Annotated in this window: 197 protein-coding genes, 14 tRNA genes, 3 rRNA genes, 1 other RNA gene, 5 pseudogenes and 1 riboswitch (2 of these 221 only partly in view); of the genes and pseudogenes, 102 read left to right on the top strand and 118 right to left on the bottom strand. The window is 71.9% G+C overall.

Annotation, left to right across the window (positions count from 1 at the left end):
• From efeB to S1361_RS19740, 6 genes are all read right to left on the bottom strand, one after another.
• A protein-coding gene (efeB, locus tag S1361_RS19765; RefSeq protein ID WP_208033142.1) for an iron uptake transporter deferrochelatase/peroxidase subunit crosses the window boundary here: on the bottom strand, positions 1–673 show its 5' portion. The gene continues 614 nt to the left of window position 1, outside the view; 673 of the gene's 1,287 nt are visible here — the first part of the coding sequence; its start codon is at positions 671–673; the stop codon falls past the left edge of the window.
• An 8-nt stretch (positions 674–681) separates the two neighbouring features.
• The gene (locus tag S1361_RS19760) at positions 682–2,607 is read right to left on the bottom strand and encodes a copper resistance CopC/CopD family protein (protein WP_208033141.1); all 1,926 of its coding nucleotides are present in this window, start codon (positions 2,605–2,607) and stop codon (positions 682–684) included.
• Between the two features lie 13 nt (positions 2,608–2,620).
• Positions 2,621–3,085: a copper chaperone PCu(A)C gene (locus tag S1361_RS19755; RefSeq protein ID WP_208033140.1), complete on the bottom strand. Its 465-nt coding sequence runs from the start codon at positions 3,083–3,085 to the stop codon at positions 2,621–2,623.
• On the bottom strand, positions 3,082–3,735 hold the full coding sequence (locus S1361_RS19750) for an SCO family protein (RefSeq protein WP_208033139.1): 654 nt from the start codon (positions 3,733–3,735) through the stop codon (positions 3,082–3,084). The genes S1361_RS19755 and S1361_RS19750 overlap by 4 nt, the downstream gene beginning before the upstream one ends.
• Before the next feature lie 105 nt (positions 3,736–3,840).
• Entirely contained in the window at positions 3,841–4,572 is a 732-nt protein-coding gene (locus S1361_RS19745) for a YcnI family copper-binding membrane protein (protein ID WP_208033138.1), read from the bottom strand.
• A 159-nt stretch (positions 4,573–4,731) separates the two neighbouring features.
• A complete protein-coding gene (locus S1361_RS19740; RefSeq protein ID WP_208033137.1) occupies positions 4,732–5,565 on the bottom strand; it encodes a hypothetical protein in 834 nt (277 codons plus the stop codon).
• Between the two features lie 201 nt (positions 5,566–5,766).
• On the opposite strand from S1361_RS19740, the gene S1361_RS19735 reads away from it, so the two are divergent.
• Positions 5,767–6,210 (top strand): ATP-binding protein, encoded by a 444-nt coding sequence (locus S1361_RS19735; RefSeq protein ID WP_208033136.1) that lies wholly within the window; start codon positions 5,767–5,769, stop codon positions 6,208–6,210.
• 63 nt (positions 6,211–6,273) lie between these two features.
• Here S1361_RS19735 and pdxR read toward each other — a convergent pair whose 3' ends face one another.
• The 3 genes from pdxR to S1361_RS19720 form a co-directional block, all read right to left on the bottom strand.
• Positions 6,274–7,644: a MocR-like pyridoxine biosynthesis transcription factor PdxR gene (gene pdxR, locus S1361_RS19730; RefSeq protein WP_208036683.1), complete on the bottom strand. Its 1,371-nt coding sequence runs from the start codon at positions 7,642–7,644 to the stop codon at positions 6,274–6,276.
• A gap of 148 nt (positions 7,645–7,792) precedes the next feature.
• Positions 7,793–9,277 carry an aminopeptidase P family protein gene (locus tag S1361_RS19725; protein WP_208033135.1) on the bottom strand — a complete coding sequence of 495 codons (1,485 nt, stop codon included), beginning with the start codon at positions 9,275–9,277 and terminating at the stop codon, positions 7,793–7,795.
• A gap of 153 nt (positions 9,278–9,430) precedes the next feature.
• Positions 9,431–10,798, bottom strand: a complete 1,368-nt coding sequence (locus S1361_RS19720; RefSeq protein ID WP_208033134.1) for a PP2C family protein-serine/threonine phosphatase — start codon at positions 10,796–10,798, stop codon at positions 9,431–9,433.
• A 612-nt stretch (positions 10,799–11,410) separates the two neighbouring features.
• On the opposite strand from S1361_RS19720, the gene S1361_RS19715 reads away from it, so the two are divergent.
• Both S1361_RS19715 and S1361_RS19710 read left to right on the top strand, forming a co-directional pair.
• Entirely contained in the window at positions 11,411–12,076 is a 666-nt protein-coding gene (locus S1361_RS19715) for a bifunctional DNA primase/polymerase (RefSeq protein WP_208033133.1), read from the top strand.
• A gap of 54 nt (positions 12,077–12,130) precedes the next feature.
• A complete protein-coding gene (locus S1361_RS19710; RefSeq protein WP_243769231.1) occupies positions 12,131–12,691 on the top strand; it encodes a hypothetical protein in 561 nt (186 codons plus the stop codon).
• Positions 12,692–12,949: 258 nt separating this feature from the next.
• Here S1361_RS19710 and S1361_RS19705 read toward each other — a convergent pair whose 3' ends face one another.
• The 3 genes from S1361_RS19705 to S1361_RS19695 form a co-directional block, all read right to left on the bottom strand.
• Positions 12,950–13,912 (bottom strand): DUF5926 family protein, encoded by a 963-nt coding sequence (locus S1361_RS19705; protein ID WP_208033132.1) that lies wholly within the window; start codon positions 13,910–13,912, stop codon positions 12,950–12,952.
• Between the two features lie 473 nt (positions 13,913–14,385).
• Positions 14,386–15,126, bottom strand: a complete 741-nt coding sequence (locus tag S1361_RS19700) for an ATP-binding protein (RefSeq protein ID WP_243769230.1) — start codon at positions 15,124–15,126, stop codon at positions 14,386–14,388.
• A gap of 127 nt (positions 15,127–15,253) precedes the next feature.
• On the bottom strand, positions 15,254–16,081 hold the full coding sequence (locus S1361_RS19695; protein WP_208033131.1) for a glycerophosphodiester phosphodiesterase: 828 nt from the start codon (positions 16,079–16,081) through the stop codon (positions 15,254–15,256).
• A 273-nt stretch (positions 16,082–16,354) separates the two neighbouring features.
• On the opposite strand from S1361_RS19695, the gene S1361_RS19690 reads away from it, so the two are divergent.
• The gene (locus tag S1361_RS19690; RefSeq protein ID WP_208033130.1) at positions 16,355–17,785 is read left to right on the top strand and encodes a S1C family serine protease; all 1,431 of its coding nucleotides are present in this window, start codon (positions 16,355–16,357) and stop codon (positions 17,783–17,785) included.
• 85 nt (positions 17,786–17,870) lie between these two features.
• A tRNA-Ser gene (locus tag S1361_RS19685) sits at positions 17,871–17,957 on the top strand.
• Positions 17,958–18,089: 132 nt separating this feature from the next.
• On the opposite strand, the gene S1361_RS19680 is transcribed toward S1361_RS19685, so the two are convergent.
• The 3 genes from S1361_RS19680 to S1361_RS19670 are packed head-to-tail and all read right to left on the bottom strand — an operon-like array spanning position 18,090 to position 19,644.
• Complete coding sequence (locus S1361_RS19680) at positions 18,090–18,512, bottom strand: arsenate reductase ArsC (protein ID WP_208033129.1); 423 nt, start codon at positions 18,510–18,512, stop codon at positions 18,090–18,092.
• 29 nt (positions 18,513–18,541) lie between these two features.
• On the bottom strand, positions 18,542–19,276 hold the full coding sequence (locus S1361_RS19675) for an aquaporin (protein ID WP_208033128.1): 735 nt from the start codon (positions 19,274–19,276) through the stop codon (positions 18,542–18,544).
• Positions 19,273–19,644 (bottom strand): ArsR/SmtB family transcription factor, encoded by a 372-nt coding sequence (locus tag S1361_RS19670; protein ID WP_208033127.1) that lies wholly within the window; start codon positions 19,642–19,644, stop codon positions 19,273–19,275. Before S1361_RS19670 ends, S1361_RS19675 begins: the two co-directional genes overlap by 4 nt.
• A 105-nt stretch (positions 19,645–19,749) precedes the next feature.
• On the opposite strand from S1361_RS19670, the gene arsM reads away from it, so the two are divergent.
• The gene (gene arsM / locus S1361_RS19665) at positions 19,750–20,640 is read left to right on the top strand and encodes an arsenite methyltransferase (RefSeq protein WP_208033126.1); all 891 of its coding nucleotides are present in this window, start codon (positions 19,750–19,752) and stop codon (positions 20,638–20,640) included.
• 295 nt (positions 20,641–20,935) lie between these two features.
• Here the strand turns inward: arsM and S1361_RS19660 are convergent, their stop codons facing one another.
• Together S1361_RS19660 and S1361_RS19655 are read right to left on the bottom strand one after the other, a co-directional pair.
• On the bottom strand, positions 20,936–22,663 hold the full coding sequence (locus S1361_RS19660) for a SpoIIE family protein phosphatase (RefSeq protein WP_208033125.1): 1,728 nt from the start codon (positions 22,661–22,663) through the stop codon (positions 20,936–20,938).
• 283 nt (positions 22,664–22,946) lie between these two features.
• Positions 22,947–23,348, bottom strand: a complete 402-nt coding sequence (locus tag S1361_RS19655) for an STAS domain-containing protein (RefSeq protein ID WP_243769229.1) — start codon at positions 23,346–23,348, stop codon at positions 22,947–22,949.
• A 107-nt stretch (positions 23,349–23,455) separates the two neighbouring features.
• Here S1361_RS19655 and S1361_RS19650 point away from each other — a divergent pair, with 107 nt between their 5' ends.
• Complete coding sequence (locus S1361_RS19650; RefSeq protein WP_208033124.1) at positions 23,456–23,785, top strand: helix-turn-helix transcriptional regulator; 330 nt, start codon at positions 23,456–23,458, stop codon at positions 23,783–23,785.
• A gap of 15 nt (positions 23,786–23,800) precedes the next feature.
• On the opposite strand, the gene S1361_RS19645 is transcribed toward S1361_RS19650, so the two are convergent.
• Positions 23,801–24,670, bottom strand: a complete 870-nt coding sequence (locus tag S1361_RS19645) for a bifunctional DNA primase/polymerase (RefSeq protein WP_208033123.1) — start codon at positions 24,668–24,670, stop codon at positions 23,801–23,803.
• Between the two features lie 371 nt (positions 24,671–25,041).
• On the opposite strand from S1361_RS19645, the gene S1361_RS19640 reads away from it, so the two are divergent.
• The 6 genes from S1361_RS19640 to S1361_RS19615 all read left to right on the top strand — a co-directional run bounded on the left by S1361_RS19640 (position 25,042) and on the right by S1361_RS19615 (position 30,490).
• Positions 25,042–25,347, top strand: coding sequence for a hypothetical protein (locus S1361_RS19640; protein ID WP_208033122.1), 306 nt, complete (start codon positions 25,042–25,044; stop codon positions 25,345–25,347).
• Between the two features lie 190 nt (positions 25,348–25,537).
• Positions 25,538–26,443: a bifunctional MaoC family dehydratase N-terminal/OB-fold nucleic acid binding domain-containing protein gene (locus S1361_RS39885; RefSeq protein WP_279577617.1), complete on the top strand. Its 906-nt coding sequence runs from the start codon at positions 25,538–25,540 to the stop codon at positions 26,441–26,443.
• A complete protein-coding gene (locus S1361_RS19630; protein WP_208033121.1) occupies positions 26,440–26,832 on the top strand; it encodes a MaoC family dehydratase in 393 nt (130 codons plus the stop codon). The genes S1361_RS39885 and S1361_RS19630 overlap by 4 nt, the downstream gene beginning before the upstream one ends.
• Positions 26,829–27,995: a lipid-transfer protein gene (locus tag S1361_RS19625; RefSeq protein ID WP_208033120.1), complete on the top strand. Its 1,167-nt coding sequence runs from the start codon at positions 26,829–26,831 to the stop codon at positions 27,993–27,995. The genes S1361_RS19630 and S1361_RS19625 overlap by 4 nt, the downstream gene beginning before the upstream one ends.
• Positions 27,996–28,143: 148 nt before the next feature.
• Positions 28,144–28,695, top strand: a complete 552-nt coding sequence (locus tag S1361_RS19620) for a SigE family RNA polymerase sigma factor (protein WP_208033119.1) — start codon at positions 28,144–28,146, stop codon at positions 28,693–28,695.
• Positions 28,696–28,834: 139 nt separating this feature from the next.
• Positions 28,835–30,490: a long-chain fatty acid--CoA ligase gene (locus S1361_RS19615; protein WP_208033118.1), complete on the top strand. Its 1,656-nt coding sequence runs from the start codon at positions 28,835–28,837 to the stop codon at positions 30,488–30,490.
• Between the two features lie 442 nt (positions 30,491–30,932).
• On the opposite strand, the gene S1361_RS19610 is transcribed toward S1361_RS19615, so the two are convergent.
• The gene (locus tag S1361_RS19610) at positions 30,933–32,144 is read right to left on the bottom strand and encodes an MFS transporter (protein WP_208033117.1); all 1,212 of its coding nucleotides are present in this window, start codon (positions 32,142–32,144) and stop codon (positions 30,933–30,935) included.
• Positions 32,145–32,279: 135 nt separating this feature from the next.
• On the opposite strand from S1361_RS19610, the gene S1361_RS19605 reads away from it, so the two are divergent.
• Positions 32,280–32,861: a TetR/AcrR family transcriptional regulator gene (locus S1361_RS19605; RefSeq protein WP_208033116.1), complete on the top strand. Its 582-nt coding sequence runs from the start codon at positions 32,280–32,282 to the stop codon at positions 32,859–32,861.
• A gap of 100 nt (positions 32,862–32,961) precedes the next feature.
• Here the strand turns inward: S1361_RS19605 and S1361_RS19600 are convergent, their stop codons facing one another.
• Complete coding sequence (locus S1361_RS19600; protein ID WP_208033115.1) at positions 32,962–37,734, bottom strand: PAS domain-containing protein; 4,773 nt, start codon at positions 37,732–37,734, stop codon at positions 32,962–32,964.
• A 272-nt stretch (positions 37,735–38,006) separates the two neighbouring features.
• Complete coding sequence (locus S1361_RS19595) at positions 38,007–38,480, bottom strand: SSI family serine proteinase inhibitor (RefSeq protein ID WP_208033114.1); 474 nt, start codon at positions 38,478–38,480, stop codon at positions 38,007–38,009.
• A 188-nt stretch (positions 38,481–38,668) separates the two neighbouring features.
• On the opposite strand from S1361_RS19595, the gene S1361_RS19590 reads away from it, so the two are divergent.
• Positions 38,669–38,759 (top strand) — tRNA-Ser (locus S1361_RS19590).
• Positions 38,760–38,941: 182 nt separating this feature from the next.
• Positions 38,942–39,014, top strand: a tRNA-Arg gene (locus S1361_RS19585).
• A 126-nt stretch (positions 39,015–39,140) separates the two neighbouring features.
• Here S1361_RS19585 and S1361_RS40500 read toward each other — a convergent pair.
• Both S1361_RS40500 and S1361_RS39265 read right to left on the bottom strand, forming a co-directional pair.
• Positions 39,141–39,966, bottom strand: a pseudogene (locus tag S1361_RS40500) (tyrosine-type recombinase/integrase); the annotation flags it as partial.
• A pseudogene (locus S1361_RS39265) lies at positions 39,963–40,388 on the bottom strand (replication initiator); the annotation flags it as partial. The pseudogenes S1361_RS40500 and S1361_RS39265, both read right to left, overlap by 4 nt.
• A 147-nt stretch (positions 40,389–40,535) precedes the next feature.
• Between S1361_RS39265 and S1361_RS19575 the strand changes: the two are divergent.
• A complete protein-coding gene (locus S1361_RS19575; protein ID WP_208033113.1) occupies positions 40,536–44,723 on the top strand; it encodes a CHAT domain-containing protein in 4,188 nt (1,395 codons plus the stop codon).
• The gene (locus S1361_RS19570) at positions 44,720–45,094 is read left to right on the top strand and encodes a hypothetical protein (protein WP_208033112.1); all 375 of its coding nucleotides are present in this window, start codon (positions 44,720–44,722) and stop codon (positions 45,092–45,094) included. The genes S1361_RS19575 and S1361_RS19570 overlap by 4 nt, the downstream gene beginning before the upstream one ends.
• Positions 45,095–45,580: 486 nt before the next feature.
• On the opposite strand, the gene S1361_RS19565 is transcribed toward S1361_RS19570, so the two are convergent.
• Positions 45,581–46,324, bottom strand: coding sequence for an alpha/beta hydrolase family protein (locus S1361_RS19565; RefSeq protein ID WP_208033111.1), 744 nt, complete (start codon positions 46,322–46,324; stop codon positions 45,581–45,583).
• 204 nt (positions 46,325–46,528) lie between these two features.
• A complete protein-coding gene (locus S1361_RS19560; RefSeq protein WP_341829339.1) occupies positions 46,529–46,723 on the bottom strand; it encodes a hypothetical protein in 195 nt (64 codons plus the stop codon).
• Positions 46,724–46,871: 148 nt separating this feature from the next.
• On the opposite strand from S1361_RS19560, the gene S1361_RS19555 reads away from it, so the two are divergent.
• From S1361_RS19555 to S1361_RS19525, 7 genes are all read left to right on the top strand, one after another.
• Complete coding sequence (locus S1361_RS19555) at positions 46,872–47,747, top strand: DUF2797 domain-containing protein (protein ID WP_208033110.1); 876 nt, start codon at positions 46,872–46,874, stop codon at positions 47,745–47,747.
• A gap of 94 nt (positions 47,748–47,841) precedes the next feature.
• Positions 47,842–48,582 carry a response regulator transcription factor gene (locus S1361_RS19550; protein ID WP_279577616.1) on the top strand — a complete coding sequence of 247 codons (741 nt, stop codon included), beginning with the start codon at positions 47,842–47,844 and terminating at the stop codon, positions 48,580–48,582.
• Complete coding sequence (locus tag S1361_RS19545) at positions 48,579–50,162, top strand: sensor histidine kinase (RefSeq protein WP_208033109.1); 1,584 nt, start codon at positions 48,579–48,581, stop codon at positions 50,160–50,162. The genes S1361_RS19550 and S1361_RS19545 overlap by 4 nt, the downstream gene beginning before the upstream one ends.
• 13 nt (positions 50,163–50,175) lie before the next feature.
• The gene (locus S1361_RS19540) at positions 50,176–51,744 is read left to right on the top strand and encodes a bifunctional glycosyltransferase family 2/GtrA family protein (RefSeq protein WP_208033108.1); all 1,569 of its coding nucleotides are present in this window, start codon (positions 50,176–50,178) and stop codon (positions 51,742–51,744) included.
• Positions 51,741–53,888, top strand: coding sequence for an ArnT family glycosyltransferase (locus S1361_RS19535; RefSeq protein WP_208033107.1), 2,148 nt, complete (start codon positions 51,741–51,743; stop codon positions 53,886–53,888). Before S1361_RS19540 ends, S1361_RS19535 begins: the two co-directional genes overlap by 4 nt.
• 67 nt (positions 53,889–53,955) lie before the next feature.
• Positions 53,956–55,341 (top strand): MFS transporter, encoded by a 1,386-nt coding sequence (locus S1361_RS19530; RefSeq protein WP_243769227.1) that lies wholly within the window; start codon positions 53,956–53,958, stop codon positions 55,339–55,341.
• A gap of 109 nt (positions 55,342–55,450) precedes the next feature.
• Positions 55,451–56,209, top strand: a complete 759-nt coding sequence (locus tag S1361_RS19525) for a TetR/AcrR family transcriptional regulator (protein WP_208033105.1) — start codon at positions 55,451–55,453, stop codon at positions 56,207–56,209.
• On the opposite strand, the pseudogene S1361_RS39260 reads toward S1361_RS19525, so the two are convergent.
• The 5 genes and pseudogenes from S1361_RS39260 to S1361_RS19505 all read right to left on the bottom strand — a co-directional run.
• A pseudogene (locus S1361_RS39260) lies at positions 56,210–56,317 on the bottom strand (PPOX class F420-dependent oxidoreductase); the annotation flags it as partial.
• A gap of 87 nt (positions 56,318–56,404) precedes the next feature.
• The gene (locus S1361_RS19520) at positions 56,405–56,875 is read right to left on the bottom strand and encodes a PPOX class F420-dependent oxidoreductase (RefSeq protein WP_208033104.1); all 471 of its coding nucleotides are present in this window, start codon (positions 56,873–56,875) and stop codon (positions 56,405–56,407) included.
• A gap of 66 nt (positions 56,876–56,941) precedes the next feature.
• Positions 56,942–57,763, bottom strand: a complete 822-nt coding sequence (locus S1361_RS19515) for a YceI family protein (RefSeq protein WP_208033103.1) — start codon at positions 57,761–57,763, stop codon at positions 56,942–56,944.
• A 101-nt stretch (positions 57,764–57,864) separates the two neighbouring features.
• The gene (locus S1361_RS19510) at positions 57,865–60,330 is read right to left on the bottom strand and encodes an MFS transporter (RefSeq protein ID WP_481906724.1); all 2,466 of its coding nucleotides are present in this window, start codon (positions 60,328–60,330) and stop codon (positions 57,865–57,867) included.
• A gap of 85 nt (positions 60,331–60,415) precedes the next feature.
• A complete protein-coding gene (locus S1361_RS19505) occupies positions 60,416–60,910 on the bottom strand; it encodes a MarR family winged helix-turn-helix transcriptional regulator (RefSeq protein ID WP_208033101.1) in 495 nt (164 codons plus the stop codon).
• A 204-nt stretch (positions 60,911–61,114) separates the two neighbouring features.
• Here S1361_RS19505 and S1361_RS19500 point away from each other — a divergent pair, with 204 nt between their 5' ends.
• The gene (locus S1361_RS19500) at positions 61,115–61,309 is read left to right on the top strand and encodes a hypothetical protein (RefSeq protein ID WP_208033100.1); all 195 of its coding nucleotides are present in this window, start codon (positions 61,115–61,117) and stop codon (positions 61,307–61,309) included.
• Between the two features lie 13 nt (positions 61,310–61,322).
• Here the strand turns inward: S1361_RS19500 and S1361_RS19495 are convergent, their stop codons facing one another.
• The 9 genes from S1361_RS19495 to S1361_RS19455 form a co-directional block, all read right to left on the bottom strand.
• Complete coding sequence (locus tag S1361_RS19495) at positions 61,323–62,075, bottom strand: hypothetical protein (protein ID WP_208033099.1); 753 nt, start codon at positions 62,073–62,075, stop codon at positions 61,323–61,325.
• Positions 62,076–62,128: 53 nt separating this feature from the next.
• Positions 62,129–63,070: an RNA polymerase sigma factor SigF gene (locus S1361_RS19490; RefSeq protein ID WP_208033098.1), complete on the bottom strand. Its 942-nt coding sequence runs from the start codon at positions 63,068–63,070 to the stop codon at positions 62,129–62,131.
• Positions 63,071–63,405: 335 nt separating this feature from the next.
• Complete coding sequence (locus S1361_RS19485; RefSeq protein WP_243769534.1) at positions 63,406–64,242, bottom strand: RNA polymerase sigma factor SigF; 837 nt, start codon at positions 64,240–64,242, stop codon at positions 63,406–63,408.
• Positions 64,243–64,427: 185 nt separating this feature from the next.
• Positions 64,428–64,730, bottom strand: coding sequence for a Dabb family protein (locus S1361_RS19480; protein ID WP_208033096.1), 303 nt, complete (start codon positions 64,728–64,730; stop codon positions 64,428–64,430).
• Positions 64,731–64,740: 10 nt separating this feature from the next.
• On the bottom strand, positions 64,741–64,920 hold the full coding sequence (locus tag S1361_RS19475) for a hypothetical protein (protein ID WP_153540120.1): 180 nt from the start codon (positions 64,918–64,920) through the stop codon (positions 64,741–64,743).
• A gap of 156 nt (positions 64,921–65,076) precedes the next feature.
• Positions 65,077–65,161 (bottom strand) — tRNA-Ser (locus tag S1361_RS19470).
• Positions 65,162–65,230: 69 nt separating this feature from the next.
• Positions 65,231–65,662, bottom strand: coding sequence for a tRNA adenosine(34) deaminase TadA (tadA, locus tag S1361_RS19465; RefSeq protein WP_208033095.1), 432 nt, complete (start codon positions 65,660–65,662; stop codon positions 65,231–65,233).
• Positions 65,663–65,742: 80 nt separating this feature from the next.
• Positions 65,743–66,273, bottom strand: a complete 531-nt coding sequence (locus tag S1361_RS19460; protein ID WP_208036678.1) for a tRNA adenosine deaminase-associated protein — start codon at positions 66,271–66,273, stop codon at positions 65,743–65,745.
• Positions 66,274–66,577: 304 nt separating this feature from the next.
• Positions 66,578–66,820 carry a hypothetical protein gene (locus S1361_RS19455; protein ID WP_208033094.1) on the bottom strand — a complete coding sequence of 81 codons (243 nt, stop codon included), beginning with the start codon at positions 66,818–66,820 and terminating at the stop codon, positions 66,578–66,580.
• 96 nt (positions 66,821–66,916) lie between these two features.
• Between S1361_RS19455 and upp the strand changes: the two genes are divergently transcribed.
• Entirely contained in the window at positions 66,917–67,552 is a 636-nt protein-coding gene (gene upp / locus S1361_RS19450) for a uracil phosphoribosyltransferase (RefSeq protein WP_208033093.1), read from the top strand.
• Positions 67,553–67,688: 136 nt separating this feature from the next.
• Here the strand turns inward: upp and S1361_RS19445 are convergent, their stop codons facing one another.
• From S1361_RS19445 to S1361_RS19420, 7 genes are all read right to left on the bottom strand, one after another.
• Positions 67,689–68,327: a LytR C-terminal domain-containing protein gene (locus S1361_RS19445; RefSeq protein WP_243769226.1), complete on the bottom strand. Its 639-nt coding sequence runs from the start codon at positions 68,325–68,327 to the stop codon at positions 67,689–67,691.
• A 98-nt stretch (positions 68,328–68,425) separates the two neighbouring features.
• A complete protein-coding gene (locus S1361_RS19440; RefSeq protein ID WP_004943146.1) occupies positions 68,426–68,722 on the bottom strand; it encodes a type II toxin-antitoxin system VapB family antitoxin in 297 nt (98 codons plus the stop codon).
• Between the two features lie 472 nt (positions 68,723–69,194).
• The gene (locus tag S1361_RS39880; protein WP_279577615.1) at positions 69,195–69,320 is read right to left on the bottom strand and encodes a hypothetical protein; all 126 of its coding nucleotides are present in this window, start codon (positions 69,318–69,320) and stop codon (positions 69,195–69,197) included.
• A 53-nt stretch (positions 69,321–69,373) separates the two neighbouring features.
• Complete coding sequence (locus S1361_RS19435; protein WP_243769225.1) at positions 69,374–69,694, bottom strand: hypothetical protein; 321 nt, start codon at positions 69,692–69,694, stop codon at positions 69,374–69,376.
• 94 nt (positions 69,695–69,788) lie between these two features.
• Positions 69,789–70,481, bottom strand: a complete 693-nt coding sequence (locus tag S1361_RS19430) for an HdeD family acid-resistance protein (RefSeq protein WP_208033092.1) — start codon at positions 70,479–70,481, stop codon at positions 69,789–69,791.
• A 358-nt stretch (positions 70,482–70,839) separates the two neighbouring features.
• Complete coding sequence (locus S1361_RS19425) at positions 70,840–71,433, bottom strand: HhH-GPD-type base excision DNA repair protein (protein WP_208033091.1); 594 nt, start codon at positions 71,431–71,433, stop codon at positions 70,840–70,842.
• Positions 71,434–71,681: 248 nt separating this feature from the next.
• On the bottom strand, positions 71,682–72,404 hold the full coding sequence (locus S1361_RS19420; protein ID WP_208033090.1) for a siderophore-interacting protein: 723 nt from the start codon (positions 72,402–72,404) through the stop codon (positions 71,682–71,684).
• 78 nt (positions 72,405–72,482) lie between these two features.
• Between S1361_RS19420 and S1361_RS19415 the strand changes: the two genes are divergently transcribed.
• From S1361_RS19415 to S1361_RS19405, 3 genes are all read left to right on the top strand, one after another.
• Positions 72,483–74,741: a penicillin acylase family protein gene (locus S1361_RS19415; protein WP_208033089.1), complete on the top strand. Its 2,259-nt coding sequence runs from the start codon at positions 72,483–72,485 to the stop codon at positions 74,739–74,741.
• Positions 74,734–75,321: a GNAT family N-acetyltransferase gene (locus S1361_RS19410; RefSeq protein WP_208033088.1), complete on the top strand. Its 588-nt coding sequence runs from the start codon at positions 74,734–74,736 to the stop codon at positions 75,319–75,321. Before S1361_RS19415 ends, S1361_RS19410 begins: the two co-directional genes overlap by 8 nt.
• A 337-nt stretch (positions 75,322–75,658) precedes the next feature.
• Positions 75,659–77,479, top strand: coding sequence for a copper resistance CopC/CopD family protein (locus S1361_RS19405; RefSeq protein WP_208033087.1), 1,821 nt, complete (start codon positions 75,659–75,661; stop codon positions 77,477–77,479).
• Position 77,480: 1 nt separating this feature from the next.
• Here the strand turns inward: S1361_RS19405 and S1361_RS19400 are convergent, their stop codons facing one another.
• Positions 77,481–77,966 carry a hypothetical protein gene (locus tag S1361_RS19400; RefSeq protein WP_243769224.1) on the bottom strand — a complete coding sequence of 162 codons (486 nt, stop codon included), beginning with the start codon at positions 77,964–77,966 and terminating at the stop codon, positions 77,481–77,483.
• Between the two features lie 85 nt (positions 77,967–78,051).
• Complete coding sequence (locus S1361_RS19395) at positions 78,052–78,492, bottom strand: MarR family winged helix-turn-helix transcriptional regulator (protein WP_208033086.1); 441 nt, start codon at positions 78,490–78,492, stop codon at positions 78,052–78,054.
• Positions 78,493–78,557: 65 nt separating this feature from the next.
• Here S1361_RS19395 and S1361_RS19390 point away from each other — a divergent pair.
• Positions 78,558–78,968, top strand: a pseudogene (locus S1361_RS19390) (PaaI family thioesterase); the annotation flags it as partial.
• Between the two features lie 285 nt (positions 78,969–79,253).
• Here the strand turns inward: S1361_RS19390 and S1361_RS19385 are convergent.
• Together S1361_RS19385 and S1361_RS19380 are read right to left on the bottom strand one after the other, a co-directional pair.
• A complete protein-coding gene (locus S1361_RS19385) occupies positions 79,254–80,117 on the bottom strand; it encodes an SCO2400 family protein (RefSeq protein ID WP_208033085.1) in 864 nt (287 codons plus the stop codon).
• 387 nt (positions 80,118–80,504) lie between these two features.
• Positions 80,505–80,592, bottom strand: a tRNA-Ser gene (locus S1361_RS19380).
• Between the two features lie 96 nt (positions 80,593–80,688).
• Here S1361_RS19380 and ffs point away from each other — a divergent pair.
• The 6 genes from ffs (at position 80,689) to S1361_RS19350 (ending at position 89,613) form a co-directional block, all read left to right on the top strand.
• Positions 80,689–80,787: signal recognition particle sRNA small type (gene ffs / locus S1361_RS19375), an RNA gene on the top strand.
• An 81-nt stretch (positions 80,788–80,868) separates the two neighbouring features.
• On the top strand, positions 80,869–83,229 hold the full coding sequence (locus S1361_RS19370; RefSeq protein WP_208033084.1) for a DNA polymerase III subunit gamma and tau: 2,361 nt from the start codon (positions 80,869–80,871) through the stop codon (positions 83,227–83,229).
• Between the two features lie 115 nt (positions 83,230–83,344).
• Positions 83,345–84,604, top strand: a complete 1,260-nt coding sequence (purD, locus tag S1361_RS19365) for a phosphoribosylamine--glycine ligase (RefSeq protein ID WP_208033083.1) — start codon at positions 83,345–83,347, stop codon at positions 84,602–84,604.
• Between the two features lie 275 nt (positions 84,605–84,879).
• Entirely contained in the window at positions 84,880–86,757 is a 1,878-nt protein-coding gene (locus S1361_RS19360; protein WP_208033082.1) for a hypothetical protein, read from the top strand.
• A 383-nt stretch (positions 86,758–87,140) separates the two neighbouring features.
• Positions 87,141–88,640, top strand: coding sequence for a N,N-dimethylformamidase beta subunit family domain-containing protein (locus S1361_RS19355; RefSeq protein WP_208033081.1), 1,500 nt, complete (start codon positions 87,141–87,143; stop codon positions 88,638–88,640).
• 73 nt (positions 88,641–88,713) lie between these two features.
• Entirely contained in the window at positions 88,714–89,613 is a 900-nt protein-coding gene (locus S1361_RS19350) for a phosphoribosylaminoimidazolesuccinocarboxamide synthase (protein WP_208033080.1), read from the top strand.
• Positions 89,614–89,858: 245 nt separating this feature from the next.
• Here the strand turns inward: S1361_RS19350 and S1361_RS19345 are convergent.
• From S1361_RS19345 to S1361_RS19310, 8 genes are all read right to left on the bottom strand, one after another.
• Positions 89,859–89,931, bottom strand: a tRNA-Gly gene (locus tag S1361_RS19345).
• A 23-nt stretch (positions 89,932–89,954) separates the two neighbouring features.
• Positions 89,955–90,569 (bottom strand): response regulator transcription factor, encoded by a 615-nt coding sequence (locus S1361_RS19340; RefSeq protein ID WP_208033079.1) that lies wholly within the window; start codon positions 90,567–90,569, stop codon positions 89,955–89,957.
• Between the two features lie 55 nt (positions 90,570–90,624).
• Entirely contained in the window at positions 90,625–91,899 is a 1,275-nt protein-coding gene (locus S1361_RS19335; RefSeq protein WP_243769223.1) for a sensor histidine kinase, read from the bottom strand.
• Positions 91,881–92,660: an ABC transporter permease gene (locus S1361_RS19330; RefSeq protein WP_208033078.1), complete on the bottom strand. Its 780-nt coding sequence runs from the start codon at positions 92,658–92,660 to the stop codon at positions 91,881–91,883. Before S1361_RS19330 ends, S1361_RS19335 begins: the two co-directional genes overlap by 19 nt.
• Positions 92,657–93,631: an ABC transporter ATP-binding protein gene (locus S1361_RS19325; protein ID WP_208033077.1), complete on the bottom strand. Its 975-nt coding sequence runs from the start codon at positions 93,629–93,631 to the stop codon at positions 92,657–92,659. Before S1361_RS19325 ends, S1361_RS19330 begins: the two co-directional genes overlap by 4 nt.
• Positions 93,632–93,763: 132 nt before the next feature.
• Positions 93,764–93,836 (bottom strand) — tRNA-Gly (locus S1361_RS19320).
• A gap of 80 nt (positions 93,837–93,916) precedes the next feature.
• Positions 93,917–93,988 (bottom strand) — tRNA-Gly (locus S1361_RS19315).
• A gap of 167 nt (positions 93,989–94,155) precedes the next feature.
• Positions 94,156–94,473, bottom strand: a complete 318-nt coding sequence (locus tag S1361_RS19310) for a histone-like nucleoid-structuring protein Lsr2 (protein ID WP_059249902.1) — start codon at positions 94,471–94,473, stop codon at positions 94,156–94,158.
• 310 nt (positions 94,474–94,783) lie between these two features.
• Between S1361_RS19310 and purS the strand changes: the two genes are divergently transcribed.
• The 7 genes from purS to purM all read left to right on the top strand — a co-directional run bounded on the left by purS (position 94,784) and on the right by purM (position 102,325).
• Positions 94,784–95,047: a phosphoribosylformylglycinamidine synthase subunit PurS gene (purS, locus tag S1361_RS19305; protein WP_208033076.1), complete on the top strand. Its 264-nt coding sequence runs from the start codon at positions 94,784–94,786 to the stop codon at positions 95,045–95,047.
• A complete protein-coding gene (gene purQ / locus S1361_RS19300; RefSeq protein ID WP_208033075.1) occupies positions 95,044–95,724 on the top strand; it encodes a phosphoribosylformylglycinamidine synthase subunit PurQ in 681 nt (226 codons plus the stop codon). The genes purS and purQ overlap by 4 nt, the downstream gene beginning before the upstream one ends.
• Positions 95,721–97,979, top strand: a complete 2,259-nt coding sequence (purL, locus tag S1361_RS19295; protein ID WP_208033074.1) for a phosphoribosylformylglycinamidine synthase subunit PurL — start codon at positions 95,721–95,723, stop codon at positions 97,977–97,979. Before purQ ends, purL begins: the two co-directional genes overlap by 4 nt.
• 206 nt (positions 97,980–98,185) lie before the next feature.
• A complete protein-coding gene (locus S1361_RS19290) occupies positions 98,186–98,983 on the top strand; it encodes a maleylpyruvate isomerase family mycothiol-dependent enzyme (protein ID WP_208033073.1) in 798 nt (265 codons plus the stop codon).
• A 52-nt stretch (positions 98,984–99,035) separates the two neighbouring features.
• The gene (locus tag S1361_RS19285; protein ID WP_208033072.1) at positions 99,036–99,491 is read left to right on the top strand and encodes an META domain-containing protein; all 456 of its coding nucleotides are present in this window, start codon (positions 99,036–99,038) and stop codon (positions 99,489–99,491) included.
• A 201-nt stretch (positions 99,492–99,692) separates the two neighbouring features.
• Positions 99,693–101,222 carry an amidophosphoribosyltransferase gene (gene purF, locus S1361_RS19280; protein ID WP_208033071.1) on the top strand — a complete coding sequence of 510 codons (1,530 nt, stop codon included), beginning with the start codon at positions 99,693–99,695 and terminating at the stop codon, positions 101,220–101,222.
• A gap of 35 nt (positions 101,223–101,257) precedes the next feature.
• Positions 101,258–102,325, top strand: a complete 1,068-nt coding sequence (gene purM, locus S1361_RS19275) for a phosphoribosylformylglycinamidine cyclo-ligase (RefSeq protein ID WP_208033070.1) — start codon at positions 101,258–101,260, stop codon at positions 102,323–102,325.
• 66 nt (positions 102,326–102,391) lie between these two features.
• On the opposite strand, the gene S1361_RS19270 is transcribed toward purM, so the two are convergent.
• Both S1361_RS19270 and S1361_RS19265 read right to left on the bottom strand, forming a co-directional pair.
• Positions 102,392–102,637, bottom strand: coding sequence for a DUF3073 domain-containing protein (locus S1361_RS19270; RefSeq protein ID WP_030348846.1), 246 nt, complete (start codon positions 102,635–102,637; stop codon positions 102,392–102,394).
• Between the two features lie 290 nt (positions 102,638–102,927).
• Complete coding sequence (locus S1361_RS19265; RefSeq protein WP_208033069.1) at positions 102,928–104,034, bottom strand: Leu/Phe/Val dehydrogenase; 1,107 nt, start codon at positions 104,032–104,034, stop codon at positions 102,928–102,930.
• A gap of 200 nt (positions 104,035–104,234) precedes the next feature.
• Here S1361_RS19265 and S1361_RS19260 point away from each other — a divergent pair, with 200 nt between their 5' ends.
• Both S1361_RS19260 and bldC read left to right on the top strand, forming a co-directional pair.
• On the top strand, positions 104,235–105,077 hold the full coding sequence (locus S1361_RS19260; RefSeq protein ID WP_208033068.1) for a DUF8083 family protein: 843 nt from the start codon (positions 104,235–104,237) through the stop codon (positions 105,075–105,077).
• A 518-nt stretch (positions 105,078–105,595) separates the two neighbouring features.
• Positions 105,596–105,802 (top strand): developmental transcriptional regulator BldC, encoded by a 207-nt coding sequence (gene bldC / locus S1361_RS19255; RefSeq protein WP_003949541.1) that lies wholly within the window; start codon positions 105,596–105,598, stop codon positions 105,800–105,802.
• Between the two features lie 442 nt (positions 105,803–106,244).
• Here bldC and S1361_RS19250 read toward each other — a convergent pair whose 3' ends face one another.
• From S1361_RS19250 to S1361_RS19225, 6 genes are all read right to left on the bottom strand, one after another.
• The gene (locus S1361_RS19250; protein WP_208033067.1) at positions 106,245–106,436 is read right to left on the bottom strand and encodes a DUF6274 family protein; all 192 of its coding nucleotides are present in this window, start codon (positions 106,434–106,436) and stop codon (positions 106,245–106,247) included.
• Between the two features lie 412 nt (positions 106,437–106,848).
• Positions 106,849–106,923, bottom strand: a tRNA-Asp gene (locus S1361_RS19245).
• Between the two features lie 94 nt (positions 106,924–107,017).
• Positions 107,018–110,962, bottom strand: coding sequence for an ATP-dependent RNA helicase HrpA (gene hrpA, locus S1361_RS19240; RefSeq protein ID WP_208033066.1), 3,945 nt, complete (start codon positions 110,960–110,962; stop codon positions 107,018–107,020).
• A 155-nt stretch (positions 110,963–111,117) separates the two neighbouring features.
• Positions 111,118–111,438: a hypothetical protein gene (locus S1361_RS19235; protein WP_208033065.1), complete on the bottom strand. Its 321-nt coding sequence runs from the start codon at positions 111,436–111,438 to the stop codon at positions 111,118–111,120.
• A gap of 71 nt (positions 111,439–111,509) precedes the next feature.
• Positions 111,510–113,132, bottom strand: coding sequence for a carboxypeptidase-like regulatory domain-containing protein (locus S1361_RS19230; RefSeq protein WP_243769222.1), 1,623 nt, complete (start codon positions 113,130–113,132; stop codon positions 111,510–111,512).
• Between the two features lie 99 nt (positions 113,133–113,231).
• The gene (locus S1361_RS19225; protein ID WP_208033064.1) at positions 113,232–113,891 is read right to left on the bottom strand and encodes a histone deacetylase; all 660 of its coding nucleotides are present in this window, start codon (positions 113,889–113,891) and stop codon (positions 113,232–113,234) included.
• 1,174 nt (positions 113,892–115,065) lie between these two features.
• Between S1361_RS19225 and S1361_RS19220 the strand changes: the two genes are divergently transcribed.
• From S1361_RS19220 to S1361_RS19155, 14 genes are all read left to right on the top strand, one after another.
• Positions 115,066–115,803 (top strand): GntR family transcriptional regulator, encoded by a 738-nt coding sequence (locus tag S1361_RS19220; RefSeq protein ID WP_208033063.1) that lies wholly within the window; start codon positions 115,066–115,068, stop codon positions 115,801–115,803.
• A gap of 615 nt (positions 115,804–116,418) precedes the next feature.
• Positions 116,419–116,682 carry a DUF6284 family protein gene (locus tag S1361_RS19215; protein WP_208033062.1) on the top strand — a complete coding sequence of 88 codons (264 nt, stop codon included), beginning with the start codon at positions 116,419–116,421 and terminating at the stop codon, positions 116,680–116,682.
• Complete coding sequence (locus S1361_RS19210) at positions 116,682–116,969, top strand: DUF6303 family protein (RefSeq protein WP_208033061.1); 288 nt, start codon at positions 116,682–116,684, stop codon at positions 116,967–116,969. Before S1361_RS19215 ends, S1361_RS19210 begins: the two co-directional genes overlap by 1 nt.
• Entirely contained in the window at positions 116,966–117,931 is a 966-nt protein-coding gene (locus S1361_RS19205) for a DUF2637 domain-containing protein (protein ID WP_208033060.1), read from the top strand. Before S1361_RS19210 ends, S1361_RS19205 begins: the two co-directional genes overlap by 4 nt.
• The gene (locus S1361_RS19200; protein WP_208033059.1) at positions 117,931–118,275 is read left to right on the top strand and encodes an RRQRL motif-containing zinc-binding protein; all 345 of its coding nucleotides are present in this window, start codon (positions 117,931–117,933) and stop codon (positions 118,273–118,275) included. Before S1361_RS19205 ends, S1361_RS19200 begins: the two co-directional genes overlap by 1 nt.
• Before the next feature lie 48 nt (positions 118,276–118,323).
• Complete coding sequence (locus S1361_RS19195) at positions 118,324–118,821, top strand: hypothetical protein (RefSeq protein ID WP_208033058.1); 498 nt, start codon at positions 118,324–118,326, stop codon at positions 118,819–118,821.
• A 19-nt stretch (positions 118,822–118,840) separates the two neighbouring features.
• Complete coding sequence (gene traA, locus S1361_RS19190) at positions 118,841–119,395, top strand: plasmid transfer protein TraA (RefSeq protein ID WP_208033057.1); 555 nt, start codon at positions 118,841–118,843, stop codon at positions 119,393–119,395.
• A 12-nt stretch (positions 119,396–119,407) separates the two neighbouring features.
• On the top strand, positions 119,408–121,465 hold the full coding sequence (gene traB / locus S1361_RS19185; protein WP_208033056.1) for a plasmid transfer protein TraB: 2,058 nt from the start codon (positions 119,408–119,410) through the stop codon (positions 121,463–121,465).
• Between the two features lie 160 nt (positions 121,466–121,625).
• Entirely contained in the window at positions 121,626–122,114 is a 489-nt protein-coding gene (locus S1361_RS19180) for a hypothetical protein (RefSeq protein WP_425086861.1), read from the top strand.
• 124 nt (positions 122,115–122,238) lie between these two features.
• Positions 122,239–123,162, top strand: coding sequence for a bifunctional DNA primase/polymerase (locus S1361_RS19175; RefSeq protein WP_208033055.1), 924 nt, complete (start codon positions 122,239–122,241; stop codon positions 123,160–123,162).
• Between the two features lie 146 nt (positions 123,163–123,308).
• Positions 123,309–123,572, top strand: a complete 264-nt coding sequence (locus tag S1361_RS19170; protein WP_243769221.1) for a hypothetical protein — start codon at positions 123,309–123,311, stop codon at positions 123,570–123,572.
• On the top strand, positions 123,569–124,795 hold the full coding sequence (locus S1361_RS19165) for a DUF3631 domain-containing protein (protein WP_208033053.1): 1,227 nt from the start codon (positions 123,569–123,571) through the stop codon (positions 124,793–124,795). Before S1361_RS19170 ends, S1361_RS19165 begins: the two co-directional genes overlap by 4 nt.
• Before the next feature lie 168 nt (positions 124,796–124,963).
• Entirely contained in the window at positions 124,964–125,161 is a 198-nt protein-coding gene (locus tag S1361_RS19160; protein ID WP_208036670.1) for a helix-turn-helix domain-containing protein, read from the top strand.
• Complete coding sequence (locus tag S1361_RS19155) at positions 125,161–126,363, top strand: site-specific integrase (RefSeq protein ID WP_208033052.1); 1,203 nt, start codon at positions 125,161–125,163, stop codon at positions 126,361–126,363. The genes S1361_RS19160 and S1361_RS19155 overlap by 1 nt, the downstream gene beginning before the upstream one ends.
• A gap of 1,465 nt (positions 126,364–127,828) precedes the next feature.
• Here the strand turns inward: S1361_RS19155 and S1361_RS19150 are convergent.
• The 4 genes from S1361_RS19150 to S1361_RS19135 form a co-directional block, all read right to left on the bottom strand.
• Positions 127,829–127,902, bottom strand: a tRNA-Phe gene (locus S1361_RS19150).
• Between the two features lie 24 nt (positions 127,903–127,926).
• Positions 127,927–128,001 (bottom strand) — tRNA-Asp (locus S1361_RS19145).
• A 36-nt stretch (positions 128,002–128,037) separates the two neighbouring features.
• Positions 128,038–128,110, bottom strand: a tRNA-Glu gene (locus S1361_RS19140).
• 80 nt (positions 128,111–128,190) lie between these two features.
• Positions 128,191–129,771, bottom strand: a complete 1,581-nt coding sequence (locus tag S1361_RS19135) for a metallophosphoesterase family protein (RefSeq protein ID WP_208033051.1) — start codon at positions 129,769–129,771, stop codon at positions 128,191–128,193.
• A gap of 60 nt (positions 129,772–129,831) precedes the next feature.
• Here S1361_RS19135 and S1361_RS19130 point away from each other — a divergent pair, with 60 nt between their 5' ends.
• From S1361_RS19130 to S1361_RS19110, 5 genes are all read left to right on the top strand, one after another.
• Positions 129,832–130,182 carry a metallopeptidase family protein gene (locus tag S1361_RS19130; RefSeq protein ID WP_009327618.1) on the top strand — a complete coding sequence of 117 codons (351 nt, stop codon included), beginning with the start codon at positions 129,832–129,834 and terminating at the stop codon, positions 130,180–130,182.
• Between the two features lie 104 nt (positions 130,183–130,286).
• Positions 130,287–130,799: a hypothetical protein gene (locus S1361_RS19125; protein WP_208033050.1), complete on the top strand. Its 513-nt coding sequence runs from the start codon at positions 130,287–130,289 to the stop codon at positions 130,797–130,799.
• A gap of 215 nt (positions 130,800–131,014) precedes the next feature.
• Positions 131,015–133,186 carry a DEAD/DEAH box helicase gene (locus S1361_RS19120; RefSeq protein ID WP_208033049.1) on the top strand — a complete coding sequence of 724 codons (2,172 nt, stop codon included), beginning with the start codon at positions 131,015–131,017 and terminating at the stop codon, positions 133,184–133,186.
• A 127-nt stretch (positions 133,187–133,313) separates the two neighbouring features.
• Positions 133,314–134,819, top strand: a complete 1,506-nt coding sequence (locus S1361_RS19115; protein ID WP_208033048.1) for an amino acid permease — start codon at positions 133,314–133,316, stop codon at positions 134,817–134,819.
• Positions 134,820–134,918: 99 nt separating this feature from the next.
• Positions 134,919–134,991, top strand: a tRNA-Lys gene (locus tag S1361_RS19110).
• A 216-nt stretch (positions 134,992–135,207) separates the two neighbouring features.
• On the opposite strand, the gene S1361_RS19105 is transcribed toward S1361_RS19110, so the two are convergent.
• Positions 135,208–135,894 carry a TetR/AcrR family transcriptional regulator gene (locus tag S1361_RS19105; protein WP_208033047.1) on the bottom strand — a complete coding sequence of 229 codons (687 nt, stop codon included), beginning with the start codon at positions 135,892–135,894 and terminating at the stop codon, positions 135,208–135,210.
• A 140-nt stretch (positions 135,895–136,034) separates the two neighbouring features.
• On the opposite strand from S1361_RS19105, the gene S1361_RS19100 reads away from it, so the two are divergent.
• Positions 136,035–136,667: an NADPH-dependent FMN reductase gene (locus tag S1361_RS19100; protein ID WP_208033046.1), complete on the top strand. Its 633-nt coding sequence runs from the start codon at positions 136,035–136,037 to the stop codon at positions 136,665–136,667.
• A gap of 14 nt (positions 136,668–136,681) precedes the next feature.
• Entirely contained in the window at positions 136,682–138,112 is a 1,431-nt protein-coding gene (locus tag S1361_RS19095; RefSeq protein WP_208033045.1) for a DHA2 family efflux MFS transporter permease subunit, read from the top strand.
• A gap of 432 nt (positions 138,113–138,544) precedes the next feature.
• Here the strand turns inward: S1361_RS19095 and S1361_RS19090 are convergent, their stop codons facing one another.
• Positions 138,545–139,171, bottom strand: coding sequence for a GTP cyclohydrolase II (locus S1361_RS19090; protein WP_208033044.1), 627 nt, complete (start codon positions 139,169–139,171; stop codon positions 138,545–138,547).
• A 114-nt stretch (positions 139,172–139,285) separates the two neighbouring features.
• Positions 139,286–139,798 carry a MarR family winged helix-turn-helix transcriptional regulator gene (locus tag S1361_RS19085; RefSeq protein ID WP_208033043.1) on the bottom strand — a complete coding sequence of 171 codons (513 nt, stop codon included), beginning with the start codon at positions 139,796–139,798 and terminating at the stop codon, positions 139,286–139,288.
• A gap of 93 nt (positions 139,799–139,891) precedes the next feature.
• Between S1361_RS19085 and S1361_RS19080 the strand changes: the two genes are divergently transcribed.
• On the top strand, positions 139,892–141,022 hold the full coding sequence (locus S1361_RS19080; protein WP_208033042.1) for a dihydrofolate reductase family protein: 1,131 nt from the start codon (positions 139,892–139,894) through the stop codon (positions 141,020–141,022).
• Between the two features lie 152 nt (positions 141,023–141,174).
• Here S1361_RS19080 and S1361_RS19075 read toward each other — a convergent pair.
• Positions 141,175–141,248 (bottom strand) — tRNA-Met (locus S1361_RS19075).
• Between the two features lie 124 nt (positions 141,249–141,372).
• Here S1361_RS19075 and S1361_RS19070 point away from each other — a divergent pair.
• From S1361_RS19070 to S1361_RS19060, 3 genes are all read left to right on the top strand, one after another.
• Positions 141,373–142,554: a PP2C family protein-serine/threonine phosphatase gene (locus tag S1361_RS19070; protein WP_208033041.1), complete on the top strand. Its 1,182-nt coding sequence runs from the start codon at positions 141,373–141,375 to the stop codon at positions 142,552–142,554.
• Between the two features lie 245 nt (positions 142,555–142,799).
• Positions 142,800–142,966, top strand: a riboswitch (cyclic di-AMP (ydaO/yuaA leader).
• 9 nt (positions 142,967–142,975) lie between these two features.
• Positions 142,976–144,004 (top strand): M23 family metallopeptidase, encoded by a 1,029-nt coding sequence (locus S1361_RS19065; protein ID WP_208033040.1) that lies wholly within the window; start codon positions 142,976–142,978, stop codon positions 144,002–144,004.
• A gap of 85 nt (positions 144,005–144,089) precedes the next feature.
• A complete protein-coding gene (locus S1361_RS19060) occupies positions 144,090–145,034 on the top strand; it encodes an aldo/keto reductase (protein WP_208033039.1) in 945 nt (314 codons plus the stop codon).
• Positions 145,035–145,093: 59 nt separating this feature from the next.
• On the opposite strand, the gene S1361_RS19055 is transcribed toward S1361_RS19060, so the two are convergent.
• The 4 genes from S1361_RS19055 to S1361_RS19040 form a co-directional block, all read right to left on the bottom strand.
• Entirely contained in the window at positions 145,094–146,389 is a 1,296-nt protein-coding gene (locus S1361_RS19055; protein WP_208033038.1) for a PrsW family intramembrane metalloprotease, read from the bottom strand.
• Positions 146,390–146,431: 42 nt separating this feature from the next.
• On the bottom strand, positions 146,432–147,268 hold the full coding sequence (gene trmB / locus S1361_RS19050) for a tRNA (guanosine(46)-N7)-methyltransferase TrmB (RefSeq protein WP_208033037.1): 837 nt from the start codon (positions 147,266–147,268) through the stop codon (positions 146,432–146,434).
• A 39-nt stretch (positions 147,269–147,307) separates the two neighbouring features.
• Positions 147,308–148,528 carry an L-2-hydroxyglutarate oxidase gene (lhgO, locus tag S1361_RS19045; RefSeq protein WP_208033036.1) on the bottom strand — a complete coding sequence of 407 codons (1,221 nt, stop codon included), beginning with the start codon at positions 148,526–148,528 and terminating at the stop codon, positions 147,308–147,310.
• A 128-nt stretch (positions 148,529–148,656) separates the two neighbouring features.
• Positions 148,657–150,081, bottom strand: a complete 1,425-nt coding sequence (locus S1361_RS19040; protein WP_208033035.1) for an NsdA family TPR-like regulatory protein — start codon at positions 150,079–150,081, stop codon at positions 148,657–148,659.
• A gap of 725 nt (positions 150,082–150,806) precedes the next feature.
• Here S1361_RS19040 and S1361_RS19035 point away from each other — a divergent pair.
• Positions 150,807–152,879, top strand: coding sequence for an asparagine synthase-related protein (locus S1361_RS19035; RefSeq protein WP_208033034.1), 2,073 nt, complete (start codon positions 150,807–150,809; stop codon positions 152,877–152,879).
• A 533-nt stretch (positions 152,880–153,412) separates the two neighbouring features.
• The gene (locus S1361_RS19030; protein WP_208033033.1) at positions 153,413–156,754 is read left to right on the top strand and encodes an AfsR/SARP family transcriptional regulator; all 3,342 of its coding nucleotides are present in this window, start codon (positions 153,413–153,415) and stop codon (positions 156,752–156,754) included.
• On the opposite strand, the gene S1361_RS19025 is transcribed toward S1361_RS19030, so the two are convergent.
• Both S1361_RS19025 and S1361_RS19020 read right to left on the bottom strand, forming a co-directional pair.
• Entirely contained in the window at positions 156,741–158,660 is a 1,920-nt protein-coding gene (locus tag S1361_RS19025) for a sigma-70 family RNA polymerase sigma factor (protein ID WP_208033032.1), read from the bottom strand. The genes S1361_RS19030 and S1361_RS19025 overlap by 14 nt on opposite strands.
• A gap of 530 nt (positions 158,661–159,190) precedes the next feature.
• A complete protein-coding gene (locus S1361_RS19020) occupies positions 159,191–159,955 on the bottom strand; it encodes a TetR/AcrR family transcriptional regulator (RefSeq protein ID WP_208033031.1) in 765 nt (254 codons plus the stop codon).
• 378 nt (positions 159,956–160,333) lie between these two features.
• Between S1361_RS19020 and S1361_RS19015 the strand changes: the two genes are divergently transcribed.
• The 3 genes from S1361_RS19015 (at position 160,334) to S1361_RS19005 (ending at position 164,376) form a co-directional block, all read left to right on the top strand.
• A complete protein-coding gene (locus S1361_RS19015) occupies positions 160,334–161,710 on the top strand; it encodes an NAD(P)/FAD-dependent oxidoreductase (protein ID WP_208033030.1) in 1,377 nt (458 codons plus the stop codon).
• Between the two features lie 133 nt (positions 161,711–161,843).
• Positions 161,844–163,496 (top strand): ATP-binding SpoIIE family protein phosphatase, encoded by a 1,653-nt coding sequence (locus S1361_RS19010; protein WP_208033029.1) that lies wholly within the window; start codon positions 161,844–161,846, stop codon positions 163,494–163,496.
• A gap of 64 nt (positions 163,497–163,560) precedes the next feature.
• Positions 163,561–164,376, top strand: a complete 816-nt coding sequence (locus S1361_RS19005) for a class I SAM-dependent methyltransferase (RefSeq protein ID WP_208033028.1) — start codon at positions 163,561–163,563, stop codon at positions 164,374–164,376.
• A 69-nt stretch (positions 164,377–164,445) separates the two neighbouring features.
• On the opposite strand, the gene S1361_RS19000 is transcribed toward S1361_RS19005, so the two are convergent.
• A complete protein-coding gene (locus S1361_RS19000) occupies positions 164,446–165,744 on the bottom strand; it encodes an MFS transporter (protein ID WP_243769220.1) in 1,299 nt (432 codons plus the stop codon).
• A 110-nt stretch (positions 165,745–165,854) separates the two neighbouring features.
• Between S1361_RS19000 and S1361_RS18995 the strand changes: the two genes are divergently transcribed.
• The 4 genes from S1361_RS18995 (at position 165,855) to rrf (ending at position 172,178) form a co-directional block, all read left to right on the top strand.
• The gene (locus S1361_RS18995; protein WP_208033027.1) at positions 165,855–166,403 is read left to right on the top strand and encodes a MarR family winged helix-turn-helix transcriptional regulator; all 549 of its coding nucleotides are present in this window, start codon (positions 165,855–165,857) and stop codon (positions 166,401–166,403) included.
• Between the two features lie 636 nt (positions 166,404–167,039).
• A 16S ribosomal RNA gene (locus tag S1361_RS18990) occupies positions 167,040–168,567 on the top strand.
• Positions 168,568–168,870: 303 nt separating this feature from the next.
• Positions 168,871–171,991 (top strand): 23S ribosomal RNA (locus S1361_RS18985).
• Positions 171,992–172,061: 70 nt separating this feature from the next.
• A 5S ribosomal RNA gene (rrf, locus tag S1361_RS18980) occupies positions 172,062–172,178 on the top strand.
• Together the 16S, 23S and 5S rRNA genes form the textbook arrangement of a ribosomal RNA operon.
• 100 nt (positions 172,179–172,278) lie before the next feature.
• Here the strand turns inward: rrf and S1361_RS18975 are convergent.
• Positions 172,279–172,575, bottom strand: a pseudogene (locus tag S1361_RS18975) (isochorismatase family protein); the annotation flags it as partial.
• 60 nt (positions 172,576–172,635) lie between these two features.
• On the opposite strand from S1361_RS18975, the gene S1361_RS18970 reads away from it, so the two are divergent.
• Entirely contained in the window at positions 172,636–173,202 is a 567-nt protein-coding gene (locus S1361_RS18970; RefSeq protein WP_208033026.1) for a GNAT family N-acetyltransferase, read from the top strand.
• Here the strand turns inward: S1361_RS18970 and S1361_RS18965 are convergent.
• The 7 genes from S1361_RS18965 to S1361_RS18935 form a co-directional block, all read right to left on the bottom strand.
• A complete protein-coding gene (locus S1361_RS18965) occupies positions 173,199–174,737 on the bottom strand; it encodes a P-loop NTPase family protein (protein WP_208033025.1) in 1,539 nt (512 codons plus the stop codon). The genes S1361_RS18970 and S1361_RS18965 overlap by 4 nt on opposite strands.
• Positions 174,738–174,766: 29 nt before the next feature.
• Entirely contained in the window at positions 174,767–176,179 is a 1,413-nt protein-coding gene (locus S1361_RS18960) for an ATP-binding protein (protein ID WP_208033024.1), read from the bottom strand.
• Between the two features lie 12 nt (positions 176,180–176,191).
• The gene (locus S1361_RS18955; RefSeq protein WP_208033023.1) at positions 176,192–177,748 is read right to left on the bottom strand and encodes an SCO6880 family protein; all 1,557 of its coding nucleotides are present in this window, start codon (positions 177,746–177,748) and stop codon (positions 176,192–176,194) included.
• The gene (locus tag S1361_RS18950) at positions 177,745–179,097 is read right to left on the bottom strand and encodes a hypothetical protein (protein WP_208033022.1); all 1,353 of its coding nucleotides are present in this window, start codon (positions 179,095–179,097) and stop codon (positions 177,745–177,747) included. Before S1361_RS18950 ends, S1361_RS18955 begins: the two co-directional genes overlap by 4 nt.
• Positions 179,087–179,914, bottom strand: a complete 828-nt coding sequence (locus S1361_RS18945; protein WP_208033021.1) for a DUF8175 domain-containg protein — start codon at positions 179,912–179,914, stop codon at positions 179,087–179,089. The genes S1361_RS18950 and S1361_RS18945 overlap by 11 nt, the downstream gene beginning before the upstream one ends.
• 163 nt (positions 179,915–180,077) lie before the next feature.
• The gene (locus S1361_RS18940; protein ID WP_014673544.1) at positions 180,078–180,386 is read right to left on the bottom strand and encodes a hypothetical protein; all 309 of its coding nucleotides are present in this window, start codon (positions 180,384–180,386) and stop codon (positions 180,078–180,080) included.
• Between the two features lie 287 nt (positions 180,387–180,673).
• Entirely contained in the window at positions 180,674–181,279 is a 606-nt protein-coding gene (locus S1361_RS18935; protein ID WP_208033020.1) for a TetR/AcrR family transcriptional regulator, read from the bottom strand.
• Positions 181,280–181,332: 53 nt separating this feature from the next.
• Between S1361_RS18935 and S1361_RS18930 the strand changes: the two genes are divergently transcribed.
• From S1361_RS18930 to S1361_RS18910, 5 genes are all read left to right on the top strand, one after another.
• Entirely contained in the window at positions 181,333–182,250 is a 918-nt protein-coding gene (locus S1361_RS18930; RefSeq protein WP_208033019.1) for an oxidoreductase, read from the top strand.
• A gap of 158 nt (positions 182,251–182,408) precedes the next feature.
• A complete protein-coding gene (locus S1361_RS18925; RefSeq protein WP_208033018.1) occupies positions 182,409–183,167 on the top strand; it encodes a trypsin-like serine peptidase in 759 nt (252 codons plus the stop codon).
• Positions 183,168–183,334: 167 nt separating this feature from the next.
• Positions 183,335–184,291 carry a C40 family peptidase gene (locus S1361_RS18920; protein ID WP_243769533.1) on the top strand — a complete coding sequence of 319 codons (957 nt, stop codon included), beginning with the start codon at positions 183,335–183,337 and terminating at the stop codon, positions 184,289–184,291.
• A gap of 230 nt (positions 184,292–184,521) precedes the next feature.
• Positions 184,522–185,226 (top strand): phosphatase PAP2 family protein, encoded by a 705-nt coding sequence (locus S1361_RS18915; RefSeq protein ID WP_208033016.1) that lies wholly within the window; start codon positions 184,522–184,524, stop codon positions 185,224–185,226.
• Positions 185,227–185,637: 411 nt separating this feature from the next.
• Positions 185,638–186,372: a hypothetical protein gene (locus S1361_RS18910; RefSeq protein ID WP_208033015.1), complete on the top strand. Its 735-nt coding sequence runs from the start codon at positions 185,638–185,640 to the stop codon at positions 186,370–186,372.
• Positions 186,373–186,392: 20 nt separating this feature from the next.
• Here S1361_RS18910 and S1361_RS18905 read toward each other — a convergent pair whose 3' ends face one another.
• Positions 186,393–187,964 (bottom strand): FAD-binding oxidoreductase, encoded by a 1,572-nt coding sequence (locus S1361_RS18905; protein ID WP_208033014.1) that lies wholly within the window; start codon positions 187,962–187,964, stop codon positions 186,393–186,395.
• Between the two features lie 323 nt (positions 187,965–188,287).
• Between S1361_RS18905 and pstS the strand changes: the two genes are divergently transcribed.
• The 4 genes from pstS (at position 188,288) to pstB (ending at position 192,425) form a co-directional block, all read left to right on the top strand.
• Positions 188,288–189,421 (top strand): phosphate ABC transporter substrate-binding protein PstS, encoded by a 1,134-nt coding sequence (gene pstS, locus S1361_RS18900; RefSeq protein WP_208033013.1) that lies wholly within the window; start codon positions 188,288–188,290, stop codon positions 189,419–189,421.
• Positions 189,422–189,537: 116 nt separating this feature from the next.
• Complete coding sequence (pstC, locus tag S1361_RS18895; protein WP_208033012.1) at positions 189,538–190,542, top strand: phosphate ABC transporter permease subunit PstC; 1,005 nt, start codon at positions 189,538–189,540, stop codon at positions 190,540–190,542.
• Positions 190,539–191,600, top strand: a complete 1,062-nt coding sequence (gene pstA / locus S1361_RS18890; RefSeq protein ID WP_208033011.1) for a phosphate ABC transporter permease PstA — start codon at positions 190,539–190,541, stop codon at positions 191,598–191,600. Before pstC ends, pstA begins: the two co-directional genes overlap by 4 nt.
• Before the next feature lie 48 nt (positions 191,601–191,648).
• Positions 191,649–192,425 carry a phosphate ABC transporter ATP-binding protein PstB gene (gene pstB, locus S1361_RS18885; protein WP_208033010.1) on the top strand — a complete coding sequence of 259 codons (777 nt, stop codon included), beginning with the start codon at positions 191,649–191,651 and terminating at the stop codon, positions 192,423–192,425.
• Positions 192,426–192,533: 108 nt separating this feature from the next.
• On the opposite strand, the gene S1361_RS18880 is transcribed toward pstB, so the two are convergent.
• Positions 192,534–193,532 (bottom strand): inorganic phosphate transporter, encoded by a 999-nt coding sequence (locus tag S1361_RS18880; protein WP_208033009.1) that lies wholly within the window; start codon positions 193,530–193,532, stop codon positions 192,534–192,536.
• 7 nt (positions 193,533–193,539) lie between these two features.
• A complete protein-coding gene (locus tag S1361_RS18875; protein ID WP_208033008.1) occupies positions 193,540–194,160 on the bottom strand; it encodes a DUF47 domain-containing protein in 621 nt (206 codons plus the stop codon).
• A gap of 218 nt (positions 194,161–194,378) precedes the next feature.
• On the opposite strand from S1361_RS18875, the gene S1361_RS18870 reads away from it, so the two are divergent.
• Positions 194,379–194,687 carry a metal-sensitive transcriptional regulator gene (locus S1361_RS18870; RefSeq protein ID WP_208033007.1) on the top strand — a complete coding sequence of 103 codons (309 nt, stop codon included), beginning with the start codon at positions 194,379–194,381 and terminating at the stop codon, positions 194,685–194,687.
• 44 nt (positions 194,688–194,731) lie between these two features.
• On the opposite strand, the gene S1361_RS18865 is transcribed toward S1361_RS18870, so the two are convergent.
• The 10 genes from S1361_RS18865 to mshD all read right to left on the bottom strand — a co-directional run bounded on the left by S1361_RS18865 (position 194,732) and on the right by mshD (position 204,538).
• Positions 194,732–194,902, bottom strand: coding sequence for a hypothetical protein (locus tag S1361_RS18865; protein WP_208033006.1), 171 nt, complete (start codon positions 194,900–194,902; stop codon positions 194,732–194,734).
• Between the two features lie 108 nt (positions 194,903–195,010).
• A complete protein-coding gene (locus tag S1361_RS18860; protein WP_208033005.1) occupies positions 195,011–195,871 on the bottom strand; it encodes an SCO4651 family lipoprotein in 861 nt (286 codons plus the stop codon).
• A gap of 350 nt (positions 195,872–196,221) precedes the next feature.
• A complete protein-coding gene (locus S1361_RS18855; protein ID WP_208033004.1) occupies positions 196,222–196,635 on the bottom strand; it encodes an NUDIX hydrolase in 414 nt (137 codons plus the stop codon).
• Positions 196,632–197,777, bottom strand: a complete 1,146-nt coding sequence (locus S1361_RS18850; RefSeq protein WP_208033003.1) for a CHAD domain-containing protein — start codon at positions 197,775–197,777, stop codon at positions 196,632–196,634. Before S1361_RS18850 ends, S1361_RS18855 begins: the two co-directional genes overlap by 4 nt.
• A complete protein-coding gene (locus tag S1361_RS18845) occupies positions 197,758–200,187 on the bottom strand; it encodes an RNA degradosome polyphosphate kinase (protein ID WP_208033002.1) in 2,430 nt (809 codons plus the stop codon). The genes S1361_RS18850 and S1361_RS18845 overlap by 20 nt, the downstream gene beginning before the upstream one ends.
• Positions 200,188–200,325: 138 nt before the next feature.
• Complete coding sequence (locus S1361_RS18840; RefSeq protein WP_208033001.1) at positions 200,326–201,189, bottom strand: hypothetical protein; 864 nt, start codon at positions 201,187–201,189, stop codon at positions 200,326–200,328.
• Positions 201,186–202,211: an ABC transporter permease gene (locus tag S1361_RS18835; RefSeq protein WP_208033000.1), complete on the bottom strand. Its 1,026-nt coding sequence runs from the start codon at positions 202,209–202,211 to the stop codon at positions 201,186–201,188. Before S1361_RS18835 ends, S1361_RS18840 begins: the two co-directional genes overlap by 4 nt.
• The gene (locus S1361_RS18830; protein WP_208032999.1) at positions 202,208–203,128 is read right to left on the bottom strand and encodes an ABC transporter ATP-binding protein; all 921 of its coding nucleotides are present in this window, start codon (positions 203,126–203,128) and stop codon (positions 202,208–202,210) included. Before S1361_RS18830 ends, S1361_RS18835 begins: the two co-directional genes overlap by 4 nt.
• Entirely contained in the window at positions 203,125–203,511 is a 387-nt protein-coding gene (locus tag S1361_RS18825) for a GntR family transcriptional regulator (protein ID WP_208032998.1), read from the bottom strand. Before S1361_RS18825 ends, S1361_RS18830 begins: the two co-directional genes overlap by 4 nt.
• A gap of 100 nt (positions 203,512–203,611) precedes the next feature.
• Positions 203,612–204,538, bottom strand: coding sequence for a mycothiol synthase (gene mshD / locus S1361_RS18820; RefSeq protein WP_208032997.1), 927 nt, complete (start codon positions 204,536–204,538; stop codon positions 203,612–203,614).
• A gap of 203 nt (positions 204,539–204,741) precedes the next feature.
• Between mshD and S1361_RS18815 the strand changes: the two genes are divergently transcribed.
• Positions 204,742–206,526, top strand: a complete 1,785-nt coding sequence (locus S1361_RS18815) for a bifunctional metallophosphatase/5'-nucleotidase (protein WP_208032996.1) — start codon at positions 204,742–204,744, stop codon at positions 206,524–206,526.
• A 379-nt stretch (positions 206,527–206,905) separates the two neighbouring features.
• On the opposite strand, the gene S1361_RS18810 is transcribed toward S1361_RS18815, so the two are convergent.
• The gene (locus S1361_RS18810) at positions 206,906–207,772 is read right to left on the bottom strand and encodes an NmrA/HSCARG family protein (protein ID WP_208032995.1); all 867 of its coding nucleotides are present in this window, start codon (positions 207,770–207,772) and stop codon (positions 206,906–206,908) included.
• Between the two features lie 110 nt (positions 207,773–207,882).
• On the opposite strand from S1361_RS18810, the gene S1361_RS18805 reads away from it, so the two are divergent.
• Entirely contained in the window at positions 207,883–208,416 is a 534-nt protein-coding gene (locus tag S1361_RS18805; RefSeq protein ID WP_208032994.1) for a MarR family winged helix-turn-helix transcriptional regulator, read from the top strand.
• On the opposite strand, the gene S1361_RS18800 is transcribed toward S1361_RS18805, so the two are convergent.
• The 6 genes from S1361_RS18800 to S1361_RS18775 all read right to left on the bottom strand — a co-directional run bounded on the left by S1361_RS18800 (position 208,371) and on the right by S1361_RS18775 (position 214,036).
• Positions 208,371–209,879 (bottom strand): sensor histidine kinase, encoded by a 1,509-nt coding sequence (locus S1361_RS18800; RefSeq protein ID WP_208032993.1) that lies wholly within the window; start codon positions 209,877–209,879, stop codon positions 208,371–208,373. The genes S1361_RS18805 and S1361_RS18800 overlap by 46 nt on opposite strands.
• Positions 209,876–210,610: a response regulator transcription factor gene (locus tag S1361_RS18795; RefSeq protein WP_208032992.1), complete on the bottom strand. Its 735-nt coding sequence runs from the start codon at positions 210,608–210,610 to the stop codon at positions 209,876–209,878. The genes S1361_RS18800 and S1361_RS18795 overlap by 4 nt, the downstream gene beginning before the upstream one ends.
• A gap of 86 nt (positions 210,611–210,696) precedes the next feature.
• Positions 210,697–210,918 carry a hypothetical protein gene (locus tag S1361_RS18790; protein WP_208032991.1) on the bottom strand — a complete coding sequence of 74 codons (222 nt, stop codon included), beginning with the start codon at positions 210,916–210,918 and terminating at the stop codon, positions 210,697–210,699.
• 24 nt (positions 210,919–210,942) lie between these two features.
• On the bottom strand, positions 210,943–211,923 hold the full coding sequence (locus S1361_RS18785) for a S1C family serine protease (protein WP_208032990.1): 981 nt from the start codon (positions 211,921–211,923) through the stop codon (positions 210,943–210,945).
• 201 nt (positions 211,924–212,124) lie between these two features.
• On the bottom strand, positions 212,125–213,147 hold the full coding sequence (locus S1361_RS18780; protein WP_208032989.1) for a LacI family DNA-binding transcriptional regulator: 1,023 nt from the start codon (positions 213,145–213,147) through the stop codon (positions 212,125–212,127).
• 109 nt (positions 213,148–213,256) lie between these two features.
• Positions 213,257–214,036, bottom strand: coding sequence for a winged helix-turn-helix transcriptional regulator (locus S1361_RS18775; protein ID WP_208032988.1), 780 nt, complete (start codon positions 214,034–214,036; stop codon positions 213,257–213,259).
• A 180-nt stretch (positions 214,037–214,216) separates the two neighbouring features.
• On the opposite strand from S1361_RS18775, the gene S1361_RS18770 reads away from it, so the two are divergent.
• From S1361_RS18770 to S1361_RS18760, 3 genes are read left to right on the top strand one after another with little or no spacing between them, the layout of a single operon-like run.
• A complete protein-coding gene (locus tag S1361_RS18770) occupies positions 214,217–215,065 on the top strand; it encodes an alpha/beta hydrolase (protein ID WP_208032987.1) in 849 nt (282 codons plus the stop codon).
• Between the two features lie 55 nt (positions 215,066–215,120).
• Positions 215,121–215,375, top strand: coding sequence for a MoaD/ThiS family protein (locus tag S1361_RS18765; RefSeq protein WP_208032986.1), 255 nt, complete (start codon positions 215,121–215,123; stop codon positions 215,373–215,375).
• 3 nt (positions 215,376–215,378) lie between these two features.
• Entirely contained in the window at positions 215,379–216,611 is a 1,233-nt protein-coding gene (locus S1361_RS18760; protein ID WP_208032985.1) for a hypothetical protein, read from the top strand.
• A 45-nt stretch (positions 216,612–216,656) separates the two neighbouring features.
• Here S1361_RS18760 and S1361_RS18755 read toward each other — a convergent pair whose 3' ends face one another.
• From S1361_RS18755 to S1361_RS18730, 7 genes are all read right to left on the bottom strand, one after another.
• Positions 216,657–216,815: a DUF7196 family protein gene (locus S1361_RS18755; protein WP_208032984.1), complete on the bottom strand. Its 159-nt coding sequence runs from the start codon at positions 216,813–216,815 to the stop codon at positions 216,657–216,659.
• A gap of 69 nt (positions 216,816–216,884) precedes the next feature.
• Positions 216,885–217,172 (bottom strand): hypothetical protein, encoded by a 288-nt coding sequence (locus S1361_RS18750; protein ID WP_208032983.1) that lies wholly within the window; start codon positions 217,170–217,172, stop codon positions 216,885–216,887.
• 263 nt (positions 217,173–217,435) lie between these two features.
• Complete coding sequence (locus S1361_RS18745) at positions 217,436–219,208, bottom strand: hypothetical protein (RefSeq protein ID WP_208032982.1); 1,773 nt, start codon at positions 219,206–219,208, stop codon at positions 217,436–217,438.
• Positions 219,209–219,596: 388 nt separating this feature from the next.
• Positions 219,597–219,884 (bottom strand): DUF1416 domain-containing protein, encoded by a 288-nt coding sequence (locus S1361_RS18740; protein WP_028421436.1) that lies wholly within the window; start codon positions 219,882–219,884, stop codon positions 219,597–219,599.
• Positions 219,885–219,916: 32 nt separating this feature from the next.
• Positions 219,917–220,762, bottom strand: coding sequence for a sulfurtransferase (locus S1361_RS18735; RefSeq protein ID WP_208032981.1), 846 nt, complete (start codon positions 220,760–220,762; stop codon positions 219,917–219,919).
• A 128-nt stretch (positions 220,763–220,890) separates the two neighbouring features.
• On the bottom strand, positions 220,891–220,971 hold the full coding sequence (locus S1361_RS40330) for an Ms5788A family Cys-rich leader peptide (RefSeq protein ID WP_350751515.1): 81 nt from the start codon (positions 220,969–220,971) through the stop codon (positions 220,891–220,893).
• 237 nt (positions 220,972–221,208) lie between these two features.
• Positions 221,209–221,946, bottom strand: a complete 738-nt coding sequence (locus S1361_RS18730; RefSeq protein WP_208032980.1) for an LmeA family phospholipid-binding protein — start codon at positions 221,944–221,946, stop codon at positions 221,209–221,211.
• A gap of 132 nt (positions 221,947–222,078) precedes the next feature.
• Here S1361_RS18730 and S1361_RS18725 point away from each other — a divergent pair, with 132 nt between their 5' ends.
• Positions 222,079–222,342, top strand: coding sequence for a DUF3099 domain-containing protein (locus tag S1361_RS18725; RefSeq protein ID WP_208032979.1), 264 nt, complete (start codon positions 222,079–222,081; stop codon positions 222,340–222,342).
• Between the two features lies 1 nt (position 222,343).
• On the opposite strand, the gene S1361_RS18720 is transcribed toward S1361_RS18725, so the two are convergent.
• Positions 222,344–222,706 carry a DsrE family protein gene (locus tag S1361_RS18720; RefSeq protein ID WP_208032978.1) on the bottom strand — a complete coding sequence of 121 codons (363 nt, stop codon included), beginning with the start codon at positions 222,704–222,706 and terminating at the stop codon, positions 222,344–222,346.
• A gap of 322 nt (positions 222,707–223,028) precedes the next feature.
• Between S1361_RS18720 and S1361_RS18715 the strand changes: the two genes are divergently transcribed.
• The 3 genes from S1361_RS18715 (at position 223,029) to ygfZ (ending at position 225,095) form a co-directional block, all read left to right on the top strand.
• On the top strand, positions 223,029–223,604 hold the full coding sequence (locus S1361_RS18715; RefSeq protein ID WP_208032977.1) for a heme-binding beta-barrel domain-containing protein: 576 nt from the start codon (positions 223,029–223,031) through the stop codon (positions 223,602–223,604).
• Positions 223,605–223,682: 78 nt separating this feature from the next.
• The gene (locus S1361_RS18710) at positions 223,683–224,120 is read left to right on the top strand and encodes a Fur family transcriptional regulator (protein WP_208032976.1); all 438 of its coding nucleotides are present in this window, start codon (positions 223,683–223,685) and stop codon (positions 224,118–224,120) included.
• A 9-nt stretch (positions 224,121–224,129) separates the two neighbouring features.
• Positions 224,130–225,095 carry a CAF17-like 4Fe-4S cluster assembly/insertion protein YgfZ gene (gene ygfZ / locus S1361_RS18705; protein ID WP_208032975.1) on the top strand — a complete coding sequence of 322 codons (966 nt, stop codon included), beginning with the start codon at positions 224,130–224,132 and terminating at the stop codon, positions 225,093–225,095.
• A gap of 72 nt (positions 225,096–225,167) precedes the next feature.
• Here the strand turns inward: ygfZ and dtd are convergent, their stop codons facing one another.
• Positions 225,168–225,593: a D-aminoacyl-tRNA deacylase gene (dtd, locus tag S1361_RS18700; protein ID WP_208032974.1), complete on the bottom strand. Its 426-nt coding sequence runs from the start codon at positions 225,591–225,593 to the stop codon at positions 225,168–225,170.
• A gap of 159 nt (positions 225,594–225,752) precedes the next feature.
• Here dtd and S1361_RS18695 point away from each other — a divergent pair, with 159 nt between their 5' ends.
• Entirely contained in the window at positions 225,753–226,355 is a 603-nt protein-coding gene (locus tag S1361_RS18695) for an RsiG family protein (RefSeq protein WP_208032973.1), read from the top strand.
• A gap of 345 nt (positions 226,356–226,700) precedes the next feature.
• Positions 226,701–227,389, top strand: the 5' portion of a protein-coding gene (locus tag S1361_RS18690) for a winged helix-turn-helix domain-containing protein (protein WP_208032972.1). 220 nt of this gene lie beyond the right edge of the window; the window shows 689 of its 909 coding nt (coding positions 1–689); the start codon lies at positions 226,701–226,703; its stop codon lies beyond the right edge, outside the window.

The raw sequence follows: 227,389 nt of genomic DNA, 5'->3' as shown, positions 1-227,389 counted from the left end.
GGGTGCGGTTGAAGCCGTTCATCTGCCAGCGCACCCGCGCGGCCGAGCCCGCGTCCTTCTGGATCGCGCGCAGGGCGTGGAAGGCGACCAGGGCGTCGTTCGCGCCGATCTGCACCCACAGGTCGCCGTCGCTGCGGGACTTGTCGAGCTGGTCGGAGGAGAAGTCCGGCAGCGGGTCGAGGGCGGCCGGCCGCTGCTTCTCCAGGCCGGTCCGGCCGAAGAAGCCGTGGCCGAAGCCGAAGGTGACGGTCAGCGAGGACGGGCCCGCGTCCCGGGCCACACCGGTGTCGCCGTGCGGGGCGGCCTCGCCCGCCATCAGCCGCTCGGCCGTCGCCGACCAGCGGCGCAGCAGGGCCGCCGCCTCCTTGCGGCCCGCGCCCGGCGCCAGGTCGAAGGCGACGAGATGGCCGCGCGCCTGGAGGCCCTCGGTGATGCCGGGCTGATGTTTCCCGTGAAACATCGCCCGCTCGGAGCCCACCGAGGTCAGCGGGGTGGCCCCGGCGGGGGCGGCGGCGTAGCCCACGGCCCCGCCGGCCGCGCCGAGCACGAGGCCGGTGGCGCCGGCGGTGCCGAGCAGCGCGCGCCGGGAGATGCCGCCGGTGCCGGAGACGGACTCGGGCCGCGCCGGCGGCGCCTCGGGCGTACGGGCCTGGGGGACGGACTGGTCGGGCATGGTGTGGTTCAGCCGATCTGCGCGTTCTTGGAGACGGTCACCTGGTCGATGTCGGAGGTGCGAACCGTGACGGCGATCTTCCAGTCGCCGGCCATGGGGATCTGCACGCCGTTCGCCGACCAGTGGCCGGTGGCGATGTGGTCGGGGTTCACGGGAAGCGGGCCGATCTTCTTGGCCTCCAGGGTGAAGGAGAGCTTCACCTCGGGGACGTCGAAGGCCCGGCCGTTGGGCCGCTGGACGTAGACGTGCATCTCGTTGCCGCCCACGCGCGCGGGGTCGAGGTCGATGCTGACGACGCCCTTGCCGTCGGTGCCGCCGGTGTCGAACGGCATGTCCAGGGTGAGCGCGCCGGACGTCGCCGAGGTGCCGGAGCCGGCCGACGCGGAGGTGGCCGCCTTGGCGTCCAGCTCGGTGCGGCCCGGTTCGGTCTGGGTCAGCGCCGTGGTGACGGCGAGCAGCACGACGGCGACGCCGGCCTCGGCGAGCACCGAGCGGCGCAGGCCGAAGCGGTTCGGGTCGGCGTCGCGCAGCCGCTTCTCGCGGGCGGCGGCGACGGCAGCGCGCTGCCGGGCGAGCTGGGCGGCGCGCCCGGAGTCGGCGGCGCCGGATCCGCCGCTCTTGCCGCCGGCCGTCTGCGAGGCGGCGACCTGCTCCTTGCGGGCCTGCGCCTGGCTCTTGCGTGCCTTTCCGGCGCGGGCGACCGGGTCGGTGAGGCGGGCCGTCCAGCGCCGGGAGACGCCCGCGATGCCGACCAGCACCGCCACCAGGGCGATCTTGACCAGCAGCAGCTGTCCGTAACGGGTCTCGGTGAACGCCGGCCAGGAGCCGAGCTGCCGCCAGGACTGGTAGACGCCGGTGACCACGAGGGCCAGGACGCTGCCGAAGGCCACCCGGGAGAAGCGCTGTACGGCGGCCGCCTCGACCGGGGTCTCGGCGGGCGACCGGTACAGGGCGGTCAGCAGGGCGGTGAGTCCGCCCAGCCAGGCGGCGACGGCCAGCAGGTGGACGACGTCGACCGGCATGGCGAGGCCCGGCTGGAGCCCGGTGGAGGCGTGCTCGGCCATGGCCCAGCTCGCGGCGAGGCCGGCCGCGACGACCACCCCGCCGACCGCGAGTCCGAAGGTCAGGTCGCGCTTCTCCTGACCCTCCTCGCGGCGGGTGTAGGCGCCGAAGAGGACGGCGACGAACAGCGCGGCGGCGGCGAGCAGCAGCAGCCGGGAGACCAGGGCGGCACCGGTCTTGGTCTGGAGCACCTGGCCGAGCAGGTCGAGGTCGAAGACGTCGGCGACCTTCCCGGAGCCGGTGTAGGAGCCGCGCAGGAGCAGCAGCCACAGGGTGGCCGCGGTCAGCGCGACCCAGCCGCCGACGACCAGCCGCTGCAGGGGCCGTACGCCCGCGCCGCGCTGCCAGCAGGCGAGGACGAAGGCCGCGCCGCCGGCGAGCACGATGAAGCCGGCGTACGACACGTACCGCCCGAACGCGTAGAGCCCGCCCACGACTCCGCCGCCGGCGGACGGTCCGGCGCCGGAGACGACGGTCTGCGAGGGCGCCCCGACGGAGAAGGTGAAGGCGCCGGCGACGGGGTGGCTGTCGGCGGAGACGACCTGGTAGGTGACGGTGTAGGTGCCCTTGGCGAGGCCGCTCTTGAGCTGCACCGCGTACGTCGTCCCGCTCACGCCGGCGGGACTGCCGGTCTGCACCGGCCTGCCCTTGGGGTCGAGGACGCGCACGGAGTCGTCGTTCATCGCCACCTTCTCGGAGAAGGTGAGCGACACCTGGGTGGGCGCCTTGTCGACCACCACCCCCTGTGCGGGGTCGCTGCCGGTCAGCGCCGCATGGGCGGAGGCCGGTCCGGCGCCCGCCAGCAGTGCGCCGGTGACGGCGATGAACAGCAGCACCAGGATCCGCAGGCGGGGGGTGATGGTCCGGTTCACGGTGGTCCCTCCCTCAGTGGCCGGTCGACGGGTTGTACGTGGTGGCCTTCACCGGCATCTCGACGGTGAGGGGCCCGGACTTGGCGAAGCGGAGTCTCACGGTGACCGTCTGGCCCTGCTTCGGTGCCCGCTTCAGCTTCTCGAACATCAGGTGGTTGCCACCGCTGCGGAACACGAGCCGTCCGTGCGCCGGTATGGGGAAGGCGGACTTCTCCGCCATGGCCCCGCCGGTCGTGCTGTGCATGGTGACCTGGCCGGCGACGTCACTGCTGACCGAGGTGAGCTCGTCGCCTGTCCCGCCCTTGTTGGTGATCGTCAGGAACCCGGCGGCCATGTCGGCGGAGACGGGCTGGGGCATGTAGGAGGCGCTGACGGACAGTTCGGCCCGCTCCGGGCCGGAACCGGATCCGGAGCAGCCCGTGAGGGCCAGGGCGCCGGTGAGCGCGCCCGTGGTCAGGAGGGTGCCACGACGCCTCACGGCTTGGCTCCCTTGACCAGCGCGGGCAGGTCCTTGGTGTAGTCGTCGACCGTGGCGCTCTCGCCGTAGAGGACGTACCCGGCGTCGGTCTTCGGGGAGAAGGCGACGACCTGGGTGCCGTGCACGGAGACGAGCTTGCCGTTCTTGTCCTTCTTCGTGGCCTCCACGGAGATGCCGAGGGACCGGGCGCCGGCCCGGATCCTGGCGAAGTCGCCGGTCAGCCCGATGAACTGGGGGTCGATGCCCTTGAGCCACCTGCCCATCTCGGCGGGGGTGTCGCGGCCCGGGTCGGTGGTGACGAACACCACCCGCAGGTCGTTCTGCTCGGCCTTGGGCAGCGCCTTCTTGGCGACGGCGATGTTGCTCATCGTCGTCGGGCAGATGTCCGGGCAGTGGGTGTAGCCGAAGTAGACGAGGGTCGGGTGGCCCTCGGTCTCCTTTCGCAGGTCGTACTTCTTGCCGTGGGTGTCGGTGAGGACCAGGTCCGGCTTGGTGAAGGGCTGGTCGAGAACGGTGCCGGCCTTGCCCGTGCCGGATCCTCCCGAGACCACGGCGACCGGCGCCCCGGCGTCGTCCCCGTTGCCGCACGCGGACAGGGTCAGGGTGGCGGCGGCGAGCAGTACGGCCGCGGTGAACGTCTTCTTGCGCATGGAAAAATGTCCCAGATGTGTGAACTCCGGCGCGCACCGGGGTCGGGCGGCGGCGTCTCATGACGGCATCGCGCGACGCCCGGTGCGCGCGGCGGAAGGAGGGGCTCAGGCCGCGGTCCGGCGGCGGCCCGCGAGGACGCCGTAGGCCACGCCGGCGGCACCGATGACGATGCCGACCACGCCGAGCACGCGTGCGGTGGTGTCACTGCCGCTGCCGGAGTTCCCGGCTGCGGTCGTCTTCCCGGCCTTCTCGGTCTTCGCCGTGGTGTTCTCGGCGCTCGCCGTGCCGTGGTGGTCGTCGGTGGCGGCGGACAGCTGCAGGACCGGGGCCGGGTTCTCCGGCTCGTCCTGGCCTTCCTGCGGTACCTCGATCCAGCGCACGACCTCCTTGTTGGAGTACGTCTGGACCGCCTTGAAGACCAGTTCGTCGGTGTTCTCGGGCAGGGCACCCAGGGAGAGCGGGAACTTCTGGAAGTAGCCGGGCTCGATGCCCTTGCCGTCGGCGGTCCAGGTGACCTTGGTGACGGCCTCGTCGATCTTCTCGCCGTGCATCGTCAGCGGCTTGTCGAGCTTGGACTTGGTGACCTCGGCCTTCCAGCCGGGGACCGGCTGCGGCATCACGGAGGCGATCGGGTGGTCGGCCGGGAGGTTCACCTCGACCCTGGTGGTCGAGGCGTTGTCGCGCTCGTTGGGGACCTTGAAGTCCACGACCGCGTAACCGCCCTTGGCCGCGGTGCCCTCGGGCTGCACGGAGACGTGCGCGAAGGCGGGGGCGGACAGGGCCAGAACGGCCGTACCCGCGGCGGCAGCGGCGGCGGCGATACGAGAAGCCTTCATGGAAGGAAGCACTCCACTCTGAGTGAGGTCCGGTGGTGAAGAGGGATACGCGCGCGGGGCCGGCGTCTTGGCCGTACCGCTGGAAAAAGGCGCACGCACGCGTGCCGCGCGAGGGCGGCGCACCGGGGTCCGTGTCCGTGCAGCGGAGCGGTGGCCGCGTCAGGCGGCGAGGAGGAAGGCGGCGGCGGGCGGGCCGCGCCGGATCACCGTGTGCTGGAGTACGGCGGTGTCTGGGGCCGGCGCCTCGTCCCGGTCGGGGCGCGGGGCGCGCGGACCGGGCCCGGCGGCGGGGAGCAGACCGGCGCACAGGGCGTGCGCCAGCGCGAGCGCAGCGCGCAGGGACCGTACGAGCGCCCCCTCCGCGACTCCATGCGCCGACAGCTCGATGAGCCGCAGCACGGCCAGGTCCCCGCGGCGCAGCAGCCAGCCGGCGGCGAGGGCCGCGAGCACATGGCCGAGCAGCATCGGCAGCGACGGCAGCGGGCCGGCCGAGGCGCCGGTGGCGTCGTGCATGTGCTCCAGGGTGCCCAGGGCGGCGGTCGGCCGGCCGGCGCGGTCGATGAGACGCGCGTCTAGCAGCAACCGGAAGGCGTGTCCCGGGGTGACGGAGGCCGGGGTCGACCCGCACAGCAGCCGGGTGGCCCGCTCGACCAGCGCGCTGTCGCTCAGCACCCCGCCCGTGGTCGGCCCTGTCGGCATCCCGGCCATCACGACCTGGTGCTGGCCCAGCCCGAACAGCGTGTGCAGCACGGTCTGGCCGAGGGCGAGCAGCGCGGCGATGCCCGGCAGGGAACGGGCCCGCCCGGCGAGCGGTGCCACGACCAGCAGGGAGCCGAGGAAGCCCGCACCGAGCGACCACAGCGGCACGCCCGCGCAGGAGGCCAGGGCGTGCCCGCACGCGGCCAGCGCGACGCAGACCGCGGCGAACACCGCGGCCCGCAGAATCCGGAGTCCGGCTCCGGGACGCGCCGTGCGCGGGTGGGGGGCAGTCATGGCGGCCTCATCATCGCACTGCCCTTACCCGGCGCCTACGGCAGGGCGCCCGAGCCGGCCCTGCCACGGCGTCCCACATACACCGATTCCTCCCCCCGCCGCGTCGGCCGTATGGGCGGACTCACGCAGACGGAGTGCTTATGGGTGCCTACGGGCGGCAATACGTAACCGTATGTCGAGCCGCGGCCGGGAGGCTGGAGCATGAGCATCTGGTGGTCACTCCATCTGCGGCGCGAGGCCGCCAGCGTGCCGCTCGCCCGGCGGCTGCTGCTCGGCACGATGGAGACCGCGGGCGTCGACCCGGACGTGTGCTACGACCTGTCCGTCGCCCTGAGCGAGGCCTGCGCGAACGCCGTCGAGCACGGCGGGGACGCGACGCCCGGCGCCTCGGAGGCATACCGGGTGACCGCCTACCTCGACGGCGAGAAGTGCCGCATCGAAGTGGCCGACTCCGGTCCCGGTTTCGCGCGCCCCCCGGACCCCCGGCCCGCCCGCCCGGACGTCGAGCACGGCCGTGGCCTCTGTCTGATCCGCGAACTCGCCGACCACGTCCACATCGGGGCCCGGCCCGGCCGGTGCGGGACGGTGGTCAGCTTCGACAAGATCCTCAAGTGGAAGAAGGATCCCTCGCTGCTCACGGCGTGACCGCTCGCTGCTCACGGCGTGACCGCCCGGGCCGGCGTCCCCCGCTGGGCCGGTACGGCCGCTTCAGCCGGCGCGGTCCACCACCCTCGCCAGTGCCTCCAGGGCCTCCGGGTACACCCGCTCCCGGGGCGTGCCGTAGCCGACGACCAGGCCCTGCGGCCGGCCGGGGCCCGGGGTGTGCCAGTGCTCGCCGAGCATGCCCAGCGCCAGGCCCTCCGCCTCCGCCCGGGCCAGCGCCGCGGCCTCGTCCGGCACCTCGATCAGCGCGTGCAGCCCGGCCGCGATCCCGCGCACGCTCCGCCGCCCACCCAGCCGGTCCAGCAGCTGGTCCCGGCGCCGCCGGTAGCGCAGCCGGCACGCGCGCACATGGCGGTCGTAGGCGTGGCTCTCGATCAGCTCGGCGAGGGCGAGCTGGCCGATGGTCTCGGTGTGGTGGTCGCTGTGCAGCTTGGCGTCGGCGACCGCGTCGACCAGTTGCGGAGGCAGCACCATCCAGCCGAGACGGAGCGCGGGACCCAGCGTCTTGGAGGCGGTGCCCAGGTAGACGACCTGGCCCGGTGCCATGCCCTGGAGGGCGCCGACCGGCTGCCGGTCGTAGCGGAACTCACCGTCGTAGTCGTCCTCGACGATCAGCCCGCCCCGCGCGCGGGCCCAGTCGGTCAGCGCCCGGCGCCGTTCGGGGTGCAGGGTCACCCCGGTCGGGTACTGGTGGGCCGGCGTGACCACCACGGCCGCCGCCTCGCCCAGCTCCTCGGGGCGCACCCCGCGCGAGTCGACCGGGACAGGCAGGACGGTTCCGCCGTTGTGCCGCACCACCTGCCGGTGGAAGGGCAGCCCCGGATCCTCCATGGCGACGGCCGCACCGCCCAGCACGCGGGTGAGCAGCGCGAGACCCTGCACGTACCCGGAGGTGATGACGATCCGCTCCGGCGGTGCCAGCACCCCGCGGGCCCGGCCCAGGTAGCCGGAGAGCGCGGTGCGCAGCTCGATCCGGCCGCGCGGATCGCCGTAGTCGTACGCCAGCGACGGGGCCGTCGCTATGGCCCGGCGCAGCGCGCGCAGCCAGGCCGCCGCCGGGAACGCGCCGACGTCCGGGCTTCCCGGGCGCAGGTCGAAACGCGGCGCCTGCGCGTGTGCGTGGGCCCGCGGCGCCTCGGCGTCCACGACGGGCAGCTCGGCGACCCGGGTACCGGAGCCCTGGCGGGCCGTCAGATACCCCTCGGCCACCAGCTGGTCGTACGCCGCCTTGGCGGTTCCCCGCGAGATCCCCAGCTCGGCCGCGAGCCGCCGGGTGGCGGGCAGCCGGGTACCAGGGACGAGCCGCCCGTCGCGCACGGCGTTCCTGAGCGCCCGTTCGAGACCCACTCGGCGGCCGTCCGCCGAGTCCGGTTCCAGATGCAGGTCGACACCGACCCCGGACCAGAAGTCGTCCACGTATCCCACCCCCGTCAGTGCACGCGCCCCCGAAGGGGCGCGGGACTGTGTCGATATGCGGCTCCGCCGCGCGGGCGCGACCGGCCATGACGAATCCCGCACGCGAAATGGCCGGGCACCTCCCGGTACCCGGCCATTCAAACGCAAATCAGCCCTTCAGCGCGGCCATCCACGCCTCGACCTCGTCGGAGCGCCGGGGCAGCCCGGCCGACAGGTTCCTGTTGCCGTCCTCCGTCACCAGGATGTCGTCCTCGATCCGGACGCCGATGCCCCGGTACTCCTCCGGCACGGTCAGGTCGTCGGCCTGGAAGTACAGCCCCGGCTCGACGGTGAGCACCATGCCCGGCTCCAGAACGCCGTCCACGTACGTCTCGGTCCGCGCGGCGGCGCAGTCGTGGACGTCCATGCCGAGCATGTGCCCGGTGCCGTGCAGGGTCCAGCGGCGCTGCAGGCCCAGCTCCAGGACCCGCTCGACCGGGCCCTCGACCAGGCCCCACTCGACGAGCCTCTCGGCCAGCACGCGCTGCGCGGCGTCGTGGAAGTCGCGGTACTTGGCGCCCGGCTGCACGGCCGCGATGCCGGCCTCCTGGGCGTCGTACACGGCGTCGTAGATCTTCTTCTGGATCTCGCTGTACGTGCCGTTGACGGGCAGCGTGCGCGTGACGTCCGCGGTGTAGAGGGTGTGGGTCTCCACGCCCGCGTCGAGCAGCAGCAGGTCGCCGGAGCGGACCGGGCCGTCGTTGCGGACCCAGTGCAGGGTGCAGGCGTGCGGGCCGGCCGCGCAGATGGAGCCGTAGCCGACGTCGTTGCCCTCCACGCGCGCGCGGAGGAAGAACGTGCCCTCGATGTAGCGCTCGCTCGTCGCCTCGGCCTTGTCGAGGACCCTGACGACGTCCTCGAAGCCGCGGACGGTCGAGTCGACCGCCTTCTGCAGCTCGCCGATCTCGAACTCGTCCTTGACCAGGCGGGCCTCGGAGAGGAAGACGCGCAGCTCCTCGTCGCGCTCGGCGGTGACCTTGTCGGTCAGGGCCGCCTCGATGCCGGCGTCGTAGCCGCGCACCACGCGGACCGGGCCGGTGGCCTCGCGGAGCTTGTCGGGCAGTTCGCGCACGTCGGCGGCCGGGATGCCGTACAGCGCCTCGGACTCGGCGAGGGAGTGCCGGCGGCCGACCCACAGTTCGCCCTGGCCGGAGAGCCAGAACTCGCCGTTCTCGCGGTTCGAGCGGGGCAGGAGGTAGATCGTCGCCTGGTGGCCGCCGTCCTCGGGCTCCAGGACCAGGACACCGTCCTCGGTCTGGTTGCCGGTGAGGTAGGCGTACTCGACGGAGGCGCGGAAGGGGTACTCGGTGTCGTTCGAGCGGGTCTTCAGGTTGCCCGCCGGGATCACCAGGCGCTCGCCCGGGAAGCGGGCGGAGAGCGCGGCGCGGCGGCGCGCGGTCTCGGCGGCCTGCGGGATCGGCTCCAGGTCACGCAGCTCGGTGTCGGCCCAGCCGGACTTCATGTTCTCGGCCAGCTCGTCGGAGACGCCCGGGTACAGGCCGTTCTTCCGCTGCTTGACGGTCTCCTCGGCCTCGGTCTCCGGGCCCTCCGCGGTAGCGGAGTCGGGCACAGCCGGGTTGAGCTCGTCGGACACGTGATCCTCCTCGATACGCCATTGATCTCCCCCGGGGGCCCGCGACGCTCCTGCTTGTGGCCGAGCGGGGACCTCCATCATCGTACGGTCGTACCAGGAGCGGGCGGGGCCGGATGACCTGTTATGCCCGGTCATGCCGACCGCCCGGGCCGCTCAGTCGAAGCGGGCCGCGAGCAGGACCACGTCCTCCTCGCTGTCGGCGGCGTCCAGGCCGTCCGGCAGGACCGCGCGCAGGACGTGGTCGGCGACGGCGCCCGGATCGTGCCGCACCGCGCGCGGGACGCCCGCGGCGGCGGCGTGCAGCCGGGCGAAGGCGCGGTCCATCGGGTCGCCGGTACGGTGCAGCAGCCCGTCGGTGTAGAGCAGAACCGTCTCTCCGGCCTCCGCCTGGATCTCCACGCTCGGCGCCTCCCAGCAGGCGAGCATGCCGAGCGGGGCGGAGACGGAGGTCTCGGCGAACTGGGTGCGCCGCTCACCGATCAGCAGCGGCGGACTGTGCCCGGCACCGGCCAGCGTGACCTTGCGCAGGGCGGGCTCGCAGTAGGCGAACAGGGCGGTGGCGGAGCGGGCGGGCTCGGTCAGCCGCAACAGCAGTTCCAGGTCGGACAGGACGGCGACCGGGTCCTCGCCCTCCATGACGGCGTACGCGCGCAGGGAGGCGCGCAGCCGGCCCATGGCGGCCACCGCGCTGGGCCCGGAACCGGTGACCGAGCCGACGGTCAGGCCGAGCGCGGCGTCCGGCAGCGGCAGGGCGTCGTACCAGTCGCCGCCGCCGCGCGGGCCGGTGCGGTGCCGGGCGGCGAGCTGGACGCCGGCCACCCGGGGCAGCCGGGAGGGCAGCAGTTCCTCGGTGAGGGTCGCCATGCACGCGCGCGTGCGTGCCACCTCCAGCAGCCGGGCCAGGTGCTCGGTGGCGTGCCGGACGTACAGCCCGGCGAGGTGGCGCCGGCGTGCGTGCGGCTCGGCCGGTTCGTCGTAGAGCCAGACGACGGCGCCGAGGCGGCCCGCGGACTCGGTGGCGAGCGGGAGGGCGTAGCTGGCGGCGTAGCCGAGGCGGGCGGCGACCTCGCGGTGGCGCGGGTCCAGGCCGTCCTCGGCGAACAGGTCGGGGTGGAGGATCTCGGCGGTGCCGCGGATGTCGTACGGCAGGGCGCGGCGCGGGACGGTCTCGATGTGGCCGAGGTCGGCCCGGCCGAGGCCGAGGCCGAGGGTGGTGCGGGGGCCGAGGCCGTCGGCGGGCTCCAGGACGACCAGGCCGCGGCGGGCGCCGACCAGGGCGGCTCCGGCACGCAGCAGCTCGTGCAGGGCGGGGTCGAGGGCGTGGGTGCGGGAGAGACGCTCGGTGAGTTCGTGGAGGGTCGTGAGGTCGGAGACCCAGCCGGCCAGCCGGTCCTGGAGGAGGGCGCCGGGGGCGGGTGCGTGGGGGGCCGGGACGGAGGCGGGGGAGGCGGGCGCAGTGTGTGCGGGCGTGGGGACCGCGGGATCGATTCCAGCCACTTTCGAGGGGTGCGGGGCGCTCATGGCGTCCGGCCTTCAGACCAGTGCGTATTGCTCAAAAGCATCGCAAACCCCCATGTCATTCTGCGCCGCTAGCAGTGTCTCCACATGTACACGCACTCGTGAGGGGATGTCCAGCATTGTCCTGCGAGGTTTCCTGGTGTCCATGGGCCGGGAGAGGGTTTCTCCCGAACCCCTTGCCTTACTGCCAAGTTGGCTAAAAACTGCCTCGGGTATCGGTCCATTGCGGTCGACTGGCCTTGCTCCACGGAGCGTCACAGCGGTCGTGATGGGTACGTACTCGGAGAAGGCCAGGGGTGGTTGGGGACCACCCGGAACCTGGCGACGGACCCGGGCGTCATAGCCACCGACGGCCGAGCCCCATCCTCCCGTGGCGGAGGCGGAGAGAAATACGCGCGACGGCAAAACGCCAGACTTCGCCACCCCCGCGCCGCAGCCGTGCTTTTGATAGACGCACCATGAACGCGGACGCGGCCAACGCTCGACCCCTTGGGGTTCCCCATGCCGTGCGCAGGGGTGTGATGCGCCAACAGGTACGCACAGTGAAGTGATCGACACATGGTGTGATGTGGCCCACGGTGTTGCCAGCGGTGCAACGGAAAGGAACGAGCGCTCATGCGCGAGATCCTCGGAAGGCGACGCAGGCTTCTGTCCAGGCGGAACGGCGGGAGGCCTGAGCTGATCGGCGCGGCCCTGACCTTCGCGACGGAATGGCAGTGGCCGGTACTTCCCGGTGTGGCGCCGGACCCGCAAGGGCGGGCCCGCTGCGCCTGCCCCGACCCGGAGTGCACGGTGCCCGGTGCGCACCCCTTCGACCCCGGCCTGCTCGCGGCCACCACCGACGAGCGCATGCTGCGCTGGTGGTGGACCAACCGGCCGGGCGCCCCGATCATCCTGGCCACCGGGGGCAGGGCGCCCTGCGCGGTCAGCCTGCCGGCGCTCGCCGCCTCCCGCGCCCTCGCCCTGCTCGACCGGCGTGGCATGCGGCTCGGCCCGGTGATCGCCGCGCCGACGCGCTGGTCGCTGCTCGTGAAGCCGTACTCCCTGGAACAGCTCGGCGAGTTGCTGTACGCCAAGGACTTCGTCCCCGGCTCCCTGCGCTTCCACGGCGAGGGCGGCTATCTCGCGCTTCCCCCGTCCGAGACCGGCCAGGGCGCCGTCCGCTGGGAGCGGGCTCCGCTGCCCGGCTCGGCCGCGCCCTGGGTGCCCGACGTGGAGGCCGTGGTGGACGCCGTGGTCGACGCCCTCACTCGTACGGGTGTGAGCGCACCCGAGTTGTAGGGGTGTCGGCGCGGGCGGCACGAGCGGGCCCCGCTCGCTCGTTATCTTCCGCATATGCTGCGACAACCCGGCGGCCACAGTGCCCCACAGCGGGATCCCCGGCACCTGCGTCTGCTCACCCTCGTGGGCATCGTGGCGGCCGTGGTCGCGCTGCCGCTGACCATGGCCTCCGCCGGGCAGGTGGGCGACGCCCGCCGGGCCGCCGCACCGGCCGCTTCCCGCGGTGACGCCGGGGCCCGCCCGGGCACCGCGCGGAGCTCCCCCTTCACGCTCGGCCTGGGACTCGCCACCGCCGCCCGCTGCGGCCCCGACCTGACGTCGCCCGACGGCATCGAGGCGCAGACCTGTGTGCTGACGCAGGGCGAGGAAACCTGGGCGCGCACCTACTACCGCAACGCCACCGGCGAGTCGCTGGACTCCGTGCTGAGCCTGATGGGCCCCGGCGGCCGGAGCGTGCAGATGCACTGCGTCACCGGCGCCGACGACGAGCCCGCCACCTGTGAGACCCCGCGCCGGCGCAGCCGGGGCGGACCGGGCGGCTACTCGGCCGTCACCGAGTTCGCCGAGCGTGGCGCGGACGGGGCGCTGCTGCTCCGTTCGGGCAGCAACTCCTGAGCGCGGCGGCGGAGTCGGTCGCGGCGGCGCCGGATGCCGGACGCGGGCATGGAAAGGCCCGGTTGCTGGCGACGGGGGATGCACCAGCAACCGGGCTACTGGAACGGTAACAAGAGATCGGCGGTTAGCAAATTCCGGGTTGGCTATTCGGACACCGATTTCCCTGATCGAAGCGTGAGTTGTGACAGGAGTCACCTGCCGCTCGCGCCTGTCCCGGCTGACCGGCCGGTCAGCCGGGACACGCCCACCCGGGGGACGTCAGCTGAGCGTGACCTGCCGGTTGGTCAGCCCGCCGCGCGCCCGGCGCTCGTCCGGGGTGAGCGGCTCCTGGACGGCGAGGGCCGCCGCGAGGCGCTCGGCGAACTCGGCGGCCGGCTTCTCCACGTCCTCCGCGCCGACCCCGCTCGGCAGGTCCCACACGGGCACGGTGAGGCCGTGAGCACGGAAGGAGCCGACGAGCCGGGTGCCCTCGCCGAGGCTGGAGCGGCCCGCGGCGTGCAGGCGCGCGAGGGCGTCCAGAAGCTGCTCCTCCGGGTGCGGCATGACCCAGCGCAGGTGGTTCTTGTCCGGGGTCTCGCACCAGTAGGCCGCGTCCACGCCGGTCAGCTTCACGGTCGGGATGGCGGCGGCGTTGGCCCGCTCCAGGGAGGCGGTCACCTCCGGGGTGGCGTTCTCCGCGTCCGGCACCCAGAACTCGAAGCCGCTGTGCACGACCGGCTCGAAGGCGCCCTCCGGGTCGAGCAGGTCCTGCAGCCGCGGAGCGTCGGCGGGGGCGCGGCGGCCCTGCACCGGGGTGCCGGGCTCGGCCTCCAGGGCGCGCAGCAGCGTGTCGGCCAGGTCGCGGCTGATGTCGCCGGACGCCGTGTCGTTCTGCAGGCCGAGCAGGACCGAGCCGTCGTCGCGGCGCAGCGCGGGCCAGGCCATCGGCAGCACCGTGGCCAGGGTGACCGACGGGACGCCCTCGGGCAGCCCCTCACGCAGGGTCAGCTCGGCGGTCGCCGCCGGGACCAGTTCGCGCAGCGCCACCCAGTCGCACTCGCCGGGCAGTCCCTCGAACGGGCGCTGCACAAGCTCGGTCGCGGCGTGCGCGGCGGCCCGGCCGTGGCAGGCCTTGTAGCGCCGGCCGCTGCCGCACGGGCAGGGTTCGCGAGCGCCGACAACCGGGATCTCCCCGTCGATCAGCTGCGGCTTGGCCTTCGTCTGGGGTCGCTTTTTGGCCATGGTGGGTGTCTCCCGGTTACGGCTCTTCTCGTACGTCGGGAGCCTAGCCGTTCGGACCATGACCGACGGGAACCTGTGGACAACGTACGCGCGCTCGACGCCGGTGGTGGGAAGCCGGGGGCCGTCAGCGGGGGCGGGGGAACACTGGCCGGCCTGGGGGCGCACGCCGGTGAAATCCCGGCCGGGTGAAACCCCGACCGGGTGAAGTGCGGGCCGTGTGAAGTCCGGCCCGTCGGGTGCCGGCCTGGGCCGCCGGTGTCTTCGCCCTCGCCGAGGCCACAGACGCCGGTGTCTCCGCCCTCGCCGAGGCTACAGACGCCGGTGAGCCGTCGCGGCCGGCGCCCGGCGCCCGCAGGGCCGTGGCGGGCCCTCGCTCGGGCTCGGTGAATCCCGGCCGGTTGACCCCTGGCCCGGTGGAGCCCGGCCCGGTGGAGGCCGGCCCAGTGGACCTTGCCCCCGCCGAGCCGCCCCGCTCAGTCCAAGTCCTCGAAGGCGTCCGCGAAGCCGAGGCCGGGCAGGTCCGGCAGGCCGGTCAGCGGCGCACCGGGGTCGGACAGCGGGCGGCTGGGGTCGGACAACGGTCTGCCCGGGTCGGACAGCGCTCTCCCCGGGGCCTGCAAGTCGGGCAGCGCCGCGTGCGTGACGCGCGTAGCGAAAGCGTCGCGGTGGCAGCGGGCATCGGGATCATGGACGTCCTCGTGGACCACCACCCAGACCGTCACCTCGCCCTGGACGTCGTCCCGGACGCCCCAGTCGTCGGCCAGGGCCGTGATGATGTTCAGCCCACGGCCGCCGTGCGCGGTCACCGACGGAGTGGCCGGCGCAGGGCGGGTCGGGCCGCCGCCGTCCGTGACCTCCACGATGAGCCGTCCGCGCGGGTCGACCCGCCATGCGGCGCGGACGTCCCCGTCCCCGGCCGGCGCATCGCCCAGGGGCCGCCCGTGTTTACAGGCGTTGCTCAAAAGTTCGGAAAGGATCAGTACGGCGTCGTCGATGACCGCTTCCGATACGCCACCGCTGCGCAGTTGCGCCCGCATCCGGTGCCGCGCCTCCCCCACGCCCGCAGGGCCATGGGGTACGGCCATGCTCGACGACGTGGGCACCTCCTGTGCCACCACCAACGCCACCCCCGAGACCTCCTTCGCCCCACGCCACGGTGTGGATGCCCCCTTGGCCTGTACCGGAAACCGGCCAGTCCCCTTCCGCTGACGCATTCGACACGGGCGCACACGGAGCGAACGCGCCGGTGCACTCCCTGTGACGAACTCGGCCCGACAACACTTGATTTGGCGTGATTTGGCGGGTGCGGTCAGGCGTAGGGGAGGCGTGGAGGCGGGCGGCTCAGCGGCCCAGTTGCCGCAGCACCGCGCGCGGGCGGTTGGTGATGATCGCGTCGACGCCCAGCCCGACGCACAGGTCGACGTCCTCGGGCTCGTTCACGGTCCAGACGTGGACCTGGCGCCCGGCCCGCTTCAGCCGCTCGATGTAGTCGGGGTGACTGCGCACGATGCGGATCGAGGGACCCGCCACCTGCACCCCCGCCGGCAGCCGTCCGTCCCGCAGCCGGGGCGAGACGAACTGCATCAGGTAGACCGTCGGCAGCGTCGGCGCCGCGCTCCGCACGCGGTGCAGCGAGCGCGCCGAGAAGCTCATGACCCGGACCGGTGACTCGGCGGCGGAGGCCGGCGCGTCCAGCCCGAACCGCTTCAGCAGCGCGATCAGCCGCTCCTCGACCTGCCCGGCCCAGCGCGTGGGGTGCTTGGTCTCGATGGCCAGTTCCACCCGGCGCCCGGCGTCCGCGACCAGCTCCAGCAGCCGCTCCAGGGTGAGCACGGAGGTCTCCTCGCGGTCCTCCGGCCGGTGCTCCCAGTCGGGCTCCTCGTCCCGTCCGCGCCAGGCCTCGCGCGTCTTCCAGGAGCCGAAGTCGAGGGCGGCCAGATCGGCCAGCTCCAGCGCGGAGACCGCGCCGCGGCCGTTGGAGGTACGGTTCACCCGCCGGTCGTGGACGCAGACCAGATGCCCGTCCGCGGTCAGCCGTACGTCGCACTCCAGGGCGTCCGCGCCGTCCTCGATCGCCTTGCGATAGGCGGCGAGGGTGTGCTCGGGGGCGTCTTCGGAGGCACCGCGGTGGGCGACGACCTGGATGGTGTGCTGTCGTGCGTGGGTCACCGCGTCATGGTGCCACCGTCGCCGGGCGGACGTGGCCGCACGGGCGCATCCGTGCGCGGAACGGGGGCACTCGCCGCTCGTCGGCAGGATGCTTTCTGCGGCGCTCGTTTATAAAACCTTTGCGCGAAAGATCCTATATAAACCTATGTAAAGGGGGTCGGCGGACCCACAGGCACCGCTTATGGTGCTCTGACGGCCCGTGGGAAAAGCTGAGTGCAGAGCAGTGCGACCAGTGCGACCGACGACAACAGGCGTGGACCGAGGAGAAGACCTGTGAGCACCGAGAACGAGGGCAACGCGGTACCCCCGGCGCCGTCCGCACCTCCCGTGCCGATGGCCTCTCCCACCGCTTCCCCGCAGGGCCACGTGCCCGAGGCGAACGCACCGACGGCCCCCCTCCCTCCCGTCCCCCCGGAGACCCCCGCGGCCTCGGCCGCGTCCGGCCACGGTCCGGCGTACCAGCCCGGCCCGGCCCCCGACGGCTCCTGGCCCCCACCGCCGGCCACCCCGGCCTACGGCGACGGCGGCCCCGGCGGCCCGGGCGCCGGCTGGGGCGCCTCCTACCAGCAGCCCGCCCCCAAGCCGAGCAGCGGACGCGGCGGCCTGGTGGCGGCGGTCCTGGTGGCCGCGCTGGTCGCGGGCGGCCTGGGCGGCGGCCTCGGCTACACCCTGGCCAAGGACCGGGACGACCGCGGCTCCACCACCGTCTCCTCCGACACCGGCGCCGCCCAGATCAAGCGCGCACCGGGGACGATCGCGGGCGTGGCCGCCAGGGCGCTGCCCAGCACGGTCACCATCGAGGCGGAGAGCAACAACGGCGAGGGCGGCACGGGCACCGGCTTCGTCTTCGACACCCAGGGCCACATCGTCACCAACAACCACGTGGTGGCGGACGCCGTGGACGGTGGCAAGCTGACGGCCACCTTCCCGAACGGCAGGAAGTACGACGCCGAGATCGTCGGCCACGCGCAGGGCTACGACGTGGCGGTCATCAAGCTGAAGAACGCCCCCTCCGACCTCAAGCCGCTCGCCCTCGGCGACTCCGACAAGGTGGCCGTCGGCGACGAGACCATCGCCATCGGCGCCCCCTTCGGGCTGTCCAACACGGTGACCACCGGCATCATCAGCGCCAAGAACCGCCCGGTGGCCTCCAGCGACGGCAGCTCCTCCAGCAAGGCGTCGTACATGAGCGCGCTGCAGACCGACGCGTCGATCAACCCGGGCAACTCCGGCGGCCCGCTGCTGGACGCCTCCGGCGCGGTCATCGGCATCAACTCCGCGATCCAGTCCTCCGGAAGCGGCGGCTTCGGCTCCGGCCAGTCGGGCTCGATCGGCCTGGGCTTCGCCATCCCGATCAACCAGGCCAAGTACGTCGCCCAGCAGCTGATCAAGACCGGCAAGCCGGTGTACGCCAAGATCGGCGCGTCCGTCTCCCTGGAGAACTCCTCCGCCGGCGCCCAGATCACCGACCAGGGCACGGCCGGCTCCGCAGCGGTCGAGTCGGGCGGCCCGGCGGACAAGGCCGGCCTCAAGCCCGGCGACGTCATCACCAAGCTCGACGACCACGTGATCGACAGCGGCCCGACCCTGATCGGCGAGATCTGGACGCACAAGCCGGGCGACAAGGTCACGATCACCTACAAGCGGGGCGGCCAGGAGCACACGGTGCAACTGACGCTGGGCGCACGCGAAGGCGACAACTGACCCGCCCCCGTACGGCAACCACCGCCCCGCGATCCGGCGGCGGGCCGGTAATCTGTACCCGCGCCGTCGATCTCCGGCGGCGCGGGGAGGCGTGCCCGAGCGGCCGAAGGGAACGGTCTTGAAAACCGTCGTGGCAGCGATGTCACCGTGGGTTCAAATCCCACCGCCTCCGCACAGGTCGTAAACATGCAGGCCAGAAGGGGTGCCTCTCTCGCGAGAGGCACCCCTTCGGCGTGTGCGTCCGTCACCGGGATCCGGGCGTCGGGATCAACGGCGTCGTCGGGAGATGCGCCGGCCGCCGCTCTCATGCCGCCGTCGGGATGCCGAGTTCCGTGAGCAGGCCGCGCACGCGCTTTTCGATCTCGTCCCGGATGGGTCGTACCGCATCGACGCCCCGGCCTGCCGGGTCGTCCAGCTGCCAGTCCAGGTACCGCTTGCCGGGGAAGACCGGACAGGTGTCCCCACAGCCCATCGTGATCACCACGTCCGAGGACTGCACTGCCTCGGTGGTGAGGATCTTGGGGGTCTCGGCGGAGATGTCGATGCCGAGCTCCGCCATCGCCTGGACGACGGCGGGGTTGACCGTGTCGGCGGGGGCCGAACCGGCCGAGCGGACCTCCAGCCGGTCACCGCCCAGGTGGGTCAGGAACGCGGCGCCCATCTGGGAGCGGCCGGCGTTGTGGACGCAGACGAACAGGACCGAGGGGCGCGGGGTCGGGGTGCTCATGGCAGGCGTCTTTCGGGGAGTGGAGCGGGTCAGGAGGAGGCGAGTCCGGGTTCGCCGTGCGGGACGACGACGTCGTCCCCGGTGGGAGCGGGACGGCCGTACACCGCGATGACGGCGCCCAACCCGAGTGCGGCGCCGACCGATTGGGCCGCGACGAAGGGGGCGACGGAGGCGGGGGCGATGCCGGCGAAGGTGTCGGTGAAGGCCCGGCCGATGGTCACTGCCGGGTTCGCGAAGGAGGTGGAGGAGGTGAACCAGTAGGCGGCCCCGATGTACGAGGCCACGGCCACCGGTGCGAGGGAGGCGTTGCCGATGCGGTCGAGCCCGAGGACCAGCAGGATCAGCCCGGCCGTGGCGACCACCTCACCGAGCCACAGGTGGGGCGCGGACCGGTCGTGCGTGGACCACTCGACCAGTGGCTTGCCGAACATGGCGTCGGCCAGGACCGCCCCGCCGACGGCTCCGGCGATCTGTGCGGGCACGTACGCGGCCACGTCCCGCAGGGTGAGGCCGTCGGTCGAGCGGCGGCCGGTGAACCAGGCGGCGAGGGTGACGGCCGGGTTGAAGTGCGCGCCGGAGACCGGCCCGAGCACGGCGATCAGCACGCCCAGACCGAGGACGGTGGCGAGGGAGTTGGCGAGCAGCTGCACGCCCGCGTCGCGCGACAGCTCGGCGGCCTGGATGCCGGAGCCGACCACCACTGCCACCAGCACCCCGGTTCCGACGGCTTCGGCGGCGAGCCGTCGGCCCAGGGGCGCGGTCACGCGGTGGCTCCGGCGGTCTGCGGCGCGGTCAGGAATGCGGCGAGCCGGTCCAGGACGCCGGGCAGCACCCGGTAGTACACCCAGGTCCCGCGCCGCTCGCAGTCGATGAGCCCGGCCTGCCGGAGCAGCTTGAGGTGGTGGGAGATCGTCGGCTGGGACAGCGTGAAGGCCGGCGTCAGCTCGCAGACGCAGACCTCGCCGTCCTCACCACGCGAGGCGATCATCGACATCAGCCGGAGCCGCACCGGGTCGCCCAGAGCCTTGAACACCTTCGCCAGCTCGGCCGCCCGGTCCTCGTCCAGCGGCGTGGACAGCCCCGCGCAGCAGGCGGCTTCCTGCCCGAGCACCTCAAGCCCTTGTTTCGACATGCCTCTATGTTGACGTTTTCCGATCCAAGGCGCAAGGTTGCATCAATGAACGTCGATACAGGCCGTTCGGGGCACCGCCATGCCCCCGTCCCCTGGGAGTGAGTCATGAACGAGCAGTCCACCGACCTCCGTGAAACCGTCCGTCGGCGCTACGCCGCGGCGGCCGTGAAGGTGACCGAGGGCGGCGCCGGCTGTTGCGGGCCCGAGCCGGTCGAGGTCGACGAGAACTTCGGTTCGACGCTGTACGCCGCCGACGAGCGCGACGCCCTGCCCGCCGAGGCGGTTGCCGCGTCACTCGGCTGCGGCAACCCGACCGCCGTCGCGGACCTGCGTGCGGGCGAACGCGTCCTCGACCTGGGCTCGGGCGGTGGCATCGACGTCCTGCTCTCGGCCCGCCGCGTCGGCCCCACCGGCAAGGCGTACGGGGTGGACATGACCGACGAGATGCTGGCCCTGGCCCTGGCCAACGCCGAGAAGGCGGGCGCGGCGAACGTCGAGTTCCTGAAGGGCACCATCGAGTCCGTCCCGCTGCCCGCGAACACCGTCGACGTGGTGATCTCGAACTGCGTGATCAACCTGTCGACGGACAAGGCGGCCGTGTTCGCCGAGGCCTTCCGCGTCCTGAGGCCCGGCGGTCGCATCGGCGTCTCCGACGTCGTCGCCGACGACACCCTCACCACCGAGCAGCGCGCCGAGCGCGGCGACCACGTCGGCTGCATCGCCGGTGCCCTGTCGTTCGCCGAATACCGTCAGGGACTTGAGGCGGCCGGCTTCACGGACGTCGAGATCACTGCCGCCCACCCGGTTGCCGACGGCATGCACTCGGCCGTCGTCCGCGCCGTCAAGCCCGCCGGTGCCACCGGGACGGACGGCTCCTCCGCATCCGCCGCCTGCTGCGGTGTGACCGCCTGTTGCACCTCCGGCGAGCAGGCCGCCGATCCGTCGACCACCGTCGCCGAGGCGAAGGCCGCGAGCGGCTGCGGCTGCCGGAGCTGACGGCCCCACCGCCTCCGCGCAGTGGGTGAGGGGGGAGGCCGACGGGTCGGCAGTCGTACACCGGCCGAGCCGGCCGGCGTGCCGTCGTACGGCCGGGGACGTCCCGGTTCCGGGCCGCGCCCCTTCTGCGGGGGGACCTGTTCCGCCGTCCGTGCCCGGTCTCATCGCGGGGGGCCCGTCCCGCCGCCCGAGACCCGCCTCATTGCAGGGCGACCTGTCCCGCCGCCCGAGGCCCGTCCCATTGCAGGGGTCTCCTCCAGCGGCCCGAGGCCGTCCCACCTGCATGGCACCCGTCTCAGCCGGTGTGCTCTCGCGGTGGTGTGCGGACGGCGAGGAGGGCGACGTCGTCGATGCCGGGTGGCTGGACGCGGCGCAGGAGCTGGTCGGTGAAGGACGGCAGGGGGCGGTGGGCGAGGGCGGCGGCGTGCTGCCGGAGCCGGTGGAGGCCCTCGTCCAGGGTCTGGCCGGGAGCTTCGATGAGGCCGTCGGTGTACAGCAGCAGGGTGGATCCGGGCGGCAGCAGCGTGGTGGCGTCGGAGCGGGGCGCGGAGACTCCGGTGCCCAGCAGGAGTCCATGGCCGTCCGTGAGGTAGTGGGCCAGTCCGTTCTGGTCGATGAGCAGGGGCGGGGGGTGGCCGGCGTTGGTCCAGGACAGCTGCCAGTGTCCGTCGTCCGTCTCGGTCACCCGGGCGAAGATGAGCGTGGCCATGGTGACGTCGGTGATCGGCATGACCGCCTCGTCGAGGCGTTCGACGATCCGGCTGGCGGGTTCCCGCTGGGACCAGGCGTAGGCGCGGAGCATGTTGCGCAGCTGGGCCATGCCGGCCGCGGCCTCCAGGTCGTGGCCGACGACGTCGCCGATGGCCAGCGCGGTGGCCCCGTCGGACAGGGTGAAGGCGTCGTACCAGTCGCCGCCGACCTGTGAGGCGTCGGGGGCGGGCAGGTAGCGGACGGTCATCTGCAGACCGGGCACGCTCGGCATCTGGGGCAGCAGGTGGTTCTGCATGGTCTCGGCGACCGCACGCTGGCGCTGGTAGAGGCGGGCGTTGTCCAGGGCGACACCGGCGCGGCGCGCGATGTCCTCGATCAGCGGCAGGTCGGCGGTGGTGAAGTTGCCCGGCTTCGCGGCACGGCCGAGGGTGAGGGCCCCCAGGACTTCGCGGGTGCTGCGGAGGGGGGCGATGGCCGCGGAGTGGATGCCGGTGGCGTCGAACAGGCGGCGCTGCTCCACGGCTATCCCGGAGTCGGGGGCGCCCTGGTAGGTCTCGGGCCCCGCCAGGGTGGAGGCGACGCCGCGCAGAGCCCGGGAAAGGGGCATCGGGGACTCCTGGGGGACCGGCGGCATGGGCCCCTGCAGATCTTCGTGGCGCACCAGCGTGTCGCCGTCGGCCTGGACCACGGTGGTGCGCCACACCTCGTCGCGCTCGGTGATCAGGTCGATGACGACCCAGTCCGCCAGCCGGGGCACGACCAGGCCCACCAGCCGGCGCTGTGCCTCGTCGACATCGAAGGTGGAGGTCAGCTGTGTGGTGGTCTCGGCCAGCAGGGCCAGCCGCTCCAGATCGCTCATCCGCTCGGTGGCCTGCTCCTGGTGCGGTCCGGTGCTGTGCGCCGCCTCAGGCGTGTGGAAGACCACGAGTGTGCCGGCTCCGGGGCCGTCGACGGCGTAGGGCGCGATCAGCCAGGAGATGCGCAGGAGGGAGCCGTCGGCACGGGCGAAGTAGTCCTCCTCGGCCTGTGCCGGGTGCCTGGCGTGGAACGCCTGCCGCATGCTGCACCGGGTGGTGGGCAGCGGCTGGCCCTGGGGCCCGCGGTGCAGCAGCTCGTGAGCGTCCTGGCCGATCAGGTCTTCGGCGGGCCGCTTCAGCAGCTGCTCGGCGAGGGAGTTGACGGCGACGATACGGCCCTGCTCGTCGGCGAGGTAGGCGCCGGCCCCGATGGCGTCCAGTGCGCCGGTGAGCCCGGCGTCGGGAACTCCCGGCGACCGACCAGGACCGGTCTCGTCGGTCTTCGGCTCCGTCATGTCCTCGCCTCCGGAACATCGAGTCCCGTCCTCGGTGCCGTGGTACGAGCACCGCCGGACGTCCTCCCGCTTTCTTTCCCGTGTGCCCCCGCGGAACGCATCCGACCTCGTGTCCGGCGGTCCGGATACGGGCTCCTCGGGCAAGGTGTCCCACACGGACGGCTCCAGGACCGCCCCCGCAGGGGCCGGGAGGGTGTCGTATGCCCTGGAGCAGCACCGACGCGGCGGGCCGGGCATCTGCAGCCGTCGCCCCCGTCCGGCGCCATCCGGTTCGGTGCGGGACTCAGCAGGCGGCGGCCTCGTCCACCGTCTCCCGTACGTCCAGAACCGTGTCGACTCCGGTGATCTCGAAGAGCCGCCGCAGCTGCCGTGTCGGTGCGGCCACGCGCAGGGTGCCCGTCTGGTGGGTGAGGATCAGCAGGTTGAGAAACGCCGAGTCCGCGAAGACGACACCGGAGGCGTCCAGGACCACGAGTGGATGCTCCTTGGCGGCGGCGTCCAGTGCGTCCGTCAGAGGCGGGATCGAGTGCATGTCGTAGGAGCCGTGAGCGGCGACGACCCAGGCATCGCCTCGTTCGTACTGGGTCACCGACGCCTCCGGGGCGCGTCCGCCGGCCTGGTCCGGCCACCGCGTCCCACCGGCGTCGCTCGTGAGCCTCGGCATGATGGCTTCGTCCCAGGACACCTTCGGGCTCCTTCCACGGCTCTTCGTCGAGTGAGTAGGCCAGCGAATACGCGAAAAGTATGTCACGTAACTGGTTTCCGGCAATGGTGTCCCCTAAAATGCTGGGCATGGTTGGAGTGCCCGAACCTCACACCGGATGGACGTTCATCACCAACCACGCGCGTGTCCTCGCGGCCATCGCCGACAACCCGAACGTCCGGATCCGCGACATCGCCGCCCGCTGCCGGCTCACGGAGCGCGCCGTCCAGCGGATCATCTCCGATCTGGAGCAGGACGGTTATCTCTCCCACACCCGTGACGGGCGCACGAACACCTACCGCATCGAGCCGGACAAGGTGCTGCGTCATCCGGCGGAAGCCGGCCTCTCCGTGGCCTCTCTGCTCTCCCTGCTCGTGCAGGACGAGACCGAGCGCGTCCAGAACCCGGTCGCCCAGTAGTCCCGGCCCGGGGTTTCACGGGTGGTGGCCCGTCATGCGGGCCGCCGAGGCTATCGTCGCGCGGGCCTCGCGCTCGGTCAGACCGGTGTGCAGAGCGGCCTCGGTGAGGGGGGCCACCAGGGCGGGGCCGATGCCGTTCTCGTAGGCGCGGCAGGCCGCCCAGAACAGGCGGGTGTTGCGCTGGCCCTCGTGGGCGGTCAGGACGAAGTGGACCAGGCCCCGGCCGTGGTCGCCGGCGGCGGGCGGCGCCGGCTGGTGGGGACGCGGCGGGGGCAGCAGCAGGCGGAGCAGGGACGGCGGGCAGGCGGCCGGGGCCAGGTGCGCGGTGCCGGGGACGGCGGTGTACACGCCGTGGTCGGTGCGGGAGCCGGGGCCGACGAGGTAGCCGCCGGCGCCCCGGATGTCGATGCCGGGGGCGAGGCGGCCGGCCGAGTTCGGTACGACGGTGTCCGGTGGCCCGGTCAGCCACAGGTGGCGGCCGCCGCTCGGGGTGAGGACGACGACCGTCTCCGGGATCGTGAACAGGTGGCGCAGGGCCAGTTCGCGCAGGGCGGCCGAGGAGTCCGTGCAGGACTTGGTGTCCAGGTCGACGCCGATCAGGTGGTACGGGGGCAGTCCGCAGGCGATGCCGTAGCCGGTGGCCCAGGGCGCGGCGGCGAACAGCTCGCGGATGCGGACGGGGTCGGTGGAGGCGTCGTACACGCCGTGGCCGAAGCGTCCGCACTCGCCGTGGCAGGGGCGTCCCGGGACCGGATCGTCGCGGTGCGGGGAGCGCAGCGCCGGGAGCTTCGTCCGGGACAGCGGGATGACGGCCAGGCCGCGTTCGGCGGCTGACAGGGCGTGCGCGAGGGCCAGCGTCGTGGCCTGCCGGTCGGTGGTGGCCATGCCTCTATATTCGTACGTACGTTCGAAAAAGGGAAGGGCGGAAGGGGGTGTATGCCGCTGCAGGAGCGGGCGGGCCGGAGGTGTGCCGGAACGTTTCATCCCTTGTGTCGCTTGGACGGTCGGGCATCCGTACCGGCCCCGCTTCCGTGACGGAAGTGACCGGAGTCGGTGAAAGGGGTTTATCGACTTGTCATCACGCTTGCGTGCGAATCTCGGCTTCTGTGGTGGTTCGCCACCGATTCGGTGGGCAACCCTGGAGGCGCGACGTCGTCCACGACGAGCCGAGGCGGTCGGCCGGCCGCCTCGGCGTGAACCACAGTTCGACCACCATCGGCCTAGGGCCGCCGAATGCCTGGTTCTGGAGGAACAACATGGCAAGCACCGCCCGCGTTCTCGCGGCCGTCCCCCCTCTCCCACGCGCAACCGCCCTCTTCGCCGGGGCCGCGGCGGCGGACGACGGCGCCCTCCCGGACGACGGATCGCACGCGGGCGCGGCGGGCGTCCTCGGCGGCGGAGCCGGGGACGACGGCAGCGGCAACTTATCCACCGCGAACCGGAACGCGGTCGCCTCCGGCGCCCCGCACCGGAGGGACTCCGCCCGGGTCGACGGCTCCGTGTTCACGGCCGTGCAGCAGGGCGACGACAACGTCCGCGCCGTCCCCGTGACCATGCGGTGAGCCTCGGGCGGGGGTTCTCGTGGGGAGGGCCCTCGCCGGGTGTGCTTCAAGGGTCGCAACACGTCTGCGCGGCGGTGCCTCGGCGCCGCCGCGCAGACGTCTGTGCGGGACCCGCGCGGTGGTGGCCGGCCTTGACACCCCCAGGTATCTGACGGACAGTCAGAAATGGTTTCCGAGTCAGGGGGTGGCGGTGCGCGAGGAGCAGCTGAGCGACGAACTGGGCGCGCGGCTCAAGGAGTTCGAGGGACGTCCGGCCGCCGTCGCCGGCGTCGGCAAGGACCCGGTGAACGCGCCGATGATCCGGCACTGGTGCGAGGCGCTGGGCGACACCAACCCCGCCTACACCGGCCCGGACGCCATCGCCCCGCCCACCATGCTCCAGGCCTGGACGATGGGCGGCCTGGCCGGACACCGGGGCCGCACCGGGGCGTACGACGAACTCCTCGGCCTGCTGGACGCGGCGGGCTGCACCGCCGTGGTGGCCACCGACTGCGAGCAGGAGTACCTTCGGCCCCTGCGCCCGGGCGACGAGGTCGCGTTCGACACGGTCATCGAGGAGGTCTCCGGCCGCAAGACGACCAGGCTCGGCACGGGCTACTTCGTCACCACCCGGATGGACGTCCGGGTGGACGGCGAGCCGGTCGCCACCCACCGCTTCCGCATCCTCAAGTACGCCCCCGCGCCCCGCACACCCCGGCCGCGCCGCCCCCGCCCGGTGGTCAACCGGGACAACGCCGGCTTCTGGCAGGGCGTGGCCGGGCACCGGCTCCTCATCCAGCGCTGCACGGCCTGCGGCACCCCGCGCCACCCCTGGCTGCCGGGCTGCAACGCCTGCGGCAGCCAGGACTGGGACACGGTGGAGGCGAGCGGCGAGGGCACGGTCTACTCGTACGTGGTGCTGCACCACCCGCCCTTCCCGGCCTTCGATCCGCCTTACACGGTCGGTCTGATCGAACTCGCCGAGGGGGTGCGGATGGTCAGCAACGTGGTCGGAGTGCCGTACGACAAGGTGCGCATCGGGATGCCGGTGCGGCTGGAGTTCCAGCGGTGCGACGAGGAGCTGACGGTACCGGTGTTCCGGGTGGTGCAGCGGTGAGGGCCGGTGACCGGCTGCCGCCGCTGGAGATCCCGGTGACCCGCACCCTGATCGTGGCGGGCGCCATCGCCTCCCGGGACTACCAGGACGTGCACCACGACCCCGAGCTGGCCCGGCAGAAGGGCGCACCGGACGTCTTCATGAACATCCTGACCACGAACGGCCTGGTCGGCCGGTACGTCACCGACCACTTCGGCCCCACGGCGGTGCTCCGCAAGGTCGCCATCAGGCTGGGCGCGCCCAACCACCCCGGGGACACGATGGTGCTGACCGGCAGCGTCGAGGAGGCCGACGGGAACACGGCCGTCGTCCGGGTCGTCGGCGCCAACGGTCTCGGCACCCATGTGACGGGCACGGTGACGCTCACCCTCCCGGAGGCCGGGTCATGAGCCTGCGCGGTCGCGACACCCTCGGCGGACGCGCGGCGATCGCCGGCATCGGGGCCACCGAGTTCTCCAAGGACTCCGGCCGCAGCGAACTGCGCCTGGCGGTGGAGGCGGTGCGGGCCGCGCTCGACGACGCCGGGCTCTCCCCGGCCGACGTGGACGGGCTGGTGACCTTCACCATGGACACCAGCCCGGAGATCACCGTGGCCCAGGCCTGCGGGATGGGCGAGCTGTCCTTCTTCTCCCGGGTGCACTACGGCGGCGGTGCGGCCTGCGCCACCGTCCAGCAGGCGGCGCTCGCGGTGGCCACGGGCGTGGCGGAGGTCGTGGTCTGCTACCGCGCGTTCAACGAGCGGTCGGGCCGCCGGTTCGGCGCGGGCGTGCAGCACCGGGAGCCGTCGGCGGAGGGGGCGGCCCTCGGCTGGGTGCTGCCGTTCGGGCTGCTCACCCCGGCCTCCTGGGTGGCGATGGCCGCCCAGCGGTATCTGCACGCCCACGGCCTGACGCCGGAGGCGTTCGGACACGTGGCCGTGGTGGACCGGGCGTACGCGGCCACCAACCCCGCCGCCTGGTTCCACGGCCGCCCGATCACGCTCGCCGACCACGCCGCCTCCCGCTGGATCGCCGAACCGCTGCGGCTGCTGGACTGCTGCCAGGAGACCGACGGCGGGCAGGCCGTCGTCGTCACCTCCCTGGAGCGGGCCCGGGACCTGCCGCGGCCGCCCGCCGTGATCGCGGCGGCGGCCCAGGGCGCGGGCCGGGCGCAGGAGCAGATGACCGGCTTCTACCGGGACGACCTGACCGGCCTGCCGGAGATGGGCGCGGTGGCCCGGCAGCTGTGGCGCACCAGCGGACTCGGCCCGGACGCCGTCGACGTGGGCATCCTGTACGACCACTTCACCCCGTTCGTGCTGATGCAGCTGGAGGAGTTCGGCTTCTGCGGCCGGGGCGAGGCGGCGGACTTCGTGGCCGAGCGGCGGCTGCCGCTGAACACCCACGGGGGCCAGCTCGGGGAGGCGTATCTGCACGGCATGAACGGCATCGCGGAGGCGGTACGGCAGCTGCGCGGCACGGCCGTCAACCAGGTCCCGGGGGCGGCCCGCACCCTGGTGACGGCCGGCACCGGGGTACCGACATCAGGCCTGGTCCTGACGGCGGACGGCTGACCTCCTCAGGGGCGTACCCGCAGACGGTACGGTCCCGCAGTCCACCTTCAGGAGGTGGAGACAGCCCCACCCCTACAACCTGAGGGGGACTCGCCTTCGGGACCTGCGGGCGATCCGCCGCGGTGAGCCTCGCTCCTAGCGTGGAGCCATGACCACACCCGTCTGCACCAGCGCCTCGGCCGCCGCCGCTCCCGCGCGGCAGACCTACCCGTCGTTCGCGTCGTACGTGCGCGCCCGCCAGCCCGTCCTGCTGCGCACCGCCCGCTCGCTGACCGCGAATCCGAGCGACGCCGAGGACCTGCTGCAGACCGCGCTCGCCAAGACCTACGTGGCCTGGGAGCGGATCGAGGACCAGCGGGCGCTCGACGGCTATGTGCGCCGGGCGCTGCTGAACACCCGCACCTCGCAGTGGCGCAAGCGCAGAGTGGACGAGTTCGCCTGTGACGAGCTGCCCGAGCCGGAGCCCGTGCCGGGCGGCGACGACCCGGCCGAACGGCAGGCACTGCACGACGCCATGTGGCGGGCGGTCCTGCGGCTGCCGGCGCGCCAGCGGGCGATGGTCGTCCTGCGGTACTACGAGGACCTCAGCGAGGCCCAGACCGCCGAGGTGCTCGGCGTGTCCGTGGGCACGGTGAAGTCGGCGGTCTCCCGAGCGCTGGGCAAACTGCGCGAGGACCCGGACCTGGTTCCGGTCCGCTGACCCGGGGTGTCCGCGGCAAACAGTGACCTCCAAGTGACACACTCCCTAGTGACATACCGCTTGGTATGTGCGCAGAATTCAGCGCACCCCTACCACCGCGTAGGACCACCGCGTAGGCAATGTCGCCCGGGAGGACGCCGTGCTGGCCACCATGCAGGACGTACCGCTGCTGATCTCCAGAATCCTGACCCACGGATCGAGGGTCCACGGCTCCTCACGGGTGACCACCTGGACCGGGGACCCCGAACCGCACCGGCGCACCTACGCCGAGATCGGCGACCGCGCCGCGCAGCTGGCGCACGCCCTGCGCGACGAGCTGGGGGTGACCGGCGACGACCGGGTGGCCACGCTCATGTGGAACAACGCCGAGCACGTCGAGGCGTACTTCGCCATCCCCTCCATGGGCGCCGTCCTGCACACGCTGAACCTGCGGCTGCCCGCCGAGCAGCTGGTGTGGATCGTCAACCACGCGGCCGACAAGGTCATCCTCGTCAACGGCTCCCTCATCCCGATGCTCGCGCCGCTGCTGCCGAAGCTGCCCACGGTCGAGCACGTCGTCGTGACCGGACCCGGCGACCGCGCCCCGCTGGCCGACGCCGGCCCGCGGGTGCACGAGTACGAGGACCTGATCGCGGGCCGCCCCACCCACTACGACTGGCCCGAGCTGGACGAACGCCAGGCCGCCGCCATGTGCTACACCTCCGGCACGACCGGCGACCCCAAGGGCGTGGTGTACAGCCACCGTTCGATCTACCTGCACTCGATGCAGGTCAACATGACCGAGTCGATGGGCCTGACCGACGAGGACACCTCGCTCGTCGTCGTACCGCAGTTCCACGTCAACGCCTGGGGCCTGCCGCACGCCACCTTCATGACCGGCGTCAACATGCTGATGCCGGACCGGTTCCTGCAGCCGGCCCCGCTCGCCGAGATGATCGAGCACGAGCGGCCCAGCCACGCGGCGGCCGTCCCGACCATCTGGCAGGGCCTGCTCGGCGAGCTCACCGCGCGCCCCCGCGACGTGTCCTTCCTCGGTCAGGTCACGATCGGCGGCGCGGCCTGTCCGCCCTCGCTGATGGCGGCGTTCGACCGGCTCGGCATGCGGGTGCGGCACGCCTGGGGCATGACGGAGACCTCCCCGCTGGGCACGGTGGCCCGCCCGCCGGCCCACGCGATCGGCACCGACGAGGAGTTCGCCTACCGGCTCACCCAGGGCCGCTTCCCGGCGAGCGTCGAGGGCCGCCTCACCGGCCCCGGCGGCGAACACCTGCCCTGGGACGGCGAGTCGGCGGGCGAGCTGGAGGTGCGCGGGCCGTGGATCGCCGGCGCCTACTACAACGGCCCCGACGCCGAACCGCTGCGCCCCGCCGACAAGTTCAGCGCGGACGGCTGGCTGAAGACCGGAGACGTCGGCACCATCTCCCCCGACGGCTTCCTCACCCTCACCGACCGGGCCAAGGACGTCATCAAGTCCGGCGGTGAGTGGATCTCCTCGGTGGAGCTGGAGAACGCGCTGATGTCCCACCCGGACGTCGCCGAGGCCGCCGTGGTCGCCGTACCGGACGAGAAGTGGGGCGAGCGGCCGCTGGCCACGGTCGTCCTCCGTCCGGGCGCGACCGCCGACTTCGAGACCCTGCGCACCTTCCTCGCCGAGGAGGGCCGCATCGCCAAGTGGCAGCTGCCCGAGCGCTGGACGGTCATCGAGTCGGTCCCGAAGACGAGCGTGGGCAAGTTCGACAAGAAGGTGCTCCGCAGGCAGTACGCGGACGGGCGACTGGACGTCACCCGCCTCTGACGGGAACGTCCGCGGCGGGGACCGGATCCGGCCCCCGCCGCCAGCGTTCGGCGCACGCCGTCAGCGATGTTCCTGCCGCCTGGCGTCACGCCGAAAACTCCCACCGCCGGCGCCGGACCCTGCCTGCTGCCGGTGGTGGCCGTCGCGCGCTCCAGTGCGGCACTCGCATGACACCGGTGCCGGCCGCTGCATGCGTCGTGCCCGGTGCGGATGCTGTCAGCGCCGGTGCTAGCGGTGCCACAGTGCCGGCGCTCGCGGTGCGACAGTGCCGGCCCCCGCGGTGAGACAGTGCCGGCCCCCGCGGTGAGACAGTGCCGGCCCCGGCGGTGAGACAGTGCCGGCCCCGGCGGTGAGACAGTGCCGGCCGCCGCATGGCGTGTCGGTGTCGGCCGCCGCGCGGTCAGCCGGCCCCACACGCCCTCGGCGCCGGCTCCGCGGATGGTCAGCGTCGGCCGCCCCGAACCGTCGTCGTCCAGCCCAGCACCAGCCACAGCCCCGCCACCGCGCAGACCCCGGACCAGCCCCAGTGGCCGAAGGCGGGGCCTGCGACGGCCGAGGCGAGGGCGCCGCCGGCGAAGCCGGAGACGACGTAGGCCGTGTTGGCGGTGGCCGGTGTGGACGTCGTCGTCAGGGCCAGGGTCTGGTTGGCGACGTGGGAGGCCACCAGGGCCGCGTGGATCGCGATCGCGGCGGCGAACAGCGCCGGCAGCACCTGCCCGCCGAGCCAGAACAGTGGTACGGCGACGGCGGCCAGCACGAACGCGGCGCCGACGACCCGGGCCGCGCCGAACCGGTCCACCAGCCCGCCCGCCAGCGGCGCCACCGCGCTGGAGGTGAGCCCGAAGAGGCCGAAGAGCCCGGCGGTCGCGGTGGACAGGCCGTACTCCGGCCCGGTCAGCAGCAGTGCCAGCGAGGTCCACAGGGCGCTCCACGCGCCGAACATCCCCGCCTGCCGCAGGCATGCCCGCCACAGGTCGGGCGAGCGGCGCAGCAGCCCGGGCAGCTCGGCGATGCCGGAGAACAGCCCGCCCTGCCGCACCCGCCGTTCGGCCGGCAGGACCAGCGCGGTGGCCAGCCCCAGGGCGAGGGTCAGCACGGCGGACCCGGCGAACACCCAGCGCCAGCCGAAGGCCTGCCCGGCGAGCCCGCCGAGGACGCGGGCCGCGACGATGCCGGTGAACAGCCCGGCGATGACGGCCGCGACATGGCGGGCGTGCCGGTCGGCCGGGGCGAGCGCGGCGACCAGCGGGACGAGCAGCTGCGGTACGACGGTCGCCGCGGCGGCGACGAACACGGCCGCCGCCAGGGCCGCGGTGCCCGGGGCGACGGCCGCGACGAGCAGGGCAACCGTGGTGGCCACGGAGAGCCAGGCGACCAGCGGGCGACGGTCGACGCGGTCGCCGAGGGGGGCGAAGAAGAGCAGGCCGGCCGCGTAGCCGAGCTGGGCCACCGAGGCGATCCAGGCCACGGCCGCGGGGACGGTGCCGAAGTCGCGGGCGATCAGCGGCAGCAGCGGGGCCGCGAGATAGATGTTGGCGGCCGTGACGGCGGTGCAGACGGCGATGAGCAGGAGGAAGAGGGTGCCGGAGGCGGACCGCTGGGAGGCGGATGTCCGGACCGCGGGCGCCCGGCGGGTGCTGGTGGCTGTCGGCATGGGGGGAGGCACTCCTTAGAGCGGACTCACACAACTAACTGGTTGGTTGAAACTCGTCAACAGGGTGCACCGCCCAGGCATTCCCCGTCAACCAACCAGTTGGTTACCGCCGGCTGTGCGTCCTACCCTGTCCCCATGGCAGCAGTGAGGGACCCCGAGGCCACCAAGGCCCGCATCTTCGACGCGGCGGTCGCCGAGTTCGCCCGGCACGGCATCGCGGGCGCCCGCATCGACCGGATCGCCGCCGAGGCCAAGGCGAACAAGCAGCTGATCTACGCCTACTTCGGCAACAAGGCGGAGCTGTTCAGCAAGGTCCTGGGCACCTGCATGGTCGACCTGGCGGCGGCCGTACCCGTCGACCCCGACGACGTCGAGGGCTGGGTCGACCGCCTCCTCGACTACCACGCCACCCACCCCGAACTGCTGCGCCTGCTCTTCTGGGAGGGCATCGAGTACGGCAGCGCCGAACTGCCCGACGAGCCGGCCCGCCAGGACCACTACGCCCGCAAGGTCGCCGCGCTCCAGGACGGCCAGGCCCGGGGCGTCATCACGGACGCCATCCCGGCCGGCGACCTGCTGATCCTGATCACGGCGCTGACCAACTGGATGGCCGTGGTCCCGCAGATGCGGCGGATCCTCTCCGGCACGCGGGACTCCGACCGCGACCGCCTGCGGGCCTCCATCAAGGAGGCGGCCCGCAGACTGGTCGCCCGCTAGCGACTGCCCGCCCGGTGCCGGTGTCCGGGACCGGTGTCCGCCCGGTGTCCGGGTCCGCTGTCCGGGTCGGAGGGCCGGGACCGGTGTCCGGGTCGGGTGCCTAGTTCGTGCCGACCCGGGCCAGCAGATCCACGATCCGCGTCTGCACTTCGGCGCTGGTGGAGCGCTCGGCGAGGAACAGCACCGTCTCGCCCGAGGCCAGCCGGGGCAGCTCGGCCTGGTCGACGGCGGCCGTGTAGACGACCAGCGGGGTGCGGTTGAGCTGCCCGTTCGCCCGCAGCCAGTCCACGATCCCGGCCCGCCGGCGGTGCACCTGCATCAGGTCCATCACCACCAGGTTCGGCCGGAACTGCCCCGCCAGCGTCACCGCGTCGTTGTCGTTCGCGGCCCGCGCCACCTGCATCCCGCGCCGCTCCAGCGTCGAGGTCAGCGCCAGCGCGATCTCCGCGTGCTCCTCGATGAGCAGCACGCGCGGAGGATGCTGTTCGCTGTCGCGCGGCGCCAGCGCCTTCAGCAGGACCGCGGGATCGGCACCGTACGCCGCCTCGCGCGTCGCCTGCCCCAGCCCGGCCGTGACCAGCACCGGCACCTCGGCGGCCACCGCGGCCTGGCGCAGCGACTGCAGCGCGGTCCGCGTGATGGGCCCGGTCAGCGGGTCCACGAACAGCGCGGCGGGGAAGGCCGCGATCTGGGCGTCGACCTCCTCGCGCGAGTGCACGATCACCGGCCGGTAGCCACGGTCGCTCAGTGCCTGCTGGGTCGTCACGTCCGGCGCGGGCCACACCAGCAGCCGGCGCGGGTTGTCCAGCGGCTCCGGGGGCAGCTCGTCGTCCAGCGGCTGCGGACGCGGGGTGTCCGCCACCTCCACGGCCCCGCCGGGACCGTCGAGCGGCTCGGGCCCCTCGGCGGCGTCGGGCTCCGGGGCGCCTATGGCGTACGACCGCCCGGCCCCCTCGGTGCCCGCGGCCGGCCGGGACTGCCCCCCGAGCGAGGGCTGCGCCCCGGGCACCGGACCGGCCGGCGCGGACTGCGCCACCGCCGGCTGCCCGACCAGCGGCGCCTGTCCGCCGAGGGAGGCCTGCCCACCGAGGGACGGCTGCGCGGGTGCCGGTTCGGCCTGCGGGTGCGGCCGTGCCGCCTGGCCCGGCTGCGGCTCCGGGCGGGTGGCCGGGTCGGGGGGCGTACCCAGCTTGCGCCGCCGGCCGGAACCGCCCGGCGCGTGCGGCGGCGGAGTCGCCGTCGGCTGCTGCACCTGGGCCGCCTGCCGCGCGAACGGCACACCCTGTCCGAGGGTGCGCACGCTGATCGCACGGCCCTGCGTCGAGTCCGGGTCGACCGGCACACCGCCGACGGCCTCGGCGGGCAACGGCTGCGCGGCCGGTACGGCGGTTCCGTTGTCCCCCGGGGGAAGCGGGGTGCCGGGAGCCGGGGTGGGAGCCGCGGTGCCGGCGGCGTCACCGGTGCCGGGCCACTGCTGCGGGGCACCGGCCGCCGGGTTGCCGCCGGACGGCACGGCCTGGGCGCCGCCCTGCCGGCCCGCGGGCACCTGTCCGGCCTCGGCGGGCAACGGCAGCGCACCCGGGGCCGCCACCGGGGTACCGGCGGGCGGGGTGCCCGGCTGTGCGGCGGAGCCCTGCGGGGGAACGGCCGACGGCTGCTGGACCGGCGCGGCGGGCGCGGGCTGCGCCGCGGCGCCCTGCGCGGGCGCGGCCTGGGCCGGCGTGCCCTGGCCGGGTACGGCAGCCTGGCCCGGAACGGCGGCACCGGGCTGCGCACCGGGAAGCACGGGAGCGGGGCCTGCCTGGACCTGCCCGGGACCTGCCTGCGCGGGACCCGCCTGGACGTGACCCGCCTGGACGGGGATGCCCTGCCCTGCCGTGCCCTGCGCGGGAATGCCGGGAGCCGCCTGGCCGGGGGCGGGCGGTACCGGCGTGGTCTGCGGGACCTGGCCGGGAGCCGGCGGTACGGACGCGGTCTGCGGGATCTGGCCGGGGGCGGCCGGCGCCGGAAGCGGCTGCGACGGGGTCTGGCCGGGTACGGTCCCCGGCGCCACCGCGTGCGCGGCCTCGGCCGGCTGGGCCACGGCGCGGCGCCGCCGGCCGGTCGGGGCGCTGGTGGGATGCGGCTGCGGCGGGGTGTGGTCCTCGGCCTGGTCGAGCGGTACGGCGTCGTGCCGGCCGTCGTCACCGGGGAGCCCCTCGACGGACACCGGCATCTGCGCGGGCACCTGCACCTGACCGGGCAGCGGCCCGCCACCTGCAGCCGGAACCACTCCCGGGCGCGGGCCGGCAGCCGTACCCGCGACGCCCGGAACGGACGGCCCACCGGCGCCCGGCGCCACGGGAACCCCTGCGTTCGGCCCGGCAGGTGCATTCGCACCCGGCGCCACGGGAACCCCTGCGTTCGGCCCGGCAGACGCACTCGCACCCGGCGCCACCGGCACGGCCGCACCCAGGGCGGGGCCCGCGGCGCTCGCCGGGCCCGCACCGCTCGCCGGGCCCGCGCCGTTCGGTGCGCGGTCGGCCTCGGCCGGCGGCAGGGCGAAGACCGTACGTGCGCCGGCCTCCTGCGCCGTGGCCCGCTCCGCCGCGGCGGCCAGCGCCCGCCGGCGCCGTCCGCCCGGCTGCGTACCCTCGGCCGCGACCGCCTCGCCACCCTGCGCCACAGCGACCTGCGCGCCCGGTGCTGGCTCGCCGCCGGCCGCGGGAAGGGCCGGGGGCAGGGCGGCCTGCGGGGCGTCGGAGTCACGGCGGGCCCTCCGGCCCGTGGGCGCGGGCACGCCCTGCGGCGGCACGGTGCCACCGAGTCCCGTACCCGAGGCGGCGGCCCCCGCGCTCTGCTCGGCCGCGGTCATCACGGCACCCTCGGCCACGCCCTCGTCCTCACCGGCGCCGCCGGGCTCGGCGGGCCGCCCGCGGCGGCGCCCGGTCCCGCCGGACGCGCCCTCCGCGGCCTCGGCCGGAACCACCGCGGCCTCCTCGGCGGGCGCGGCGGCCCGCCGCCGGCGCCGCCCGGTCGGTACGGGCGCCTCCGCCTCACCGGCGTCACCCGCGCCGGCCACGTCACCGTCCAGGAAGGCGTCCGTGGAGGCCCGCCTGGCCCGCCGCCGACCGCCCCCGGCGGTCTGCTCGGCCGTGCCGGAGTCGTCCGCGGCGCCCTCGGTGCCGTCCGGCGCCTGCACCGCGCCCGGGGCGTCGCCGGCGACCGCGCCCGCCCCGCCGCCGAGCGGCACCTCCAGCACGTACGCGCTGCCGCTCATGCCCGGCACCTCGTGCGTCTGCAGCACGCCTCCGTGGGCGCGCACGATCCCGCGCACGATCGGCTGGTGCACCGGGTCCCCGCCGGCGTACGGCCCGCGCACCTCGATACGCGCGACCTCGCCGCGCTGCGCGGCGGCCACGACGACGGTGTTGTCCAGGTATCCGCCCGCCGAGACGGGCGTGTTGCCGGTGGCGTCGACCCCGGCGACGTCCGCGACGAGGTGCGCGAGGGCGGTGGCGAGCCGCTGCGGGTCGACCTCGGCCTCGATGGGCGGGGCGTGGACGGCGAACTGCACGCGCCCCGGCCCGATCAGCTCGACGGCCCCGTCCACACCGGCGGCGACGACGGCGTCCAGCATCACCTTCGTACGGGTGATGTCCTCGCTGCCCGCGTCCAGCCGCTGATAGCCGAGGACGTTGTCGATCATGGTCGTGATCCGCGAGTACCCGGCGGACAGGTGGTGCAGCACCTGATTGGCCTCGGGCCACAGCTGGCCGGCGTCGTCGGCGGCGAGCGCGGACAGCTCGCGCCGCAGCTCGTCCAGCGGACCGCGCAGCGACTGGCCGAGCAGCGTGACCAGCTGCTCGTGCCGCCCGGCGAGCGCCTCGTACCGGTCCTTCTCCCGCTCGGCGAGGGAGGCGTACCGCTCCTCGCCGGCCGCCAGCTCCTCCGTGTGCTTCTCGCGCAGCTCCTCGACCTCGGTGACGTGCTGCTGGCGCAGTGCGGTCAGGTCGGAGGCGTGCTCCTCGGAGAGCCGTTCCAGCTCCTCGGCGTGCGCCTTCTCCAGCGCGGCCTTCTCCTCCACCAGGGCGTCGAACGGCCGCCGGTCGGTGAAGGTCATCACGGCGCCGACGAGCTGGTCCCCGTCGCGCACCGGCGCGGTGGTCAGATCGACCGGCACCCTCTGGTCGCCCTTGGACCACAGCACCTGCCCGCGCACCCGGTGCTTGCGCCCGGAGCGCAGGGTGTCGGCGAGCGGCGACTCCTCGTACGGGAAGGGGGAGCCGTCGGCACGGGAGTGCAGCACCAGCGTGTGCAGCTCCTTGCCGCCCAGCTCACCGGCCCGGTACCCCAGTATCTGGGCGGCGGCCGGATTGACGAGCACGATCCGCCCGTCGGTGTCGGTGCCCACGACGCCTTCGGCGGCCGCCCGCAGGATCATCTCGGTCTGCCGCTGCGAGCGGGCCAGCTCCGCCTCGGTGTCGACGGTCCCGGACAGGTCCCGGACCACGATCATCAGCAGCTCGTCGCCGGTGTAGCCGTAACCGTCGTACGCCTGCTGCCCGTTCTCCAGGTTCGCGCTGGTGACCTCGACCGGGAACTCGGTCCCGTCGGTCCGCCGGGCGACCATCCGGGTCGGCTTGGTCCGTCCCGTGGGGTCCATGTGATCGGGCCGCCGCATGGAGCCGGGGATCAGCCGGGAGTCGAACTCGGGCAGCAGATCGAGCAGCCCGCGCCCCACGAGAGCCGTGCCGGGCGCCTCGAAGGCCTCCAGCGCGATGGTGTTGGCGTTGACGACGGTTCCGTTGGCGTTGACCAGGACCAACGCGTCCGGCAGCGCGTCGAGTATGGCTGCGAGGCGAGCAGCGCCTCGGGATGGCCTGCTGCTCACGAGTCGCCTTCCTCCCTGTTACCGCACCTTGCCGACCGCTCGGGCCATCTTGCCAACCGGCCCGCGACGTGTCACGCGAGGGAGTCTAAGGGCACGGGTTGCGCTCGCGGCGCCGGATGAGAGGGAGGTCCCACGAGGAAGTGACGGCGAACGGGTGACCGCATGGTCCGGCTCCCCGAGTCCTCCTCCGGACCTTTACGGAACCAATGCGTCCGCCAAGCACGCCGCGGCCCCCTGAGCCCACCCGCTGAGCCGGCTCCCTGAACCGGTCCCTACGCCGGGCCGCCGCCCAGTTTCGGCAGCAGGGGCACCATCTGGTCCCACCGGCCGATCTCGCATCCGTCGCCGCGGTCGTACGAGGCGTCGACCGGGCGTCCGGCCCAGGTCCCGGTGACGTGGGCGGTGGCCGGGCCGCCGTAGAGCATGGTGCAGACGGTGCCGGGGGGCACCGGCGCGAACGGGTCCCGGCCCCACCGGGTGCGCTCGTCGAGCACCCGGCAGGCCCCGGCGGCGTCCGGATGCCGGCCGGCGGCGGGGTGGCAGGTCACCTCGTACCTCCCGTTCCACCTCGCCCCGGCGTGCCGGACGACGATGGTGAGGTGATCAGCCCCGTCCTCGGGCCGCACGGGCGGCGGCAGGGCGCCGCCCGCGGCGGCGGGTACGGCGGTGAGCGGGACGAGGGACGCGACGGCGGAGCACGACGCCCACAGAAGGCGCCACCCGGCGCCCGGCAGCACAGAGACCATGCCCGGTCCAACGCCGCTCCCGCCGAGACGTTGCGCCGGGCTGCTCCTTTCCACTCCCGCACCACCCGGCGAAGCCCTTTGCCCTGCGGCCCGCCTGCCTAGTACCGTGGGGGGCGATTGGTGACGCGGTGCTCGCCTGTGTCATCATCTGCACGCACCACTCGCGCGCTCGCGTGAGCGGTTGTGCTGGAGGCGTCGCCTAGTCCGGTCTATGGCGCCGCACTGCTAATGCGGTTTGGGCCTTAAAGCCCATCGAGGGTTCAAATCCCTCCGCCTCCGCCCCACCCGAAGCCCCGGTCCCCAGGACCGGGGCTTCGTCGTTCTCCCCGTCCTCGACGTTTCCGCAGGTCACAAGGGGTATGCAGATCGGATTTCACATGACGGCGGCAGTCATGTAATGTTCTTCCTGTCGCCGCGAGCGGGCCGAAAGGGCCGGGAACGGAGACAAAACAAAAGAACAAGCACTCGTAGCTTAACGGATAGAGCATCTGACTACGGATCAGAAGGTTGCAGGTTCGAATCCTGCCGAGTGCACACAGGTTAGAGGCCCCGGATCACTCCGGGGCCTCTTGCGTTTCAGGGGCGTACAGCAGCGAACTAGAGCAACGGGGTCTGGATCAGCGCTGGTTTCGGCGTAGACCTCCATCGTCATGGCGATCTGATCAGCCCACGCGTGTCCTGCCACAGCTCACCGGCCGCCTTCCGGTCCCCGGTCTGCTGGGCACGCCGCATCCGGAACGCCCGAAGGCAGAACTCGGGGAGTGGTAAGGAAGCCGTTGATCTACGTACAGTTCACACGTCTCGAAGCAGCTCGACTTCCAGGTCAGCCCCAGAACCTCACCGCGTCGCAGGCCAAGGCAGAGGACCAGTCCCCAGGCTGCGAAGAGCGGATCTTCGCGAGCGAGGGAATCGGCGAGGAAGCGCCCGGCTTCCACCACGGATCAGGGCTTGATCCTGCGCCGCCGAGGCTTGGGCACCTTGACCAGGGAGGCCACGTTCTTGCTGATCTTCCCCTCGGTCACGGCGTGGGTGAGCGCGGCGCGCAGAGCATCTCGGGCGGCTGGACGACAGCGGGCCAAGGCACGGCAGCGGTGCTGTGCCGTCGGGGAGTGCTGTGAGGCCTACCCGGTCCCGACGGGACGTCCCGTCCGGTCAGCTTGTCGAGCCGCTTCCCGCCGAGGTGCGGGTTGATGTAGAGCCGCACCGAGCCCTCGTACGACACGTACGACAGCGGGGCGAGGTCCGGCTTCACGATCGGCTCAAGCCAGTAGGCGAGGAACGCCTGCACCGTACGGTGCCGGGTCTGCACCGGGCCCATGCCGGCTTCACTGTGGAGCTTGATCCACTTTTCGTGGGTCTCCTCGCGTGTCTTGCCGTACACGTACTTCCGCTTGTCGCCCTCCGGGGTCGTGATCCAGGCGTAGGCCGCGAAGCCGTTCTTGGACCGGTAGATGGACCCCTCGCCGTTTGCGCACTTCCCACTCATTCCGGCCGATCGGACCGGATCTCCCGCTGAGGATGAGCGCCTTCGTCTTGGAGAGACCGAAGCCGAGCATCTCTGGCGTCCGACAAGCCGGTGCCGACGAAGATCCAGTGGGCGAGGAGGTAAGCCGTCTCGCGTTCCCGGCCGTTGGCCGCTGTTGCTTGTGCTCGGCGCCATTCGGCGCGGGCGTCGCGGAGGGCGCCGAGGGTGGTGGAGTAGCGGCGCGACTTGGTGAGCAAGTGGCCGCGAAAGCCGAGCATGTGGGCCCACGCGCGCAGGCGGAGGTGTTCCAGGTCTTTGCGGGTGCCGAGGGGCCAGGCGGTTCGGATGAGGCGGTGGGCGTGGTCGCTGATATCGAGTTGGGCGAGTTCGGCGGCGGACTTCAGCGGCCGGTCGAGGGCGCCCGTCGCGGTCTCTGCGCCTTTTTCTCCAATTCAATAGGTACACCGCATGAGTTACAGCCGCACCCGCGTTCGAGCGCGCCGACCACCCCGGCATCATCGGCACAATCGGATGCCTGTGCCACCGTACGGGCCCTGGAGTGGTGGCGGTCAGCAACGTTAATATGACGCATGGTTACCGGGCTGGCTGTGGACGCCAACGGGTTTGAGCTGGTCGTTGATGGCCAGCGGATCGGTCCCCGTCGGATGTTGCAGACCTCTGACGTCGATCTGCTCAATGCCGTCGCTGGCCAGTACGTGGACGCCGTGCGTAACGGGTCCAAGGACCAGGCGCTGCTCGCGGTGGGACGCGAGTTGTATCGGTGGCTCGACGGCGACCTCGGCCAGTTGACGCGCCTGCTCGATGAGGCGTCGGCGCCGCTGGTGTTCGAGGTACGAGCGCCGGCGAGACCGTCCGCAGCGGCGTGGGCGCTGCTGCGGGCCCCGTACGAGCTGCTTGCCGCTCCCGAGGGCGGGTTCCTCGCCGAGGCGCCGAAGCTGTTCGCCGTGGCGCGTCGGCTCGGTCACCCGAGCCCGGCGCAGGCCCTGGACGGGTACCGGCTCGGGGTGGCGTTCATGGCCTCGGCCCCCCGGGGCCAGCACGAGCTGGACTTCGAGGCCGAGGAGATGGCCATCCTCAACGCCGTCGGGGAGACGAGCCTTGATCTCGTTGTCGAGGACTCCGGCAATCCCGAGCACCTTGGCCTGCGTCTGTCCGAGCTCGGCGGGATGCCGGTGGTTCATCTGTCGTGTCACGGGCTGCACAACTGGCGGCCGGGGCCCGACGGGCCCGCCACCCCGGTCCTGCTGATGGAAGACGATCTCGGTGACGGGTGTCCGACGAGCGCGGACGCGCTGGTGGGCCTGTTGACTCCTCGGCCGCGGCTGGCGTTCGTGTCGGCTTGCCTGACCGCCACCGGTGCCGACGTGGCCGGGCACGTTCCCGCCGGCGCCGGCCACCGTAGCGGTCAGATGGCCGAGCCAGGCGTGCCGGTGGCGCACTCGATGGCCACCGGGCTGGTGGCCGCCGGAATACCTGCGGTCATCGGCTGGGACGGATCGGTCAGCGACCGGGCCGCCACTCGTTTCGCCGAACGCCTGTACCGGCAGCTCAGCCGCCGTGCCGACGTGGCCGAGGCCGTCGCCGAGGCCCGCCGCCACTTGCTGACCTGTTCCGATGAGCGCCAGCGCGCCGAATGGCACCTGGCGCGGCTGTGGCTGGGGCCGGCTGGTGGCGGTCCGCTGGTCGCGGGAAACCGCAAACGCCAGATGGTGCCCCCGCACCATGTGACCAAGACGTTCCTGGACCGCAAGCATCAGCTGCCGGTCGCGGCCGCGGAAATGTTCGTCGGCCGCCGCCCGGAAATGCAGCACACGCTGCGGGCCCTGCGCGGCGGGCAGAAGGCCGGGGTCCTGCTCCACGGACAGGGCCGGTTGGGCAAGTCGAGCCTGGCCGCCCGGATCGCCGACCGTCACCCCAACCGGGCCGTCGCGGTCGTGTTCGGCGACTACACCCCGACGGCCGTCCTCGACGCCATCGGTGACGCCGTCACCTCCAACCCCGAGGCCCGCACCCTCATCGAGCAGCGGCGCGCCGAGGTCCGCCAACAGCCGGACCGTCTCAAACCGCTACTGACCGATCTGCTGGCCGGACCGTGCGCCCAGGAACTCGACGACGTTCGCAAACCCCTCCTGCTGATCATCGACGATCTCGAACAGATCCTGACCGCCCACCCCAACGGCCCGCACCGGGTCGACCCCGGGCACGCCACCGTGCTCGCCGACGTGCTCTCCGCGTTCGACCCGGCGATCACCGACAGCCGACTGCTGGTCACCAGCCGCTACACGTTCACTCTCGGCGGGTTGGAGGCCCGGCTGGAACCGGTCCAGTTGCAGCCCCTGTCGCCGACGGCCCAGCGCAAGCTCCAACGCCGTCAGCAGGATCTCGCCCCGGCCGGGTACCGGACCCAGCGCGCGGACCTGGCCCAGCGGGCCCTGGACGTCAGTTGCGGCAACCCCGGACTGCAGGACCTCATCGGGCTGCGCCTGGTCTACAGCAGTCAGGTCGACCAGGCCCGCGCCGAGGCCGCCGTCGCCGGCATGGAGGCCTACCTTCACCAGGGCGACCTCCCAGCCGACAACTCCGACATCGGCGCGTTCCTGGAGAACCTGGCTCTCGACACCCTCCTCGACCAGGCAGGGCCCGCCCACCGCGACCTGTTGCGGGCCTGCACCCTGTTCACCGTCCCGGCCCCGAAACCCGTCATCGACGTCCTCGCCGCCGCTGTCGGCGGATCCGCGTCCCGCTTGTGCGGCCTGGGGCTCCTTGACACCTTTCCCGACCAGCACCGACCCGAATTGCCGGCCTTTGCCGTCAACGCCCTCGCGGCCGGACGCCTGGCCCCGCTCACCCCCGATGAGCGGGCCGCCCTCGCCACCATGGCCGCCGGACCGCTGTACGCCCAGTGGGGTGGTGCCACACCCCGACCCGCCCGCGGCAGCGACCTGGACCTGCAGCTGACCCAACTGGCCCTGGCCGCCGACAACCCGACCATCACCGCCGACTGCGCCATCGCGGCCGTGTCCGCCCTGCGGCAAGGCCCTGCCTCCGCCGCCGCCGAGCTCGGCCACCAGGCGATCACCCTCCTCGACCGCCACAACCACGAGGTTTCCGTCACCCTGCTACGGGCCGTCGCCGACGCGGCCGTCACCAGCGGCGACGGCGACCACGCCGACACCCTGCTCCACCGCGCCATCCAGCAGACCCGAACCAGCGACCGGCAAACCAACCCAGCCGATCACGCCACACTCCTCTACGACCACGCCAACCGCCTGATCACCCGCGGCGAGGTCGACCAGGCCGAGGACCTGCTCCACCAGGCCCGCCAACTGTTCACCGACACCGGTGACACCCGCTCGGTCGCGGTCACCTGGGGAAAGATCGCCGACATCATCCAGCAGCGGGGCGAGGTCGATGAGGCTTTGCGGATCCACCGCGAGGTCGCCCTGCCGGTGTACGAGCGGATCGACGACACCCGCTCGATCGCGGTCACCTGGGGCCAGATCGCCGACATTCTCGAGCAGCGGGGCGAGGTCGACGAGGCTTTGCGGATCCACCGCGAGATCGAGCTGCCGGTGTACGAGCGGATCGACGACACCCGCTCGATCGCGGTCACCTGGGGCCAGATCGCCGATATCCTCGAGCAGCGGGGCGAGGTCGACGAGGCTTTGCGGATTCGCCGCGAGGTCACCCTGCCGGTGTACGAGCGGATCGGTGACACCCGCTCTGTCGCGGTCACCTGGGGAAAGATTGCCGACCTTCTCCGGCAGCGGGGCGAGGTCGATGAGGCTTTGCGGATCCACCGCGAGGTCACCCTGCCGGCGTTCGGGCGGATCGGTGACACCCGCGAGGCCGCGGTCACCTGGGGAAAGATTGCCGACATCCTCCGGCACCGGGGCGAGGTCGATGAGGCTTTGCGGATCCACCGCGAGGTCACCCTGCCGGCGTTCGGGCGGATCGGTGACACCCGCGAGGCCGCGGTCACCTGGGGAAAGATTGCCGACATCCTCGAGCAGCGGGGCGAGGTCGATGAGGCTTTGCGGATCCACCGCGAGGTCACCCTGCCGGCGTTCGAGCGGATCGGTGACACCCGCTCTGTCGCGGTCACCTGGGGAAAGATTGCCGACATCCTCGAGCAGCGGGGCGAGGTCGATGAGGCTTTGCGGATCCGCCGGGAGGTCGCCCTGCCGGCGTTCGGGCGGATCGGTGACACCCGCGAGGCCGCGGTCACCTGGGGAAAGATTGCCGACATCCTCGAGCAGCGGGGCGAGGTCGATGAGGCTTTGCGGATTCGCCGCGAGGTCACCCTGCCGGTGTACGAGCGGATCGGTGACACCCGCTCGGTTGCGGTCACCTGGGGCCAGATCGCCGACATCCTCGACCAGCGGGGCGAGGTCGATGAGGCCCTTGCACTGCAGCTCAAGCGCTTGGAAGTCAATGAGCAGCTCGGCGACATGGACGGCATTGCAGCAGCCAACTGGGACCTTGCGCGAATCGATCTGAGTCGTCAGGACTTCGATGCGGCGGTGCCGAGGCTGGTCACCTCGTTTCAGCTCCTTCTGAAGCTTCAACGGCCGGACGGCATCGCGGTCGTCGGGGCTACGTTGGGGCAACTTCTGCTGGCCGCGGGTGAACGCGGGCATGCCCGACAGGTGTTGCAGACGAGCCGAGCCGCTGCCGCCAAGATCGGTTTCGCGAACACTGTTGACGAGCTTGATGAGCTACTGAAGGCCACTGGCGACGGAAACGAGGAACCATGATCATCGAGTTTGTCGGAGCGGACGTCGAAGCCGCCGGGAAGAGCGTCACCGCGTTGACCTCGAGCTGGGGCTATCCTCCCGAACCAGCTCCGACAGCGGAACCGGCGAACGATCCGGACGCCAAGGGCGTCGATCCCGTCGCAGTGGCATCCCTGATCGTGTCCATTCCATCGGCCATGCTCGCGGTCGCGGACATCGCCGACCGTATCCACAAACGGCGGCGCGCCGGCGAGCTCATCGAGCGCGCCCGACAGCTCGAGGCTCAGCAGGTGGCGGCACGGCTCGTACTCGAAAACCGCTCCGTCGATCTTGCCACTCTCACCCCCGACCAGCTTCTGGACCTCATCGCCGACGAGCCTTCAGCAACCTGACCCCGGAGAGCACCGCCCGCCGGTCCGGATCCGACCCGCATCGAGTCGCAAGCGCCCGTGGCACCTTTCAGCGCTGACGGCAACCCTGACGGCAACGGCGGCACACTAAGACCGTTCATCACGACCATTAGCCCTCAGAGAAAAGGAAGGCGGAGCCGTCGCAATGGCCAGCACGATCCTACGGATCAGAAGGTCACGCAGCTCACGAGACGGCTCAGTCACCGGCCCGGCCGCCTCAGTTCCCGTCTCGTTCAACCCCGTACAGGGCCGTTCACAGATGGAAAGCGTGTTGGCCAGGTGGTGAGGGGGGTGGGGTCTGCGGCCTGCAACATAGTCCCGAGGTGGCTCCCGGGGACCTTTGTGCCCACCCCCCTTGACCGCGGACCTCGAAGGTTCTCTGACCGGTCTCTTTCCGCCAGGCAAGCTAACAGGGGGGACTGACAACCGGACGGCGGCAGGGAGTTGCGGCCGGGCGGCGGGTCGGGGTCAGTTCAGGTGGCGGGTGAAGAAGCGGGTCGCGCTGGTGGCCGCGAATCTCGGGAGTTCCTTGTGCCTGCCCCCGTTGGCGTGCAGCGTCTTCTCCTTCGAGGCGAAGGCGTCGAACAGTGCGAGTCCGGCCTCGCGGGGGATGTGCTCGTCGTCCCACTGCATGTCGAACTCGATCGGGATGGTGATCAGCTTCGCCTGCTCGGCCAGGACGTCGGGCCAGTGCTGGCCGAAGACCGCGGCAGTGATCCTGGGCTCGACCGCCACGAGCGGTACGCCGATCGCGGTGCCCATGTTGAGGCCCCAGTAACCGACCGGCCCGTCGGCGCCGATCTCCGGAAGCCTCTGGAGGGCGTCCAGCGTCGCCTGCCACTCGGGCACGGCACGCTCAGCCAGGTGGGCGTTGTAGCGGACGATGATCGGGCCGACCGGCTCGCCCGCCGCCATCGCCCGCTGCATCACGGCGATCTCCTGATCGTCGTGGGGGGTGCGGGGGCGGTCGCCGTGACCGGGCGCGTCGATGACGGCGACGTGGAAGCCGCAGCCGGTCACGAGGAGACGGGCGCGGCCGGCCATCGCCGGTGACTTCTTGTGGTTGCCGCCGCCGTGGCCCATCAGGACCAGGGGCGCGCGAACGGCGCCGGACGCCGGTGACCAGAGAACTCCGGGTACGTCGCCCACGGTGAAGTCGCGTTCGAGCATTCCGTTCGACGAGGACTCGGCGGTGAATCGCAGAGGGTGCATGGGTGTTGCCCTTCGGGAGTGCCTTGTTGTCGAGGCGCTCCCGGCGACACCCAGGTCAGTCGCCGGCCGTGACGGGAAGGGGGAGCACCCACGTCGATACAGCGTTCACGGGTCTCACCTCCTTCGGCGGGGTCACGAGCGACTGCAAGCTACCAGCGTGATCATCAGCCCGGCCAACCCTTTCTCCTGCCGGTGATCGCGAGGTCAGCACTCCTCGTCCGGGTCGTTGCGGTTCAGCTTCTCCAGGTATTCGTGGGCCAGGCCCGTGGCACGGGTGAACCACTCGGTGATGAGGGCCAGTTCCTCCGGCGAGTAGTCGGAGAAGAGGGCCGTCAGGCGCTTGTAGTGGCCCGCGTACACCGCCTCGACCCGGGTGACGGCGTCCGGTACGGCGGCCACGCGGACCCTGCGACGTGCTGCCGTAGCCGAGCACTCGCCGAAGGGCCCGAAGTCGCAAAACGAGGTTGCGGCTTCGGGCCTTCGGCCACCGTACCCCTCTCCGCCGCTAGCCGTCCGTTGTCAGACCCATCCCCTACCCTCACGAGTGATGGCACAGGTCTGGAAATGCACGGGGCTCCGCTGGCCGGCGGACGGTGGTCCGGCGTTGGAGTGGGACGGCGGGCGGCGTAGCCCGCTGCCCCGGGGGAAGCGGGTCGCCTTCGCCGTGCCGGAGGGGGCTGTGCGCAGGTGTGTGGGGGCGCGGGGGCACGCCTGCGCGGTGGGGGCGGCCGTGCCGGGGCGGAGTACGGGGGCCCGGTGCGAGGAGTGCGCGCGGCTGGACCGGGCGCACTCCGTGGCAGCCGACACGATCGCCGACGATCCCCGGCCGTACCGCGTGTACCTGGCGTGGTTCGGGCCGGGCATGGTGAAGGTCGGCATCACCGCCGTCGAGCGGGGTCCGGCGCGGCTGCTGGAGCAGGGGGCCGTGTGTTTCAGCTGGCTGGGCACCGGCCCGCTGATGGCCGCGCGGCGCACCGAGGAACTGCTGCGGGCCGCGTTGCGGGTGCCGGACCGGATTCCGTACGCCGAGAAGCGGGCGGTGCGGGCCGCCCTGCCGGCGACGGAGCAGGAGCGGGCTGCCGAGGTGCGGGAGCTGCACGCGCGGGCCGTCGCGCTGTCCGGGTGGCCGGAGTCCCTGCGGCCGGAGCCCTGTGAAGTCGTGGATCACGCCGGGGTGTTCGGGATCGGCGGCGGGCCGGAGGCGTTCGGTGAGGTCGTGGAGCTCGTGCCGGGCGGAGGCGTCGGAGGGGAACTGGTCGCGGCGGCCGGGCCCGATCTGCATCTGGCGGTCGGCGGTCGCGGGGTCGTCGTCCTGGACACCCGGCTGATGGCCGGCTGGGAGCTGGTGCCGCCGGGGCCTGCGGACCCCGGATGCGGCTTTCCCGTAAGGGAGTTCAGGCGGGAGCCGGACGGCCTGTTCTGAGCCGGGGGTTCCCTGGGAGGCGCCTGTGTGTTTCTCAGGGAATTCACAGATTCGTGAAAGCGTGTTCTCAGAGGGCGCCGACAGGGTGTCCACCATGACCACGACCTCGCCCCAGGGGCGCACCGAACTGCTGAGGCCGGACGGGAGCCCCGTCCGAGTGCTTGTGGTGGACGACGAACTGTCGATCACCGAACTGCTGAGCATGGCTCTTCGCTACGAGGGCTGGCAGATCAGGAGCGCGGGGGACGGACAGGGGGCCGTCCAGGCGGCCCGCGAGTTCCGGCCCGACGCCGTCGTGCTCGACATGATGCTGCCCGACATGGACGGGCTCGCCGTCCTCGGGCGGCTGCGGCGCGAACTGCCGGACGTGCCGGTGCTGTTCCTCACCGCCAAGGACGCGCTGGAGGACCGTATCGCCGGGCTCACCGCAGGCGGCGACGACTACGTCACCAAGCCGTTCAGCCTGGAGGAGGTCGTCGCGCGGCTGCGCGGGCTGATCCGGCGGTCCGGGGCGGCCGACCGGCGGTCGGACTCCCTGCTCGTCGTCGGGGACCTGACCCTGGACGAGGACAGCCACGAGGTGTCGCGGGCCGGGGAGTCCATCCACCTCACCGCGACCGAGTTCGAGCTGCTGCGCTTCCTGATGCGCAACCCGCGCCGGGTGCTCAGCAAGGCGCAGATCCTGGACCGGGTCTGGTCGTACGACTTCGGCGGACAGGCCAACGTGGTCGAGCTGTACATCTCCTATCTGCGGCGGAAGATCGACGCCGGACGCGAGCCGATGATCCACACCCGGCGGGGGGCCGGTTACCTGATCAAGCCCGCGGTGTCATGAGCGGGCGACGACGGCCGCGTCCGCAGAAGAGGCGACGAGCAGGACAGCCGCGCACCCTGCGGACCCGGCTCGTCGTCGCGTCCGTGACGCTGATCGCCGTGGTGTGTGCCGTGATCGGCACGGTCACCACGCTGGCGCTGCGCTCGCATCTGTACGAGCAGCTGGACGGGCAGGTCGGGGAGGCCGGCAAGCGCCTGTCGGGACGCATGAAGCCCGGCGGCATGGACAACGCCGGGCCGCCGGACCGGCTCACGGGCTTCGTCAAGGGGCCGACGCAGCCGAAGACCATCGCCGCCGAGGTCGGCACCGACGGCACGGTCACCCGGGCGGTCATCGCCAGACAGGCCTCCACCGACAACGGCCCCTTGCAGCGGAACGACGCCGTCGCCCTCAGCGACGAGCAGAAGGCCGCCCTGAACAAGGTGCCCACCATGGGCACGCACACCGTCGACGTCCCGGGCCTGGGCGAGTACCTCGTGCGGTTCGTCACCGGAGCCGAGGGCGCCTACTACGTCGCCCTGCCGACCGAGACGGTCGGCAACACGATCAACACCCTGATCCTCGTCGAGGTCAGCGTCACCACCGCCGGTCTCGTCGCCGCCGGCATCGCCGGGTACGTGCTGGTCGGCCTCGCCACCCGCCCCCTGCGCAAGGTCGCCGCCACCGCCACCCGGGTCTCCGAACTCCCCCTGCACACCGGCGAGGTGAACCTCAGCGAGCGGGTGCCGGAATCGGAGTGCGACCCGCACACCGAGGTCGGACAGGTCGGTGCCGCGCTCAACCGCATGCTCGACCATGTGCACGGCGCCCTGCACGCCCGGCAGCAGAGCGAGACCCGGGTACGGCAGTTCGTCGCCGACGCCAGCCATGAGCTGCGCACGCCCCTCGCCTCCATCCGCGGGTACGCCGAGCTGACCCGGCGCGGGCGCGAGCAGGTCGGACCGGACACCCGGCACGCCCTCGGGCGGATCGAGTCCGAGGCCGGGCGGATGACCCTCCTCGTGGAGGACCTGCTGCTGCTCGCCCGGCTCGACGCCGGACGGCCGTTGCAGTTCGAGCAGACCGATCTCATCCCGCTGGTCGTCGACACCATCAGCGACGCCCGCGCGGCCGGCATGGACCACACCTGGCGGCTCGACCTGCCCGACGAGCCGGCGCCGGTGTCGGCGGACGCGGCCCGGCTGCAACAGGTGCTGGTCAACCTGCTGGGCAACGCCCGCAATCACACACCGCCCGGTACGACCGTCACCGCGCGCGTGCAGCGGCGCGGGCCCTGGATGTGCGTGGACGTGGAGGACAACGGACCGGGCATCCCGGCGGATCTGCTGCCGCACGTCTTCGAGCGGTTCGCCCGTGGCGACTCGGCGCGGTCCCGGGCCACCGGATCCACGGGGCTCGGGCTCGCCATCGTGCAGGCCGTGGCCGCCGCGCACGGCGGTGCCGTGACCGTGGACAGCGTTCCCGGCCGCACGGTGTTCACCGTGCACCTCCCCGCGCTCGCCCCGGAGCCCGAGATGAGCTGGCAGTCGGACTCACAGGCACGGCACAGTGCCACCACATGGGTGCGACAGGGCGCCTGACGAGAGTCGGTGCATGCGAACCGATTCCTCTCCCGGCACCCTGCCGGCGCGGGAGCACCTCCCGGCCACAGCCGCCGGAACGCCTGTCCTGGACGTAGTGATCCCCGTCTACAACGAGGAGAAGGACCTCCAGCCGTGCGTCCGCAGACTGCACGAGCACCTCGTGCGCACCTTCCCGTACGCGTTCCGCATCACGATCGCCGACAACGCCTCCACGGACACCACCCCGCTGGTGGCGGCGCGGCTGGAGGCGGAGATCCCGGAGGTCGGCACCTTCCGCCTGGAGCAGAAGGGGCGGGGGCGGGCGCTGCGGACCGTGTGGTCGGCGTCGGACGCCCCGATCCTCGCCTACATGGACGTCGACCTGTCCACCGACCTCAACGCCCTGCTGCCGCTGGTGGCGCCGCTGATCTCCGGCCACTCCGACCTGGCGATCGGCTCCCGGCTCGCCCGCACCTCCCGGGTCGTGCGCGGCCCCAAGCGGGAGTTCATCAGCCGGGCCTACAACCTGATCCTGCGCGGTTCGCTCCAGGCCCGCTTCTCGGACGCGCAGTGCGGCTTCAAGGCGATCCGGCGCGATGTGGCACAGGTGCTGCTGCCGCTGGTGGAGGACACCGGCTGGTTCTTCGACACCGAGATGCTGGTGCTTGCCGAACGGGCGGGCCTGCGGATCCACGAGGTGCCGGTCGACTGGGTCGACGACCCGGACTCCACCGTGCACATCGTGAAGACGGCCACCGACGACCTCAAGGGCGTGTGGCGGGTCGGCAAGGCCCTGGCCACCGGTTCGCTGCCGCTGGACCGGCTGACCCGGCCCTTCGGTGACGACCCGCGCGACCGCGACCTGGCCGACGTGCCGGGGGGCCTCGCCCGCCAGCTGGTCGGCTTCTGCGTGGTCGGCGTCCTGTCCACCCTCTTCTACCTGCTGCTGTACAGCGTGTTCCGGCAGTTCGCCGGCGCGCAGCCCGCCAACGCGCTCGCGCTGCTGGTCTCCGCGATAGCCAACACGGCCGCCAACCGCCGGCTCACCTTCGGCGTGCGCGGCCGGAGCGGTGTGGTCCGGCACCAGGCGCAGGGCCTGGTCGTCTTCGGTATCGGCCTCGCCCTGACCAGCGGCTCGCTCGCCGCCCTCGACGCGGCGGGCGGCAGCCCCGCGCACTCGACCGAGCTGGCGGTGCTGATCGCGGCCAACCTGGCGGCGACCGTGCTGCGCTTCCTGCTCTTCCGCGCCTGGGTCTTCCCGGACCGGAGCGAGTCCGAGCCGTCCGCAGCGGCCGCCCCGCACGCCCCGCCCGCGCCGGCCCACCGCACCCCGGCCCCGCACGCACCGCTGCCGCACCGCCCGGTGCCGTACCAGCAGACGCACCGGCAGCAGATGCACCGGCAGCAGACGTACCAGCAGCAGACGCACCCGCAGCAGACGCACCCGCAGCAGACGTTCGCGCCGCCGTACGAACAGCCGCACCGGACCACCCGGTTCCGCGCCGGTGACGCCGCGGACGACAGCTGGGACACCCCCGACGCCACCATGCGGCTGCAGCCGGTGCGCGCTCACGACACCGACCCGGAGGATGCCCGATGACCGGTACGACCGTCTGGGGACCGCCCCCGGCCACGCCCCCGCAGGCCTCCGCGGCCGGTGCGCCCGAGCAGCCGTTCCTGCGCGGAGTGTGGCGCGGCCGGCCCGAGGACCCCCGCTGGGCCCGCCCGGCCCTGCTCGGCCTGCTGGCCGCCACCCTGCTGCTGTACCTGTACGACCTGAGCGCCTCCGGCTACGCCAACTCCTTCTACTCTGCGGCCGTCCAGGCGGGCAGTACGTCCTGGAAGGCGTTCTTCTTCGGCTCGCTGGACGCGGGCAACGCCATCACCGTCGACAAGCCGCCGGCCGCGCTGTGGCCGATGGCGCTGTCGGTGCGCCTCTTCGGCCTCCACTCGTGGGCGATCCTCGTGCCCGAGGTGCTGATGGGTGTGGCGACGGTCGCGGTCGTCCACGCGGCCGTGCGCCGCCGGTTCGGCCCCGCGGCCGGTCTGATCGCGGGTGCGGTGCTCGCGCTCACCCCCGTCGCGGCGCTGATGTTCCGGTTCAACAACCCGGACGCGCTGCTGGCCCTGCTGATGTCCGTGGCCTGCTACCTCGTCGTCCGGGCCGTGGAGGACGGCCGTACCAAGTGGCTGGTGTGGGCCGGGATCGCGATCGGTTTCGCGTTCCTCGCCAAGACGCTCCAGGCGTTCCTGATCCTGCCGGCGCTGGCGCTCGTGTACGCGGTCTGCGCGCCGGTGTCGTTGAGGAAGCGGTTCGGGCAGCTGGCCGCGGCGACGCTCGCGCTGGTCGTCTCCGGCGGCTGGTGGGTCGCGGTGGTCGAGCTGTGGCCGGTCTCGTCGCGGCCGTACATCGGCGGCTCGCAGAACAACAGCTTCCTGGAGCTGACCTTCGGCTACAACGGTCTCGGCCGGCTCAACGGCGAGGAGACCGGCAGCGTGGGCGGCGGTGGCGGCGGTGGCGGCACCGGCATGTGGGGGGAGACCGGCTGGGACCGGATGTTCGGCTCCGAGGTCGGCGGCCAGATCTCCTGGCTGCTGCCGGCGGCGCTGGTCCTGCTCGCCGCCGGCCTGGTGGCCACGCGCAGGCTGCCCAGGACGTCCGTGACCCGCGCCTCGTTCCTGGTCTGGGGCGGCTCGCTGCTGACGACCACGGTGGTCTTCAGCTACATGGCGGGCATCTTCCACCAGTACTACACCGTGGCCCTCGCCCCCTACCTCGCGGCCGTCGTCGGCATGGGTGCCGGGCTGCTGTGGGAGCGGCGGCGTGAGCTGTGGGCGTCGATCACGCTCGCCGCGTCCGTGGTCGCGGCGGCCGCCTGGGGGTACGTCCTGCTCACCCGCACCCCCGACTATCTGCCCTGGCTGAAGTGGCCGGTCCTGATCGGCGGGCTGGCCGCGGCGCTCGGCCTGGTCTTCGCGGGCCGTGCCCCCCGGCGGCTCGCCCTCGGGGCGGCGGCGGTGGGCCTCGTGGCCGCGCTGGCCGGACCGACGGCGTACACCCTGAGCACGCTCCAGGAGGGCCACACCGGTTCCATCGTCACGGCCGGTCCGGCGGGCGCCAGTGTGAGGGGCGGCCGGGGCGGCGGCCCCGGTGGCGGCCCCGGTGGCGGTGTGCGGGGCGGCTTCGGCGGCGGCATGCCGGGCGGGCAGAACGGCCCGCAGGGACAGCCGAACCAGCAGGGCAACGGTGTCCCGGGCGGCGGGCTGCCCGGTGGCGGCATGCCGGGTCGGCAGGGCCCGCAGAACGGCACCGGCAACGGCTTCGGTCTCCCGGGTGGCGGCCGGATGGGCGAGGGCGGTCGCGCCGGTGGCGTCGGCGGCCTGCTGAACGGCGCCAGGGTGACGTCCGAGGCCAAGGAGCTGCTGGAGAAGGACGCCGGGAAGTACACCTGGGTCGCCGCCTCCGTCGGCTCCCAGAACGCGGCCGGCTACCAGCTCGCCACCGGCGACCCGGTCATGGCGATCGGCGGCTTCAACGGCACCGATCCCTCCCCGACCCTGGCGCAGTTCAGGAAGTACGTCGAGGAAGGGAAGATCCACTACTTCATCGCCGGCGGCCGCATGGGCGGCGGCGGCAGCAGCGGTACCGCCTCCCGGATCAGCTCCTGGGTCCAGAGCACCTTCGAGAAGGTGACGGTGGGCTCGGCCACGTTCTACGACCTCACCCGGAAGGCGACCGACTGAGGGCGGGGGACCGACCGACCGGAAAACGCGTTGTACACCGTATAGCAGCGGCTATACGGTGTACGGCATGTCCTCATCCCAAGGCCATCCCCAGCGCTGGCTGATCCTCGGCGTCATCTGTCTCGCGCAGCTCACCGTGCTGCTCGACAACACCGTCCTGAACGTGGCCATCCCCTCGCTCACCCGCGAGCTGCACGCGAAGACCTCCGACATCCAGTGGATGATCAACGCGTACTCCCTGGTGCAGTCCGGCCTGCTGCTCACCGCGGGCAGCGCCGCCGACCGCTACGGCCGCAAGAAGATGCTGATCGCCGGGCTCGCCCTGTTCGGCGTCGGCTCGCTCGTGGCCGGACTCGCCGGCAGCAACTCCCAGCTGATCGCCGCGCGGGCCGGCATGGGCGTCGGCGGCGCGCTGCTGATGACCACCACGCTGGCCGTGGCGATGCAGATCTTCTCCCCTGAGGAGCAGCCGAAGGCGATCGGCATCTGGAGCGCGGTCAACGCGCTGGGCTTCGCCGGCGGCCCGCTGATCGGCGGTTTCGTGCTCGACCACTTCTGGTGGGGCGCGATCTTCCTGATCAACCTGCCGGTCGCGGCGCTGGGCCTGGTCGCGGTGGTGGCCCTCGTCCCCGAGTCGAAGAACCCGCGCGGTGACCGCCCGGACCTGCCCGGCGCGCTGCTGTCCACCGTCGGCATGGCCGCGCTCGTCTACGCCGTCATCTCCGGGCCGGGACACGGCTGGACGTCGGCGCGGGTGCTGCTCACGGCGGCCGGGGCGGTGGCGGTGCTGGGTGCCTTCGCCTGGTGGGAGAGCAGGGCCGAGGAGCCGATGCTCGACATCCACTTCTTCCGGGACCGGCGGTTCACCGGTGCGGTCGCCGGGGCCGTGCTGATCGTGTTCGGCATGGGCGGTGCGCTGTTCCTGCTCACCCAGCACCTGCAGTTCGTGCTCGGTTACGCCCCGCTGGAGGCCGGGCTGCGGACCGCTCCGCTGGCGCTGACGGTGGTGGTGCTCAACTTCAGCGGGCTGTCGGCGAGGTGGTCGGCGCGGCTGGGCACGCCGGCGTCGATCGCGCTCGGCATGATCTGCATGGCCGGGGGCCTGGTGTCGATCGCCGAGGTGGACCACGGGGGTTATGCGGGGACGCTGCTCGGGCTGCTGCTGATCGGCGCGGGGTGCGCGGTGGCGAACCCGGCGATGGCGCACGCCATCATGAGCGCGATCCCTCCGGAGAAGGCGGGGGTCGGGGCCGGGATCAACGGAACGCTGGCCGAGTTCGGGAACGGGCTTGGTGTTGCCGTGCTGGGTGCTGTGCTCAGCTCTTCGGTGGCGTCGGGGGAACCGTTGTCCGCCGCGCTGGGCGCGGGTCAGTTGGTGGGGGCCGTCGCGGTGCTCGGCGGAGGGTTCCTGGCCGCCGGACTGCTTCGGCGGGCGGAGCGGGTGTCCGCCTAGCCGCTCGGGGGATGGGGTAGTCAGGCGACTGCGGGCGCGTTGTGGCTGGTCACGTGGTTCCCCGCGCCCCTAGGTTGGGACAGTGAGCGCAAACGAGGAAGGGCCGCCGGTGACGAAGCAGGCAGGTCGGTCGGCGCGGGACAGTGTGTGGCGGGAGGGCAGGACCCGGCGCGCAGGGCGCAGCGGGCAGCCCTCCGGGCTGGACCGGGAGCGGATCACCGAGGCGTCCGTACGGCTGCTGGACGCCGAGGGACTCGCCAAGTTCTCCATGCGGCGGCTGGCGGCCGAGCTGAACGTCACCGCGATGTCCCTGTACTGGTACGTCGACACCAAGGACGACCTGCTCGAACTCGCCCTGGACGCGACCTACGCCGAGCTGCGGCTGCCCGACCCGGACACCGCGGACGAGGACTGGCGGGAGCAGCTGCGGGCGCTGGCCACCGCGTACCGGGGGCTGCTGGTCCGGCACCCCTGGCTGTCGCCGCTGGCCGGGCGCTACCTGAACATCGGCCCGAACTCGCTCGCGTTCTCCCGGGTGGTCCAGCGGGTCGTCCGCCGGGCGGGGCTGCCGGCGCACGGGGTGACCGGGGCGATCTCGGCCGTCTTCCAGTTCGTGTACGGCTTCGGCACGATCGAGGGGCACTTCTTCGCCCGGATCGCGGACACCGGACTCAGCCCGGAGGAGTACTTCGAGCAGGCCATGTCCATGGTGGACGAGGTCCCCGGCACCGCCGACGTGATGAAGGAGTCCAAGGACCTCATGGCGGCACGTGGCGGTGACACGGTGGACGAGATGCTGGACCGCGACTTCGCGTTCGCCCTGGACCTGCTGATCGCCGGCATCGAGGCGATGGTCGCCCGCGGCTGACTACCCCTCGGACACCAGCCGCGCCGGGAAGCCGCCCGTGGCCACCGGGCCCCAGCGGTGTGGGGTCACCCCTCTGATGGACTTGCCCTGCTTGACCATGGCCGCCCGGGCCCCTTTTGTCTGCGTCTCTCGCGCTGCTGCGCAGGCTTCGAGGCGCTGCGCCGGACTCCGTCCGTCGGCTCGGTGTGGGGGTGGTCAGTTGTCGGTGACCAGCCGCGCCGGGAAGCCGCCCGTGGCCACCGGGCCCCAGCGGTGTGGGGTCACCCGGATGATGGACTTGCCCTGCTTGACCATCGCCGCCCTGTACTCGTCCCAGTCGGGGTGTTCGCCGGCGATGTTGCGGTAGTACTCGACCAGCGGTTCCACGGAGTCGGGGGTGTCGATGACCTCGGCCGTGCCGTCGATCTGGACCCAGGGGCCGTTCCACTCGTCGCTCAGGACGACCAGGCTGACCCGGGGATCGCGCTGGGCGTTGCGGGTCTTGGCCCGCTCCGGGTAGGTGGAGACGACGATCCGTCCGGAGTCGTCCACCCCGCAGGTCAGCGGGGAGGCCTGCGGGGAGCCGTCGGCCCGGCGGGTGATCAGCAGGGCGCGGTGGCGGGGTCGTACGAAGTCCAGCAGCTCGTCCAGCGATACACGGGTGTTGGTAGCGATGTTCGGGGCCATGGGGGCAGCCTAGGGGCAGTGGGTGCCCCGGTGGCTGACCCTGCTGGGCCTATGTCCACACCTGGTCTACGCCTGGGGCAGCGAGTCGCCCTGGACCGCCTGGATGTCCAGCTCCACCTTCAGCGTGGTGCCGATGGCGGCGATGCCCGCCTGGAGGACCTGGTTGTAGTGCATGGCGAAGTCCTCGCGGTGCAGTTCGGCGGTGGCCCGGAACGCGGCGCGGGTGCCGCCCCACGGGTCGGCGCCGGTGCCGAGGTAGGCGAGGTCCAGGTCCACCGGTCGTACGACCCCGTGCAGGGACAGTTCGCCGTGGACCGTCCAGCGGTCGGAGCCGGCCTGGCTCAGACCCGTCGAGCGGTAGGTGATCTCCGGGTGCCGTTCGACGTCGAGGAAGTCCCCGGACCTCAGATGCGTGTCGCGCACGGTGTTGCCGGTGTCGACGGACGCCGCCCGGATCACCGCCTCCACCCGGGACTTCGTGACGTCGTCGGGGGCGATCGCGATGGTGCCGCCGAACTGCGTGAACCGGCCGTGCACGCTGGAGATCCCGAGGTGTTGGGCGGCCGCGGCGACGGAGGAGTGCACCGGGTCGATGGTCCACGGGCCGGGCGGCGGCAGCTCGGTGCCGCCCTGCCGGGCCAGCGTCACCGTGCCGACCTCGGCCCGGCCGCTCGCGGTGACGATCGCGCTGGACGCGGCGGGCGCGTAGCCGACGGCGGTCACGATCACGGTGTACGCGCCCGGCGCCAGCTCGGTGGTGTCCCGTACGGCTCCCTCGGCGTCGGCCTCGGCCCGCAGCACCTGCGTGCCGGTCATGTCGGTCACCGTGACGACCGCGTGCGACACGGCCCATCCGTCCCGCGTACGGATCCTCGCGGTCAGTCCCATCCCGTTTCTCCCTGAAAAAGCCCAAAAACCGGTCGTATGAGACCGGCCCGTGGCGGGCGCGCCCTCCGCTCAGGGCGCGCCGCCACGGGCCGGGGTGTGAACTACTCGCCGGGGTGGGCGAGTTCGATGTCGTGGCCGTCGACGCCGGGGCCGGACACGGTCAGCGCGGTGGCCACCGGCGGGTAGCCGGTCGCGATGACGGTGTACTCGCCGCCGTCCAGGTCGGTGAAGGCGTACGCGCCGTCCGTACCCGTGGTGGCGGTGCCGACCACGTTGCCCGCCTGGTCGACCAGGGTCACCCGGGCGTCGGCCAGCGGACCGTGCGGGGCCCGGACGACACCCTGCAGCCGGGCGCCGGCCTCCAGGTCGACCTCGACGCGGGTGACGCCGGTGGCGCCGACCTCGACCGGCAGGGCGCGCGGCCGGAAGCCGATCGCGTTGACCGCGACGGTCACCGTGCCGGGCACCAGGTCGGTGAGGGCGAAGTCGCCCTGCTCGCCGGTGGCCGCGGTGGCCAGCAGGTCGCCGCGCACGTCGGTGACGATGACCATGGCGTCCTTGACCGGCAGCGCGCTCCCGGCGGCCCGCACCACACCGGTGAGCCCGCTGGTGCCGCTCAGCAGGATGTCGTACGACAGCGGTTCCTCGCCCACCACGATGGTGGAGGCCTGCGGCTGGTAACCGTCGGCGGAGGCGATCAGGACGTACGAGCCGGTGCCGGGGGCGTCGAGCGCGTAGGAGCCGTCGGCCTGGGCGACCGAGCGGCCCAGCTGGCGGCCGGACAGCGAGATCAGGGTGACCGCGGCCTGCGGGACCGGGGCGCTCTCGGCGCCGCGGACGAAGCCCTGCACCGGGGTGCCGCCGCTGCCCGGGGCGCCGGGCCCGGCGACCGTGGCGACGGCGCTGGGCTGCGTGGTCGCGGTGGCCGTGGTGCCGTTCTCGCCGACGACGGGGGTGGCCCAGCTGGGCACCCGCTCCGGGGCGGGAGCCTCGGTGGCCGTCGCGGCGGCGGCCGGAGCCTGGGCCGCGGCCGGGGTGTCGCCCTCGGCGGCCTGGGCGAGCGCGCCCCTGGTCTTCAGCGGGACCTCCTTGATGAACAGCGTGATCAGCAGGGCGACGGCGGCGAGGCCGCCGGCGATGAGGAAGACGTCGGCGATGCCGTGGCCGTAGGCGCTCTCCAGCAGCGTCCGGATGGGCTTCGGCAGCGCGTCCATGTCCGGGATGCTGTCGGTCGAACCGGAGCTGCCGGCCAGGGCCTTCTGGTACTTCGGGCTCAGGTCGGCGACGCCGTCCTGGACGTAGTGGGTGATCCGGCGGGACATCACGGCGCCCAGCGCGGAGACGCCGACCGCACCGCCGAGGGAGCGGAAGAAGGTGACCGTGGAGCTGGCCGAGCCGAGGTCGGAGGGCGCCACCTGGTTCTGCGTGGCGAGCACCAGGTTCTGCATCATCATGCCGATGCCGAGACCCAGCAGGGCCATGAAGACGGCCATCTTCCAGTAGGCGGTGTCGTACCGGATGCCGCCGAGCAGCACCAGGCCGGCCGTGACCAGCACCCCACCGCTGACCAGCCACGCCTTCCAGCGGCCGGTGCGGGTGATGAACTGACCCGAGACGGTCGAGGAGACGAACAGACCGCCGATCATCGGGATGGTCATGACGCCCGACATCGTCGGCGACTTGTCGCGGGCCAGCTGGAAGTACTGGCTGAAGAACACCGTGCCGGTGAACATCGCGACACCGACGAACAGCGAGGCGAGCGAGGCGAGGGTGATGGTGCGGTTCCTGAACAGGCGCAGCGGGATGATCGGCTCGCTCGCCTTGGACTCGGCGAGCACGAACAGCGCGCCGAGGACGACCGAACCGCCGACCATCGCGTAGGTCTGCCAGGACAGCCAGTCGTACTTGTCACCGGCGAAGGTGACCCAGACCAGCAGCAGGGAGACGGCGGCGGAGATCAGGGTCGCGCCGCCCCAGTCGACCTTGACCTCCCGCTTGGCCACGGGCAGGTGCAGGGTCTTCTGCAGCACGATCAGCGCGATGATCGCGAAGGGGACACCGACGTAGAAGCACCAGCGCCAGCCCAGCCAGGAGGTGTCGGTGATGACACCGCCGAGCAGCGGGCCGCCGACGGTGGCGACGGCGAAGGTGGCACCCAGGTAGCCGGAGTACCGGCCGCGCTCACGCGGGGAGATCATCGCCGCCATGACGATCTGCGCCAGGGCGGACAGACCGCCGACGCCGATGCCCTGGAACACCCGGAAGGTGATGAGCATGCCGGGGTTCTGCGACAGACCGGCCGCCATCGAGGCGATCACGTAGATGACGAGGGCTATCTGGACGAGAGCCTTCTTGCTGTACAGGTCGGCGAGCTTGCCCCACAGGGGAGTGGCCGCGGTCATCGACAGCAGGGCGGCGGTGACCACCCAGGTGTAGGCGGACTGGCCGCCGCCGAGGTCGCCGATGATCTCCGGCAGGGCGTTGGAGACGATCGTGGACGACAGGATCGCCACGAACATGCCGAGCAGCAGCCCGGACAGGGCCTCCATGATCTGCCGGTGGGTCATCGGGGCGTCGCCGTGGGAGCCTCCCCCGTGCTTGGCGTGAGCCCGCACACCGGCTGGTGTGGTCGTTGCCATGGGCTTCCTTCTCTTATGTGCTTGCGGGTGTACGGGTGGTCTCTGGGGTTACGGGTTCGGGGAGCCGGAGCGGGGCGGACCGGCAGTCGCCGAAGGACGCGCGCAGGCGTGTCATCAGCCGGATCAGCTCGGCGACGTCCTCGTCGGTCCAGTCCGCGAGCCGCTCGGCGAGCAGATGCGTGGTCCGCCGGGACAGCTCGTCGAGCTGCTCCAGGCCCGCGGGCGTCAGGCGCAGGATGCGCGAGCGCTTGTCCGCGGGGTCCGGGTGTCGCTCGATCCAGCCGCGTGCGGCGACGTGCGCGACATGCCGGCTGGTGACCGACATGTCCACGGCGAGCAGCTCGGCGAGCTTGCTCATGCGCATGTCGCCGTGGCGGCCGAGCAGCGTCAGCACGGCGGCCGAGCCGGCCGGACAGTCGTGGGGCAGGATCCGCCCCATGTCCCGTTTCACGGCTCCGACGGCGCTGAGCTGACGCGCCAGCTCTTCGAACTGCGCCTGCTCGGCCATCACACCTCCCGTATCGTTGCTTAGGGCAACCATAGGCGTGCTTGGTTGCTGCAGGCAAACAAATTCGGAGTGCGCGACGCAAAAAGTTGGCAAAGGCAAGTATTGCGAACGTAAACATGCAGGTGGCTGCGGGTGGCGTGCCCCCGTCTGTCCCGGTGGCCCCGCACTTGGGCCGGTCACCGGGATTCGCTAGGGTCTCGGGGCATGGCTAACACCCAGGGCCCCCAGGGCAATTACGACCCCGCAGGCAGCACCCAGATGTTCCGCGCGTTCGTCGACGAGGCTCCCCAGGGACGGCAGCAGCAGGCGGCCTCCTCCGGTCCCCGGGTCGGGCTGATCATCGGCGTCGTCGTGGTGCTCGCCGTGGTGGCCGGCGTCGCCTGGCTGGCGATGAAGTAACGGCCCGCAGGGGTCACTCCCAGGCGACGGACACGTCCCGCGTCTCGATGTGCATGCCGAGCGGCACCCTCCAGGCGTCCACGCACACCGTCCACGTGGGACTCCGGCGCGCACCCGGCGCCAGCGGCACGGGCAGCTCCACGGTCGAGTCGACCGTGCCCCAGTCGACACCGAGCGCGCCGGTGATGTGCGTCCCGAACGTCACCGAGCCCGAACGCACCGCCGTACCGCCGGCATTGCGGAAGGCCACGGTCACCTGCTGGCACCAGCGCCGGTCGGTGTCCTCGGTCGCCGGGGCGCCCCAGGAGAGGTCGGCGGGGGTCGCGGGGGGTGTCGTGGAGCTCTCGGCCGGACCGGGCGAGGCCGCCGGCGGTGTCGTACGACCGCTCCGGCTGCCGGCAGGGTCCGGTGTGCCCGGGTTGGCTGTCCGGCCGGGTGCGGTGGGGGTACTCCGGGTGGTCCGCGGGGTAGGGGTGGAGCCCGTGCCGCCAGCCCCCGCCGAACCGCTCGGCGATTCCGGCGGGCCCGGCGAGCTGGTCGCGCGTGGAGTCGCCCCGTCGAGCGGCACCAGCGTCACCGACCCCGACGGCCGTACGGCGGTCGGACCGCCCGCACCCGCGCCGACCGCGGTGTAGCCGTCCCCCGGGCCGCCGCCGCACGCGGCCAGCACCCCGCCCAGGCAGACGACGGCCGCCGATGCTGCCGTAACGGCGCCTCGGCGGCCATGCGTCCATGTCGTCGTACGAAGGATCCCGGTACGCAGCATCCGGTCATGGTGGCTGACATACCGTCAGATGGGAAGCCTGCCGTCGTCGGGGCTCAGTCCGAGATCAGGCCCTCCCTGAGCTGGGCCAGCGTGCGCGTCAGCAGGCGCGAGACGTGCATCTGGGAGATGCCGACCTCCTCGCCGATCTGCGACTGGGTCATGTTGGCGAAGAAGCGCAGCATGATGATCCGCCGCTCCCGGGGCGGGAGTTTGGCCAGCAGGGGCTTGAGGGACTCGCGGTACTCCACGCCTTCGAGGGCCGTGTCCTCGTAGCCGAGCCGGTCGGCCAGGGAGCCCTCGCCGCCGTCGTCCTCGGGGGCCGGGGAGTCGAGGGAGGAGGCGGTGTAGGCGTTGCCGACCGCGAGGCCGTCGACCACGTCCTCCTCGGAGACGCCGAGCACGGCGGCCAGCTCGGTCACCGTCGGCGAGCGGTCCAGCTTCTGCGACAGCTCGTCGCTGGCCTTGGTGAGCGCCAGACGCAGCTCCTGGAGCCGGCGCGGGACCCGCACCGACCACGAGGTGTCGCGGAAGAACCGCTTGATCTCGCCCACGACCGTCGGCATCGCGAACGTCGGGAACTCCACGCCCCGTTCGCAGTCGAACCGGTCGATCGCCTTGATCAGGCCGATGGTGCCGACCTGGACGATGTCCTCCATCGGCTCGTTGCGCGAGCGGAACCGGGCCGCCGCGTAGCGGACCAGCGGCAGGTTCAGCTCGATCAGGGTGTCCCGGACGTAGGCCCGCTCGGGGCTGTTCTCGTCCAGCGCGGCCAGGCGCAGGAACAGCGAGCGGGACAGGGTTCGGGTGTCGAGGTTCGCCGTGGCCTGCACGGCCGGGACAGCTTCGGCGGCCGGGTCGGCGGCCGGGGACGGCACGGCTTCGAGGGCCGTGACGCCCTCGAAGCCGTCGAGGACGTCGAGAGCGTCGAGCTCCTTGGGCGCTGCCTCGCTCATCGTGGGCGTCAGCACCTTCGAGCTGCCCTGGTCTGCGGACATGCCACCCCCTTTGGGTCGCGGGACGGTCGCGGCGGCGCTGTCTTCACGAGCAACGCAGCCCTCACCTGAATACCGGAGCCGGAGCCACGGCAAACGCGCTTCCCGCAGAATGTCACATGTCGGCAACGCGCTGTACCGACATGTCGACATGTCAGATGTGAATCGGCCCTGGAAAGAAGGGGTCTGACGGTATTTCGGGCGCCATCTGTCGGCAACCGCCCTGGTGAGCGATTCGCTCGCGCCGGTTACCGCTCGATCGGGCTTTCGATGCAGTGTCGTTCGAGCCGTGCTTCCGTGCGCCCGCCATGCCTCAGCCGGTACGGCGTCTGCTGCCGCTATGCGTCGATCCGATTTGCGGAACGCAGCCGTTGGAAGCTACGGGCGAGCAGTCGTGAGACATGCATCTGGGAGACGCCGAGTTCCGCGCTGATCTGTGACTGGGTGAGATTGCTGTAGTAGCGCAGAAGAAGGATTCGCTGTTCTCTCTCGGGGAGTTGGACGAGGAGATGGCGGACCAGGTCGCGGTGTTCCACGCCGTCCAGGGCCGGGTCCTCGTAGCCGATCCGGTCCAGCAGGCCGGGCAGTCCGTCACCCTCCTGGGCGGCCTCCAGCGAGGTGGCGTGGTACGAGCGTCCCGCCTCGATGCAGCTGAGCACCTCCTCCTCGCTGATCCGGAGCCGCTCGGCGATCTCGGCGGTGGACGGCGAGCGGCCGTGCAGCGTGGTCAGGTCCTCGGTGGCGCTGTTGACCTGCACCCACAGCTCGTGCAGCCGGCGCGGGACGTGGACGGTGCGGACGTTGTCCCGGAAGTACCGCTTGATCTCGCCGACCACGGTGGGCATCGCGAAGGTCGGGAACTGCACGCCCCGGTCCGGGTCGAAGCGGTCGATGGCGTTGATCAGGCCGATGGTGCCGACCTGGACGACGTCCTCCATGGGTTCGTTGCGGGAGCGGAAGCGGGCGGCGGCGTAGCGCACGAGCGGGAGGTTCGCCTCGATCAGCGCGCCCCGCACCCGGTTGTGCTCCGGCGTGCCCGGGGTGAGCTCCTTCAGTTCGGCGAACAGGACCTGGGTGAGGGCCCGGGTGTCGGCGCCGCGGCGCTTCTCTGGGGCCGGTGGGGCCGGAGTGGGCGCCTCTTCCTGGGGCGGCGCAGTACTGGCCGACAAGGTCAACGCCACCTCTTCATCGGTCAATCATCCGTCAAAAGCGGTCATAGCATCACAAGACATGTGCACTGTGTGCAAGCACCTGATAACCCCGTGTTGTGTTTCAAACCCTGATGAGTTGGGGTAAGCACAGCGCGAAAAGCCCCCCGCCGGAAAGGGCGGGGGGCTGCCGCGCGTGCGGGGGTACGGAGCTACTGCTCGGCGATCTCGTAGTCGGCGATCACCCAGGTGGCGAACTCGCGCCACAGCGCGACGCCCGCCTGGTGGGCCGGGTGCTCCAGGTAGCGCTTGAGGGCGTCGGCGTCCTCGACGGCCGAGTTGATCGCGAAGTCGTAGGCGATCGGCCGGTCGCTGATGTTCCAGGCGCACTCCCAGAACCGCAGCTCCTCGATCCGGTCACCGAGCGCCCGGAATGCCTCCACGCCCGCCACGACCCGCGGATCGTCGCGCTCGACGCCCTCGTTGAGCTTGAAGAGGACCAGGTGGCGGATCATGGGGTGTACCTCAGCTCTTTCCTCCGTTGGCGACCCAGGTCATGAAGTCGCCGATGGCCTTGGCCGCGTCCGATATGCCCTCGAAGCCTATCTGGACGTAGTCGGCCGCCTTGGCCGGGTCCGTGATGATCACGTACAGCGCGAAGACCACGAGCGCGTACACGGCGATCTTCTTGGCGTTCACCGCCACCGCGGCCTCCCCTGTACCAGTGCCCCGAGGGCCCCCTGCCTGCCGGCCGCGAGTGTAACCTTCGGGCCTTTCGTGCGGCCGACAGCCCACCGCGGCGCGGGCGTTGTGTCCGGAACACGCGAAAGGCCCCGCTTTTCGGCGGGGCCTTCCTGCAAGCGGTAGCGGAGGGATTTGAACCCTCGGTGACTTGCGCCACACTCGCTTTCGAGGCGAGCTCCTTCGGCCGCTCGGACACGCTACCGAGGGAGACCCTACAGCAAGGTGGGGCGTGGTTTGAAATCGATATGCGGTGCCCCCGCCGGTGGCACCGTCAGCGGTCCCGGAAGAAATCGGTGAGGAGCCGGGCGCACTCCGCCGCGAGCACGCCCTCGATGACCTCCGGGCGGTGGTTGAGCCGCCGGTCGCGCACCACGTCCCACAGGGAGCCGGCCGCGCCCGCCTTCTCGTCCCGGGCGCCGTAGACCACCCGGTCCACCCGGGACTGGACGAGCGCGCCCGCGCACATCGTGCACGGCTCCAGCGTGACGACGAGCGTGCAGCCCGTCAGCCGCCACTGACCGAGCCGGGCCGCGGCCCGCCGGATCGCGAGGACCTCCGCGTGGGCCGTCGGATCACCGGTGGCCTCACGCTCGTTGTGCCCGGCTCCGAGCACCGTCGTACCGTCCGGGGACAGCACGACGGCGCCGACGGGGACGTCCCCGCCCCGGACGGCCAGCTCGGCCTCCGTCAGGGCGTCCCACATCGCGGCCCGCCAGCGGTCCCGGACCGGGTCCGGCGCGCCCTGCGGTATCCGCCCCGTGGGCAGCGGGTCCTGTGGCGGGGTCAGCGGACGGTCTCCAGCACCTCCGAGGCGCCCAGGGCCTCGGCGATCGTGTTCAGCGCGTCGTCGGCGTCCAGGGCGCGCAGCTCCTTCTCGCTGATGCCCAGGTCGTCAAGGATCTCGCTGTCGCCCACCGGGCTGTGCGGCACCGCGTCGGCGGCGGCACCCTCCTCCTCGTCGTCCTCGGACTCCCCGTCCTCCGTGCCGTCGAGGTCCAGGGCGTCCAGGTCCGGGCCGTCGTCCGCGCCGGGCTCCCGGCCGAGCAGTTCGTCGGTGAGCAGCAGCTCCCCGTACGCGCTGCGCCGGGCGGCGGCCGCGTCCGAGACGTAGATGCGAGGGTCGTCCTCCCCGTCCACGCGGACGACACCGAACCAGGAGTCCTCCTGCTCGATCAGGACGAGCACCGTGTCCTCGTCGGGAGAGGCTTCCCGGGCCAGGTCGGCAAGATCCGACAGGGTCTCCACATCGTCGAGCTCTGTGTCGCTCGCTTCCCACCCGTCTTCGGTGCGCGCGAGCAGTGCGGCGAAGTACACCGTGACTCTCCCACTGGTCATAGGCGTGCCGGTTGGGGGTCCCCCCGGCGGAGGTACATGGGCGGAGAGAGCTTGGGCTCCGAGCCCCACCCACTCGGAATCGTGGCAGAAACAAGGCGTCCAGGGGACGTCTTCGGCTCCCTGTGTCTGGCTGTTTCGATCGTGGATCCGTGATCGGCCCACCAGCGCGCTCATTGCCGCCACCTGCGGATCGTACGCGGCTTTTCCCCGCGCCCCCGCATGCCCACCTCCCCAACACCGGTGCGGGCGTGGATCTTCCGCTGTGTGGCGGTGTCCCGCGCGGCTACCAGCGGAACGTCCGCATGCGCATCGCGTGGCGCAGCCGGGCGGCCTTGGCGCGCCGGGGCTGCACCCGGGCGCGCAGCGCGCGGGCCTCGGCGAGCTCGCGCAGGAACTGGGCGCGGCGCCGACGGCGCTCGGCCTCGCTCTCGGGCTTGTCGGAACCGGTTCTCGCGGACCGCGCGGCGGGGCCGGTCGGGCCGCCGGCCTCGGAGGCGTCCGCGGGCAGGTCAGGCAGGTCGGACACGTCTCACCACCCCACTTACGTCCCTCCCACTTTCCCCCGTTTGGCCGGTTTGATGCCAGCGCGAGGGCGGCCCGTGGCGCAGGTACCGTTAGGGGCATGCGCCTCCACGTCGTCGACCACCCCCTGGTCGCCCACAAGCTCACCACGCTGCGCGACCAGCGCACCGACTCCGCGACCTTCCGGCGGCTCGCCGACGAGTTGGTCACCCTGCTCGCCTACGAGGCGACGCGGGACGTGCGCACCGAGGCCGTCGACATCCGGACCCCGGTCGCGCAGACCACGGGCGTCAAGCTCGCCCGGCCCCGCCCGCTGGTGGTGCCGATCCTGCGGGCGGGCCTGGGCATGCTGGACGGCATGGTCCGGCTGCTGCCGACCGCCGAGGTGGGCTTCCTGGGCATGATCCGCAACGAGGAGACCCTGCAGGCGTCCACGTACGCCTCGCGCATGCCGGAGGACCTCTCGGGCCGCCAGGTGTACGTGCTCGACCCGATGCTGGCCACGGGGGGCACGCTGGTCGCGGCGATCCAGGAGCTGATCAAGCGCGGCGCCGACGATGTCACCGCCGTGGTGCTGCTGGCCGCGCCGGAGGGCGTCGAGGTCATGGAGCGGGAGCTGGCGGGTACGCCGGTCACCGTGGTCACGGCGGCCGTGGACGACCACCTGAACGAGCTCGGATACATCGTGCCGGGGCTGGGTGACGCGGGGGACCGCCTCTACGGGGCCGCGGAGTAGGTCTCTTCGTACGGGTCGTACCGGCCGGGCTGCGGTCCGGCCGCCGTCCGCGGGCGCGGGGACCTTCCGGCCGCTCGCGCCCGCGCGGCGGAAGCCGCCCGCCGGACATGCACCCGCGCCCCTTTCGGGGCGCTGCTCAGCAGGTCTTCTTCGGCACGGCCGTCGGCTGCGGTTCGGTCAGGGTCGTCAGGGTCCGGTCGGCGGTCGAGCGGTTGGCCAGGCCCTTGAAGGCGTCCCCGATGATCAGGTCCAGGTCGGCGCCCTTGCGGCCGTCGGCGCGTGACTCCGCGCCGGCGAGCTGGGTGCCGAGGACCCGCAGGGAGGTGTCCTGGGCGGCGGGGGAGCCGAGGAGCATCCCCGTGCCCTTCACCTTCTTGTCGTACTGCTTCGACGCGTTGCCCACGGTGCCGATGCGGAAGCCGCGCTTCTTCAGCTCGTCCGCGGTGCTCTTGGCGAGCCCGGTGCGCTTGGTGGCGTTGTAGACGTTCACGGTGATCTGGCCGGGCTTGGGGAGGGGCTTCACCCGCGCCGCCGGGGCCGCCGCGGACCTGGTCCGGCAGTGGGTGCCGGCGCCGGACGCCGTGGACGTGTCGCCGCCGCCCGTGAAGACGTCGATGAGCTGCAGGGTGCCCCAGCCGACCAGGCCGAGCACGGCGGTGGACGCCACCACGACGGCCACGAGCCTGCCGTGCCGTCGGGGCGGACGCATCCGAGGGTATGCGTCCCCCGTGATCCGGTACTGGCCGCCCATGCCGGGGGGAGTCAGCATGCTCATGAGCGCAGCGTAGTGCGCCCGAGCGGCGATGCCTATCAGATGATCAGTCGATGCCGCTCAGTGGAACCCGAAAGGGGCAACGGGCGTGTCGCGCCGGGTCAGTCGAGTTCGAGCACGCGCGCGTGCAGCACCTGGCGCTGCTGGAGGGCGGCGCGCACCGCGCGGTGCAGGCCGTCCTCCAGATAGAGGTCGCCCTGCCACTTCACGACGTGCGCGAAGAGGTCGCCGTAGAACGTCGAGTCCTCCGCCAGCAGGGTCTCCAGGTCGAGCTGCTGCTTGGTGGTCACGAGCTGATCGAGGCGGACCGGGCGCGGCGCGACGTCCGCCCACTGCCGGGTGCTTTCCCGGCCGTGGTCGGGGTACGGCCGGCCGTTTCCGATGCGCTTGAAGATCACACGGAAAGCCTACCGGTCAAGACGTTCCGGGCGCAGCCATGGCGGCGGAGTGCACCGCTTGAAAAGATGGAGCAATTCCGACAAACGGGTTACTACGGGGGCGGGTGCCGGACATGAGCGACAGCGGGACCGCGCCGTCCGCCGGGCCCGAGGGGGCCGGTGCGCTGCCCGGCGGGGCGCAGAAGAGCGCCTCGGGTCACGCCTTCACCGGTCCCGCGCCCGACCACGGCGCCCCGTGGTGGGACGGCGGGTGTCACCCCGGCGTGTCGGTCCGGGTACCGCGGCCGGCGCTCGACCGGCACGGCCTGGTCGCGGGCGCCACCGGCACGGGCAGGACCAGGACCCGCACTGGACGAGGCGGTCCGCGCCTCGCCGCTCCACGAGCGTTGTGCACAGGCTGTGGACCGCGAGCCGGCGTCGCCGGTAGCGCACCGGCCCGGCGGAGGCGGTGGGCCGCCCCCGCCGGGGCCGTTCAGCGGGCCGGGTCCTCCGGGGGCCGCTGCGGCTGCGGGGCGCGCTGGTCCGGACTGGCGGCCGCACCGCGCCGGGCCTCCGCGCGCAGCAGGGCGCGCAGGACGGCGTAGGGATCCTTGGACATGGCTGTGCTGCTCCTTGCGTCGAGCCGACTGACCGTGCGGGGACGCGGGTCCGTCAGCAGCGCAGGACCACCGTGCGCAGCAGGGGCGCGGTGTCCGGCACCCGCGGTGCGGTGGGGCGGGGGCGGGCCGCCGGGCGGGCGGACACCGGGCCGGGGAGGGGTGCGGGGCGCTCGGGTACGTCGGCCCGGTGGACGGCGCGGACGAGTGGCCGGAGCGCGGGGTCGAGCATCTCGTGCTCGGCGGTCTCGGCGGCCACCGCGAGGGACGGGGGCGCCTGGGCCGACAGGTGTGCGCCGGGCACCCACAGGGCGAGGAGCAGCACGAGCACGCACAGCCGGGCACGGCTCCGGGGTGCGCTGCTGCTCCTGCTCACACCAGCTGTCTGCCCGGGGCGGGCGGCGGGGGCTGCACGCCGTGCGCGAGATCCGCCCGCTCGGCGTACCCCTGATGCGCGAGGTTGACGGCGGTCACAGCTCCTGCGGCACATGGCCGGACCGGCTGCGGAGGCGCAACGCGGTGACGATCTCCACGATGCCCACCGCGATCAGCCAGATCCCGCCGACGATGGTCAGTACGGCGACCGACTCGAACGGCGAGTCGATGAGCACGATCCCGGCGACGAACGTGAGGATCCCGAGGAAGACCTGCCAGCCCCGGGCCGGCATCCGGGGGTCGTGCGCGGCGGCCAGGACCTGGGTGATCCCGCGGATCAGCCAGCCGATGCCGATCCACAGGGCGAGCAGCAGGACCGACTGCATCGGTCCGCGGAAGCAGAACAGGCCCAGCAGGATCGACAGCGCGCCGCTGAGGAAGGCCAGCACCCGCAGCGAGGTCGCCCGGTGCGTGCCGAACGCCGCCACCAGCTGGAGAATGCCGCTGTAGATCAGGTACAGGCCGAACAGCACCCCGGCGACGAGCAGGGAAGGGCCCGGCCAGACCAGCACCAGGACGCCGAGCACCAGGGAGCCGATCCCGGTCAGCAGGACGACCTGCCAGACGGCCCGGGACAGGGCGTGCAGCGGGCCCTCGAACGGCGGTTCCGGTTCATGGTGCACGCGGTGCGGCTCCGTGGGGCGTGCGCGGGGTCCTTCCCCGGCGTGCACGTGCCGGTCGTCGTACTCACGGCCCCCTTCGGGACCGCCGATCGGTGCCTCGGTCATGCTTCATGCTGCGAGCGGCCGGGGGGCGGGGGCCAGCGGGGTGGGCCGGACGGGTGGTGGGGGCGGGGCGGTGTCGGGCACCGGGCCGGGGGTGGGTGTGGGTCGTACCGGGGGTGGGTGCGGGGCGGTGCCGGATGCGGGTGCGGTGCGGCGCCGAGTGTGTCGGTGTGGGGCGGTGTCGGGCACCGGGCCGGGGGTGGGTGTGGGCCGTACCGGGGGTGGGTGCGGGGCGGCGCCGTGTGTGTCGGTGTGGGCCGTTGCCGGGGTGCGCGGCTGGTTCCGGGCTCTGGGCGTCCTCGTCGCCCGGAGCCGCACGTCGATGCCGCCCCGCGCCGCGGCAGCGGCCGGCGCCGGCCCGCTACTTCCTCGTCGGCTTCGCCGCCTTCGCCGCCGCCTTCATCTCCTGCTTGTGGGCGCGTACCTTGGCCAGCGACTCGGGGCCGGTGATGTCGGCGACGGACCGGAAGGACTTCGGCTCGCCGTAGGCCCCGGCGGCCTCCCGCCAGCCCGCGGGGGCGACCCCGAGCTGCTTGCCGAGCAGGGCCAGGAAGATCTGCGCCTTCTGCTTCCCGAATCCCGGCAGGTCCTCCAGCCGGCGCAGCAGCTCGTCCCCGCTGCCGACGCCCCGCCAGACCGCCTCCGCGTCCCCGTCGTAGTGCTCGACGAGGTACTGGCACAGCTGCTGGATCCGCTTCGCCATCGAGCCGGGGTAGCGGTGCACCGCGGGCTTCTCGGAGAGCAGCGCGGCGAAGGCCTCCGGATCCATCGCCGCGATCTCGTGCGCGTCCAGATCCTCGGCACCGAGCCGGTCGGCGATGGTCCGGGGCCCCTTGAACGCCCACTCCATCGGGATCTGCTGGTCGAGCAGCATCCCGGTCAGCACGGCGAGCGGGGACCGCCCGAGCAGCCCGTCGGCCGCCGGGTCCTGGGCGAGGTGCAGCGTGACGTCCATGCGTAGATGATCCCGCGCCCCCACCCCCTCCGCCTGCCCAGCCCGCGCGTTCAGTCCGCGCGTTCAGCCCGGCCGCCCGTTCAGTCCGGCCACTGGTCCGCAGATGCGCTGGTCCAGCCCGTCCACGCGTAGGCCCGCGTAACGTGCCCCACCCGGTTCGCGCGTCCGCTGAGTTGACCCGCCCAGCCCGCGCCTCCGCCCGCCCGGCCCACGCCCCGCCCGTCCAACCCGCCCGCCCCGCGCCCCCCTCACCCGGCGCGCCAGTACCCCAGCGCGTGCACCCGCTGCTTCGGCAGGCCCAGGTCCTTGCGGACGTAGGCCGCGAGTGTGCGGGTGGTCGCGGTGTCGCAGGCGATCCAGACGTACGGGTGCGGGGTGCCGGCGAGGACGGCGGGCAGTTCGGCGCGGACCCGTTCCACCAGGTGGGCGCCCGCGTCCCGGCGCGGTACCGCCCGGATCTCGTGCCGGCCCGGCTCGGTCCGGCAGGGCAGCCCCGTCGGCTCGCCCTCGAACCAGACCGTCGCCGGTGCCGAACCGAGCGCGCCCAGCAGGGAGTTGATCGCGGGCAGCGAGGCCGGGTCGCCGATCGCGACGAGGTGCGAGGGCGCGGGCTCGGGGCGCTGGAAGCCGGTGCCCTGCACGGTGGCCTCGATGGTGTCGCCGGGCCGCGCGGCCCGCGCCCAGTCGGAGGCCGTACCCGCGTGCAGGGCGAACTCCAGGCCGAGGGTGCCGGCGGCCGGGTCGGGGTCGACCAGGGTGTACGCGCGCTGGTGCGGCCGGCCGTCGGCGGAGAACCACAGCCGTACCCACATGGTGGGATGGACACCGGTCGCGGCGAGCAACCCGCCGTCGCTCAGCCGGAGCCGCCGGTAGTGCGGGGTCACGTCCTGCGCGTCGAGCACCGTCAGTACGAAGTCCTTGGCGCGCAGCAGTTTCAGCACCGCGCCCTCCCAGCCCCGCCCCTGCCCCATGACCCCTCCACGGTTCGCGTACGATTCCGCCACGGAAAACTTAGGCAAGGCTAACCTAAAGCACAGGGGGTTTCCCGGGTGACCACCGAGACGTTCCGCGACGCCTGGGGCATCCCCCACCTGCGCGCGTCCAGCGCCCGCGAACTCGCCCGTGTCCAGGGGCGGATCACCGCCCACGACCGGGCCTGGCAGCTGGAGGTCGAGCGGCACCGCGCCCAGGGAACCTCCGCCTCCTTCCTCGGCGCCGAGGCCCTCTCCTGGGACGTCTTCGCCCGCCGGGCCCGGCTGGAGGACACCGCCCGCCGCTGCTTCACCGCGCTGGAACGCCGGGACCCGGAGACCGCCGACTGGGTGCGGGCGTACGTGGACGGGGTCAACGAGGGTCTGCCCGCCGGCGCCCGCCGTGCACCCGAGTTCGCCCGCACCGGCCTGGCCGCCGGCCGCTGGCAGCCCTGGACGCCGCTCGGCGTCTGGCTCGGCACGCACATCCTCTTCGCCGGCTTCCCCGCCAAGCTCTGGCGCGAGCAGGCGGTACGGCACCTCGGTCCCGACGCCGTCGGCCTGTTCGCCACCGACGGGCCCGGTACCGCGGGCAGCAACGGCTGGCTGGTCACCGGCGACCGCACCGCCACCGGGCACGCCCTCATCGCCGGCGACCCCCACCGCTTCATCGAGGACCCCGGGGTGTACCAGCAGATCCGCCTGGCCTGCCCCGAGTTCGACGTCATCGGCCTGGCCGTGCCCGGCGTCCCCGGCATCGCCCACTTCGGCCACACCGGCACGGCCGCCTGGGCCATCACCAACGCCATGGCCGACTACCAGGACCTCTACCGCGAGCGCCTCCGCCGCACCGGCGCGGGCGTCGAGTCCCTCTCCCCCGACGGCACCTGGCACCGGGCCGCCCGCCACACCGAAACGGTCCACATCGCCGGCGAACCCCCCATCGAGGTCGAGGTCGTCGAGACCGCCCGGGGCCCGGTGATCGCGGGCGGCCCGGAGGGCCTTGAGGCCACCGACGCCCAACCCGGCCGGTCCCCCGCGCCGGAGGCGACCGCCGTCGCCGGCGGGGACGGCCCATCGGGGCCGCCCGCACCCGGCGACCGGAGCCGCACGGGTGCGGGTGGGGGAGCACTCGGGACCACCGAAGGCGGGGCCGAGGCGCTGGCCCTCCGTTACCCGCCCCGCGTCACGGAAGACCTCGGCTTCAGCGCCCTCCTCCCCCTTCTCCGCTCCCGCACCGTCGCCGACATCGACCGCGCCCTGGACGCCTGGACCGAGCCGGTCAACGTCGTCCAGGCCGCCGACACCGAAGGCGGCGCCCTGCACCGCGTCGCCGGCCACGTCCCGGTCCGCGCCGCGGCCAACCGCCTCCGTCCGGTCCCCGCCTGGGAGCCGGGCCACGCATGGCACGGCACGCACGAGACGCCGTACGCCCGCCCGGCCACCGAGGACGGCATCGCGGTGATGGCCAACGCCCGCGGCCTCGCCACCCCCCTCGGCGTCGAGTTCGCCCCGCCCCACCGTGCCGCCCGCATCCGCGCCCTGCTCGACGCGCGCCGCACCTGGACCGCCGACGGCATGCCAGCGATCCACACCGACACCCGTCTCGGCTCCGCCGCCCCCCTCCTGGACCGGATCGCCGCGCTCACCGGCCTCACCCCCGCCGCCGCGGCCCTCCGCGACCGCCTGCTCGCCTGGGACCGCCGCATGGGCGCGGACAGCACCGACGCGGCGGCGTACGCGGCGGTGCGCGGCGCGGTCGTACGCCGGCTCGCCGCCCACCCGGTCTTCGCCCCGCTCACCGAACCCCCGGCCTACCCGGACGTCCTGCTGCCCTGGCTGGCCCTCGTCCCGCGCATCGGCCACGCCCTCGAACACCTGCTGCGCGCCGAGGACCTGTACGGCATCGACCGCGCGGAAGCCGTCCGGGCCGCCCTGGAGGAGACCGCCGCCGCACCCCCCGCCGCCCCCTGGTCCGCCACCCACCGCCTGGCCCCCTGGCGGGCGCTGCCGACCGAGCCGTACACCGCGGCGGACGAGCCCGGTCTCGCCGGTGACCACGACTGCGTGCTCTGCACCTCCGCCGTCCCCGGCCTCACCGACCGCGCCGCCCGCGGCCCGGCCGCCCGCTACGTCTGGGACCTGGCCGACCGCGACAACAGCCGCTGGGTGGTCCCCTTCGGTGCCGACGGCGTACCCGGCGCCCCCCACCACCGCGACCAACTCCCCCTGTGGCTGGCGGGAGAACTGGTCCCGGTGGTCACCGACTGGGCCCGGCTCGTCCCCGAGCAGACCGATCCGACCGCCACCGACCCCACCGAGGAATCCGATGACTGACCTGCACGTCCAGCACATCGAGGGCTACGGCACCGTCCGTGTCCGCCCCCTGGACCCGGAGGGCGACGCGGACCTGGTCCACGCCTGGGTGAGCGACGAACGCGCCGCGTTCTGGGGCATGAACGGCCTCACCAGAGCCCAGGTCGCCGAGATCTACACCCACATGGCCACCCTCGGCACCCACCAGGCCCACCTCGTCACCAAGGACGGCGAACCGGCCGCCCTCCTCCAGACGTACGAGCCCTCCGCCGACCGGGTCGGCGAGTGTTACGAGGTCCGCCCCGGCGACCTCGGCGTCCACCTCCTGCTCGCCCCCGCCGGCCCCGACGGCCCGCGCCCCGGCTGGACCTCCGCGCTGCTGACGGCGATCACGTCGTACGCGCTGCTGGTGCTGGACCGCCGCCGGACCGTGGTCGACCCGGACGTGCGCAACACCAAGGCGATCGCCCGCTTCGAACGCCAGGGTTTCCGCCGCGGCCCCACCGTCGTCCTGCCCGAGGTCGACCTGCCCGACGTGTACCTCCCGGAGAAGCGGGCACAACTCGCCTTCCTCGACCGGGCGGTGGCCTTCCCGGGATGACGGCGCCCGAAGAGCCGACCGCCCTCTTCCGTGCTCGGCTTCGCTCGCGCGGGGGCACTCCACCGGCCTCGAACCCCCGCGCGGCGAGGTCGGCCTGTGCCGGCGTACCTTGACCGGGCGGCGGCCCTGAGCACACCGGCGGTTCTCCGCGTACCTGTAGGGAGGCAGTTGGCACGGGTGCGCGTGTGCCTGCAGGGAGGCAGTCGGCACGGGTGCGTGTGTGCCTGTACGGAGGCACCGCCACAGGTGCGCGTGGGGACGGAGGTTGACGACGGTGCTGCGCGACGGAGACCGGCGACCGGGACGACGGCGAGGACCGCGGGACCCACGCGGGCCGATGCCCGCACCCCGCGCGCTCCTGCCCCGCCCCCTTCCCCGCTCTGCCCTCCGCCCGGTCCTCCTCCCGGTTCTCCTCCTCCCGGCCCTCCTGCTCGGGCTGCTCCTCGGCACCGCGGCCCCCGCCTCGGCCCACGCCGCCCTGCGCTCCACGGACCCCGCCGACGGATCCGTCCTGCCCAGCGCCCCCCGCCACGTCACCCTCACCTTCACCGAGTCGGTCGGCCTGCTGAACGACTCCTTCCGGATCTACGACCCCGGCAACCGCCGCATCACCACCGGCCCCGCCGACCACGCCCCCGGCCGCTCCGACACGGCCCGCGTCGGCCTCCCCGCACGCCTCGCCACCGGCACGTACACGGTCGCCTGGCGGGTGGTGTCGGCCGACAGCCACCCGGTGTCCGGCGCCCTGACCTTCTCGGTCGGCAAACGCACGGCGGCACCCGCGGCCCCGCCCACGGACCGCGCGGAGGACCGGGCGACCACGGCCCTGCACACCATCGCGCGCTACCTCGCCTACCTCTCCCTGGCCCTGCTCCTGGGCGTGGCCGCGTTCGTGGCGTACTGCCGCCCGCCGGCCACCGCCCACCTGCGCACCCCCGTCCTGGCCGCCGCGGCCGCCCTCCTCGTCTCCAGCGCCGCCCTGTACCTCCTGCGGGCGCCCTACGAGGAGGCCGCCGCCCCGACGACCGCCTTCTCCCTCTCCGCCCTCACCCACACGGCGACGACCCGTCCCGGCCGGCTGCTCCTGCTCCGCCTGGCGCTGCTGCTCCTGGCCGCGGCCGTCGTGACGGTCCTGCGCAAGCGACCCACGCGGCTTCCGCGCCGGGCCGGCCTCGCCGCGGCCACGGTCCTCGCCGTGGCCCTGTCCCTGACCTGGTCGGCGTCCGACCACGCCTCGGCGGGCATCCAGGTCCCGGCGGCGATCGTCTCGTCCACCCTGCACCTGCTGGCCATGGCGGCCTGGCTGGGCGGTCTGGCCGCCCTCCTGTGGACCCTGCGGCGCATCCCGGAGCCGGCCGGCCTGCCCGCCTCGGTCCCGGCCCGCTTCTCCCGCCTGGCGTTCGTCTCGGTGACGGTCCTGGTGGTGACCGGCGTCTACCAGTCCTGGCGGGGCCTGGGGTCCTGGCAGGCGCTCACGGACACGACGTACGGCCGTACCCTGCTGGCCAAGCTGGCCGCGGTCATCGCCCTGCTCCTGGCGGCGGCCTGCTCCCGGACCTGGACCGGCCGCCTGATCCGGGCCGCCGCGGCCACCCCCGCCCGCGTCCCCGAACCGGCCACCGGGCCCCCGCTCCCCGAGCCGCCCCCGGCGCCGCCCGCGAACCCGGCCCTGGCCCTCCTGCGCCGCTCGGTGCTGCTGGAGGCGACGGCCGCGCTGCTGGTCCTGGCCCTGACCACCCTGCTGACCAGCACCGTGCCGGGCCGCGCGGCGACGGAGTCGGTCCAGGCCGCCGCCGCCCCGGCGACCGGCATCCCGACCGCCTCCGTCACCACGATCCCCTTCGACACCGGGACCCCCGGCGGCCGGGGAAGGGTCCAGATCACCCTGGATCCCGGCCGCGTCGGCACCAACTCCGTGCAGGCGGTGATCTACGGGCCCGACGGCGGCCTGTCAACCGTCCCCGAACTCCGTGTCACCCTGACGCTCCCCGCCCAGCGCGTCGGCCCCCTGGACACCAGGGTCACCGACCAGGGCGGCTACTGGTCCGCCCCCTCCTTCACCCTGCCCCTGCCCGGCACCTGGACGATGAAGGCCATGGTCCGGGTGTCCGACCTGGACCAGGTGACGGTGTCGGCGCCGGTGCGGGTGACGCGCTGACTCAGACGGCGTGCAGGAAGAGCTGCGGCGACCAGCCGGTGCAGTGGGGCCCCTCGTCGATGGAGCGGGCGCACGCCCTCACCTTGAAGTTCCAGTCGCCGTGCGCGGGCCCCTGCACGGTCGCGACCTGGCGTTCGCCCATGCCCATCTGCCAGGTGAACCAGCCGAACCGGGACGGATACGTGTAGCTGATCTCGTAGTAGGCGTAGCGGGGGTTGGAGTAGCCGCCGTAGTACACCTTGAGCGTGTTGGTGCAGCCGTCGAAGCGGGCACCGGCGTACGGGGTGTAGGTGTACTTGTACCGCGGGGGCACACCGCCGATGTTGGTCCCGCCGCCCGGCGGGAACGCGTCACGGTACGTACACAGGGTCGCGGGAGCGGATCCCGGCTCCTTGGCCTGCCCGGCCGCGGTCGCCACGCCGTCCACCGAGGCGACGGGAAGCAGCAGCACGGCCGCAGCGGCCACAGTGGTCAACGAGCGCCTCATGGCCCTCACCTCCAACGAGAGATGCCTCTGTCACCACCGTGCGCTTGCGTCCCCCAGGTCGCATCCGGGAGCCGCGGATCTCCGGTCACCGGTCCGGCAGGGGCCGCCAGTGCGCGAGCTTGTGCAGTGCGGCCGCGGTGCCGGCGAAGCCGTCGTCACCGAGGAGAGAGCGCATCTCGGCGTTGAACCGGTCGATCTCCGGAGCGGCGGCGCGCACGGCGGCCGCGCCCGCGTCCGTCAGCTCCAGGACGACCGCACGGTGGTCGTGCGGATGGGCCCGCCTGGCCACGAGCCCGGCCGCGGTGAGCCGGGCGACCAGCGGCGTCACCGCGGACTGGCGCAGGCCGAGGGTCCGGGCGAGTTCCTGCTGGGTCAGGCCCCGCTGGTCGCGTACGGCGAACAGGGCGCCGAGCTGGGCGGTGGTGACCCCGGCGGCGGCCAGGCAGCGGCGGTCCGCGGTCAGGCGCAGGGTGTGGGCGGCGCGCTGCAGGAGGAAGAACAGGCGGTGGTCGGGTTCGGGCGGCATGGTCCGATCTTGACAGGGTGAACCGCGCGGCACGATGCTCAGTTCACTAGTGAAGTGAGGTGGCAGTGAACGCCCGCACCCTGGATCTCGACCTTGCCCGTCAGGCGCTGGCCTCCCAGCCCTTCAGCGTCTACCTCGGCGCCCGGCTGACGGCCTTCGGCGACGGCGCCGCCACCCTGGAGCTGGACGTGCGCGAGGAGCTGCGCCAGCAGAACGGCTTCCTCCACGGCGGAGTCCTCGGCTACGCCGCCGACAACGCCCTCACCTTCGCCGCCGGCACGGTCGCCGGCCCCCGGCTGCTCACGGCCGGATACACCATCGACTACCTGCGCCCCGCCCGGGGCGAGGTGCTCCGCGCCCACGCCCAGGTCGTACGCCCCGGCCGCACCAGGGTCGTCTGCCGGTGCGACCTGTACACGATCGACGCCGCCGGCGACGCGACCCTCTGCGCCGTCGCCCAGGGCGCCATCGCCCTCACCCCCGACGTCCGTTCCCAGCCGGCGGGCGGCCGGCTCACGGAGATCCCCGCCGGATCACCGAATCACCCGCCGAGGACCTCCACGCCAGTCGGTACAGAAGGAAGTGCGGGATCCCGGCGGTGAAGTCGCCGCTCCCGTCACCGCACTACGGCCCGGCGAGACCCGGCCAGAGGCCTGTCGCCGGTGGTGATGCCGAACCCGGCGGGGCCGGGCGCACGTCCACTTCACCGCGCTGGACGAGCCTTCCCCGGCCGACGCGGGAAGCGTGACACCGCCGGCACGTCAACCGACGCAGAGGCCCAGCAGGCAGAGCTGGGTGGGCGACGTCGCCGCCGGGGCGGGCGCGGTCCCGGAGGTGTCCGCTTCCCTGCCGCCGGTCGCCGGGGCCGGGGCCGGTGGGGTCGCCGTGTCGGTGCGGCTCGGGGCCGGTTCGTTCGTGTTCGCCGTACCGCCGGAGGACGCGGCTGTGGTGGTCCGCTGCTCCGAGGACGACGCGACGGCCGGACGGGCGGAGGGGACGGCCTTCGGCCGGATCACCGGCGGCGCGGTGCCGGGCGGGGCGGGGAGGGTCTGGTGCCGAGGGGTGGCGCTGATCGCTGCGTGTCTCGCGGGTGCGGTGCGGGGCGCGCGATGCTCGGGGGCCTGCGGGGCTTGCGGGGCCGACTGGGCGGGCTCCGTCTCCACCCGCTCCCTCGCGGCGCCCATGCTCCGGTCCTCCGGTGCGGTGGCCGCGTGCGCCTGGCCGGTGGTGTGCCGGTCCAGTGTGGCGAGCGACAGGCCGCCGCCGACGAGTGCGAAGGCGGTGGCGACCATGGCCCGCCGCTGGTGTTTCCTGAGACGGGCGAGCTGGCGGCGGCGTGCCGCCCTGCCCGGCCGCGCGGGTGATACGCCAGCGGTGCCGGCGGCCGGCCCGGTGGCGGACCCCGTGTCCTGCTCCGGCTCGGACTCACCGCCCTGGGGGAATCCGTCGCCGCTGGTCCCGGGCGACGTGACGGTGGACGCACCCGTGGTGGTCGACTCGGCGGACAGGTCGGGGCCGACGCGATCGGTGAGGACCGGCGGCGCGATGTCCGGGGCGTATGCACCGCACCCGGGACACACCAGGGCGCCATTGAGATGCCGACGACACGTGGAGCAGTAGTCCATCTGTGGTCTTCCTCGGTTGACTGCACCGTCGGCCCGCCCGGGCCACGGCCTGGTCACGCTCGTACAGGGAGTCGAGTCGAGCGGCCAGCAACGCTAACGAGCCCTTTGAGAGGCTGTGTGCAGCCTGTGTGATGCTCCTGCGCAGATCCCCGGACCCCGGTGGCCGCCGGAGTGACCCCAGGCGCGGTCCGGTGCGCACCCTCCGGGGGAGGCGCGTGGTGCACCCGGTCCATGCATGTGACGGGAGTCATGCTCCGGAAAGCCGCTCAGCAAGTCGGAGACGCGCTCTGGGCACCGTCCGGAGCGGGCCGGAAGACAACTGAGACGGAAACTGCGACGGACGAACGCCAGAGGGCCGGACCACTTTCATGGTCCGGCCCTCTTGGCTGGCGGAGGATACGAGATTCGAACTCGTGAGGGGTTGCCCCCAACACGCTTTCCAAGCGTGCGCCCTAGGCCTCTAGGCGAATCCTCCGCCGGAAACATTACATGACCGAGGGGAGTGCTCGCGAACCCGTTCCCGCAGGCCCGCATCCGTTACAGCCCGCGGGCCGCGATCGGGTACTGTGGGCGCAGCCCCTCACGCGGCGCTATCTGACTGAACTCCCCCAGGGCCGGAAGGCAGCAAGGGTAGGTCGGCTCTGGCGGGTGCGTGGGGGGCGCTTGCGTTCCCGGGGCCGGGAGGCGGGTGCCGGGGCCGGTGGGCCGCGGGCGGAGCCCGTTGTCAGTGCGCGCCATTAACCTCGTATGCGTGTCGTCTCTCGCGCTGTACCGCCGCTATCGCCCGGAGACCTTTGCCGAGGTCATCGGGCAGGAGCATGTCACCGACCCGCTGCAGCAGGCGCTGCGGAACAACCGGGTCAATCACGCCTACCTGTTCAGCGGTCCGCGTGGCTGTGGCAAGACGACCAGCGCGCGCATCCTGGCCCGCTGCCTGAACTGTGAGCAAGGTCCCACCCCGACCCCCTGCGGCGACTGCCAGTCCTGCCGGGACCTGGCCAGGAACGGGCCGGGTTCGATCGACGTCATCGAGATCGACGCGGCCTCTCACGGTGGTGTGGACGACGCCCGTGAGCTGCGCGAGAAGGCCTTCTTCGGCCCGGCGAGCAGCCGGTACAAGATCTACATCATCGACGAGGCCCACATGGTCACGTCGGCCGGCTTCAACGCGCTGCTCAAGGTGGTCGAGGAGCCGCCCGAGCATCTGAAGTTCATCTTCGCGACCACCGAGCCCGAGAAGGTCATCGGCACCATCCGGTCGCGCACCCATCACTACCCGTTCCGGCTCGTGCCCCCCGGCACGCTCAGGGACTACCTCGCCGAGGTGTGCCGGAAGGAGGACATCCCGGTCGAGGACGGCGTGCTGCCGCTCGTCGTGCGCGCAGGCGCCGGCTCCGTGCGTGACTCCATGTCCGTCATGGACCAGCTCCTCGCCGGTGCCGGAGCGGACGGTGTGACGTACGCCATGGCCACCTCCCTCCTCGGCTACACCGACGGCTCTCTCCTCGACTCGGTCGTCGAGGCCTTCGCCACCGGTGACGGCGCCGCCGCCTTCGAGGTCGTCGACCGCGTCATCGAGGGCGGCAACGACCCGCGCCGCTTCGTCGCCGACCTGCTGGAGCGGCTGCGGGACCTGGTGATCCTGGCCGCCGTTCCGGACGCCGTGGACAAGGGGCTCATCGACGCCCCGGTCGACGTCCTGGAACGCATGCAGGCCCAGGCCGAGACCTTCGGCGCCGCCGAGCTGAGCCGCGCCGCCGACCTGGTCAACGAGGGCCTGACCGAGATGCGCGGCGCCACCTCCCCGCGCCTCCAGCTGGAACTGATCTGCGCCCGTGTCCTGCTCCCGGCCGCCTACGGCGACCAGCGGTCCGTCATGGCCCGCCTCGACCGCCTGGAGCGCGGCATCGGCTTCTCCGGCGGTGCCGGCGCGCCCGCCATGGGGTACGTCCCCGGCCCGGACGCCCACGGCGGCGCCCTCCCGGCGGGCATGGGTGCGGGGGTGCGCGCGGGTGCCGGCGGTGTGCCCGTGCCGCCCGGCGGCGGCCCTGCGGCGGCACGTGCGGCGGTCCACGCCGCGGGCGCTCCCGGCGCTCCGGCCGGACCCAGTGTCCCCACTGGTCCCGCCGGTACGGGCGCCCCCGCTGGTCCGGGGGCCCCGGCCGAGCCGGCCCCTGCGGCTGCGCCCGTCCCCGCCGCCTCCGGCGCCCCCGCACCCACGACGACCGCCCCGGCCCCCACCCCTGCTCCCACCCAGCAGCCCCCTGCCACCACCGCCCCGGCCCCCGGCGCCTGGCCCACCGCCGCCTCCGCAGGCAGTGGCCGGCGCCCCGGTGGCTGGCCCACGGCCGCCGCTCCGGCGGGTGGCCGGCCGGGCCCGGCCGAGAGTCCCGGCCGTGCGGCCCCGGCCCAGCCCGCCCCCGCGGCCCCCGCCCCCATGGCCACCGCCGCCCAGCCCCCGGCCCCCGCCCCCACCGGCGGTCTCGACCCCCGCGCGCTCTGGCCGAACATCCTGGAGGCCGTCAAGAACCGCCGCCGCTTCACCTGGATCCTGCTCAGCCAGAACGCCCAGGTGACCGGCTTCGACGGCACCACCCTCCAGCTCGGTTTCGTCAACGCCGGCGCCCGTGACAACTTCGCAGGCAGCGGCAGCGAGGACGTGCTGCGCCAGGCGCTGGCCGAGCAGTTCAACGTGCAGTGGAAGATCGAGGCGCTCGTCGACCCGTCCGGCGGCGGCTCCGCCCCGCCCGCGGGCGGGTCACCCGGCTACGGGGGAGGCGGCGGCTACGGCGGCGCACCCACCGCCACCCACGGCACCGCCCCGGGCGGCGGCCCCGGCAGCGCTCCCGGCGGTGGCTACGGCGCCCCGGCGGCCCCCCGCCCCGCGCCCGCCCAGGCGTCGCCCCAGGCCCCCGGCCACCAGGGCGGCGCTCCGGCCGCGCCCGCCCCCGCACCCCGGCCGGCCGCCGCGCCCGAGCCGCCGCCCGTCGCCCCCGAGGACGACATCCCCGAGGACGACGACCCGGATCTGGACGAGTCGGCGCTCTCCGGCCACGAGCTGATCGTGCGGGAGCTGGGGGCGACGGTGGTCGAGGAGTTCTCCAACGAGTGAGGGCCTTCCGGCCCGGGCCGGAAGGCCTGCGGAGCCGCCTCCAGTGCCCTCTTTGGAGGAAGCTCCGACAAACCCGGCCCCCGGCCTTCGGCAACCTTGCCATTAGGCTGACCCCGTGAAGGTCCTCGTCATCGGCAGCGGCGCCCGCGAACACGCCCTGTGCCGCTCCCTGTCCCTCGACCCCGACGTCACCGCGCTGTACTGCGCCCCCGGCAACGCCGGCATCGCCGAGGTCGCCGAGCTGCACCAGGTCGACGCGCTCGACGGTGCCGCGGTGGCCGGGCTCGCCACCCGCCTCGGTGCCGAGCTGGTCGTCGTCGGCCCGGAGGCCCCGCTGGTCGCCGGCGTCGCCGACGCCGTCCGCGCGGCGGGCATCCCGGTGTTCGGCCCCTCGGCACAGGCCGCGCAGCTGGAGGGGTCCAAGGCCTTCGCCAAGGACGTCATGGCGGCGGCCGGCGTGCCGACCGCCCGCTCCTACGTCTGCACCACCGCCGAGGAGGTCACCGAGGCGCTCGACGCCTTCGGTGCCCCCTACGTCGTCAAGGACGACGGCCTGGCCGCCGGCAAGGGCGTCGTCGTCACGAGCGACGTCGAGGCGGCCAGGGCGCACGCCGCCGCCTGCGAGCGGGTCGTCATCGAGGAGTACCTCGACGGCCCGGAGGTCTCCCTCTTCGCCGTCACCGACGGCGAGACCGTCGTACCGCTCCGGCCCGCCCAGGACTTCAAGCGCGCCCTGGACGGCGACGAGGGCCCGAACACCGGCGGCATGGGCGCGTACTCGCCGCTGCCGTGGGCCGACCCGAAGCTGGTCGACGAGGTGCTCCAGACCGTGCTGCAGCCCACGGTGGACGAGATGCGCCGCCGGGGCACGCCGTTCTCCGGGCTGCTCTACGCCGGTCTCGCGATCACCTCGCGCGGCGTGCGGGTCATCGAGTTCAACGCCCGCTTCGGCGACCCCGAGACCCAGGTCGTGCTGGCCCGGCTGAAGACCCCGCTGGCCGGTGTCCTGATGGCCGCCGCCACCGGCAACCTCGCCGACCTGCCGCCGCTGCGCTGGAGCGAGGACGCGGCCGTCACCGTCGTCGTCGCCTCGCACAACTACCCCGGCACCCCCCGCACCGGCGACCCGATCACCGGCCTGGACGAGGTGGCCGCCGAGGACGCCCCGCACGCGTACGTGCTGCACGCGGGCACCCGGCAGGAGGGCGACGCGGTCGTCAGCGCGGGCGGGCGTGTGTTGTCCGTCACGGCCACCGGCAAGGACCTGGCCGAGGCGCGCGAGCGCGCGTACCGGGCGGTGGGCCGGATCCGGCTCGACGGCTCCCAGCACCGCACCGACATCGCGGCGAGGGCGGCGCAGTCCGCGGACGCCTGAGCACCCGTCTGACCTGCCCGTACGCCTCCCAGGCCCCGGATCCACAATCCGGGGCCTGATCTTTGCTGTCTGTCACCCAGCTCTGACCAAAGCCATTCCATCGAGTGAGCAATCGCCCGTACGGCTGACGGGGGCGGGGGCCCCAACTAGGGTGCCGCGCAAGCGTTCCGGCACTTGGCCCACCGGCATTGCGATGTCAGTCGCGGGTGCCACAGTGGGGGAGTGAGCAAGACCAGGGCAGCACGCGATCGGCAGGGAGGGGGCGAGGTCGGCACGTGACCGGAATCGGTGTGGAGGCGGGCGCACAGGCCGCGCGCTCCCGGGCCCTCGCCGTCCTGCGGGTCCGGGGCCGGGCGCTGGCCGTGGCCCTGCTGCCCGCGGGTGCCGCGGTGATCCTGTTCACCGGCGTCTCCACCGGCCGCCTCGTCGGCCCGGGCTGGGACGCCGCCCGGTGGATCGTCGGCGCGCTCGCGGTGCTGGTGCTGCTGGCCGCGGCGGGCATCGCCGTGGTCGTGGCCCGGGCCCGCCCCGCCATGAGCCCCACGGTGCCGATCGCGGAGAACTCCGCCCCCGATCTGTACCGGATGGTGCGCGACCTGGCCGAACGGCTGGACGTGCCGGCGCCCTCGGCCATAGCGCTCACCCCCGACTGCGACAGCTGGCTGGAGGACCGCGCCCACTCGGCCCACGGCCCGCCCCCGCGTCCGGCGCCCGACGAGATAGCGGGTCCCGGCCGCCGCCGGACCCCGGTCGCCCCGGTCCTCGTCATCGGCTCACCGTTCCTGTGGTGGATGCGCGTGGGCGAGCTGCGCGCGGTCCTCGCCCCGGTCATCGCGGGTACGGGCCCCTCGGCGCACCCGGACATAGCGGCCGCCCGCCGTTTCGTGCGCGGCCTGGACGCGGCCGTGGCCGTCGCCTCGACTCCGGGCCGGTGCCCGCTGGTCCGCGGGCTGTGCGCGGCCCTCGGCTGGGTGGCCCGGCTGCTGCTGCGCGGCTGCCGCGAGCATGCGACACAGATGGAGCGCGGGGTCGCGGCGGCGGCGGCCGAGCGCGCCCAGGCGGTGGACTACGGGCTGCGGATCGTCGCCCAGGAGCAGGTCGGGCTCGCGTACGCCGGCTGGGACCGGCTGCTGACCCGGGTGGCGCTGCCCGCCTGGCGCATGGGCCGCTGGCCGTCCCGGCTGGACGCGGGCGTGGTCGCGGCGCTCACCGAGCTGTCCCGCCGCGACCGGCTCGCCGAGGGCTTCACCTCCCGGCTCGGCGAGCGCCCCGCCTGCGATCTGCTGGAGGAACCCGGCGCGGTGGACGAGGCGACCTCGCTGCTCGCCGCCCGGCTCTTCCACGGCGGCCCCGCCGAGTCCGGGCCCGACTGGGCGCCGGTCGACTGGCAGGCGTATCCGGAGGAGGTCGTGGACCGCACCTGGCGCACCGACGCGGCCCGCCTCCACCGGGTCCTGGACTCCCTGGGCGTCCGCCCCTCCCTGACAGGCACCCCCGACCCCGGCGGCCCCACCCTCGCCCGAGTCCTGAACCACCTGGCAGAGCCCCTCAAACGAGCCCCCGCCGACGAGACGTCCCCCCACCCGGCCCGCCAACCCGCCGACGCCGAGGCATCCCCCGATCCCACCCGCCAAGCCGCCGACGGCGAGCACCCCGCACCGGGGCCATCCGCACCCGACGACGAAAGCCGCACGGGTGGTGCTGGTGGGAACACGGACGCCGAAGGCGAAGCCGAGGCGGACCCGGCGGAAGCCACCGGCACGGAACCCGGCACCCCCCGCAGCGCCGCCCTGGCCGCAGGCCTCAGCGCCGAGCTGGCCCGCGAGGGCACGACGGCCACCGGCCAAGCCCCCGACACCAGCCGCTGGGACGACTCCGACCTGCCCCCCTTCCCGCTGCAACCCCATCGCACCGCCCGCGAACTCCTCGCCGACCACGTCACGGCGATGGTGTGCTGCGCGGCCGTGGACACCGCCGGCGCGGCCCCCGCCCTGGACTGGCTGGACGGCCCGTCCCTGCTGCTGGGCGGCGAGCGGGCCGCCGATCTGGCCCCCAGGGTCCGCAGCCTGATCGAAGAGGGGGACCCGGGCCCGCTGCGCGACTGGCTGGCCGCGTCCGGAATACGCCCGGAGAAGCCCGTGAGACTCGTCTGAGCCGCAGCGGACCCCACCCGGCGGCCGAGGAAGCCCGCCGGCAGGCAGCGCGGAGACTGCCACGAGCCCCTGCAGGGCCGCGTGACGCCTCCCGCACCCCCGCCTTCACCGTCGTAACGGAAAGCCGACTTCCAGTTCAGGTCAATTCGCAACGACTAGTGACCGGGCCCGTGCGTTATGTGATGTGCTGGGACCGACCACGCCTTTGGCAAAGGCATGCGACATACGACAGCACGACCGGGCACGAACAGCACCCGAGCACGCAACGGCGCAACGGGAAGCGCACGAAGCGCAGGAAGCGTGCATCGAGAGCCACCAACAGCACAGTGAGAACAGCGAGCACCACCGACACAGGCACGGGGGCATGAGGGAGGGGAGCGACCATGGCCTCGGACCACATCCGCCGCTGGGAGTCCGGAGCACTCGCGCACGCCGTCACGGACCCCTTCGGTCAGGGCCCGGTGCCCTGGCTGCGCGGCAGTGAGACGTACTTCGACGACACCGGCCACGTCGTGCCGTGGTACGTCGACCCCAGCCCGCAGCAGCCGACCGGCGGTGCCGGCAGGCGCGTCCCCGTGCCGCGTGCGGCCGACGCCGGCCCCCGCACGGCCGACGACGTGCACCGCCAGATCAAGGGCTTCACGTCCACCGGCGCGGTCGCGCCCGGCGAGGCGATCGACTTCCACATCACGGTCGACCCGCCGCAGGAGTTCAGCGTCGACATCTACCGCATCGGCCACTACGGCGGTGACGGCGCCGCCAAGATCACCACCAGCCCCCGGCTCTCCGGGATCGTCCAGCCGCCGCCGCTGACCGCCGACCGCACGGTCTCCTGCCACCACTGGTGGCTGTCCTGGCGCCTCCAGGTGCCCTCCTACTGGAGCATCGGCGCCTACGTGGCCGTCCTCACCACGGCCGACGGCTACCGCTCCCACGTGCCGTTCACGGTCCGCGACGACCACCCCGCCGACCTCCTGCTGCTGCTGCCGGACATCACCTGGCAGGCGTACAACCTGTACCCGGAGGACGGCCACACGGGCGCCAGCCTCTACCACGCGTGGGACGAGAAGGGCCGGCTGCTCGGCGAGGCCGACGCGGCCACCACGGTCTCCTTCGACCGCCCCTACGCGGGTGCGGGCCTTCCCCTGCACGTCGGTCACGCCTACGACTTCATCCGCTGGGCCGAGCGCTACGGCTACGACATCGCCTACGCCGAGGCCCGCGACCTGCACGCCGGCCGGATCGATCCCACCCGCTACCGGGGCCTGGTCTTCCCCGGCCACGACGAGTACTGGTCGGTGCCGATGCGCCGGGCCGTCGAGGACGCCCGCGACCGGGGCACCTCGCTGGTCTTCCTCTCCGCCAACACCATGTACTGGCAGGTGGACCTGGGACCCTCCCCGTCCGGTGTCCCGCACCGGCTGCTGACCTGCCGCAAGCGCAAGGGCCCGGGCCGGCCCGTGCTGTGGCGGGAGATCGACCGGCCGGAGCAGCAGCTGGTCGGCGTCCAGTACGCGGGCCGGGTGCCCGAGCCGTACCCGCTGATCGTCCGCAACGGCGGTCACTGGCTGTGGGAGGCGACCGGCGCGCACGAGGGCGACGAGATCGCGGGCCTGGTCGCCGGCGAGGCGGACCGTTACTTCCCGCGCACCCCGTTGCCCGAGCACGACGAGCGCATCCTGCTCGCCCACTCCCCGTACACCGACAACGACGGCGTCCTGCGCCACCAGGAGACATCCCTGTACCGGGCCCCGTCCGGCGCCTGGGTGTTCGCCTCCGGCACCTTCGCCTGGTCCCCGGCCCTGGACCGCCCCGGCCATGTGGACGCCCGGATCCAGCGGGCCACGGCGAACCTGCTGGACCGCATCTGCAAACGCGACTGACCCCCCGGGCGCGCGCCCTATCACCCCCATACGGGAGAATCGAGGCACTTGGTCAGAACCACGGGGAGGAACCGTGTCCGGATTCGTAGAAAAGCCCGAGCCCATCGAGGTTCCGGGCCTGGTGCACCTGCACACCGGAAAGGTGCGCGAGCTGTACCAGAACGAGGCGGGCGACCTCGTGATGGTCGCCAGCGACCGCATGTCCGCCTACGACTGGGTGCTGCCCACGGAGATCCCCGACAAGGGCCGGGTGCTCACCCAGCTCTCCCTGTGGTGGTTCGACCAGCTGCGCGACCTCGCCGAGAACCACGTCATCAGCACCGAGCTGCCCGAGGGCGCCCCGGCCGACTGGGCGGGCCGCACCCTGGTCTGCAAGTCGCTGAAGATGGTCCCGGTGGAGTGCGTGGCCCGTGGCTACCTCACCGGCTCCGGCCTCGCCGAGTACCAGGAGTCCCGTACGGTCTGCGGCCTCGCCCTCCCCGAAGGCCTCGTCGACGGCTCCGAACTCCCCGCCCCGATCTTCACCCCGGCCACCAAGGCCGAGGTCGGCGAGCACGACGAGAACGTCTCCTACGAGGAGGTGGCCCGCCAGGTCGGCGCGGAGACCGCCGCCCAGCTGCGCCAGGCCACGCTCGCGGTGTACTCCCGCGCACGGGACATCGCCCGGGACCGGGGGATCATCCTGGCCGACACCAAGTTCGAGTTCGGCTTCGACGGCGACACCCTCGTCCTCGCCGACGAGGTCCTCACCCCGGACTCCTCCCGCTTCTGGCCGGCCGACCAGTGGCAGCCGGGCCGCGCCCAGCCGTCGTACGACAAGCAGTACGTCCGTGACTGGCTGACCTCGCCGGCGTCCGGCTGGGACCGCAGGAGCGAGCAGCCCCCGCCGCCGCTGCCGGAGGAGGTCGTCGCGGCGACCCGGCAGAAGTACGTCGAGGCCTACGAGCACCTGACGGGCACCAGCTGGTCCTAGGGCCTGTCCGACAAATCCCGTCTGCCGCGCGACGCCATGCACGCACTCTCGCCGCACCGGCCCCAGACCCGAGTACGTCCAGTACGAGGGCCCGGGGCCGGCACTCCCCCAGCCTCCGGCCGGGGGGACCCCCAGAGCACGCACCTGACGCCGCACGGCCGCCCTTCGGGCGACGACGCGCATTGTCAGTCAGGCCCCTAGGGCACGAAAAAGACCCCGGTCCAGTGGACCGGGGTCTCATCCCGAGCGGACGACGAGGCTCGAACTCGCGACCTCAACCTTGGCAAGGTTGCGCTCTACCAACTGAGCTACGTCCGCAGTGCGCCGTTGCGCGAGAGCAACTATACCCAACCTCGGGCGCGTGCGAGACGCACTGCCGCATGACGGTTCTCGACCCCGAGCTTCGAGACGGCCGAGGAGAGGTAGTTCCGCACGGTCCCCGGCGACAGCGCGGCCCGCTCGGCGATCTCCGCGACCGGCGCTCCGTCGGCGGCCAGCTCCAGCACCTCGGCCTCCCGCGCGGTCAGCGGCGAGTCCCCGGCGGAGATCGCGTCGGCGGCCAACTCCGGGTCGACGTAGCGGCTTCCGGAGTGCACGGTCCGGATGATCTCGGCGAGCCGCTGCGCACTGACGGTCTTCGGGACGAACCCGCGCACACCGGCCGCGAGCGCCCGTTTCAGATGCCCGGGCCTGCCGTGCCCGGTGACGATCAGCACCTGGCAGCCGGGCAGTTCGGCGCGCAGGGATGTGGCGACCTTCACACCGTCGGCGCCCGGCATCTGCAGGTCCAGCACGGCCACGTCGGGTTCGTGCGCCCGGGCCATGGCCAGCGCCTCGGGCCCGCTCGCCGCCTCGGCGACGACCAGCAGGTCGTCCTCCAGGGACAGCAGCGCGGCCAGCGCACCCCGGATCAGGTGTTCGTCGTCGGCGAGCAACAGCCGTACCGGAGCGCTCACGGGATGACTCCTCTCACAGTCGTCGGGACTCACGGGCGTCAGGAGCTCCTCGTCGTCAAGGGTTGACGGTCGTCAGGGGTACTTCCGCCACCAGCCGGAACCGGTCCCGGCCGGCCACCAGCCCGGCCTCCAAGGTCCCGCCCACGGCGGCCAGCCGCTCCCGCAGCCCGGTGATGCCCGAGCCGCCACCGCCACCGCCGGCCGCCACGGCACCGGCACCGTCGTTCTCCACCGTCAGCACCACATGCCCCTCGTGCACCGCGAGTTCCACCTCGCACCGGCCCGCGTCCCCGTGCCGCAGCACGTTGGTGGTCGCCTCGCGCACCACCCAGCCGAGCGCGGACTGCACCTCGGCGGGCAGCCCGCCGGTCTCCGCGCGCACCTCGCAGTCGATCCCGGCGGCGGTCAACACGCCCTGTGCCCCGGCGAGTTCGGCACCGAGGTCGGCCTCCCGGTACCCGCGCACGACGGCCCGCACCTCGCGCTGGGACTCCTGGGCGATGCGCTGCACCTCGATCATCTGCTCCACGGCCTCCGGCCGCCCCCGCCGGGCCAGTTGCACCGCCAACTCGCTCTTCAGGGAGATCACCGACAGGTTCCGGCCCAGTACGTCGTGCAGGTCCCGCCCGAACCGCAGCCGCTCCTCGGCGACGGCGAGCCGGGCCTCCACCTCGCGGGCCCGTTCGGCCTCCCACAGCACGGCCAGGGTCCAGGCGCCGCAGCGGCATGCGAGCAGCGAGAACACCGTCTGGAAGGCGACCATCAGACCGGTCACGAGGATCCCGGCGCCGTCGGGGTCGGCGAGTCCGACGGCGCCCATGAGCAGCACCCCGAGCAGTGCCGCCCCGCGCAGGAACACCCGTACCGGGACGGCGAGTCCGTAGAGCACGCCGAACGGCAGCAGGGCGGCGCCGATCGCCAGCCGGACCGTCACCGGGTCGGCCGCGTCCAGCGCGGCGAGGGCCACGAGCAGCGCCAGCGCCAGCCCCAGCAGGAGGGCCGGGAGGCCGTGCGCCCGGGCCGGCAGCCGGGCGCGCCCCAGGTAGTGGTCGAGCGCGGGCCGGGTCAGCCGGTTCGAGACCGCGCACTGCAGGGCCGCCACCAGGAGGAGCAGCGCGCCGAGGACGAGGGACACGGGCCGGTGGTCGAGCCCGCCGACCAGGGGGAGCAGCAGCCAGCCGAGCGAGAAGAACCAGGTCGTGCCGTACCAGGTGACGACCGTGTACAGCTCTACCCGCTCCGCCTTGCTCCGCTCCCGCCAGTGCCGCTGCTGCCACCGCCGTATCCGCCCCACCACGCGCCCCCCGATCTTCAGCGCCGGGGCTCCCACCGGAACCACCGCCGTACAGCAAACACCGCCACCGCGGTCCAGGCCAGCGCGGTCGCGAGGGCGCCGAACGCCTCGTACGCGCTCAACCCGCCGGTCCAGCCCGCCCGGACGAGCCGGATCGCGGGGGACAGCGGGAGCAGCTCGCAGACGGAGGCGAGCTTCTCCGGCATGACCTCGGTGGGGAACATGATCCCCGAGCCCATCATCGACACGAACACCAGCGGCAGCCCGGTGACCTGGCCGCTCTCCACGGTCCGGGTGACGGACGCGGTGAGCGCGGCGAGCGCGGCGCTCAGCACCAGCCCGGCCGCCAGCCCCAGCAGGGTCAGGTACGGCGCCTCGGGTGCCCCGGCGTTCAGCAGCACCGCGCATCCGATGCCCAGCACCAGGGCCTGCGCGAGGCCCAGGGTCACGGCGGGCAGGGCGGTGCCGGTGAGGATCTCGGTGTCGGTCAGTTCGCCGGTGCGCAGCCGCTTGAGGACGAGTTCCTCGCGGCGGGCGACGTAGGCGTTGACGAGCGAGGAGTAGACGGCGAACAGGAAGGCGAAGCCGACCGCGGCCGTGAACATGGACGCGCCGACGCTGATGCCCTTCTTCTCCAGGTCCAGCTGGTCGAGGGCCGGCCGCACGCTGAACGGCAGCCCGAGCGGCACCAGGAGCGCGGTGAACACGACCCCGCGGTTGCGGGCGAGAAGGGTCAGCTCGGCCCGTGCCAGCGCGCGCAGCCGCCGTACGGACGGGGCGAGGGCGGGACTGCTCATGCCGCCACCTCCTTGCCCCGCTCCCGGCTTCCTTCGAGTGGGGGGACCCCCGTCCGCGCGATCCCGAGGAAGGCCTCCTCCAGCGAGGCCGAGCGCACGTCCAGGCCGCGCAGTTCGACACCGGTCCGCTCGGCCCAGGTGAGCACGGCGGTGGCGGTCCGCTGGAGTTCGCGGGTGCGCAGCCGCACCACCCGGCCGTCGCTCTCGTGTCCGCAGACGCCGAGGTCGGCGAGGGGCGGCAGATCGCCGAGGAAGTAGCCGTCGGGCAGTTCGAAGGACATCCGGGAGGGGCGGCCCGCGGTGACCTCGGCCGGTGTCCCGGAGACGGCGATCCGGCCCTCGTGCAGGATGGCGAGCCGGTCGGCCAGGTCCTCGGCCTCCTCCAGGTAGTGCGTGGTGAGCAGCACGGTGGTGCCCGCGGCGCGCAGAGCGCGGACCAGTTCCCAGGTGTCCCGGCGGCCCTCCACGTCGAGTCCGGTCGTCGGCTCGTCGAGGAACAGCACCTCGGGATCGCCGAGCAGGGCGAGCGCCAGGTCCAGGCGTCTGCGCTCCCCGCCGGACAGCTGCTTGACCCGCACCCCGGCCCTGCCCGTGAGCCCGACGAGTTCCAGCACCTCGGCCTCCGGCCGGGCCCGGCTGGTGCAGCCGGCCCACAGCCGGGCGGTCTCCGCGACGGTCAGCTCGGCGGGGAAGCCGCCCTCCTGGAGCATCACGCCGGTGCGGGGCCGTACGGCGGCCCGCTCGCGGTGGGGATCGTGGCCGAGCACCCGGACCCGGCCGCCGGCCGGTGCCGCGAGCCCTTCCAGCAGCTCGACCGTCGAGGTCTTTCCGGCGCCGTTGGTGCCCAGCAGGGCGAAGATCTCTCCGCGTGCCACGGAGAAGGTGATTCCGCGTACGGCCTCGAACCCGCCCCCGTAGACCCGCCTGAGGTCGGTGACCTCGATGACGTTCTCGTGTTCGTCGGTGTGCATGACACCAGCGTCCCGGCGGCACGGCCCGCCCGGCAGTGCGCGGTGTCACCGCTCGGCATGACAAATGTCAGAGGCGCCCGGCCGGACCGGCAACAGAAAGACCCCGGTCCAGTGGACCGGGGTCTTGTCCCGAGCGGACGACGAGGCTCGAACTCGCGACCTCAACCTTGGCAAGGTTGCGCTCTACCAACTGAGCTACGTCCGCACTGCTCCCGATCGGCTCCCACCGATCGGTGCGAGCACCAGCCTACCTGATCCACAACAGTGGTCGTGTCGGTGGTGCGGAGCGGGTGACAGGAATCGCACACTGCGCCTTCCCCCTGGAAGGGGGATGTTCTACTACTGAACTACACCCGCACGGTCCTCGGGATCCGGTCTTTCGGCCTCGCCCCTCGGCGTGTCCCAGACACTAGCTGATCAGCAGGGGGGTAGCGCAAGTCGGCTCCCCTCCGGACCCGGTATGCCCCAAGTGCACGGTCCCCAGGGCCCTCTGACGGGCCCTGAGGACTCGCCCCTTCGCGGGCTCACTGCGCGGCGCTGAACGCCTCGTAGACCTTCTTCGGGATGCGTCCACGGGCGGGGACGTCCATCTTGTTGGCCTGGGCCCAGGCGCGGACGGCCGCCGGGTCGGGTGCGACCTCCGTCTGCTTGTACGCCTTGCCGGAACGCGACCGCTTGCGGCCGGCCTCGACGTACGGCGCGAGCGCCTTGCGCAGTTTCTCGGCGTTGGTTTCGTTCAGGTCGATCTCGTACGACTTGCCGTCGAGTCCGAAGGCGATCGTCTCCGCCGCTTCCGAGCCGTCGATGTCGTCAAAGAGAGTGACCACGACCTTTTGCGCCACGAATATCGGTCCCTTCGTGCGGCACGTCGTTACAGCTCATGGCCGCCGACGTGCCGAGTATCGGCTATTGCCAATTCATTTGTACAGTGCCCGGCAATGCAAAGTGAAGCCCGACTAAATCCGTCCGCGTGTCCGGGCGCAATAGGTGTGACGGACGGACTGTGGAACTTTCCCAGAAGTTTTCGCGGGCGGGCGGCTTCGACACCCGATCGTGATGCGCCTCACGTACTTTCCTCCAACTCTACTCGCGTAGAAATTTTGTGCGGGTAGTCTGAAGGAACCTGCTCAGCACCACACACCGGGAGTGCCAGTGGCACGCGTCGTAGTCGACGTCATGCTCAAGCCGGAGATCCTCGACCCCCAGGGCCAGGCGGTCCAGCGTGCGCTGCCCCGCCTGGGATTCGAAGGGATCTCGGACGTACGTCAGGGAAAGCGTTTCGAACTGGAAGTTGACGGGCCGGTGGACGAAGCCGCGCTCGCCCGGATCCGCGATCTTGCGGAATCCTTCCTTGCCAACACCGTGATCGAGGACTTCACCGTCCGGGTCGACGAAGTCGCGGAGGCGACGAAGTGACCGCTCGTATTGGCGTCGTCACTTTCCCGGGCAGCCTGGACGACCGGGACACCCAGCGCGCGATCCGCCTCGCGGGCGCCGAGCCGGTCGCCCTCTGGCACAAGGACCAGGACCTCAAGCAGGTCGACGCCGTGGTGCTGCCCGGCGGTTTCTCCTACGGCGACTATCTGCGGGCCGGCGCCATCTCCCGCTTCTCGCCGGTGATGGAGACGGTCATCGAGCAGGCGAAGGCCGGCCTGCCGGTCCTCGGCATCTGCAACGGCTTCCAGATCCTCACCGAGGCCCACCTCCTTCCGGGCGGGATGCTCGGCAACGACCACCTCCACTTCATCTGCCGCGACCAGAAGCTGCGGGTGGAGAACGCGGAGACCTCCTGGACCGGCGACTACCGCGCGGGCCAGGAGATCCACATCCCGCTGAAGAACATGGACGGCCGGTACGTAGCCGACCGGTACACGCTGGACAAGCTGGAGGCCGAGGGCCGCGTGGTCTTCCGGTACCTCGACTTCAACCCCAACGGCTCGCTCAACGACATCGCCGGCATCACCAACGAGGCCGGGAACGTCGTCGGCCTCATGCCGCACCCCGAGCACGCCGTCGAGCCGCTGGTCGGTACGGGCCGTACCGACGGGCTCCCGTTCTTCACCTCGATCCTCAAGAAGCTGGTCAACGCATGAGCCGGACGCCTCTGGACACGGTCGAGCACGCGGCCGCGACCCCCGACGTCGAGCTGCCCTGGGCCGAACTGGGCCTGAAGAAGGACGAGTACGAGCGCGTGGTCGAGATCCTCGGCCGCCGGCCCACCGGTGCCGAACTCGCCATGTACTCGGTCATGTGGTCCGAGCACTGCTCGTACAAGTCCTCCAAGGTGCACCTGCGCCAGTTCGGCGAGAAGGCGCCGCAGAGCGACGCCCTGCTCGTCGGCATCGGCGAGAACGCCGGTGTGGTCGACGTCGGCCAGGGCTACGCGGTCACCTTCAAGGTCGAGTCGCACAACCACCCGTCGTACGTCGAGCCCTACCAGGGCGCGGCCACGGGTGTCGGCGGCATCGTCCGCGACATCATCGCGATGGGCGCCAGGCCGGTGGCCGTGGTCGACCCCCTGCGCTTCGGCGCGGCCGACCACCCCGACACCAAGCGCGTCCTGCCGGGCGTCGTCGCGGGCATCGGCGGCTACGGCAACTGCCTGGGCCTGCCCAACATCGGCGGCGAGGTCGTCTTCGACTCCTGCTACCAGGGCAACCCGCTGGTCAACGCCGGTGCCATCGGTGTGATGCGGCACGAGGACATCCACCTCGCGAAGGCCTCCGGCGCGGGCAACAAGGTCATCCTCTACGGCGCCCGGACCGGCGGCGACGGCATCGGCGGCGCGTCGATCCTGGCCTCCGAGACCTTCGACGACGCCAAGCCGTCGAAGCGCCCGGCCGTCCAGGTCGGTGACCCCTTCCAGGAGAAGCTGCTCATCGAGTGCACCCTGGAGGCGTTCAAGGAGAAGCTGGTCGTCGGCATCCAGGACCTCGGTGCGGCCGGTCTGTCCTGTGCCACGTCCGAGCTGGCCTCCAACGGCTCCGGCGGCATGCGCGTCACCCTGGACGACGTCCCGCTGCGCGACTCCACGCTCTCGCCCGAGGAGATCCTCATGAGCGAGTCGCAGGAGCGCATGTGCGCGGTCGTGGAGCCGGAGAAGGTCGACCGCTTCCTGGAGATCTGCGCGAAGTGGGACGTCATCGCCACCGTCATCGGTGAGGTGACCGACGGCGACCGCCTGGAGATCTACTGGCACGGCGAGAAGATCGTCGACGTCAACCCGCGCACGGTCGCGCACGAGGGCCCGGTCTACGAGCGCCCGTACGCCCGCCCCGAGTGGCAGGACGCCCTCCAGGCCGACGACGCGAACAAGCTGCCCCGTCCGGAGACCGGCGAGGAGCTGAAGGGCCAGGTCCTGAAGCTGGTCGGCTCGCCGAACCAGGCCTCCAAGAAGTGGATCACGTCCCAGTACGACCACTTCGTGCAGGGCAACACCGTCCTCGCCCAGCCGGAGGACTCCGGCATGATCCGCGTGGACGAGAAGACCGGTCTCGGTGTCGCCATCGCCACGGACGGCAACGGCCGCTACGCCAAGCTCGACCCGTACACCGGCGCCCAGCTGGCCCTGGCCGAGGCCTACCGGAACGTCGCGACCACCGGCGCCAAGCCGCTGGCCGTCTCCGACTGCCTGAACTTCGGCTCCCCCGAGGACCCGGCGGTGATGTGGCAGTTCGCCGAGGCCGTGCGCGGTCTCGCCGACGGCTGCCGGCAGCTCGGCACCCCGGTGACCGGCGGCAACGTCTCGCTCTACAACCAGACGGGCGAGGCGGCGATCCACCCGACCCCGGTCGTGGCGGTCCTCGGCGTGATCGACGACGTCGCCCGCCGCACCCCGGTCGCCTTCCAGGAGGAGGGCCAGCTGATCTACCTCCTCGGCGACACCCGCGAGGAGTTCGGCGGCTCGGCCTGGTCCCAGGTGATCCACGACCACCTCGGCGGTCTGCCCCCGGCGGTGGACCTGGAGCGCGAGCGCCTGCTGGCCGAGATCCTCATCTCCGCCTCCCGCGACGGGATGATCGACTCCGCGCACGACCTGTCCGACGGCGGTCTCGTCCAGGCGGTCGTGGAGTCGGCGCTGCTCGGCGGCAAGGGCGCGCGTCTGGTCGTACCCGACGGCCTGGACGCCTTCACCTTCCTGTTCTCCGAGTCGGCCGGCCGTGCCATCGTCGCCGTGCCGCGCTCGGAGGAGGTCCGCTTCAACGACATGTGCGGCGCGCGGGGCCTGCCGGCCACCCGCATCGGTGTCGTGGACGGCGACACGGTCGAGGTGCAGGGCGAGTTCACGCTCACGCTGGAGGAGCTGCGCACGGCGCACGAGGAGACGATCCCGGCGCTGCTGGCGTAACCGTCGTACGGCGGTGAAGGCCCCGTCCGGGACACCGGGCGGGGCCTTTGCATGCGGTGGCGGGTCCGCGCCGGTGCCGCCCGCCCGGCGCGGCTCCGGGACCCGGTCGGCGACCGCCGCCGGCGCCCCCGGACGCGCCCGGCAGGGTTGCGGCCCGGTCGAAAAGGGCCTGAAGGACCACAGGGTCAGGGCATAGGCTCACCGCCATGCCACCGGCCAGGAAACGTGCCCGCACCTACGACCCCGCCAGGACCCGTGCCGCGGTCCTCGCCCAGTTCGCGAACGTCCGGGAGGCCGTCCGCGGGCTCGGTGCCGAGCAGCTCGCCCTGCCCACCCGGCTGGGCGGCTGGACCGTACGGGACCTGGTCGCGCACATCGGCATGGCGGCCACGGCCGTCCACCGGGCCCTGGAGCTGCCGGCCCCGCCGAAGCAGACCGTCACCGTGGCCGAGTGGCCGTTCTCCACCGCGCCGCGCGCCGCAGACATCGACGACTTCACGCGCGGCCTGACCGCCGGCCACCCGGACCTCGGTGCCTACCTCGCCGACGTCGACCACAGCCTGCGCGCCCTGCTGGACGAGCATCCCGGCAGCCGGCTGCTGGACACCAGCGCGGGCGCCCTGCCGCTGGCCGACTACCTCGTCACCCGCACCGTCGAGCTGGTGGTCCACACCGACGACCTCAACGCCGCCGTCCCGGGCCTGGACGTGCCGTACGACCGGCAGGCCCTGGCCGCCGCCACCCGGCTGCTCGCCGACGCCCTCGCCCTCAAGGCGCCCGGCGGCTCCACGGAGGTGCGTGTGCCGCCGTACGCCGTCGTGCAGTGCGTCGAGGGCCCCCGGCACACCCGCGGCACCCCGCCCAACGTCGTGGAGACCGACCCGCTGACCTGGATCAGACTGGCCACCGGCCGCCTGACCTGGCAGGACGCGCTGGCCGATGCGAAGGTCAGCGCGAGCGGGGAGCGGGCCGACATCGGGGGGCTGCTGCCGGTCATGGCCTAGCCCTTCCGGTGCCGCGCGGGAACCGGTCGCACCGGCCGCCCGTCGAATCCGTATGAACCGGTACAAGCAGCGCGTGACCCTGGCGGTGGCCGCCGTGCTTCTCCCGTTCACGGTGGCCTGTGGCAGCGAGAAGGGGGACAGTGGGGCGGTGGGCGTCCAGCAGCCGGTGACCGGGATCGACTGGCGGGTCGACGGCATCACCGTCGGCGGTACGACCCGGCCCGCGCCCGCCCCCGCCCGCCTGCGCATCGACGAGGACGGCAGGGCGGCCGGCAACCTGGGCTGCAACCACTTCAGCGCCCGGGCCACCGTGCACGGCGACCGGATCACCATCGGCGACCTGCGCACGACCCGGATGGCCTGCGGCGAGGAGCGGATGGCGTTCGAGCGCGCTCTCGCCCGCACCCTCACCACCGGCACGCTCACCGCCGAGCGCGACGCCGCGAAACTGACGCTCACCGACGGCGACGGCGACCGCGTCCACCTCAGCTGCAGCGCCTCCGAATGATGTGCGACACCTCACTCATGCATACGGCGAAGCGGCCCGCGAGCGGCCCGTACGGCGCGCCCCACACCCCCGCCGGCCACTGAAGAACGGCGCTGACCAGCGCAAACGCAGAAACCACCAAGTCGGTCGAGACCGGCCGTGCCGTTACCGGCGCGTATCGCCAATTCGGACCAGTGGTCGACCTCGCCTACACTCGGAGACGTGCCACGTGGTGACGGTCGACTCAATCACGATCTGCTTCCCGGCGAAAAGGGCCCCCAGGACGCTTGCGGCGTCTTCGGCGTCTGGGCTCCGGGTGAAGAGGTCGCAAAGCTCACGTACTTCGGGCTCTACGCCCTCCAGCACCGGGGTCAGGAATCCGCGGGAATCGCGGTCAGCAACGGCTCCCAGATCCTCGTCTTCAAGGACATGGGCCTGGTCTCCCAGGTCTTCGACGAGACCTCGCTCGGTTCGCTCCAGGGTCATATCGCGGTCGGACACGCCCGCTACTCGACCACCGGCGCCTCCGTGTGGGAGAACGCCCAGCCGACGTTCCGCGCCACCGCGCACGGCTCGATCGCGCTCGGTCACAACGGCAACCTGGTCAACACGGCGCAGCTCGCCGAGATGGTCGCCGACCTGCCGAACGACAACAACAGCCGCTCCACCCGGGTCGCGGCCACCAACGACACCGACCTGCTGACGGCCCTGCTGGCCGCCCAGGTCGACGAGGACGGCAAGCCGCTCACCATCGAGGAGGCCGCCCACCAGGTCCTCCCGAAGGTGCGGGGCGCCTTCTCGCTCGTCTTCATGGACGAGCACACCCTCTACACCGCCCGCGACCCGCAGGGCATCCGCCCGCTGGTCCTCGGCCGCCTGGAGCGCGGCTGGGTGGTCGCCTCCGAGTCCGCCGCCCTCGACATCGTGGGCGCCAGCTACGTCCGTGAGATAGAGCCGGGCGAGTTCGTCGCCATCGACGAGAACGGTCTGCGCAGCTCCCGATTCGCGGATGCGAAGCCCAAGGGCTGTGTCTTCGAGTACGTGTACCTGGCCCGCCCGGACACCGACATCGCCGGCCGGAACGTGTACCTGTCCCGGGTGGAGATGGGCCGCCGGCTGGCCAAGGAAGCCCCCGTGGAGGCCGACCTGGTCATAGCGACCCCGGAGTCCGGCACCCCGGCCGCCATCGGCTACGCGGAGGCCTCCGGCATCCCCTTCGGCGCCGGCCTGGTCAAGAACGCCTACGTGGGCCGTACGTTCATCCAGCCCTCGCAGACCATCCGCCAGCTGGGCATCCGCCTGAAGCTGAACCCGCTGAAGGAAGTCATCAAGGGCAAGCGCCTGGTCGTCGTCGACGACTCGATCGTGCGCGGCAACACCCAGCGGGCCCTGGTCCGCATGCTGCGCGAGGCCGGCGCCGCCGAGGTCCACATCCGGATCTCCTCCCCGCCCGTGAAGTGGCCCTGCTTCTTCGGCATCGACTTCGCCACGCGCGCGGAACTGATCGCCAACGGCATGAGCATCGAGGAGATCGGCACCAGCCTCGGCGCCGACTCGCTCGCCTACATCTCCATCGACGGCATGATCGACGCGACCACGATCGCCAAGCCGAACCTGTGCCGCGCCTGCTTCGACGGCGAGTACCCGATGGAGCTGCCGGACCCCGAGCTGCTCGGCAAGCAGCTCCTGGAGACCGAGCTGGCGGCCGGTCCCGCGGCCACGGCCGCCTCCGACGCGATCCGTCGCCCGTAACACCCCTGCAGTACGACACGAAAGCTCTCACAGTCATGTCTGAGACAACTGGTGCCAGCTACGCAGCGGCGGGCGTCGACATCGAGGCGGGCGACCGCGCCGTCGAGCTCATGAAGGAGTGGGTGAAGAAGACCCGGCGCCCCGAGGTCCTCGGCGGCCTCGGCGGCTTCGCCGGACTCTTCGACGCCTCCGCCCTCAAGCGCTACGAGCGCCCGCTGCTCGCCTCCGCCACGGACGGCGTCGGCACGAAGGTCGACGTCGCGCGCCGGATGGGCGTCTACGACACCATCGGCCACGACCTGGTCGCCATGGTCATGGACGACATCGTGGTGTGCGGCGCCGAGCCGCTGTTCATGACCGACTACATCTGCGTCGGCAAGGTGCACCCCGAGCGGGTCGCGGCCATCGTCAAGGGCATCGCGGAAGGCTGTGTGCTGGCCGGCTGCGCCCTGGTGGGTGGTGAGACGGCCGAACACCCGGGTCTGCTGGGCGAGGACGACTTCGACGTCGCCGGCGCCGGTACGGGCGTCGTGGAGGCCGACCGGCTGCTGGGCGCGGATCGCATCCGTACGGGTGACACCGTGATCGCCATGGCGTCCTCCGGGCTTCACTCGAACGGGTACTCCCTGGTCCGCCACGTCCTGCTGGACCGCGCCGGGCTGGCCCTGGAGACCGAGGTCGCGGAGCTGGGCCGGTCCCTCGGCGAGGAGCTGCTGGAGCCCACCAAGATCTACTCGCTGGACTGCCTGGCGCTGACCCGCACCGCCGAGGTGCACGCCTTCAGCCACGTCACCGGTGGTGGTCTCGCCGCCAACCTGGCCCGGGTGATCCCGGACGGGCTGCACGCCGTGGTCGACCGCTCCACCTGGACCCCGGGCGCGATCTTCGACCTGGTCGGGAAGACCGGGAACGTCGAGCGCCTGGAGCTGGAGAAGACCCTCAACATGGGCGTCGGCATGATCGCCATCGTCCCTGAGGAGTCGGCCGAGGTGGCCCTCGCGACCCTGGCCGACCGCGGGGTCGACGCCTGGGTCGCCGGAGAGATCACCGAGCGTGGCGAGAAGACGACCGGCGCGGAGCTGGTGGGAGACTACGCCGCCTGACCGTGCGGACAGCACAGAAGCCGGTCGGTGGCTGTGCCACCGACCGGTCTCGTGCTCAGTGCAAGGTCAAGCGCCTCGACGGTGCTGTGCGGGACCCTCGTCCTCGTCGTCGTCCTCATAGAGGTCGGCGTAGCGGGAGTACAGGTCGTCGTCGTCATGCTCATCGTCCTCGAAGCGGTCACCGTTCGGTGACTGGTTCGATGTCGATGCGCCCAGCTCCTCGGCCAGGCGTGAGAGGTCCGTCCCGCCGCTGTTGTACTTCAGCTGGCGGGCGACCTTCGTCTGCTTGGCCTTGGCCCGGCCGCGCCCCATGGCTCGACCCCCTCAACGACGGGGCTCGACGGCCCCAGAGTCTGACACGCGTTCATGATCCGGAACGGACTCTCCATGGAGAGGCCGGTCCGTAGGGCTTCCACGGTACCTGAGCCCGCGCCCATACGGTACGTCGCCCGCAGCACGCGCGTGTGCCCAGGACCTTCGAGGCGCCCTGTCCTCGCTGGTCAGTGGCGATTTTAACCACTTATCGGGGAACGACCCGCCGGGGGAAGTGAGAGTTCTCTCTAAGTTCCCGCCGACGGGTACCGCTCGTGTGTGCGACCGGGCTAGCGGGCGGCGCGGGCCGCCCGGGCGTCGGCCATCCGCTGCTCGGCGATCCGGTCCGCCGCCGCGGCCGGCGGAATCCCGTCTGCCTTCGCACGTGCGAATATGGCCAGCGTGGTGTCGAAGATCCTCGCCGCCTTCGCCTTGCACCGGTCGAAGTCGAACCCGTGCAGCTCGTCGGCCACCTGGATGACCCCGCCGGCGTTCACCACGTAGTCCGGCGCGTAGAGGATCCCGCGGTCGGCGAGGTCCTTCTCCACACCCGGGTGCGCCAGCTGGTTGTTGGCCGCACCGCAGACCACCTTGGCGGTGAGCACCGGGACGGAGTCGTCGTTCAGGGCGCCGCCGAGGGCGCACGGGGCGTAGATGTCCAGTCCCTCGACCCGGATCAGCTCCGCCGTGTCGGCGACGGCCGTCACCCCCGCGGGGTACGCGTCGAGGATCCGCCGGACGGCGTCCGCGCGCACGTCCGTGATCACGACCTCGGCGCCCTCGTCGCGCAGGTGCTTCACCAGGTGGTGGCCGACCTTGCCGACGCCGGCGATGCCGACCTTCCGGCCGCGCAGCGAGGGGTCGCCCCACAGGTGCTGGGCGGAGGCGCGCATGCCCTGGTAGACGCCGAAGGCGGTGAGCACCGAGGAGTCGCCGGCGCCGCCGTTCTCGGGGGAGCGGCCGGTGGTCCAGTGGCACTCGCGGGCCACGACGTCCATGTCGGCGACGTAGGTGCCGACGTCGCACGCGGTCACGTAGCGACCGCCGAGCGAGGCGACCATGCGGCCGTAGGCGAGGAGCAGCTCCTCGGTCTTGTCGCGCTCCGGGTCGCCGATGATCACGGCCTTCCCACCACCGTGGTCGAGTCCGGCCATGGCGTTCTTGTACGACATCCCGCGCGCGAGGTTGAGGGCGTCGGCGACGGCCTCGGCCTCGGTGGCGTAGGGGTAGAAGCGCGTGCCGCCGAGGGCGGGGCCCAGGGCGGTGGAGTGGATGGCGATCACGGCCTTGAGGCCGCTGGCCTGGTCCTGGCAGAGCACGACCTGCTCATGACCGCCCTGGTCCGAGTGGAACAGGGCGTGCAGGACATCAGCAGGCGCGCCGGTTACGTCGGTCACTGTGGTGACTCCTGTGTACATAGCGGCGAGTGGGGTCGGTCCCCGTACGGGTGGCGGGGAGCCGTGGCATGAGCGTAGAGCCTCGGCCACCTCACCATCCGCGCAGTGTTCAGGATCACTCTCCGAGGCCCTCTGTGCACGTATGACCGTGGCACGATTTGCAGGGGTTTCGAGCCGGGTCCGATGGGGAGGGAGCAGGCGTGCCGAAGGTGTCCTCCGTGGTCGTCCCCTATGCCGCGTACCTGCGCGTGTACGAGCCGCTGGGCGCCTTCCCGGAGCCGGAGCGCAGCCACTGGGCGCGCTACGCCCGGCGGCCCGACCGCCCCTCCTACCAGGACGAACTGCGCCGGTCCCTGGCGGACTTGCTGCCCATCCCGCCGGTCGCGGTGCCGGTGCACGAGAGCGGCGACGCCTTCGTGCTGGAGGTGGACGGGGTGGTCTGCGTGTGCCCCTGGCGGACCCGGCTGCGCGGCTGGCAGGCCCTGGACGAGCTGGCCGAGGAGCTGCCGCCGCCGGTGCTGGACGCGGTGCTGCCGCCGGTGGTGCGCCGCCAGGCCGCCCAGGACTACGAGCGCTGGCTCGCCCGCAACCCCGACGCCCGCCCGTGGATCCGGACGGCGACCTGGCAGGTGCCGCTGAACTGGTTCGTGCTGGTCTCGGACGAGGAGCGGCGGTACGACAAGGGGACCGCCGACGTGCCGCCGGTGCTGCGCTACCGCACGCCGATGGTGCAGGCCCGGCGCCGGGTGGCGCGGGGGCTGCGCACGCTGCGGGACACCGTCGAGGAGGGCCCGCTGGTCGACGGTCTCCTGGACGTCGGCCGCTGGCTGGAGGAGTTCCACCCGCGCTCGCTGGTGGAGCTGGACTACGGCGGCCTGGTGCATGTGCTGCCGCCGGGCGAGCTGGAGGGCGACCACTCGGCGGCGGACGTGGCGGCCGGCATCGAGGCGCTGCGCCTGGGCGACGGCATGGCCGCCGGGGAGGCGTACGGGCGGCTGGTGGAGCGGTGGCGGGCGGTGCGGGACCGGCGTTCCGCGAACTGAGTGACGTACGTCACGGTCAAATCGGCGCCGGACGAAGTACGTTCTACTCGCTTAGACCACCTGACGGGATGTTGATCCCGATCTGGACTTTTGTCCCAAGGGTGACGGATGGCACTTACCTGGCCCTTGCGCCTCTTGCCGTCCCTCGTGCCAAAATAGGACAAGGAGTCCGGGGAGGACTCCGTCCGTCCAACTATGCTCCAGCATGGGCGGATTCTCAGCATTGCACGCTTTGGGGGGTCTGGTGACTCCTGATCGTCCTGTGACTGATCGTCACAGTGGCGTGACTGTCCGCTATGGCATGGTCCATCGGCTTCCGTCGCTGATGAACACCTGGGAGGGCAATTCCATCGGTTTGGCCGACGCGGCTGGACAGATGGTGTAGTTGTAGTGCCGAGGACAAGCCGTTCGTCCTATAACCGACTCGACTCGCGTCCGCCATTTCGGGCAACGCGGGTCAAGGTGCAGAATTTAGAGGAAAGAACCGAGAAGGTTCGGTTCTCCCGAGGAGGCCGCTCATTACCGCTCGCACCCCTGATGCCGAGCCGCTGCTGACCCCGGCTGAGGTCGCCACCATGTTCCGCGTCGACCCCAAGACGGTCACGCGGTGGGCGAAGGCCGGCAAGCTCACGTCCATCCGTACGCTCGGCGGCCACCGCCGCTACCGCGAGGCTGAGGTCCGCGCCCTGCTGGCGGGCATCCCGCAGCAGCGCAGCGAGGCCTGAACAACTTCATAACCGGGCACAACGGTCGGTCCCCCAACCGGCCGAGGCGCCCGAAACGCTAGCTCCAAGCGACGCGGGACCTGCCCCAACAGGCCCCTCGCCCAAGCCGAAGAGAACGTCGTAGGCAGCGACACAGGGTGCGTCGTCGATCGCGCTGGACTCCGCCGGGTCCAGCGCGATCTTTTTTGTGCGCCTCCTTGTAGGAGTCTGGGGAGGCCTGTCGGAACGACTGTGGGCCGCCTCTGCGGGCGGTGCAATTGCACATATTAAATTGACCCTTTGTAGGGTGGGGTTAAGTGCCTCAGTTTCAAAAACTCATGCGGTGACTCCCGTCACACGCATGGACGCTTGTTGCTCGCTGCCGGCGTGCGTTAGAGGAGCGTCGGGCGGGGTGCGGGACCCAGGCTCCCACGTCCGTACGGCGGTTGACCCGGCTGGGAGGTCACGCGCCGCCGGGGGTCTCCTCCTCGGCGGTCTCCTGCTCGCCCTCCTGCCCGTGCGGGGCGGCGTCCATCGCCAGCCGCTGCAGGTGGCGGCAGATCGGACAGTGGCGCGTGAGATGCCGGTAGGACGAGGCGGCCGACAGGTGGGCCCTCAGGAGCGCCCGCGTCTCGTGCCTGACCGACGCCGTCATACGCCACCTCCAGGGGCCGCACAGGAGGACGGGCCCTGCTCCCTGGGTACCGAGGGAATGTGACCCCGTCAAGGCCGCACGCCGCCCCCGGACGCGGCCGAAGCCCCTTCGGGACCGGAACAGCAGAACGGCCCCCTCCCGGGATCCCTTTGCGATACGGCCCTGCCGGGACGCGCCGTGCTGGTTCGCGACGCCCGCGCGGGCGCGGCCTTCGGTTTGGGGGGCCGGTGGTGTTGGCAGGGCCGGGGTGTGCGTGAGGCCCGCGGTCCTTGTCGGATGCGGGCCTTGGTGTTGCGGTCCTGACGGGATTTGCTGTGTTTGTTTGCGGCTCCGCCGCGGCGCGGCCTGCGGTTGGGGAGGTGGGGGTATGCGTAAGGCCCGCGATCCTTGGGGGATGCGGGCCTTGCTGCTGCGGTCCTGACGGGATTTGAACCCGCGGCCTCCACCTTGACAGGGTGGCGAGCACTCCAAACTGCTCCACAGGACCAGGTTTCGCGGCGCTTGCTGGTGCGTTGCGCTGCGAGAAGGACTGTACAGGAGGGTGAGGGTCCTGGTCGAACTCACCCTCCGTGCGTGAGCGGTTACGGAACGGCCGCGTCGATCGCCTTCACGATCCGCTTGTCCGAGACCGGGTACGCCGTGCCCAGCGCGTGCGCGAAGTAGCTGACCCGCAGCTCCTCGATCATCCAGCGGATCTCCAGCACGGAGGACGGGACCGGCCGGCCCTTCGGGAGCTGTTCCAGGAGCCAGGCGTACTCGTCCTGCATCTCGTGGACCTTCTCCATGCGCGTCGTGTCCCGCTGGACGTTCGTCGGCATCTGCTGCAGGCGCCGGTCGGCGGCCACCAGGTAGCGCATCAGGTCGGGCAGGCGCCGTATGCCCGCCCACGTCACGAAACCGGGCTTCACGAGGGCGTCCAGCTGCTTGCGGACGTCCGTGAGGTTCGCGAGCAGCGCCGGGCTGCTCACGGCCTTCAGGCGGCGCTCACAGGCCTGCCAGGCGGCCAGCACCTGCTGCACCTGGGCGACCGTACGCACCGTCGTGTCCACGATCTCCGCGCGCACCTTGTCGTACAGCTTCCGGTACGACTCCTCGTCCCACGCCGGCCCCCCGAAGTCCGCGATCAGTTTGTCCGCCGCGGCCATCGCGCAGTCGTCGAAGAGGGCCTGGACCGAGCCGTGCGGGTTGGCGGAGAGCGCGAGCTTCTGAGCGTTCGTCAGCTTCTCGGACGCGAACTTCGCCGGGTTCACCGGGATGTTGCGCAGGATCAGCCGGCGGGTGCCCTGCCACATGGCCTCGGCCTGCTCCGCCTCGGTGTCGAAGAGGCGGACCGAGACGGTGTCGCCGTCGTCGACGAGGGCCGGGTACGCCTTGACCGGCTGGCCGGCCCGCCGGGTCTCGAAGACCCGGGTGAGGGTCCCGATCGTCCAGTCCGTCAGGCCCTTGCGTTCCAGGGACTCCCCGCCCTCGCGGGACGCGGTCGCCGCCGCGGCCTGGGACAGGGCCTTGCGCGCCTTCGGCTTCAGACGCAGCTTCAGCGCCTCCAGGTCCTTGTCCTCGGCCAGCTTCCGGCGCCGCTCGTCGACGATCCGGAACGTGATCTTCAGGTGGTCGGGGACCTTCGCCCAGTCGAAGTCCTCCGCCTCGAACGGGACACCGACCATCCGCTTCAGCTCGCGGGCCATCGTCACCGTCAGCGGCTCCTGGAGCGGGACGGCCTTCTCCAGGAACGCCTTGGCGTAGTTGGGCGCCGGGACGTAGTTGCGGCGGATCGGCTTCGGCAGCGAGCGGATCAGCTCCGTCACCACCTCCTCCCGCAGGCCCGGGATCTGCCAGTCGAAGCCCTCGTCCGTGACCTGGTTGAGGACCTGGAGCGGGATGTGGACCGTCACGCCGTCGGCGTCCGCGCCGGGCTCGAACTGGTACGTCACCCGGAACGTGAGCTGCCCCTGCCGCCAGCTGTCGGGGTAGTCGGCCTTGGTGACCGCCTCCGCCGACTCCCGGATGAGCATCTCCCGCTCGAAGTCCAGGAAGTCCGGCTGCTCGTGGCGCTTGTGCTTCCACCAGGAGTCGAAGTGGGCGCCGGAGACGACGTGCTCGGGCACCCGCTGGTCGTAGAAGTCGAAGAGCGTGTCGTCGTCGACCACGATGTCCCGGCGCCGGGCGCGGTGCTCCAGCTCCTCGACCTCGCTCAGCAGTCTGCGGTTGTCGGCGAAGAACTTGTGGTGCGTGCGCCAGTCGCCCTCCACCAGCGCGTTGCGGATGAACAGCTCGCGGGAGACCTCGGGGTCGATCCGGCCGTAGTTCACCTTGCGCTGGGCGACGATCGGGACGCCGTACAGCGTGACCTTCTCGTACGCCATCACGGCCGCCTGGTCCTTCTCCCAGTGCGGTTCGCTGTACGTCCGCTTGAGCAGGTGGCCGGCGAGCGGCTCGATCCACTCCGGCTCGATCCTGGCGTTGACCCGGGCCCAGAGCCGGCTCGTCTCGACCAGCTCGGCCGACATCACGAACTTCGGCTGCTTCCTGAACAGCGCCGAGCCCGGGAAGATCGCGAACTTGGCGTTCCGGGCGCCCAGGTACTCGTTCTTGTTGCCGTCCTTCACGTCCTTCATCCCGATGTGGGAGAGGAGGCCGGCGAGGAGGGAGACGTGGATCCGGTCGGCGGGCGCGTCGTCCTCGTTCAGATGGATGCCCATCTGCTTGGCGACCGTGCGCAGCTGGGTGTAGATGTCCTGCCATTCGCGAATGCGCAGGAAGTTCAGGTACTCCTGCTTGCACATCCGGCGGAAGGACGACGAGCCCCGCTCCTTCTGCTGTTCGCGGATGTACCGCCACAGGTTGAGGTAGGCGAGGAAGTCGCTGGTCTCGTCCTTGAAGCGGGCGTGCTGCTGGTCGGCCTGGGCCTGCTTGTCGGCGGGGCGTTCGCGCGGGTCCTGGATGGACAGCGCGGCGGCGATGACCATGACCTCGCGGACGCAGCCGTTCTTGTCGGCCTCCAGGACCATGCGGGCCAGCCGCGGGTCGACCGGCAGCTGGGCCAGCTTGCGGCCGGTGTCCGTCAGCCGCTTGCGCGGGTCCTTCTGGTCGGGGTCGAGCGCGCCCAGCTCCTGGAGCAGCTGCACGCCGTCGCGGATGTTGCGGTGGTCCGGCGGGTCGATGAAGGGGAACTTCGCGATGTCGCCGAGGCCGGCCGCGGTCATCTGGAGGATGACGGAGGCCAGGTTCGTCCGCAGGATCTCCGCGTCCGTGAACTCCGGGCGGGCGAGGAAGTCCTCCTCGGAGTACAGCCGGATGCAGATGCCGTCGCTCGTACGGCCGCAGCGGCCCTTGCGCTGGTTGGCGCTGGCCTGGGAGATCGCCTCGATCGGCAGCCGCTGGACCTTGGTGCGGTGGCTGTAGCGGCTGATCCGGGCGAAGCCGGGGTCGATGACGTACTTGATGCCCGGGACGGTCAGGGAGGTCTCGGCGACGTTCGTCGCCAGAACGATCCTGCGCCCGGTGTGCGGCTGGAAGACCCGGTGCTGCTCGGCGTGGGAGAGCCGGGCGTACAGCGGCAGGATCTCGGTGAACCGGTACTTCTTCTTCTCCAGCGCGTCCGCGGTGTCCCGGATCTCCCGCTCCCCGGAGAGGAAGACCAGGATGTCGCCCGGGCCCTCGGACTGGAGTTCCTCGACGGCGTCGCAGATCGCGGTGATCTGGTCGCGGTCGGCGTCGTCCGAGTCCTCCTCCAGCAGGGGGCGGTAGCGGACCTCCACCGGGTACGTCCGCCCGCTCACCTCGATGATCGGGGCGTCGCCGAAGTGCCGGGAGAAGCGCTCGGGGTCGATGGTCGCCGAGGTGATGACGACCTTCAGGTCCGGGCGCTTGGGCAGCAGCTGGGCGAGGTAGCCCAGCAGGAAGTCGATGTTCAGGGACCGCTCGTGGGCCTCGTCGATGATGATCGTGTCGTAGGCGCGCAGCTCGCGGTCGGTCTGGATCTCGGCGAGCAGGATGCCGTCCGTCATCAGCTTGATGAAGGTGGCGTCCGGGTTCACCTGGTCGGTGAAGCGGACCTTCCAGCCGACGGACTCGCCGAGGGGCGTCCTCAGCTCCTCCGCGACCCGCTCGGCGACGGTCCGGGCGGCGATTCGGCGGGGCTGGGTGTGCCCGATCATGCCGCGCACGCCCCGGCCCAGCTCCAGGCAGATCTTCGGGATCTGGGTGGTCTTGCCGGAACCGGTCTCACCGGCCACGATCACGACCTGGTGATCGCGGATCGCCTCCGCGATCACGTCCTTCTTCTGGCTGACCGGCAGCTGCTCGGGATAGGTGACGGCCGGCACGCGGGAGCGGCGCTCGGTCATCCGGGCCGCGGCCCTGTCGATCTCGCCGTCGATCTCGGCGAGGACGGCGGCACGGGCCTCCGGCTTACGGATCTTGCGCGCGCCCTCCAGCCGCCGCCCGAGCCGGTGCGCGTCGCGCAGCGACAGCTCGGTCAGGCGGGGGGCGAGGGTGCCGAGGGCGGGGGCGGGATGCGTAGACATACGCGATCCAGGATCTCACCTCGGCGGAAAATCACGCGAACGATTTCAAGTGGGGCGGTATGTCATGGTGTGGCCTGGCATGGGCGGCATGCCGGATTCCCCTCGCGGTCAGCACGGCCACCCTGGGTCCCCCGCGGCGCGCTCCGGGCCGCCGGCTAGGGGGCGCGCTGGGCGGGCGGGGCCGGCTGGGCGGGCTCGGGGTGCCTGCGGGCCGGACCGTCTCCCAGCGCGATCGACCTCGCCGTGTTGGAGACCGCCTTGATGCCCAGGTAGGCGGTGGTCGTGCTGCTGACGGCGGTGAACGCCGCGGTGAGGATGCCGACGATGACCGCCTTGTCCCCGTCGAGCCGCCACACACCGATGACCGCCACCGCGGCGATCGCCAGGTTGCTGGTGACGACCGCGAGCAGCCCGTACCGGGCCCGGTCCTTCTCCAGCGCGGTGTCCCGGCCGGCTCCGGCCTCGTACTGGCTCATGTCTCCCCCGTCCCCGCGCACCACGCGCGGCCCGCCTGAACGTAGCGCCGGCCGGGCGTGGTGCCAAGGCGTCACCGCACGTCGACGTAGTCCTCCGCGCCATCGCCCACGAAGTGCCTGCTGTCGGGGTACAGGAAGACGGGCACCCAGGTGCCGTCCTGCCTGGCCGTGAAGCCCTTGCTGAAGGATCCGGTGCTCTTCGTGGTGACCGTGGCCATCAGGTACCAGCTCGTCGCGCCCTTGGGCCGGAAGAGGATCTGCACCTTCTTGTAGCCGTACGCCCTCCAGGTGCCGGAGCCGACCGGTCGCTCCTGGAGCACGCCCTTGACGGTGATGGTCCTGCCCTTGGTCACCGGCTCCGGGGAGGCGTTGGCGTCCTTGATCCGGGTGAGCGCGCGGTTGCGGCGCAGGCTGTTGCTGGTGCTGCCCTTGATGTCCTTGGTGGTGGAGCCGGCGTAGCGCAGGCGCCAGTAGCCGTCCGTGTAGCCGGGCACCTTGTCGGCGACGAACTGGGAGCCGAAGGTGGTCTTCACGGTCCTCTTCGTGCTCCAGCCGGTCCTGCCGTCCGGCGAGTACTGGATGTCCACGCTGGCCTGGTCGTTGACGTCACGGCCGATCAGGTCGAGCGTGCCGGTGACCTTCAGCTGCGCGTACTTGTCCAGCGACGCGGTGAATCCGGTGAACTTCGTCGTCGCCGTGACCGCCGCGGTGACATCCGCCGTGCTGTGCTGCGCGAACGGGGTGTACGACGTGAAGGCGATCTCGTAGACGCTCTTGGCTCCGTACGGCGTCCGCGCGAAGGAGAAGCGGCCGTTCGCGTCGGTCGTGGCGCCGACCGGGCTGCAGGTGCTGCACTCCTTGTAGTCCATCTCCAGCGGGATGCCGGACAGCGGCTTCCAGTCGGCACCGCTCTGGTACTGGAGTGTGCCGGTCACGGTGATCTTCTGGCCGGCGGTGACGTGGAAACTGCTCTGGTCCAGGACCATCCGGGTCGGCGCGGCCTTCGGCCAGACCTGGATCGCAGTGGCGGCGGCGAAGCCCAGGCCCCCGTTGTAGTCGGCGGAGACCCAGCCGGCCTGCCTCAGCTGGTGCGGGACGGCGAAGTGCCCGGCCTCGTCCGTGACGGCGGTCGTCTCATAGCCGCCCCCGTCGAACGAGAGGTTCACGGTGGCCCCGGGCAGCGGCTCGGTCTCCCGGGTGCTGGGGTCGCGGACGGCCATGTCACCGGCGGCCGTGACCGTCTGGTGCTCGATGTCCGGCTCGCTGGGCGTGACGGCGAAGCTGCTGAAGACGGGCTGCTTCTGGTAGTGCAGCGTGCCCGCGTTCGGCTCGACGGTGGTCTCGCCGGAGCCGTCGGTGGCCTCGACGTCGACCGTGTAGTCGCCGAGGGCGTCCAGGTGGATCGGCTGGGACGCCCACACGGCGTCCCACGAGCTGGACTCGTACCGCTTGGTGAAGTCCGTGATCGTGGCCACCGGCGCGTCGGTCGCGCTGCTGCCGGCCGGGCGGAGCCTCGCGACGAGCTTGCTGACCTCGCCGCTGTAGTTGAGGCGTACGTCGAGGACCGACCAGTCGGCCTGGTCGCTGTAGGCGTCCCGGACGGTCGGGCCCGCGGCGTGGGCGGTGCCGGGGAGGGTGAGCGTGGCGACCAGGACGGCGCCGGCCGTCACCAACCCTCTGGAAATCTGTCTCAAGTACCCCCCTCAGGGTCCCTGTACGACGAAACCCCCTCCACGGAAGCGGGAGCGGGTTCTCGCCAAATGTGGCCTGATCGTACTGGTCACCGTTGCGGACTAGTCGAGGAGGGCGACGATGTCCCGCGGCGACCAGTGGTCCGTGGCGCCGGGGCAGGCCGCGACGTAGGAGGCGACCGCGTCCAGGTCCCATGCGCCGGCGGAGAGCAGGCCCGCGGCCAGGAAACGGATGTAGGCGGCGGAGGGAGGGACCCACTGCACGTCGTTGATGCCCCACGGCGCCGTGAAGGTGAGGACCGGCATGCCGTCCACCTGGCCGGCGCAGACCAGGGTCTCGTAGCGGCCCTCGCCCAGCACGGCACGGCCCTCGCTGAGCACGTCGGCCAGGTCCAGGTCCGCACCCGGCGCGCGGTACATCTCCTGAGCGGCGATGTCGGCGAACTGCCCGGTGGTCACCAGGTGGGCCCTGGCCAGCACCCGCCCGCTGACCTCCGGGTCGTAGAAGGCGCGCCCGCCTCCCCACACGGGTGACCGGGTGGCGAAGTACATCGCACCGGTCAGTTCCACGGGGATCGACCGGGCCGGCATGGCGGGGTTGCGGCATCCCGGGTACTCCACGGCCCCGCCGGGCGGCCGCCCGCCCCTGAGGTAGGCGGCGAGCCGGTCCAGGTGCACGTTGGAGCCGTAGGACGTGTACCAGACGCGCTCGGGACAGCGGTCGAGCGGCAGAGTCGGGTCGATGCTCGGTAAGGCCTTCACCTGGCGGCGCTCCGTCGGTGTCCCGGTGGCGTGGCTGTACGAAAGAGGCCCTCTCCACGATCGTGGAGAGGGCCTCTGCCCTGGTCAGGGTGGCTGTGGCTGGGGCCGGGGTCGAACCGGCGACCTTCCGCTTTTCAGGCCGTGTCCAGGAGAGGCGTGGGCTGATCATAGGGGGCGGCGGTGTCGGGCGCTAACCGTCGTTGTGCGCTGCTGTTGGCGTACGGGTTGGCGTACGCCAGATCCATAGTGAAGCGGCCGGCCGGGCACTACGGGGCGTCAGGAGCAGCCGCGGGATGTTCGAATGCAGTGGCGAATCTGCGTTCGCCAGGTTTCGCTACCCCTCCGAGCGTTCTAGCTGCAGATTTGTATTCGCCACCCCTCAAACGCCACCGATCGCCGTGATCATTCGCCAAGGAAATGTCGACAATTGGCGGAGCGGCGGATCTTGATCTCTTGTGGAACGCTGATGACTTGCGGTTATCTCGTGTAGTGGCAGCCAGGGGAGGCAACCTCCCTGCGCTTCGATCTTCCGCGTACGCAGAAGGCCTGGTCTGGGACGCAACCCAAACCAGGCCTGTGCGCGGGACAGGGTGAGCCCGGCCGAGTACTCGCCGGCCGGGCCCACTCGCCCAACCAGTCGTCCGGTTCACCCTCGGTGCGTCACCAGAAGTGCTGGACACACCCCGCGATGGCAGTGACCGCGCTCAGAGTCACAACCGCCAACTCCACCCAGTCCCGTTTGCGGCGTTGGCGGCGCTTCCTCTGCTTGGGTCGCACCATCCGTCGGCTCCTATCTGTTGTCGCTCTCGACCGGGTTAACGGCAACCAGGCCGGACCTCGCCCAAGACGAGCGAGGCGTCTAGGCACGACAGAGCCGATTCCCCCGCAACCTATCGCGCGTTCTGGCCTGAACGGGGGGCCAGCGACTAATCGCCACCGTTCGCCAGGAGCAGCCAGATGAAGAGCCACTTTGGGCTACTCGTGCGCGGAGGGACTGGCGTGCGTCGTCCGCAACCAGCGAAGCGGGTTTGCGCACGTCAGATGTCTTCTGTGGGCTTATGTGTCCCTCGTCCGGCGGTGCTTGCCGAGATCGGTGGCCCTCCCGAGATGGGGTACCAGACGTGTCTGTGCCAAGCTGGTATTCGGAAACCACCCTAGGGAAGTGAGGAGCTTGATGGCGGAGACCGCCAGGGAGATCGCCGACGAGCTGCGGGAACGCATTCGTTCTGGTGAGCTGCGTCCCGGTGCCCGACTCCCGGGTGAGCCGAAGCTGGTCAAGGACTACGGGGTGGCCAAGGAGACAGCCCGACGGGCCTTGACTCTGCTGGTGACCGAAGGGCTCGCCGTGCGCCGGAAGGGTAGCGGTACGTACGTCCGGGAGTTTCAGCCGATTCGGCGGGTGGCGAACGAGAGGCTTTCCCAGGAGCGATGGGGCGGAGGCCGGTCCATCTGGAGTGCCGACGTGGGGCAGCGCCCCATGAGCGTGACAGAGCTGCGTGTGTACGAGGCGCCTGCCCCGGACGACGTGGCTCAAATCCTCGAATTGGACGACGGTGCCGCCGTCATCATCCGCGATCGCCTCTTCGCTGTGGAGGGCGAGCCGGTGCAGGCTGCTGTCTCGTACCTCCCTGCTGACCTCGTGCGGGAGTCGGCGATTGCGCAGGAGGACACTGGTCCGGGCGGCACGTACGCCCGCCTCGCCGAGCTGGGGGCAAAGCCTGTCCGGTTCGTAGAGGAGCTGCGGGCCCGGATGCCCAGCCAGGACGAGTCCGAGCGTCTGCACCTGGCTGAGGGGACGCCAGTAGTCGAGATCTATCGCACCGCGCTCACGGAAGACGGCAAGCCGGTCGAGGTGAACAGGATGCTGCTGGACGCCGGCGTCTACGTCATGGAGTACCGCATCACAGGCTGACCAGCGCCACGACAGACCCGGAGGGCCCGCCATCGGTGGGCCCTTTTTCATGACCCGTTGACCTCCCTAGGGAGGTGTGCTAAATGTCCCTAGGGAGGTTCGCCGCCCGGGCGCTCCGAAAGGGGCTTGTCCGGCGTGCGCGGACCCCTCAGGGGCCCGGGACAGAGCGGGCCGAGGGCGCCGGGGTCCTTGTCATTCACCCGAGGGCTTAGACCGAAAGGTCACGTCTCCATACGCCTGAAACGGGAGCGCGCTCCCGAAGGAGACCTGTCCACGTCCGCTTCCTCCGAGGGGGCTCCGTGCGCAGCGAACGAAGTAGATGGGCGTCGTCGTGTGGGACCGACATGCGCGGCAACGCCACCTGAGTCCAACCCTCCCGCCTGGGGGGCGCCCTGGTCTGCCGGGCGCTGCCAGTCGTGCGCGGGCCATGCCGCAGCGTCGTCGGCGCTGCGGCCGGTTGCCTCCCTCGCCCGTCCGGGCCCCGCTGTCTGGGGCTGCCGTACGGGCGGGGCGTGGGGAGCCGGAATCGATCCGACTTCAACGGCGCGCGGCTCCGGTGCTGGAACACCGGAGCCGCTGTTCGGGCCGTTCACCCTGTGAGAGGAACCACGACCCATGAAGCCCATCGTTGCACTTCAGGCGGTTGTTACCGCCGACGACTCCGACCGTGAGCCGACGCCGGCCGAGCTGGACGCGGTGGCGGCGGAGATGCCGCTGGTCCTGGCGGAGGTCGAGTTGCTGGACGTCGAGATCAGTCTGCTGGACCGGCCGGCCACCGAGTGGGACATGCGTCGGTTGCGGCGGGCCCGGCGCAGGGTGCTCGCCGCCCGCCGCACGCTGACCAACCGGGCCACGGTCACCGCGCCGGGGGTGGCGTGATGGCGCGGGAGTTCACCGCGCAGATGTCCACGTACCGGGGCCGGTGGCGCCTGTACGTGGTGCTGCTGAACACCACCGAGCGGTGGCCCGAGTACGGCTTCGACCGTGCGCTGCCGGTGCCGACGTTCACCGAGCGGACGGACGCGCTTGGCGTGCTGGGGTTCGAGCCGGTACCGGGCGCAGCGTGGCAGTGGACGGAATCCAGTCAGGACCCCGACGACCCGGCGTCGCCGGTGGTGCTGATCGCCGCCGTCCGGGTGCGTTCACGGATGGAGGTGAGCGCGTGAACAGCGTTCAGATCCGTTCAGCGGAGCGAGCGTTGTCCGCGGGCACGTGGTTGATCGTGGCCGGCGCCATGCTCTACTCCATCCTCACCGTGACTCCGCTCGCCGCGGAGCACACCGCCCGTGAGTGGGCATGGACGGCCCCGATCCTTCCGCTGGTCGTGGACGCGGCCGTCGTCATCGTGGTGCGCCTGGACGCGGTGCTCGCCCGCCTGGGCGGGCGCGGGGGCCACTGGCCGGTGGTACTGCGCTGGATGACCGGCGCCATGACCCTGGCCCTGAACGTCGCCGACTCCGCCCTGAACAGGGACCCGGTCGGCGTCGCCGTTCACGCGGTCGCCCCGCTGCTGCTGATCGTCACCGCGGAAACCGGGCTGGCCTACCGACGTGCGATCACGCGGGCCGTGACCGAGCTGGAAGCCAAGCGGCAGGCGGAGCGGGACGCACGGGAGCGGGCCGCCGCCGACCGACGGGAAGCGGCCGAGCGGCGAGCCCGTGAGGAGCGTGAGCACGCGGCCATGTTGGCGCGTGAACAGCGTGAACACGAAGCTGCTTTGGCCCGTGAGGCTGCGGAGCGGGAGGAGCGGCGCTGGCGCGAGGAGCAGGAGCGGCGGGCCGCTGTGGAGGCGGCGGAGCGCGAGGAACGTGAACGCCGTGAACGCGAGCGTGAACAGCGTGAACGCGAACGTGAACGCGCCGAGCGAGAGGCCGCCGAACGGCGCGCGCGTGAGGCTGCGGAGCGGGCCGAGCGTGAACGCGCGGCACTGCTCTCTGCCGGCCCGGCCACCGAGAAGCAGCCTGAGGAACAGGCCCGGCTGACGGTGCGGGCCGCGTTCGACGCCGGTCTGCCGGTGCGGGCCGCGGCCGAGTTGTGCGGCTGGTCGGTCGGGTGGGTCTCCGCCCGCTACGCCGAGCACCGCGACCCCGGCACGGGCGGGGCTGATCTGGCGATCGCGAGCCGCTGATGGGCGCCCTCCCCGTCTACCCGTGGCGCCTGGCCCCGGACGGGCTGGCGACGCTGCGGCAGCTGCGCGCGCTCGGACTTCGGCCGGGCGGGCAGGACGTGGTCGCGCAGATCGAACGCCCCCGCCGCAGGGGGCGTCCGCCGCTGGTCGCCTACCTGTACCGCATCGACCAGGCCCGGCCGGTGCGCCCGATGACCCCCGCGAAGTGGGCCGCGCTGGAGCGGGCGAACACCGCCCGCCGCACCTGCCCGGCCTGCCGGCGGGACGCCGGATACGTCATCCCGGCCGCGCTCGGCATGTGCACCCCGTGCGCCTACCCGGACGACCAGGCCGCCGCGGCCTGAGCAACACAGCACACCCCAACCTAACCCCCTCCCACGAGGAGATTTGCTGTGTCCAGCCGTACCCGTGCCCGCGGCATCAAGGCCGCGGGCGTCCACACTGTCCACATCCCCCGCCAGCGCGGGCGCCGCGCCGCGCAGCCGTTCGTGATCGTCGTCCCCGAGCGGCCGTCCCTGACCTGGGAGGCCGCCGGATGGGTGGGCCGCATGCTGTGGCGCCACCGCGGCGCCCTCGCCCCGACCGGCCTGGCCGCGTTCGCCCTGGCCGCGGCCGGTGTGCTGCACGCCGTGGCGCCGTGGGCCGGTCTGGTCCTCGCCTCCCTCGCCGCCGGCCCGGCCGTGTGGGTGCCGCTTATGCAGCGCCGCCGCCCCGGAACCGGAACGGTCCTGGCCTGGCGCATCGGCCTGGCCCTGCTCGCGACCCTGGCGGCCGGCTGGTGCGCCGCCGCGACCGGGTTCGGCCCGTTCACCGGCCCGCTCGGCGTGCTGTGGCTGCTGATCTGGGCCACCGCGCAGACCGTCTGGCTCATCGTCCGCCGCACCCACTGACCGGAGAAGGAGTCGACCGATGGCATCCACCAACAGCAACAGCCGCGGCGGCAGCAACGCCAACGGGACGAAGTCGAACAAGTTCGCCAACGTCGGGGCCGCGGCCGGCGGTTTCGTCGGCGGACTGGGCAGCTCGTTCGCGCCCCCGGTGAACGTCACCATCAACCGGACCACCAACAACCACCGCGGCAGCGGTACCGGCGGGACCCGAGCGCACGCCGAAGCGCTGCTCCCGGCGCCGGAGTTCACCTCGCCGGCTCAGGTGCGGCAGTACTGCAACGCCCTACGGGCCGCCGCGGTGACCTTGTCCATCGAGGTGGCCATGGGCGCCGAGATCATGAAGGGCGTACTCGCGGCCGTGCCGGACCCCGAGGGCAGGGCGTTCGGCTCGCGGATCCGGGCGCAGAAGGTGGCCCGCAAGATGCAGCGCTCCGCGGACGCCCTGCGGGACGCGGCGAAGAACGCCGCCGCCTGCTACTCCGCGTTCCAGCAGGAGTTCGAAGAGGAGATCAACCGCGTCCGCCACCGCGCCCGCCGTCCGCAGCAGCCGGTCATGAACTGGGCTCAGCAGTAAGGAGGTACGACCATGGCACGCAAGTGGACTGACCAGGACGGCCGTACCTACCCGCTCACCATCCCCACCACCGACCCGGGTACGGGCGGCACGGTCCGGGCGTACCTGCTGCACCGGGCCAAGCCCCACCTTCCGCCGTGGCTCGCTGTCGGCGCCACCGGCGTGGTCGGCGCGCTCGGCAACTGGCGGTGGGGCGACAGCGCCGCGGCCGGCGTCGGGCTCACCCTCGCCTCCGTCACCCTGACCGGGGTGACGTGGTGGGCGGGGAAGTCGACCACCCAGCAGCGCCGTCTGCACTCGGCTATCACCGTGGCGGCGGCATCGGCGTGGGTCACCGCGGCCTGCCTCGCCGGCCCCACCACCGGCCCCCTGGACGACCTGTTCCTGATGGGCGGGCCCGTCGTGGCACTGTCCTGGAACGTCCGCATGGTCCTGCGCCACAACGACACCGACCCGCAGGGCGGCGGCGACAAGGGCCTGCTGGAAAAGGTCGGCCTGGCCCGTGCGCAGATCGGGCAGGCGAAGGTGCAGCCCAACCGGGTCACCGCACCTTTGGCGCTGGAGCCGGGCGAGCAGACCAACGACGACGTCTCCAAGGCCCTGGCCCGGATCGCGTCCGCGCTGGACCTGCCCGTCTCCGCCGTCCGCTACCACCCCTCGCCGGACTCCAGCCGTCGCGGGGAACTGGTCATCGTCCCCGAGGACATGCTCGCGGAGTTGGCGGAGTGGGAGGGTCCGTCGAATCTCGGGGGTTCGATCGCGGAGCCGCTGGTCATCGGCCGGTACGACGACGGCTCTCTCCTCGTGATCTGGCTCCCCGGCGACCCGGAAGCCAAGCGCAACAGCACCCACGTCCTGATCGCGGGCGGCACCGGATCCGGCAAGGGCGAAACCGCCCTGAACCTGATGACGGAGATCCTCTCCCGCAGGGACGTGCTGCTGTGGGTGTCCGACCCGAAGGCATTCCAGGACTTCGCGCCCCTGCGGCCCGGCATGGACTGGTCCGCGGAAGGCGGGGCAGATACCGAGGTCATGGTCGAGGCGGTCAAAGCCGTCATCCCCGCCCGCACCCGCTGGCTCGGCGCCCACGGCTACCGACAGTGGATCCCCGCCGCCGCCGACACCCAGAACGACCCCGCCCACTCCTGCCAGGCCGGCCGAGCATGCGGCTGCACGGGCATGCCGTTCCTGGTGGCCTGGTTCGAGGAAGCGGCCAACACCCTGCGCAACCTCGGTGACGACGCGTTCACCGGGATCGCGCAGGAAGCCCGCTCCGCCGGCGTCTCCCTCATCGTGTCCCTGCAGCGCCCCTCCTACGACCAGATGTCCACCAGCACCCGGGCCTCTCTGCCGTCCGTGATCGCGCTCGGCTGCGACCCCCGCGACGAGGGATTCTCACTGCCGGAGGCGGTCATCGACGCCGGCGCCCACCCCGGGGCGTGGGGCAACCGGCGCCCCGGCTACTGCTACGTCGTTTCCCCGGGCATCTCGGAGGACCGCTACCCGTCCCCGGGCCGCACCTTCGCCTTCCCCGCCCGCGCCGTCCCGCTCATGGAGCAGCTCGCAGCGTGGGCGCTGCGGCAGGGCGCGACCGCCGACCCGGTCACGGCAGGGGCGGTGACCGCGGTCGCCGGCCGCGCCTACACCGGCCGCGCCCCCGCCTCCACCCCGGCCACGGACGGTCCGCGGCTGACCGCCGTGCAGGGAGACGACATGAACGACGGACAGGGGTACGGGCTGTTGGTCGACCCGGAGGACGCCGGCATCGACCCCGAGGTCGAGTTGCCCGGCGATCAGGAAGGCGACGACGCACCGATCTTCGGGCAGGAGACCGGCCGCAAGCCCTCCCCCAAGGAGGCCCGGGAACTGTTCGCGCTCGCCCTAGAGGAGTTCGAGCGGGCCGGACAGATGGTCGTGGGCCCCAAGGACTTCATGGACTGGTGCGACCGCAACAACCTCGGCCGCTCCTGGGTGTCCAAGCGCCTCAAGGACGCCGCGCTGGAGGGCCGGCTGGAGCCGACGAACACCACCGGCCGGTGGCGCATCGTCCCCGCCCTCGCCGCTGCCTGACACCCGTCACACGTGACGGGCCCGTCACACCCAAACCCCTAGGCGGGAGCGGGTGTGACGCGCCATCACAGCAGCCCGTCACACCCGCCTGACACCCGCCCACGGCCCCCCGCGTCACACCCCGACGCGATGGGCCGCGGCTCACCCGGAGGGACACTCCGTGAACCGTCCCGACCACCCCGCCCGCCCGTTCCCGATGACCGACGAGGAAGCCGCCGACGAGGCCCGCCGGATCATCGCCGACGCCTACCGACCCCTCCCCGAAATGCCCACCTCCTACCGCGACACCAGCCCCGTGCCCCGGTACGGGACCGCGCTCCCGGTTCCTCAGCCGGGCATCCCGCCGATGTCGCAGAAGGCGACCGACGCCAGCAGGCTCATGCTCACCGGCGGACTCGCCATCGTGCCCCCCGGTCTGATCGCGATCGGCCTGCTGATCGCCTCCCGCCACGCGGACCCCACCGTCATCGCCCTGCTGCTCGGAGCCCCGGCCGTACCCATCCTCGCCCTGGCCCGGCTGCTGCGACGGAGCAAGGAAGCCATGCCCGACGTGCACCACCACCACTACGACGGGCCGGTCTACCAGGACCAGCGCAACGTCCACACCACGACCTGGGGCGTGTGGGCCAAGACCAACAACCACCAGTAGCAACGCCAAGGGCGGCCCCCGCATCTCGCCAAAGAACCGGGGCCGCCCTTGTCATCCAGCACCGTCAAAGAGAACTGGAGACACCCAGCATGACCCAACTCAAGGCCCTCCGGGGAGTGGCCGCATGAGCCGCCTTCCTACCCTCGGCCTGCCGGGCCTGGAACTGCTGGCGTGGGCGATCGAGGCGGGCGGGCGCGGCTGGCGCGTCTTCCCGCTCCGCCCCGGGGACAAGCGGCCCGCCGGGCACGCCGAGAAGTACTGCTCCGGCACCGGGCGCTGCGCCGGCGGGCACAAGACGCCCGAGCAGCGTGCCACGACCGACGTGGACCTGATCACCGCCGCCTGGGCCCACCACCCCTACAACGTCGGTATCGCCACCGGCCCCTCCGGGCTGCTGGTGGTCGACCTCGACATGCCCAAACCACAAGAGCCGAAAGGAACGCCTGACGGCGTCACCAACTTCTCTGCGCTCTGCGAGCGCGCCGGGCAGCCCGTCCCGGACACCTACCGCGTGCGGACCGCGCGCGGCGGCGAGCACCTGTACTTCACCCAACCTGTCGGCGAACGGCTGCACTCCACCGCCGGGAAGCTGGCCAAGAAGATCGACACCCGGGGGTGGGGCGGGTACGTCGTCGCCGCCGGCAGCATCACCCCCGACGGGCCGTACACGGTCCTGGACCCCCGTGACCCCGTTCCGCTGCCGGACTGGCTGCACGACGCGCTGAAACCGCGCCAGCGGTCCGAGTACGCCGTGGCGAACTCCTTGAAGAGCCGCAGGGGGTATTCCGGCGCCGCGCTGCGCGCCGAGGTCCACAACGTGGCCACGGCCGCTGACGGCACCCGTAACGCCACGCTGCTGCGGGCCGCCCGCGCTCTGGGGCGGCTGGTGGCGTCGGGCGACCTCACCCGCGCCGAGGTTGAGCAGGCTCTTAGTAAGGCGGCGGCGGGGAACGCCACCCAGTCCCAGCGCTACTACGACGACGTGATCACGCGGGGTCTGGACTGGTCCATCGCCCACAACGCGGCCGTACGGCGGGTGCCGGCATGACCAATCCCCCGTCTACTAAGAGCCTCACGCTGACCCCAGTTGGACCGTCCGCCGCCGGACCGGCCGCACCCCGGCCAGCCGTGGGCGAGCCGAAAGGCGCCGCCCGTCAGGGCGTCGTAACTGCCCTTCGTCCGAACCGGTCCCCGATGCGGACGGGTATCGACCCGACCCCGGACGCGCCCGGTATCCGGATCTTCGCCCCGCCGGTCTACCGACACCCCTACGACGGTGCCCGCTGGTCGATGCGGCACGGTGCTCTGCCCACCGCTGTCTACGCCTGCGCCTGTGGGCTGACCGGCACCGCCACCGGACCCGAGGGCGTCGCCGCGCTGGTCACCGAGTACGACGCCCACCGTTCCGCCTGCACCGGAACGCCCGCCCCGATGTTGGAAGGGAGGCACGCCGCATGACCGCCATTGACGGCGCCGCATTGCTTAACGAGGTGGAAGCCTTCCACCGCCGATTCAACATCTTCCCCACCGAGGCCGCCTACGTCGCGGTGACCTTGTGGGACGCCCACGCCCACCTGATCGAGTGCTTCGAGACCACGGCCCGGATCGCGTTCCTGTCGCCCGAGCCGGGGTCGGGCAAGTCCCGCGCGCTGGAGATCGTGGAACTCCTCACCCCACGACCGGTCACCACGGTCTCGGCCTCCGCGAACGCCCTGTACCGGCTGGTGGACTCCGCCGCGGGGCTGCCCACCGTGCTGTTCGATGAGGTGGACACCATCTTCGGCCCCAAGGCCGGGACGGACGAAGCACTGCGCGGCTTCCTGAACGCCGGGTACCGGCGCACGGCTGGTGCCCTGCGGTGCGTCGGGGAGGGCTCCAACCAGAACGCGCAGATCTTCAACTCCTACTGCGCCGTCGCCATGGCCGGACTCGGCTCTCTGCCCGACACCGTCCTGACACGCTCGGTCATCATCCGTATGCGCAAGCGCGCCCCCAACGAAAGAGTCGAGTCCTACCGGCAGCGCATCCACGAGAAGCAGGGCCACGCCCTACGGGACCGCCTCGCCACCTGGGCGGAAACCGTCAGCGACGAGGTTGCTAACGCCTGGCCCGAGATGCCCGAAGGCGTCACCGACCGGCCGGCGGACGTGTGGGAACCCCTGCTCGCCGTCGCCGATGCGGCCGGCGGTCACTGGCCTGCCCGCGCCCGCGCCGCCTGCCTGGAACTGGTCAACGCCGCCCACGAAAACGACGAAGCCTCCCTCGGAGTCCGGCTGCTGACCGACCTGCGCGACAAGGTGTTCTGCGGCGAGGACCGCATGCCCACCGCCGCCATCCTCGAATGCCTGCTTGCCATGGAAGACGCCCCATGGGGCGACCTGGACGACAAGCCGATCAACTCCCGGACCCTTGCCCGGATGCTCGGCCAGTACGTCACCCCGGCCAACAAGCCGATCAAACCGCGCGGCATCCGCACCGCGTCCGGCTTCCCCAAGGGTTACTACGCGGACGACCTCACGGACGCCTGGACGCGGTACTGCCCTCCGCCCCCCGAGGAATCCGCCACGTCCGCCACGTCCGCCACACCGCAGGTCAGCAGGGATGCATCTGTGGCGGATACCGCCACCGACATCCGCCACACGGCGAGGGAAACCGCCACACAGCGCGCCCTCACCGGCTGACCCAACCCGACACCCGCGCCGCCGTCACACCGCACCCCGTGTGGCGGCACCCATCCGCCACAAAACCGCTATCCGCCACACGATCAAGCCTCTGACCTGGGGTGTGGCGGCGTGGCGGACGTGGCGGATCCCTTAGGAGGAAGGGCGACAGCTCCCTTGGAGGTCACAGTGGGGTTCCCCCTGCCCACGACACACAAAGCGCTCAAGGTTCCGGAAGTCATGGAGGCCCTTGGCCTCAGCCGTTTCAAGGTCTACGACCTGATTCGCACGAAGCAACTCCCGAGCTTCACCATCGGCCGGTCCCGCCGGATCCCCGCCGATGCGCTCCAGACGTTCATGCAGGACAAGCTGAGGGAGGCCGCCTGATGGCGAAGCGCGCCAACGGCGAGGGCAGCATCACGATCCGCAAGGACGGCACGTATCACGGCCGCGTGTACGTGACGACGACCAGCGGCATCCGCAAGCGCGTTTCGGTCTACGGCAAGACCCGTGACGAGGTGCGGCAGAAGATCACCGAACTTCAGGCGCAGGAGAACCAGGGCATTCCGGTGCCCGACACCAACATGAACCTGGAGGACTACCTGACCTACTGGCTTGCGACCGTGGTGAAGGTTCACCGCCGTCCCAAGACCTACCAGGGCTACGAGAGTGTCGTCCGGGTCCACCTGGTCCCTGGGCTCGGCCGGAAGAAGATCCGCACTCTACGGGCCGCCGAGGTGCGCACGTGGCTCGCCCGCGTCGCCGCCGAGTGCCAGTGCTGCAAGCACGGCTGGGACAAGGAACGGCCGGAACCGGAGTGCTGCGCGGCCGGCGAGTGCTGCAAGGCGCTGCTGTCCCGCCGCATGGTGCAGTCCGTCCACGCCGTCCTGCGGAACGCTCTGCAGAACGCCGTACGCGAGGAACTGATCGTGCGGAACGTCGCGCAGCTCGTGCAGGTCCCCACGCCCACCTACGACACCGGGAAGGGCCTCAGTGTCGCCGATGCCCGGTTGTTGCTCCGCGCGTCCGAGGGCGACCGTCTGCACGCCCTCTACGTGCTCGCCCTGGTCCTGGGTATGCGGCGCGGTGAGCTGCTGGGGCTCCGCTGGGATGCGATCGACCTTGACCGCGAGACGCTGACCATCGAACGCGCGCTACAGCGCGTCGGGGGAGAGCTGCGACTCGTCAAGCCCAAGACCAAGGCATCCATTCGCACCGTGCCCCTGCCGGCCCTCGTGGTGCAGGCTCTCGCCGAGCACCACGAGCGGCAGGCCCAGGAGCGGGCCGTCGCCGGCATGGGATGGAAGGAGCAGGGCCTTGTCTTTACGTCCCGGATCGGGACCCCGCTGGAGCCGGACAACCTTCGACGGAGCTGGGACCCGCTCCGGAGGCGTCTCGGCCTGGAGATTCGGTTTCACGATCTCCGCCACTCCGCTGTCACGCTCCTGCTGGACCTCGGGGTGCCACCTCATATCGTCCGGCAGATCGTCGGACACAGCGACATTGGAGTGACGATGAAGATCTACGCCCATGCGTCCCTTGAGGAACAGCGAAAGGCACTTCGGAGGCTCGGTGACACGCTGGCCTGATGCGAGGGTCCTGTAGGCCGCTCCCATAGCGCCATGACGTTGCTGTTGTAGTGCTCCTGGTAGTCGGAGTAGGGGAGCGTCCCTTCCCTACTCCGACTACCAGGGCGAAGACGGCCACTTCCTAGCTGAACCATCCGATGATCTCGTTGGCGAAGTTCTCGCCGAAGACCCGGAACATGCCACTCGTGAGGCCGAGAGCGGCTGCGCCGGTCAGCGTGGTGAGGGCCCGGTGCCGGGAAGTAAAGGCACGGATGGCCGTCCACGATGACTTCCAACGGGGGTTCTGGCTCGACGGCAGGTCGGGCTGCCCCGTAACCTCGGGGTTGGAACTGATGGTTCTTCTCCTTCCGCTGAAGTGCTGCGCGTGCTTCTTGCTCGGGCTGAAGACCCGTCGGACTGCTGTGCGGCCCCCCGTTGGCGCGGGGGGCCGCAGTCATGTCACCTCCAGGTGGAGACCCTCGGACTGCTGCGCGACGGAAGCCCGTTGGCGCGGTGCCGTCATCGGACGACCGTTAATCCGGCCTTGTCCTCACGGCTGCTCTCGTCGCACGAAGAAGCGTATCGGTGCGCACTGACAGTGGCACGGTGTAAAAAGATGTCGCGAGACATCATGGACAGGACGAGGAGGGAAATTGGCATATGCCAGCTCGACCGCGCATTCCTGACCCCGAGAGAGGGCCCCTACAGGCCTTTGCGTTCGACCTTCGCCAGTTGGGTAGAGGGAAGGTTTCCGTCGGCTGGATTGCCGGACATCAGGAGACTGACGTTTCCCGGCCGGCGCTCTATGCCGCGTTGTCCGGCTCGCGCCTGCCTAAGCCGCTCACGGTTGGCACCTTGCTGCGCTGGTGGGCCGGTAGCCCCGGCGACGAAAGTGGGCCAGAAGACCCCTACGCAGATCCGGCCTGGAGGTGGATGCGCCGCCTCCCCGAAGAACATGTTGGACGCAGACTTGGTGCCGAATGGCAGGCCCGATATGAGCGCCTGGCGGATGAGGTTTTCCGACTCCGAGACTCGCAGGACAGGGCGGTTCCGGTGGCCATTGATCTTCCACCAGAGCAGCGCAGGTTTATCGATGCCCTACGAGGCCTGATCCGAGAGACCGGCTTGGATGAAGAGCGGTGGTTGCTCTTCGACGACTACTTCGGGACCAAGGTCGAGATGTATCTAGAAGGGCGGTATATCCCCAACGATGAGCACCTTGAGAGGATCGTACGAACCTGTCTGAGACATATCGAGAACGGATCGAGCCGCTACCTTGAGGCTCTCCGCCGCCTCCATCGGTTTGCTCATCAAGCCCGGGTTGCTCGGGTGCGTGATCGCAGGATCGCCCGAGAGAGGGCTAACGGGTAGGGCAGTCCGTGCGCGCTGAACACATCCCGGTTGGCGTGCACGAGGGCGTACGCGGCACGAAAACGGCCCCACTGAAGATCTTCAGTGGGGCCGTTTGCCCTGGTCAGGGCGGCTGTGGCTGGGGCCGGGGTCGAACCGGCGACCTTCCGCTTTTCAGGCGGACGCTCGTACCAACTGAGCTACCCAGCCACGGTGTTTCACGTGAAACACCAGCGGTCCTGACGGGATTTGAACCCGCGGCCTCCACCTTGACAGGGTGGCGAGCACTCCAAACTGCTCCACAGGACCAAGCGTGCGTGCAACAGTGTCGCACACGGTATTGCGTGCCCCCAACGGGATTCGAACCCGTGCTACCGCCTTGAAAGGGCGGCGTCCTAGGCCGCTAGACGATGAGGGCTATCGGCCCGCCTGGGCGCTTGTCAGCGCGTCGGGGACGTGAGAAGCATATGGGATGGCGAGGGGTATCGCCAAAACGGTTTACGGCGAGGTGGCGGGAGCGGCCGGCGAGGGGGATCGGGAGGTGCCCGTGGCGCCCGGCGAGGCAGAGCGCGAGGCGCCGGGACCGCCCGGCTGGTTCTCGTCCGCCAGATGGCGGCTGACCTCGGCCGTTGTCAGTCCCAGACCTCCCAGCTTGATCGCGTCCCAGGCCTGCAGCCGGTGGTTGTCCCGGTCGAAGTAGAGGATCGAGGCCTCGATCGGGGCGGGGTACTTGCGCTCCACGGCACGCAGTCCGCTGCCGCCGGTCGACCCCTCCATACGCAGGCGGGTGCCGTACGGCAGCAGCTCCGTCCCTTCGTGGTGCAGGTGCCCGCACAGCACCAGCGGCACCTCGCCGTCGGTCTCCCGGGCGGCGGTCGGCTCGTGCGCGACCGCCACGTCCACCGGGGTGCGGGCCGCCCGCTGGTCGCGCAGGGCGCTGGCCAGCCGGTCGCCCGCCAGCTGCTCGGACGCCTCACCGCCGGGCACCGCCGAGCGGTCGGGGGTGAACTGCGGATCGCCGATGCCCGCGAACCGCAGGCCCGCCACCGTCCGGGCCCGCCCGTCGTCCAGGACGTGCACGTTCTTCATGGTCTCCAGGTAGCGCTGGGTGGTCCGCGAGTCATGGTTGCCGCGCACCCAGACGTACGGCGCGCCCAGGTCCCGGATCGGGTCCAGGAAGCCGTTCTCCGCCGCCGTACCGTGGTCCATCGTGTCGCCGGAGTCGACGATCACGTTCACCTGGTACTGCTTCACCAGCGAGCCGATGATCTTCCAGGCGGCCGGGTTGAGGTGGATGTCCGACACGTGCAGGACCCGGATGGTGGAGGGGTCCGGCCGGTACGCCGGGAGCGTGGACGTGACGTCGTAGAGCTTCGTCACGTTCGTCACCAGGCGTGCCAACTCCTTCTGGTAGACGTCGAATTCCGTGACGATGCTGCGTGCGTTGCCCACCACGGACGGTGCCGAGCTGAGCAGCCCGGAGAACCTCGGCTCCAGGACGGACTTCGGGTTCCAGGTGGCGTACGCCGACGCGCCCGAGGCGGCCAGCAGGGCCAGGGCCAGCCCGCCGGCGGCGAGCGCCCGGCGCGGGCGGCGGTAGACGGCGAGGCCGAGGGCCGTGGCCCCGGAGACCACGGCGACGCCGGAGCGCACGGCCAGGTCCAGCGTGCCGTGCTCCACGTCCCGGGCGACCTCCTGCTGCAGGCCGGAGATCCGCTCCGGGTGGTCGACCAGCGCCTGCGAGCGCAGCGGATCCAGCTGGTCGACGTTCACGTCCAGACGGACCGGGGCCACATGGCTGTCCAGGGTCAGCGCGCCCAGCGGCGACACGTTGATCTTCGTGCCGCCGTTCAGGGAGGGGCGCAGCGCCATCGTCGTGTCCATCGGGCCGACCGGGGCACGGACGTTGCCGACGACCAGCAGACCCAGCCAGGCCCCGACCAGGACGACCGCGGTGAGACCGAGGGCGCGCAGCCAGGGGCGGGGGCGGGCGGCGAGTTCGAGGGCGGGCAGCGGGCGGGTGCGGTTCGAGGTCCGGTTCAGCATGGTGCTCAGGGCTGCGAGGGGGACGCGGGCCATTGGTGCCGTATGCCCCGGTGCCACGGTGGATATGCGGCACCGTTACCCGACAATGGCCCTGTGCTGGAGATGACGCGCGAGGAGTTCGAGGAACTGGTCGCCGAGGCGCTCGACCGGATCCCGCCGGAGCTGACACGGCTGATGGACAATGTCGCGGTGTTCGTCGAGGACGAACCGCCCGCCGACGATCCCGAGCTGCTCGGGCTCTACGAGGGGACGCCGCTGACCGACCGGGGCGAGTGGTACGCGGGCGTCCTGCCGGACCGGATCACCATCTACCGGGGGCCGACGCTCAGGATGTGCGAGAGCCGCGAGGACGTGGTCGCCGAGACCGAGGTGACCGTCGTGCACGAGATCGCCCACCACTTCGGTATCGACGACGCCCGGCTGCACGCCCTCGGGTACGGCTGACCGGGCGCGCGGTCGGGCGCCGATGCGTGCGGGGCGCGTGTCCTCTTGTCGGTGAGGGGAGTTGGGGAGGTTGACGTCTTTCCTTGCCCCCGGAGGTGGCCACCGTGCGCCCCTTGTACGTACCCGTCCGTCTCGCCGCCGCGGTCCTGGCCGTCACCGCCGCCGCCGGCTGTGTGAGCGTGGGCGACGACGCGGGCCGGACCCGGCCCTCCCATCCGGCGGGGCGGCACGGCGGCGACGCCCCCGACGGCGGCCCGGTGGGCGGCGTGGGCGGCCTCGGCCGTGAGGCGGGCGGGGCGGGCGACGGCAAGCACGGGCACGGCGGCAAGGCGAAGAAGGGGAAGTCGGCCTCGGCGTCGGCGACCCCGTCGGCCGCCGGCAGCGCCTCGCACGCACCGGCCGAGCCGGGCCGGACCGTCCAGCCCGGGGACCCGCAGCCGACCGGAGACCAGCCGACTCCTCCCGTGACCTCCGCCCCGCCCGAGCCGCCGGCCTCCACCCCGCCGCCGCCCGTCTCGGAGCCGCCGTCGGCCGAGCCGTCCTCGTCGGCGCACGAGGAGACCGGGCCGCAGCTGGTCCAGCGGGAGCCGGCGCCCCGGGCAGGGGTGCCCGTCTAGGGCGTGACCAGCGTCTCCATGAGCCGGTTTGCCTTCAGGGGTGAGAGGTGCGTATGGTGGTAGATCGTTTGATCCCATTTGCCCGGCGCCACCACAGAGCGCGCCGTGTGGCGCGTACTCTCCTTTGCCGTGGCGGACCGCATTGAGGCGGTCGTGAGCGAATCACGGAGTTGACGGGCGCGTGCCGAAGAGACTCCGGAAGGTTTCGCATTCGCATGTCCGTGTCCAGTACTGACCAGATCGTCGTGTCCGAGAACGAGAACGAGTTCGCGAACGAACTCCTCGACGTGACGACCGAGGTCACCGAGGCCCCCGAGGCCGCTGACACCACCCCCCAGTCCCCCCAGATCACCTTCGCCGACCTCGGCCTCCCCGAGGGCATCGTGCGCAAGCTCGCACAGAACGGCGTGACGACCCCCTTCCCGATCCAGGCCGCGACCATCCCGGACGCCCTGGCCGGCAAGGACATCCTCGGCCGTGGCCGCACCGGCTCCGGCAAGACCCTCTCCTTCGGCCTGCCGACGCTGGCCCAGCTGGCCGGCGGCCGGACGCAGAAGCACAAGCCCCGCGCGGTCATCCTCACCCCGACCCGCGAGCTGGCCATGCAGGTCGCCGACGCCCTCCAGCCGTACGGCGACGTCCTCGGCCTGAAGATGAAGGTCGTCTGCGGCGGCACCTCCATGGGCAACCAGATCTACGCCCTGGAGCGCGGCGTCGACATCCTCGTCGCCACGCCGGGCCGCCTGCGCGACATCATCAACCGCGGCGCCTGCTCCCTGGAGGACGTGCAGATCGCGGTCCTGGACGAGGCCGACCAGATGTCCGACCTGGGCTTCCTGCCCGAGGTCACCGAGCTGCTCGACCAGGTCCCGGCCGGCGGCCAGCGCATGCTCTTCTCCGCCACGATGGAGAACGAGATCAAGACCCTGGTCGACCGCTACCTGAACGAGCCCGTCCTGCACGAGGTGGACGCGGCCCAGGGCGCGGTGACGACCATGTCGCACCACATCCTCATCGTGAAGCCCAAGGACAAGGCGCCGGTCACCGCCGCGATCGCCTCCCGCAAGGGCCGCACGATCATCTTCGTCCGCACCCAGCTGGGCGCCGACCGCGTCGCCGAGCAGCTGCGCGAGGCCGGCGTGAAGGCCGACGCGCTGCACGGCGGCATGACCCAGGGCGCGCGTACCCGCACCCTGGCCGACTTCAAGGACGGCTACGTCAACGTCCTGGTCGCCACCGACGTCGCCGCGCGCGGCATCCACGTCGACGGCATCGACCTGGTCCTCAACGTGGACCCGGCCGGCGACCACAAGGACTACCTGCACCGCGCCGGCCGTACCGCCCGTGCGGGCCGTACCGGCACGGTCGTCTCGCTGTCCCTGCCGCACCAGCGGCGCCAGATCTTCCGCCTGATGGAGGACGCCGGCGTCGACGCGGCCCGCCACATCATCCAGGGCGGCGCCGCCTTCGACCCGGAGGTCGCCGAGATCACCGGCGCCCGCTCCATGACCGAGGTCCAGGCCGAGTCCGCCGCCAACGCCGCCCAGCAGGCCGAGCGCGAGGTCGCCCAGCTGACCAAGCAGCTGGAGCGCGCCCAGCGCCGCGCGACCGAGCTGCGCGAGGAGGCCGACCGGCTGGTCGCCCGGGTCGCCCGCGAGCGCGGCGACGACCCGGAGGCCGCGGTGGCCGAGGCGCAGGCGACGGCGGCGGAGCAGCTCGCCGTGGCCGAGGAGCCGGCGGAGCGCGAGACCGAGCGCGAGGAGCGTCCGGCGGCTTCGGCGCCGTACGAGCGCCGGGAGCGGCGCGGCTTCGACCGTGACCGTGGTTTCGAGCGTCGGGACGACCGTCGTGACGACCGCGGTGGCCGTGGCTTCGAGCGCCGCGACGACCGGGGTGACCGGGGCGAGCGCCGTCCGTTCGACCGTGACCGTGGTTTCGAGCGTCGTGACGACCGTCGTGACGACCGGGGCGGCCGTGGCTTCGAGCGCCGCGAGGACCGTCGTGACGACCGCGGTGGCCGTGGTTCCGAGCGTCGTGACGACCGCGGTGGCCGTGGTTTCGAGCGTCGTGACGACCGTCGTGACGACCGGGGTGGCCGTGGCTTCGAGCGCCGCGACGACCGGGGTGACCGGGGCGAGCGCCGTCCGTTCGACCGTGACCGCGGTGGCCGTTCCTTCGAGCGCCGTGACGACCGTGGAGGCTTCCGCCGGGACGAGCGCAGCGGCCACCGGGGCAGCGACCGCCCGTTCAACCGCGACCGCCGCGACGACCGCCCGGGTTTCCGCACCGGCGGCCACGAGCGCCCCTTCGGCCGTCGTGACGACCACCGTGGCAATGGCTCCTTCGGCCGCCGCGAGGACAAGCCGCGCTGGAAGCGCAACGGCTGACGCCGAGTGAGGCAGTGAGGCAAGGGCCCGTACGACACCGCTCGTACGGGCCCTTCCCGTACCCGGGATCGATTTCCGGTCACCGAGTGACGCATGTCACGTCCCCGGTGAGGGAATTGCTGGGGGCATGACAGATGACGCGAGAACGGCCGGACCGTCGGACGAGGAACGGCTGGCCCAGCTCGGCTACACCCAGGTCCTCGCCCGCCGCATGTCGGCGTTCTCGAACTACGCCGTCTCCTTCACGATCATCTCGGTGCTGTCCGGCTGTCTGACCCTCTACCTCTTCGGCATGACCACGGGCGGCCCCGCGGTGATCACCTGGGGCTGGGTCGCGGTCGGCCTGATGACCCTGTTCGTGGGCCTGTCGATGGCCGAGATCTGCTCGGCCTACCCGACCTCGGCCGGCCTGTACTTCTGGGCGCACCGCCTGGCACCCCCGCGCTCGGCGGCGGCCTGGGCGTGGTTCACGGGCTGGTTCAACGTGCTGGGCCAGGTGGCGGTGACCGCGGGCATCGACTTCGGCGCGGCCTCCTTCCTGGGCGCCTGGCTGAACCTCCAGTTCGGCTTCGAGGTGACCCCGGGCCGCACGGTGGCGCTGTTCGCGGCGATCCTCGTCCTGCACGGCCTGCTGAACACCTTCGGCGTCCGGATCGTGGCGTTCCTGAACAGCGTGAGCGTGTGGTGGCACGTCCTGGGGGTCGCGGTGATCGTCGCCGCGCTCGCGCTGGTCCCCGACCACCACCAGTCGGCGTCCTTCGTCTTCACGCACTTCGTCGACAGGACCGGCTGGGGCAGCGGCCCGTACGTGGTGCTGCTGGGCCTCCTGATGGCCCAGTACACCTTCACCGGCTACGACGCCTCCGCCCACATGACCGAGGAGACCCGCGACGCGGCCACCGCGGGCCCGAAGGGCATCGTCCGCTCGATCTGGACCTCCTGGATCGCCGGCTTCGTCCTGCTCCTCGGCTTCACCTTCGCCATCCAGTCGTACGACAAGGAACTCGCGTCCCCCACCGGCGCCCCGCCCGCCCAGATCCTCCTGGACGCCCTCGGGGCCACGGCCGGCAAGCTCCTGCTGCTCGTGGTGATCGGTGCCCAGCTCTTCTGCGGCATGGCCTCCGTGACCGCCAACAGCCGCATGATCTACGCCTTTTCCCGGGACGGAGCGCTGCCCTTCTCCCGTGTCTGGCACACGGTCAGCCCCCGCACCCGCACCCCCGTGGCGGCGGTCTGGCTGGCCGCACTGGGCGCGCTCGCCCTGGGCCTGCCGTACCTGATCAACACGACGGCCTACGCGGCGGTGACGTCCATCGCGGTCATCGGCCTCTACATCGCGTACGTCATCCCGACCTACCTCCGCGTCCGCAAGGGCACCGCGTTCACCCCCGGCCCCTGGCACCTGGGCAGGTGGTCGGGGGCCGTCGGGGTCGTCTCGGTGGTCTGGGTCGCGGTGATCACGGTCCTCTTCATGCTGCCGCAGGTCTCCCCGGTCACCTGGAAGACCTTCAACTACGCCCCGGTGGCCGTCCTGGCCGTCCTCGGCTTCGCCACGACCTGGTGGCTGGCCTCGGCCCGGCACTGGTTCCTCACCCGGCGCCCTGCCCCCGCCCCCGTCCCGGCCGAAAAGTAACCATCCCCCCGCTTCCGCCGTCCCCGACGCGGCCGTGTCACCGATACCCGATCGGCGACACGGCCGCGTCCGGCTATGCTCGGACAGGCACCGCCGCACGGGCCGTTAGCTCAATTGGCAGAGCAGGGGACTTTTAATCCCTTGGTTGTGGGTTCGAGTCCCACACGGCCTACCGAAAAGACCCCAGGTCAGCACGCGCTCGACCTGGGGTCGTCCGCTTTCACCGCGCACTCCGCCGCCGCCCCGGGGCGTGCCGTTCCGGTTCGGTCAGCACCCCGGGCAGGGTGAGCTGTTCGACGACGAGCCAGTTCACGGCGGGCTACGGGAGTTTGACGGCCGTGCCGGCTGCTTCCGAACCGTGCGCACTGGTGCGCCGGGTGCGCGCGGACTACGGCGCCCGGTACGCCCGGAGGAAGGCGCTCACCCCGGCTCTGAGCAGGCGGTCCGTCTCCGGTTCCGGCAGGGGGAGGACGCCGTAGTGGGTGGCCTGGACGATCCGGTGTGAGATCAGGGCCGTGAAGTGGCCCGCCGCCAGGGACGCGTCGCCGTGCAGGTACAGCAGGCCGGCGTCCTGGAGGTGGGCCATCGCCTCGGTGAGGGCGCGGCCGACCGGTTCCGGGCCGGCCTCGTGCCAGGCCCGCAGGACCTCGGGCGGTACGTGGTCGGCCTCCGCGTGGATGTGCCGGACCAGGGCGAAGTGGTTGGCGTAGTCGGTCATGAGCCCGTGGAAGCCGCGGGCCAGCGAGACCAGGTCGCGTTCCAGGTCGTCGGGGTGCGGCGGGCGCTCCGGGTCCAGTACGGCGTGCAGCCGCGCCAGTTGGGCGTCCCGGACCTCGCTCGACGTCCAGGTCACGACCGTCTGGAAGAGCTGCGCCTTGCCGCCGGGGAAGTGGTTGTAGAGCGTGCGGGTGGAGACGCCGGCGGCGGCGGCGAGCGCGTCGACCGAGGCGCGGGTGTACCCCTCGCGGCCGAAGACCGTGCAGGCCGCGCTCGCGATGGCCATCTGCTTCTGCAGCTTGCGCGGTGACACCTCGCGCTGCGCCTGCTCCAGCCGGGACTCGTTCGTCTGGCCCACGCCCGCCTCCTTCGTGACCAGCCCACTCTAACTGACCTACAACGAGCGTTGTAATTTCTACAACGAGCGTTGTACTTTGCTGTCGGGGCGGTCGTCGTGAGCGGTCGCCCGGCATCGACTTCACTCACAGGGGGACAGCTGTGTCCGTTACCGATTCCGCTTCCGGTGCCCGTGCCGCCGAGGACCGTCCGCTCCGCGTCGCCGTCATCGTCGGCAGCGTGCGCGAGGGACGCCTGGGGCGGGCCGTCACCGACTGGTTCCTGACCACCGCCGCCGCCCTCGACCCCGGCCTCCAGTTCGACGTCGTCGACCTCGCCGAAGTGGACCTTCCGCTGGTGATGCCGGGCTGGGGCGGCACGCCGAGCCCCGAGGCCGTCGCCGCGCTGAAGGAGATCTCGCCGCGGCTCGCGGCCGCCGACGCGTTCGTGGTGGTCACGCCCGAGTACAACCACAGTTTCCCTGCGGTGCTGAAGAACCTCGTCGACTGGCACCTGCGCGAGTGGCAGGCCAAGCCGGTCGGCTTCGTGTCGTACGGCGGTCTCGGCGGCGGGCTGCGCGCGGTCGAGCAGCTCCGGCTGGTCTTCGCCGAGCTGCACGCCGTGACCGTGCGCGACTCGGTCAGTCTGCACGGCCCCTGGTCCGGCCTCGGCGAGGAGGGCGTCCCGCGCGACGCCGACGTGTGCACCGGCGCCGCCAAGGGCATGCTCGGCCAGCTCGTCTGGTGGGCCCGAGCCCTGCGCACCGCCCGCGCCGAGCGTCCCTACGCGGCCTGAGGGGACGGCCGCCGATGACCGCCTCCGACTCCGCACCGGGCGTGGTCTCCGCCTCGCCCGCCGCCCCGGCCCCCACCTCACCCACCGCCCTCTACCGGGTCGTCACCGTCGTGGTCCTCGGCACCGTCATGGCCGTGCTCGACATGACGATCGTGAACGTCGCGCTGCGCCGGCTCTCGGAGTCGTTCCAGGCGCCGTTGCAGACCATCCAGTGGACGGCGACGGCGTACACGCTGGCGCTGGCCGCGGTCATTCCGACGGCGGGCTGGGCGATGGCCCGGATCGGCGCGAAGCGGACGTACGTGACGGCGCTGGTGCTGTTCACGCTGGGCTCGCTGCTCGCCGCCTGCGCCTGGGACGCGGGCAGTCTGATCGCGTTCCGCGCGGTACAGGGGCTGGGCGGCGGGCTGTTGCAGCCGGTCGGCATGGCGATGGGCATGCGGGTCGCGGACCGGGCCAGGCTCGGCCGGGCGATGGGCCTGCTCGGGCTGCCGGTCCTGGTCGGCCCGGTGGCCGGACCGGTGCTCGGCGGCTGGCTGGTGGACTCCGCGTCCTGGCACTGGATCTTCCTGATCAACCTGCCGGTCGGCGCCCTGGCCCTGCTGCTCGCGGCCCGTCTGCTGCCGAAGGACGCGCCCGACTCGCGCGGCCGGGAGCTGCCCCGGCTGGACGTGCCCGGCCTGCTGATGCTCTCGCCCGGCCTGGCCCTGCTCCTGTACGGCCTCGCCCGCGGCGGCGGACGCGGTGACGTCACGATCCCCGGCGCGCTGGTGCCGACGCTCGCCGGTGCCGTGCTCACGGCGGCCTTCGTACGGCGGGCGCTCACCGTCCACGCGCCGCTGCTGGATCTGCGGCTGCTGCGGGACCGTACCTTCGGCGCCGGCATCGGCACGCTCGCCCTGTTCACCTGCGGCTACTTCGGCTCGATGCTGCTCGGTCCGCTGTACTGGCAGCAGGAGCGGGGCGTGACCGCGACGGCGGCCGGGCTGCTCGGAGCGCCGGTCGGGCTGGTGGTCGGTACGACGATGCAGATCGCCGCCCGGCGGATCGACCAGGCGGTACCGCGCCGGCTGGTCGCGGCCGGCTGCGCGGTGGCCGCGCTCGGCATGGCCCTGCTGGCGTGGCAGACCGGTACGGCGGGGGTCGCGCCCTGGCGGATCGTCGCCGCGGGCATGGTGATGGGGGTGGGGTCGGGGATGACCCTGATGCCGGCGATGACCACCGCGACCCGGGGCCTGCCCCCGGACCGGCTGGCCGGCGCGAGCACCGCGCTGAGCATCAACGCCCAGCTGGCCGCGTCGGCCGGCACGGCCCTGCTGTCGGTGCTGCTGGCCACGGCGGGCCAGACCCCGTCCGGTTTCCGCCTCGCCTACGCCGTCACGGCGACCCTCCTGGCCTCCGCCATCCTCCCGGCCCTCCGCCTCCCGGCCCACCGCCAGGGCTGACTTCCGGCCCACCGTCAGGGTTGGCTTCCGGCTCGACCGTCGGGGTTGGCTTCCGCCCACCGTCAGGGCTGACTTCCGGCTCGACCGTCGGGGTTGGCTTCCGCCCACCGTCAGGGCTGACTTCCGGCTCGACCGTCAGGGTTGGCTTCCGCCCACCGTCAGGGCTGACTTCCGGCCCACCGTCAGGGTTGGCTTCCGGCTCGACTGTCAGGGTTGCCTCCCGGCCCACCGCCAGGGCTGACTTCCGGCTCAACCATCAGGGCTGACTCCCGGCCCACCGCCAGGGTTGGCTTCCGGCTCAACCATCAGGGCTGACTCCCGGCTCACCGCCGGGCGTCGAGACCCTGGTTCGTCGCCGGGTCCCCGGTCCGACGGTCGCCCTCGGCCCGCCCTCGGCTCGCAGGATCCGGCCGCCGGCCCGTGCGCCCGGTGCTAGCCCGCCGTCAGTTCGGCCAGGGGCAACGTGTGCTGGGTCTGGAGGACCTTCGCGCGGAGGTAGCGGACGTTGTGGGCCGTGGGGAAGACGCCGGTGGGCACCCGGTCCCGTACCGCGAGTCCGAGCGCGCGCAGCTGCCCGGCCTTGTCGGGGTTGTTGGACAGCAGGTCCAGCTCGGTGACGCCGAGGGCGCCGAGCATCTGCGCGGCGGCCGTGTAGTCGCGGGCGTCCTCAGGGAGGCCGAGGGCGGCGTTCGCCTCGTAGGTGTCGAGCCCCTGGTCCTGGAGGGCGTACGCGTCGAGCTTGTTGTAGAGGCCGATGCCCCGGCCCTCCTGCCGGAGGTAGAGCAGGACCCCGCCGCGGCCGGCGATGCGCTCGACCGCCTCGCGCAGCTGCGGGCCGCAGTCGCAGCGGGCCGAGCCGAAGACGTCACCGGTGAGGCACTCGGAGTGCAGCCGCACCAGCGGGACCGGGCCGGGGTCGCCGAGGACGAGGGCGAGGTGCTCCCGGCCGTCGGTGAGGCCGTGGAAGGTGACGAGTTCCGCGTCGGCGCTGTAGCCGTCGGCGAAGCGCAGCGGTACCCGGACGCGGGCGCGCGGGGTGGCGTCGGGGATGTCGGGCATGTGGGGTCCCTCCGAGGGGTTGCTTCAGATTTGAAGCAGCGCTGTCGACGGGGACCCTACCGCTGCTTAAAAGTTAAAGCAATTGCGGGCCCTGCCCCGGCGGGACCCGGGCGGCTACGGCGAGCAGGAGGACCGGCGCCGCCACGGGACGTCCCCGGCGCCGGGTTCGGCGTCCTCGCCCTGCAGCCCGCGCGCGATCCCCGTACAGATCTCCTCCAACTGCCCCACCTGCTCCGGCGTGAGCCGGTCGAACAGCGCGGCCCGCACCGTCCCGACGTGCCCGGGCGCCGTACGCTCCAGTACGGCCATCCCCTCGTCCGTCAGCGCCGCGAGCGAGCTGCGCCTGTCCCAGCGGCAGTCCTCCCGGCGCACCAGACCGTCCCGCTCCAGCCGGCCCACCACGTACGTCAGCCGGCTGCGGGTGATCTTCAGTGTCTCGGCCAGGTCGGTCATGCGCAGCCGCCGGTCGGGTGCCTCGGAGAGGTTGGCCAGCACCGTGTAGAACAGGTGGGGCATGCCGCCCTCCTGCTGGAGCTGCCGGTCGATCGCGTCCTCCAGGAGGCGGGAGGCGGCGATGTAGGCGCGCCAGGCGCGCTGCTCCTCCGGGGTGAGCCAGCGGGTCGTCATGCCGCCAGTGTAGGTTTGTTTCAAACTTGAACCAAGCCGTACGCCGGCCAACGAGTCCTGCCGACCCCCGCCTCCGGAAGAGAGAGCGCGCCGATGCCCCTGCCGTACGTGCTGCTGTCCGCCGCCGTCTCCCTCGACGGCTACCTGGACGACACCGGTCCCGAGCGGCTCCTGCTGTCCAGCCCGGCCGACTTCGACCGGGTCGACGCGGTACGGGCCTCCGTCGACGCCATCCTCGTCGGCGCCGGCACGATCCGTGCCGACAACCCGCGCCTGCTGGTCAACTCGGCCGAACGGCGCGCGGCCCGCACGGCCGCGGGCAAGCCGGAGTACCCGTTGAAGATCACCGTCACCGCCACCGGTGACCTCGACCCGGCCGCCAACTTCTGGCACACCGGTGGCGAGAAGCTCGTCTACAGCACCGACCGGGGCGCCGAGCGGGCCGCCCGCCTCCTCGGGGGCACCGCCGACGTCGTCCCGCTCGGCCCCGCCCTGGACTGGCGGGCCCTGCTGGAGCACCTGCACGACGTGCGCGGGGTCACACGCCTGATGGTCGAGGGCGGTGGCACGATCCACACCCAGCTCGTCCAGCAGGGCCTCGCCGACGAGCTCCAGCTGGTCCTCGCCCCGCTGTTTGTCGGCGACCCCGCGGCCCCGCGCCTGTTCGGACCGGGCGCCTACCAGGCCGGACGCCTGCGCCTGCTCGACACGAGCCGGATCGAGGACGTCGTCCTCATGCGGTACGCGCCCACGGCCCCCGGCACCGGCCCGCTGCCCACCGCCGCGGACCGCCACTGGCTGCGCACCGCCTGCGAGCTGGCCGCGCAGTGCCCGCCGTCGGAGACGGCGTTCAGCGTCGGTGCGGTGGTGGTGGCCGGGGACGGCACGGAGCTGGCGCGCGGGTACTCGCGCGAGGGGGCCGATCCGGTGGTGCACGCGGAGGAGGCGGCGCTCGCGAAGATCGCTCCGAATGACTCACGGCTGGCCGGTGCGACGGTGTACAGCAGCCTGGAGCCCTGCGCTCGGCGTGCGTCCCGGCCGGCGCCCTGTGCGGAGCTGATCCTGCGGGCCGGGGTGCGAAGGGTCGTCACCGCGTGGCGTGAGCCCGACACGTTCGTCCAGGCGGCCGACGGGACGGGGGTTCTCGTCGCGGGGGGTGCGCGGGTCGTCGTGCTGCCCGAGCTGGAGGATCTCGCCAAGGCGCCGAACGTCCACCTGCTGTGAGCGTCCCGTCCGCTCCGTCGGCTGCTTCGTACGCGGCCGTGGGTGCGGTGGGGCCGGTCGTGCGGTTCCCCGCGCCCCTTCCGGGGGCGCTCCGGCCGGCCGGAAACACCCAGGGCCCGGAATCCAGTGGATTCCGGGCCCTGAGTCTTCAGTAGCGGGGACAGGATTTGAACCTGCGACCTCTGGGTTATGAGCCCAGCGAGCTACCGAGCTGCTCCACCCCGCGTCGTTGTGACTCCAGTGTACGTCATGCGCGGGACCACTCGCACACCCCTTTCGGCCCACAGCGGTCGCCCGGTGTCCCGGGGCCCGGAAACCTGGAAGCACGTCGGACATGTGGGAGACACGCGGTGCGCCCTGGAAAGGTGGAGGAGAGCCCGTACGCCAGGGCGGGCGATCGGCCTCCCGGCGATCCCGTGCCCGACCCGGGCGTCGGCGCCGAACCCGCGCCGGTGCGCGCCCGCCGCCGCCCGGGGCCGCGCGGCCTGGCCCGCGCCCTGCCCGCGCTCCTCGTCGTCTGCGGCGTCCTGTACGGCCTGCTGACCCCCCAGGACTTCACTCCGGTCCCGTTCTTCACCGCCGCCCCGCTGGTCGCCGCCCCCCTGTCCGCGCTGCGCACCACCGTGCTCGCCGGCCTCGCGTCCCTCGCCGCCGCCTACGCCGTGCACGACGACGCCGGTGCCCACCCGACCGTGAGCACCGTCACCGACGTGGTCACCGTGGCCACGGTCGCCCTGCTGGCCGCCGCGATCAACCGGGTGGTCCGGCGCGGCGACCGGCAGCTCGCCTCCGCCCGGGAGGTCGCCGAGGCCGCCCAGCGGGCCGTCCTGCCGGAGCCGGACGCCCGGATCGGCGGCTTCGAGATCGCCGCCCGTTACGAGGCCGCCCGGCGGGACGCGTTCATCGGCGGCGACCTGTACGCGGTGCAGGACACTCCGCACGGCGTCCGGCTGGTCGTCGGGGACGTGCGCGGCAAGGGGATGGGGGCGGTGGCCGCCGTCGCCGTGGTGATCGGCGCGTTCCGCGAGGCGGCCGAGCAGGAGGCGACCCTGGAGCAAGTGGCCGAGCGGCTGGAGCGGGCGCTGGCCCGCGAGGGCACCCGGCGCGACGGGATCGACGCCCTGGAGGGGTTCACCACCGCGGTCCTCGCCGAACTCCCGCACGGCGAGGGCCTCGTACGGATCGTCAACCGCGGCCACCCACCGCCGCTGCTGCTGCACGCCGACGGCACCCTGCGCACCCTCGCCCCCGCCGAGCCCGCGCTGCCGCTCGGCATGGGCGACCTGGGCCGGTGGCCGGACCGGGCCACCGAGGCCGGCTTCCCGAGCGGAGCCACCCTGCTCCTCCACACCGACGGCCTGTCCGAGGCCCGGGACGCCCACGGCCGGTTCTACGATCCCGAGCGGCGGCTCGCCGGGCGCACCTTCCCCGGTCCCACCGCGCTGCTCGACCGGCTCGCCGCGGAGGTGCGCCGGCACTGCGGCGGCGGCATGACCGACGACATGGCGCTGCTCGCCGTACGACGGCCCTGAGGGCCGTCACCGACGGTGAGCGGACGAGCGCCCTCCGCATAACATCTGAGTCACCATCAAAACCGGAAGTGACTGCTGAACTCTCCCGTACTCCGGTCAACTCGCCCGTTTTGGCGGAGTAGTGGCCGATAGCTCCATCGGCAAAAAGGTTAATGATCAAGCCGGACGGCTTGGAAAGTGACTGGCAGGTCTATTAACGTTCGATAACGCAGCGCGGTCGTCCCAGCCGTCACAAGAGGCGGCTCCGTGCGCACGCGCCGAATCCCGCAAGGGAACCGGGGAACCACCACCTTGGGGTGAATCACGCGGACGCCGTCGTGAACTCATGGAGTCCACGACCGGTATACGCGCGTAGGAGACCTTCCTGCTCCGAACCCGTCAGCTAACCCGGTAGGCGGAGGAAGGAAAGGAGTACGCCCGCGTGGCGTCCAACCGGCCTGCCCCAGAAGCCCCGTTCATACCGGCTCAGCGCGAGACCTTCGGCTACGGTTCCTACCGCGCCGAGGAGGGCCCCTGGGAGGAGTGGAACCCGACCGAGGACTCCGTCGCCCCGGTCCGTGGCCGGCACCGCGTCGCCAAGCAGCGGGGCGGCTTCGCGCGCAGCTCCACCGTCCTCGGCGTCGGCGTCATGGCCGCGGTCGGCGCGGGCGGCATGGCGAGCGCCAACACCGGCAAGCCGCCGGTCTCCGTCTCCCTGCCGGACCTGCCCTCCGTCGGCTCCCTCTTCGACGACGGCTCCGACGACGCCCCGGCCGCCGAGGCCACCACCACGCTCAGCAGCGTCGGCGTGGCCACCGTCGACGGCGAGCACGGCTCCGACGCGGGCGAGGCCCTGCGTAACCGGATCATGGCCCAGGCCGAGCAGCAGCAGGGCCAGGCCGAGAGCAAGGCCACCGCCGTCGCGCTCGCCGCCGCCGAGAAGCAGGCCGCCGACACCGCCGCCCGGGCCGAGAAGGAAGCCGCCGCCAAGGCCGCCGCGGCCAAGGAGAAGGCGGAGGCCGCCGCCGAGAAGAAGGCGGAGGAGGAGCGGCTGGCCCGGCTGGCCAAGCAGTACACGCTGCCGACCTCCTCGTACACGATCACCTCGACCTTCGGTCAGGCCGGTTCGATGTGGTCCTCCGGCTACCACACCGGTCTCGACTTCGCCGCCCCCACCGGCACCCTGATCAAGGCCGTCCACAGCGGCACGATCACGGAGGCGGGCTGGGCCGGCGCCTACGGCTACCGCACGATCCTCACCCTGGACGACGGCACCGAGCTGTGGTTCTGCCACCAGTCCTCGATCAACGTCAAGGCCGGCCAGAAGGTCTCCACCGGTGAGGTCATCGGCCGCGTCGGCGCCACCGGCAACGTCACCGGCCCGCACCTGCACCTGGAGGTCCACCCCGGCGGCCAGCCCACCGGGATCGACCCCATGGCGTGGCTGCGCGGCAAGGGCCTCACCCCCTGACGCCTGCGCTCCGCGCGGGACGCCGTGCAGGAATTCGACACCGGTGGCGGGATGCGATCTTCCGCCGCCGGTGTTGACCTGTCGTATGACGTCACTTCGCACACTGGGCTCTTCCGATCTCGAGGTCTTCCCGCTCTGCCTGGGCGGCAACGTCTTCGGCTGGACCGCGGACGAACAGGCCTCCTTCGCCGTCCTCGACGCCTACACGGCGGCCGGCGGCAACTTCATCGACACCGCCGACGCCTACTCCGCCTGGGTCGAGGGCAACCAGGGCGGCGAGTCCGAGACGATCATCGGCAAGTGGGTCAAGGCCCGCGGCAACCGCTCCGACGTCGTCATCGCCACCAAGGTCAGCCAGCACCCCGAGTACCAGGGGCTGTCCGCCGCCAACATCAGGGCCGCGGCCGACGCCTCCCTGCGTCGCCTGGACACCGACCACATCGACCTCTACTACACCCACTACGACAAGCCCGAGGTGCCGGTCGAGGAGATCATCGGCGCGCTCGACGAGCTGGTGAAGGCCGGCAAGGTCCGGCACATCGCCGCCTCCAACATCACCCCCGAACGCCTCCGGGCCTCCCTGGAGTTCTCCGACCGCGAGGGCCTCGCCCGCTACGTCGCCCTCCAGCCGCACTACAACCTGGTCTCCCGGGACACCTACGAGGGCCCGCTGCAGGACCTGGCCGCCCGTGAGGGCCTGGCCGCCGTCCCGTACTTCTCCCTCGCCTCGGGCTTCCTCACCGGCAAGTACCGGCCCGGTACGACCGTCGACAGCGCCCGCGCCGGCGGGGCGCAGAAGTACGCCGGCTCGGAGCGCGGCCAGCGGGTCCTGGCCGCCCTGGACGAGATCGCCGCCGCCCACGAGGCCCCGGTCGCCACCGTCGCCCTGGCCTGGCTCGCCGCCCAGCCGACGATCACGGCCCCGATCGCCTCGGCGCGGACGGTGGAACAGCTGCCGGCGCTGCTGGGGGTGGCGGAACTGACGCTGACGGATGCCGAGGTGACCCGGCTGACCCAGGTCTCCGCCTAGCCTTCCCCCACCGCGGCGGCCCGGCCCGGCGGTGCCGAACCCTCGTCGGCCGGCCGCGCCTACGTCCGGTACGGGTTGTACGCGGCGTACGGCACCGCCGGGTACCCGTACGGCGCCGCGCCCCAGTGCGCCGGCGCCGGTACGGAGGCCCGGCTCGCGTACTCCAGGGCCGGCCGGGCCACGTGCCTGCGCTTCCACAGCTCGTCCAGCAGCTCCCGCTCCCGTACGACGAAGTCGGCCCCGGTCTTCCCCGCCCGCCCCCGGTGCCGCAGGAAGGCCAGCGCGGTGGCGTCCGCCTCGTACCGGGCGACCTCCCGCGCCGCCGGGCGCCCCTGGTGGTGCCGGGCGTAGTCCCGGGCCATCCGGCGTGCCCGCATCGACCCGAGCGCGAACGGCTCGGCCGGACCCAGCCACCCGGCGAGCACATACGCCGGCAGCTCCGCCCGCACGGTGCGCAGCTCCCGCTGCCGGGTCCAGATCGCCAGCCAGGTCAGCAGCGCGAACGCGGGCACCATGAAGGCGCCGTAGACGGCGAAGAAGCCGTACTCGCCGAAGGTGGAGGAGCCGTTCCAGAAGGCGTGCATGCCCATCGCGAGCAGCAGGCCGCAGACCGGCAGCAGGATCCGCCGCAGGTGCTGCCGCTCGGCGGACAGCGCGGCGATGCCGAAGCCGATGCCGGTGAGCACGGTGAACAGGGGGTGCGCGAACGGGGACATCACGATGCGCACGAAGAAGGTGGCGGCGGTGACGGAGGCGATGCCGCGGTCGCCGGTGAGCTGGTCGGTCCCGAAGGCCGTACCGAGGTAGAGGATGTTCTCGGTGAACGCGAAGCCGGTGGCGGTGACCCCCGCGATCACCACCCCGTCCACGATCCCGGTGAAGTCGCGCCGGCGGAAGAGGAAGACCAGCAGCACGGCGGCGGCCTTCGCGGACTCCTCCACGATCGGGGCTATCACCGTCGCGCCGAGCGTGTCGGCGCCGGCCGGGTCCGCCGTCGAGGTGGCTATCCACTTGGTCGCGAAGCTGTTGGCCACGATCGCTATCAGCGCCGCCGCGCAGGCTCCCCAGGCGAAGGAGAAGACCAGGTTCCGCCAGGGGCCCGGCTGAACCCGGTCCAGCCACCGGAAGGCGGCTATCAGCCAGGGCACGGGCAGCACCGCCAGCCCGAGCCCGACGAGGAAGCCCTCCGTGCCGGTCTGCCGCCGCACGAGCGCCAGGATGACCAGGCCGGACAGCACCAGCAGGGAACTCAGTGCTCCGTACCGCACCCACCTGCGCTGCCACCAGTGCGGGTGGCGGAGCACACCGTCGCCGGGGCTCGGGGAGTACGTCGGAAACGGAGGACTGGTGGCCACGGCATCGACCCTAACGGTGGCGGGACGAGGGGCTGGAGCGGATTACCGGTCCTGCCCGGCGGTGCTGTGCGGAACGCGCCGGAACAGCAGGTCTCGCACCACATGTCCCTTGTCCAGTCCCTGTCCCTCGAAACGGGTCAGCGGCCGGAAGTCGGGGCGCGGCGCGAAGCCGCCGTGCGGCTGGGTGTTCTCGAAGTCGGGGTGCGCGGTGAGCACCTCCAGCATCTGCTCGGCGTACGGCTCCCAGTCGGTCGCGCAGTGCACGATCGCGCCGGGCTTCAGCCGCGTCGCGGCGAGCGTCAGGAACTCGGGCTGGATGAGCCGCCGCTTGTGGTGCCGCTTCTTGGGCCACGGGTCGGGGAAGTAGACGCGCAGCCCGTCCAGCGCGTCCGGGCGGAGCATCTCCCGGAGCAGGATGATCGCGTCGCCGTTGCCCACCCGGACGTTGGACAGGCCGTTGCGGTCCGCGAGGTTCAGCAGGTTCCCCTGGCCCGGGGTGTGCACGTCGACGGCCAGGATGTTGGTGTCCGGGTCGCCCGCGGCCATCTGCGCGGTGGCCTCGCCCATCCCGAAGCCGATCTCCAGGACCACCGGGTGGTCGTTCCCGAACAGCTCGCCGGGGTCGATCACCCGCTGCCCGTCGATGTCCAGCCCCCACAGGGGCCACAGCCGCTGCAGGGCATCGGCCTGCCCGGCCGTCACCCGGCTCCGCCGCGGCTGGAAGCTGCGGATCCGCCGCTCGAAGTGCGACCCGGCGGGATCCGCCTTGGGGCCGTCCGGGAAGCGCGGCTCCCCCTTCGCCCGGGTGTGCCGGACGGGGACACCGGGGGCGTGGGGTGCCGAGAGCGGGGCTTCGGGGGTGTTCAGCGAGTCAGACACAGTAAGACCGATTTTACGGCGCCCCGCGCGGGTGCCCGCTCAGCCGGCCGCCGCGAGCATCTCCAGCACCCGGCGCCCGACCTCCCGCCCGATCGGCAGCGAGGCCGTCGCCGCCGGGGACGGGGCGTTGAGCACGTGCACCGCCCGCGCTCCCTCCCGGATCAGGAAGTCGTCCACCAGGGTTCCGTCCCGCAGCACCGCCTGCGCCCGCACCCCGGCCGGAGCCCGCACCAGATCCCCGGCCTCCACACCGGGCAGCAGTCGGCGCACGGCCTCCAGGAACGCGCCCTTGGACACCGACCGGCGCAGCTCACCCGCCCCGTACCGCCAGTGCCGCCGGGCGATCGCCCACGAACCCGGCCACGCCAGTGTCCCGGCCAGCTCCCGGGGCCGTACGACCCCCCAGCCGTACCCCTCCCGGGCCAGCGCCGGCACCGCGTTCGGGCCGATGTGCACGCCTCCGTCGATCCCGCGCGTCAGATGCACCCCGAGGAACGGGAACGCCGGGTCCGGCACCGGATACACCAGCCCCCGCACGAGCTCCGGCCGCGCCAGCTCGTAGTACTCCCCGCGGAACGGCACGATCCGCACCTCGGGCTCGTCGCCGGTCAGCCGGGCCACCTCGTCGCAGTGCAGCCCGGCGCAGTTCACCAGCACGCGCGCCCGGACGACGTCCCCGCCGGCGGTGAGCACGGCCACGCCCCGCTCCGGGCGCCGGTCCACCCGCACGACCCGCGCGCCGTACCGGATCTCCGCCCCGGAGGCCCGCGCCAGCTCCCGGGCGACGCCCACGAAGTCGCACACCCCGGTCGTACCGACGTGTATGGCGGCCAGGCCCCGCACCTCCGGTTCGTACTCGGTGATCTGGGACGGCCCCAGCTCCCGCACCGGAATGCCGTTCTCGCGGCCCCGCTGCACGAGTCCGTGCAGCCGGGGCAGCTCCTCGCGCTCGGTGGCGACGATCAGCTTGCCGGTGACGGCGTGCGCGATGCCGTACTCGGCGCAGAACTTCACCATCTCGGCGGCGCCCCGCACCGCGTACTGCGCCTTGAGGGAGCCCGGGCGGTAGTAGATCCCGCTGTGGATGACCCCGCTGTTGCGCCCCGTCTGGTGCCGGGCCGGTCCCGGTTCCTTCTCCAGCACGATCACGCGTGTGCCCGGCGTGGCCCGCGTGATCGCGTACGCCGTCGACAGCCCGACGATCCCCCCACCGATCACGAGCACATCACAGTCGTACGCCCCGGCCCGCACCTGCACCACCTCCGCCTCCGATAGTGCACTGCGCCACTGACAACCGCTTCAAACGTGTCCCGAACGGGCGCGGAGGACCGCGCGACGAGTCACCGCGCATCCGAGGCCCCGGGAGGGCGGCGACCCGGCGGCGACTCTCACGCCGGCGCCATCAGGAGAGGCCGGGCCCGCTCGCGCAGCTCGACCACCCGCGGCTCGTCCCCGTACGGCTCCAGCCGGTGCAGCAGGTCCTTCACGTACTCGGTGGTACGCGCGGACGAGATCCGCCCGGCCACCTCGACGGCCCGCACCCCCTGCTCGCACGCCGCGTCGAGGTTGCCGGACTCCAGCTCGGCCACCGCGGACACGACCAGCCGCAGCCCGTGCGACCGCACGAACTCCTCCGTCGGCTTCGACAGGGCCTGCTCGGTGAAGCGCCGGACCTGCCGCGGCGCCTTCAGGTCCCGGTAGCACTCCGCGGCATCCGCGGCGAACCGGTCGTATCCGTAGAAACCGAGCCACGAGGGGTCGTTGTCGCCGGGCCGGGACCGCTCCAGCCAGCTCTCGGCGGCCTTCAGCGCCGCGCCGGCCGCCTGCGCGTCGCCCGCACGCGCGTGTGCCCGCGCCTCGACCAGCCGGAAGAAGCTCATGGTGCGGGCGGTCGCCAGTCCCCGGTTGCGCTCCAGCGCGGCCTGCGCGAGGTCCACGCCCTCGTCCCCGAAGCCCCGGTACGTCGCCTGCAACGACATGGAGGCCAGCACGTAACCGCCCAGCGGGACGTCCGCCGCCGCGCGCGCGAGCCGCAGCGCCTGGATGTAGTACCGCTGTGCGGCCTCCTGCTGTCCGGTGTCGAAGGCCATCCACCCCGCGAGCCGGGTGAGTTCCGCGGAGGCCCCGAACAGGGCGCGGCCGACCTCGTCGGAGTAGGAGCCGAGCAGCAGCGGCGCCGCCTCCACCCGCAGGCACTCCGGCACCATCGACGAACGCCAGTCCCCGCCGCCGTACTTGGAGTCCCACCGCCGGGCGTCCTCGGCGGCCTCCCGCAGCTTCTGCACGTCACTGTGGCCGACTTTGATCGGTGCCCCGGAGCCCTCGGCGGAGCCCGCCTCCCGCGCGACCGAGCTGTCGGCGGGGGTTATCAGCCAGCGTGAGGCGGGCGTTGCGTATGCGCTCACTGCGAACGACCCGGCCAGGGACTGCCAGATGCCACCGGAGCCGGCGCGGCGGCCGGCGAGGTCGAGGCGGTACAGCTCGGTCGCCGACTTGACCGCCTGTCCCACGTCCCGGGGGAAGGCGAGGCCGACTTCGGGCGCGGGATCCGCGTCCGCCAGCCCGATCTCGTGGAGCGGCACCGGACGGCCGAGCTTCTGGCCGATGGCGGCGGCGATGAGGTGCGGCGCCGCACCCTGCGGCACCATGCCCTTCGACACCCAGCGCGCCACCGACGTCTTGTCGTAGCGAAGCGTCAGACCGCGTTGCGCGCCGAGGTCGTTGACGCGTCGCGCGAGACCCGCGTTGCTGATTCCCGCGAGGGCGAGAACGGTGCCGAGCTTTTCGTTCGGCCCGCGTTGCTCCCTGGACATGCGCCACCCCTCGACACAGACGGCTGCCGCTCTGGCATAACCACGCGGCATTCGTAAACCCAGCGTAGTTCGCCGCATCCCAAGCGTTAAGGGGCATTGTTCCGGTTGGCGGGATTGTGGTCGGTACGCAGGAGCGGCCCTGCACGCACCGTGCACGGACTGTGGTCGCGTGCCCCCGCGCGTGTGGCCGTGCGCCCGCCCGTGCGCTCTTCTCCGGCCACCGGGGGAGCGGTTCCATGGCACTCGCGTGGGTCGGCCCGCTGTACTGGATCCAGTGGGCTGGGGGACACCGCCACCTTCATCCCCGCGGGTGGCGGACCGGTCCGGGAGGCGATGCCCGCCTCCCGGACCGTGCGCGCGTGCGCGTGGCCGCGCGCTGCGCCGGGCCTGTACGGAGCGTGCTCATATCCTGTGCCCCGCCGGTTATTTGGCCGAAAACCGACCCTGTCCGGTGTGATGAATTGCCGCTCCGACCATGCAACTTGGCGGCGCGAAGGGCGGGTTGGGGGAGCGCATAGGGGGCGCATTCGCGCCGTGCCACCTGCGCCCGGTCCGGCCGGGACCCGCCCCGCACGGGCCGTCCGCCCGTCAACTTCCCTGGCCCGCACGGGGAACTTCCCTCGATCGAAGGCGGTGCCGCCGCCCCTCTCCGGCGCGCCCTTCATGGCAGCATGGGGAACCGGTTCGTACGGTGCACTGGTTGTCCACAGCCTGTGGAGGCGTCCATGCGGTGGTTGGTGGGGTGGAGCAGCACCGCCGCGGGCGCCGGGACCGGCTCCGCGGGTGCCGTCGGCTACGACGGCGAGACCCTGCATCCGGTCGGCTCCCAACTGCTGTGGGGCGACCCGGATCCGCTGTGGGCCGTGGGCGACTGGCGACCGGACGAGGTGCGCGTGGTGCACGCCGACGCCCAGCACCGCATCGCCGTCCTCGGCATCTGCGGCGCCACCGACGAGGAGCTGCGGCGCGGCCTGTTCACCGCGCGCGGGGGCGCGGTGCGCCATCTGACCACCTGGCCCGGCAGCTACACGGCCGTCGTCCAGGCCGGCCGCCGGATCACCGTCTGCGGCGATCTCGCCGGCGCCCGCCCGGTGTTCCACACCCCGTGGGCCGGCGGCACGGCCTACGCCACCGCCGCGCTCCCCCTCGCCGACCTCGTCGAGGCCAACCTCGACTTCACCCACCTCGCCGCCCTGCTGGCCGCCCCGGACGTACCGGCCGCGCTGCGCGACACCACCCCGTACGACGGCGTACGGCGGATTCCGCCGGGGCATGCGCTGGTGCTGCGCGCCGGGACACGCGAGATCGCCGGGTACGAGCCGGTCGCCTCCCTCGCCGTCACCGCGCCCCCGGCCGACCCCGGCCGCGCCGTTGACGCCGTCCGGGACGCCCTCGTGGAGGCCGTCCGCACCCGGCTGGCGGCACCCCGGCACGTGCCCGACCTGGACCCCGGACCGGTGCCCGGCATGGGGCCGGCCGAGCGGCGCGCCGCGCGCGGGATGCCGGTCCCCGGCATCGGCGCCGACCTGTCCGGCGGGCCCGCCTCCGGCACCCTCGCGCTGCTGGCCGCCGGGCTGCCCGGCAGACCCGGCACGCTCCTCGGCCACGGCACCGGCGCGGGCGAACGCCTCCTCGCCGTCACGTTCAACGATCTGGCCGTGACCGGCCGCGAGGCCGAACTCGAACGGGCCGGGGTCCTGGCCGCCAATCCCCGGCTGCACCACGTGGTGGTCACCGGCGGCGAGGAGACCCTGCCGTACGCCGACCTCGACGGCCCCCTGACCGACGAACCCGGCCCCTCCCTGGTCCAGGCGGCCCGGCACCGCGCGCGGCTCGCCGCCGGCAGCGCCGACCACTTCACCGGCCACGGCGCCCGCCAGGTCCTGGACGCCCACCCCGCCCGCCTCGCCGACCTCCTGGTCGACCGCCGCCGGCGCCACCTGGTCCGGCCGGTCGCCGCGCTTGCCCGCGCCGACGGCTCGGTCCTCGTCCCCGCGCGCGTGTACGGCGCGGCCCGGCGGCTGGCCCGCACCCCCTACCGGGCGGGCCTGGAGGTGCTGGCCGAACGGCTGATGCGGCGCCGCTTCGACGAGCCCAAGGGGGCGGTCGGCGCGTCGCTCGCCGCGCTGGCCTGGGCGAGACCCGGGCCGGCCGCCCGGTGGCTGACGGGTGAGGCGCTGGCTGAAGTATCGGTTCTGCTCCAGGCGGAGGCGGACCGCTCCGGAACCGGCGTACAGCGTCCCGGCGACTACCGCGCGCGTGCGGCACTCGCCCGGCACGCCGCCGACCTGCGCGTCCTGGAACAGGCCGCGGAGATCCGCTCCCAGCGCCTGCACGCACCGTTCCTCGACAACCAGGTCGTCCGCGCCTGCCGCGACCTCCCCGAGGCCCTGCGCGTGCAGCCCGGCGCCCGCGCCGCGATCCTCCGTACGGTCCTGGAGGGCGCCGGTGTCACCGACCTCCCGGCCGGCTGGGGCGCCCCCTCCCACGTCCCCACGGCGGCGGCCGCGCGCGCGGGGCTGCGGGCCGCGGCCGACCCCCTCGTGGACCTCTTCGCCACGCCCCTGCTCGCCGACGCCGGCCTGGTGGAGGCGCGTGTCGTCCGCAAGGCCGTGCGCTCCGCCGCGGCCGGCGAGCCGCTCCCCCTGGACGGCCTGGCCGACCTCGTCTCCCTCGAACTGTGGCTCCGCCGCCTCCTCTCCCGCCGCGGCACCTGCTGGACCGGCACCCCGACCCGCTCCCGCGCGGTCCCTTCGGGGATCCAGCCGAGGCGCAGCGCGTTGACGCCGGGGGCGTGAGCGGTGGGGGTTTTGGCCGTGGGGGTGTGTGAGCGGTGGTGGCGTGAGCGGTGGGGGTTTTGGCCGTTGTGGTCTGAGCGGTGGGGGTCTGAGCCGTGTGGGCGTGAGCTGTGGGGTCTGCCGGTGGGGGTCTGAGCCGTGTGGGCGTGAGCCGTGGGGGTCTGACGGTGCGGGTTGAGCGGTGCCGGTGTCAGCCGTGGGGGGTGTGAGCGGTGCCGGTGTGAGCCTGGGGTCTGAGCGGTGCGGATGTGAGCCGTGGGGGTGCCCGAGCTTGTGATGCATCCGCGGGCCCCGTCGCGGCCGCTCGCGCAGTTTCCGTGCTCTTGGGGACGTCGGCTTCGCGGTGCCGCCGTCGCTGCGGGCAGTCGTGCCGCCGGGGGCGGTTGGGGGCGGTACCCCTCCCGGAACAAGCGGCACCCCGCCGGCGCAGGCGAGCGAAGCCCACCCCCGGCCGGCCACAGCGCGGGGCACCGCGAACGCGCCCGCCGGGGAAACCCCGTGCCCCGCCCCGGCCACCCCGCCACAATGACCAGGTGCGGTACAGAATCCTGGGCGTAACCCAAGCAGCAGACGACCAGGGGACACCCCTGCCCATCGGCGGCCAACGCCTCCGCACGCTCCTCGCCGCCCTCGCCCTCCGCCCCGGCCGCACCACCACCCCCGGCACCCTCATCGACGAGATCTGGGCGGACGACCCGCCCCAGGACGCCCCGGCCGCCCTCCAGGCCCTCGTCGGCCGTCTCCGCCGTACCCTCGGCAGACACACCATCGCCTCCACCCCGGGCGGCTACCGCCTGGAGGCGACCGAGGACGACGTCGACCTCCACGTCTTCGAACGCCTCACCCGCACCGGCACCCAGGCCCTCACCGCCGGTGACCCGGCCGCCGCCCACCGCACCCTCACCGAGGCCCTCGCCCTCTGGTACGGCCCGGCCCTCGCCGACCTCCCCGACCGCACCGCCGCCACCCGCCCCGACGCCCTGCGCCTGGAGGCGGCCCGCGCCCGCGCCGCCGCCGCGCTCGACCTCGGCCGCGCCCAGGAGGCCGTACCGGAACTGTGCGAACTGACCGCCGCGTACCCGTACGACGAGCCGCTCCACGTCCTCCTCATCCGCGCCCTGCGCGACACGGGCCGCCCGGCCGACGCCCTCGCCGCCTACGAGTCCGCCCGCCGCACCCTCGCCGACACCCTCGGCACCGACCCCGGCCCGGAACTCCGGGCCCTGCACGTGTCGTTGCTGAAGCAGGAGCACCCGGCACCCGCGGACGCCACGGCCCGTCCCCAGCCCAGGACGCCCGCCCGGCCCCCCGAGCGCACCGGGAACCTCCGCCCCCGCCTCACGTCCTTCGTCGGGCGGGAACCGGAACTCGAGGCCATACGTTCCGATGTGCACAGGGCCCGCCTGGTCACCCTCACCGGACCGGGCGGTTCGGGAAAGACCCGTCTCGCCGAGGAGGCCGCCGCCACGCTCCCCTCGGCCTGGCTGGTCGAGCTGGCCCCGCTCGACCATCCGGAGGCGGTGCCCGGCGCGGTGGTCAGCGCGCTCGGTCTGCGCGAGACCGCGCTGCTGACGGGCGACCTGGCGACCTCGCAGGCCGACCCCACGGCCCTGCTGATCGAGTACTGCGCCCCGCGCAGCCAACTCCTGATCCTTGACAACTGCGAGCACGTCATCGGCGCGGCAGCCGCCCTCGCCGAGACCCTCCTCACCCGCTGCCCCGGGCTCACGATCCTCGCGACCAGCCGTGAACCCCTGGGCGTCCCCGGTGAGTCGGTGCGCCCGGTCGAGCCCCTCGTGCCGGAGCAGGCGCACCGCCTCTTCGCCGAGCGCGCGAAGGCCGTCCGTCCCGACGCCGACGCGGTGCTCGCCGACACCGAGGCCGTGGCGGAGATCTGCCGCCGCCTGGACGGACTGCCGCTGGCCATCGAGCTGGCCGCGGCCCGGCTCAGACTGCTGACCCCGCGGCAGATCGCCGACCGCCTGGACGACCGCTTCCGCCTGCTCACCTCCGGAAGCCGCACGGTCCTGCCCCGCCAGCAGACCCTGCGCGCGGTCGTCGACTGGTCCTGGGAACTGCTGGACGAGCGGGAGCGGACCGTCCTGCGCGAGGTGTCGGTGTTCGCCGGCGGCTGGGACCTCGCGGCGGCCGAGGCCGTGTGCACCGGCCCGGTGGCGGACCTGATCGGCGCGCTGGTCGACAAGTCCCTCGTGGTCGCCGCCCCGCACCCGGACGGCACCGGCTCCGGCACCGGTATGCGCTACCGCATGCTGGAGACCATCCACGAGTACGCCACCGAGCGCGCGGCCGAGGTCCCCGGACTGCGCGCCGCGGCCGAGCGGCGCCATCGCGCGTGGGTGCGGGCGCTGGTGCAGGAGGCCGAACCGCAGCTGCGGTCGGGAGCCCAGCTCCCCTGGTTCTCCCGCCTGGAGACCGAGCTGGACAACGTCCGTGCGGCCCTGGACCGTGCGGTGCGCGCGGGCGACGAGGCCGAGGCGGGCGCCATCGTCCTGGCCATCGGCTGGTTCTGGTGGCTGCGCAACCACCGCCAGGAGGCGGTGGCCTGGGTCCGGCTGGTGCTCCGGCTGGGCGTCGCCCTGGACGCCCTGCCCCCGGGCGCACCGGCCGGCGAGGCGCTGGCGCGCGCGGAGTCCGCCGACCCGGTCGGCGCCTTCCTCGCCGCCCCCGACGGCGAGGAAGGACATCCGCTGTCCGAGCTGCGGATGGACCTGCGCATGCTCGACCTGTTCCTGACCTCCGAGACGGGTTCGGAGAACCTGGCCGCCGACGAGCGCGCCCGGGAGTACCTCGCGCGCGTGCGGGCCTACTACGAGCGCGGCGGTCCCCGGGCCGCCCGGCTCCCGGGCATCATCTGGCCGCTGACCGCCTACTACCTGGGCGGCCCGGCCGACATCCGCCCGCACATGACGACGTCCGTGGACAACGCCCGCACCCACGGCGGCGACTGGGAACTCGCGGTCGCCCTGATGTACCGCGCCCACGTGACCGTCGACTCGCCGGGCAACCTGCGCGGCGTGGACGAGGACCTGACCGAGCTGCGGACGCTCAGCCGGCGCGTCGGGGACCGCTGGATGCGGGCCCAGGTGTGCAGCGCGGCCGGCGAGGCGGCCATGGCGCGCGGCAGGTACGACGAGGCGCGCGGCGAGTACGAGGAGGCGCTGCGGCTCGCCTACGAGGTGGGCGCGTACGCCGAGTCGCCGTTCCTGCTCGCCCGGCTCGCCGAGATCTCCTACCGCTCCGGCGACCCGGAGGCCGCGCGGACCACCCTGGCCGAGGCGGGCACGGCCGCCGACCGGTACGCGGTGCCGGAGGCGCGGGCCTTCGTGCTGCTGCTGCGCGCCCACATCGCCCTGCACGACGGGCGGCCGGCCCTGGCCAGGGAGCTGTACGAGGCGATCGGCGCGGTGGTGGGGGACGGCACCCCGCCCCCGCAGTTCACGGCGGCCCGGCGGATGGTCCAGGCGCTGCTCGCGGCCGACGAGTCGGGACCCGCGCACGGGGTGCCGATCCTGGCGGACGCGCTGCGGCAGGCCGTGGCCGACCGGTGCGCCGAGTCGATCACCGCCGGTCTGGTGGACGTGGCGGCCGTCCTGCTGGCCCGGATCGGCGATCTGCCGGGCGCGCTCCGGCTGTTCGCCGCCGCGGACCACTGGCGTGACGGGCTCAGCCGGCCCGAGCCGGAGCGCAGCGAGGCCGCCCGGGTGCGCGCCGATGCCCGTGCGTCCCTCCCGGCCGACCGTTACGCCGCCGAGTGCGCCCGGGGCGCGTCCCTCGGTGTGTCCGGCGTGCTGCGGGAGCTGGGCACCGCGGTCACGGTCGTGGAGGAGGGCCGGGGCCCGGCTAGCGGCAGGTGAAGCGGGCCTCGGCCCAGTCCGCGGGCGCCGTCTCGTCGACGGCGTTGCTGTGCGGTTCCACTACGAGGCGTACGACACTGCGCCCGGCGAGGTCCACATGGACGGGGAGGGCCTGGTCGCGGCCCTTGACCATGTCCGACTGCCACAGCAGGACCCCGTCGGCGTAGACGGCGAAGGAGACCTTGCCGAGCCCGAGCGTCATGTCGTCCACGCCGGCCAGTGCGTCGTAGGAGGTGCACGGCCGGTTCAGGGCGATGGTGACGGAGGACTTGCCGTGCACGGTGATCCCGCTCGCGTACCGCCGGCCGCCGATCGACATGCCGTACCGCTGCCACACCCAGCTGCTCTCGCCCAGGACGATCTCGGGCTCGGTGCCGTCGCCGGTGGCGTCGTGGCGCAGCTCGCTCAACTCGTAGACGGCGGGCGCCGGCGGCGGAGTCGGCGTGGACGTGGGCTCGGGGGTGGAGGGCGGCGCGGTTTTCGCGGTCGGGGGCGCGGCCGGGGGTGGGGTGGGCGTCGGGGACGGCTCCGGAGCGGGGACGGCGGGCCGGGGCTCGTGAGAGGGCTGGGGCGCGGGCCCGCCGGCAGGCGAGGCGGGCGCGGGCGTCTCCGGCCGTACGACAGGCGGCCGTAGGACGGGCGGCTGGGCGGCGGGCGGTTGGGCGGCCGGTGGCTGGGCGGCGGGTGTGGACGGTGCCGACTGGGCGACCTCCTTCGCCGGATGGCTGTCGTTCACCAGGGCCAGCGCCACCGCGGTGGCCGCCACCGCGACCACACCGGCCGCGATACCGGCCTTCACCGGCGCGCCGAGCCCCTGGGAGGCAGCGGTCCCGCCCGCGCCGGACGCGCCGCCGGACGAGCCGGTGGCCGCGGCGGCGGCACCCGCCGCCCCGGCGCCGGCGCCGCCGGCCACGATTCCGAGGGCCTTGGCGTACCCGGCGGCCCCGAACCAGCCGATGACCGCGACCGGTACGACGCCGGGGATGCCGTTCGCGACCTCCTCGATCTGTGCCGCCGCCAGCCGGCACCGCGCGCATTCCGCCAGGTGTTTGCGCAGGCCCCGCTCGGCCCGGACGCGCAGCTTGCGGCGGGCGTAGGTGCCCAGCTGGTCTGCGTAGCGGGCGCACTCCTCGTCACCGGTGAGGGCGGCGCTGACATGGGCCTGGAGGTAGGCCTGCTTCAGCCCCTCGCGCGCGCGGCTGGCGAGCACGCGGGTGCCGTTGGCGTCCAGCCCGAACAGGACGGCCACCTCGCTCGGGGACTCGTTCTCCACCTCGGTGTGCCACAGCACGGCCTGCCAGCGTTCGGGCAGCGAGCGGAAGGCCCGCACGGCCAGGGACTGTTCGGCCTCGTGCAGGGCGCGCACGTCGGCGCCGAGACCGAGGGCGTCGTCGCCGGACGCCTGCGGGATGCGGGCGGCCTGCTGGGCGAAGAGGGCGAAGTCGTCGACGAGCTGCTCCCGCCGGGCGGACCTGGTCCAGTGGGCGGCGACGCGCCGCACGGAGGTCAGCAGATAGGCCCGTACGGCGTGTTCGGGGCCTGAGCCGCCGCGCACCGCCTGCAGCATCCGGGCGAAGACCTCGGCGGTGAGGTCGTCGGCGGTGTGTCCGTCCCGGCAGCAGGTGCGCGCGTACCGGCGTACCGCGTCCGCGTGCCGCCGGTACAGCTCCTCGTAGGCGGAGTCGTCGCCGGCCCGCATCCGCTCGATCAGCTCGCCGTCGGCGGGCGGCGTCTCCCGGGGCGGCAGCATGCTTCCCTCGCGCTGGGCCGGCACGCTCGTCCCACCGGAAACGCCGGACGAAGCCGGGCGCCCGCCCTGCTTCGGTACCTGCGGTGCGACCGGCCTGAGGATCTCCGCATCCCCGTCGTCGTCACCGTGTGACCCGCCCCACCCGTCAACGCCCATCGCCGACAGCCCCCGACACCGGCCCAGCCCAACCCGTCACCGGCTCAGAGTGCCATACAGATCATTTCCGGATTTCCCTCCCGACCACCCCGTCCACTCGTCCGAGCGGACTTGCCCCACAGCGCCGAACACCCTTCACCCACCCGGGGCCCCGACCGCCTCGCCCGAACGCGGCCCAGGCCGAGACGTCACCCCAGCCGCACCGCCCCGACACCCGCGAGCCCCGCCCCCGGCACCACCCACGCGCGGGACGACAAGTCCACCCCAAAGAGGGTCACCCGCACCCGACGGCGACGGCGACGGCCGCACGCCGCCACGCGCACCCGCCGAGGGCGAGTCCGCACGGGGGGAGGCCACCCGTACCGGCCTGGGACAGCCGCACGGCTCCAGCCGCAGCCGCCGGCGGCGCGTCCGTCGCACAGGGGCCGCCCGCACCCGACCGCGACAGCTGCACGGGTGGTGCGGGCGGTGGTGCCGGCGGGACGCCGAACCGGAGATCCGACGGCGGAGCCGAGAACGGCCGGCGCTCCCTACACCGGGCGGGACCGAAGCCCCTCCAGCAGGATGTCCAGCAACCGCGCCGACGCCGCGGCCTGCTGCGCCGCGTCCGGCAACGACGGCGCTGCCGTGGCGATCACGAGCAGCACGTCACCCACGGACACGTCCGCCCGCAGCTCACCCGCCGCCCGAGCCCGCTCCACCAGCTGCCCGACCACGTCGAGCAGCGCCCCGGCCCCGGCGTCGTCGGCCACCATCGCGGCCTCCTCCGCCACGAGCCGCAGCTCGGCACCCCCCGGCTGCACCCGCTGCTGAGGCACCCGAGCCTCCTCGGCCGGCGCGACCGACTCGCCCGGCCCGGTGGACCCGACCCTCAGCACGTGCGGCGGCAGCAACCGCCCCGCCCCCGACGCCACGGACGTCCGCAGGAACCGCGACAGCGCCGACCACGGCTCGTCCTCCTGCCCGAGCGCCGTCCGCGCCTGCTCGGTCAGCCGCGCCGTCTCCTCCTCGGCGATCCGCCGGACCAGCACGTCCTTGCTGGGAAAGCGCCGGTACACCGTGCCGACCCCGACCCGGGCGCGCCGCGCCACGTCCTCCATCGGCGCGCCGTACCCCAGCTCGCCGAACACCTCACGCGCCGCACGCAGCACGTGCTCCAGATTGCGCTGTGCGTCCACCCGCAGCGGGGTCGTCCGCACCCCGTCCGCTCGTCCGTTGGCCCCCGCCGCGGTCATCGCCTTCCCACCGGTCGCGATGGAGGCTGCGGATGCCCAATGAGTTTCCTGAACATGCATGTGTTTCCCCCGGTAATGACGTCTCCCCCCGGAGACTCTCCCCGCCACTGAACGCGAAGCGCGCGGAACTGGCATCGGTCCCGACCGGACCCGCCCGTCGCGGACCCGTTCGACCACATTCCCTACACTCCGTCGACACACGAACATAGTTGAGAGACAGTCAATTCAGAAGGGGCAGGTTCCGCACAGTGCGCCCCCCGATCGGAGTACGAGGTATGTACGTACCTTTTCCGCCCCTTCGCCCCCTGTAGCCCGCCCCCGCTGACCTGCCCCCTTTCGTCCCGCACCGCCACCCCGGCCGGCCCTGCGCACACCCGGCCGCCGGTCACACAAATTGCCGGGGCTGTGGACAAACACCAGCGCCGGGTGCGTCATGGGATGGTGAAGGAACGTGCGCGCATTCTGGTTGTCGGCGGCGGCTACGTCGGGATGTACACGGCGCTGCGCCTCCAGCGGAAGCTGAGGGCCGAGCTCAGACGGGGCGAGGTCGAGATCACGGTCGTCAGCCCGGACCCCTACATGACGTACCAGCCGTTCCTCCCCGAGGCCGCCGCGGGCTCGATCTCCCCGCGCCACGTCGTCGTACCGCTGCGCCGCGTCCTGGACCACTGCCACGTCGTCATCGGCGAGGTGACCTCCATCGACCACGGCGTGCGCACCGCCGCCGTCACCACGCTCGCCACCGCCGAGGAGGGCACCTCCGAACTCCTCGGCTACGACGAACTCGTGCTCGCCCCCGGCTCGGTCGCCCGCACCCTGCCCATCCCCGGCCTCGCCGAGTACGGCATCGGTTTCAAGACCGTCGAGGAGGCCATCGGCCTGCGCAACCACGTCATCGAACAGATGGACATCGCCTCCTCCACCCGCGATCCCGGGATCCGCGACGCCGCCCTCACCTTCGTCTTCGTCGGCGGCGGCTACGCGGGCGTCGAGGCCCTGGGCGAGCTGGAGGACATGGCCCGCTACACCGCGCGCTACTACCACAACCTCCGCCCCGAGGACATGAAGTGGATCCTGGTGGAGGCCACCGACCGCATCCTCCCGGAGGTCGGCCCGGAGATGGGCCGCTACACCGTCACCCAGCTGCGCCGCCGCAACATCCAGGTGCTGCTGGAGACCCGCCTGGAGTCCTGCGCCGACCGCGTCGCCGTACTCAGCGACGGCCAGCGCTTCCCGACCCGTACGCTCGTGTGGACGGCCGGCGTCAAACCGCACCCGCTGATCGCCGCCACCGACCTGCCGCGCACCGACCGCGGCCGGCTCCGCTGCACCGCCCAGCTCACCGTCGACGGCACCGAGCACGCCTGGGCCGCCGGCGACGCCGCCGCCGTACCCGACGTCACGGCCGCCGAACCCGGCGCCGAGACCGCACCCAACGCCCAGCACGCGGTCCGCCAGGCCAGGGTCCTCGGCGACAACATCGTCCACTCCCTGCGCGGCGAGCCCCTGGAGACGTACGCGCACAAGTACGTCGGCTCGGTCGCCGCCCTGGGCCTGCACAAGGGCGTCGCCCAGTTCTACGGGCGCCGGCTGAAGGGCTACCCTGCCTGGTTCATGCACCGCGTGTACCACCTCAGCAGGGTGCCCACCTTCAACCGCAAGGCCCGGGTGCTCGCCGAATGGACCCTCGCCGGGCTCTTCAAACGGGAGATCGTCTCGCTCGGTTCACTCGAACACCCCCGTGCGGAGTTCGAACTCGCGGCCGGTGGAAAGCCTCCTCACAGCCCCTCCGACGACCCGAAGGGGTCGTCCTGACCGGACTCAGGAACTCCACGGCCCGCGGCGGCGTCTGACGGTTGTCGCCCGCCGTGGCCCGCTCCCTGCCAGACTGCCCTACGACGTCGGACGGGCCACCCGCCCGCCCTAGCACCCACGAGGCTTTCCCCAAGTGAACTTCACGCGCTGGAGCGCCCGGCTCCCCGGAACGCAGCGCCGCGCCGTCGCGCGGACCGAGACGGCGGTCACCCCGGACCGGCGGGGGGAAGGCTGCGTGCCCGCGGCCCGCGCCGAACAGCCCGCCGACGGCACACCCCCGGTGCCCGCCGTCGACGAACTGCCCGCGCGGGACGTCCTGGACCGCGTCCCGGCCCTCGTCGCCCTCGTCCACGGCCCCGACCACCGCATCTCCTACGTCAACGACGCCTACACGGCGGCCTTCGGCGCCCGCCCCACCTGCGCCGCGGCCCGCGAGGCCCTGCCCGAACTCGCCGAACTCGGCCTGCTCCCGCTGCTCGACCAGGTGCTGCGCAGCGGCAAGCCCCGCACCCTGAAGTCCCGCAAGGCCGTCGACGGCCGCTCGTACACCTTCACCTGCACCCCCGTCGCCGAGGACGGCGACCGCGACGCCGGCGTGCTCGTCTTCGCCACGGACGTCACCGACCACGCCGAGGCCGCCGAACGCCTGCGCGCCAGCGAGCGCCGCCAGCGGGAGACCGCCGTCGCCCTCCAGCGCTCCCTGCTCCCGCAGGAACTCGAACAACCCGACGACCTGCGCATCGCCGCCGTCTACCAGCCCGGCGGCACCGAGGCCGCGGTCGGCGGCGACTGGTACGACGTGATCACCCTCGGCGGCGGCCGCACCGCCCTCGTCATCGGCGACGTCATGGGCCGCGGGGTGCGCGCCGCCGCCGTCATGGGCCAGCTGCGCACCGCCGTCCGCGCCTACGCCCGCCTCGACCTGCCCCCGCACGAGGTGCTCCAGCTGCTCGACGGCCTCGCCGCCGAGATCGACGCCAACCAGATCGCCACCTGCGTCTACGCCGTCCACGACCCCAACGAGGGCCGCCTGGTCTACGCGTCGGCCGGCCACCTGCCGATCCTGGTCCGCGACGAGAGCGGCACGGTGTCCCGCGCCGCGGAGCCCACCGGCCCGCCGCTCGGCACCGGCGGCTGGATCCACGCCTCCGGCTCCATCGCCCTCGGCCCCGGCGCCACCGCCGTGCTCTACACCGACGGCCTGGTCGAACGCCGCGACGAGGACCTGGACGAGGGCATCGCCGCGCTCGAAGGCGCCCTCGCCGGAGCGACCGGCACCCCGCAGGTCGTCTGCGACCGCCTGGTCCGCTCGGCCGGCGTCACCGCCGACCACGACGACGACGTGGCCGTCCTCGTCCTCCAGCACCCGGCGCGTACCGGCCCCGACGGCGACCTCTTCCGCAACGCGGCCCTCGAACTCCTCGGCGGTGTCGAAGCCGCCCCGCGCGCACGTGCCTTCGCCTCCGGTGTCCTCACCAGCTGGCGCTTCCCCGCCGAACTGCACGACCTCGGCGTCCTCGCCACCAGCGAACTGGTCGCCAACAGCCTCCAGCACGGCACCCCGCCCATGCGGCTCCGGCTCCGCCGCACCGACCGCCGCCTGATCGTCGAGGTCACCGACGGCGACGACCACCTGCCGAGGCGCCGCCGCGCCGAACCCGGCGACGAGTCGGGCCGGGGCATCGCGATCGTGGCGACCATCGCCTCCAACTGGGGCTGCCGCCGCACCCCCGGCGGCGGCAAGGCGGTCTGGTGCGAGTTCGTCCTGCCGAAGGCAAAACACTGACCCGCCGGGGCCCCGGGCAGCGCGGCGGTCCGCCGACACGCGCGCCCGGTGCTAGAAGCTGACCATGACAGACGGATCCGGCGCGCGGAACGGCGCGCCCGACGGGCCCGAGGGCTACGAGACCTACTCCACGCCGATCATGGCGCCGTTCGTCGGCGAGCTGCTGGACGCCGTGGACCTGTGCCCCGGGGACACCGTCCTGGACCTCGCCTGCGGCACGGGTTTCGCCGCCCGCGCGGCGGCCGCCCTGGTCGGCCCCACCGGCCGGGTCCGCGGCGCCGACCACGACGCCGAGATGATCCGGGTGGCCCGGGAGCGGCACCCCCGCCTCTACCCGGACATCGAGTTCACGGTGGCCCCCGCCGACCACCTGCCGTACGACACCGCCGCCTTCGACGTGGTCGTCTGCCAGCAGGGCGCCCAGTTCTTCCCCGACCTCGACGCCGTCCTCGCCGAGGTGGCCCGCGTCACCCGCCCCGAGGGCCGCTTCGCGGCGACCGTCTGGGCGCCCGTCGACCGCCAGCCCTACTTCCTCGCCCAGCAGCGAGCCGTCCACGAGTACGGCGGCCCCGACGCGCTCCGCTACTTCGCGCGGGCCTTCGCCGTCACCGCCGAGCAGCTCACCACCGGCCTCCGCACGGCCGGCTACGGCGGCACCGCTCACCGCGAGATCACCTTCGGCATCGCCCTGCCCCCTCTGGACGCGTACGCCCGCGCCCACCTGTCCACCCTCTGGGGCGGCCTGATCAGGCAGGCCGGCGGCGAGGACGCCCTGGACCAGGCCGCCGCCCTGGTCCGTGAGCAACTGGCCGGGCACCTCGCCGACGACGGCACGGCAACGCTTCCGTTCACGGCGATCCTGGTCACGGCCACCCGCTGAGCGCCCCCGAAGGCGCGGGGCCGGAGGTCACGCGGCTGCGCCGGAACGCAGCCGCGGACGACACACGGCCTAACGCGGCTCCGCCAGCGGAGCGCCATGCTCCGCGGGCGCACCGCCCCGCCTGACCACCCGGGTCCCGCGCGCCAGCCAGGGCCGGTCCTGTACGGCGGTGAGCTGCCGGCCCAGCCGCAGCGCCAGGACGGTGATCCCCAGCGAGAAGAGCAGGAAGGTCACGATGTACGGCCCGTGCAGCGCGGCCCCGAGCGGACCGCCCACCGCCGGCCCCACGGCCAGCGCCAGCTGCTTGACCAGCGCAAACGCCGAGTTGTACTGCCCGGCCATGCCCTCCGGCGCCAGATCGGCCACCAGGGGCGCGACCGTCGGCGACAGCATCGCCTCACCGAGCCCGAACAGCGCGTACGTCGACACGAACGCGGCCGTCGCCATCTCCTGGCTGCCGTGCCCGAGCCCCGCGTACCCCGCGGCCAGCCAGGCCACCGACCAGATCAGCCCGACCGCGGCGATGACCCGGGACCGGCGGCGCCGCTCCACGAGCTTCAGCACGGCGAACTGGGCGACCACGATCATCAGCGTGTTCGCGGCCAGCGCCGTCCCCAGCGCGGACGTGGATATCCCGGCAGCCTCCACGCCGTACGCGCTCAGCCCCGACTCGAACTGTCCGTAGCAGGCGAAGAAGAGCACGAAGCCCAGCACGCACAGCTGCACCATCGCCCGGTTACCGAACAGCTGCTTCCAGCTGCCCTTCGCCGAGGACCCGGGAGCGTCCTCCATCCGCGGCGAGTGCGGCATCCGCACGGTCGCCAGCACGCCGACCAGCAGCAGGAACATCGCCGCCTCGATCGCGAACAGCAGCGTGAAGGAGGAGACCCGCGTGGTGTCGACGAGATGACCGCCGATGAGCCCGCCGACGCCCAGCCCCAGGTTCTGCAGGAAGAACTGCATCGCGAACGCACGCGAGCGCGTGTCCGCAGAGGAGCAGTCCACGATCATCGTCGCCAGCGCCGGCTGCATCACGGCCTGGCCGGCGCCGAGCGCCGCCGCGGACAGCAGCACGGTCGCGGCACCGGCCGCCAGGCCGAGGCTCAGTGCACCCAGGGCGGCGGTCACCAGGGCGGCGAGCAGGACCGGCAGCGGGCCGCGCCGCACGATCGCCCGCCCGGCGAACGGCAGCACGATCAGCGCGGCCACGGCGAAGACGGCGAGCACCAGGCCCGCCGTCATGGCTCCCAGACCCCTGACCTGCGCCACGTAGACGTACAGGTAGGGGACGGTGAAGCCGAGCCCGAACGCGCTGAGTGCGTTGCCCACGTGGATCCGGCGCATCGCTGCGCCCATCGCCCTGGTCACGTTCACCTCTCTCACTAGTTAGGCCTGAAGACTTCGAAGCTAAAGTTCGAAGCTAAAGAGTACACAGTCAAGGACTTCAAGGCAAAGCGGTATCGTGCGATACTGCGCCCATGGCCGACACTCCCGGCGTCACCGAGCCGACGCTCGAAGAACAGATCGCCGCCTACCAGCGCGAATTCCAGGACCTGGACCCGCAGGTCGAGAAGATCGTGTCGGCCCTGTCCCGGCTGAACCGCCGCATGAACGTCGCCTACGGCCGCCAGACCGCCGCGCTCGGCATCAGCAACGCCGAGTGGGAGGTCCTCAAGGCACTGGTCCTCTCCGGCGCCCCGTACCGCATGGGCCCGAGCGACCTGGCCAAGCGGCTCGGCCTCACGCCGGCCGCGATGACCCACCGGATCGACCGCATGGTCGCCGAGGGACTGGTCACCCGTGAGAGGGACGAGTCCAACCGCGTCCGGGTGATCGTGGAGCTGACCCCCGAGGGCCGCGAGAAGTGGCTGGAGGCGATGCGCCTGGCGACGGTCTTCGAGGAGGACCTGCTGCAGGACCTCACCCCCGTCGAGCGCGCCGTGCTCGGCGAGGTCCTGACCAGGCTCCTGCGCCGGGTCGAGCACGCCCAGCCGGACGCCGGCGGCCGGCTCAGCGACCTCGATTAAAGATCTTGACAGCGGCCGTTTGACACGGCCTCGCCCGATCCGTAAAGTTCTTCGGGTTGCCACAGAGCCGTAACGGTTCTTCGGCAGCACCTCAGCCGCCCTGAGCGGCACCCCTCACACCTTCAGCACGATCTCCCTCCGGGTTGATTTCGGCGTGCCCGAATTCAATTCGAATAGGGACTCGGCGGCCCGATTGGGAATCGCCGGGCGGATCCGCTAAGGTTTGAGACGTCGGAACAGCCCAACGGCCGGGAGGACAAGCCCCCCTGACTGGGAGTCAGACGCCGAAAGGATCTGATAGAGTCGGAACCGCCGGAAAGGGAAACGCGAGAGCGGGAACCTGGAAAGCACCGAGGAAATCGGATCGAGAAAAGATCTGATAGAGTCGGAAACGCAAGACCGAAGGGAAGCGCCCGGAGGAAAGCCCGAGAGGGTGAGTACAAAGGAAGCGACCGTTCCTTGAGAACTCAACAGCGTGCCAAAAATCAACGCCAGATATGTTGATACCCCGTCTCCGGTCATCATGACTGGGGCGAGGTTCCTTTGAAAAAACACAGCGAGGACGCTGTGAACGGTCGGGCCTATTCCGCCTGACTGTTCCGCTCTCGTGGTGTTCATCCCGATTACGGGAAAACATTCACGGAGAGTTTGATCCTGGCTCAGGACGAACGCTGGCGGCGTGCTTAACACATGCAAGTCGAACGATGAACCTCCTTCGGGAGGGGATTAGTGGCGAACGGGTGAGTAACACGTGGGCAATCTGCCCTTCACTCTGGGACAAGCCCTGGAAACGGGGTCTAATACCGGATACGAGCCTCCAAGGCATCTTGGGGGTTGGAAAGCTCCGGCGGTGAAGGATGAGCCCGCGGCCTATCAGCTTGTTGGTGAGGTAATGGCTCACCAAGGCGACGACGGGTAGCCGGCCTGAGAGGGCGACCGGCCACACTGGGACTGAGACACGGCCCAGACTCCTACGGGAGGCAGCAGTGGGGAATATTGCACAATGGGCGAAAGCCTGATGCAGCGACGCCGCGTGAGGGATGACGGCCTTCGGGTTGTAAACCTCTTTCAGCAGGGAAGAAGCGAAAGTGACGGTACCTGCAGAAGAAGCGCCGGCTAACTACGTGCCAGCAGCCGCGGTAATACGTAGGGCGCAAGCGTTGTCCGGAATTATTGGGCGTAAAGAGCTCGTAGGCGGCTTGTCACGTCGGGTGTGAAAGCCCGGGGCTTAACCCCGGGTCTGCATTCGATACGGGCTAGCTAGAGTGTGGTAGGGGAGATCGGAATTCCTGGTGTAGCGGTGAAATGCGCAGATATCAGGAGGAACACCGGTGGCGAAGGCGGATCTCTGGGCCATTACTGACGCTGAGGAGCGAAAGCGTGGGGAGCGAACAGGATTAGATACCCTGGTAGTCCACGCCGTAAACGGTGGGAACTAGGTGTTGGCGACATTCCACGTCGTCGGTGCCGCAGCTAACGCATTAAGTTCCCCGCCTGGGGAGTACGGCCGCAAGGCTAAAACTCAAAGGAATTGACGGGGGCCCGCACAAGCAGCGGAGCATGTGGCTTAATTCGACGCAACGCGAAGAACCTTACCAAGGCTTGACATACACCGGAAAGCATTAGAGATAGTGCCCCCCTTGTGGTCGGTGTACAGGTGGTGCATGGCTGTCGTCAGCTCGTGTCGTGAGATGTTGGGTTAAGTCCCGCAACGAGCGCAACCCTTGTTCTGTGTTGCCAGCATGCCCTTCGGGGTGATGGGGACTCACAGGAGACCGCCGGGGTCAACTCGGAGGAAGGTGGGGACGACGTCAAGTCATCATGCCCCTTATGTCTTGGGCTGCACACGTGCTACAATGGCCGGTACAAAGAGCTGCGATACCGTGAGGTGGAGCGAATCTCAAAAAGCCGGTCTCAGTTCGGATTGGGGTCTGCAACTCGACCCCATGAAGTCGGAGTTGCTAGTAATCGCAGATCAGCATTGCTGCGGTGAATACGTTCCCGGGCCTTGTACACACCGCCCGTCACGTCACGAAAGTTGGTAACACCCGAAGCCGGTGGCCCAACCCCTTGTGGGAGGGAGCTGTCGAAGGTGGGACTAGCGATTGGGACGAAGTCGTAACAAGGTAGCCGTACCGGAAGGTGCGGCTGGATCACCTCCTTTCTAAGGAGCACTTCTTACCAACTTCGGTTGGTCAGAGGCCAGTACATCGGCGAACGTCCGATGCTGGTTGCTCATGGGTGGAACGTTGATTATTCGGTCAGGACCTCGGGTCGGTGGCTGCTAGTACTGCTCGCAAGAGCGTGGAACGCATGATCACCGGACGGGAGCCGGCCGGGCACGCTGTTGGGTGTCTGAGGGAATGAACTTTCCTCAGTTGCCGGCCCCGGTGAAGCATCGTGTAAGCGATGTGTGACGGGTGGCTGGTCGTTGTTTGAGAACTGCACAGTGGACGCGAGCATCTGTGGCCAAGTTTTTAAGGGCGCACGGTGGATGCCTTGGCACTAGGAACCGATGAAGGACGTGGGAGGCCGCGATAGTCCCCGGGGAGTCGTCAACCAGGCTTTGATCCGGGGGTTTCCGAATGGGGAAACCCGGCAGTCGTCATGGGCTGTCACCCACTGCTGAACACATAGGCAGTGTGGAGGGAACGCGGGGAAGTGAAACATCTCAGTACCCGCAGGAAGAGAAAACAACCGTGATTCCGGGAGTAGTGGCGAGCGAAACTGGATGAGGCCAAACCGTATGCGTGTGAGACCCGGCAGGGGTTGCGCATGCGGGGTTGTGGGATTTCTCTTGATCAGTCTGCCGGCTGGTCGGCGAGTCAGAAACCGTATGGATAGGCGAAGGACATGCGAAAGGTCCGGCGTAGAGGGTAAGACCCCCGTAGTCGAAATCTGTACGGCTCGCTTGAGAGACACCCAAGTAGCACGGGGCCCGAGAAATCCCGTGTGAATCTGGCGGGACCACCCGCTAAGCCTAAATATTCCCTGGTGACCGATAGCGGATAGTACCGTGAGGGAATGGTGAAAAGTACCGCGGGAGCGGAGTGAAATAGTACCTGAAACCGTGTGCCTACAAGCCGTGGGAGCGTCGGACATCAGCTTGCTGGTGTCTCGTGACTGCGTGCCTTTTGAAGAATGAGCCTGCGAGTTTGCGGTGTGTTGCGAGGTTAACCCGGGTGGGGAAGCCGTAGCGAAAGCGAGTCCGAATAGGGCGATTTTAGTAGCACGCTCAAGACCCGAAGCGGAGTGATCTAGCCATGGGCAGGTTGAAGCGGAGGTAAGACTTCGTGGAGGACCGAACCCACCAGGGTTGAAAACCTGGGGGATGACCTGTGGTTAGGGGTGAAAGGCCAATCAAACTCCGTGATAGCTGGTTCTCCCCGAAATGCATTTAGGTGCAGCGTCGTGTGTTTCTTGCCGGAGGTAGAGCACTGGATAGGCGATGGGCCCTACCGGGTTACTGACCTTAGCCAAACTCCGAATGCCGGTAAGTGAGAGCGCGGCAGTGAGACTGTGGGGGATAAGCTCCATGGTCGAGAGGGAAACAGCCCAGAGCATCGACTAAGGCCCCTAAGCGTACGCTAAGTGGGAAAGGATGTGGAGTCGCACAGACAACCAGGAGGTTGGCTTAGAAGCAGCCACCCTTGAAAGAGTGCGTAATAGCTCACTGGTCTAGTGATTCCGCGCCGACAATGTAGCGGGGCTCAAGCGTACCGCCGAAGTCGTGTCATTGCAGCATAAGCCCCAACGGGTGTTGTGATGGGTAGGGGAGCGTCGTCTGCCGGGTGAAGCGGCACTGGAAGGTAGTCGTGGACGGTTGACGAGTGAGAATGCAGGCATGAGTAGCGATACAAACGTGAGAAACGTTTGCGCCGATTGACTAAGGGTTCCTGGGTCAAGCTGATCTGCCCAGGGTAAGTCGGGACCTAAGGCGAGGCCGACAGGCGTAGTCGATGGATAACCGGTTGATATTCCGGTACCCGCTGTGAAGCGTCAAACATCGAGCATCGTGATGCTAAGGCCGTGAAGCCGTTCCGGACCCTTCGGGGAAAGGAAAGTGGTGGAGCCGCCGAACCAAGCGGTTAGTAGGTGAGTGATGGGGTGACGCAGGAAGGTAGTCCATCCCGGGCGGTGGTTGTCCCGGGGTAAGGGTGTAGGACGTCAGGTAGGTAAATCCGCCTGGCAATAGTCTGAGACCTGATGCCGAGCCGATTGTGGTGAAGTGGATGATCCTATGCTGTCGAGAAAAGCCTCTAGCGAGTTTCATGGCGGCCCGTACCCTAAACCGACTCAGGTGGTCAGGTAGAGAATACCGAGGCGTTCGGGTGAACTATGGTTAAGGAACTCGGCAAAATGCCCCCGTAACTTCGGGAGAAGGGGGGCCACGCCTGGTGATCGGATTTACTCCGTGAGCTGGGGGTGGCCGCAGAGACCAGCGAGAAGCGACTGTTTACTAAAAACACAGGTCCGTGCGAAGCCGTAAGGCGATGTATACGGACTGACGCCTGCCCGGTGCTGGAACGTTAAGGGGACCGGTTAGCTCACTTTCGGGTGGGCGAAGCTGAGAACTTAAGCGCCAGTAAACGGCGGTGGTAACTATAACCATCCTAAGGTAGCGAAATTCCTTGTCGGGTAAGTTCCGACCTGCACGAATGGCGTAACGACTTCTCGACTGTCTCAACCATAGGCCCGGTGAAATTGCACTACGAGTAAAGATGCTCGTTTCGCGCAGCAGGACGGAAAGACCCCGGGACCTTTACTACAGTTTGATATTGGTGTTCGGTTCGGCTTGTGTAGGATAGCTGGGAGACTGTGAAGCAGGCACGCCAGTGTTTGTGGAGTCGTCGTTGAAATACCAGTCTGGTCGTGCTGGATGTCTAACCTGGGTCCGTGATCCGGATCAGGGACAGTGTCTGATGGGTAGTTTAACTGGGGCGGTTGCCTCCTAAAGGGTAACGGAGGCGCCCAAAGGTTCCCTCAGCCTGGTTGGCAATCAGGTGTTGAGTGTAAGTGCACAAGGGAGCTTGACTGTGAGACCGACGGGTCGAGCAGGGACGAAAGTCGGGACTAGTGATCCGGCGGTGGCTTGTGGAAGCGCCGTCGCTCAACGGATAAAAGGTACCCCGGGGATAACAGGCTGATCTTCCCCAAGAGTCCATATCGACGGGATGGTTTGGCACCTCGATGTCGGCTCGTCGCATCCTGGGGCTGGAGTCGGTCCCAAGGGTTGGGCTGTTCGCCCATTAAAGCGGTACGCGAGCTGGGTTTAGAACGTCGTGAGACAGTTCGGTCCCTATCCGCTGTGCGCGTAGGAGTCTTGAGAAGGGCTGTCCCTAGTACGAGAGGACCGGGACGGACGAACCTCTGGTGTGCCAGTTGTTCTGCCAAGGGCATGGCTGGTTGGCTACGTTCGGGAGGGATAACCGCTGAAAGCATCTAAGCGGGAAGCCTGCTTCGAGATGAGGACTCCCACCCACTTGATGGGGTAAGGCTCCCAGTAGACGACTGGGTTGATAGGCCGGATCTGGAAGCACGGTAACGTGTGGAGGTGACCGGTACTAATAGGCCGAGGGCTTGTCCTCAGTTGCTCGCGTCCACTGTGTTGGTTCTGAAACCACGAACAGCCAACGGTTGTTGATTGTTTCATAGTGTTTCGGTGGTCATAGCGTGAGGGAAACGCCCGGTTACATACCGAACCCGGAAGCTAAGCCTCACAGCGCCGATGGTACTGCAGGGGGGACCCTGTGGGAGAGTAGGACGCCGCCGAACAATCTTTGAGAAAACCCCCGCATCGCAAGATGCGGGGGTTTTCTGCGTTTAGGGGCTTTTCCTTCCGGGCTAGAAGGTCACCTCGGCCGTTTCCACGGTCCCGGACGATCGCGCCGTGCAGGGTGGAGCGGACACAGACATCCGTCTGCGCCCCCGTGACGACGAGCCGGCCGACCTTCCGCTCGGCCAGTACGGACTCCAGCTCCGTCTCCTCGAAGGAGTCCGGGTAGTTCTTGTGGACCAGGGGCTCGCCGTCCTGGCGGATCAGTTCCGGCACGTACTGCCACTTCTCGGAGCCGTACTTCAGTTCGTCGTCGGAGTGCTGCACCCAGACGACCGGCACGTCCTCCGCGCGGGCCTTGTCGATCAGGGTGTTGATGTTCGCGATGACACCGTCACTGACAACGGGACCCGAATTCGGATGAGATGGCGGCGGCCCGCTGGCTACGGTGGCCCCATGAACACTGCTGCCTGCGACGACTACAGGATCCGCGCCATACGAACCGACGAGTGGCCCACGGTGAAGCAACTTTGCCTCGACTCGCTGCGGGATCCGGTCGCGGACATCGCCTTCCTGACGACGTACGAGCAGGCCGTGGCGGAGCCGGATTCCTTCTGGCAGGAGCGGGCGGCCGGAGCCGCCGAGGGGTCCGGTACGGCACGGCAGGTCATCGCCGAGGCGCCGGACGGGACCTGGGCCGGCACGGTCACCGTGCTCCTGGAGGAGGCCGGGGAGAAGGACTGGGCGGGGTATCCCGTCGAGCGGCGGCAGGCGCATGTGGTCGGCGTGTTCGTACGGCCGGAGCACCGCGGGAACGGGCTCGTCAAGCGCCTGGTCGACGCCGGTGTGGCGTGGGCGTGGGAGCAGCGGGCCGAGCGGGTGCGGCTGTTCGTCCACGAGGAGAACGCGCGGGCGCAGGCGGCGTACCGGAAGATCGGCTTCAGGCCGAGCGGACGGGTCGTGTCGTTCACGAAGAACGCGGCCGAGAACGAGCTGGAGTTCGTCCTGGAGCCGCCCGCCTAAACCGGGAGTTCCTGGTGCGGCCAGCGCGCGCGGGCCTGTTCGCGGGAGCGGAGCAGGGCGAGCGTCGGCAGGCCGCGGTCCGCTTCGCCGGCGAGCAGGGCCGGCAGCTCGGGGAACGGGGCCACGGCCGCGATGTCGTCCAGGACCAGGGTGAGTGGTGGGTCGAGCCGACCGGAGGATGACCGTTCGGCCATGCGCCGGCCGCGCTCGACCACGCTGGAGACGAGGGCCGTCAGGAGCGGCATCGCGCCCGGGTTGCTCCGCGGGTCCTCGATGGATTCACCGACCACATAGAGCGTGCCCCCTTCGTGGACGAAGGAATCCAGGGCCAGCGCATCAGTTCGGTTCGGGGTACAGGCCTCGCGGACGTTGACCGTGAACAGGGCCGACAACGCCCTGCTGGTCAGCTCCTGGGCGATGTCACGGCGTTCGGGGTGTGCGGTGAGCGCCGCCTCCAGTTCGCCCGCGGCGCCGGGGGCCGCCTTCGGGTGGGTGCGCAGCGTGCGGACGGCGTCCTGCACCTGGGTGCCCTGGGACCAGCGGTGGACGTGGCGGATGGTGCGGTTCTCCAGGGCGGCCGCGTGCAGATAGCTGCGCAGGAGGGTGGTCGCCGTGTCCGCCACCGCTTGGTCGATCCTGGCGGTGGGCTGTACGGGGGCGAGCAGGGCTGTCGCCCTGTGCAGGGCCGTCTGCTTGTCCTCGCAGCCGGTGGTCGGGGACCAGTGCAGGCGGGCCGGGGTGTCGCAGAGGTGTGCGGGGTCGTAGAGCAGGGCGGGGCCGAGTTTGGCGCGGGTGTCCTTCGTCTCCGTCCACAGGGCGGAGTTCGAGGTGACGAGGAGGACGGCGCCTTCCGCGTCGCGTACCGCCTGGACGGCGGTCGCCTGGCGGCTTTCCCTGGGGGCGATGAGGAGCCTTCCCCCTGCGCCCGCCCGTGCGTCGTCGGCCGGCAGGGGGCCCGGTGACGGTGGCTCAGCCTCGCTGCGGGGTGCCGGGACCTCCTGCTGAGGTGCGGGGGCGAGCGGTGCGGGCGGAGGGCTGAGGACCGCGGGCCCGGCACTCACCGGCTCCGCTGGCCCGGCACCCACCGCCGGGGCGGGCGCGGCACCGACCGCCTCCGCGGGCGCGATACTCACCGCCTCCGCGTCCTCGACCGCGGCAGCGGTCCGCCGGGCCCTGCCCGCGCGCCACCGCGCCACCGTTCCCATCACGAACATCGTGAGGACGAAGAGGATCATCAGCTGACCGATGAACAGGCCCCAGAACAGGCCCCAGCCGGACAGCTGGTCCGGTGGCGTGTCCGGCCACGCGCCGGCGACGTCGTGCGGCCGGCCGATGAGGTGGCGCATGGCCGGCGGGGTGCGGGTGAAGGTGACGCCGGCGGGCCAGGCGCCCTGGGCGAACCAGGCGGCCAGGCCCGTGGCCGTCCACACCAGCACGGTCATGCCGAGGAGGAACGCCAGTACGCCGATCAGCAGGCCGTCGGGGATGCCGCCCTGGCCCTCCCGGCGACTGTCACGGCGGTCGTCCGGTCTCACCCTGTACTCCCCTACGTTCCCTGCTTCCCTTACGCCACCGTCGACTCGGAGTCGCCCAGGTGCTGTTCCACGAAGGCCGCGGCCCGCTGTTCCGCCTCCAGTTCGGCGGCGCGCAGGGCGTCGTCGGCGCTGACGTCGCTGGAAGACTCGGTCATCGCGCGGTCGGTGAAGACCAGTGGCCGTTCCGTCTCCGTGATCAGGTGTTTGACCACCTGGACGTTGCCGTTGACGTCCCAGACCGCGATGCCGGGGGTGAGGGTCGGGATGATCTCCACGGCCCAGCGCGGGAGGCCCAGCACGCGGCCGGTCGCTCTGGCCTCGTCGGCCTTCTGGGCGTAGATCGTCCTGGTCGACGCCATCTTCAGGATGGCCGCCGCCTCCTTCGCGGCGGCGCCGTCGACCACGTCGGACAGGTGGTGGACGACCGCGACGAAGGACAGGCCGAGCCGGCGCCCGAACTTCAGCAGTCGCTGGAACAGCTGGGCGACGAACGGGCTGTTGATGATGTGCCAGGCCTCCTCGACCAGGAAGATGCGCTTCTTCCGGTCGGGGCGGATCCAGGTGTGCTCCAGCCACACGCCGACGATCGCCATGAGGATCGGCATGGCGATGGAGTTGCGGTCGATGTGGGACAGGTCGAACACGATGAGCGGCGCGTCCAGGTCGATGCCGACGGTCGTCGGGCCGTCGAACATGCCCCTGAGGTCACCGTCGACCAGGCGGTCCAGGACCAGCGCCACGTCGAGGCCCCAGGCCCGTACGTCGTCTATGGCGACGTTCATCGCCTCCGCCGACTCCGGCTCGGGGTGCCGTAGCTGCTCCACGATGTCGGACAGGACCGGCTGGCGGTCGACGATCGACTCGTTGACGTACGCGTGCGCGACCTTCAGGGCGAAGCCGGAGCGCTCGTCCAGGCCGTGGCCCATCGCCACCTCGATGATCGTGCGCAGGAGCGCCAGCTGGCCCGTGGTGGTGATCGCCGGGTCCAGGGGGTTGAGGCGGATGCCGTGGTCGAGGGCGGCCGTCGGGTCGAGCCGGATGGGGGTTATCCCCAGCTCCTGGGCGATGAGGTTCCATTCGCCGACCCCGTCCTCGCCCTGTGCGTCAAGGACGACGACCTGGCGGTCCCTGAAGCGGAGCTGGCGCAGGACGTACGTCTTCTCCAGCGCCGACTTGCCGTTGCCGGACTCGCCGAGCACGAGCCAGTGCGGGGCCGGCAGCTGCTGGCCGTACAGCTGGAACGGGTCGTAGATGTAGCCCTTCCCGGAGTACACCTCGCGGCCGATGATGACGCCGGAGTCGCCGAGGCCGGGCGCGGCCGTGGGCAGGTAGACGGCCTGGGCCTGGCCCGTGGAGGTGCGCACCGGCAGCCGGGTCGTCTCCACCTTCCCGAAGAGGAAGGAGGTGAAGGCCTCGGTGAGGACGGACAGCGGATCCCGCATCGGCGACAGCCCCTACCTTCGGATGCCGGTGGCGAAGGGAAGTGTGTTCACGAAGGCGCGGTGGTGCTCCCGGTCGCACCACTCCAGCTTGAGGTACGACTTGCCGGCGGAGGCCCTTATCGTCCGCTTGTCGCGGGCGAGGGCCTCCGGGGACCGGGAGGAGACGGTGATGTAGCCGACCAGGTTGACACCGGCGGCGCCGCTGGCGAGGTCCTCGCCGCGCTGGTCGAGGCGGTTGTGGGCGGCGATGTCCCGGGGGTCGACGGTCCGGTTCATCTTGGCGGCGCGGGACGCCTCCGCCTCGTCGTTGGTCTTCTCGGTCAGCATGCGTTCGATGGCGACCTCGGTGGGTTCGAGGTCCATGGTCACGGCGACCGTGCGGATGACGTCCGGGGTGTGGACGAGGAGCGGGGCGAGGAAGTTGACGCCGACGGGGGTCATCGGCCACTCCTTCACCCATGCGGTGGCGTGGCACCAGGGCGCGCGGGTGGAGGACTCCCGGGTCTTGGCCTGGAGGTAGGTGGGCTCCATGGCGTCCAGCTCGGCCGGCCAGGCGTTGCGCTGGGTCATCGCCTGGATGTGGTCGATGGGGTGGTCGGGGTCGTACATGGAGTGGATGAGGGAGGCCAGCCGTCCCTGACCGAGCGGCTGCCGTACCCGGATGTCGGCCTCCTGGAGCCGCGAGCAGATGTCGGTCAGCTCGCGGGCCATGACGACGGCGAGCCCGGCGTCCCGGTCCACCTTGGCGCCGTGGGCGCGGGCGGCACGGGCCATGGCGTGCGCCTCGGCGGCCAGTTCGCGGGTGTAGTGCATGCAGGCGACGAGGTAGGCGCGGTGCTGCTCGCTGCTGGTGGACACCATGGACTGCAGCTGGTCGTAGGACTGCTGGAGCCAGCCGGGGGCGCGGCTGTCGCCGCGCTGGGCGACGTCCTTGGCGTGGGCGTCCGGGTCGGCGGGCAGGGTCCGGGCGAGCATCTGCAGCCGGGTGACGAAGCCGTCGCCGTTGGCGACGTGCTTGAGCAGGGTGCCGAAGCGGTCGACCAGGGCCTCCTGGTCCTCGGAGTCGCGCAGGCCGACACCGGGGCCCTCGATCTCGATGGCGGCGGTGACCGTCTTGCGGTCGGCGTGCAGGAGTACGGCGATCTCGTCGGGCCCGAAGGGTGCGGCGAGCCAGGTGATGCGGCCGATGCCGGGCGGCGGGCCGATCTCGATCTCCCGGCCGTCGAGCCGGGTCCCGGCCTCCATGGCGGCGGAGCGGTAGGCGGCGCCGCGCTTGACGGTGCGCTTGTAGGAGCGGTTGATCTCGAACCACTTGTAGAAGGTGCGGCGCTTGTACGGCACGTAGACGGCGGCGAGCGCGAGCAGCGGGAAGCCGGTCAGCAGCACGATCCGCAGGGCCAGGACCGGGACGAGGAGACCGCTCATCATGCCGAGGAACGCGCCGGCGACGATCAGGGCGATCTCGCCGGACTCGCGGTTCCGGCCGATGATCGCGTTCGGCCGGGCGCGGCCGATGAGATACGTACGGCGGGGCGTGACCGGATGGGACAGGTGGGACTCGGTCGTCAACGCCCTTCACCTCCAGAGCGGTTGTTGCGGGTGTTGCTGGCGTGCGGGGTGTTGACCGGGCTGGACGCGCGGGGCGCGGGCGTGGCGGAGGGGACGGCTCCGCCGACGCCCCCGGCCGGGGTACGGCCGCTGTGGGCGGCGACGCCGCCGGTGGCGGGGTTGGCCGGGCGGGGGGCGCTGCTGCTCGGTCCGCCGTTGTTGTCGGCGCGGGTGCTGTGGGTCTTGATGCCCTGGGCGACGAGGGTGGCGGGGGAGCTGATGACGGCGGCGGCCTTGCTCTCCGCGCCCTGCATGATGCGGTTGTTGCGGGAGCCGGCGATCTCGTCGCCGAAGCCGGGGACGAAGCGGTAGATCATCGCGCTGGCGAAGATGGCGAGCAGGATGATGGCGAGGCCGGAGACGACTGCGGAGAAGGCGTCGGGGCCGCTGTCGCCGGAGAGGGCGCCGGCGAGGCCGAGCACGATCACGATGACCGGCTTGACGAGGATGACGGCGATCATGATGCCGGCCCAGCGGCGGACATGGCCCCAGAGGTTCTTGTCGACCAGGCCGGCGTAGACGACGGTGCCGAGGAGGGCGCCGACGTAGAGCAGGGCGGCGCGGATGACCAGCTCCAGCCAGAGGATGCCGGCGGCGAGGATGCTGACCAGGGACACGACGATCAGCATGATCGGGCCGCCGCCGATGTCGTTGCCCTTCTTCAGGGCGCCGGAGAAGGTGCCGAAGAATGTGTCGGCCTGGTCGCCGGTGGCCTTCGCGAGGACGTCCGTGACGCCGTCCGTCGCCGAGACGACGGTGTACAGGATCAGGGGGGTGAAGGCGGAGGCCAGCACGGTGAGCCAGAGGAAGCCGACGGCTTCCGAGAGCGCGGTGGTGAGCGGCACGCCGCGCACGGCTCGCTTGGCGACGGCCAGCAGCCACAGCAGCAGCGTGAGGATCGTGGAGGCGGCGAAGACGACGGCGTACTGCTTCAGAAAGGCCTGGTTGGTGAAGTCGACGTTGGCGGTCTCCTTCACGGCGTCACTCAGCTTCCCGATGGTCCACGACGCGGCGTCCGCACATCCCTTGGCGAGGGAGGAGAGGGGGTCGAGGGTCTCGGTGAGGGGGTTGGTGGCTCCTCTGCCGGGGGATCCGCCGGAGGAGCCGTTGTCCTTTTCGCAGAACTCTCGGGCGGCGCCGTGGATCAGGCCGCAGGTGTCACTGCTCTTCGTGGCAGTGGGTGTGGGGGTGGGTGAAGGTGAGGACGGGGGCGTGGGAGCGGCGAAGGCACGCGCGGCCGTGAGAACCGCGGCTGTTTGGACCGCGGTGACCGCGGCGGTCAGCGTGAGTACGCGGCGGTTAGCGGGCATAGGTGAACCCTCCGTACTCATCGACGGCCTTCGACATCTCGTCGGCACTGGAGGCCCTGTCGTCGCCGGGAACAGGCGCGGGGCCCTCCTTCTGGGAATGCGTGATGATCTTCCAGTCGCCGGCTGCCCACTCGAGTTTCATCGTGATGGTGAACCAGCTGTTGGTAACCGGGTTCGTGGAATTCTCGCCCGCGAGACCGAGCAGGCCGCTGCACCAGACCTCGACCGTGGCCGTGTCGCCGGTTGACTCGGTGATCTTCGTGCCGATGGGACTCGTGCGGGAAACGAACGTATAGCCCTTCGGAGCGGTGCCGTCGTCGTTCAGGCCGAGGCTTTTGTTGAAGGCTGAGGTGTACGCCTTGTCGAACGCCGCCTCGGAACTCGCCACCCTGTCCGGAGTGATGATGGCCTGCAGGATGGAGTCCCTACCGGACTTGGTGAACATCTCGGCCGACCCCAACGCCACCGCATAGTTCGCCGCCGCGCTCTGCGCTCCCTCATTCGTGTGTGGGAACCCGCTCGGGATGTTGCCGGTTTTCGTGTCGACCGGTTTGGTCCCACTGGCTGCCGTCGATGCCGCTCTCGGCTGGGAGCCCTTGGTGGTCGCGTCGTCCCCGGCCGCGTCGTCCCCCCTGTTGGCGAAAGCGATGGCGGCGATGAGGAGGACCACTACGCCTACCACCGTGACGAGGCTGCGGGAGGAGGAGCGGTGGGGGCGGCGGGGGGCGCCGCCGTAGGGGTCGGGGTCGGGGAGGCGGGTTCGGGTGTGGCCCGTCTCGGGGTAGTCGGTGTAGCCCTGTTCGTCTCCGGGACTCATGCCGTCTGCGCTCCCTCACCCTCGTAGACATACGACGGTAGCCGTGCTGGTTCCCGCGCGGGCGCGGTGTGGTGACTCGACATCAGGGAAACGCAACCTCAGCCGGTGGGCACGACGGACGGGTGGGGTGGAGGGGACGGGCGAGGGCCGGGAGGGGCCGGGGCTATACCGCCATGCCGTACACGATGGTGAACAGTGTGCCGAGGGACCCGATGATGAACACCCCGGTGAGGCCGGCGATGATGAGGCCCTTGCCCTGTTCCGCGCTGAAGGTGTCCCGGAGGGCCGTGGCGCCGATGCGCTGCTTCGCCGCGCCCCACACCGCGATGCCGAGGCAGAGGAGGATGGCCACGGCCATGACCACCTCGATCATCACCTTGGCCTCGTTGCCCAGGCTGCCGAAGGGGCCCCAGTCCGGAGCGATCCCGCCGATGATGGTGTTGATGTCTCCCTTGTCGGCCGCAAAGAGCATGTAAGTCACCGCCCCTGGTGGGTAGTTCCGCGTGTGCCCCTGCGGTTGTGCAGAGGTCAGGCCTCATTGTCGCCGACAACGCCGCCAACGTATGTCGACTTGACGTCATTGAAACTGGCGGGTTTCGTACGAATAGCCCGTACGGTCACTCTGTGTATCACGGCAGGTCACGCCGGGCAACGAGGTCCGACCGGAACCTTCGTGTGGTTCCGTCGTTGACCCCCTTTGCGCGCCGCACGGTTTCTGACGGCTGGTCGGGTGAGGCGTCGCGTCGATGTTCTCACGGGTCAGCGGGGGCGCAGGCCGTGCAGCAGGAGGTGGACGTGCTCCTCCAGGCCGGCCAGGGCCTCCGTCGCGTCGAGGGCGCAGCCGGCGATCAGGGCGGCCAGACCGTGCAGGCTCGCGGCGGCCACGGTGGTGATGCGCTCGGGGTCGCCCTGGACGATCTCGCCGCGCTCCTGGGCGTCCGCGACCAGCCGGGTGAAGGTGCCGAGGGAGCGGTCGACGGCCGCCGCGAGCTGGGCGGTCCGGTCGGGGTCGTGCTTGCGCGCGAACATCAGCTCGAGCAGTTCGGGGTTCTCGACGGCGAAGCCCAGGTAGGCGCGGGCCAGGGCCGTCATCCGCTGTTCGAGGGCGGGTTCCGTGCGGCCGGCGGCGGTGGCGAGGGCCTGGTTGAGGCGCTCGTACCCGTCCAGGGCCAGGGCGTCGAGCAGGGCCTGCTTGTCCTTGAAGTGCCGGCCCGGGGCGGCGTGGCTGACGCCGGTGTCCCGGGCCAGTTCGCGCAGCGAGAGCGCCCCGACCCCCTTGTCGCGCAGAGTGCGCTCGGCGCTCCTGAGCAGGGCGGCGCGCAGGTCTCCGTGGTGGTAGGGGCGGCTCGTGGGCATGCGCATCATCGTATCGCGATGTTGTCGTTGACAGCATTGTTGGCGCTGCCTACATTGGGGGTATGACTGATACGACCGCCAAGCGCGGCAAGTGGAACGCGACCCGCCTCCCCGACCTGACCGGCCGCACGGCCGTGATCACCGGCGCCAACAGCGGTATCGGCTTCGCCGCCGCCCGGGCGCTGGCCGGGGCCGGGGCGCACGTGGTGTTCGCGGTACGGGACCTCGCCCGGGGCGGTGCCGCGGCGGCGCGGGTGACCGGCAGTACCGAGGTGCGCCGGCTGGACCTCGCGGACCTCGACTCGGTGCGCGAGTTCGCCGCCGGCTGGGACCGCCCGCTGGACCTGCTGATCAACAACGCGGGTGTGATGATGCTGCCGGAGCAGCGCACGAAGCAGGGCTTCGAGATGCAGTTCGCCACCAACCACCTGGGGCACTTCGCGCTGACCAACCTGCTGCTGCCTCACGTGACCGACCGGGTGGTGACCGTGTCCTCCGGCGCGCACCGCTGGGGCGACAAGGTGATCCACTTCGAGGACGTGAACCTGCGCGGGACCTACAGCCCCGCCCGCGCCTACGCCCAGTCCAAGCTGGCGAACCTGCTGTTCACCCTGGAACTCCAGCGCCGCCTGACCGAGGCCGGGTCCGGCGTACGGGCCCTGGCCGCCCATCCCGGCTGGTCGGCCACCAACCTCCAGAGCCACGCCGCGAACCCCCTGGCCAGGGCGTTCATGGTGGCCGGCAACCGGTTCCTCGCCCAGGACGAGGAGGCCGGTGCCCTGCCCACCCTCTACGCGGCCACCCAGGACCTGCCCGGCGCGGCCTACGTCGGCCCCGACGGTCCCGCCGAGATGCGCGGCGCCCCGACCCTGGTCGGCCGCAGCGCCGCGGCGAGCGATCCGGCGGCGGCCCGGCGGCTGTGGACGCTGTCGGAGGAGCTGACGGGCGTCCGGTGGCCGCTGGCGGCGCCGGTCCGGTGACGGAAGGACCACCCCCGCCGAGGGCCGCCCGCCGATGGCGGCGGACCGGATCTCGCACGGCTTTTCGACGCTCCAACGGCGGTGCACCGGAGATTCACAGGTAAATCTCAGGGAAGTCGAAGCACGTTTCTCACCTGCGTGGGCAAAAGTGTGAACTGATGAAGCGCATCTCACGCATCTCGGTCACCTCTGTGGTGGTGCTCGCGCTGACCTCGGCCTCCGTGGCTGCCGCGGACGACGGGCCGGGCCCGCTCGGGGTCACCGCGGACACCGTCGCGAGCCGGCGGAGCGCGCGGGTGGGCGCGCTGTTCGGCGCGGACCGGGCCGGACGGCCGGCGGGCGGCCACTTCTGCACCGCCTCGGTGGTGCACAGCCCGCGCGGCGATCTCATCGTGACCGCGGCGCACTGCGTGGACGGTGCCGGCGGAGACCTGGTGTTCGTACCGGGCTACCGGGACGGGCGCTCGCCGTACGGGGTGTGGAAGGTGACGCGGCGGTTCCTGCCGGACGGGTGGGCCGAGGGGCAGGACGAGGACAGCGATCTCGCCCTCGCCACCGTCGCCGGCCGCGACGGCAGGCGGCTGGAGGACGTGGTCGGGGCCAACCGGTTCGCGACCGGGGTGGCCACCGGCGCCACCGCGGTCACCGTCACCGGCTATCCCGACTCGCGGGAGACCCCCATCAGCTGCACCAACAGACCGACCGCGCACAGCCGTACGCAGCAGCGCATCGACTGTCCCGACTTCACGGGCGGCACCAGCGGCAGCCCCTGGGTCAACGGCGACGCGCAGGTCGTCGGCGTCCTCGGCGGCCACGAACAGGGCGGCGCCACGGCCGACACCTCGTACAGCGTGGTGCTGGGGCGCGAGGCGGCGGAGCTGTACCAGGACGCGACGGCCGGCGATCGAGCGGGCTGAGGACGCGGCGGCCGGCCCCGAGCGGGCTGAGGATGCGTCACTGCGGCCCGGCTGACTGTGAAATGACGCCACTTCGCGCCCAAATGGCCTTGAACGGCGTCCGCATGGGGGAAAGTTGAACCGTGCGGAAGGTATGGGTGATCGGTGGCGCGGCCGTCGCGCTCGGCATGGGCTTCGTCATGCTGCTCGTCGTCGGTGTCTACCTCGTGGCCGGCAACCTGCTGGGCGGGGTGGCCTCGGGGGGCCGCGGGCTGGCCAAGGGGGCCGTGCCGGCCGCCTACACGTCGCTGGTGCAGAAGTGGGGGAACCTGTGCCCGGCGCTCAGTCCCGCGCTGCTCGCCGCCCAGCTCTACCAGGAGAGCGGGTGGAACCCGACCGTCGTCAGCCCGGCCGACGCCCGCGGCATCGCCCAGTTCATCCCGAGCACCTGGGCGACGCACGGCATCGACGGCAACGGTGACGGCAAGCGCGACATCTGGGATCCGGACGACGCCATCCCGTCGGCGGCCTCCTACGACTGCGAACTCGCGAAGTACGTGAAGGACGTGCCGGGCAACGTGTCGGACAACATGCTCGCCGCCTACAACGCGGGCGCCTACCGGGTGATCCGGGCCGGCGGGGTCCCGGCGATCAGCGAGACGCAGAACTACGTCCAGCGGATCCGCAGCCTGGAGAAGAGCTTCGCCGCGCCGGTCACCCGGATCGACCCCACCCGGCAGGCCGCCGGGGCCATCGCCTTCGCGCAGAGCCGGCTCGGCACGCCGTACCTGTGGGGCGGCGAGGGAACCGCCGCGCAGGGTGGCCGGTTCGACTGCTCGGGTCTGACCAAGGCGGCGTACGAGAAGGTCGGGATCAGCCTGCCGCGGGTGGCCAACGACCAGTACAACGCGGGGCCGCACCCCTCGCGGGACCAGCTGCTCCCCGGTGACCTGGTGTTCTTCTCGGACGACCTGACCGACTCCCGGGCCATCCGGCACGTCGGGATCTACGTGGGCGGCGGGTACATGATCGACGCCCCGCGCACGGGTGCCGTGATCCGGTTCGATCCGATCGACACCCCCGACTACTTCGGTGCGACCCGGGTCACCGAAGATGGCGCAAAAGCGCTCCCGACAAGTGTGTGACAGTGTGTTAAACCACCCGCTGAGCTGCGGCGATGAGTCTCTCTTCGATAACGTCTGCGTGATCATTCAGTGGAGAGTGGAACGTATTGAAGGTGGCTGTGCGTTCCTGTTGACGTAGCCGAGCGGACGTCAGTGCGGCAGTGCAGCGGAAGCGGATCTACGTACCACCGGGGGGCAGGCGCGACGCACACGAGGTGCGTCCGGGAAGACGACGAAGGGGCCGCAGCACCATGGCTGTACTCGCCGAATCCGGATCGAACCCCGACGTCGAGTTGCTCTACGACATCAACGGCCTGGCCAAGGACGCGCCGCACTGGTTCGACCGGGTCATGGAGTTCGTCGGCGAGTACGGCCTGCTGCTCGCCATGGTCCTGCTGATCCTGTGGTGCTGGTGGTCGGTGCGGCGGCGGGGCGGGGAGGACGCGGCGCCCTCGGTGGCCGCGCTGGTGTGGGCGCCGCTCGCGGCCGGTCTGGCCGTCCTCGTGAACGTGCCGATACGCGGTTTCGTGGAGCGCCCCCGCCCCTTCGTGGACCACCAGGGCCTGGACGTCCTCGTCGGCGGCAAGACCGACTTCTCCTTCGTCAGCGACCACGCGACGATCACGATGGCGCTCGGTGTGGGGCTCTTCGTCGCCAACCGCCGCTTCGGGCTGGCCGGTATCGGTCTGGCCCTGCTGGAGGGCTTCTGCCGGGTCTACATGGGCGTGCACTACCCGACGGACGTCATCGGCGGCTTCGCGCTGGGCACGGCGGTCGTCCTGCTGCTGTCCCCGCTCGCCATGGCCCTGCTCACCCCGCTGATGCGGGCGGTGGAGCGCTCGCCGCGCGCCGGCCGGCTCGTGCGGCGCCGGCCGGCGGCGGACGCCGGCCGGGACACCCTGCTGCCCGGCACCCGCACGTCCCCGGAGACCGAGGAGCGCGACCTGGCGGCCTAGGCGGCCGGGGGCCGTGACGGGGGGCGGGAAATCTCGGGAGCGCGGCCGGGCGGTCCAGACGGCCGGGGGCTGTGGCGGGAGCCAGGAGATCCGGAAGTGCGGGGAGACCCGGGAGCGGCCGGGCGGCCTAGGCGGCCGGGGGGCTGTGGCGGGGGGCTGAACCCGGGTGCGCAGCCTGGGGGTCTGGCCGGTCGGGGAGTTGTGGCGGGAGCCAGGAGACCCGGAGGCGCGGGGAGAGCCGGGAGCGGCCGGGCGGTCCAGACGGCCGGGGGGCTGTGGCGGGAGCCAGGAGATCCGGAAGTGCGGGGAGAGCCGGGAGCGGCCGGGCGGCCCGGGCGGCCGAGGGAGCCGTGACGGGGAGTGGGAAAACCCGGGAGCGTGGGTGGGTGGCGTGGTCGTACCCTCCCGCGCATGACCAAGTTCTTCGCCACGGTGTGCCTGCCGCCCACCCCGCCCCACCGGGTGCCGGACGCCATAGCCGTGGCCCTGGCGCCGTACGACATGAACGCCACGGACGACTGGAACCCGGTGGGCGAGTGGGACTGGTGGGCCCTCCGGGTGCACAGCGCGAGCCCCTACCTCGTCCGGCCCGCGTACGACGGCGACCCCCGGCTCCTGACGCCCGCCACCGTCCCCCAGGCCGGCCTGGCCCCGCTCGGCCCGCTGGAGTGCTACGGCGGCCCCCGCGGACTGCTCGACTTCGACACCATGCGGCAGCGGACGGTGCAGGGGTACGACGAGCTGCGCGCCGCCTGGGAGGAACTGGTCGCCGCGCACCCGCCGGCCCGCCCGCTCGCCGAGTTCGTCGCCCGGCACGAGGCCGACCCGGACGGCTATCCGCTGGACCGGGCCAAGGAGGAGCACCTGCTCCAGCCACTGGTGCAGGAGGTGGCCCAGCGGGCGGTGGCCGGCGATCCGCACTTCGGGATGTCGTTCCTGACCGCCGACCCGGTCGCCTGGTTCGCCCGGGACCACGCGGCGGCCCGCGAGCGCGCCCTGCGCACCGCCCTCACGGGGTACGCCCTGCTCACCCTGGACGGCCGCTGGCGGGACGCCGACAGCGAGGGTTACCGGGAGTGGGCCGACGAGCAGCTGGAGCACCTCGACCCGGAGGCCGTCGTGGTCGACGTGCTCTGCCACTGCTGACGGCCGCGGCCCCCTCCTGCTTACAGCCCCTGCGCGTAGGAGAAGAACCGCTGCGGGTCGTACTGGTGCTTCACCTTGCCCAGCCGGGCCGCCGCGTCCCCGTAGTACGCCTTCTTCCAGTCCTTCAGCGTCGGGTCGGTGTAGTTCTGGTAGGCGGCGCCCGAGGCGTACGGCTTCATCGCGTTGTGGGCGGAGGTCAGCCACGACTGGGCCGTGCTGCCGGAGGACCCCGCGCCCCAGGAGGCGATGTACTGGGCCAGCATCCGCGAGCGGCGGTGGACGAAGGCCGTGGCCGTCGGGGAGACCCGGTTCACCGCGCCGCCGAGCGCGGTGAACGCGATGCTGCCCCCGCCGCCGCGCACCGAGCCGATCTGCTTCAGCACGGTCTGGATGCCGGCCGCGGACAGCGAACGGTCGAAGAAGTCGGAGCGGGCCGCGTAGGTCTCCCGGCCGAGCCTGCCCTGCGGGGAGCGGCCCGGGGTGGAGCCGGGCAGGTGGCACTGGGCGTCGGTGGAGAAGGAGGAGCAGCCGGCGTAGATCTCCATGGCCTGCTCGTAGCCCCGGCGGCGCAGGGAGACGGAGGCGGCGTCGGCACCGGCCTGGTGGGCCAGGCGGTCCACGGCGTTCTGCAGCTCGCCGTAGGTGCCCAGGGAGAAGCAGGCCACCGAGACGGTCGGGGTGCGGCCCGGGGAGCACGCCAGGTGCAGCGAGGACCAGATCTCGTCGGGCTGGTTCGGGCCCCACTCCTGCCAGGCCTTGAGCACCTTGGCGGCCTTGGACCAGGACCAGGTCAGATAGGCGGTGACGGCCTGCGGCGCGGCATGGGTTTTGAAGTGCAGCTCGGTGACGACGCCGAAGTTGCCGTTCCCGGCGCCGCGCAGCGCCCAGAACAGGTCGGAGTGGTGCGTGGCGTCGGCGGTGACCTGGGTGCCGTCCGCCGTGATCAGCGTGGCCTGGGTGAGGCTGTCGCAGGTCAGGCCGTAGGCGCGGGAGACGACGCCGTGGCCGCCGCCGAGCACCAGGCCGGAGACGCCGACGGTGGGGCAGGAGCCCGCCGGTATCGTCACGCCCTTCGCGGCCAGCGCGCGGTAGACGTCGATCAGCTTGGCGCCGGCGCCGACGACGGCCTGGCCGCCGCCGGCCCGGACCCGGTTCAGCTTGGACACGTCGACGATCAGCCGGTTGTCGCCGGAGGAGTAGCCGGCGTAGGAGTGGCCGCCGTTGCGGATCGACACCTTGAGGTGGTGGGCGCGGGCGTACGCGAGGGTCGTACGGATGTCGGCGGGGTGCGCCACGTAGGCCACGGCGGCCGGTTTCAGTCCGTCGAAGCGCGTGTTGTACAGCTGGTGGGCGGTCTTCCAGGACGCGTCGCCGGGCCGCACCAGCGTGCCGTCGAGATCACGGGCGAGGGCCGCCCAGTTCGCGGCGGCGCTCGCGTTGGTGGTCTTCAGGGCCGTGAGCGAGGATGAGCGCGACGGCGTGCCACTGTGCGCCGCCGCAGCGGCGGAAGAGCCTCCGCCCGCACCGCACGCGGTCAGTGCGGTCGTCGCCACGGCGGCCGCGCCGCCCGAGATGAACGTACGCCGTTCCATGTCCGTCGCCTTTCCTCGGCTGTCGTGGAACGAGACGACGCACCGCGGCGCGGGGTTCCCCCGGCCGGGCGATGAACGTCGAATACACGTGCGTGCAACCCCGTCGTCGGAACCTCCACGTGCCCTCCCCGTAAGCATTCCGTGACCTCACCGGGCTGACGGCAGGGGTTCACCCCCCGTTCACTTCCGGCCATCGGCGGCTTCACCTGTTCTGCCTAATTTCGGCCGTACCGGGTGCCGAGTGCGGCCATGAAACACGCACACGCACCTCTACGACCTCGCGCGCCGCCGACAGCGGCGGCTCCTGGAAGGAACTCCCGAAAGTGAAGCTTCAGCGCAAGAACCGGCTGCGCGCCCTTTCTCTCGGTGCTGTCGCCGTCACCGGCGCCCTGGCCCTGACGGCGTGCGGCTCCGACGACAACGGCGGCGGCGGCAACGCGTCGGGCAACCCGTCCACGTCCGCCGGCGCCGGCTCGATCAAGTGCGACAACGCCAAGGGCCAGCTGCTCGCAGACGGCTCCTCCGCGCAGAAGAACGCGATCGACGCCTGGGTGAAGAACTTCTCCCAGGCCTGCGGCGTGCAGATCAACTACAAGGGCGGCGGCTCCGGCGCCGGTGTCACCGCGTTCACGCAGGGCCAGGTCGCCTTCGCCGGTTCCGACTCGGCGCTGAAGCCCGAAGAGGTCACCGCCTCCAAGAGCGTCTGCAAGGGCGGTCAGGGCATCGACCTGCCGATGGTCGGCGGCCCGATCGCCCTCGGCTACAACGTCCCGGGCGTCGACAACCTGGTCCTGGACGCCCCGACCATCGCCAAGATCTTCGACAGCAAGATCACCAAGTGGAACGACCCGGCGATCGCCGCCCTGAACAAGGGCGCGAAGCTCCCCGACCTGAAGATCCAGGCGTTCCACCGCTCGGACGAGTCCGGCACCACGGACAACTTCACCAAGTACCTGATCGCCACCACCCCGGACAACTGGAAGTACTCCGGCGGCAAGGCCTGGCAGGCCAAGGGCGGCCAGTCCGCTCCGCAGTCCGCGGGTGTGGCCCAGCAGGTGAAGCAGACCTCCGGCGCCATCGGCTACTTCGAGCTGTCCTACGTCAAGGACGGCCTCAAGGCCGTGTCCATCGACACCGGTGCCAGCAAGCCGGTCGCCCCCAGCTCCGAGAGCGCCACCGCCGACATCGCCGCCGCGCAGGTCGTCGGCACCGGCAAGGACCTCTCGCTGAAGCTGGACTACAAGACCAAGGCCGAGGGTGCCTACCCGATCACCCTGGTCACCTACGAGATCGTCTGCGACAAGGGCAACAAGGCCGACACCCTGCCCGCCACCAAGGCCTTCCTGCGCTACATCGCCGGCGAGGACGGCCAGAAGATCCTCCCGAGCATCGGCTACGCGCCGGTGCCCGACGAGATCATCGCCAAGGTCCGCACCACCATCGAGGGCCTGAGCTGACCTGATCCGAGAGTGCGGCCCGGTACCGGAAACGGCCGGGCCGCACCGTCCGGTGCACCGCCGCCATGAGCCTGGCGCCCCCTTCAGGGGCCCGGCTCCGCAGACCGGAGAACCCGATGGACATATCGACGAAAACCGACGCACCTCCCCCCGCCCCCCAGCCCACGGTCGCCGAGCAGAAGCGCGCGGCCCGTGGCGCCACCCGCCCCGGCGACCGCATCTTCCTCGGCCTGTCCCGGGGCTCCGGCATCCTGCTGCTGGCGATCATGGCCGCCATCGCGGTCTTCCTCACCTACCGCGCCGCCCTCGCGATCAGCAAGGACCACGCGAACTTCCTGACCACGTTCGAGTGGAACACCAACGTCCTCGAACCGAAGTTCGGCATCGCGGTCCTGGTCTTCGGCACGATCGTCTCCTCGGTCGTCGCCATGGTCATCGCGGTCCCGGTCGCGGTCGCCATCGCGCTGTTCATCACGCACTACGCCCCGCGCCGCATGTCCGGCCCGGTCGCCTACGTGATCGACCTGCTCGCCGCCGTGCCGTCCATCGTGTACGGCCTGTGGGGAGCCCTCGTGCTCGTCCCGCACATGAACGGCCTGTTCGGCTGGCTCGACGACTTCTTCGGCTGGACCGGCGTCTTCTCCTGGGACCAGGGCGCGCCGCGCTCGATGCTCACTGTCGGCATCCTGCTCGCCATCATGATCCTGCCGATCATCACCAACGTGAGCCGTGAGGTCTTCCGCCAGGTCCCGCAGACGCACGAGGAGGCGGCCCTGGCCCTCGGCGCCACGCGCTGGGAGGTCGTCCGCATGTCCGTGCTGCCCTTCGGCCGCTCCGGTGTGATCTCCGCCTCCATGCTCGGTCTCGGCCGCGCGCTCGGCGAGACGATGGCCGTCGCCACCGTGCTCTCGCCGTCCTTCGACATCCAGGCCAGCCTGCTCAACCCGGGCGGCGGCACCTTCGCCCAGAACATCGCCAGCAAGTTCAGCGAGGCGAACGAGTTCGGCCGGGACGCGCTCATCGCCTCCGGTCTCGTCCTGTTCGTCATCACCCTGCTGGTCAACGGCGCGGCCCGGCTGATCATCGCCCGCCGCGCGGAGTACTCGGGGGCCAACGCATGAGCACCGCAGCCGTCACCGACAAGCGGCCCAGCACGCTGCGCGCCGCCAGCCTGCCCCGGTGGACGCCGTGGGCCATCGCCGCCGGCTCGCTCGCCCTGGGCATCGGCATCAGCCTGGCCGCCGGCCTGGACAGCCGGATCCAGTGGGGTCTGATCGCCGCCGTCCTCTTCGTCCTCGGCACGTACGGTGTCGCCGCCCGCGTCGAGGGCCGCCGCCAGGCAAAGGACCGCGTCGCCACCAGTCTCGTCTGGGTCGCCTTCCTGCTCGCCGTGGTGCCGCTGGTCTCCCTGATCTGGGTGACCGTCGCGCGCGGCATCAAGGTCCTCGACGTCTACTTCCTGACCCACTCGATGGGCGTCGTCGCCGACACCGAGCCCGGCGGCGGCATCTACCACGCCATCATCGGCAGCCTGGAGCAGGTCGGCCTCGCCACCCTCATCGGCGCCCCGATCGGTGTGCTCACCGCGATCTACCTGGTCGAGTACGGCCGCGGCCGGCTCGCCAAGGCCGTCACGTTCTTCGTCGACGTCATGACGGGCATCCCGTCGATCGTCGCCGGTCTGTTCATCCTCAGCCTGATGCTCATCTTCGAGATGCAGCCGTTCGGCTTCGCCGGTTCGCTGGCCCTGGCCATCCTGATGATGCCGGTCGTCGTCCGCTCCACCGAGGAGATGCTCAAGCTCGTCCCGAACGAGCTGCGCGAGGCGTCCCTGGCGCTCGGCGTGCCGAAGTGGCGCACCATCCTCAAGGTGGTCCTGCCCACCTCCATCGGCGGTATCACCACCGGCATCATGCTGGCGGTCGCCCGTATCGCCGGCGAGACCGCGCCGGTGCTGCTGCTGGTGTTCGGCAACCCGTTCATCAACAACAACCCCTTCGAGGGCGCGCAGGCGTCGCTGCCGCTGTACATCTACCAGCAGTTCGCCAACAGCGCGGGCTCCGGTGCGGCGTACGACCGCGCGTGGGCGGCGTCCCTGACGCTGATCGCCTTCGTGATGATCCTCAACCTGGTGGCCCGCGGCATCGCCCGCTGGAAGGCCCCGAAGACCGGTCGCTGAGCGCGGCCACACAGCGACCGAGCCTGAACTCCCGGAAGTGAAGCAGACATGGCCAAGCGCATCGACGTAAGCGGACTCACCGCCTACTACGGCTCCCACAAGGCGATCGAGGACATCTCGATGACCGTCGAACCGCGATCGGTGACGGCGTTCATCGGCCCCTCCGGCTGCGGCAAGTCGACCTTCCTGCGCACCCTGAACCGTATGCACGAGGTCACGCCCGGTGGCCGCGTCGAGGGCAAGGTGATGCTGGACGACGAGGACCTGTACGGCACCGGGGTCGACCCCGTGTCCGTCCGCCGTGAGGTGGGCATGGTCTTCCAGCGGCCGAACCCGTTCCCCACGATGTCGATCTTCGACAACGTGGCGGCGGGACTGCGGCTGAACGGCAGCTACCGCAAGAGCGAGCTCGAGGACGTCGTCGAGAAGTCGCTCAGGGGCGCGAACCTCTGGAACGAGGTGAAGGACCGCCTGAACAAGCCGGGCTCCGGTCTGTCCGGCGGTCAGCAGCAGCGGCTGTGCATCGCCCGGGCGATCGCCGTCGAGCCGAAGGTGCTGCTGATGGACGAGCCGTGCTCCGCCCTGGACCCGATCTCCACCCTCGCCATCGAGGACCTGATCGGTGAGCTGAAGGAGCGGTTCACGATCGTCATCGTGACGCACAACATGCAGCAGGCGGCGCGCGTCTCGGACCGTACGGCGTTCTTCAACCTGGCGGCGGTCGGACAGCCCGGCCGGCTGATCGAGATCGACGACACGGAGCGGATCTTCTCCAACCCGTCCGTCCAGGCCACCGAGGACTACATCTCCGGTCGCTTCGGCTGATCCCACGATCCCCTCGCGGTGCTGCATGGCGGTGCCACCGCGAGGACGCAAAAGGGCCCGCCCCCGGCTCCCGGGGGCGGGCCCACTGCGTTGCCGGCCGCGGGGCCGCTACAGGGCCACCAGGTTGACCACTCCGAAGGCCAGGGCGGCCACCAGGGCCGCCGCCGGCATCGTGATGAACCAGCCCAGGACGATGTTCTTGGCCACGCCCCAGCGGACGGCGTTGACGCGCTTGGTGGCGCCGACGCCCATGATGGCCGAGGTGATGACGTGGGTCGTGGAGATGGGGGCCTTGAAGAGGAACGCCGTGGTGAACATGATCGACGCGCCCGTGGTCTCGGCGGCGAAACCCTGCGGGGGGTCCAGTTCGATGATCTTGCGGCCCAGGGTGCGCATGATGCGCCAGCCGCCGGCGTAGGTGCCGAGGGACAGCATCACCGCGCAGATGATCTTCACCCAGACCGGGATCGGGTCGCCGTACGTCTGATGGCCGGAAATCACCAGTGCCATGACGACGACACCCATCGTCTTCTGGGCGTCCTGGAGACCGTGGCCCAGTGCCATGCCGGCCGCGGAGACCGTCTGGGCGATCCGGAAGCCGCGCTTGGCCTTGTGCGGGTTGGCCCGGCGGAAGAGCCACAGGATCGCCGTCATGACCAGGTAGCCGACGATCAGGCCCACGAACGGCGACACGAACATCGGGATGACGACCTTGTCGACGACCCCGTGCCAGATCACGGTCGTGCCGCCCGCCAGCGCCGCGCCCACCATGCCGCCGAACAGGGCGTGCGAGGAGGAGGACGGCAGGCCGAAGTACCAGGTGACCAGGTTCCAGACGATCGCGCCCACCAGGGCCGCGAAGAGGATCCCCATGCCGGTCGAGCCCCGCGGGGTCTCGATGAGGCCCTCGCTGACCGTCTTGGCGACCCCGGAGCCCAGGAAGGCACCGGCCAGGTTCATCACGGCGGCCATGGCGAGAGCCGCCCGCGGGGTCAGCGCCCGCGTCGACACCGACGTCGCGATCGCGTTCGCCGAGTCGTGGAAACCGTTCGTGTACGTGAAGAAGAGCGCGACCGCGATGGTCACGACCAGGGCGAGGATATCCATCGACGCCTCAGGACTCCTTGACGGCGATGGTCTCCACCGTGTTCGCCACGTGCTCGAAAGCGTCCGCCGCCTCTTCCAGGACGTCCACGATCTGCTTGAGCTTCAGCACCTCGATCGCGTCGTACTTGCCGTTGAAGAGGTGGGCGAGCAGCTTGCGGTGGATCTGGTCGGCCTGGTTCTCCAGCCGGTTGACCTCGATCCAGTACTCGGTCAGGTTGTCCATGGTGCGGAGGTTCGGCATGGCCTCCGCCGTCAGCTCGGCCGCCCGGGCCAGGACCTCGATCTGCTGCTCGACGCCCTTCGGCAGCTCCTCGACGTTGTAGAGGACGACGAGGTCGACGGCCTCCTCCATGAAGTCCATGATGTCGTCCAGGGAACCGGCGAGGGAGTAGATGTCCTCGCGGTCGAACGGCGTGATGAACGAGGAGTTCAGCTGGTGGAAGATCGCGTGCGTGGCGTCGTCACCTGCGTGTTCCGCGGCCCGCATACGCTCTGCGATCTCGGCCCGGGCGGAGGAGTCCGCCCCGAGCAGTTCCATCAGGAGTTTCGAGCCGGTGACGATGTTGTCCGCGGACGCGGCGAACATGTCGTAGAAGCTCGTCTCCCTGGGGGTCAGACGAAAGCGCACGTGGGGTCCTCGGGGTGCTTCGGTTTCGGTCAGGCTGATGCTAGGCGCATCATCCGGCCACGGCTATCGGGCCGCATCCCAGTGTCGCCCATCGGGCAGAGTGGTCGGCACGGGGGCGGACGAAGGGCCCTCTACCCCGGAAAGTTCGTTACGATATACCCGCTAGGGGTATGTATACCGTTTTGTGTCCGGAGCTCGTCCCGAGACGGAGGCCCGCGATGACGACGACGACCGAGGCCGGCGCCACGCACGGCTACCACAAGCAGAAGGACGAGCACCTCAAGCGGCTGCGCCGGATCGAGGGGCAGATCCGCGGCCTGCAGCGGATGGTGGAGGAGGACACGTACTGCATCGACATACTCACGCAGGTCTCCGCCTCCACCAAGGCCCTGCAGTCCTTCGCGCTGCAACTGCTGGAGGAGCACCTGCGGCACTGCGTCGCGGACGCGGCTCTCAAGGGCGGTGACGAGATCGACGCGAAGGTGGAGGAGGCCACGAAGGCGATCGGCCGCCTGCTGCGCAGCTGAGCCGTCCGGATCGCGCGGGTCCCGGTCGGGGACCCGGATCCGGTTCAGTCCGGATTTCGCTCCTCGGCCACGCGCAGCACCGCGTCGATGCTCTCCAGGCTGAGCCGGTCCTCGGCGGCCGAGGCCGCGATGATCAGCTCTCCGCACAGCTCGATCTCGGCGAGGGCCACGTGGTCCTGAACCGCCGTGCCGCCGACCGGAGCCACCCGTCTCACCTCTCCTCTGCCGTCACCGCTCCCTAGGGTAGGCAGCGCTCTACACACCGCGCATGGCACGGACGGGCTACTTACGGGGTGGCGTCCCGGACTAGTGACTGGCCGGTTTCAGGCGCCGCCACCGCTGCCCTCCTCGGCGATCCGCCCCGCGTAGATGTCCGCCGCGGGCGGCAGCCGTACGTCGGCGGGTGTGCCGAAGCCGTACAGCAGCAGCGTCGAGGCGACCTCCACGGAGGTCTTCTGGCGGCCGTTGACGAAGCTGAACCGCTGCCGCAGCTTGCGGATGCGGCCCTGGTCGTCCAGGTAGGCGTCGAACGGCACCTGGGCCGTGGCGAACCCTTTCGCCGCCGCGGCCAGTGCCGCCCGGTCGCCGGCGGCGGCGTACCGGGACGCGCGGCCGAGATCGGCGATGCCCCGGTAGTGCCGTACCGCCGTGCCGGCGACCTTCGTCCGGCCGACGAAGGCGGCCTCCCGGGCCCCGCGCAGCACCTCGGCCGCCGTGTACGGGTCGGTCGCGCCGCCGGTGACCAGATTGCCGTCGGACAGGGTCGCCGTCTCCACCCGCACCCACTTGTCGGCGGGCACGCCCGCGCCCCGGTTCTTCATGAACAGGGCGCCCGGGGCGAGGAGTTCGGTGATGGGCCGGTGCTCGGCGGCACCGGTGGGGTCCTCGGGGAGCATCACGATGAGCCGGCCGAGGCGGCGCCGGTAGTCGTGGACGCCCTTGCCGCGGATGGTGACCCGGGTGCCGCCGGTGGCCATCTCCATCGAGGTGGTGGCCTTGGAAGTGCCCGCGTCGCGCAGCGCGTCGGCGGCCCGGTACAGGGCCCTGACGGGGTCGCCGGCGCCCTTGACGTCCTCGGCGGCGGCCCTGCTGCCGGAACAGCCCGTGGCGCCCGCTCCGAGGCCGAGGAGGATGCCCACCGCGACGGCCGTCCTGCCCGCGTGCCTGTGCTGCCGCCGATCCATCGCCTGCCTACCCCCAGCCGGTGTGTTCCGTCACGGCCCCCCGTCGTCCGGTTAACGACGGGTAGCGGACGCCGTCACGCGCCGCAGGGAGCCGCGGATCCGGACGCACCCCTCTGTCCGCGGCTGGGTAACGTTCTCGGCGTGGCAGTCACCGCGGTACCGGAGGACGGGCCGGAACGTGCCCGGCCGGGACAGGAACACCTCACGACGACGAACGAGCAGGGCCGTTTCTGTGTGGCCCGGTGCACATGCGGCTGGCGCGGCCCCGCCCGCCGGGCCCGCAGCCAGGCCCGAGCGGACGCGGAGGGGCACACGGCGGGCCGGTAGCGGTCATCCGCCCCGGGCGGCCGTCACCGGTGCTCCAGGGCCCGCAGCAGCACGTCCACCAGGTCGCAGTCGCGGGGCTGGGTGAGCCGGGACCGGGCCGCGGCCGGGGCGAGCCACAGGATGCGGTCCACCTCGGAGTTCGGCGTGAAGCGGCCGGAAACCGCCTCGGCCGCCCAGTACCGCACCCGCTTCGGGCGGCCGCCCGTCGAGTAGTGCACGGCCGGCAGCTCGCCGCCGGGTTCGGCCGTGTACCCGGTCTCCTCCGCGACCTCGCGCAGCGCGCCGGCGAGCGGGTCCTCACCCCGTCGGAGCTTGCCCTTGGGGTGGGACCAGTCGTCGTACTTCGGCCGGTGGACCAGACAGATCTCCAGGTCGCCGGAGACCGGGGAGCGGCGCCACAGCACGCAGCCGGCCGCCTGGACCACGGTGTCGTTCACACCGCCTCCTCCTGGCTCAGGGGTGCGTTGACGGTCTGCTTCTGCCAGGCCTGCTGGAACGCGAAACGGGCCGCCTCCACCTCGTGCCGCTGGTCGGCGTGGAGCACGCCGAGCGCGTAGGCGGTCGCCGGGGTGATCCGGGGGGTACGGGCCGCCTGCGCCGCCGCCGCGGCCGCCTCCGAGGCGTCGCGGTGCCGGTTCAGCGCCTGGCCCGCCGTCAGCAGCCGTACGTCCGTGCCGGAGCGGGCGCCGAGCAGCACCTCACGGGCGTACCGGTGCAGGCGCAGCAGCAGCCGTACCTGGTGCCAGGGGCCGTCCTGGGGATGCGGGGACGGGTCCGGGGACAGGCCGTGGACCAGGGCCTCGGCGTTGTAGGGGTGGCCGGCGGTGACCAGCGGGAGCGCGGCGACGGCGTCCGTGAGGCGCTCCTGGGCCGCGGCGGCGAGGGGGTACAGGCCGGTGGTGGGCGCGGCGGGCGTGAGGGGGACTTCGCTGGCGAGTACGGCGACCCTGTCGGCCACGGCGTGGAAGCGGCTCGATCCGAGTGCCTGCAGGGCGGTGGAGTGGGCCCTTGTCCGGGCCAGGGTGAGCTGGCGCTCCAGCAGGGCGCCCGCTTTGGCCGCGCCCACGGTGAGGTTGCCGCGTTCCGCCGTCGCCGTCCGGTCGGCAGGGCCACCGGTGCCGGCCGGCGCCTCCCCCGCGCTCTGCTTCGCCCGCGCGGAGACACCCCCACCGCCCACCCGGGCGGCACGGCTGCCCGCGGCCACGGCGACGTCCACGGCCTGTGCGGGCAGGGCCGTCGCACCCGACAACCGGTGCAGCGCCAGCAACAGCCGCTCCAGGCGTGCCTCGTACGCGTGCTCCAGGCCCAGGGTGCCCGACAGCCAGGCCAGTTCCGGGCGGATCTCCTCGGACCAGTCGGGGTCGAGGAGGGGGCGGAAGGTGTGCAGGCTGCCGCTGATGCGGCGGGCCGAGCGGCGCAGCGCGCGGGCCGCGTCGACGGACCCCTCCGCGCCGCCCTCCCGGTGCAGGCGCAGGGCGCGGAGGAACTCCGTGGCCCGGGCGCGCAGATAGTCCGCGAGGGCGTCGCCGGTCACCGCCTCGGCCGTGGGGTCCGTCGGGTCAAGGTGTTGCTGTGCCACGCCGGCGCCTCCGGGCGTCTATGAGCATCTCCTGGACGTTGCGCAGGGGCTGGCCGTCCGTGTCGGTCGCGTGCCGGGTCCACTCGCCGTCCGGGCCGAGGTGCCAGGAGGCGGTGCTGTCGGACATGCCGGTGTCCAGCAGCCGGTTGAGGGCCGCGCGGTGGCCGGGGTCGACCACTCGGACCAGGGCCTCTATCCGGCGGTCGAGGTTGCGGTGCATCATGTCGGCGCTGCCGATCCACACCTCGGGCTCGCCGCCGTTGCCGAAGGCGAAGACCCGGGAGTGCTCCAGGAAACGGCCGAGGATGGAGCGGACCCGGATGTTCTCCGACAGGCCCGTGACGCCCGGGCGGACGGCGCAGATGCCCCGCACCCAGATGTCGACCGGTACGCCCGCCTGGGAGGCCCGGTAGAGCGCGTCGATGACCGCCTCGTCCACCATCGAGTTGACCTTGATGCGGACGAAGGCCGGACGGCCCGCCCGGTGGTGCTGGACCTCCTTGTCGATCCGCGCGACCAGGCCGTCGCGCAGCGACTTGGGGGCCACCAGCAGGCGGCGGTAGGTCTCGCGGCGCGAGTAGCCGGACAGCCGGTTGAACAGGTCGGACAGGTCCGCGCCGACCTGCGGGTCGGCGGTGAGCAGGCCGAGGTCCTCGTACAGGCGGGCGGTCTTCGGGTGGTAGTTGCCGGTGCCGACGTGGCTGTAGCGGCGCAGGGTGTCGCCCTCCTGGCGGACCACCAGGGACAGCTTGCAGTGCGTCTTCAGGCCGACCAGGCCGTAGACGACGTGACAGCCGGCCTCCTCCAGCTTGCGCGCCCACTTGATGTTGGCGTGCTCGTCGAAGCGGGCCTTGATCTCGACCAGGACGAGGACCTGCTTGCCGGACTCGGCGGCGTCGATGAGGGCGTCGACGATGGGGGAGTCGCCGGAGGTGCGGTACAGGGTCTGCTTGATGGCGAGGACGTCGGGGTCGGCCGCCGCCTGCTCCAGGAAGGCCTGCACGGAGGTGGAGAAGCTGTCGTACGGGTGGTGCAGGAGCACGTCCCGGGCGCGCAGGGCCGCGAAGATGTCGGGCGGGGAGGCCGACTCGACCTCGGCGAGGTCGCGGTGGGTGCCGGCGACGAACTTCGGGTACTTCAGCTCCGGCCGGTCGAGGCCGTGGATGCGGAAGAGGCCGGTGAGGTCGAGCGGGCCGGGCAGCGGGTAGACCTCGGCCTCGGAGATCTTCAGCTCGCGGACCAGCAGGTCCAGCACCTCGCGGTCGATGGACTCCTCGACCTCCAGGCGCACGGGCGGGCCGAAGCGGCGCCGCATGAGTTCCTTCTCCAGGGCCTGGAGGAGGTTCTCGGCGTCGTCCTCCTCGACCTCCAGGTCCTCGTTGCGGGTGATCCGGAAGGCGTGGTGCTCCAGGATCTCCATGCCCGGGAACAGCTCTTCCAGGTGGTTGGGGGCGGCGATGACGTCCTCGATGGGGACGTAGCGGCCCGGGGAGGCCTCCAGGAAGCGGGTCAGCAGCGGCGGCACCTTCACGCGGGCGAAGTGCTTGTGGCCGCTGACCGGGTTCCGCACGACGACGGCCAGGTTCAGGGAGAGGCCGGAGATGTACGGGAAGGGGTGCGCGGGGTCGACGGCCAGCGGGGTGAGCACCGGGAAGATCTGGTGCCGGAAGAGCGTGAAGAGGCGGGCCTGCTCCTTCTCGGTCAGCTCCGACCAGCGGACCAGGTGGATGCCCTCGTCGGCGAGTGCGGGGGCGACGTCCTCGTGGTAGCAGGCGGCGTGCCGGGCCATCAGCTCCCGGGAGCGGGCCCAGATCATCTCCAGGACCTCGCGCGGCTGGAGCCCGGAGGCGGAGCGGGTGGCGACGCCGGTGGCGATACGGCGCTTCAGGCCGGCCACCCGGACCATGAAGAACTCGTCCAGGTTGCTGGCGAAGATCGCCAGGAAGTTCGCGCGCTCCAGCAGCGGGGTGTTCGGGTCCTCGGCCAGCTCCAGGACGCGCTCGTTGAAGGCGAGCCAGCTGCGCTCCCGGTCGAGGAAGCGGCCCTGGGGCAGGGGGGCGCCCTCGGCCCGGGCCTCCTCCTGGTACGCGTCGAGATCCGCGTCGATGTCGGGTTCCAGGTCGGACACGGCGGCGGCCACGGCGCGCTGGCGGTGCGCGGCGAGGGAGCCCACGGAGGGCTGGGGGTGCGGGCTGTCGCCGCGGCCGGCAGCGCCTGTGCCGGGGGCGGTGGCCGGTGACGGGTGGACGTCTGCCTGTGCGTCTGCCTGGGTGTCTTGCTGCCTCATGAACCCATTCTTCCGCGCGACGGGCGACACAGGCGCGTCGGATCGTGCGGGCGGGAGCGTCACGGCCCCGTTCCCCGCGGGCCCCTCGGGGGGCGGCGAAGGCTCTGGCACGGCGGGCTTCATTCGCCGAGCGTCGCAAGCCCGGCTGAATCAATGGTTACGGTGACATGACGTGCGGGATATGGCGGGGCGGCTCACGGGCGTCCGGGGCGCCGCCGCCGTTCGTCCCTCCCCCCGTGGAGGGGCGAACGGCGGCAGGGGTCAGGCCGTGCGGCGGCGCACCAGCGCGAAGGCGCAGGCGGTGGCGAGCGCGGCGGTGGCCAGCACGATGCCGGTCTCCATCAGGTGCAGCGGCCAGAAATGGGACGGCGGGTGGTAGGTGGCGTAGTGGTCGCCGCCGGCGGTCGTGCCCCGTTCCACCTCCCAGGCGCTGTTGTCCAGCTCGAACGCGTGCGGCTCGGTCCGGGTGAGCGTCGGCCACAGGTACGGGCGGACGTGGGCCAGGACGAGGTGGAGCACCCCCGTCGCCCCCAGGGACACGGCCAGCGTGGGCAGCGCGCGGCGCAGCCAGAGCGCGGTGAGCGCGCCGACCGCCAGGGCGCACAGGGCGTACGCCGGTGTGGCCGGGCCGCGGGCCAGGAAGATGCCGCCGAAGGACCAGTCGTCACCGAGGCGCAGGTCGCGGTGGGGCGCCCAGCCCCAGCGGAAGGCGGCCACCAGGACGCCGTCGCCGGCCGTGAGCGCCAGCGCGGGCACGGCGAGCTTGGCGGCCAGCCAGCGGGTGGGCGTCACCCCCTGCGTCCAGGCCAGCTGTGCCGTGCCGGTCTCCATCTCGCGGCCGATCAGCGCGCCGCCGACGTAGGCGGCGACGGCGAGGAAGCCGTAGCCGATCAGCGAGGCGACGTAGCCGAGGCGTTCGCCGTAGACCCAGCCGAGATAGGGGATGTTGCACAGGTCGCGCACGGGGTCGCAGGTCGCCTCCAGGTGTCGGAGGTGCGGGGCGCTGACCCCGCCCAGCCACCCCAGCCAGCCGAGCACGGCCGTGACGAACAGGGCCCAGCAGGCCAGGGCGGTGCGGTGCAGCCGCAGCACGGTGCGGTGCAGGACCGGCGCGGTGGCGCTCATGCGGCACGCCCCTCGCGGCCGGCGCCGGTGCCGCCCGCCGTGGTCCGGCGGTGCAGCAGCCGCAGCGCGGCGAGGACCAGCAGGGCGGCGACGGCGAGGAGCATGCCGGTCGTGGCCAGCTGGAGGGGCCAGCGGTGGGAGTAGGGGTGGTAGTCGATGTAGAAGCCGGCGGTGCCGCGGTGGTCGTTGAGGGCGCGGCAGGCCGGACTGAGGTCGACGGTGCAGGAGGAGACGGGCTGGTGGGCGCCGGTCGAGGTGACGATGCCCTCCTCGACCTTGATGCCCGAGTACGACGGGAAGCCCCGGCGCCCGCTGACGCTGGTGGAGACCGGCCACAGGTGGGGCAGGCTGATGTGGACGGCGATCCACAGCGCCGCCACGGAGAGCGCGGAGACGCACAGCGCGACCAGCGAGCGGCCCACGAGAAGCCCGACTAGGGCGCCGAGGAGCAGGCCGGCCAGCGCGAGACCGGCGATCAGCGGGCCGCCCGAGTAGAAGGTGGGCACGTCCTCCCAGGGCTTGGCGGTGTCGATCCGGCCGTGCCCCGCCGACCAGGCCACATGGTGCAGCATCCCCAGGAGACCGGTGCCGGCGGTGACCAGGACGGCCGGGACCGCGAGCCGGGCGGCGAGCCAGCGGAGCGGGGTGACGCCCTGGGTCCAGGCGAGGCGTGCCGTGCCCGTCTCCACCTCGCGGCCGGTCAGGGAGGCGCCCGCCCAGGCGGCTGTCAGGAACGGGATCAGGAGGAGGGCGGTGGTCGTGTACTGGTACACGTCCTTGTAGCGCAGGATGGCGTCCTGGTCGTACCGGCACGGGCCGCCGCGCGCGCAGGTGGTGTCGTAGTCGTGCCAGGCCGCCGCGGCGGCCTCGGTGAGCGGGCCCCACAGCCACAGCAGCGCGCCGGCCAGGCCGGCGACGAGGACGGCCCAGGCGCACAGGGCGGGGCGGTGCAGGCGCAGCAGCCAGCGGATCTGGCGCGGGGCGGGGGTGGCCGGGGCGGTGACGCCCAGGGCGGCGGTCACGCGACGTGCTCCTCGTTCTCGGCGTTCCGGGCGGTCTCGGCGTTCTGGTCCGGGGTCGGTGCGGGGGCGCCGGGGTTGCGCAGGTGGGCGAGGACCAGTTCCTCCAGGGAGGGCGTGGCGGTGCGCCAGTCGCCGGTGAGCGGTCCGGCCGGGCGGATCAGCGCGGTGAGCTGACGGCCGGTGACCCGGGACTCGATCACGGTGTGCGCCTCCAGCCGGGCCGGTTCGCCTGCGCCGGTCACCCGCAGGTGGGCGGCGAGCAGGTCGTCGATCTCCCCGGCCAGCCGGATCCGGCCGCCGCCGACGAGCAGCAGGTGGTCGCAGGAGTCCTCCAGCTCGGCGACGACGTGCGAGGACATCACGATGGTGGTGCCGTACCGGGCGGCCTGCCCCATCAGCGTGCCCATCAGCTCGTGCCGCGCCAGCGGGTCGAGGTCGGCCATCGGCTCGTCCAGGAGCAGCAGATCGGGCCGCTTGCCGAGGGCGAGGGCGAGCGCGACCCGGGTGCGCTGCCCGCCGGAGAGGGAGCGGACGCGGGCCCGGGGGTCGAGGTCGCCGCCCGCGACGACCTGCTCGGCGCCGGCGGCGTCCCAGCGCCCGGGGTTGAGGTCGGCGCCCATGCGCAGGGTCTCGGCGATGGTGAGCTGCGGGTACAGCGGCTTGTCCTGGGCTGTGTAGCCGACCCGGGGGCGGGCGGCGCCCGGGGTGGTGCCGAGGACGGTCACGCTGCCCTCGGTGGGGGCGGTGAGCCCGGCGGCCAGGGCAAGCAGGGTGGACTTGCCGGCGCCGTTGGGGCCGACGACCGCGCACACGCGCCCGGCGGGCAGCCGGAACGAGCAGTCCCGCAGGGCCCAGCCGCCCCGGAGGCCGAACCGTTTCCCCAGAGCGTCGGCCCTCAACGCCGTGTCACTGCTCATGTCGGGTCTCCCTGGAAGTGCTTGTCGAGTACGGCAGTGAAGAGTGCGGCCACGTCCTCGCGCTCCAGCCCGGCGGCGCGGGCGCGGTCCGCCCAGGCCTCCAGTTCCGTGCGCAGCGGGGAGTCCGCGGGGGCGGTGCCGAGGGACCGCCGGACGAAGGTGCCGAGGCCGCGGCGGGCCTCCACCAGGCCCTCGCGTTCCAGCTCGCGGTAGGCCTTCAGGACGGTGTTGGGGTTGATGGCGGTGGCCTCCACGACCTCGCGCGCGGTGGGCAGCCGGTCGCCCGGCCGCAGCAGGCCCATGCGCAGGGCCTGCTTCGTCTGCTGGACGATCTGCACATAGGTGGCCACGCCGCTGTGCCGGTCGATGCGGTACTCGACCATCGGGTCCACCCTTTCACTAATTGAGTAGTGAAAGGGTGGTGCAAAAGAGGGGCGGCCGTCAAGGCGACCGCCCCTCGTGCTCCCGCGAGTGGGGGAGATGTCAGGTTTCGGTGCGGTACATCAGGTCCGTCTCGTGGACCGTGAAGCCCAGACGCTCGTAGACCGACACCGCCGCCTTGTTGTCGGCGTCGACGTAGAGCATGGCGGTCGGCACCTGCTGGGCGGCCAGGTGGCGCAGGCCGACGGCGGTGAGGGCCTTGCCGAGACCGCCGCCCTGCTCGCCGGGCCGCACCCCGAGGACGTACACCTCGCCGAGTCCCTCCTCCGCGTGCACCTTGGTCCAGTGGAAGCCGATCAGCTCGCCGCGCCGCTCGGCGAGGAAGAACCCGGCCGGGTCGAACCACGGCTGGGCCTTGCGGTCGTCCAGGTCGCGCCGGGTCAGCGAGCCCTGTTCGGGGTGGTGGGCGAAGGCGGCGGCGTTCACCTCGAGCCAGGCCGCGTCGTCCTTGCCGGGCACGAAGGTGCGGACCGTCACGCCCTCCGGCAGCGTCGGCTCGGGCAGCTCCAGACCGGCCAACGGCAGCCGCATCTGGCGCAGTTCACGGAACAGGGTCAGACCGAGCACCTGGGCGAGATGCCGGGCGGCCGGGTGGCCGCCGTGCGCCCACACCCGCAGCCGCTTGCCGGAGGCGGCGAGCAGGGCCGCGCCCAGCGCCCGCCCGTGCCCGTGCCCGCGGTGCCCGGGGTGCACGACCAGTTCGGCGGCCGGCGCCTCCACCGGGTCGGTGTCCTCCAACTGGGCGTAGCCGACGAGTTCGCCGTCGACGGCCAGCAGCAGATGCGAGACGCCCTCCCGGGCCCCGCCGCGCAGCTGCAGCCGGCCCTGCTCGGACACCGGCTGCTGCCCGTCCACCCGGGCGGCCTCGCCGATCAGGCTCAGGACGGCCTCGGCCCGGTCCGGGGTGAGCGCCGCAGTGGTCTCGATGGAGCGGGCGGGAAAGCCCCGTACGGAGTCGTCGCTGCTCATGCGTACGAGAGTACGGGGCGGCCGGGGCGAAGTCCCGGCGCACCGGCCGCACGGAACGGGCAAGGAAACCCGGGCAGCCGGTGACGGAACACCCGGGCCGCCGGCAAAGGGAAACCAGGATGTAACCACGAACCCCCTGTCGTGCTACGCGCGTTGACCTTAGGCTGCGCCGAGCCACCACAGCCGACCCACAGGGGGGTCCCATGCCAGCCGCGCCCCGGCGCACCAGACGTCGTACCCACGCCCTCCTCGCGAGCGCAGCCGTCCTCGCCACGGCGGGCGCCCTGACCGCCGCCCTCCCGGCGGACGCGCACGAGAGCCACCACCGGCCGGGCCGCTACCAGGACGTCCAGCTGCTCTCCTTCAACGACCTGCACGGCAACCTGGAGCCCCCGTCGGGGTCCTCCGGCCGGGTCACCGAACTCCAGCCGGACGGCACGACGAAGACGATCGACGCGGGCGGCGTCGAGTACCTCGCGACCCACCTCCGCCAGGCCCGCCAGGGCCACCCGTACTCGATCACCGCGGCGGGCGGCGACCTGGTCGGCGCCTCTCCGCTGCTGTCGGGCCTCTTCCACGACGAGCCCACCGTCGAGGCGCTGAACAAGCTGGACCTGGACGTCACCTCGGTCGGCAACCACGAGTTCGACGAGGGCGCGAAGGAGCTGGCCCGCCTGCAGAACGGCGGCTGCCACCCGAAGGACGGCTGCTACACGGACCAGGAGTTCGAGGGCGCCGACTTCCCGTACCTGGCCGCGAACGTCCAGGACGACAAGACCGGCAAGCCGATCCTGAAGCCGTACTGGGTCTGGAAGAAGAAGGACGTCAGGATCGGCTTCATCGGGGTCACGCTGGAGGGCACCCCGGGCATCGTCTCCGCCGACGGCGTCAAGGGCCTGAGCTTCAAGGACGAGGCCGAGACCATCAACAAGTACGCCAAGGTGCTCCAGCGCCAGGGCGTGCAGTCGATCGTGGCCCTGATCCACGAGGGCGGCTACCCGGCCTCCGGCTCCTACAACTACGACTGCGACTCCCCGGGCGCCGGCAGCGGCATCTCCGGCCCGATCGTGGACATCGCCAAGAACGTGACCCCGGCGGTGGACGCCCTGGTCACCGGCCACACCCACCAGGCGTACGTCTGCACGGTCCCCGACCCGTCGGGCCGCCCCCGCATGGTGACCTCGGCGGCCTCCTTCGGCCGTCTCTACACCGACACCACGCTGACGTACGACCGCCGCACCGGTGACATCGCGCGTACGGCGGTGAAGTCCGCTAACCACGTGGTCACCCGGGACGTCCCCAAGGCGCCGGACATGACCGACCTGATCTCGCGCTGGAACACCCTGGCCGCCCCGATCGGCAACCGCCCCATCGGCTACATCTCCGCCGACATCGGCAACACCGGCACCGAGTCCCCGATGGGCGACCTCATCGCCGACGCGCAGCTCGCCTACGGCCGCGAACTGGACCCGCGGACGAGCCTGGCCCTGATGAACCCCGGCGGGGTCCGCGCCGGCCTCACCTACGCGGCCAAGGGCGCCGAGGGCGACGGCGTGGTCACCTACGCCGAGGGCTTCACGGTGCAGCCGTTCGCCAACACCGTGAACCTCCAGGACTTCACCGGCGCCCAGCTGATCCAGGTGCTCAAGGAGCAGGTGAGCGGCGTCAACACGGCGGCCCCGAAGATCCTCCAGCCGTCCGCCGGGCTCACCTACACCCTGGACCTCACCAAGTCCGGCGCGGACCGCGTGGTCACCGACTCCATCCGCCTGAACGGCGCCCCGGTCGACCCCGCGGCCACCTACCGGGTCGCCACCAACAGCTTCCTCGCGGGCGGCGGCGACGGCTTCCCGACCCTCGGCCAGGGCACGGGCGACCTGGTCGGCACGGACGACCTGTCCGCCCTGGAGAAGTACCTGACGGCCAACTCGTCGGCCGCGTCCCCGATCGCCCCGCCGAAGACGGGCCGGATCACGGTCGTGCAGTAGCACACGCGGGGTGTGCGGGTACGCCGGTCGCACCCGCACACCCCCTGGCACCGCCTTCCGTCGGTCAGCCGGGGGCGGTCGCCGCTCGCCGTGCCGGAGCCCGCGCGGGTGTTCCCGTACCTCGGCGAAGCGGTTGTCCTTCCAGGAGAAGCCGCTCATGTCCGTCCAGCTGGTGGGCGCCCTCGCCGAAGTCGTCGGAGATGCTGAGGTTGCGGGCCTGGAAGTCGTCGGCCTCCACGGCGACGGTGGCGCTGCCGCCGGTGCCGTACGTGCCCGGCCCGTCGGGCTTCCTCGCCGTGGCGACTCCAGTCGGTGTCCGGATGGGGTGCTGGACCGCAGTTGCCGCGGGGTGCGGGAAGGTTGCCGCGACTCCGGGTGGCTACTCGCCCAGCAGCGCCTCCCAGTCCTGGCCGTGCGCCCATTGCGTGAAGGTGTGCCAGCCGACCTCCGGGTGGGCGCGGCGCAGGCCGGCCACGTCGACGTCGAGACCGGCGTCGGTGAAGTAGGCGAACATCGCCGCGAGATCGGCCGAATGGGCGCGGACCCGGGCGAGGGGCACCTCCTGGTGGGTGACCGGGCGGCCCAGGGCGGTGGTGAGGGCGGCCGCGATCTGCGCGGGGGTCAGTGCGTCGGAGGCGATGTCGATGCGGTGGCCCGCGAAGTCGTCCCGGCGCCCGAGAACCAGCGCGGCGAACGCACCGATGTCGGCGGCGGGGACGAGGGTGAGCGGCCGGCCGGCCGGCATGGGCCAGGCGAAGACGCCGGTGCGCAGCCCGTCGAGGGTCCAGCCGCTCGCGTAGTTGTCCATGAACGCGGCCGGGGCGATCACGGTCCAGGGCAGGCCGGAGGCGCGCAGGTGCTGTTCGACCGCCCACTTGCTCTCGTAGTGCGGGATGCCGGTGCCGCGGTCGGCGTGGGCGGCCGAGGTGAGGACGACATGGCCGAGCCGGGCACCGGCCGCCGCGTCCACCAGGGCCGTGCCCTGCCGGATCTCCGTGGCGGTGCCGGTGCCGAACGGGGTGGTCACCGCGAAGAGCGCGTCGGCGCCGGCCAGCGCGGTGCCGAGGGAGGCGGGGTCGTCGAAGTCGGCGTGCCGGACCTCGGCGCCCAGGTCGCGCAGGGCCGTGGCGGCGGGTGCGTCGGGGCGGCGGGCCAGGGCGCGGACGCGGTGGCCGGCGGCCAGGGCGGCGCGGGCGGTGGCCCCGCCCTGGGCGCCGGTGGCGCCGGTGACGGCGATGGTGAGCATGGTTCTCCCCCGGGTCGATAGCATTGCTGTGTGACGCATTTGCTGCGCCACGCAGCAGACTAGCCACAGTTCGCTGCGCCGCGCAGTGATTTTCGGGAAGGAGCCCCGCCGTGACCGACCCCGACCGGACCCGCCTCTACGAGGAGCTGGCCCTGGAGTCCCGGCGCTACCTGGCCGGGTACGTCCTGTTCAACCAGGCCGTCGCCGACCACCTCGGGCTGCACCCGACCGACGTGCAGTGCCTGAGCCTGCTGACCGCCGAGCCGGAACCGCTCACCGTCCGGCAGATCGCCGACCGGACCGGCCTCACCACCGGCTCGGCCACCCGCCTCGTGGACCGCCTGGAACGCGGCGGCTACGTCGTCCGCACCCCCGACCGGCACGACCGCCGCCGTGTGCTGGTCACCCCGGTCCCCGAGCGCCTCGCCCGGGTCACCGCGCTGTGGGACGACCTCGGCCGGACCTGGCAGACCCTGCTGGACGACCACAGCGAGGACGAGCTGAGGGCGATCACCCGGCACATGCGCCGGGCGCACGACCTCGGCCAGGCCCAGATCGAGCGCCTGCGCACCCTGCCCAGGCCGGACCAGCCCCCGCCTCAGCCGGCCGGTGCCTCCGGCGGCTCCGGCGGCTCCGGCGGCTGAAGGGTCTCGGGCGTCCCGGGCGTCTCGGGAGGTGGTGTCGGCGCGCCCGGCAGCCGTACCGTCGCCACCGTGCCGCCGCCCTCCGCACGGGCCAGCACCACCGTGCCGCCGGCCTGCTGGACCGTGCGGGCCACGATGGACAGGCCGAGGCCGGAACCCGGCAGGGCGCGGGCGCTGGGGGAGCGCCAGAAGCGGTCGAAGACGTGCGGGAGTTCGTCCTCGGCGATGCCGGGACCGTGGTCGCGGACCGTCAGCACACCGCCGCTCAGCCGCACCTCGACCGTGCCGCCCTCGGGGCTGAACTTCACCGCGTTGTCCAGGATGTTGACCACCGCCCGCTCCAGCGCGGAGGGCTCCGCCCGGACGAACCAGGGCTCCAGGTCCGCGGTGATCGACAGCTCCGGACCGCGCAGCCGCGCCCGGCGCAGGGCCGCCTCGACGGTGTCCCGCAGGGAGACCACCTGGACCCGCTCACCGTGCTGCCCCTCCGAGCGGGACAGCTCCTGCAGGTCGCCGATCAGTGCGGCCAGCTCGGTCATCTGCGCCTTCACCGAGGCGAGCAGCGCCTTGCGGTCCTCCGGCGGGATGGGCCGGCCGGTCTCCTCGCTGCGGGTGAGGAGTTCGATGTTCGTCCGCAACGAGGTCAGGGGCGTACGCAGTTCGTGGCCGGCGTCCGCGATCAGCTGCTGCTGGAGGTCACGGGAGCTGGCCAGCGAGGCGGTCATCGAGTTGAACGACCGGGACAGCCGGGCCACCTCGTCCTCGCTGACGTCCTCGACGGGGATGCGGATGGTCAGGTCCTCGGTGCGGGCCACGTGTTCCACGGCCTCGGTGAGCTTGTCGACGGGCCGCAGCCCGGCCCGGGCGACCGCGAGGCCCGCGGCCCCGGCGCCGACGACGCCGCCGGCGGACACCAGGAGCAGGATCAGCGCGAGGTCGTTGAGGGTCTTCTGCGTGGTCTTCAGCGGTGCGGCGACGAGCACGCCGACGTTGGGCCCGCGTCCGCCCGTCACGGTCGCGGTGGGGCCGATGGGCTTGGTGAGCACCCGCAGCTCGTTGCCCTCGTCGTCCGTTCCGTTGCGGAAGTACAGGATGTTGTTGTCGGGGTCGAGGTTCTTGATCTCCGTCTTGTCGGCCTGGAGGACCTTGATCCTGCTGGAAGCGCCCCCGAAGAGGCAGATCCTGCCGTCCTCCATGACCAGCTGCGAGTACCGGTCCCGGAAGAAGCCGTTCGCCTGCGGTGTGTCCGTGCAGTGGTCGAGGGTGAACTGCAGCTGGTCCATCTGCGTGTTGCGCAGGGACTTCTGCAGATCCAGGTCGAGCTGGTTGTACAGCTTCCGCTCCACGATGAACCAGCACGTCACCGAGACCGCCGCCACCGCGAACGCCACCGCCGCCGCGACCAGCATGGCGAGGCGCGCCCGCAGCGGCAGGGCCCGGTAGCGGCGGGTCAGCCGGTTCACTCGGCGCCGCCCTGCCGCAGGACGTAGCCGACCCCGCGCACGGTGTGCACCAGGCGGGGCTCGCCGCCGGCCTCGGTCTTGCGCCGCAGGTACATGACGTAGACGTCGAGCGAGTTGGAGGAGGGCTCGAAGTCGAAGCCCCACACCGCCTTCAGGATCTGCTCACGGGTCAGCACCTGGCGCGGGTGTGCCATGAACATCTCCAGCAGGGTGAACTCGGTGCGGGTCAGCTCGACGGGCCGGCCGCCGCGCGTGACCTCCCGGGTCGCGAGGTCCATGCGCAGGTCGGCGAAGGTGAGCGCCTCGTCCGCCTGGGCCTGGGCGGAGACCGCCGCCGCGTAGGAGCTGCGGCGCAGCAGGGCCCGGATGCGGGCGAACAGCTCGTCCAGTTCGAAGGGCTTGACCAGGTAGTCGTCGGCGCCCGCGTCCAGGCCGGTGACCCGGTCGCCGACCGTGTCGCGGGCGGTGAGCATCAGGATCGGGGTGGTGTCCCCCGCACCCCGGATGCGGCGGGCCGCCGTCAGACCGTCCATGCGCGGCATCTGGATGTCCAGCACGACCAGGTCCGGCTGGTAGGCCCTGGCCTTCTCCAGGGCGTCCGCGCCGTCGACGGCGACCTCGGTGTCGTACCCCTCGAAGGCGAGGCTGCGCTGGAGGGCCTCGCGTACGGCCGGCTCGTCGTCGACGATCAGGATGCGCTGGGTGTCGCGGTCGCCTTCGGCGGGACTCATCGCTCGCGGTTCCTCGGGGTGCGGTGGACGGGGCGGTCGGTGTCCTTCAGCCTCCCATGTCAGGGGGCCGGGGACACGCCCGCCGGTCAGGCGGCGACCGTGTTCAGCCGGTGCAGCGGGACCTTGCGGCGGTGCGGGCGGGCGGCGGAGGTGCGCAGGCCCATCAGCTGGGGCACCGGCGTCACGGCCGCCACCTCGGGGGCGCGGGGGGCCGGAAGGGGCACGTGCAGTTCGGCCACGATGGACAGGGCCAGGGCGAGGCCGGCCGGACCGCGTTCGGCGAACTGGTGGGGAACGTTCTTGATCATGACCTGCTCCTTGCACTCGTGCTGCTAACTGCCGGAGCCCGCCCGCAGCTTGGCGAGGTCGGACTTGACGGTGTCGACGGGGATCGCGAAGCCGAGGCCGATGCTGCCCGCGTCCGAGGACGAGGCGGCCTGCGAGCCGGCGTACATCGCGGAGTTGATGCCGATGACGTGTCCGCTCGCGTCGATCAGGGCACCGCCGGAGTTGCCGGGGTTGAGGGACGCGTCGGTCTGGATGGCCTTGTAGGTGGTGGTGGACGAGCCGGTGTCGCCGTTGAACTCACGGCCGCCGAACTGGAACGGCCACTGCCCGTCGCCGCCCTGGCCCTGGTTCTCGTCGGTGGAGACGGTGACGTCCCGGTTCAGGGCGGAGACGATGCCGCTGGTGACCGTGCCGGTCAGGCCCTCGGGGGAGCCGATCGCGACGACCGTGTCGCCGACCTGGACGCCGCCGGAGTCGCCGAGCGCGGCCGGCTTCAGGCCGGAGGCGCCCCGCAGCTTGATCAGCGCCAGGTCCTTGGAGCTGTCGGTGCCGACCACCTCGGCGGTGTGGCTCCTGCCGTCGCTGGTGCGCACCTTGATCGAGGAGGCGCCGGAGACGACGTGGTTGTTGGTGACGATCTCGCCGTCCGACGTGATGATCACGCCGGAGCCGGTGGAGGAGCCGCCCGCGAGGGTCGCGTTGATCTCGACCACGCTGGGGCTGACCGCGGCGGCTATGGCGGCGACGTCACCCCGCTTGCCGGTGGGCACCACGGTGGTGCTGGTGCCGGCGGTGGCGGTCGTGCCCTCGCCGGTCAGCTCCTGGAAGGCGTAGGCCGTGCCGCCGCCGACCGCCGCCGCGACGATCGCGACCGCCGCGAGCAGGCCCACCGGGCCCCGGGTCCGCTTCTTCCTGTGCGGAGCGGGTTCCGTGATCGGCTGGTACGGCGGCGGGGGCGGCCACTCGGGGTTCACGGGGGCGGAGGAGGAGTACGGCTGCTCGTAGGTGCCCTGGCTCTCGGTCATGAGGAGAGGTTCCCCCGTGACCATGAGAGCTTCCTGAGTGCTCCCTGAGAAGCCCGGCAGAACCTCGTTTGTCCGATATGAAGAGCTGCACGGAAGCGCGCCCCGGACGGGCGCGGGGAACTGTGCGACCGGCCACCGCCAGGCGGCAGGACGCACGACGGCCGAACCGGACGGCCGAACCGGACGGCCGAACCGGCGGAGCTAAACGCAGCCGCAGCTGGTGCGCACCACCAGCCGGGACGGGAACGTCTTCAGCCGCTCGCGCCGGGACCCGGCGACCCGCAGCCCGTCGTCCAGCACCAGGTCGACCGCCGCCCGGGCCATCGCCGAGCGGTCGGAGGCGACCGTGGTCAGCGGCGGGTCGGCGAGCGCGGCCTCCTTGATGTCGTCGAACCCGGCCACCGCGAGCTGTCCGGGCACGTCGATGCGCAGTTCACGCGCGGCCCGCAGCAGGCCGATGGCCTGGTCGTCGGTGGAGCAGAAGATCGCGGGCGGCCGGCGGGGGCCGGACAGGATCTCCAGGGCAACGCGGTAGGCGTCGTACCGGTTGTACGGCGCCTCGAACAGCCGGCCCTCGGTGGACAGGCCAGCCTCGGCCATGGCCCGCTTCCAGCCCTCGACGTGGTCGGAGACCGGGTCGCCGACGGCCGGCGTCTGCGCCGTACCGCCCATGCAGGCGACGTAGTCGTAGCCGTGCTCCAGCAGGTGGCGAACGGCCAGCTGGGCGCCGCCGAGGTCGTCCGTCACCACGGCGACGTCGTCGATGGCCTCCGGCCGCTCGTGCAGCAGCACCACCCGGGCGTCCCAGGCGTCGATCTCGGCGGCGGCGAGGTCGTTCAGGGCGTGGGAGACGAGGATCAGCCCCGAGACGCGCATGCCGAGGAAGGCGCGCAGATAGTGGACCTCGCGCTCGCCGATGTAGTCGGTGTTGCCGACCAGGACCATTTTCCCGCGCTCGGAGGCGGCCTGCTCGACCGCGTGCGCCATCTCGCCGAAGAAGGGCTGGCGGGCGTCGGGGATGATGAGGCCTATGAGGTCGGTGCGCCGCGAGGCCATCGCCTGGGCGACCCGGTCCGGCCGGTACCCCAGTTCCTTGATCGCCGCGAGGACACGCTCGCGCGTGGCCGGGGCGACCGGCCGGGGTCCGTTGTTGATGACATAACTGACGACGGCGGTGGAGGTTCCAGCCAGCCGTGCCACGTCATCCCGAGTCACCTTGGCCACGCGCGGAGTCTACGCGGATTGACCCGTCCTGGGCAGGGCGTATCACATGGCGGCCGCGCGTGGACACTGCCCGTTCCGGGCACCGCCCACGCGTCGGGCTGCGTCCCGGTCACGCCTCCGCGTGCACCTCGGCGCCGTCCAGGGCGGCGGTTGCGTCCGCATCCTCCGGCTTTGCCCGGCCGGCCTTGGCCTTGGCCTCCTCGGCGGAGCGGTCGGGCTTCTCGGGCGTAACGAATCGATAACCGACGTTCCGGACGGTTCCGATCAGCGACTCGTGCTCGGGGCCGAGCTTGGCGCGCAGCCGTCGTACGTGCACGTCGACCGTACGGGTGCCGCCGAAGTAGTCGTAGCCCCACACCTCCTGAAGCAGCTGGGCACGGGTGAAGACCCGGCCCGGGTGCTGGGCGAGGTATTTGAGCAGCTCGAACTCCTTGAAGGTCAGGTCCAGGACCCGTCCCTTGAGCTTCGCGCTGTACGTGGCCTCGTCCACCGAGAGATCACCGTTGCGGATCTCCATGGGCGAGTCGTCGTTGACGATCTGCTGGCGGCCCATGGCGAGCCGCAGGCGCGCCTCGACCTCGGCGGGACCGGCGGTGTCCAGCAGCACGTCGTCGATGCCCCAGTCGGCGGTGACGGCGGCGAGGCCGCCCTCGGTGACGACGAGGAGCAGCGGACAGCCGGGGCCGGTGGAGCGCAGCAGCTGGCACAGACTGCGGACCTGCGGAAGGTCGCGGCGGCCGTCGACGAGGATGACGTCGGCGCCCGGGGTGTCGACCAGGGCGGGCCCCTCCGCCGGGGCGACCCGCACGTTGTGCAGGAGCAGGCCGAGGGCCGGGAGCACCTCCGTCGACGGCTGGAGGGCGTTGGTCAGGAGCAGCAGAGAACTCATACGTCTGGTTCCTCCTCGGTCCCTGCGAGGACTGTGCGGACGGGTACTGCCCTGCGATCCCGAAGGCCCCGTACACCGGCGGTCACCTGGGGTTTCCCGCTGTGTATACAACGCTTCCGAAAGCACAAAAGGACCCGGGGGCTACGCTGCCCGAGTCCTCTGCCCAGCAGAATAGCCCACATGAGCAACCGTTCGGCAGGTCATGGGACACGTTCCACCGTTCGTCCGAATGGCGAGACAGGCAGACAGGGCCCTATCCGGACGTTTCTGCGCACGGCCGACGGAATTGCGATCGATTCCGTATACGATCCCGGGTCCGCCGTATACGAAGCGGTTCCCGACGCCTCCCGGCCACCCTCCCGTGACCTGGTGTTCGTGGTCGCCCACGGCTTCACCGGGGACGTGGAGCGCCCGCACGTGCGCCGGGTGGCGGCCGTCCTGCGCGGCCACGGCGCGGTCCTCACCTTCTCCTTCCGCGGCCACGGACGCTCCGGCGGCCGCTCCACGGTCGGCGACAAGGAGGTGCTGGACCTGGCCGCCGCCGTGGACCGGGCCCGCCGCCTCGGGCACACGCGCGTGGTCACCGTCGGCTTCTCCATGGGCGGCTCGGTGGTCCTGCGGCACGCGGCCCTGTACGGCGGCACGGACGCCGTCGTCTCCGTCAGCGCCCCGGCCCGCTGGTACTACCGGGGCACCGCACCCATGCGCCGCCTGCACTGGCTGGTCACCCGTCCCGCGGGCCGCCTGGTCGGCCGCTACGGCCTGCGCACCCGCATCCACCACCGCGACTGGGACCCCGTCCCGCTCTCCCCGGTGCAGGCCGTCCCCCGGATCGCCCCGACGCCCCTGCTCGTCGTGCACGGCGACCGCGACGGCTACTTCCCGCTCGACCATCCGCGGATGCTCGCCGAGGCGGCCGGCGAGCACGGCGAACTCTGGGTCGAACCGGGCATGGGCCACGCCGAGCACGCGGCCGACGACGCCCTGATGGCCCGGATCGGTCAGTGGGCGGTGTCGGCGGCGGGCTAGCCTGACTCACACTGTCTTTGACGTTTTCTTGTTCTGCCGTCGATTGAGGATTCAGATGCCCAAGGTCACGGTGCGCTACTGGGCCGCCGCCAAGGCCGCGGCCGGGGTCGCCGACGAGCCGCACGAGGCGGACACGCTGGCCGACGCGCTGGCCGCCGTGCGTGCGCGACACCCCGGTGAGCTCACGCGCGTGCTGCAGCGATGCTCCTTCCTCGTCGACGGTGACCCCGTCGGGACCCGCGCGCATGAGACGGTACGGCTGGCCGAGGGCGGCACGGTCGAGGTGCTCCCGCCGTTCGCAGGAGGGTGAGCGATGACCGACCAGCCGTACCAGGGCGGCCCCTACGAGGGCTACGACCCCTACCAGCAGCAGTGGCCCGCACAGGACCCGCACCACGGCGAGCCCGGCCACGACCCTGAGGCGACCCAGCAGTGGCAGGGCCAGACCTGGGAGACCCAGACCCACGCGCCGGTGCAGGCGGAGACGGCGTACGTGCCGGCGCAGCAACAGCAGCAGGGCCACGCCGGCTACCAGCAGTACGAGCAGCAGCAGCAGTACCAGCCGCCTCAGTACCACCAGCCTCGGCAGTACGAGCAGTCCCAGTCTCAGCAGTACCAGCCGTCTCAGCAGTACGAGCAGCCCCAGCAGTACGCGGACCCGTACGCCGGGACGTACGCACCAGCTCCGGAACCGGCAGCGGCGGCGCCCCCGCGGGCGGCCGCTCCGACGGCCGAAACGGCGGAGGCCGAGCCCTCCTACGGCCCCGCCACCGTGGCCGGCAACGCGCGCATCACCGACGCGCAGCGGGCCCGCTTGGAGGGCCGTTCCCCGATCATCGAGCCCGGCATGCAGCCGGCGCTGCTCACCGCCGTCCTGGGCCTGCTGCTGGCCGCCACGGCCCCCATCGCCTCGTACGCCCTCGCCGTACCGCTGGTGCTGCTCCAGGCGGTGACGGCCGCGGGCTGGTTCCGACTGAACGGCATGTGGCCCGCCCGGCAGGGCATCGCGCTGGCCTTCGCGGGCGCGCTGACGGCCGACGTGGCGGTCCTGGCGGCCGGCCGCGACCACGCCCTGGTCGCCATCCTCGGCACGCTCGGCCTCTGGGTCCTGCTCTCCCTCGTCCTCCAGCTGCGCTCGCACGCCTCGCCGGACGAGCGGATGTACGGCCTGATGGCCACGGTCACCTCGGCGGCGCTCGCGATCCTGGCCACGGGCTGTCTGGCCGCCGACCCGCACACGGTCTCGGCCGGCGCGGCGGCGGTGGCGGTCGCCGTCCTGGCCCGTGCCGTGCCCCTCCCCACCCCGGTTTCGGTCGTCGTCGCCCTGCTGGCGGCGGCGGGCGCGGGCATCGCGGTGGGCAACATGACCGACCTCGGCGCGAAGGGCGCGCTGCTGGGCGCCGCCGCCGGGGCGTGCGCCCTGATCGGCCACCGGGTCGCCAGCTACGACTACCCGTCCCGCTTCGTCCACTTCACGGCGGGCGTGGCCCTGCCCCTGTCGGCGGCGGCACCGGTGGTGTGGGTCCTGGGACGGGCGCTGGGCTAGGAGCCGTTCCGGCCGCCCCAGGACTGCATCACGCGGCGATGAGGCTCACCGGGTGGTCACGGTGATCGTGCCGATGCCGCCCGCTCGTTCCTGGGCGGCCAGGGCCTCCTGGTAGGTGACGTACTGGCGGATGGTGCCGTCGGGCAGGTTCAGCTGGTAGAGGACGGGGGGCTGCGGGGATGCCCCGCCGCAGTTGCAGGCCATGCGCGTTCTCCTTTGGTGTCTCGGTGCCTGAGCACCGAAGTCGCGGCCGCCGACGGGTGTCGGCGCCGGTCAGTCCAGCCATCGGGAGGCCAGTCCCACGAGGTAGGACAGGCTCAGGGCGGTCGTCGGGACCGTGAACCAGGCGCTGTCCGCCAGTGCGAGGGCGTAGACGGTCATGGCGGCCGCGACCCACACGCTCGCGCACCATCCACAACCGACCAGGTAGGCGGCCTTGGAGTCGTCGCCGAAGCGATCGGCGACCTGTGTTCTGAAGCCGGCCGCGAGCGTGTCCTTGGTGAGGAGACGGGTGATGCGGCAAGTGGCGCCGAGGGCCAGCAGGAACGCCGTCAGGCTCATGGGGTCTCCCCTCAGCAGGCGGGTTTGTCGGCGGGCCGGGCGGCGTGTACGCGCTCGCCGCTAGGCTGGGAGATCGGGTCGTCCCCCCGTCCTTGCACGACGGGGGGACGACTCTCTGTGTGTGTGGGGGAAAGACGATCGCCTGTCGGCGAACCGTCAGATCGGGCTGCCACACCGGCAGACAGGCCGGCGGCCACCGGTTGCCCGCCGAAGGTGCTCGGCAGCGGTATCCGCGGGCTGGGCTGTCGGCATGAGGGCAGCGCCTACAGCGTCACGCTCGTCCCTGCCCCGGTCACGGTGACGGTGATCGGGGTGGAGGAGACGTTGGTGCAGGAGCAGGTGGTGCCGGCGGCGGTGACCGTCGCGGTGACCGTGGCGGGTCCTGCGGTGGGGAAGGTCAGGGATCCGGTGGCGATGCCCAGGGCGTTGGTGGTGACGGTCACCGGGGTGGCGCCGCCGCCGCTGAAGGTGACCGAGGCGCCGGAGACGGGCACGCCGTTGCACAGCACGACCGCGGTCAGGCTGATCGGCTGCCCGGCCACCACCGTCCCCGACGGCGGCAGCAGGAACACCATGCAGGTCGGCGGGATGGTCACGGTGACGGTGACGGGGGTGGAGGAGACGTTGGTGCAGGAGCAGGTGGTGCCGGCGGCGGTGACCGTCGCGGTGACCGTGGCGGGTCCTGCGGTGGGGAAGGTCAGCGATCCGGTGGCGATGCCCAGGGCGTTGGTGGTGACGGTCACCGGGGTGGCGCCGCCGCCGCTGAAGGTGACCGAGGCGCCGGAGACGGGCACGCCGTTGCACAGCACGACCGCGGTCACGGTGGTGGGCTGTCCGACGACGACCGGACCGACCACGGGCCGGAGCACCACCGAACAGGTCGGCGGGGCGGTGACGTTGACGGTGATGGGGTTGGAGGAGACGTTGGTGCAGGAGCAGGTGGTGCCGGCGGCGGTGACCGTCGCGGTGACCGTGGCGGGTCCTGCGGTGGGGAAGGTCAGCGATCCGGTGGCGATGCCCAGGGCGTTGGTGGTGACGGTCACGGGGGTCGCGCCGCCGCCGCTGAAGGTGACCGAGGCGCCGGAGACGGGCACGCCGTTGCACAGCACGACCGCGGTCACGGTGGTGGGCTGTCCGACGACGACCGGACCGACCACGGGCCGGAGCACCACCGAACAGGTCGGCGGGGCGGTGACGTTGACGGTGATGGGGTTGGAGGAGACGTTGGTGCAGGAGCAGGCGGTGCCGGCGGCGGTGACCGTCGCGGTGACCGTGGCGGGTCCTGCGGTGGGGAAGGTCAGCGATCCGGTGGCGATGCCCAGGGCGTTGGTGGTGACGGTCACCGGGGTGGCGCCGCCGCCGCTGAAGGTGACCGAGGCGCCGGAGACCGGCACGCCGTTGCACAGCACGACCGCGGTCAGGCTGGTCGGCTGCCCGGCCACCACCGTCCCCGACGGCGGCAGCAGGAACACCATGCAGGGCGGCGGTGGGGGGACGGTGACGGTGACCGCGGCGAAGGTGCACGCCGCGCAGGAGCCGGGTGCCGGGGTGAAGCTGACGCTCACCGTCTGACCCGCTGTCAGCGCGACCCCCAGATCGGTCGGCGCGACCACGCCGTTGACCACTGCGGCCGTGACCGTGGCCCCGCCCGGCAGGGTGTAGGTCAGGGTCCCGTTGACGGAAGCCAGGCCGCCACTGCAGGTCAGCGTGGTGGTGGCTGTCGTGGTCCCGACGCCGGGAGCGGACAGCGTCGTCGAGATCGTCCCTGCCGGCGCCGCGGTGACGGTCACCGTGCCGCTGGTGGTCCCCACCTGGGCACCGCCGGCGTCGAGGTAGGTCACCGAGACCTGCTGTGCGCCGGAGCCGACGGCCGTGAACGTCGCCGCGCCGGCGACGCCGTTGACCACCGGCAGTGTCTGGGGGGCGGCGCCGTCGTAGGTGAAGACGGCCGAGGTGGCACCGGCGGGTGCGCCGGTGGCGATGGCGGAGAAGATCGAGCAAGCCGCCACCGTCGATGGAATGATGATCACTGCCATGAGAGCAGCCCCTTTTGCGGAGAATCGGGTGTGGGCTGCCGTCACGACCGCACGCATCGATGGTGCGGTTCGCGCATTCAACTGCCGGGGTGCCCATGGACGTGAACGACGATCGGTCAGACAATCGTCGTCCTGACGCCCCGACAGAGGATGGGCACCCACAGTCGGTTACTCCATTACAAGCACATCAGCCAAATGCCGACCATATGCGGGATAGGGATTAACCCGAACGGTCTACTGCCCACCGCATCACCGCGCACAGGGAACACAGGGGAAACACCGAACGCCCCGCTCCTCGCCCCGTGCAAGCCGAAGGGCCGCACCCCCCACTGGCGTCCAACCCAGGGGATGCGGCCCTCAGCCGTCACAGAGTCCGGTCAGGACCTGCTCACACCGCGATGGCGACCTCCGCCAGCCCGCCCTTCTGGGCGACGACCGTGCGGTCGGCGGTCGCGCCGGGCACCAGCGCGCGCACCGTCCACGTGCCCTCGGCCGCGTAGAACCGGAACTGGCCGGTCGCGGAGGTGGGGACCTCCGCGGTGAACTCGCCGGTCGAGTCGAGCAGACGGACGTAGCCCGTCACCGGCTCGCCGTCGCGCGTCACCTGGCCCTGGATCGTGGTCTCACCGGGCTTGATCGTCGAGGCGTCGGGGCCACCGGCCTTCGCTCCGCACATGTGCAACTCCTAGGGAAAAGGTCGGTCGGGATCTACTTGCCGGCGCCGAGCTCGATCGGCACGCCGACGAGGGAGCCGTACTCGGTCCAGGAGCCGTCGTAGTTCTTGACGTTCTCCACGCCGAGCAGCTCGTGCAGCACGAACCAGGTCAGGGCCGAGCGCTCACCGATGCGGCAGTAGGCGATCGTGTCCTTGGCGAGGTCGACGTTCTCCTCGGCGTAGAGCTCCTTCAGCTCCTCGTCCGACTTGAAGGTGCCGTCGTCGTTGGCGTTCTTCGACCACGGGATGTTCTTCGCGGACGGCACGTGGCCCGGGCGCTGCGACTGCTCCTGCGGCAGGTGCGCCGGGGCGAGCAGCTTGCCGGAGAACTCGTCGGGGGAGCGCACGTCGACGAGGTTGTGGGAGCCGATGGCGGCCACGACGTCGTCGCGGAAGGCACGGATCGACGTGTCCTGCGGCTTGGCCTTGTAGTCGGTCTTCGGGCGCTCGGGCACCTCGTCGCCGGGGACCAGCTCGCGGGCGTCCAGCTCCCACTTCTTGCGGCCGCCGTCGAGGAGCTTGACGCTGTCGTGGCCGTACAGCTTGAAGTACCAGTAGGCGTACGACGCGAACCAGTTGTTGTTGCCGCCGTAGAGGATCACCGTGTGGTCGTTGGCGATGCCCTTCTCCGACAGGAGCTTCTCGAAGCCCTCCTGGTCGATGAAGTCACGGCGGACCGGGTCCTGGAGGTCCTTGGTCCAGTCGATGCGGATCGCGTTCTTGATGTGGTTCTTCTCGTAGGCGGACGTGTCCTCGTCCACCTCGACGATGGCGATGGTCGGGTCGTCCAGGTGCTCCTGGAGCCAGTCGGCGTCGACCAGGACGTCGCTGCGGCTCATGCTCTTTCTCCTCCGGGGCAGTCGCGGCGGGGCGTGCGAGTAGAGAGGGGTGCGCGCTCGGGGCCCGAGCGGCGCACGGATGCCCTGGCAGCAGGGCGGGGGTGAGACGCGGGAGCCGGGGCTTCCGCTCAGAAGGGGCGACAGAGCATGGCGGCAACGCGGCACAGGTCCACTGCCCGCCGCTTCGTGAGATCCGCCTGTCGCTTCATGCGGTCGATCGTAGGGACGTCCGGGCGGGCGTGTCACCGGCGTGTCATATGGCGAGACGCGATCGTCCGCATGGCGGAACGAGAAGAGCGCCCGGGGGACCGGTGGACGGTCTCCGGGCGCTCGCTCGGGTCATCGCATCTACGCTACGGACGTGATCGTCTCGCCAGTCGGACAGCAGGTGGCGGCCGGTGTGCGGGCGGCCTGCCCGGCGGGGTACGACCGCCGGTGTCCGTGCTCTACCCCGCCAGCCGGACGTCCGAACCCTTCACGCTGATCTCCACGCCGTCCTTCGCCGCCTGCACCTTGTCCAGCTCGATGCCGCCGGGCAGCTGGTCGATGGCCTGCTGGAAGTCGGTGATCTCGCGGATGCGGTTCTCGGCGATCGCGGCGGCGCCCAGCCTGGGCAGCGAGTCCGCGTGCACCTCCACCTTGTTGTTCACGACGCTCACCGAGCTGAGCACGGACACGGTCTGCTTGAGCCCGAGGGACGAGACGGTTCCCTCCACCGCGACCTTGATCTTCCCGTTGCCGCCGTCGGAGAGTCCGACGATCCGGGCGGTGACCCCCGGCGCCACCTCGGTCGGCTCGGACCTGGCGGTCTTCAGCAGCTCGGCGTAGGAGACCGTCGCGGTGCCGGTCGCGGTGGCCGCGGTGGCCGAGCTGTAGTCGCCGGAGAACTCGACGCCCTTCATGTCGGCCTTCAGATCGTCGATCCGGATCGTCTGGCCGGCCTTGCCGGTGGCCGCCCGGTAGTCCTTGATGCTCACCTCGACGTCGTCCAGGGAGCCCCCCGCGACCTGGGTGAGGAACGGGAAGCCCTTGATGTCCACGTCCGGGGTCGAGGCCAGGTTCTCCGTGGCCTTCAGCTTGTCCGCGGCCTCGCCCTCGGCGAAGTGCACGGCGACCCGGTCCACGATCACGAAGAGTCCGCCCAGGATCACGACGATGATCAGGAGTATTCGCAGGGCGCGCATGTGGTTGGTTCCCCCGGGTCGGCGACGGTGTTCGGAATCCGGTACGGATACCCCACGGTAACTCTGCCGGGGCAGGCCGGAGCGGATTTGTGGATCAGTTGTGACAGGGCCCGGCGGCCCTACCCTGGACTTGTGTACGCCCGGCGTCGGCACATCTACTTCGCCATGATGGGGACCTGCATCGGACTCTTCGTCCTGGCGTGGGGAGTCGTGCGCCTGTGGTCCGTGCCGGCGGCCGTCGGGATGTGCGTCGTGGCCATGGTCATCCCGCCCGTCGCCGCGATGGTCGCCAACCGCAGGGGCCCGGAGGACCGCTGGTGGGACGACCCCTCCGGCGACCCGCAGTCCGACGAGTGGTGGGACGAGCTGGACGGCAGGAAACGCCCCCGGCCGTAGTTCAGTAGACGAGGGCCTGGGTGTCGTCCGCCAGGGACTCCTGCACGAACACCTGCGCGCCCGCGATCCGCACGCCCTCGATGACGTCCTTCTCGGTGATCTCCCGGCGGGCGGCGCACTGGGTGCACAGCGTGATGCGCCCGCCGGCGAGGAGGGACTCGATGAGGTCGGGCAGCGGCGCGGCGTGCGGCAGCTCGAACTCGGCGGCCCGCCCCGGCAGCGCGAACCAGGACGACTCCCCGGTCAGCCACAGCGAGACCTCGACCCCACTGGCCACGGCCACCGCGGCCACCGTGAACGCCTGCGAGCACCGCTCGGGAGCGTCCGCACCGGCCGTCACCTTGATCACGAGCTTCTTCGCCATGCGGGAAGCGTAGCCCTCGGCGGCACCGCCCCTCGCGAGGACGGCCACGGGTCCGGTGAGGACGGCCACCGGCCTTTGCGGCGACGGCCGCCGCCCTCGCGACGAAAGCCGCCGCCCCTCGCACGGAGTGCCCGGTCGCGGCCGCGTAAGCTGGGCTGCGGCTCTGTCGTTCGCCCACCCTCGCTCAAGGAGCACCCGTGGAGATCTTCTTCTCAACCCTGCTGGTCCTGGTCTGCGTCGGCGTGCTCGCCTTCGCCGGTCTGACCGTGAAGAAGCTGTACCAGGGCCAGCGCTGACCCACGCCTGAGGAAAGCTGTCGCTCATGATCGAGATCCCGTCCGACCTGCACAAGGACCTCGTCCCGCTCGCCTTCCTGCTCGGCAACTGGGCCGGCGCGGGCGTGCACGACTTCCCCGGCTCGGAGAAGTGCAACTTCGGGCAGGAGGTCAGTTTCAGCCACGACGGCCGGGACTTCCTGGAGTACCACTCGCGCACCTGGGTGCTGGACAACGACGGCAACAAGGTCCGCCCGCTGGAGTCGGAGTTCGGCTTCTGGCGGATCCACGCCGACCGCAAGGTCGAGGTGACGCTGACCCGCGACGACGGCGTCATCGAGATCTGGTACGGCGAGATGGCCGACAAGAAGCCGCAGATCGACCTGGTGACGGACGCCGTGGCCCGCACGCCCGGCTCGCAGCCGTACAGCGGCGGCAAGCGGCTGTACGGCTACGTGAAGAGCGACCTGATGTGGGTCGGCGAGAAGCAGACCCCCGAGGTCACGCTGCGCCCGTACATGTCGGCCCAGCTGAAGAAGGTCGTCACCCCGGAGGACGTCGAGCGCTGGGCGAAGGCCCTCCCGGACGACCTCCCGGACGACGGCATCGCCTTCTTCAAGTAGGCCCCGTCGCTTCTTCGGGCAGGCCCGCCACCCGTTCTCCCCATGGGTCCGCCGCCCGGTGGCTCTAGACTTTCCGGTGTGGTGAGCACCGACTGGAAGAGCGACCTCAGGCAGCGCGGCTATCGGCTGACGCCGCAGCGGCAGCTTGTCCTCGAAGCCGTGGACACCCTTGAGCACGCGACCCCCGACGACATCCTCGTGGAAGTGAGGAAGACGGCGTCGGGGGTCAACATTTCCACCGTCTACCGGACGCTGGAGCTGCTGGAGGAGCTGGGCCTGGTCAGCCACGCCCACCTCGGGCACGGTGCCCCGACCTACCACCTCGCCGACCGCCACCACCATCTGCACCTGGTGTGCCGGGACTGCGAGAACGTGATCGAGGCGGACGTCGAGGTGGCCGCGGAGTTCACGGCCAAGCTGCGCCGGCAGTTCGGGTTCGACACCGACATGAAGCATTTCGCGATCTTCGGCCGGTGCCAGGACTGTTCCCTGAAGGGTTCAACTACCACGACGTAGGCTTGCGGTATGAAGAGCCCCCTGCTGTCCCTGCCCGGCGCCGTCCCCGCCGAGGGTGTGGACGAAGGCGTCGCCGCCCACTACGGCGACCTGTTCCGCGAGCAGCGCGCCCTCGCCGACGGCACCGGTTTCGTCGACCTGTCCCACCGCGGTGTCCTCACCGTCAGTGGCGAGGACCGGCTGAGCTGGCTGCACCTCCTGGTCACCCAGCACGTCAGCGAACTGCCCGCGGGCGAGGCCACCGAGGCCCTGATCCTCTCCGCGAACGGACACATCGAGCACGCGCTGTACCTGGTGGACGACGGTACGACCGTCTGGGCGCACGTGGAGCCCGGCACCCAGGACGCACTGATCGCGTACCTGGAGTCGATGAAGTTCTTCTACCGGGTGGAGGTCGCCGACCGCACCGGTGACTTCGCCGTGGTGCACCTGCCCGCCGGCTCCATCGCCGACGTTCCGGACGGGGTCGTCGTACGCGAGACGGCGTTCGGCCGTGACCTCTTCCTGCCGCGTGAGCAGCTCGAGGAGTTCGCCGCCGGGCACGGGCCCGCCGCCGGGCTCCTCGCCTACGAGGCGCTGCGCGTCGAGCAGCACCGGCCCCGGCTCGGCTTCGAGACCGACCACCGCACCATCCCGCACGAGCTGGGCTGGATCGGCACGGCCGTACACCTCCAGAAGGGCTGCTACCGGGGGCAGGAGACCGTGGCCCGGGTGCAGAACCTGGGCAAGCCGCCGCGCCGGCTGGTCTTCCTGCACCTGGACGGCAGCGAGGTCCACCTGCCGGTGCCGGGTACGGAGATCCGCCTCGCCGACGAGGGCCCCGAGGGCCGCAAGGTCGGCTTCGTGACGACGTCGGTCCGCCACCACGAGCTGGGCCCGGTGGCCCTGGCCCTGGTGAAGCGGAACATCCCGGTCGACGCGCGCCTCCTGGCCGGGCAGACGGCGGCGGCCCAGGAGACGGTGGTCGAGCCGTAGCCGCTGCCGTAACCGTTGCGGCCGCCGTGGCCGCGGCTGTGGCCGTGGCGGTCGGCGGGCGGTCGGCGGCGCCTAGATCTCCAGCAGCACCGTGAACGGCCCGTCGTTGGTCAGCGACACCTTCATCTGCGCGCCGAACCGGCCCGTCGCCACCGTCGCGCCCAGGGCGCGCAGCCGGGCCACGACCTCGTCGACCAGGGGTTCGGCGACGTCGCCGGGGGCCGCCGCGTTCCAGGTGGGGCGGCGGCCCTTGCGGGCGTCACCGTAGAGGGTGAACTGGCTGATCACGAGGAGCGGGGCGGCGATGTCGCTGCAGGACTTCTCGTCCTGCAGCATGCGGATCGTCCACAGCTTGCGGGCCAGCTGGGCCGCCTTCTCCTTGGTGTCCTCGTGGGTGACCCCGACCAGGACGCACAGGCCCTCGCCCTCGATCGCGCCCACCGTCTCGCCGTCCACGACGACGCTCGCGCCGTCCACTCTCTGCACCACCGCACGCATGCGGACCATCATGCCCGGTGCCCCGCACTCGCCCGCACGGGGTCCAATATGGATCTGTTACCGCCCATCTACGTCCGTTCGGGGGCACTCGGTCACATTGTGGCCGGTTGGGGTGGCACGATGCTTGCACACGCCGGTCGAGGGGACGGTCAGAAGCAGATGAGCACACCGAGTACCAGCGGGCGGCTGGAGACGCAGGGGACGTACCGGCCGCCCGTGCAGCGCGCGGACGGTTCCGCGGACCCGGCGCCGCCCGCCGAGCCTCCCGAGCACGACCTGGCCCGGCTGAGCCTGCCCGAGCTGCGCACACTGCGCCGCGACGCCCAGCGGGACGAGGCGGACCTCAGCTATGTGCGGCGGCTGCTCCAGGGGCGGATCGACATCCTGCGCGCGGAGCTGGGCCGGCGCGGCCGGGCGGCCGTGCCGGCGCCGGCGGACGGCTCCGTGGTCGACCGGCTCCCGGAGATCCTGCAGGACGCCCCGGCCCGGCAGCGTTCCTCGGCCCGCCATGTCACGCTCGGCACCCCGCACAACGAGGAGTACCGGCGGCTGGCCGCCGAGATGCTCGGCGAGGTGGAGCTGTCCGACCTGACGGCGCGCACGGACCTGGAACTGAACGCCGCGATGGGGCGGTTGGTGCGCTACGAGCAGCAGGTCTCGCGGTGCCGCCAGCGGTTGCAGCGTACGGCCGACGACTGCAGCGGGGAGATCGCGCGCCGGTACCGGGAGGGCGAGGCGCAGGTGGACGATCTGCTGATGTGACGGTGGGCGTCCCGGGGCACACGAAAGGCGCCGCCTCTTCGGAGGCGGCGCCCGGTCGTTCCCTTCCGCGTGCTGTTCATCCGTAGCGTGCTGTTCAGTTGTGGCTGTGCGATGTCGGTATTCAGATGTCGCTGTTCAGTTGTGGCTGTGCGCTCCGGTGGCCGTCCCCTGTCCGGGCTCCCGGCTCCCCTCCGGAAGGGAACCCGGTCGGCCAACCACTGGGAAGCTCGACCATGTCGGCCAAGTTGGCTGCCAACTTCACTGTACTTATCTCCTTTGGGATGCGTCTTATAACCAGCCGCCGCGGAACTGCCGTAAGTTGGCGGGAAGTTGTAGGGTTCCTTCGTGGACCCGGAGCACGCCTCCGCCAGTGGGCGGACGAAGCCCCAGCGGCACCGTTCGTCCCACCGCGAGATCGCCGACGAACTGCGCAGCCGGATCAGGTCCGGTGTGCTGCGGCCGGGCGAGCGCATGCCCACGCAGGCCAAGCTGGCCCGCGAGTTCGGTGTCGAACGCGGCGCGGTGCGGCAGGCCTTGCGCATCCTGCAGTCGGAGCATCTGCTCACCGACGTTTCCAAGGGCAGCCCCGCCACCGTGGCCGCCGTACCGGGGCCGGCGCGTCCCCCGGCGGGACCCGCGGCGCCGCCGCAGCCCACCATGGTGGGTCTCGCCCCGCGCATCGCCGCCGCCTTCGCCGCCCCGCACGTGCGCATCGACGCGCTCTGCCTGACCTCCGTCTCGCTCACCCTGGCGGTCGGCGAGCCGCTGCGGCAGATCCACGCGGGACGGCTGGAACCGGCCAAGATCGACGTCCGGCTGCTGCTGCCCAGCCGGGACATCGACCTCGCCTTCCCGACCCCGGTGGCCGCCGACGACGGCGGTCTGCTGCACCGGCGCTGGCTGTCCCAGCGCAACGCCCAGGGTCTGGTGCTGCGGCAGAACCTGCTGGCACTGCGCACCACGCACGGCATCGACGTACACGTCTCCTTCCGGGCGCTGCCCTTCACCCCGCCGGTGAAGCTGTACCTGCTCAA

Origin of the sequence: Streptomyces cyanogenus, from assembly GCF_017526105.1 — a bacterium.
Taxonomy (GTDB): Bacteria; Actinomycetota; Actinomycetes; order Streptomycetales; family Streptomycetaceae; genus Streptomyces; species Streptomyces cyanogenus.
The sequence above is the reverse complement of the archived record's forward strand: the minus strand, read 5'-3'. Positions and strand labels throughout refer to the sequence as shown.

Coding starts and splice junctions, on each gene's coding strand:
- S1361_RS19215 (WP_208033062.1), top strand. CDS start 116,419: ATGAAGCCCATCGTTGCACTTCAGGCGGTTGTTACCGCCGACGACTCC.
- S1361_RS19325 (WP_208033077.1), bottom strand. CDS start 93,631: ATGCACACCGACGAACACGAGAACGTCATCGAGGTCACCGACCTCAGG.
- S1361_RS18845 (WP_208033002.1), bottom strand. CDS start 200,187: ATGAAGCCCGCCGTGCCAGAGCCTTCGCCGCCCCCCGAGGGGCCCGCG.
- S1361_RS18970 (WP_208033026.1), top strand. CDS start 172,636: ATGAACACTGCTGCCTGCGACGACTACAGGATCCGCGCCATACGAACC.
- S1361_RS19155 (WP_208033052.1), top strand. CDS start 125,161: ATGGCGAAGCGCGCCAACGGCGAGGGCAGCATCACGATCCGCAAGGAC.
- S1361_RS19610 (WP_208033117.1), bottom strand. CDS start 32,144: ATGCCGACAGCCACCAGCACCCGCCGGGCGCCCGCGGTCCGGACATCC.
- S1361_RS18745 (WP_208032982.1), bottom strand. CDS start 219,208: ATGGCAGTGATCATCATTCCATCGACGGTGGCGGCTTGCTCGATCTTC.
- hrpA (WP_208033066.1), bottom strand. CDS start 110,962: ATGTCTACGCATCCCGCCCCCGCCCTCGGCACCCTCGCCCCCCGCCTG.
- S1361_RS19700 (WP_243769230.1), bottom strand. CDS start 15,126: ATGCGTCAGCGGAAGGGGACTGGCCGGTTTCCGGTACAGGCCAAGGGG.
- mshD (WP_208032997.1), bottom strand. CDS start 204,538: ATGAGCAGCGACGACTCCGTACGGGGCTTTCCCGCCCGCTCCATCGAG.
- dtd (WP_208032974.1), bottom strand. CDS start 225,593: ATGCGTGCGGTGGTGCAGAGAGTGGACGGCGCGAGCGTCGTCGTGGAC.
- S1361_RS18695 (WP_208032973.1), top strand. CDS start 225,753: ATGAGCACACCGAGTACCAGCGGGCGGCTGGAGACGCAGGGGACGTAC.
- S1361_RS19090 (WP_208033044.1), bottom strand. CDS start 139,171: ATGCCCGACATCCCCGACGCCACCCCGCGCGCCCGCGTCCGGGTACCG.
- S1361_RS19175 (WP_208033055.1), top strand. CDS start 122,239: ATGAGCCGCCTTCCTACCCTCGGCCTGCCGGGCCTGGAACTGCTGGCG.
- S1361_RS19650 (WP_208033124.1), top strand. CDS start 23,456: ATGGTTGGAGTGCCCGAACCTCACACCGGATGGACGTTCATCACCAAC.
- S1361_RS18905 (WP_208033014.1), bottom strand. CDS start 187,964: ATGGAACGGCGTACGTTCATCTCGGGCGGCGCGGCCGCCGTGGCGACG.
- S1361_RS19235 (WP_208033065.1), bottom strand. CDS start 111,438: ATGAGCCAGTACGAGGCCGGAGCCGGCCGGGACACCGCGCTGGAGAAG.
- S1361_RS19420 (WP_208033090.1), bottom strand. CDS start 72,404: ATGGGGCAGGGGCGGGGCTGGGAGGGCGCGGTGCTGAAACTGCTGCGC.
- S1361_RS18915 (WP_208033016.1), top strand. CDS start 184,522: ATGGCTGTACTCGCCGAATCCGGATCGAACCCCGACGTCGAGTTGCTC.
- S1361_RS19545 (WP_208033109.1), top strand. CDS start 48,579: ATGAGCGGGCGACGACGGCCGCGTCCGCAGAAGAGGCGACGAGCAGGA.
- S1361_RS19660 (WP_208033125.1), bottom strand. CDS start 22,663: ATGACGGAGCCGAAGACCGACGAGACCGGTCCTGGTCGGTCGCCGGGA.
- S1361_RS39880 (WP_279577615.1), bottom strand. CDS start 69,320: ATGTCCAAGGATCCCTACGCCGTCCTGCGCGCCCTGCTGCGCGCGGAG.
- S1361_RS19165 (WP_208033053.1), top strand. CDS start 123,569: ATGACCGCCATTGACGGCGCCGCATTGCTTAACGAGGTGGAAGCCTTC.
- S1361_RS19645 (WP_208033123.1), bottom strand. CDS start 24,670: ATGGCCACCACCGACCGGCAGGCCACGACGCTGGCCCTCGCGCACGCC.
- S1361_RS19250 (WP_208033067.1), bottom strand. CDS start 106,436: ATGACGGCGTCGGTCAGGCACGAGACGCGGGCGCTCCTGAGGGCCCAC.
- S1361_RS19555 (WP_208033110.1), top strand. CDS start 46,872: ATGGCACAGGTCTGGAAATGCACGGGGCTCCGCTGGCCGGCGGACGGT.
- S1361_RS18825 (WP_208032998.1), bottom strand. CDS start 203,511: ATGGTCGAGTACCGCATCGACCGGCACAGCGGCGTGGCCACCTATGTG.
- S1361_RS19405 (WP_208033087.1), top strand. CDS start 75,659: ATGCCCGCACCCCGCGCGCTCCTGCCCCGCCCCCTTCCCCGCTCTGCC.
- S1361_RS19605 (WP_208033116.1), top strand. CDS start 32,280: ATGGCAGCAGTGAGGGACCCCGAGGCCACCAAGGCCCGCATCTTCGAC.
- S1361_RS18735 (WP_208032981.1), bottom strand. CDS start 220,762: ATGAGCCGCAGCGACGTCCTGGTCGACGCCGACTGGCTCCAGGAGCAC.
- S1361_RS19445 (WP_243769226.1), bottom strand. CDS start 68,327: ATGAGCATGCTGACTCCCCCCGGCATGGGCGGCCAGTACCGGATCACG.
- S1361_RS19570 (WP_208033112.1), top strand. CDS start 44,720: ATGATCATCGAGTTTGTCGGAGCGGACGTCGAAGCCGCCGGGAAGAGC.
- S1361_RS19400 (WP_243769224.1), bottom strand. CDS start 77,966: ATGAGGCGCTCGTTGACCACTGTGGCCGCTGCGGCCGTGCTGCTGCTT.
- S1361_RS19670 (WP_208033127.1), bottom strand. CDS start 19,644: ATGTCGAAACAAGGGCTTGAGGTGCTCGGGCAGGAAGCCGCCTGCTGC.
- traA (WP_208033057.1), top strand. CDS start 118,841: ATGGCATCCACCAACAGCAACAGCCGCGGCGGCAGCAACGCCAACGGG.
- S1361_RS19270 (WP_030348846.1), bottom strand. CDS start 102,637: ATGGGGCGCGGCCGGGCCAAGGCCAAGCAGACGAAGGTCGCCCGCCAG.
- S1361_RS19115 (WP_208033048.1), top strand. CDS start 133,314: ATGACAGATGACGCGAGAACGGCCGGACCGTCGGACGAGGAACGGCTG.
- S1361_RS19120 (WP_208033049.1), top strand. CDS start 131,015: ATGTCCGTGTCCAGTACTGACCAGATCGTCGTGTCCGAGAACGAGAAC.
- S1361_RS19385 (WP_208033085.1), bottom strand. CDS start 80,117: ATGGACTACTGCTCCACGTGTCGTCGGCATCTCAATGGCGCCCTGGTG.
- purM (WP_208033070.1), top strand. CDS start 101,258: ATGTCTGAGACAACTGGTGCCAGCTACGCAGCGGCGGGCGTCGACATC.
- S1361_RS18870 (WP_208033007.1), top strand. CDS start 194,379: ATGACGACGACGACCGAGGCCGGCGCCACGCACGGCTACCACAAGCAG.
- S1361_RS18760 (WP_208032985.1), top strand. CDS start 215,379: ATGACCGACCAGCCGTACCAGGGCGGCCCCTACGAGGGCTACGACCCC.
- S1361_RS18840 (WP_208033001.1), bottom strand. CDS start 201,189: ATGAGCGCCACCGCGCCGGTCCTGCACCGCACCGTGCTGCGGCTGCAC.
- S1361_RS18730 (WP_208032980.1), bottom strand. CDS start 221,946: ATGCGCGCCCTGCGAATACTCCTGATCATCGTCGTGATCCTGGGCGGA.
- S1361_RS19210 (WP_208033061.1), top strand. CDS start 116,682: ATGGCGCGGGAGTTCACCGCGCAGATGTCCACGTACCGGGGCCGGTGG.
- S1361_RS18945 (WP_208033021.1), bottom strand. CDS start 179,914: ATGAGTCCCGGAGACGAACAGGGCTACACCGACTACCCCGAGACGGGC.
- S1361_RS18810 (WP_208032995.1), bottom strand. CDS start 207,772: ATGCTCACCATCGCCGTCACCGGCGCCACCGGCGCCCAGGGCGGGGCC.
- S1361_RS19575 (WP_208033113.1), top strand. CDS start 40,536: ATGGTTACCGGGCTGGCTGTGGACGCCAACGGGTTTGAGCTGGTCGTT.
- tadA (WP_208033095.1), bottom strand. CDS start 65,662: ATGTGGGACGCCCTGACGGAGGCCGAGCTGGCCGTCCGGGGCGGGGAC.
- S1361_RS19680 (WP_208033129.1), bottom strand. CDS start 18,512: ATGAGCACCCCGACCCCGCGCCCCTCGGTCCTGTTCGTCTGCGTCCAC.
- S1361_RS19500 (WP_208033100.1), top strand. CDS start 61,115: ATGGCTAACACCCAGGGCCCCCAGGGCAATTACGACCCCGCAGGCAGC.
- pstC (WP_208033012.1), top strand. CDS start 189,538: ATGGACATATCGACGAAAACCGACGCACCTCCCCCCGCCCCCCAGCCC.
- S1361_RS18720 (WP_208032978.1), bottom strand. CDS start 222,706: ATGGCGAAGAAGCTCGTGATCAAGGTGACGGCCGGTGCGGACGCTCCC.
- S1361_RS19620 (WP_208033119.1), top strand. CDS start 28,144: ATGACCACACCCGTCTGCACCAGCGCCTCGGCCGCCGCCGCTCCCGCG.
- S1361_RS19495 (WP_208033099.1), bottom strand. CDS start 62,075: ATGCTGCGTACCGGGATCCTTCGTACGACGACATGGACGCATGGCCGC.
- S1361_RS18795 (WP_208032992.1), bottom strand. CDS start 210,610: ATGAGTCCCGCCGAAGGCGACCGCGACACCCAGCGCATCCTGATCGTC.
- S1361_RS19595 (WP_208033114.1), bottom strand. CDS start 38,480: ATGGTCTCTGTGCTGCCGGGCGCCGGGTGGCGCCTTCTGTGGGCGTCG.
- S1361_RS18860 (WP_208033005.1), bottom strand. CDS start 195,871: ATGGATCGGCGGCAGCACAGGCACGCGGGCAGGACGGCCGTCGCGGTG.
- S1361_RS19625 (WP_208033120.1), top strand. CDS start 26,829: ATGAGCCTGCGCGGTCGCGACACCCTCGGCGGACGCGCGGCGATCGCC.
- S1361_RS18715 (WP_208032977.1), top strand. CDS start 223,029: ATGATCGAGATCCCGTCCGACCTGCACAAGGACCTCGTCCCGCTCGCC.
- S1361_RS19330 (WP_208033078.1), bottom strand. CDS start 92,660: ATGAGCAGTCCCGCCCTCGCCCCGTCCGTACGGCGGCTGCGCGCGCTG.
- S1361_RS19640 (WP_208033122.1), top strand. CDS start 25,042: ATGGCAAGCACCGCCCGCGTTCTCGCGGCCGTCCCCCCTCTCCCACGC.
- S1361_RS19425 (WP_208033091.1), bottom strand. CDS start 71,433: ATGGACGTCACGCTGCACCTCGCCCAGGACCCGGCGGCCGACGGGCTG.
- S1361_RS19080 (WP_208033042.1), top strand. CDS start 139,892: ATGCCCCTGCCGTACGTGCTGCTGTCCGCCGCCGTCTCCCTCGACGGC.
- S1361_RS18770 (WP_208032987.1), top strand. CDS start 214,217: ATGAGCAACCGTTCGGCAGGTCATGGGACACGTTCCACCGTTCGTCCG.
- S1361_RS19550 (WP_279577616.1), top strand. CDS start 47,842: ATGACCACGACCTCGCCCCAGGGGCGCACCGAACTGCTGAGGCCGGAC.
- pstA (WP_208033011.1), top strand. CDS start 190,539: ATGAGCACCGCAGCCGTCACCGACAAGCGGCCCAGCACGCTGCGCGCC.
- S1361_RS18790 (WP_208032991.1), bottom strand. CDS start 210,918: ATGATCAAGAACGTTCCCCACCAGTTCGCCGAACGCGGTCCGGCCGGC.
- ygfZ (WP_208032975.1), top strand. CDS start 224,130: ATGAAGAGCCCCCTGCTGTCCCTGCCCGGCGCCGTCCCCGCCGAGGGT.
- S1361_RS18950 (WP_208033022.1), bottom strand. CDS start 179,097: ATGCCCGCTAACCGCCGCGTACTCACGCTGACCGCCGCGGTCACCGCG.
- S1361_RS18880 (WP_208033009.1), bottom strand. CDS start 193,532: ATGGATATCCTCGCCCTGGTCGTGACCATCGCGGTCGCGCTCTTCTTC.
- S1361_RS18740 (WP_028421436.1), bottom strand. CDS start 219,884: ATGTGCGGAGCGAAGGCCGGTGGCCCCGACGCCTCGACGATCAAGCCC.
- S1361_RS19750 (WP_208033139.1), bottom strand. CDS start 3,735: ATGCGCAAGAAGACGTTCACCGCGGCCGTACTGCTCGCCGCCGCCACC.
- S1361_RS19535 (WP_208033107.1), top strand. CDS start 51,741: ATGACCGGTACGACCGTCTGGGGACCGCCCCCGGCCACGCCCCCGCAG.
- S1361_RS19480 (WP_208033096.1), bottom strand. CDS start 64,730: ATGATCCGCCACCTGGTCCTCTTCAAGCTCAACGAGGGCGTCGAGCGC.
- S1361_RS40330 (WP_350751515.1), bottom strand. CDS start 220,971: ATGAAGCGACAGGCGGATCTCACGAAGCGGCGGGCAGTGGACCTGTGC.
- S1361_RS19040 (WP_208033035.1), bottom strand. CDS start 150,081: ATGTCCAGGGAGCAACGCGGGCCGAACGAAAAGCTCGGCACCGTTCTC.
- S1361_RS19540 (WP_208033108.1), top strand. CDS start 50,176: ATGCGAACCGATTCCTCTCCCGGCACCCTGCCGGCGCGGGAGCACCTC.
- S1361_RS19490 (WP_208033098.1), bottom strand. CDS start 63,070: ATGTCCGCAGACCAGGGCAGCTCGAAGGTGCTGACGCCCACGATGAGC.
- S1361_RS19530 (WP_243769227.1), top strand. CDS start 53,956: ATGTCCTCATCCCAAGGCCATCCCCAGCGCTGGCTGATCCTCGGCGTC.
- purL (WP_208033074.1), top strand. CDS start 95,721: ATGAGCCGGACGCCTCTGGACACGGTCGAGCACGCGGCCGCGACCCCC.
- S1361_RS19005 (WP_208033028.1), top strand. CDS start 163,561: ATGACAGACGGATCCGGCGCGCGGAACGGCGCGCCCGACGGGCCCGAG.
- S1361_RS18910 (WP_208033015.1), top strand. CDS start 185,638: ATGACCAAGTTCTTCGCCACGGTGTGCCTGCCGCCCACCCCGCCCCAC.
- S1361_RS18930 (WP_208033019.1), top strand. CDS start 181,333: ATGACTGATACGACCGCCAAGCGCGGCAAGTGGAACGCGACCCGCCTC.
- S1361_RS19735 (WP_208033136.1), top strand. CDS start 5,767: ATGAGCATCTGGTGGTCACTCCATCTGCGGCGCGAGGCCGCCAGCGTG.
- S1361_RS18775 (WP_208032988.1), bottom strand. CDS start 214,036: ATGAGTTCTCTGCTGCTCCTGACCAACGCCCTCCAGCCGTCGACGGAG.
- S1361_RS19505 (WP_208033101.1), bottom strand. CDS start 60,910: ATGGCCGAGCAGGCGCAGTTCGAAGAGCTGGCGCGTCAGCTCAGCGCC.
- S1361_RS18785 (WP_208032990.1), bottom strand. CDS start 211,923: ATGACCGAGAGCCAGGGCACCTACGAGCAGCCGTACTCCTCCTCCGCC.
- S1361_RS19705 (WP_208033132.1), bottom strand. CDS start 13,912: ATGGCCAAAAAGCGACCCCAGACGAAGGCCAAGCCGCAGCTGATCGAC.
- S1361_RS18830 (WP_208032999.1), bottom strand. CDS start 203,128: ATGAGCAGTGACACGGCGTTGAGGGCCGACGCTCTGGGGAAACGGTTC.
- S1361_RS19060 (WP_208033039.1), top strand. CDS start 144,090: ATGACGTCACTTCGCACACTGGGCTCTTCCGATCTCGAGGTCTTCCCG.
- pstB (WP_208033010.1), top strand. CDS start 191,649: ATGGCCAAGCGCATCGACGTAAGCGGACTCACCGCCTACTACGGCTCC.
- S1361_RS18935 (WP_208033020.1), bottom strand. CDS start 181,279: ATGATGCGCATGCCCACGAGCCGCCCCTACCACCACGGAGACCTGCGC.
- S1361_RS19220 (WP_208033063.1), top strand. CDS start 115,066: ATGGCGGAGACCGCCAGGGAGATCGCCGACGAGCTGCGGGAACGCATT.
- S1361_RS18765 (WP_208032986.1), top strand. CDS start 215,121: ATGCCCAAGGTCACGGTGCGCTACTGGGCCGCCGCCAAGGCCGCGGCC.
- S1361_RS19515 (WP_208033103.1), bottom strand. CDS start 57,763: ATGGGACTGACCGCGAGGATCCGTACGCGGGACGGATGGGCCGTGTCG.
- arsM (WP_208033126.1), top strand. CDS start 19,750: ATGAACGAGCAGTCCACCGACCTCCGTGAAACCGTCCGTCGGCGCTAC.
- S1361_RS19715 (WP_208033133.1), top strand. CDS start 11,411: ATGCGCGAGATCCTCGGAAGGCGACGCAGGCTTCTGTCCAGGCGGAAC.
- S1361_RS19020 (WP_208033031.1), bottom strand. CDS start 159,955: ATGCATGTTCAGGAAACTCATTGGGCATCCGCAGCCTCCATCGCGACC.
- S1361_RS19200 (WP_208033059.1), top strand. CDS start 117,931: ATGGGCGCCCTCCCCGTCTACCCGTGGCGCCTGGCCCCGGACGGGCTG.
- S1361_RS19510 (WP_481906724.1), bottom strand. CDS start 60,330: ATGACCCACCGGCAGATCATGGAGGCCCTGTCCGGGCTGCTGCTCGGC.
- S1361_RS19285 (WP_208033072.1), top strand. CDS start 99,036: ATGAACCGGTACAAGCAGCGCGTGACCCTGGCGGTGGCCGCCGTGCTT.
- S1361_RS19565 (WP_208033111.1), bottom strand. CDS start 46,324: ATGCACCCTCTGCGATTCACCGCCGAGTCCTCGTCGAACGGAATGCTC.
- S1361_RS19035 (WP_208033034.1), top strand. CDS start 150,807: ATGCGGTGGTTGGTGGGGTGGAGCAGCACCGCCGCGGGCGCCGGGACC.
- S1361_RS18920 (WP_243769533.1), top strand. CDS start 183,335: ATGGGCTTCGTCATGCTGCTCGTCGTCGGTGTCTACCTCGTGGCCGGC.
- S1361_RS18940 (WP_014673544.1), bottom strand. CDS start 180,386: ATGCTCTTTGCGGCCGACAAGGGAGACATCAACACCATCATCGGCGGG.
- S1361_RS19095 (WP_208033045.1), top strand. CDS start 136,682: ATGACCGCCTCCGACTCCGCACCGGGCGTGGTCTCCGCCTCGCCCGCC.
- S1361_RS18815 (WP_208032996.1), top strand. CDS start 204,742: ATGCCAGCCGCGCCCCGGCGCACCAGACGTCGTACCCACGCCCTCCTC.
- S1361_RS19395 (WP_208033086.1), bottom strand. CDS start 78,492: ATGCCGCCCGAACCCGACCACCGCCTGTTCTTCCTCCTGCAGCGCGCC.
- S1361_RS19720 (WP_208033134.1), bottom strand. CDS start 10,798: ATGAGCGCCCCGCACCCCTCGAAAGTGGCTGGAATCGATCCCGCGGTC.
- S1361_RS18925 (WP_208033018.1), top strand. CDS start 182,409: ATGAAGCGCATCTCACGCATCTCGGTCACCTCTGTGGTGGTGCTCGCG.
- upp (WP_208033093.1), top strand. CDS start 66,917: ATGCGCCTCCACGTCGTCGACCACCCCCTGGTCGCCCACAAGCTCACC.
- S1361_RS19410 (WP_208033088.1), top strand. CDS start 74,734: ATGACTGACCTGCACGTCCAGCACATCGAGGGCTACGGCACCGTCCGT.
- S1361_RS19355 (WP_208033081.1), top strand. CDS start 87,141: ATGGCCTCGGACCACATCCGCCGCTGGGAGTCCGGAGCACTCGCGCAC.
- S1361_RS18960 (WP_208033024.1), bottom strand. CDS start 176,179: ATGCGGGATCCGCTGTCCGTCCTCACCGAGGCCTTCACCTCCTTCCTC.
- S1361_RS19710 (WP_243769231.1), top strand. CDS start 12,131: ATGCTGCGACAACCCGGCGGCCACAGTGCCCCACAGCGGGATCCCCGG.
- S1361_RS18995 (WP_208033027.1), top strand. CDS start 165,855: ATGGCCGACACTCCCGGCGTCACCGAGCCGACGCTCGAAGAACAGATC.
- traB (WP_208033056.1), top strand. CDS start 119,408: ATGGCACGCAAGTGGACTGACCAGGACGGCCGTACCTACCCGCTCACC.
- S1361_RS19135 (WP_208033051.1), bottom strand. CDS start 129,771: ATGGCCCGCGTCCCCCTCGCAGCCCTGAGCACCATGCTGAACCGGACC.
- S1361_RS19430 (WP_208033092.1), bottom strand. CDS start 70,481: ATGACCGAGGCACCGATCGGCGGTCCCGAAGGGGGCCGTGAGTACGAC.
- S1361_RS19745 (WP_208033138.1), bottom strand. CDS start 4,572: ATGAAGGCTTCTCGTATCGCCGCCGCCGCTGCCGCCGCGGGTACGGCC.
- S1361_RS19085 (WP_208033043.1), bottom strand. CDS start 139,798: ATGACGACCCGCTGGCTCACCCCGGAGGAGCAGCGCGCCTGGCGCGCC.
- S1361_RS19740 (WP_208033137.1), bottom strand. CDS start 5,565: ATGACTGCCCCCCACCCGCGCACGGCGCGTCCCGGAGCCGGACTCCGG.
- S1361_RS19290 (WP_208033073.1), top strand. CDS start 98,186: ATGCCACCGGCCAGGAAACGTGCCCGCACCTACGACCCCGCCAGGACC.
- S1361_RS19520 (WP_208033104.1), bottom strand. CDS start 56,875: ATGGCCCCGAACATCGCTACCAACACCCGTGTATCGCTGGACGAGCTG.
- S1361_RS18755 (WP_208032984.1), bottom strand. CDS start 216,815: ATGGCCTGCAACTGCGGCGGGGCATCCCCGCAGCCCCCCGTCCTCTAC.
- S1361_RS19015 (WP_208033030.1), top strand. CDS start 160,334: ATGGTGAAGGAACGTGCGCGCATTCTGGTTGTCGGCGGCGGCTACGTC.
- S1361_RS19170 (WP_243769221.1), top strand. CDS start 123,309: ATGCGGACGGGTATCGACCCGACCCCGGACGCGCCCGGTATCCGGATC.
- S1361_RS18750 (WP_208032983.1), bottom strand. CDS start 217,172: ATGAGCCTGACGGCGTTCCTGCTGGCCCTCGGCGCCACTTGCCGCATC.
- S1361_RS19025 (WP_208033032.1), bottom strand. CDS start 158,660: ATGGGCGTTGACGGGTGGGGCGGGTCACACGGTGACGACGACGGGGAT.